Origin of the sequence: Malaciobacter pacificus (genome assembly GCF_004214795.1) — a bacterium.
GTDB classification, from domain to species: Bacteria; Campylobacterota; Campylobacteria; order Campylobacterales; family Arcobacteraceae; genus Malaciobacter_A; species Malaciobacter_A pacificus.
This window is the reverse complement of sequence record NZ_CP035928.1, coordinates 1,845,489-2,076,174: the sequence shown is the minus strand read 5'-3', so window position 1 is coordinate 2,076,174 and position 230,686 is coordinate 1,845,489. Positions and strand designations below refer to the sequence as shown.

The 230,686-nt window shown below is 28.0% G+C and carries 238 protein-coding genes, 3 rRNA genes, 1 other RNA gene and 2 pseudogenes (2 of these 244 only partly in view); 170 read left to right on the top strand and 74 right to left on the bottom strand.

Going from position 1 to position 230,686, the window contains the following annotated elements; all coding sequences use genetic code 11:
* The 9 genes from glyQ to rimM form a co-directional block, all read left to right on the top strand.
* Positions 1 to 414, top strand: the 3' portion of a protein-coding gene (gene glyQ / locus APAC_RS10490; protein WP_130234056.1) for a glycine--tRNA ligase subunit alpha. 468 nt of this gene lie to the left of the window's left edge; 414 of the gene's 882 nt are visible here — the last part of the coding sequence; its start codon lies beyond the left edge, outside the window; its stop codon occupies positions 412 to 414.
* A gap of 2 nt (positions 415 to 416) precedes the next feature.
* The gene (locus tag APAC_RS10485; protein WP_130234055.1) at positions 417 to 1,172 is read left to right on the top strand and encodes a Nif3-like dinuclear metal center hexameric protein; all 756 of its coding nucleotides are present in this window, start codon (positions 417 to 419) and stop codon (positions 1,170 to 1,172) included.
* Positions 1,165 to 1,884 (top strand): zinc ribbon domain-containing protein, encoded by a 720-nt coding sequence (locus APAC_RS10480; RefSeq protein ID WP_130234054.1) that lies wholly within the window; start codon positions 1,165 to 1,167, stop codon positions 1,882 to 1,884. Before APAC_RS10485 ends, APAC_RS10480 begins: the two co-directional genes overlap by 8 nt.
* A gap of 2 nt (positions 1,885 to 1,886) precedes the next feature.
* The gene (waaA, locus tag APAC_RS10475) at positions 1,887 to 3,029 is read left to right on the top strand and encodes a lipid IV(A) 3-deoxy-D-manno-octulosonic acid transferase (protein ID WP_228255912.1); all 1,143 of its coding nucleotides are present in this window, start codon (positions 1,887 to 1,889) and stop codon (positions 3,027 to 3,029) included.
* Entirely contained in the window at positions 3,022 to 3,774 is a 753-nt protein-coding gene (locus APAC_RS10470) for an RluA family pseudouridine synthase (protein WP_130234052.1), read from the top strand. The genes waaA and APAC_RS10470 overlap by 8 nt, the downstream gene beginning before the upstream one ends.
* A gap of 154 nt (positions 3,775 to 3,928) precedes the next feature.
* On the top strand, positions 3,929 to 5,281 hold the full coding sequence (gene ffh, locus APAC_RS10465; protein WP_130234051.1) for a signal recognition particle protein: 1,353 nt from the start codon (positions 3,929 to 3,931) through the stop codon (positions 5,279 to 5,281).
* An 83-nt stretch (positions 5,282 to 5,364) separates the two neighbouring features.
* Positions 5,365 to 5,592: a 30S ribosomal protein S16 gene (gene rpsP / locus APAC_RS10460; protein ID WP_130234050.1), complete on the top strand. Its 228-nt coding sequence runs from the start codon at positions 5,365 to 5,367 to the stop codon at positions 5,590 to 5,592.
* Between the two features lie 15 nt (positions 5,593 to 5,607).
* Positions 5,608 to 5,847 (top strand): KH domain-containing protein, encoded by a 240-nt coding sequence (locus tag APAC_RS10455; RefSeq protein ID WP_130234049.1) that lies wholly within the window; start codon positions 5,608 to 5,610, stop codon positions 5,845 to 5,847.
* A 3-nt stretch (positions 5,848 to 5,850) separates the two neighbouring features.
* Complete coding sequence (gene rimM / locus APAC_RS10450; protein WP_130234048.1) at positions 5,851 to 6,384, top strand: ribosome maturation factor RimM; 534 nt, start codon at positions 5,851 to 5,853, stop codon at positions 6,382 to 6,384.
* 8 nt (positions 6,385 to 6,392) lie between these two features.
* Here the strand turns inward: rimM and APAC_RS10445 are convergent, their stop codons facing one another.
* From APAC_RS10445 to flgG, 3 genes are read right to left on the bottom strand one after another with little or no spacing between them, the layout of a single operon-like run.
* Positions 6,393 to 7,373, bottom strand: a complete 981-nt coding sequence (locus APAC_RS10445) for a hypothetical protein (protein ID WP_130234047.1) — start codon at positions 7,371 to 7,373, stop codon at positions 6,393 to 6,395.
* Positions 7,366 to 7,791: a hypothetical protein gene (locus tag APAC_RS10440; RefSeq protein WP_130234046.1), complete on the bottom strand. Its 426-nt coding sequence runs from the start codon at positions 7,789 to 7,791 to the stop codon at positions 7,366 to 7,368. Before APAC_RS10440 ends, APAC_RS10445 begins: the two co-directional genes overlap by 8 nt.
* A 23-nt stretch (positions 7,792 to 7,814) precedes the next feature.
* Positions 7,815 to 8,603, bottom strand: coding sequence for a flagellar basal-body rod protein FlgG (flgG, locus tag APAC_RS10435; protein ID WP_130234045.1), 789 nt, complete (start codon positions 8,601 to 8,603; stop codon positions 7,815 to 7,817).
* A gap of 161 nt (positions 8,604 to 8,764) precedes the next feature.
* Between flgG and APAC_RS10430 the strand changes: the two genes are divergently transcribed.
* From APAC_RS10430 to APAC_RS10245, 38 genes are all read left to right on the top strand, one after another.
* Positions 8,765 to 9,133, top strand: coding sequence for a response regulator (locus tag APAC_RS10430; RefSeq protein ID WP_130234044.1), 369 nt, complete (start codon positions 8,765 to 8,767; stop codon positions 9,131 to 9,133).
* A gap of 29 nt (positions 9,134 to 9,162) precedes the next feature.
* Positions 9,163 to 10,161, top strand: a complete 999-nt coding sequence (locus APAC_RS10425; protein ID WP_170170158.1) for a hypothetical protein — start codon at positions 9,163 to 9,165, stop codon at positions 10,159 to 10,161.
* 10 nt (positions 10,162 to 10,171) lie between these two features.
* Positions 10,172 to 10,891 carry a flagellar hook-basal body protein gene (locus APAC_RS10420; RefSeq protein ID WP_130234042.1) on the top strand — a complete coding sequence of 240 codons (720 nt, stop codon included), beginning with the start codon at positions 10,172 to 10,174 and terminating at the stop codon, positions 10,889 to 10,891.
* Positions 10,891 to 11,292, top strand: a complete 402-nt coding sequence (gene flgB / locus APAC_RS10415) for a flagellar basal body rod protein FlgB (RefSeq protein WP_130234041.1) — start codon at positions 10,891 to 10,893, stop codon at positions 11,290 to 11,292. The genes APAC_RS10420 and flgB overlap by 1 nt, the downstream gene beginning before the upstream one ends.
* Positions 11,293 to 11,310: 18 nt before the next feature.
* A complete protein-coding gene (gene fliF, locus APAC_RS10410) occupies positions 11,311 to 13,029 on the top strand; it encodes a flagellar basal-body MS-ring/collar protein FliF (RefSeq protein WP_130234040.1) in 1,719 nt (572 codons plus the stop codon).
* Between the two features lie 8 nt (positions 13,030 to 13,037).
* Positions 13,038 to 14,045, top strand: a complete 1,008-nt coding sequence (gene fliG / locus APAC_RS10405; RefSeq protein WP_130234039.1) for a flagellar motor switch protein FliG — start codon at positions 13,038 to 13,040, stop codon at positions 14,043 to 14,045.
* Positions 14,045 to 14,719 (top strand): FliH/SctL family protein, encoded by a 675-nt coding sequence (locus tag APAC_RS10400; RefSeq protein WP_130234038.1) that lies wholly within the window; start codon positions 14,045 to 14,047, stop codon positions 14,717 to 14,719. Before fliG ends, APAC_RS10400 begins: the two co-directional genes overlap by 1 nt.
* Before the next feature lie 74 nt (positions 14,720 to 14,793).
* Positions 14,794 to 15,081: a FliM/FliN family flagellar motor switch protein gene (locus APAC_RS10395; protein ID WP_130234037.1), complete on the top strand. Its 288-nt coding sequence runs from the start codon at positions 14,794 to 14,796 to the stop codon at positions 15,079 to 15,081.
* 9 nt (positions 15,082 to 15,090) lie between these two features.
* Positions 15,091 to 15,762 carry a flagellar hook capping FlgD N-terminal domain-containing protein gene (locus APAC_RS10390; protein ID WP_130234036.1) on the top strand — a complete coding sequence of 224 codons (672 nt, stop codon included), beginning with the start codon at positions 15,091 to 15,093 and terminating at the stop codon, positions 15,760 to 15,762.
* A 9-nt stretch (positions 15,763 to 15,771) separates the two neighbouring features.
* Positions 15,772 to 17,232 (top strand): flagellar hook-basal body complex protein, encoded by a 1,461-nt coding sequence (locus tag APAC_RS10385; RefSeq protein ID WP_130234035.1) that lies wholly within the window; start codon positions 15,772 to 15,774, stop codon positions 17,230 to 17,232.
* 82 nt (positions 17,233 to 17,314) lie between these two features.
* The gene (locus APAC_RS10380) at positions 17,315 to 19,438 is read left to right on the top strand and encodes a flagellar hook-basal body complex protein (RefSeq protein WP_130234034.1); all 2,124 of its coding nucleotides are present in this window, start codon (positions 17,315 to 17,317) and stop codon (positions 19,436 to 19,438) included.
* A 48-nt stretch (positions 19,439 to 19,486) separates the two neighbouring features.
* A complete protein-coding gene (locus APAC_RS10375) occupies positions 19,487 to 19,816 on the top strand; it encodes a hypothetical protein (RefSeq protein ID WP_130234033.1) in 330 nt (109 codons plus the stop codon).
* 7 nt (positions 19,817 to 19,823) lie between these two features.
* Positions 19,824 to 21,812, top strand: a complete 1,989-nt coding sequence (locus APAC_RS10370) for a tetratricopeptide repeat protein (protein WP_130234032.1) — start codon at positions 19,824 to 19,826, stop codon at positions 21,810 to 21,812.
* 77 nt (positions 21,813 to 21,889) lie between these two features.
* Positions 21,890 to 22,210 carry a flagellin gene (locus APAC_RS10365; RefSeq protein WP_130234031.1) on the top strand — a complete coding sequence of 107 codons (321 nt, stop codon included), beginning with the start codon at positions 21,890 to 21,892 and terminating at the stop codon, positions 22,208 to 22,210.
* 10 nt (positions 22,211 to 22,220) lie between these two features.
* Positions 22,221 to 23,093 (top strand): FliM/FliN family flagellar motor switch protein, encoded by an 873-nt coding sequence (locus tag APAC_RS10360; protein WP_130234030.1) that lies wholly within the window; start codon positions 22,221 to 22,223, stop codon positions 23,091 to 23,093.
* A 3-nt stretch (positions 23,094 to 23,096) separates the two neighbouring features.
* Positions 23,097 to 23,852 carry a motility protein A gene (locus APAC_RS10355; protein WP_130234029.1) on the top strand — a complete coding sequence of 252 codons (756 nt, stop codon included), beginning with the start codon at positions 23,097 to 23,099 and terminating at the stop codon, positions 23,850 to 23,852.
* Between the two features lie 5 nt (positions 23,853 to 23,857).
* The gene (locus APAC_RS10350) at positions 23,858 to 24,625 is read left to right on the top strand and encodes an OmpA/MotB family protein (protein ID WP_130234028.1); all 768 of its coding nucleotides are present in this window, start codon (positions 23,858 to 23,860) and stop codon (positions 24,623 to 24,625) included.
* The gene (locus APAC_RS10345; RefSeq protein WP_130234027.1) at positions 24,625 to 24,924 is read left to right on the top strand and encodes a rod-binding protein; all 300 of its coding nucleotides are present in this window, start codon (positions 24,625 to 24,627) and stop codon (positions 24,922 to 24,924) included. The genes APAC_RS10350 and APAC_RS10345 overlap by 1 nt, the downstream gene beginning before the upstream one ends.
* 8 nt (positions 24,925 to 24,932) lie before the next feature.
* Positions 24,933 to 25,310 (top strand): hypothetical protein, encoded by a 378-nt coding sequence (locus APAC_RS10340; RefSeq protein WP_130234026.1) that lies wholly within the window; start codon positions 24,933 to 24,935, stop codon positions 25,308 to 25,310.
* A 7-nt stretch (positions 25,311 to 25,317) separates the two neighbouring features.
* The gene (locus APAC_RS10335) at positions 25,318 to 25,689 is read left to right on the top strand and encodes a hypothetical protein (protein ID WP_170170157.1); all 372 of its coding nucleotides are present in this window, start codon (positions 25,318 to 25,320) and stop codon (positions 25,687 to 25,689) included.
* Positions 25,686 to 26,843, top strand: coding sequence for a flagellar biosynthesis GTPase FlhF (gene flhF / locus APAC_RS10330; RefSeq protein WP_130234024.1), 1,158 nt, complete (start codon positions 25,686 to 25,688; stop codon positions 26,841 to 26,843). Before APAC_RS10335 ends, flhF begins: the two co-directional genes overlap by 4 nt.
* A 2-nt stretch (positions 26,844 to 26,845) precedes the next feature.
* Positions 26,846 to 27,667, top strand: a complete 822-nt coding sequence (locus APAC_RS10325) for a P-loop NTPase (protein ID WP_130234023.1) — start codon at positions 26,846 to 26,848, stop codon at positions 27,665 to 27,667.
* A gap of 65 nt (positions 27,668 to 27,732) precedes the next feature.
* A complete protein-coding gene (locus tag APAC_RS10320; RefSeq protein ID WP_130234022.1) occupies positions 27,733 to 28,065 on the top strand; it encodes a hypothetical protein in 333 nt (110 codons plus the stop codon).
* 26 nt (positions 28,066 to 28,091) lie between these two features.
* Complete coding sequence (gene fliE / locus APAC_RS10315) at positions 28,092 to 28,382, top strand: flagellar hook-basal body complex protein FliE (RefSeq protein WP_474537503.1); 291 nt, start codon at positions 28,092 to 28,094, stop codon at positions 28,380 to 28,382.
* A gap of 12 nt (positions 28,383 to 28,394) precedes the next feature.
* The gene (flgC, locus tag APAC_RS10310) at positions 28,395 to 28,856 is read left to right on the top strand and encodes a flagellar basal body rod protein FlgC (RefSeq protein WP_130234020.1); all 462 of its coding nucleotides are present in this window, start codon (positions 28,395 to 28,397) and stop codon (positions 28,854 to 28,856) included.
* 6 nt (positions 28,857 to 28,862) lie between these two features.
* Positions 28,863 to 31,472, top strand: coding sequence for a flagellar hook-length control protein FliK (fliK, locus tag APAC_RS10305; RefSeq protein WP_130234019.1), 2,610 nt, complete (start codon positions 28,863 to 28,865; stop codon positions 31,470 to 31,472).
* Positions 31,472 to 32,221 (top strand): flagellar biosynthetic protein FliR, encoded by a 750-nt coding sequence (locus APAC_RS10300; protein ID WP_130234018.1) that lies wholly within the window; start codon positions 31,472 to 31,474, stop codon positions 32,219 to 32,221. Before fliK ends, APAC_RS10300 begins: the two co-directional genes overlap by 1 nt.
* A 13-nt stretch (positions 32,222 to 32,234) precedes the next feature.
* On the top strand, positions 32,235 to 33,284 hold the full coding sequence (flhB, locus tag APAC_RS10295) for a flagellar biosynthesis protein FlhB (protein WP_130234017.1): 1,050 nt from the start codon (positions 32,235 to 32,237) through the stop codon (positions 33,282 to 33,284).
* A 3-nt stretch (positions 33,285 to 33,287) separates the two neighbouring features.
* The gene (locus APAC_RS10290) at positions 33,288 to 35,282 is read left to right on the top strand and encodes a tetratricopeptide repeat protein (RefSeq protein ID WP_130234016.1); all 1,995 of its coding nucleotides are present in this window, start codon (positions 33,288 to 33,290) and stop codon (positions 35,280 to 35,282) included.
* Entirely contained in the window at positions 35,282 to 36,586 is a 1,305-nt protein-coding gene (gene fliI / locus APAC_RS10285) for a flagellar protein export ATPase FliI (protein ID WP_170170156.1), read from the top strand. Before APAC_RS10290 ends, fliI begins: the two co-directional genes overlap by 1 nt.
* Positions 36,583 to 37,722: a flagellar hook-associated protein FlgL gene (flgL, locus tag APAC_RS10280; RefSeq protein WP_130234014.1), complete on the top strand. Its 1,140-nt coding sequence runs from the start codon at positions 36,583 to 36,585 to the stop codon at positions 37,720 to 37,722. Before fliI ends, flgL begins: the two co-directional genes overlap by 4 nt.
* Before the next feature lie 12 nt (positions 37,723 to 37,734).
* A complete protein-coding gene (gene flhA / locus APAC_RS10275; protein WP_130234013.1) occupies positions 37,735 to 39,846 on the top strand; it encodes a flagellar biosynthesis protein FlhA in 2,112 nt (703 codons plus the stop codon).
* A 2-nt stretch (positions 39,847 to 39,848) separates the two neighbouring features.
* A complete protein-coding gene (locus APAC_RS10270) occupies positions 39,849 to 41,300 on the top strand; it encodes a BatD family protein (RefSeq protein ID WP_130234012.1) in 1,452 nt (483 codons plus the stop codon).
* A gap of 9 nt (positions 41,301 to 41,309) precedes the next feature.
* Positions 41,310 to 42,023, top strand: coding sequence for an efflux RND transporter periplasmic adaptor subunit (locus tag APAC_RS10265; RefSeq protein WP_130234011.1), 714 nt, complete (start codon positions 41,310 to 41,312; stop codon positions 42,021 to 42,023).
* Positions 42,010 to 43,716: a molybdopterin-dependent oxidoreductase gene (locus APAC_RS10260; protein WP_130234010.1), complete on the top strand. Its 1,707-nt coding sequence runs from the start codon at positions 42,010 to 42,012 to the stop codon at positions 43,714 to 43,716. Before APAC_RS10265 ends, APAC_RS10260 begins: the two co-directional genes overlap by 14 nt.
* A complete protein-coding gene (locus tag APAC_RS10255; RefSeq protein ID WP_130234009.1) occupies positions 43,703 to 44,884 on the top strand; it encodes an MFS transporter in 1,182 nt (393 codons plus the stop codon). Before APAC_RS10260 ends, APAC_RS10255 begins: the two co-directional genes overlap by 14 nt.
* The gene (locus APAC_RS10250; RefSeq protein ID WP_130234008.1) at positions 44,875 to 45,099 is read left to right on the top strand and encodes a hypothetical protein; all 225 of its coding nucleotides are present in this window, start codon (positions 44,875 to 44,877) and stop codon (positions 45,097 to 45,099) included. Before APAC_RS10255 ends, APAC_RS10250 begins: the two co-directional genes overlap by 10 nt.
* A gap of 110 nt (positions 45,100 to 45,209) precedes the next feature.
* Positions 45,210 to 45,773 carry a flavin reductase family protein gene (locus APAC_RS10245; RefSeq protein ID WP_130234007.1) on the top strand — a complete coding sequence of 188 codons (564 nt, stop codon included), beginning with the start codon at positions 45,210 to 45,212 and terminating at the stop codon, positions 45,771 to 45,773.
* Positions 45,774 to 45,821: 48 nt separating this feature from the next.
* On the opposite strand, the gene APAC_RS10240 is transcribed toward APAC_RS10245, so the two are convergent.
* The 7 genes from APAC_RS10240 to bioD form a co-directional block, all read right to left on the bottom strand.
* Entirely contained in the window at positions 45,822 to 46,658 is an 837-nt protein-coding gene (locus APAC_RS10240; RefSeq protein WP_130234006.1) for a DUF5718 family protein, read from the bottom strand.
* Between the two features lie 157 nt (positions 46,659 to 46,815).
* On the bottom strand, positions 46,816 to 48,309 hold the full coding sequence (locus tag APAC_RS10235; RefSeq protein ID WP_130234005.1) for a fumarate hydratase: 1,494 nt from the start codon (positions 48,307 to 48,309) through the stop codon (positions 46,816 to 46,818).
* Positions 48,310 to 48,478: 169 nt separating this feature from the next.
* Complete coding sequence (locus APAC_RS10230; RefSeq protein ID WP_130234004.1) at positions 48,479 to 49,462, bottom strand: HpcH/HpaI aldolase/citrate lyase family protein; 984 nt, start codon at positions 49,460 to 49,462, stop codon at positions 48,479 to 48,481.
* 27 nt (positions 49,463 to 49,489) lie between these two features.
* A complete protein-coding gene (locus APAC_RS10225; protein WP_130234003.1) occupies positions 49,490 to 50,548 on the bottom strand; it encodes a MaoC family dehydratase in 1,059 nt (352 codons plus the stop codon).
* A 10-nt stretch (positions 50,549 to 50,558) separates the two neighbouring features.
* Positions 50,559 to 53,078 carry an aldolase/citrate lyase family protein gene (locus tag APAC_RS10220; protein ID WP_130234002.1) on the bottom strand — a complete coding sequence of 840 codons (2,520 nt, stop codon included), beginning with the start codon at positions 53,076 to 53,078 and terminating at the stop codon, positions 50,559 to 50,561.
* Positions 53,079 to 53,097: 19 nt separating this feature from the next.
* A complete protein-coding gene (locus APAC_RS10215) occupies positions 53,098 to 54,228 on the bottom strand; it encodes an HpcH/HpaI aldolase/citrate lyase family protein (protein ID WP_130234001.1) in 1,131 nt (376 codons plus the stop codon).
* A gap of 311 nt (positions 54,229 to 54,539) precedes the next feature.
* Positions 54,540 to 55,172 carry a dethiobiotin synthase gene (gene bioD / locus APAC_RS10210; RefSeq protein ID WP_130234000.1) on the bottom strand — a complete coding sequence of 211 codons (633 nt, stop codon included), beginning with the start codon at positions 55,170 to 55,172 and terminating at the stop codon, positions 54,540 to 54,542.
* A 70-nt stretch (positions 55,173 to 55,242) separates the two neighbouring features.
* Here bioD and APAC_RS10205 point away from each other — a divergent pair, with 70 nt between their 5' ends.
* From APAC_RS10205 to APAC_RS10180, 6 genes are all read left to right on the top strand, one after another.
* Positions 55,243 to 55,542: an ATP-dependent Clp protease adaptor ClpS gene (locus APAC_RS10205; protein WP_130233999.1), complete on the top strand. Its 300-nt coding sequence runs from the start codon at positions 55,243 to 55,245 to the stop codon at positions 55,540 to 55,542.
* 4 nt (positions 55,543 to 55,546) lie between these two features.
* Positions 55,547 to 57,769 (top strand): ATP-dependent Clp protease ATP-binding subunit ClpA, encoded by a 2,223-nt coding sequence (gene clpA / locus APAC_RS10200; RefSeq protein ID WP_130233998.1) that lies wholly within the window; start codon positions 55,547 to 55,549, stop codon positions 57,767 to 57,769.
* Between the two features lie 95 nt (positions 57,770 to 57,864).
* Positions 57,865 to 58,560, top strand: coding sequence for a c-type cytochrome (locus APAC_RS13490; RefSeq protein WP_130233997.1), 696 nt, complete (start codon positions 57,865 to 57,867; stop codon positions 58,558 to 58,560).
* Positions 58,561 to 58,632: 72 nt separating this feature from the next.
* Positions 58,633 to 59,301, top strand: coding sequence for a leucyl/phenylalanyl-tRNA--protein transferase (gene aat, locus APAC_RS10190; protein WP_130233996.1), 669 nt, complete (start codon positions 58,633 to 58,635; stop codon positions 59,299 to 59,301).
* A 102-nt stretch (positions 59,302 to 59,403) separates the two neighbouring features.
* Positions 59,404 to 59,808 (top strand): BLUF domain-containing protein, encoded by a 405-nt coding sequence (locus APAC_RS10185; RefSeq protein ID WP_130233995.1) that lies wholly within the window; start codon positions 59,404 to 59,406, stop codon positions 59,806 to 59,808.
* A 61-nt stretch (positions 59,809 to 59,869) separates the two neighbouring features.
* Complete coding sequence (locus APAC_RS10180; RefSeq protein WP_130233994.1) at positions 59,870 to 60,616, top strand: ferredoxin-thioredoxin reductase catalytic domain-containing protein; 747 nt, start codon at positions 59,870 to 59,872, stop codon at positions 60,614 to 60,616.
* A gap of 15 nt (positions 60,617 to 60,631) precedes the next feature.
* On the opposite strand, the gene APAC_RS10175 is transcribed toward APAC_RS10180, so the two are convergent.
* From APAC_RS10175 to panB, 3 genes are read right to left on the bottom strand one after another with little or no spacing between them, the layout of a single operon-like run.
* Positions 60,632 to 61,678, bottom strand: coding sequence for an AI-2E family transporter (locus tag APAC_RS10175; protein ID WP_130233993.1), 1,047 nt, complete (start codon positions 61,676 to 61,678; stop codon positions 60,632 to 60,634).
* Positions 61,675 to 62,703, bottom strand: coding sequence for a Holliday junction branch migration DNA helicase RuvB (gene ruvB, locus APAC_RS10170; RefSeq protein WP_130233992.1), 1,029 nt, complete (start codon positions 62,701 to 62,703; stop codon positions 61,675 to 61,677). Before ruvB ends, APAC_RS10175 begins: the two co-directional genes overlap by 4 nt.
* Before the next feature lie 5 nt (positions 62,704 to 62,708).
* Positions 62,709 to 63,518: a 3-methyl-2-oxobutanoate hydroxymethyltransferase gene (gene panB, locus APAC_RS10165; RefSeq protein ID WP_130233991.1), complete on the bottom strand. Its 810-nt coding sequence runs from the start codon at positions 63,516 to 63,518 to the stop codon at positions 62,709 to 62,711.
* 144 nt (positions 63,519 to 63,662) lie between these two features.
* Here panB and APAC_RS10160 point away from each other — a divergent pair, with 144 nt between their 5' ends.
* From APAC_RS10160 to APAC_RS10105, 12 genes are all read left to right on the top strand, one after another.
* Positions 63,663 to 64,457: an HAD-IIB family hydrolase gene (locus APAC_RS10160; RefSeq protein ID WP_130233990.1), complete on the top strand. Its 795-nt coding sequence runs from the start codon at positions 63,663 to 63,665 to the stop codon at positions 64,455 to 64,457.
* Positions 64,450 to 65,604 (top strand): glycerate kinase type-2 family protein, encoded by a 1,155-nt coding sequence (locus APAC_RS10155; protein ID WP_130233989.1) that lies wholly within the window; start codon positions 64,450 to 64,452, stop codon positions 65,602 to 65,604. Before APAC_RS10160 ends, APAC_RS10155 begins: the two co-directional genes overlap by 8 nt.
* On the top strand, positions 65,604 to 66,815 hold the full coding sequence (locus tag APAC_RS10150) for a glycosyltransferase family protein (protein ID WP_130233988.1): 1,212 nt from the start codon (positions 65,604 to 65,606) through the stop codon (positions 66,813 to 66,815). Before APAC_RS10155 ends, APAC_RS10150 begins: the two co-directional genes overlap by 1 nt.
* Positions 66,815 to 68,551, top strand: coding sequence for a sugar phosphorylase (locus APAC_RS10145; protein WP_130233987.1), 1,737 nt, complete (start codon positions 66,815 to 66,817; stop codon positions 68,549 to 68,551). Before APAC_RS10150 ends, APAC_RS10145 begins: the two co-directional genes overlap by 1 nt.
* A 12-nt stretch (positions 68,552 to 68,563) precedes the next feature.
* Entirely contained in the window at positions 68,564 to 70,027 is a 1,464-nt protein-coding gene (gene zwf / locus APAC_RS10140) for a glucose-6-phosphate dehydrogenase (protein WP_130233986.1), read from the top strand.
* Positions 70,020 to 70,661, top strand: a complete 642-nt coding sequence (locus APAC_RS10135; protein ID WP_170170155.1) for a 6-phosphogluconolactonase — start codon at positions 70,020 to 70,022, stop codon at positions 70,659 to 70,661. Before zwf ends, APAC_RS10135 begins: the two co-directional genes overlap by 8 nt.
* Positions 70,658 to 72,478: a phosphogluconate dehydratase gene (edd, locus tag APAC_RS10130; protein WP_130233984.1), complete on the top strand. Its 1,821-nt coding sequence runs from the start codon at positions 70,658 to 70,660 to the stop codon at positions 72,476 to 72,478. Before APAC_RS10135 ends, edd begins: the two co-directional genes overlap by 4 nt.
* Positions 72,475 to 73,101, top strand: a complete 627-nt coding sequence (eda, locus tag APAC_RS10125; RefSeq protein ID WP_130233983.1) for a bifunctional 4-hydroxy-2-oxoglutarate aldolase/2-dehydro-3-deoxy-phosphogluconate aldolase — start codon at positions 72,475 to 72,477, stop codon at positions 73,099 to 73,101. Before edd ends, eda begins: the two co-directional genes overlap by 4 nt.
* Before the next feature lie 84 nt (positions 73,102 to 73,185).
* A complete protein-coding gene (trpA, locus tag APAC_RS10120) occupies positions 73,186 to 73,941 on the top strand; it encodes a tryptophan synthase subunit alpha (protein WP_130233982.1) in 756 nt (251 codons plus the stop codon).
* 2 nt (positions 73,942 to 73,943) lie between these two features.
* Complete coding sequence (locus tag APAC_RS10115; protein WP_130233981.1) at positions 73,944 to 74,681, top strand: arginyltransferase; 738 nt, start codon at positions 73,944 to 73,946, stop codon at positions 74,679 to 74,681.
* Entirely contained in the window at positions 74,671 to 74,901 is a 231-nt protein-coding gene (locus tag APAC_RS10110) for a hypothetical protein (protein WP_130233980.1), read from the top strand. The genes APAC_RS10115 and APAC_RS10110 overlap by 11 nt, the downstream gene beginning before the upstream one ends.
* Positions 74,894 to 75,271, top strand: a complete 378-nt coding sequence (locus tag APAC_RS10105; RefSeq protein ID WP_130233979.1) for a hypothetical protein — start codon at positions 74,894 to 74,896, stop codon at positions 75,269 to 75,271. The genes APAC_RS10110 and APAC_RS10105 overlap by 8 nt, the downstream gene beginning before the upstream one ends.
* A gap of 2 nt (positions 75,272 to 75,273) precedes the next feature.
* On the opposite strand, the gene feoB is transcribed toward APAC_RS10105, so the two are convergent.
* Complete coding sequence (gene feoB / locus APAC_RS10100; RefSeq protein ID WP_130233978.1) at positions 75,274 to 77,379, bottom strand: ferrous iron transport protein B; 2,106 nt, start codon at positions 77,377 to 77,379, stop codon at positions 75,274 to 75,276.
* Positions 77,372 to 77,596 carry a FeoA family protein gene (locus tag APAC_RS10095; RefSeq protein ID WP_130233977.1) on the bottom strand — a complete coding sequence of 75 codons (225 nt, stop codon included), beginning with the start codon at positions 77,594 to 77,596 and terminating at the stop codon, positions 77,372 to 77,374. Before APAC_RS10095 ends, feoB begins: the two co-directional genes overlap by 8 nt.
* 158 nt (positions 77,597 to 77,754) lie before the next feature.
* Between APAC_RS10095 and APAC_RS10090 the strand changes: the two genes are divergently transcribed.
* Complete coding sequence (locus tag APAC_RS10090) at positions 77,755 to 78,189, top strand: Fur family transcriptional regulator (protein WP_130233976.1); 435 nt, start codon at positions 77,755 to 77,757, stop codon at positions 78,187 to 78,189.
* Between the two features lie 32 nt (positions 78,190 to 78,221).
* Here the strand turns inward: APAC_RS10090 and APAC_RS10085 are convergent, their stop codons facing one another.
* From APAC_RS10085 to APAC_RS10065, 6 genes are all read right to left on the bottom strand, one after another.
* Positions 78,222 to 78,719 carry a flavodoxin gene (locus APAC_RS10085; protein ID WP_130233975.1) on the bottom strand — a complete coding sequence of 166 codons (498 nt, stop codon included), beginning with the start codon at positions 78,717 to 78,719 and terminating at the stop codon, positions 78,222 to 78,224.
* The gene (locus APAC_RS10080) at positions 78,720 to 79,478 is read right to left on the bottom strand and encodes a hypothetical protein (RefSeq protein WP_130233974.1); all 759 of its coding nucleotides are present in this window, start codon (positions 79,476 to 79,478) and stop codon (positions 78,720 to 78,722) included.
* Entirely contained in the window at positions 79,471 to 79,806 is a 336-nt protein-coding gene (locus tag APAC_RS10075) for a DUF2325 domain-containing protein (RefSeq protein WP_130233973.1), read from the bottom strand. Before APAC_RS10075 ends, APAC_RS10080 begins: the two co-directional genes overlap by 8 nt.
* Positions 79,807 to 80,085: 279 nt before the next feature.
* Positions 80,086 to 80,583 (bottom strand): transglycosylase SLT domain-containing protein, encoded by a 498-nt coding sequence (locus tag APAC_RS10070; protein ID WP_130233972.1) that lies wholly within the window; start codon positions 80,581 to 80,583, stop codon positions 80,086 to 80,088.
* A 54-nt stretch (positions 80,584 to 80,637) separates the two neighbouring features.
* The gene (locus APAC_RS13465) at positions 80,638 to 80,769 is read right to left on the bottom strand and encodes a hypothetical protein (RefSeq protein ID WP_266095881.1); all 132 of its coding nucleotides are present in this window, start codon (positions 80,767 to 80,769) and stop codon (positions 80,638 to 80,640) included.
* Positions 80,770 to 80,872: 103 nt separating this feature from the next.
* Positions 80,873 to 82,048 (bottom strand): transposase, encoded by a 1,176-nt coding sequence (locus APAC_RS10065; protein WP_130232576.1) that lies wholly within the window; start codon positions 82,046 to 82,048, stop codon positions 80,873 to 80,875.
* Between the two features lie 198 nt (positions 82,049 to 82,246).
* Here APAC_RS10065 and APAC_RS10060 point away from each other — a divergent pair, with 198 nt between their 5' ends.
* Positions 82,247 to 82,456 carry a hypothetical protein gene (locus tag APAC_RS10060; protein WP_130233971.1) on the top strand — a complete coding sequence of 70 codons (210 nt, stop codon included), beginning with the start codon at positions 82,247 to 82,249 and terminating at the stop codon, positions 82,454 to 82,456.
* Here APAC_RS10060 and APAC_RS10055 read toward each other — a convergent pair.
* From APAC_RS10055 to APAC_RS10040, 4 genes are read right to left on the bottom strand one after another with little or no spacing between them, the layout of a single operon-like run.
* Positions 82,453 to 82,908, bottom strand: coding sequence for a low molecular weight protein-tyrosine-phosphatase (locus APAC_RS10055; protein WP_188353779.1), 456 nt, complete (start codon positions 82,906 to 82,908; stop codon positions 82,453 to 82,455). The genes APAC_RS10060 and APAC_RS10055 overlap by 4 nt on opposite strands.
* Entirely contained in the window at positions 82,901 to 83,623 is a 723-nt protein-coding gene (locus tag APAC_RS10050; protein WP_130233970.1) for a carbon-nitrogen hydrolase family protein, read from the bottom strand. Before APAC_RS10050 ends, APAC_RS10055 begins: the two co-directional genes overlap by 8 nt.
* Positions 83,598 to 85,001, bottom strand: coding sequence for a phosphomannomutase/phosphoglucomutase (locus APAC_RS10045; RefSeq protein ID WP_130233969.1), 1,404 nt, complete (start codon positions 84,999 to 85,001; stop codon positions 83,598 to 83,600). The genes APAC_RS10050 and APAC_RS10045 overlap by 26 nt, the downstream gene beginning before the upstream one ends.
* Positions 84,991 to 85,527 (bottom strand): methylated-DNA--[protein]-cysteine S-methyltransferase, encoded by a 537-nt coding sequence (locus tag APAC_RS10040; RefSeq protein ID WP_130233968.1) that lies wholly within the window; start codon positions 85,525 to 85,527, stop codon positions 84,991 to 84,993. The genes APAC_RS10045 and APAC_RS10040 overlap by 11 nt, the downstream gene beginning before the upstream one ends.
* Before the next feature lie 76 nt (positions 85,528 to 85,603).
* Here APAC_RS10040 and APAC_RS10035 point away from each other — a divergent pair, with 76 nt between their 5' ends.
* A complete protein-coding gene (locus tag APAC_RS10035) occupies positions 85,604 to 86,233 on the top strand; it encodes a LysE family translocator (protein WP_130233967.1) in 630 nt (209 codons plus the stop codon).
* A 20-nt stretch (positions 86,234 to 86,253) separates the two neighbouring features.
* Here APAC_RS10035 and APAC_RS10030 read toward each other — a convergent pair whose 3' ends face one another.
* The 6 genes from APAC_RS10030 to APAC_RS13285 all read right to left on the bottom strand — a co-directional run bounded on the left by APAC_RS10030 (position 86,254) and on the right by APAC_RS13285 (position 89,302).
* Positions 86,254 to 86,577, bottom strand: coding sequence for a putative quinol monooxygenase (locus tag APAC_RS10030; protein WP_130233966.1), 324 nt, complete (start codon positions 86,575 to 86,577; stop codon positions 86,254 to 86,256).
* Positions 86,578 to 86,586: 9 nt separating this feature from the next.
* A complete protein-coding gene (locus APAC_RS10025) occupies positions 86,587 to 87,819 on the bottom strand; it encodes a glutamate-5-semialdehyde dehydrogenase (RefSeq protein ID WP_130233965.1) in 1,233 nt (410 codons plus the stop codon).
* Between the two features lie 26 nt (positions 87,820 to 87,845).
* Positions 87,846 to 88,154, bottom strand: coding sequence for a hypothetical protein (locus APAC_RS10020; RefSeq protein ID WP_130233964.1), 309 nt, complete (start codon positions 88,152 to 88,154; stop codon positions 87,846 to 87,848).
* Between the two features lie 58 nt (positions 88,155 to 88,212).
* Positions 88,213 to 88,641, bottom strand: a complete 429-nt coding sequence (locus APAC_RS10015; RefSeq protein ID WP_130233963.1) for an NUDIX domain-containing protein — start codon at positions 88,639 to 88,641, stop codon at positions 88,213 to 88,215.
* A complete protein-coding gene (locus APAC_RS10010) occupies positions 88,634 to 88,858 on the bottom strand; it encodes an XRE family transcriptional regulator (RefSeq protein ID WP_130233962.1) in 225 nt (74 codons plus the stop codon). Before APAC_RS10010 ends, APAC_RS10015 begins: the two co-directional genes overlap by 8 nt.
* Positions 88,859 to 89,134: 276 nt before the next feature.
* Positions 89,135 to 89,302: a hypothetical protein gene (locus APAC_RS13285; protein WP_170170154.1), complete on the bottom strand. Its 168-nt coding sequence runs from the start codon at positions 89,300 to 89,302 to the stop codon at positions 89,135 to 89,137.
* A gap of 147 nt (positions 89,303 to 89,449) precedes the next feature.
* Between APAC_RS13285 and APAC_RS10005 the strand changes: the two genes are divergently transcribed.
* Positions 89,450 to 91,714: a glutamine--tRNA ligase/YqeY domain fusion protein gene (locus APAC_RS10005; protein WP_130233961.1), complete on the top strand. Its 2,265-nt coding sequence runs from the start codon at positions 89,450 to 89,452 to the stop codon at positions 91,712 to 91,714.
* Here APAC_RS10005 and APAC_RS10000 read toward each other — a convergent pair.
* Together APAC_RS10000 and APAC_RS09995 are read right to left on the bottom strand one after the other, a co-directional pair.
* Positions 91,706 to 92,671 (bottom strand): sensor domain-containing diguanylate cyclase, encoded by a 966-nt coding sequence (locus APAC_RS10000; RefSeq protein WP_130233960.1) that lies wholly within the window; start codon positions 92,669 to 92,671, stop codon positions 91,706 to 91,708. The two genes, APAC_RS10005 and APAC_RS10000, sit on opposite strands and share 9 nt — an antisense overlap.
* A gap of 90 nt (positions 92,672 to 92,761) precedes the next feature.
* A complete protein-coding gene (locus APAC_RS09995; RefSeq protein WP_130233959.1) occupies positions 92,762 to 93,133 on the bottom strand; it encodes a hypothetical protein in 372 nt (123 codons plus the stop codon).
* Between the two features lie 419 nt (positions 93,134 to 93,552).
* On the opposite strand from APAC_RS09995, the gene APAC_RS09990 reads away from it, so the two are divergent.
* The 6 genes from APAC_RS09990 to APAC_RS09965 are packed head-to-tail and all read left to right on the top strand — an operon-like array spanning position 93,553 to position 98,254.
* Entirely contained in the window at positions 93,553 to 94,056 is a 504-nt protein-coding gene (locus tag APAC_RS09990) for a hypothetical protein (protein WP_130233958.1), read from the top strand.
* 11 nt (positions 94,057 to 94,067) lie between these two features.
* On the top strand, positions 94,068 to 94,331 hold the full coding sequence (locus APAC_RS09985) for a hypothetical protein (protein ID WP_130233957.1): 264 nt from the start codon (positions 94,068 to 94,070) through the stop codon (positions 94,329 to 94,331).
* Complete coding sequence (locus APAC_RS09980; protein WP_130233956.1) at positions 94,324 to 94,665, top strand: hypothetical protein; 342 nt, start codon at positions 94,324 to 94,326, stop codon at positions 94,663 to 94,665. Before APAC_RS09985 ends, APAC_RS09980 begins: the two co-directional genes overlap by 8 nt.
* A complete protein-coding gene (locus APAC_RS09975) occupies positions 94,662 to 95,321 on the top strand; it encodes a hypothetical protein (RefSeq protein WP_130233955.1) in 660 nt (219 codons plus the stop codon). Before APAC_RS09980 ends, APAC_RS09975 begins: the two co-directional genes overlap by 4 nt.
* Entirely contained in the window at positions 95,314 to 97,800 is a 2,487-nt protein-coding gene (locus tag APAC_RS09970) for a glycine zipper family protein (RefSeq protein ID WP_130233954.1), read from the top strand. The genes APAC_RS09975 and APAC_RS09970 overlap by 8 nt, the downstream gene beginning before the upstream one ends.
* A 37-nt stretch (positions 97,801 to 97,837) precedes the next feature.
* Entirely contained in the window at positions 97,838 to 98,254 is a 417-nt protein-coding gene (locus APAC_RS09965) for an SHOCT domain-containing protein (RefSeq protein WP_130233953.1), read from the top strand.
* A gap of 16 nt (positions 98,255 to 98,270) precedes the next feature.
* On the opposite strand, the gene APAC_RS09960 is transcribed toward APAC_RS09965, so the two are convergent.
* From APAC_RS09960 to APAC_RS09950, 3 genes are all read right to left on the bottom strand, one after another.
* Positions 98,271 to 98,693: a hypothetical protein gene (locus APAC_RS09960; RefSeq protein ID WP_130233952.1), complete on the bottom strand. Its 423-nt coding sequence runs from the start codon at positions 98,691 to 98,693 to the stop codon at positions 98,271 to 98,273.
* Between the two features lie 366 nt (positions 98,694 to 99,059).
* Complete coding sequence (locus APAC_RS13385) at positions 99,060 to 99,671, bottom strand: hypothetical protein (protein WP_228255911.1); 612 nt, start codon at positions 99,669 to 99,671, stop codon at positions 99,060 to 99,062.
* A 113-nt stretch (positions 99,672 to 99,784) separates the two neighbouring features.
* On the bottom strand, positions 99,785 to 100,273 hold the full coding sequence (locus APAC_RS09950; RefSeq protein ID WP_130233951.1) for a hypothetical protein: 489 nt from the start codon (positions 100,271 to 100,273) through the stop codon (positions 99,785 to 99,787).
* 242 nt (positions 100,274 to 100,515) lie between these two features.
* Between APAC_RS09950 and APAC_RS09945 the strand changes: the two genes are divergently transcribed.
* The gene (locus tag APAC_RS09945; RefSeq protein ID WP_130233950.1) at positions 100,516 to 102,246 is read left to right on the top strand and encodes an LPD7 domain-containing protein; all 1,731 of its coding nucleotides are present in this window, start codon (positions 100,516 to 100,518) and stop codon (positions 102,244 to 102,246) included.
* 41 nt (positions 102,247 to 102,287) lie between these two features.
* Here the strand turns inward: APAC_RS09945 and APAC_RS13460 are convergent, their stop codons facing one another.
* Positions 102,288 to 102,419, bottom strand: coding sequence for a hypothetical protein (locus tag APAC_RS13460; protein ID WP_266095891.1), 132 nt, complete (start codon positions 102,417 to 102,419; stop codon positions 102,288 to 102,290).
* 460 nt (positions 102,420 to 102,879) lie between these two features.
* Between APAC_RS13460 and APAC_RS09940 the strand changes: the two genes are divergently transcribed.
* The 5 genes from APAC_RS09940 to APAC_RS09920 all read left to right on the top strand — a co-directional run bounded on the left by APAC_RS09940 (position 102,880) and on the right by APAC_RS09920 (position 109,266).
* A complete protein-coding gene (locus APAC_RS09940) occupies positions 102,880 to 104,244 on the top strand; it encodes an IS4 family transposase (protein ID WP_130232179.1) in 1,365 nt (454 codons plus the stop codon).
* A gap of 569 nt (positions 104,245 to 104,813) precedes the next feature.
* Positions 104,814 to 106,037 carry an SH3 domain-containing protein gene (locus APAC_RS09935; protein WP_130233949.1) on the top strand — a complete coding sequence of 408 codons (1,224 nt, stop codon included), beginning with the start codon at positions 104,814 to 104,816 and terminating at the stop codon, positions 106,035 to 106,037.
* A gap of 219 nt (positions 106,038 to 106,256) precedes the next feature.
* Complete coding sequence (locus APAC_RS09930) at positions 106,257 to 107,618, top strand: PIN-like domain-containing protein (protein WP_130233948.1); 1,362 nt, start codon at positions 106,257 to 106,259, stop codon at positions 107,616 to 107,618.
* Between the two features lie 41 nt (positions 107,619 to 107,659).
* Positions 107,660 to 108,292, top strand: coding sequence for a hypothetical protein (locus tag APAC_RS09925; protein ID WP_130233947.1), 633 nt, complete (start codon positions 107,660 to 107,662; stop codon positions 108,290 to 108,292).
* A gap of 185 nt (positions 108,293 to 108,477) precedes the next feature.
* On the top strand, positions 108,478 to 109,266 hold the full coding sequence (locus APAC_RS09920) for a ribonuclease HI (protein WP_170170153.1): 789 nt from the start codon (positions 108,478 to 108,480) through the stop codon (positions 109,264 to 109,266).
* Between the two features lies 1 nt (position 109,267).
* On the opposite strand, the gene APAC_RS09915 is transcribed toward APAC_RS09920, so the two are convergent.
* The 4 genes from APAC_RS09915 to ssrA form a co-directional block, all read right to left on the bottom strand.
* Positions 109,268 to 109,636 carry a type II toxin-antitoxin system RnlB family antitoxin gene (locus APAC_RS09915; protein ID WP_130233946.1) on the bottom strand — a complete coding sequence of 123 codons (369 nt, stop codon included), beginning with the start codon at positions 109,634 to 109,636 and terminating at the stop codon, positions 109,268 to 109,270.
* Complete coding sequence (locus APAC_RS09910; protein ID WP_130233945.1) at positions 109,626 to 110,630, bottom strand: RNase LS family HEPN domain-containing protein; 1,005 nt, start codon at positions 110,628 to 110,630, stop codon at positions 109,626 to 109,628. The genes APAC_RS09915 and APAC_RS09910 overlap by 11 nt, the downstream gene beginning before the upstream one ends.
* 113 nt (positions 110,631 to 110,743) lie before the next feature.
* Entirely contained in the window at positions 110,744 to 112,024 is a 1,281-nt protein-coding gene (locus tag APAC_RS09905) for a tyrosine-type recombinase/integrase (protein ID WP_130233944.1), read from the bottom strand.
* A gap of 163 nt (positions 112,025 to 112,187) precedes the next feature.
* Positions 112,188 to 112,583, bottom strand: a transfer-messenger RNA (tmRNA) gene (ssrA, locus tag APAC_RS09900).
* 144 nt (positions 112,584 to 112,727) lie between these two features.
* On the opposite strand from ssrA, the gene APAC_RS09895 reads away from it, so the two are divergent.
* The 5 genes from APAC_RS09895 (at position 112,728) to ppk2 (APAC_RS09875) (ending at position 117,370) form a co-directional block, all read left to right on the top strand.
* Positions 112,728 to 113,924 carry a saccharopine dehydrogenase family protein gene (locus APAC_RS09895; protein WP_130233943.1) on the top strand — a complete coding sequence of 399 codons (1,197 nt, stop codon included), beginning with the start codon at positions 112,728 to 112,730 and terminating at the stop codon, positions 113,922 to 113,924.
* 72 nt (positions 113,925 to 113,996) lie between these two features.
* On the top strand, positions 113,997 to 114,161 hold the full coding sequence (rd, locus tag APAC_RS09890; protein ID WP_130233942.1) for a rubredoxin: 165 nt from the start codon (positions 113,997 to 113,999) through the stop codon (positions 114,159 to 114,161).
* A complete protein-coding gene (nspC, locus tag APAC_RS09885) occupies positions 114,151 to 115,299 on the top strand; it encodes a carboxynorspermidine decarboxylase (protein ID WP_130233941.1) in 1,149 nt (382 codons plus the stop codon). The genes rd and nspC overlap by 11 nt, the downstream gene beginning before the upstream one ends.
* A gap of 17 nt (positions 115,300 to 115,316) precedes the next feature.
* The gene (gene ppk2, locus APAC_RS09880; RefSeq protein ID WP_130234625.1) at positions 115,317 to 116,252 is read left to right on the top strand and encodes a polyphosphate kinase 2; all 936 of its coding nucleotides are present in this window, start codon (positions 115,317 to 115,319) and stop codon (positions 116,250 to 116,252) included.
* Positions 116,249 to 117,370, top strand: coding sequence for a polyphosphate kinase 2 (gene ppk2, locus APAC_RS09875; protein WP_130233940.1), 1,122 nt, complete (start codon positions 116,249 to 116,251; stop codon positions 117,368 to 117,370). Before ppk2 (APAC_RS09880) ends, ppk2 (APAC_RS09875) begins: the two co-directional genes overlap by 4 nt.
* A gap of 34 nt (positions 117,371 to 117,404) precedes the next feature.
* Here the strand turns inward: ppk2 (APAC_RS09875) and APAC_RS09870 are convergent.
* From APAC_RS09870 to APAC_RS09860, 3 genes and pseudogenes are all read right to left on the bottom strand, one after another.
* Positions 117,405 to 118,205: pseudogene (locus APAC_RS09870) on the bottom strand (methyl-accepting chemotaxis protein); the annotation flags it as partial.
* Positions 118,206 to 119,076: 871 nt separating this feature from the next.
* Positions 119,077 to 121,113, bottom strand: a pseudogene (locus APAC_RS09865) (HsdM family class I SAM-dependent methyltransferase); the annotation flags it as partial.
* Between the two features lie 418 nt (positions 121,114 to 121,531).
* The gene (locus APAC_RS09860) at positions 121,532 to 121,750 is read right to left on the bottom strand and encodes a DUF6471 domain-containing protein (protein ID WP_196781789.1); all 219 of its coding nucleotides are present in this window, start codon (positions 121,748 to 121,750) and stop codon (positions 121,532 to 121,534) included.
* 264 nt (positions 121,751 to 122,014) lie between these two features.
* On the opposite strand from APAC_RS09860, the gene APAC_RS09855 reads away from it, so the two are divergent.
* Positions 122,015 to 123,040, top strand: coding sequence for an IS1595 family transposase (locus tag APAC_RS09855; RefSeq protein WP_130233937.1), 1,026 nt, complete (start codon positions 122,015 to 122,017; stop codon positions 123,038 to 123,040).
* Here the strand turns inward: APAC_RS09855 and APAC_RS09850 are convergent.
* The 3 genes from APAC_RS09850 to APAC_RS09840 form a co-directional block, all read right to left on the bottom strand.
* On the bottom strand, positions 123,037 to 123,456 hold the full coding sequence (locus tag APAC_RS09850; protein ID WP_130233936.1) for a hypothetical protein: 420 nt from the start codon (positions 123,454 to 123,456) through the stop codon (positions 123,037 to 123,039). The two genes, APAC_RS09855 and APAC_RS09850, sit on opposite strands and share 4 nt — an antisense overlap.
* Positions 123,457 to 123,533: 77 nt before the next feature.
* Complete coding sequence (locus tag APAC_RS09845) at positions 123,534 to 124,955, bottom strand: PDC sensor domain-containing protein (RefSeq protein WP_130233935.1); 1,422 nt, start codon at positions 124,953 to 124,955, stop codon at positions 123,534 to 123,536.
* Between the two features lie 100 nt (positions 124,956 to 125,055).
* Entirely contained in the window at positions 125,056 to 126,684 is a 1,629-nt protein-coding gene (locus APAC_RS09840; RefSeq protein WP_130233934.1) for a VWA domain-containing protein, read from the bottom strand.
* 91 nt (positions 126,685 to 126,775) lie between these two features.
* Here APAC_RS09840 and tig point away from each other — a divergent pair, with 91 nt between their 5' ends.
* From tig to def, 3 genes are read left to right on the top strand one after another with little or no spacing between them, the layout of a single operon-like run.
* Complete coding sequence (gene tig, locus APAC_RS09835; RefSeq protein ID WP_130233933.1) at positions 126,776 to 128,077, top strand: trigger factor; 1,302 nt, start codon at positions 126,776 to 126,778, stop codon at positions 128,075 to 128,077.
* 17 nt (positions 128,078 to 128,094) lie between these two features.
* Positions 128,095 to 128,679 (top strand): ATP-dependent Clp endopeptidase proteolytic subunit ClpP, encoded by a 585-nt coding sequence (gene clpP, locus APAC_RS09830; RefSeq protein ID WP_130233932.1) that lies wholly within the window; start codon positions 128,095 to 128,097, stop codon positions 128,677 to 128,679.
* Positions 128,680 to 128,683: 4 nt separating this feature from the next.
* Complete coding sequence (def, locus tag APAC_RS09825; RefSeq protein ID WP_130233931.1) at positions 128,684 to 129,199, top strand: peptide deformylase; 516 nt, start codon at positions 128,684 to 128,686, stop codon at positions 129,197 to 129,199.
* Positions 129,200 to 129,203: 4 nt separating this feature from the next.
* Here the strand turns inward: def and APAC_RS09820 are convergent, their stop codons facing one another.
* On the bottom strand, positions 129,204 to 129,584 hold the full coding sequence (locus tag APAC_RS09820) for a hypothetical protein (RefSeq protein ID WP_170170152.1): 381 nt from the start codon (positions 129,582 to 129,584) through the stop codon (positions 129,204 to 129,206).
* Between the two features lie 112 nt (positions 129,585 to 129,696).
* Here APAC_RS09820 and APAC_RS09815 point away from each other — a divergent pair, with 112 nt between their 5' ends.
* The 8 genes from APAC_RS09815 to folE all read left to right on the top strand — a co-directional run bounded on the left by APAC_RS09815 (position 129,697) and on the right by folE (position 138,389).
* Positions 129,697 to 131,208, top strand: coding sequence for a YifB family Mg chelatase-like AAA ATPase (locus APAC_RS09815; protein ID WP_130233929.1), 1,512 nt, complete (start codon positions 129,697 to 129,699; stop codon positions 131,206 to 131,208).
* Between the two features lie 54 nt (positions 131,209 to 131,262).
* The gene (era, locus tag APAC_RS09810; protein WP_130233928.1) at positions 131,263 to 132,144 is read left to right on the top strand and encodes a GTPase Era; all 882 of its coding nucleotides are present in this window, start codon (positions 131,263 to 131,265) and stop codon (positions 132,142 to 132,144) included.
* Positions 132,145 to 132,568: 424 nt separating this feature from the next.
* Positions 132,569 to 133,933: an IS4 family transposase gene (locus APAC_RS09805; RefSeq protein WP_130232179.1), complete on the top strand. Its 1,365-nt coding sequence runs from the start codon at positions 132,569 to 132,571 to the stop codon at positions 133,931 to 133,933.
* Entirely contained in the window at positions 133,911 to 134,651 is a 741-nt protein-coding gene (locus APAC_RS09800; protein WP_130233927.1) for a hypothetical protein, read from the top strand. The genes APAC_RS09805 and APAC_RS09800 overlap by 23 nt, the downstream gene beginning before the upstream one ends.
* Positions 134,648 to 135,274, top strand: a complete 627-nt coding sequence (locus APAC_RS09795; RefSeq protein WP_130233926.1) for a hypothetical protein — start codon at positions 134,648 to 134,650, stop codon at positions 135,272 to 135,274. The genes APAC_RS09800 and APAC_RS09795 overlap by 4 nt, the downstream gene beginning before the upstream one ends.
* Entirely contained in the window at positions 135,258 to 136,613 is a 1,356-nt protein-coding gene (locus tag APAC_RS09790; RefSeq protein WP_130233925.1) for a GspE/PulE family protein, read from the top strand. Before APAC_RS09795 ends, APAC_RS09790 begins: the two co-directional genes overlap by 17 nt.
* Before the next feature lie 3 nt (positions 136,614 to 136,616).
* Positions 136,617 to 137,801 (top strand): type II secretion system F family protein, encoded by a 1,185-nt coding sequence (locus tag APAC_RS09785; protein WP_130233924.1) that lies wholly within the window; start codon positions 136,617 to 136,619, stop codon positions 137,799 to 137,801.
* 15 nt (positions 137,802 to 137,816) lie between these two features.
* Complete coding sequence (gene folE, locus APAC_RS09780; protein ID WP_130233923.1) at positions 137,817 to 138,389, top strand: GTP cyclohydrolase I FolE; 573 nt, start codon at positions 137,817 to 137,819, stop codon at positions 138,387 to 138,389.
* A 20-nt stretch (positions 138,390 to 138,409) separates the two neighbouring features.
* On the opposite strand, the gene mgtE is transcribed toward folE, so the two are convergent.
* Together mgtE and APAC_RS09770 are read right to left on the bottom strand one after the other, a co-directional pair.
* The gene (gene mgtE, locus APAC_RS09775; RefSeq protein WP_130233922.1) at positions 138,410 to 139,762 is read right to left on the bottom strand and encodes a magnesium transporter; all 1,353 of its coding nucleotides are present in this window, start codon (positions 139,760 to 139,762) and stop codon (positions 138,410 to 138,412) included.
* 9 nt (positions 139,763 to 139,771) lie between these two features.
* Positions 139,772 to 140,956 (bottom strand): peptidoglycan DD-metalloendopeptidase family protein, encoded by a 1,185-nt coding sequence (locus APAC_RS09770; RefSeq protein WP_130233921.1) that lies wholly within the window; start codon positions 140,954 to 140,956, stop codon positions 139,772 to 139,774.
* A gap of 82 nt (positions 140,957 to 141,038) precedes the next feature.
* Here APAC_RS09770 and APAC_RS09765 point away from each other — a divergent pair, with 82 nt between their 5' ends.
* The 10 genes from APAC_RS09765 (at position 141,039) to APAC_RS09720 (ending at position 153,236) form a co-directional block, all read left to right on the top strand.
* Positions 141,039 to 141,998, top strand: coding sequence for a L,D-transpeptidase family protein (locus tag APAC_RS09765; RefSeq protein ID WP_130233920.1), 960 nt, complete (start codon positions 141,039 to 141,041; stop codon positions 141,996 to 141,998).
* Positions 141,999 to 142,062: 64 nt separating this feature from the next.
* Positions 142,063 to 144,276 carry a phosphoribosylformylglycinamidine synthase subunit PurL gene (gene purL, locus APAC_RS09760; protein WP_130233919.1) on the top strand — a complete coding sequence of 738 codons (2,214 nt, stop codon included), beginning with the start codon at positions 142,063 to 142,065 and terminating at the stop codon, positions 144,274 to 144,276.
* Between the two features lie 86 nt (positions 144,277 to 144,362).
* A complete protein-coding gene (gene purH / locus APAC_RS09755; RefSeq protein WP_130233918.1) occupies positions 144,363 to 145,895 on the top strand; it encodes a bifunctional phosphoribosylaminoimidazolecarboxamide formyltransferase/IMP cyclohydrolase in 1,533 nt (510 codons plus the stop codon).
* Between the two features lie 129 nt (positions 145,896 to 146,024).
* Positions 146,025 to 148,634, top strand: a complete 2,610-nt coding sequence (locus APAC_RS09750) for an ABC transporter substrate-binding protein (protein WP_228255910.1) — start codon at positions 146,025 to 146,027, stop codon at positions 148,632 to 148,634.
* Positions 148,635 to 148,673: 39 nt separating this feature from the next.
* Positions 148,674 to 149,945 (top strand): adenosylmethionine--8-amino-7-oxononanoate transaminase, encoded by a 1,272-nt coding sequence (gene bioA, locus APAC_RS09745; RefSeq protein ID WP_130233917.1) that lies wholly within the window; start codon positions 148,674 to 148,676, stop codon positions 149,943 to 149,945.
* The gene (locus tag APAC_RS09740; RefSeq protein WP_130233916.1) at positions 149,942 to 150,598 is read left to right on the top strand and encodes an NUDIX hydrolase; all 657 of its coding nucleotides are present in this window, start codon (positions 149,942 to 149,944) and stop codon (positions 150,596 to 150,598) included. Before bioA ends, APAC_RS09740 begins: the two co-directional genes overlap by 4 nt.
* Positions 150,599 to 150,607: 9 nt before the next feature.
* On the top strand, positions 150,608 to 151,444 hold the full coding sequence (locus tag APAC_RS09735) for a tetratricopeptide repeat protein (RefSeq protein WP_130233915.1): 837 nt from the start codon (positions 150,608 to 150,610) through the stop codon (positions 151,442 to 151,444).
* Between the two features lie 6 nt (positions 151,445 to 151,450).
* On the top strand, positions 151,451 to 152,065 hold the full coding sequence (locus APAC_RS09730) for a fumarylacetoacetate hydrolase family protein (protein WP_130233914.1): 615 nt from the start codon (positions 151,451 to 151,453) through the stop codon (positions 152,063 to 152,065).
* A gap of 29 nt (positions 152,066 to 152,094) precedes the next feature.
* Entirely contained in the window at positions 152,095 to 152,460 is a 366-nt protein-coding gene (locus APAC_RS09725; RefSeq protein WP_130233913.1) for a methionine-R-sulfoxide reductase, read from the top strand.
* Between the two features lie 2 nt (positions 152,461 to 152,462).
* Positions 152,463 to 153,236, top strand: a complete 774-nt coding sequence (locus APAC_RS09720; RefSeq protein WP_130233912.1) for a type 2 periplasmic-binding domain-containing protein — start codon at positions 152,463 to 152,465, stop codon at positions 153,234 to 153,236.
* Here APAC_RS09720 and APAC_RS09715 read toward each other — a convergent pair.
* A complete protein-coding gene (locus APAC_RS09715; protein ID WP_130232179.1) occupies positions 153,233 to 154,597 on the bottom strand; it encodes an IS4 family transposase in 1,365 nt (454 codons plus the stop codon). The two genes, APAC_RS09720 and APAC_RS09715, sit on opposite strands and share 4 nt — an antisense overlap.
* Before the next feature lie 570 nt (positions 154,598 to 155,167).
* On the opposite strand from APAC_RS09715, the gene APAC_RS09710 reads away from it, so the two are divergent.
* Positions 155,168 to 155,554 carry a hypothetical protein gene (locus APAC_RS09710; RefSeq protein ID WP_130233911.1) on the top strand — a complete coding sequence of 129 codons (387 nt, stop codon included), beginning with the start codon at positions 155,168 to 155,170 and terminating at the stop codon, positions 155,552 to 155,554.
* Positions 155,555 to 155,716: 162 nt separating this feature from the next.
* Here the strand turns inward: APAC_RS09710 and APAC_RS09705 are convergent, their stop codons facing one another.
* Positions 155,717 to 156,892 carry a transposase gene (locus tag APAC_RS09705; protein ID WP_130232576.1) on the bottom strand — a complete coding sequence of 392 codons (1,176 nt, stop codon included), beginning with the start codon at positions 156,890 to 156,892 and terminating at the stop codon, positions 155,717 to 155,719.
* Positions 156,893 to 157,012: 120 nt separating this feature from the next.
* On the opposite strand from APAC_RS09705, the gene APAC_RS09700 reads away from it, so the two are divergent.
* Both APAC_RS09700 and msrA read left to right on the top strand, forming a co-directional pair.
* Complete coding sequence (locus APAC_RS09700) at positions 157,013 to 158,116, top strand: sensor histidine kinase (RefSeq protein ID WP_130233910.1); 1,104 nt, start codon at positions 157,013 to 157,015, stop codon at positions 158,114 to 158,116.
* A 16-nt stretch (positions 158,117 to 158,132) separates the two neighbouring features.
* Positions 158,133 to 158,612, top strand: coding sequence for a peptide-methionine (S)-S-oxide reductase MsrA (gene msrA, locus APAC_RS09695; RefSeq protein WP_130233909.1), 480 nt, complete (start codon positions 158,133 to 158,135; stop codon positions 158,610 to 158,612).
* Here the strand turns inward: msrA and APAC_RS09690 are convergent.
* Positions 158,609 to 158,947, bottom strand: a complete 339-nt coding sequence (locus APAC_RS09690; protein ID WP_130233908.1) for a hypothetical protein — start codon at positions 158,945 to 158,947, stop codon at positions 158,609 to 158,611. The genes msrA and APAC_RS09690 overlap by 4 nt on opposite strands.
* Positions 158,948 to 159,175: 228 nt before the next feature.
* Here APAC_RS09690 and APAC_RS09685 point away from each other — a divergent pair, with 228 nt between their 5' ends.
* Complete coding sequence (locus APAC_RS09685) at positions 159,176 to 159,409, top strand: hypothetical protein (protein ID WP_130233907.1); 234 nt, start codon at positions 159,176 to 159,178, stop codon at positions 159,407 to 159,409.
* Here the strand turns inward: APAC_RS09685 and APAC_RS09680 are convergent.
* Positions 159,362 to 160,726 (bottom strand): IS4 family transposase, encoded by a 1,365-nt coding sequence (locus APAC_RS09680; RefSeq protein WP_130232179.1) that lies wholly within the window; start codon positions 160,724 to 160,726, stop codon positions 159,362 to 159,364. The two genes, APAC_RS09685 and APAC_RS09680, sit on opposite strands and share 48 nt — an antisense overlap.
* A 317-nt stretch (positions 160,727 to 161,043) precedes the next feature.
* Between APAC_RS09680 and APAC_RS09675 the strand changes: the two genes are divergently transcribed.
* Positions 161,044 to 161,439 (top strand): hypothetical protein, encoded by a 396-nt coding sequence (locus tag APAC_RS09675; RefSeq protein ID WP_130233906.1) that lies wholly within the window; start codon positions 161,044 to 161,046, stop codon positions 161,437 to 161,439.
* 15 nt (positions 161,440 to 161,454) lie between these two features.
* Positions 161,455 to 161,769: an MTH1187 family thiamine-binding protein gene (locus APAC_RS09670; protein ID WP_130233905.1), complete on the top strand. Its 315-nt coding sequence runs from the start codon at positions 161,455 to 161,457 to the stop codon at positions 161,767 to 161,769.
* An 11-nt stretch (positions 161,770 to 161,780) separates the two neighbouring features.
* Here the strand turns inward: APAC_RS09670 and APAC_RS09665 are convergent, their stop codons facing one another.
* The gene (locus APAC_RS09665) at positions 161,781 to 162,359 is read right to left on the bottom strand and encodes a ribonuclease HII (RefSeq protein ID WP_130233904.1); all 579 of its coding nucleotides are present in this window, start codon (positions 162,357 to 162,359) and stop codon (positions 161,781 to 161,783) included.
* 121 nt (positions 162,360 to 162,480) lie between these two features.
* Here APAC_RS09665 and APAC_RS09660 point away from each other — a divergent pair, with 121 nt between their 5' ends.
* The 7 genes from APAC_RS09660 to mnmE all read left to right on the top strand — a co-directional run bounded on the left by APAC_RS09660 (position 162,481) and on the right by mnmE (position 169,776).
* Entirely contained in the window at positions 162,481 to 165,060 is a 2,580-nt protein-coding gene (locus tag APAC_RS09660; RefSeq protein WP_130233903.1) for an ATP-dependent Clp protease ATP-binding subunit, read from the top strand.
* Positions 165,061 to 165,164: 104 nt separating this feature from the next.
* Positions 165,165 to 165,299, top strand: a complete 135-nt coding sequence (gene rpmH / locus APAC_RS09655; protein ID WP_130233902.1) for a 50S ribosomal protein L34 — start codon at positions 165,165 to 165,167, stop codon at positions 165,297 to 165,299.
* Positions 165,287 to 165,622 carry a ribonuclease P protein component gene (gene rnpA / locus APAC_RS09650; RefSeq protein ID WP_130233901.1) on the top strand — a complete coding sequence of 112 codons (336 nt, stop codon included), beginning with the start codon at positions 165,287 to 165,289 and terminating at the stop codon, positions 165,620 to 165,622. Before rpmH ends, rnpA begins: the two co-directional genes overlap by 13 nt.
* Positions 165,623 to 165,964: a membrane protein insertion efficiency factor YidD gene (yidD, locus tag APAC_RS09645; protein WP_130233900.1), complete on the top strand. Its 342-nt coding sequence runs from the start codon at positions 165,623 to 165,625 to the stop codon at positions 165,962 to 165,964. It abuts the gene before it with no gap.
* Entirely contained in the window at positions 165,948 to 167,558 is a 1,611-nt protein-coding gene (gene yidC, locus APAC_RS09640) for a membrane protein insertase YidC (protein ID WP_130233899.1), read from the top strand. The genes yidD and yidC overlap by 17 nt, the downstream gene beginning before the upstream one ends.
* Positions 167,559 to 167,567: 9 nt before the next feature.
* Positions 167,568 to 168,434 (top strand): Jag N-terminal domain-containing protein, encoded by an 867-nt coding sequence (locus tag APAC_RS09635; RefSeq protein ID WP_130233898.1) that lies wholly within the window; start codon positions 167,568 to 167,570, stop codon positions 168,432 to 168,434.
* A gap of 1 nt (position 168,435) precedes the next feature.
* The gene (gene mnmE / locus APAC_RS09630; RefSeq protein WP_130234623.1) at positions 168,436 to 169,776 is read left to right on the top strand and encodes a tRNA uridine-5-carboxymethylaminomethyl(34) synthesis GTPase MnmE; all 1,341 of its coding nucleotides are present in this window, start codon (positions 168,436 to 168,438) and stop codon (positions 169,774 to 169,776) included.
* Positions 169,777 to 169,784: 8 nt separating this feature from the next.
* On the opposite strand, the gene APAC_RS09625 is transcribed toward mnmE, so the two are convergent.
* Entirely contained in the window at positions 169,785 to 170,267 is a 483-nt protein-coding gene (locus tag APAC_RS09625; protein ID WP_130233897.1) for a SixA phosphatase family protein, read from the bottom strand.
* A 142-nt stretch (positions 170,268 to 170,409) separates the two neighbouring features.
* On the opposite strand from APAC_RS09625, the gene htpX reads away from it, so the two are divergent.
* From htpX to purE, 5 genes are all read left to right on the top strand, one after another.
* The gene (htpX, locus tag APAC_RS09620) at positions 170,410 to 171,258 is read left to right on the top strand and encodes a zinc metalloprotease HtpX (protein ID WP_130233896.1); all 849 of its coding nucleotides are present in this window, start codon (positions 170,410 to 170,412) and stop codon (positions 171,256 to 171,258) included.
* An 87-nt stretch (positions 171,259 to 171,345) separates the two neighbouring features.
* Complete coding sequence (locus APAC_RS09615) at positions 171,346 to 172,326, top strand: sodium-dependent bicarbonate transport family permease (protein ID WP_130233895.1); 981 nt, start codon at positions 171,346 to 171,348, stop codon at positions 172,324 to 172,326.
* A gap of 1 nt (position 172,327) precedes the next feature.
* On the top strand, positions 172,328 to 172,618 hold the full coding sequence (locus APAC_RS09610) for a P-II family nitrogen regulator (RefSeq protein WP_130233894.1): 291 nt from the start codon (positions 172,328 to 172,330) through the stop codon (positions 172,616 to 172,618).
* Positions 172,619 to 172,644: 26 nt separating this feature from the next.
* Entirely contained in the window at positions 172,645 to 173,799 is a 1,155-nt protein-coding gene (locus tag APAC_RS09605) for a 5-(carboxyamino)imidazole ribonucleotide synthase (protein WP_130233893.1), read from the top strand.
* A complete protein-coding gene (gene purE / locus APAC_RS09600) occupies positions 173,796 to 174,323 on the top strand; it encodes a 5-(carboxyamino)imidazole ribonucleotide mutase (protein WP_130233892.1) in 528 nt (175 codons plus the stop codon). Before APAC_RS09605 ends, purE begins: the two co-directional genes overlap by 4 nt.
* Before the next feature lie 74 nt (positions 174,324 to 174,397).
* On the opposite strand, the gene APAC_RS09595 is transcribed toward purE, so the two are convergent.
* From APAC_RS09595 to APAC_RS09575, 5 genes are read right to left on the bottom strand one after another with little or no spacing between them, the layout of a single operon-like run.
* On the bottom strand, positions 174,398 to 175,159 hold the full coding sequence (locus tag APAC_RS09595) for a M15 family metallopeptidase (protein ID WP_130233891.1): 762 nt from the start codon (positions 175,157 to 175,159) through the stop codon (positions 174,398 to 174,400).
* Positions 175,137 to 176,210 carry a chorismate synthase gene (gene aroC / locus APAC_RS09590; RefSeq protein ID WP_130233890.1) on the bottom strand — a complete coding sequence of 358 codons (1,074 nt, stop codon included), beginning with the start codon at positions 176,208 to 176,210 and terminating at the stop codon, positions 175,137 to 175,139. Before aroC ends, APAC_RS09595 begins: the two co-directional genes overlap by 23 nt.
* Positions 176,210 to 176,890 carry a ribonuclease III gene (rnc, locus tag APAC_RS09585; RefSeq protein ID WP_130233889.1) on the bottom strand — a complete coding sequence of 227 codons (681 nt, stop codon included), beginning with the start codon at positions 176,888 to 176,890 and terminating at the stop codon, positions 176,210 to 176,212. The genes aroC and rnc overlap by 1 nt, the downstream gene beginning before the upstream one ends.
* On the bottom strand, positions 176,883 to 177,335 hold the full coding sequence (rnhA, locus tag APAC_RS09580) for a ribonuclease HI (RefSeq protein WP_130233888.1): 453 nt from the start codon (positions 177,333 to 177,335) through the stop codon (positions 176,883 to 176,885). Before rnhA ends, rnc begins: the two co-directional genes overlap by 8 nt.
* Entirely contained in the window at positions 177,310 to 178,359 is a 1,050-nt protein-coding gene (locus APAC_RS09575; RefSeq protein WP_130233887.1) for a tetratricopeptide repeat protein, read from the bottom strand. Before APAC_RS09575 ends, rnhA begins: the two co-directional genes overlap by 26 nt.
* A gap of 82 nt (positions 178,360 to 178,441) precedes the next feature.
* Between APAC_RS09575 and dnaG the strand changes: the two genes are divergently transcribed.
* The 7 genes from dnaG (at position 178,442) to fmt (ending at position 184,176) form a co-directional block, all read left to right on the top strand.
* Positions 178,442 to 180,076, top strand: a complete 1,635-nt coding sequence (dnaG, locus tag APAC_RS09570) for a DNA primase (protein WP_130233886.1) — start codon at positions 178,442 to 178,444, stop codon at positions 180,074 to 180,076.
* Between the two features lie 76 nt (positions 180,077 to 180,152).
* Positions 180,153 to 180,536: a Rid family detoxifying hydrolase gene (locus tag APAC_RS09565; protein WP_130233885.1), complete on the top strand. Its 384-nt coding sequence runs from the start codon at positions 180,153 to 180,155 to the stop codon at positions 180,534 to 180,536.
* A gap of 116 nt (positions 180,537 to 180,652) precedes the next feature.
* On the top strand, positions 180,653 to 180,970 hold the full coding sequence (rplU, locus tag APAC_RS09560) for a 50S ribosomal protein L21 (RefSeq protein WP_130233884.1): 318 nt from the start codon (positions 180,653 to 180,655) through the stop codon (positions 180,968 to 180,970).
* A gap of 25 nt (positions 180,971 to 180,995) precedes the next feature.
* On the top strand, positions 180,996 to 181,253 hold the full coding sequence (gene rpmA / locus APAC_RS09555; protein ID WP_130233883.1) for a 50S ribosomal protein L27: 258 nt from the start codon (positions 180,996 to 180,998) through the stop codon (positions 181,251 to 181,253).
* Between the two features lie 128 nt (positions 181,254 to 181,381).
* A complete protein-coding gene (obgE, locus tag APAC_RS09550) occupies positions 181,382 to 182,473 on the top strand; it encodes a GTPase ObgE (protein WP_130233882.1) in 1,092 nt (363 codons plus the stop codon).
* On the top strand, positions 182,470 to 183,243 hold the full coding sequence (gene proB, locus APAC_RS09545) for a glutamate 5-kinase (protein WP_130233881.1): 774 nt from the start codon (positions 182,470 to 182,472) through the stop codon (positions 183,241 to 183,243). The genes obgE and proB overlap by 4 nt, the downstream gene beginning before the upstream one ends.
* A 12-nt stretch (positions 183,244 to 183,255) precedes the next feature.
* A complete protein-coding gene (gene fmt, locus APAC_RS09540) occupies positions 183,256 to 184,176 on the top strand; it encodes a methionyl-tRNA formyltransferase (protein WP_130233880.1) in 921 nt (306 codons plus the stop codon).
* Positions 184,177 to 184,189: 13 nt separating this feature from the next.
* On the opposite strand, the gene APAC_RS09535 is transcribed toward fmt, so the two are convergent.
* Positions 184,190 to 185,083 carry an AEC family transporter gene (locus APAC_RS09535; protein ID WP_130233879.1) on the bottom strand — a complete coding sequence of 298 codons (894 nt, stop codon included), beginning with the start codon at positions 185,081 to 185,083 and terminating at the stop codon, positions 184,190 to 184,192.
* A 62-nt stretch (positions 185,084 to 185,145) separates the two neighbouring features.
* On the opposite strand from APAC_RS09535, the gene APAC_RS09530 reads away from it, so the two are divergent.
* The 19 genes from APAC_RS09530 (at position 185,146) to APAC_RS09440 (ending at position 200,269) form a co-directional block, all read left to right on the top strand.
* A complete protein-coding gene (locus APAC_RS09530) occupies positions 185,146 to 185,781 on the top strand; it encodes a biotin--[acetyl-CoA-carboxylase] ligase (protein WP_130233878.1) in 636 nt (211 codons plus the stop codon).
* On the top strand, positions 185,778 to 186,554 hold the full coding sequence (locus APAC_RS09525) for a ParA family protein (protein ID WP_130233877.1): 777 nt from the start codon (positions 185,778 to 185,780) through the stop codon (positions 186,552 to 186,554). Before APAC_RS09530 ends, APAC_RS09525 begins: the two co-directional genes overlap by 4 nt.
* 20 nt (positions 186,555 to 186,574) lie before the next feature.
* Positions 186,575 to 187,426, top strand: coding sequence for a ParB/RepB/Spo0J family partition protein (locus APAC_RS09520; RefSeq protein ID WP_130233876.1), 852 nt, complete (start codon positions 186,575 to 186,577; stop codon positions 187,424 to 187,426).
* 119 nt (positions 187,427 to 187,545) lie between these two features.
* Positions 187,546 to 187,968: a F0F1 ATP synthase subunit B family protein gene (locus tag APAC_RS09515; protein ID WP_130233875.1), complete on the top strand. Its 423-nt coding sequence runs from the start codon at positions 187,546 to 187,548 to the stop codon at positions 187,966 to 187,968.
* A gap of 10 nt (positions 187,969 to 187,978) precedes the next feature.
* Complete coding sequence (locus tag APAC_RS09510; protein WP_130233874.1) at positions 187,979 to 188,497, top strand: F0F1 ATP synthase subunit B; 519 nt, start codon at positions 187,979 to 187,981, stop codon at positions 188,495 to 188,497.
* Positions 188,497 to 189,027 (top strand): F0F1 ATP synthase subunit delta, encoded by a 531-nt coding sequence (locus APAC_RS09505; RefSeq protein WP_130233873.1) that lies wholly within the window; start codon positions 188,497 to 188,499, stop codon positions 189,025 to 189,027. The genes APAC_RS09510 and APAC_RS09505 overlap by 1 nt, the downstream gene beginning before the upstream one ends.
* Positions 189,028 to 189,049: 22 nt before the next feature.
* Complete coding sequence (atpA, locus tag APAC_RS09500) at positions 189,050 to 190,567, top strand: F0F1 ATP synthase subunit alpha (protein WP_130233872.1); 1,518 nt, start codon at positions 189,050 to 189,052, stop codon at positions 190,565 to 190,567.
* A 10-nt stretch (positions 190,568 to 190,577) separates the two neighbouring features.
* Entirely contained in the window at positions 190,578 to 191,465 is an 888-nt protein-coding gene (gene atpG / locus APAC_RS09495; protein WP_130233871.1) for an ATP synthase F1 subunit gamma, read from the top strand.
* Positions 191,466 to 191,483: 18 nt separating this feature from the next.
* Entirely contained in the window at positions 191,484 to 192,878 is a 1,395-nt protein-coding gene (gene atpD / locus APAC_RS09490) for a F0F1 ATP synthase subunit beta (RefSeq protein WP_130233870.1), read from the top strand.
* 19 nt (positions 192,879 to 192,897) lie between these two features.
* On the top strand, positions 192,898 to 193,275 hold the full coding sequence (gene atpC, locus APAC_RS09485; protein WP_130233869.1) for an ATP synthase F1 subunit epsilon: 378 nt from the start codon (positions 192,898 to 192,900) through the stop codon (positions 193,273 to 193,275).
* 8 nt (positions 193,276 to 193,283) lie between these two features.
* Positions 193,284 to 193,844, top strand: coding sequence for a MotA/TolQ/ExbB proton channel family protein (locus tag APAC_RS09480; RefSeq protein WP_130233868.1), 561 nt, complete (start codon positions 193,284 to 193,286; stop codon positions 193,842 to 193,844).
* Positions 193,845 to 193,847: 3 nt separating this feature from the next.
* Positions 193,848 to 194,237 (top strand): ExbD/TolR family protein, encoded by a 390-nt coding sequence (locus tag APAC_RS09475; protein ID WP_130233867.1) that lies wholly within the window; start codon positions 193,848 to 193,850, stop codon positions 194,235 to 194,237.
* Between the two features lie 3 nt (positions 194,238 to 194,240).
* Positions 194,241 to 194,972: a TonB C-terminal domain-containing protein gene (locus APAC_RS09470; RefSeq protein WP_130233866.1), complete on the top strand. Its 732-nt coding sequence runs from the start codon at positions 194,241 to 194,243 to the stop codon at positions 194,970 to 194,972.
* Between the two features lie 3 nt (positions 194,973 to 194,975).
* Positions 194,976 to 196,250 (top strand): Tol-Pal system protein TolB, encoded by a 1,275-nt coding sequence (gene tolB, locus APAC_RS09465; RefSeq protein WP_130233865.1) that lies wholly within the window; start codon positions 194,976 to 194,978, stop codon positions 196,248 to 196,250.
* Between the two features lie 79 nt (positions 196,251 to 196,329).
* Positions 196,330 to 196,887, top strand: a complete 558-nt coding sequence (locus tag APAC_RS09460; protein ID WP_130233864.1) for an OmpA family protein — start codon at positions 196,330 to 196,332, stop codon at positions 196,885 to 196,887.
* Positions 196,888 to 196,892: 5 nt separating this feature from the next.
* Positions 196,893 to 197,912: a tetratricopeptide repeat protein gene (locus APAC_RS09455; protein WP_130233863.1), complete on the top strand. Its 1,020-nt coding sequence runs from the start codon at positions 196,893 to 196,895 to the stop codon at positions 197,910 to 197,912.
* Positions 197,913 to 197,928: 16 nt separating this feature from the next.
* Entirely contained in the window at positions 197,929 to 198,504 is a 576-nt protein-coding gene (locus tag APAC_RS09450; RefSeq protein WP_130233862.1) for an FKBP-type peptidyl-prolyl cis-trans isomerase, read from the top strand.
* Between the two features lie 144 nt (positions 198,505 to 198,648).
* Positions 198,649 to 199,578 (top strand): ACP S-malonyltransferase, encoded by a 930-nt coding sequence (gene fabD, locus APAC_RS09445; protein ID WP_130233861.1) that lies wholly within the window; start codon positions 198,649 to 198,651, stop codon positions 199,576 to 199,578.
* Positions 199,571 to 200,269: a 5'-methylthioadenosine/adenosylhomocysteine nucleosidase gene (locus APAC_RS09440; protein WP_130233860.1), complete on the top strand. Its 699-nt coding sequence runs from the start codon at positions 199,571 to 199,573 to the stop codon at positions 200,267 to 200,269. Before fabD ends, APAC_RS09440 begins: the two co-directional genes overlap by 8 nt.
* A 38-nt stretch (positions 200,270 to 200,307) precedes the next feature.
* Here APAC_RS09440 and APAC_RS09435 read toward each other — a convergent pair whose 3' ends face one another.
* Genes APAC_RS09435 through APAC_RS09425 form a run of 3 tightly spaced genes read right to left on the bottom strand, consistent with a single transcriptional unit; the run spans position 200,308 to position 203,758 of the window.
* Positions 200,308 to 201,513: a glucose-6-phosphate isomerase gene (locus APAC_RS09435; protein ID WP_130233859.1), complete on the bottom strand. Its 1,206-nt coding sequence runs from the start codon at positions 201,511 to 201,513 to the stop codon at positions 200,308 to 200,310.
* Positions 201,514 to 201,531: 18 nt separating this feature from the next.
* Entirely contained in the window at positions 201,532 to 202,377 is an 846-nt protein-coding gene (galU, locus tag APAC_RS09430) for a UTP--glucose-1-phosphate uridylyltransferase GalU (RefSeq protein ID WP_130233858.1), read from the bottom strand.
* 1 nt (position 202,378) lies between these two features.
* Positions 202,379 to 203,758 (bottom strand): phosphomannomutase/phosphoglucomutase, encoded by a 1,380-nt coding sequence (locus APAC_RS09425; RefSeq protein WP_130233857.1) that lies wholly within the window; start codon positions 203,756 to 203,758, stop codon positions 202,379 to 202,381.
* 531 nt (positions 203,759 to 204,289) lie between these two features.
* On the opposite strand from APAC_RS09425, the gene APAC_RS09420 reads away from it, so the two are divergent.
* From APAC_RS09420 to rrf, 3 genes are all read left to right on the top strand, one after another.
* Positions 204,290 to 205,806 (top strand): 16S ribosomal RNA (locus APAC_RS09420).
* Between the two features lie 300 nt (positions 205,807 to 206,106).
* Positions 206,107 to 209,034: ribosomal RNA gene (locus APAC_RS09415) — 23S ribosomal RNA — on the top strand.
* A 181-nt stretch (positions 209,035 to 209,215) separates the two neighbouring features.
* Positions 209,216 to 209,331 (top strand): 5S ribosomal RNA (gene rrf / locus APAC_RS09410).
* Together the 16S, 23S and 5S rRNA genes form the textbook arrangement of a ribosomal RNA operon.
* Positions 209,332 to 210,458: 1,127 nt before the next feature.
* Here rrf and APAC_RS09405 read toward each other — a convergent pair.
* Genes APAC_RS09405 through cmoA form a run of 5 tightly spaced genes read right to left on the bottom strand, consistent with a single transcriptional unit; the run spans position 210,459 to position 214,866 of the window.
* Positions 210,459 to 211,238: a YihY family inner membrane protein gene (locus tag APAC_RS09405; protein ID WP_130233856.1), complete on the bottom strand. Its 780-nt coding sequence runs from the start codon at positions 211,236 to 211,238 to the stop codon at positions 210,459 to 210,461.
* Positions 211,239 to 211,244: 6 nt separating this feature from the next.
* A complete protein-coding gene (locus tag APAC_RS09400; RefSeq protein ID WP_130233855.1) occupies positions 211,245 to 212,633 on the bottom strand; it encodes an FAD-binding oxidoreductase in 1,389 nt (462 codons plus the stop codon).
* A complete protein-coding gene (locus APAC_RS09395; protein ID WP_130233854.1) occupies positions 212,633 to 213,625 on the bottom strand; it encodes a plasminogen-binding N-terminal domain-containing protein in 993 nt (330 codons plus the stop codon). Before APAC_RS09395 ends, APAC_RS09400 begins: the two co-directional genes overlap by 1 nt.
* Before the next feature lie 12 nt (positions 213,626 to 213,637).
* The gene (bcp, locus tag APAC_RS09390) at positions 213,638 to 214,144 is read right to left on the bottom strand and encodes a thioredoxin-dependent thiol peroxidase (protein ID WP_130233853.1); all 507 of its coding nucleotides are present in this window, start codon (positions 214,142 to 214,144) and stop codon (positions 213,638 to 213,640) included.
* Positions 214,145 to 214,155: 11 nt separating this feature from the next.
* A complete protein-coding gene (cmoA, locus tag APAC_RS09385) occupies positions 214,156 to 214,866 on the bottom strand; it encodes a carboxy-S-adenosyl-L-methionine synthase CmoA (protein WP_130233852.1) in 711 nt (236 codons plus the stop codon).
* Positions 214,867 to 215,047: 181 nt separating this feature from the next.
* Between cmoA and APAC_RS09380 the strand changes: the two genes are divergently transcribed.
* Positions 215,048 to 217,135 (top strand): hypothetical protein, encoded by a 2,088-nt coding sequence (locus APAC_RS09380; protein ID WP_130233851.1) that lies wholly within the window; start codon positions 215,048 to 215,050, stop codon positions 217,133 to 217,135.
* On the opposite strand, the gene APAC_RS09375 is transcribed toward APAC_RS09380, so the two are convergent.
* Positions 217,123 to 217,968, bottom strand: coding sequence for a bifunctional riboflavin kinase/FAD synthetase (locus tag APAC_RS09375; protein ID WP_130233850.1), 846 nt, complete (start codon positions 217,966 to 217,968; stop codon positions 217,123 to 217,125). The genes APAC_RS09380 and APAC_RS09375 overlap by 13 nt on opposite strands.
* Positions 217,937 to 218,644, bottom strand: a complete 708-nt coding sequence (gene tlyA / locus APAC_RS09370; protein WP_130233849.1) for a 23S rRNA (cytidine-2'-O)-methyltransferase TlyA — start codon at positions 218,642 to 218,644, stop codon at positions 217,937 to 217,939. The genes APAC_RS09375 and tlyA overlap by 32 nt, the downstream gene beginning before the upstream one ends.
* Positions 218,645 to 218,658: 14 nt before the next feature.
* On the opposite strand from tlyA, the gene APAC_RS09365 reads away from it, so the two are divergent.
* The 14 genes from APAC_RS09365 to APAC_RS09300 all read left to right on the top strand — a co-directional run bounded on the left by APAC_RS09365 (position 218,659) and on the right by APAC_RS09300 (position 229,691).
* Positions 218,659 to 219,231: a YigZ family protein gene (locus tag APAC_RS09365; RefSeq protein WP_130233848.1), complete on the top strand. Its 573-nt coding sequence runs from the start codon at positions 218,659 to 218,661 to the stop codon at positions 219,229 to 219,231.
* Between the two features lie 164 nt (positions 219,232 to 219,395).
* Positions 219,396 to 219,770: a type II secretion system major pseudopilin GspG gene (gene gspG, locus APAC_RS09360; RefSeq protein WP_130233847.1), complete on the top strand. Its 375-nt coding sequence runs from the start codon at positions 219,396 to 219,398 to the stop codon at positions 219,768 to 219,770.
* Positions 219,771 to 219,772: 2 nt separating this feature from the next.
* The gene (locus tag APAC_RS09355; protein ID WP_130233846.1) at positions 219,773 to 220,315 is read left to right on the top strand and encodes a hypothetical protein; all 543 of its coding nucleotides are present in this window, start codon (positions 219,773 to 219,775) and stop codon (positions 220,313 to 220,315) included.
* On the top strand, positions 220,305 to 221,519 hold the full coding sequence (locus APAC_RS09350) for a type II secretion system F family protein (protein ID WP_130233845.1): 1,215 nt from the start codon (positions 220,305 to 220,307) through the stop codon (positions 221,517 to 221,519). Before APAC_RS09355 ends, APAC_RS09350 begins: the two co-directional genes overlap by 11 nt.
* Position 221,520: 1 nt before the next feature.
* The gene (locus tag APAC_RS09345; protein WP_130233844.1) at positions 221,521 to 222,153 is read left to right on the top strand and encodes a hypothetical protein; all 633 of its coding nucleotides are present in this window, start codon (positions 221,521 to 221,523) and stop codon (positions 222,151 to 222,153) included.
* Positions 222,134 to 223,048 carry a hypothetical protein gene (locus APAC_RS09340; protein ID WP_130233843.1) on the top strand — a complete coding sequence of 305 codons (915 nt, stop codon included), beginning with the start codon at positions 222,134 to 222,136 and terminating at the stop codon, positions 223,046 to 223,048. The genes APAC_RS09345 and APAC_RS09340 overlap by 20 nt, the downstream gene beginning before the upstream one ends.
* Complete coding sequence (locus APAC_RS09335; RefSeq protein ID WP_130233842.1) at positions 223,045 to 223,440, top strand: hypothetical protein; 396 nt, start codon at positions 223,045 to 223,047, stop codon at positions 223,438 to 223,440. Before APAC_RS09340 ends, APAC_RS09335 begins: the two co-directional genes overlap by 4 nt.
* On the top strand, positions 223,440 to 223,967 hold the full coding sequence (locus tag APAC_RS09330; RefSeq protein WP_130233841.1) for a hypothetical protein: 528 nt from the start codon (positions 223,440 to 223,442) through the stop codon (positions 223,965 to 223,967). The genes APAC_RS09335 and APAC_RS09330 overlap by 1 nt, the downstream gene beginning before the upstream one ends.
* Complete coding sequence (locus tag APAC_RS09325; protein ID WP_130233840.1) at positions 223,951 to 224,772, top strand: PDZ domain-containing protein; 822 nt, start codon at positions 223,951 to 223,953, stop codon at positions 224,770 to 224,772. The genes APAC_RS09330 and APAC_RS09325 overlap by 17 nt, the downstream gene beginning before the upstream one ends.
* On the top strand, positions 224,759 to 226,708 hold the full coding sequence (locus tag APAC_RS09320) for a secretin N-terminal domain-containing protein (RefSeq protein WP_170170150.1): 1,950 nt from the start codon (positions 224,759 to 224,761) through the stop codon (positions 226,706 to 226,708). Before APAC_RS09325 ends, APAC_RS09320 begins: the two co-directional genes overlap by 14 nt.
* Before the next feature lies 1 nt (position 226,709).
* Positions 226,710 to 228,212, top strand: a complete 1,503-nt coding sequence (locus APAC_RS09315; RefSeq protein WP_130233839.1) for a GspE/PulE family protein — start codon at positions 226,710 to 226,712, stop codon at positions 228,210 to 228,212.
* On the top strand, positions 228,212 to 228,610 hold the full coding sequence (locus APAC_RS09310; protein ID WP_130233838.1) for a type IV pilus modification PilV family protein: 399 nt from the start codon (positions 228,212 to 228,214) through the stop codon (positions 228,608 to 228,610). The genes APAC_RS09315 and APAC_RS09310 overlap by 1 nt, the downstream gene beginning before the upstream one ends.
* On the top strand, positions 228,610 to 229,122 hold the full coding sequence (locus tag APAC_RS09305; protein WP_170170149.1) for a PulJ/GspJ family protein: 513 nt from the start codon (positions 228,610 to 228,612) through the stop codon (positions 229,120 to 229,122). Before APAC_RS09310 ends, APAC_RS09305 begins: the two co-directional genes overlap by 1 nt.
* A complete protein-coding gene (locus tag APAC_RS09300) occupies positions 229,119 to 229,691 on the top strand; it encodes an SH3 domain-containing protein (RefSeq protein WP_130233836.1) in 573 nt (190 codons plus the stop codon). The genes APAC_RS09305 and APAC_RS09300 overlap by 4 nt, the downstream gene beginning before the upstream one ends.
* Here the strand turns inward: APAC_RS09300 and APAC_RS09295 are convergent.
* Complete coding sequence (locus APAC_RS09295) at positions 229,688 to 230,305, bottom strand: HNH endonuclease (protein WP_130233835.1); 618 nt, start codon at positions 230,303 to 230,305, stop codon at positions 229,688 to 229,690. The two genes, APAC_RS09300 and APAC_RS09295, sit on opposite strands and share 4 nt — an antisense overlap.
* Before the next feature lie 8 nt (positions 230,306 to 230,313).
* On the bottom strand, positions 230,314 to 230,686 hold the end of the coding sequence (locus APAC_RS09290; RefSeq protein ID WP_130233834.1) for a DUF5644 domain-containing protein. Its footprint extends 722 nt past the window's final position; only the last 373 of its 1,095 coding nucleotides appear in the window; its start codon lies beyond the right edge, outside the window; its stop codon occupies positions 230,314 to 230,316.

The window sequence follows — 230,686 nt, the reverse complement described above, 5'->3', positions numbered from 1 at the left end:
GAAATTACTTATGGAACTGAAAGACTTGCAATGTATTTACAAGGTGTTGATTCTGTATTTGATATTGTATGGAATGAAAATGATTATGGAACTACAACTTATGCAGATGTTCATAAAGAGGGTGAGTATGAGTTTTCTAAATATAACTTTGAAGTAGCAAATACTGATATGTTATTTAGACATTTTGATGATGCCTTTAATGAGTGTAAATCATGTTTAGAAGCAGGACTTCCACTACCTGCTTATGATCAATGTATGATTGCTTCACATGCATTTAATACTTTAGATGCTAGAAAAGCTATTTCAGTTACTGAAAGACAAAATTATATTTTAAAAGTAAGAGAACTTGCTCAAGGTTGTGCTGTTTTATATAAAGAGCAAGAAGAGGAAAGACTTAAAAGAATAGGTAGATAAGTTTGAAACTTCAAGAAATCTATGATGTTTTAAATGAAATTTCTCCATTTGAACTACAAGAAAAATGGGATAACTGTGGAATTATTGTAGGTTCACTTGACGATGAAATTCAAAAAGTTTACATAAGTATTGATTTAGATTTAGAGCTTGCGCAATCACTTAAGCCTAATTCTTTGATTATTACTCATCATCCATTGATTTTTTCTGGATTAAAAAGAGTAAATTTTGATACTTATTCTACAAAGATTATAAAAGAATTAATCAAAAAAGATATTGCATTAATTTCAATGCACACTAATATTGATAAAACTCATTTAAATAAATATGTAGTAGAAGAAATTTTAGGATTTGAAGTGACTTCTCAAGAAGAATTCATTGCTACTTGTGAAGTAAATATGAATTTTGATGATTTAGTTAAACATGTAAGTAAAAAATTAGATTTGAAAACTACTAAAGCTGTAAGATGTAATGATTTTATAAAAGATATAGCAATAGTTACAGGTTCTGCTATGAGTTTACTAGATGAGGTTAAAGCTGATTGTTTTTTAACGGGTGATATTAAATATCATGATGCTATGGAAGCAAAAGCAAGGGGTGTATCTTTAATAGATATTAGACATTATGAAAGTGAAAGATATTTTAATACCCTTATTGAAGGGCTTCTTTCACAATATTTGAAAAAAAATGAATTAAAAGCTATAATAACAGCTTCAAAAAATCCATTTGAGTTTTTTAAAAGAGGAGAAACGGTTGAATAAGTATTTAGAGGATTTAATCAAATTATCAAAATTTGACACAGCTATTAGTATGTTTGAGCCAAAAATTGAAAATGAAAAGGCAAAACTAGCAACATTTGTAGAAACTGCAGAAGCAATTAAAGCATCAATTAACGAGAGTTATTTAGAGATTGATGATATAAAATCAAAAAGAACAAAAAATAATATTCACTTATCTGAGTTAAAATCAAAACTAGAAGATATTGCGAAAAAAAATAAAGACGTTCAAACTGAAAAAGAGTTAAAAGCACTACAATTAGAAGAAGAAATTGCAAAAGAACAAATTGAGTTCGCAAATGAAGAGATTGATAGATTAGATAAATTAGCAGTTGCAAAAGAAGAGAATTTAAAAGAGTTACAAGAAAAGCTTGCTAATGAAGAAGAAGAGATTAAAGATATACAAATAGCAGTTGACAATGCAATTGAAGAGATTAATAAAGAAAGAAATGTTGTATATCAAGATAGAAGTGAACTATTAGAAAAATTTGATAATAAAATCTTAACTTTCTATGAAAAAATTAAAAGATGGGCTAAAGAATCAGCTGTTGTTCCTGTTAAAAAACAAGCTTGTTATGGATGTTTTATGAAAATTAATGACAAAACATATGCAGAAGTAATTAAAGCAGAAGAGATTATAAACTGTCCACATTGTGGAAGAATTCTTTATAAAGAAGATGAGACTGAAGAGGCTTAATATTGAGCCTTTTTAGTATTTTTTATTACTTACTTTTAAGTATTGTATATATACTTGCAATTCCCTATTTAATTTTTAAATCAAAAAAAACAAAATATAAAGATGCAATACCAGCAAAATTTTTCTTAAAAAATAATAGTAAATTTACTGCTGATGGAGTTTGGTTTCATTCTTGTTCTATGGGTGAGACTAAAACTATTAAACCCCTTGTAGAAGAGTTTGACAATGCTAAAGTTTCAGTAATTACAAATACAGGTTTTGAAGAAGCAAATAAATTTTGTAAGGAAGTTAGATATCTACCATTTGAAATCTTTCTTCCTTTTTGGATTACTAAACAAAAAGTTTTAGTAGTAATGGAAGCAGAACTTTGGTATTTACTTTTTTTATGTGCAAAAAATAAAGGTAGTAAAACAATACTTATAAATGCAAGAATTTCTGATAAGTCTCATAAATCTTATCAAAAGTTTTCTTTTTTATATAAAAGAATATTTAAAAATATTGATAAAGTATTTGCTCAAAGTCAAAAAGATAAAGATAGGCTTATTGAACTTGGCGCAAAAAATGTTGAAGTAATAGGAAATATAAAACTAGCTCAAACTCCAAAAACAACTTTAGATTTAAAAAAGTTAGATGAAAGAGTTATTACTGCTGCTAGTACACATAAAAATGAAGAAGAGTTAATTTTAAATTCATATGATAAAAGATTTGGAAAATTAATTATTGTTCCAAGACATCCAGAACGATTCAGTGAAGTTGATTTATTAATACAGAACTATATTTTAAATAAAGATTTAACATATAATAAATACTCAACTCAAGAAGACTTTAATCCTGATATAATTTTAGTTGATAAAATGGGTATTTTAAATGATATATACTCTATAAGTGATGTAGTAATACTTGGTGGAGCATTTGAAAATATTGGTGGACATAACCCAGTTGAACCAGCATACTTTGGATGTAAAATTATAAGTGGTAAAAATATATTTAATCAGAATTCACTCTTTGAGTGTATAGAAAATTACTATTTAATTGAAAATCATCAATTAAAAGAGTATTTAAAAAAAATAGAGGAATTGAAAAGGCCAGTATTACAAAAATCTGGTTCATTTGATCCAATAATAAAGGAAATAAAAAATGGCTGAATATGATAAGGCATATAAACTTTTAGCAAAACAAGAGAATATCTCAAACTCAAAAGCAAAAGAGTTAATTGATAAAGGTTTAGTTAGAGTTGGAAATAAAAAAGTAATGATTGCAAGAGGTGAGATTAGAAGTGATACTAGATTTAGTGTTAAAGAAGTAGCAAAAATAAAAGTTATCTTTGAAGATGATGATATTTTAGCTGTTGATAAACCTGCTTTTTTAACTGCTGATGAAGTCTCTCAAAAATTTCCAAAAGCAATATTACTTAATAGACTTGATAAAGAGACAAGTGGAGTAATGCTATTTGCAAAAAATGAAGCATTTCAAAAAAAAGCTATTAAAGAATTTAGTAATGAAAGAGTTTATAAAGAGTATGTAGCAATTGTTGATGGAAAAGTAATTGAAGAAATTGAGATTGATAAACCAATATTAACTACAAAAGATAGAGGAAAAGCAAAATCTAAAATCGATACTAAACACGGGAAACCAGCTAAATCAACTGTTTATCCAATGCTAGTTGAAGGTAATAAATCAAAAATAAAAGTTGTGATTGAAACAGGAAGAACTCACCAAATTAGAGTTCATTTAAACTCAATTGGTTTACCTATAATTGGAGATGCTTTATATGGGAAACCTGCTGCTAATATAAATAGAGTTTTATTACATTCAAAAAAGACTAAAATTTTTGATTATACTTTTGAGTCACCAGAACCAAGAGAGTTCAAGGTGTATGACTTTAATTAAAACTTAAGTTAATAAGAAATATAAAATACCATAAAATGGTACTTCTAAAAAATTAAAAACTAAAAAAAAACTTAAAATTGGAGTTTTACTTAATCTATATCAAAGGTATAGTTAAGTAAAATCACAAACTTTAAAAAATTGTGGAGAAGAAATTTTGTTTGATTCAATTACCGGTTCGATAAAAAATGCAGTTAATAAAATAAGACATAAAGATGATGTAGCATCTTTAAAGAAAGCTATTACAGAGTTAAAAAAATCTTTATTAAAAGCTGATGTACACCATAAAACTACAAAAGAGTTAGTTACTAATGTTGAGTTAGAAACTAAAGCAGCTGGTATTGGTCAAGACTCTTTTTTAAACGCATTAAAATCTGAATTAACAAAACTACTTACAACTGAAGGTAATCAAGGCTTTGTATTCTCTTCAACTCCTCCAACTACAATTTTAATGACAGGATTACAAGGTAGTGGTAAAACTACAACTACAGGTAAACTAGCAAACTATTTAAAAACTAGAAAGAAAAAAGTTTTAGTAGCTGCATGTGACTTGCAAAGATTAGCTGCGGTTGAGCAGTTAAAACAAATTGCAGCACAAATTGAAGTAGATATCTATTTTGATGATAATGAAAAAGACCCAGTTAAAATTGCTAAGGCAGCTCAAGAAAAGGCTACAAAAGAGTTATATGACGTACTTTTGATAGATACAGCTGGACGACTTGCAATAGATGAAGAGTTAATGGCCCAGTTAAAAAATGTTAAAGATGCAGTAAATCCTGATGAGATTTTTTATGTTGCTGATTCATTGACAGGACATGATGCAACTAAAACAGCAACTTCATTTAAAGAGCAAATAGGAATTGATGGAGTTGTATTATCTAAATATGATGGCGATACAAAAGGTGGAGTTGCCTTATCAATTGCACATCAAGTTGGAGTACCATTAAGATTTATTGGTATTGGTGAAAAAATGCCAGATATCGAAGTATTTATACCAGATAGAATAGTTTCAAGATTATTAGGTCTTGGAGATATCGAAGGTCTTGCAGAGAAAACGTCAGCAGTAATTGATGAGAAAAAAGCAAAAGAAGTTACTAAAAAGATTAAAAAAGGTCAATTTAACTTTAATGACTTCTTAGACCAATTAGCTATGATGAGTAAATTAGGTTCTATGAAATCTATCCTTGGAATGATTCCAGGACTTTCAGGAATGACTGGGGCTTTAAAAGATATGGACTTTGAAAACTCAAGTGAGATTAGAAGTATTAAAGCTATGATTGGTTCTATGACTCCAAAAGAGAGAGAAAACCCTGATTTAATGAATCCTTCAAGAAAGAAAAGAATCGCAAAAGGTTCTGGATTATCTGAAGTGCAAGTAAATAAAATTTTAAAGCAGTTTAAAAATGCTTCTAAAATGGCAAAAAAACTTTCTTCTAAAGGTGGAATGAAAGGTTTACAAAATATGATGTCTCAAATGGGACCTGGTGGGATGCCAAAAATCCCTAGATAATAAATTTTAAATAGTATTGAGTTGTAAACTTATTTTATGAGTTTAGAATTCAATACTATCAATTAAAACAAAGGAAAGAAAACATGACAGTAATTAGATTAACAAGAATGGGTAGAAACAAAAAACCATTTTACAGAATCGTTGTAACAGACTCAAGAAAAAGAAGAGATTCAGGATGGATTGAATCAATTGGTTACTACAACCCAGTTGTTGAGCCAAAAGTATTAAAATTAGATGAAGAAAGATATAACTACTGGTTAAGCGTTGGTGCTAAACCATCTGAAAAAGTTAAAAAATTAGCTTCAAAATAATTATAGCATAGAATTATGGTTACTAAATTTATTGAAAATTATGCTAAATTAATTGTTAGCGTACCTGAAGAAGTATCAGTTAGTAAAGAAATTATCGAAGATAACTTTGCTCAAATTACTATTAAAGTAAATAGTGTTGATATTGGTAAACTTATTGGAAAAAATGGAAATATGATAAATGCTTTAAAAACTATGGCAAATGGTTGTAAAGCAAAAGATGGTATTTCTTATAAAATTCAGGTAGTTACAGATTAATTTATGAAAAAGAATAATATTTATGTAGCTAAATTGGGGAAAGCTGTAGGATTAAAAGGTCATTTAAGACTTTTTATTGATTCAGATTTCCCTGAACAATTTAAAAAGGGCGCAAGCTTTTTTACAAACAAAAATCTGCAGTTAACAGTTTTAGAATATAATACATCAAGAGAATTAGTTTTATTTAAAGATTATGAAGATGTTGATATTGCTAAAAAACTTACAAATCAAGAACTTTATGTAACTCATGAACAAACAAGAGAAAATTGTAATTTAAAAGAAAATGAATTTTTTTGGTTTGATTTAATGGATTGTGACATATATGAAAATGATTTAAAACTAGGTAAAGTTAAAGATATTCACAGATATCCAATTAATGATTACTTGGAAATCAGCACATCTAACGAACTTATTAAAAAAGATTTACCAGCAACTTTTTTATTACCATATATATTTAATACATATATTTTAAATGTGGATACAAACAAAAAAAGAATTGATGTAAAAGATGCTTTTGTTATTTTAGAAAACTCTTAATTTTCTTATTAGTAGTTACATCTCTTATCGTATTCTTCTTTCGTTAATTCTAAAGAATAGCTTTGATTGAAATTGTTTTCAATTAATTCATTAAGCAGTATATTTCTATCTTCCTCTTTTGTAAAAGGACCAAAGAATATTTCTATTCTATTTTTGTCATCTCTACAAAGTTTAAGCTCAGAATTTATTTTAACTATTGAATCTAAATAATCTTTATACAGTTCTCCTTTTATTTTTGCCACATTAATGAGTTTAACAAAATTATTTTTATCTTCTGTTTGTGAATTAATACTTTCTTCTTGTTTTACAGGTTCTAATTCTTGATTATCTTGATTTCCATTTTTATTATTTTGAATATCATTTTTGACATTAATCATTTGTTCTTTTAGTTCAATAGCTTCTTTCTTTAGTCTTTCTAATTCAGCTTTTTCATTTTCTAATTCTTGTTTTTTAGCTTCTAAGTTCTCTTTTTCTTTTAATAAAGCTTCTTGTTCTGCTTTTATAGCTTCTTCTTCTTTTTTCTTTTTTTCATCTAATAATTTTTTTTCATTTTCAAGTTTTTCTTGTTCTTCAAGTTTTTCTTGATTTAAATTTCTATTTGTTAATTTTGCTAATTGTTCATTTAATTTTGTAGAATTGATAGTGCTAATATCAAATTTATACTTTTTTTCTTGCATAGAAATAGTAGACTCTTTTGTTTCTATTTGCATAGGCTTTTCAATTGGTTTAGGGTCAAAGAAACCAGTAAAATAAAGTACAATGCCAGCTATTAATACAAGTAGTAATAAAGCTACAATACCAATCAAAATTTTACTTATTAAGGATTTCTTTTTATCTTGAGTTTTTGGTGCTTCTTCAGAAACCGTATCATTAGATTCATCAATGTCAGTCTCTTTTTCTTCTGTTGCATCATTTGATTCTATCTCTTCTTGATTTGTTGCATTATCTTGTGTTGTTTCTTCAGAATTGTCTTTAATTTCTTCAGCCATTTTCACTCTTTTGTAATTTTCTTTTTTCTTTTTGTCTAGCTAATATTTTATCTTTATTTTTTCTGTAATATTCTCTTCTATACTCTTTTAATGCCTCTTTTTTCTTTTCTCGATACTCTTTATCATATTCTAGTCTTTTGTTTTTATTCTCTTTATAATAATCTTTTTTTCTTTTTTTATATTCATTGATTTTTTTTATAATTAAATCTTTACGAGAATCAACGTGCTCTTTTTGTGCTCTAGCAATTTCTTTAATTTTGTTAGAAAAATTTAACTCATTTAAATCTTCTTCATAATTTATGGCTTCTCTTTTTATATTCTCTTTTTTAGCCTTACTTTTTAAATAATATTCTCTTTTTTTCTTTTTATGAGAGAGAAGTCTTTCTTCTCTTAACCTTTTTAATTCATCTAAATCCATAAACTTTAATGAACTATATTATCTTAATTTTTTAGTCTATTTACTGTATCAAGCATACCATCAGTTGTTGTAATTGCTTTTGAATTAGCTTCATATGCTCTTTGTGCAGTAATTAAGTCAACCATTTCATTTACAAGTTTAACATTTGATGATTCAATCATACCTTGTCTAATTGAACCAAATTGATCTTCAGAGGGAACTCCTTCTTGAACTGCTCCTGATGCTTCACTTTCCATAAACATTGATTCTCCCATAGGAATTAATCCAGCAGGGTTTATAAAGTCAGCTATTAATACTTGACCTAAATCAACAATTGTACCATCAGCGGGATTTGTTGCACTTACCGTACCATCAACAGCAATAGATAAATCGGTTACATTATCTGGAACAACTATTTCAGGACTAAGAGGATATCCGTTACCATTTACAATGGTACCTTCAGAATTAACTTTAAAAGAGCCATTTCTAGTGTAAGCAGTTTCTCCACTAGGTAAAGTAATTTGAAAGAAACCTTCTCCCTCAATTGCTAAATCTAAAGGATTAGATGTTAGTGTAAGATCACCTTCATTAAAATTTTTTTGAATACCAGATATTCTAACTCCAAGTCCTACATCTATTCCAGTAGGATTAATTGTAGTTTGAGAAGTTCTACCTGCTGTGTAGTTTAATGTTTCATACATTAGGTCTTGAAATTCAGCTCTATCTTTTTTGAAGCCTGTAGTATTTACATTTGCAATGTTATTTGATGTAACATCAATTTGATGTTGCATAGAATTCATCCCTGTTGCAGCTGTGTATAAACCTCTAATCATATTAATCCTTTGTTTAGATTGTATATTTAATTATTATATTTTAAGAACAATTAAAGTTAGATAAATTTACTTGATTATTTTTCATGTATTAAGTATATATTTAAAACAAATTATATATAATGCAAGATATTTGATTGATAATTTGTTAAAAAGGTTTACATATGAAAATATTAATAGTTGATGACAGTTCCACGATGAGAAGAATCATTGGAAATGTTGTAATGCAACTAGGTTTTACAAAAGAAGATTTTGATGAAGCAGAAGATGGTGTAAAAGCATGGAAATTATTGTCTGAATCTAAATATGATATAATTTTAACTGATTGGAATATGCCAAATATGAATGGATTAGAATTGGTTAAAAAAACAAGATCAGAAGGTAACCATCAAAAAACACCTATTATTATGATTACTACTGAAGGTGGAAAAGGAGAGGTTATTACTGCATTAAAAGCTGGCGTTAATAACTATATTGTTAAGCCATTCAGTGCTGAAGTTTTAAAAGAAAAACTTGATGGGGTATTGAAATAATTATTTAAATTTAAGGCATTATCATGAGTATGAGTCAAGAAGAAATAGAAGCTTTAATGAATGGTTTAGACATCAGTGATGAAGAAACTGAAGAAGTTGAAGCAGAAAATAATGTTAATACTGACGAAATAGAACAACTTTTATCTCAAAGTGAAGGTATTAAAGATGATATTGAGTCCAATGAGGAAGATAAAAGTTCAACAGTCGATAATAATTCTGTAGATGACTTAATTGATGAATTTACTTCTGAATCTAGTGAGAGTTTAGTAAACAATGATGAAATCAATGATTTACTAAAAGATATTGAGTTAGATTCTGAAGATAATGAAGATAAATCAGATGAGTCAAATATTTCATTAAGTGATAATGAATTAGATAATATCTTAAATGATAACGATAGTTCACAATCAGAATCTTTAGAAAAAAATGAAAATAAATCAATAAATGAAGATGAAATAGTAAGAAATTGGGCTTCAGGGAAAATAGATGAAGGTGTTATTCCTTGGCCAGCTGAAAAAGATACTAAAGTTGTTAATCAATTAAGCCAAGTAGCAAATGATTCAGAAGAAAAAGTTGGACAAATTTTTGATGTATTAAGTCTTTCTTTAGATAACAATAATAATTTAAGAAATGAAATAAAAAATCTTAATATTTTTTTAGAAAAAGAAAAAAAATTGTTAGAGTCACTGAATCAGAAGTTTCCTAATATTTCTCATTTTAGTAGTCATTTATCAGAAATTAGTAAAATTAATGATAGTATAAATTTAATAAATACAAACTCTTTTGAAGAAGATTCAAAAATCTTTGAAGCAATGGAGTTAATGCAATTTAATGATATAAATAGACAAAAAATAGAAAGAGTAATGTCTGTTATTAGAAAATTATCAAATTATTTAAATAATTTATTTGAAGATGAGGGGAATAGCTCTGAAATAGCTGTAGCTAAGCATATTCATGGAGATGATTCAAATGATTTAATTGGAGATGATTTAGATAAACTAATTGAAGACTTTGCCAATAAAAAGTAAGGAGTAATAAATGAATCAAGGTGTATATCCTCTTGCAGCCTCTATGATCAATCAAATTAATAGATTAGATCAAATTAGTAATAACTTAGCAAACATTAATACTAATGGTTTCAAACAAGAAAATACTACTGAGACGACATTTAATTACTATTTGCAAAGGGCTCAACAAGAAAATTTTGCTCCTACAAAAAATAATATAGTTACTAACAATATACCAAAAATAGACGCAAAGTATATTCAAGGTGAAATGGGTCCCATTGCAGCTACTGGTAATAAGTTGGATTTTGCATTAAATCAAGCAGATACTTTTTTTAAAGTTCAAGATTTAAATGGAGATATTGTTTACACACGTGATGGAGCATTTAAGAACTTAGATGGGTTTTTAGTAGATTCAAATGGAAATAATGTTTTAAATGCTGATAATGAACCTATAGTTGTAGAAGAAAATTTTCAAGCTCAAATAGGTGTTGTTCAAATTCCTTATTCAAATTTGGAAAAAGTAGGAAATAATACTTATAAAGTTTTAGATGAAAATAATTTAGAAATATTTGGTGATAATGATGGATTAATTGTGCAAGGTGCGATTGAGAAGTCTAATGTTAATTCAGTTAGTTCAATGGTTGAATTAATAGATGCGCATAGAAGATTTGAACAGTCTCAAAAAGCAATTAAATCAATAGATGAATTAAATGCTGCATTAATAGAAAAAATAGGAAATAATACTAAATAATGGAAGCTAGTAGTGTAACAGAAACTTTATTTAAACATTTAAATTTTAGAGGCGAAAGACAAAAAGTTATTAGTAGTAATATCGCTAATATAAATACTCCAAATTATAAAACAAAAGAGTTAGTATTTGAAAATGAGCTTAATAAGGTACAAAATACATTACAATTATCAAAAACCAATTCTGGACACTTACCGAATGTATCAAAACATCAAAATTCTCATGAACCAAAATTGATTAACGTAAAAGGTTTAGAAGAACAAAATGATGGAAATAATGTAAACCTTGATACTCAAATGAGTGAAATGTCAAAAAATAAAATACTATATGATGCAATACAATCATCGATAAAAAAAGACTCAAGATTATTTAGATCAGTAGTTGAATCTTCAGCAAAAAATTAATTTTAGGATATATAGTTTATGGATCAACTAATAAAGTTTATAAATAACTTAAATACTGCACAAAGAGCGGTTATTATTGGAGGTTTTTCTCTTCTATTTGTATTGCTTATTGGTTTTTTGATCTACTCTGGAATTAAAGCTGAGGATAAAAAATTAAATTATACAATTGCTTCTAATCTTACTAAATCTCAAGTAATGCTAGCAAGTGATGAATTACAAGCCGCTGGAATAGATTTTTCTGTTGTTGGAACAGGAAATAACTTGACATTAAAAACATCAAAAGAGTTTATTAATATAGCTAAGATTAAATTAGTTACAAGCGAAGCAGCAACTAGTAAGCATGTAGGTTGGGAAATATTTGAAAAATCATCATTAGGTACTACCAATTTTGAAAATAAAGTTAAATATTTAAGAGCATTAGAAGGAGAACTATCTAGATCATTAGAGTCTTTATCATCAGTATTGAGAGCTAGTGTTAAAATCGCTATTCCTAAAGATACTATATTTACTGAGAGAAAAACTGATCCTACAGCTTCCGCAGTTCTTTCTTTAAAGCCAGGTATATTTTTGACTCAAAAACAAATTGATGGTATTAAAAATTTTATTGCTTCGGCTGTATCTAATTTAAAGCAAGAAAATATTCAATTAATAGATCAGGATGGAAATTTATTAGAATTATCGAAAGATGATATAAATAGTCAAAAGTCTTATACTCAAAATAAGTATAAAGAGCAAATAGAAAAAGATTATCAAAGAAAAATAGTTGATTTGCTGGAGCCTTTTGTTGGTGTTGGAAGAGTAGTAGCTAAAGTTACTGTTTCACTTGATTTTATAAAAAGAGATATTCAAGAAGAAATTTATGATCCAGAAGGAACAATTAGATCTCAACAAGTAATTGAGAATTCATCTGCATCACAAGGAGGACCTGCTGGTGCTGGAGGTGTTGCAGGAGTAGATAATAATATTCAAGCTCCTGCTAATACTGGTGGGAATGGAAATGTTGCATCTAATAGTGAAGGAACTAATACTGTAACAAATTATGAGATTTCTAAAAAGATTATAAAACAACAAGATAATAATTACACAAATATAAGAAGAATTACAGCAGCAGTTACCTTTGATTCAAGTGTATTGGAAGGTATAGCAAATAGAGATGAATTTTTGACATCTTTAGAATCAGTTGTTCAAGATACAATTGGTTATGATAATGCTAGAGGTGACAAGGTTACAGTTAGGGATTTCAAATTTTTATCTACATCTTCAAAAAATGGAGAAAAATTAGATGAAAACGGAAATGTTATTGTTGAAGATGAAAATATCGTTGATACTTTAACTCAAGTTAAAACTATTTTAAAAGAGTTTGGCGAATATTTTCAGTACTTAATTATTGCAATATTATTATTTGTCTTTTATAAAAAATTTATTGCAAATAATGAAGTTGTAATTTTAACAGATGGAACTACTAAAAGTGCTGAAGGTGGAGATGATAATGATCTTGTAAAAGATATGTTAACTGATTTTGAAAATGAATTTGATTCAGAAACAGCACGTGGTAGATTAAAATCAAAAGTAAAAAGTCAAATATTAAATAATATTGACGGTTTAGATGAAGAGTCTGCTGCAAGATATGCTGTATTTATTGAAGAATTAGATAAAGAAATAAATGAAAATCCTGCAGAGATTGCAAAAATGATAGAACTTCTATTAAGTGAAGGCGATAATAAATTTAGGTCATAGGGAAAATAATGGCAGAGCAAACTAAAACAAGTGAAATATTAAAAGGTATGTCAATGATGGACAAAGTAGCTAGATTCTTTGTTCTAATTGGAGAAGAGTCAACTGTTAAAATATTTCAACATTTGCCAAAAGAGTTAGTTGAATCAATTTCAACTGCAATTACTCAAATATCTTCTATTGACAAGGAAGTGTCCTTAGCTATTTTAGAAGAGTTTCATTTATTTACTAGATCGAAAAGTTTCATTAGTTCTGGTGGATATGATTTTGCTAGAGATATTTTATATAAATCTTTAGGAAAAGGTGAAGCGGATGAGGTTTTAGCTAAACTTTCAAGATTAAGATTAGCTGCCCAGTCTTTTTCATATTTAGATGGTATAAATCCAAAACAACTTAGTGACTTCATTAAAGATGAATCACCTCATACAATCGCTGTTATCTTATCACATATGGACCCTGCAAAATCTTCAGAGGTACTTATGCAACTAGATGAAGAAATAAGAGTAAAAGTCACTATGCAAATTGCAACAATTAAAGATGTTAGTCCTGATGTTGTTAGAACTATATCAGTTGTTTTAGAGAAAAAACTTGAATCTTTATTATCTTCTATTGTTGATGTAGGTGGAGTAAAAGTTGTTGCTGATATGTTAAATAAACTTGGACCAAAGTCTCAAGATATTTTAAAAAATATCAATGGTATTGATACTTCTTTAGCAACAAAAATCAAAGAGAATATGTTTGTATTTGAAGATTTATTAAATTTAGATACAGAATATGTGATGAAAATTTTACAAAATGTTGATACAGCAGATTTAGTTGTTGCCATGAAAAATTCTACAGAGGAAGATATGGAAAAAATAAAAGGTGCTATGTCACAAAGAGCTAAAGATAGATTCTTAGAAGAGTTTGAAATGCTTAATAAGGTTAAAATTAAAGATATTGAAGCTGCTCAGAGAAAAATGCTTGATGTAGCTCAAAAAATGATTGAAGATGGAATTATTGATAGAGAGACTGAATAATGGCAGATAATGTATATTCAAATGCAAAAATAGTAAATAAAAATGATAATATTGAAGAGTATAAATTAGGTACATTTATAAATAATCAAGTCTCAGAAGGAAATGACGCGACAGTAAGTAAAAACACTGCAGTTTTAAGTAATGCTCAAGAAAGTTCAATGTTAAGTGTAGAACCCCTTTTAGATGAAATCAAAAACTTACATCTAAAATTGGATCAAATTACATCAAAAGTTTCTATAATAGAAAATGAGGGAGTTAGATCTAAAGATATAGATGCTCAAGTTGTTCAAGCTATAAAAGATTTAAAACATTATGCTGCATTCTTTGAACAAGCAACTTTTCAAATGGAAACAAAACTTTTAAAGACATCAATTTCTATTGCAAAAAAGATTATAAATATTGAAGTAGGAGAGAACTCCTCACTAATTGCAAGGCAAACGATTACTCAATTACTTGAGAAAATTAAAACAGCTTCAAAAGTACAGATTCATCTTAATCCCAAAGATTATGAAATTTTAAAGGATCAGTTAAATTTAGATCCACTAATAGAATTAAGGCAAGATCCTAATGTAACAGCAGGTGGAGTAGTAATTGCTAGTGATTTAGGTAACTTTGATGGAAATATTGAGGCAAAAGTTACATCTATGTTGGAGACATTAGATACTGTTATTTGATAAAATAATCTTTTTAGACTAATTTTCAAAACTTTGTGCTATAATAAAGCAAAATAGATAAAAAAAGTGATTAAATGGAAATTAGCGAAAGAGATTATGACTTACTTGTTGATACTGAGATTACAGTCGATGTTATTTTGGGAAACACAAATATTTCTATTTCAGACTTTTTAAAACTAAGTGAAGGTGATATCATTTCTTTACATAAACCAGCTGGTTCAGGTGGAGATATTTATGTAAATAGCAGAATTATAGGAACAGGTGATATCATAGTAATTGAAGATAAATTAGCAGTTAGAGTTCAAGACGCAATGGATTCTGATAATGTAATTAGATTTTTCTTTGAAGAGAATATGATTTAGGAGTAAATTATGGCAGATAATATAGCAATCAACTCAAATACAGGTGTAGATGGTAACTCATACACATCTTCAATTAGTAATGATCAACTAACGAATGAGGATTTTTTAAATTTAATGATCCAAGAGTTAAAGTTACAAGATCCTACTAAACCTATGGATTCTCAGCAAATGCTTGCAACACAAATGCAAATGTCTACTATTGAGACTAACCAGCAAACTATTGCAGCTATGCAATCATTACAGACAGCTTTTTCTCAAAATGCACTATCAAATGCAGCTAACATTATTGGAAAAAATATCGAAGATGGAAACATCGGTGAAAATGGTGTTAGTAAAGCTTACACAGTTAGATCTGTAGAAAATGTAGATGGTGAAATACAAGTAATTGCACAACAAATGTTATATTTAGAAGATAGAATTATCACAGATGAAGAAGAACCATCTATAATTAATTATAATGTCAATGGTGAAATTATGGATGAAAATGGAAATTTAACTGGTGATAAAATTGCTCTTAATAATCCAGGAGAGCCTTTGCTTGATGAAGATGGTAAATTAGTTGTATTGGATGAAAATAATGAACAAATAGAACATAATTACAAATTAGCTGGAGTTTCAAGTCCTGTTTATTCAGATGAACTTACATCTATACCTTTTTCTACAATTACAAAAGTATTTTAGGAATTAATTATGATTGGTGCATTAAATAATGGAAAAATTGGATTATTATCTTTTGAAAATGCAATTTCTGTAGAATCTAATAATGTTTCTAATGCAACAACGATTGGTCATAAAGAAGATAATGTAACTTTTGAAGATATGATGTATAAAAATGGTTACGGTAAAGGTGTAAATATACAAAATGTTGAAAAAAGTTTTTCTCAAGGTAATGTTCAATTAACAAATGTAAATTTAGATGTTGCTATTGAAGGTAAAGGAATGTTTGTTATCAATGATAGGTCAACAGGACTTACTTATTACACAAGAGCTGGTAATTTTCAACAAGGAGAGGATGGTTTTTTAGAGACACAAGAATTATTTAAAGTTCAAGGTTTATCTCCTCAAGAAAAAAATATTACAGCTACAGATATTAATGATACATTATTTACAGATGAGTTCTCAAATTTTATTGCATCTATTGATATATCGCATGATGAAACAGTTTATAATCATAATGTAAAAACAACAGATTATAATTCAGCCGCAGTTGATGATACAATAAGTGGACAAAATTATAAAACAGCTAGCTCTAAAATTAATGATGTTGAACTTTTAAAAAATGATTTTTTAAACAAAATAAAACTTTTACAATCAAATTTTGATGTAGTTTCAACACCTTCTCAAAAGCAAATCTCTGAAGTTGATTTTTCTAGTCAATTACCAAACTTGAAAAATCAGAATGATTTTATTAGGGTGCAAATTGATGGGGTAGAATATAAAGAATATTTTGACTCGGATATTCAAACCACTTTAAATAATTTATCTGATAAATTGTCAAATACTGAAGGTTTTAATGCTAATGTTAGTACAAATGGAGTATTGACTATTGAATCTTTAGTCCCAGGTAAAGAATTTAAAATTCTAGAAGCTAACCTTAATAGTGAATATGTACCTATTTCTAAAATACAAGAATCTATTCAAGGTACAGGTTTAGCAATGTTAGATAGCAGCAGACAAGCTTTAAAAGAAGCAGTTGAAAATGCAGGTGGAAAATATTTAGAAATTACTAATGTATTAACATACAAAGATAAAACTGTTATAGGTAATGAAGATATCAATTTAAGATTAAATGCTCTAGGTTTAGTTGAGGATATAAAAGGTGAAGTTAGTATTAGTGATGATGGATTGGTTTATGTAACTAATGATAATAATAGTTTTTTAGTTAGTAAAATTTCAACTGCACATTTTAGAAATATGCAAGGATTAAATCCTGAAGGAAGTAACATCTTTAAAGAGACTCTTTATTCAGGTGAAGCTTTAAATGCAGATGATTTATCAACACTTGTATCAAAATCAATCGAAACAAGTAATGCATCATATAGTAATAGTTTAAGTAAATTACTCTTTTATCAAAAAGCATTTGAAGCTAATTCAAAATCAATTACTGTTTCAGATGAGTTTCTAAATACTGCTATTCAGATGAAAAAATAAAGATATTTCTGTCCATACATTAGAATTTTTTTAATTTTAATGTATGGACAGAAGTTCATAAACAAAGAATAAAGGATTTATCATGATTGGAGCACTATGGACAGGTATCTCAGGATTATCGTCACAACAACAAGCTTTAGATAATGAATCAAATAATATTGCAAACGTAAATACAATAGGATTTAAATCTTCAAGAATTTCGTTTGCAGATCAAATGTATCAAGATAGAATCGGTAAAGGTTCAAAAATTTTAGATGCAGAAAAATTATATGTTCAAGGTAACTTAAAACTTACAGGTGTATCATATGATATGGCTTTAAGTGGAGAGGGATTCTTTTCTGTAGTTAATACAAGGACAACTGGAACTTCTGAAATCCTTTATACTAGAGCTGGTAACTTTAGAATGGGGGATAATGGGACACTACAAGATGCAGCTGGTAATGAAGTACAAGGTTGGATGATGAGTCCAATTGATACAGCTAATGATGTAGTTACAACAAACCCAAATACAAGTGTTTTTACAAATGATTACACAAAACTTTTAAATTCAAAAGTAATTAGACATGGAACTTACATTGAAACAATTACAGCAAAAGCTACAGATTATACAGCAACAGCAAAATCAGATTCAGCTACTGTATTTAGTGGAGCTGGAATGAAGACTCAAGCTGCAAAAATTTCTGATGTTGAAGCAGCAATTGCTGATTACTCAAATTGGCTACAACAGTTGAAAAATGAGCCAGATGGAGCTTCTGCATCTTCAGTTGCACAAGTTTCACAAATAAACTTTAAATCTGAGACAGATGCAGTTATATCTAAAGATGGAGATCAAATATATGCATATATAGATGGTAATAAAATATTACAAACATTTGTATCAGTTACTACGACTGAAACAGGATTAACTACATCTGATTTAAATAATGATGGTCTTGTAGATGCAGCTGACCAGAATATCCAAGCAAGTAGAATTGCTACATATAAAGCATTAGCAGATAAGATATCTGAAATACCTGGATTAAAAGCTTATATGGTTAATGAGAGTGGTGGAATAGGTGATACACTAGAATTAAGTGATAGTTATGAATTATCAACTGCTCAAGCTGATATGGCAAAAGGTATTATACAAATAGAATCGCTAATTCCAGGAAAAGAGTTTGTGATTTCAGAAGTAGCAGAAATCTCTGGTAGTATAACTAATCAAGGAAGCTTCCAAACACAAACACTTGCTTCAGCAGGTGAGGGTATTGGTGCACTTGAATCATCTAGAGATGCATTAGCTAGATTAGTTACTGGTAAACAGCAAGATGTTTACACTACATCAGGTCTTGGACTTGCTGAAGATGGTTCAATTACAAAAGATTTTACTTATGGAATTACTATTTATAATAAAGAGTTAGGTGCAACAATCCCTGTTCCAAATGATGGTGGTAACCCACCTGCAGCTTTAAATATTTTAATTGATGATGCTACAAGTATTGATGATATTGTAGCTGCAATAAATGATACAACAAAACCAACTTTTTTAGCAAGTAATGGTAATAGAGATGCTGTTGTAACTAATAACTTAAGTGATTATATTGTTGCAAAAAATATAAATGGAAATCTTGTTATTGAAACATTAGATAATAATTATGATGTTGAATTTACAGGAACTTTAAAATATTCTGATGTTACAACTGATACTGATGCTTCAAATCCATTAGGAGGAAACTATACTCCTATTGATAAAGATAATAACTATAGTGGAAGACAAGGTGCAGGAGCAGAGTTTTTAGAAATTGTAAATAAAGTTGATCAAACATCAACTAAAGGAAGTTTACAATTAAGACTTGATACATTAGGTATTTCAGATTCAGCATTTGGTGAATTTGCAGTAGATAGTACAGGTCTTATAACTATGACTCAAGATGGTGCAGAGTTTGCAATTGGACAAGTAGCAATTGCTTTATTTAATAACTATAGAGGCTTAGAGCCAGTTGGAGATAACTTATTATCAAAAACAACTGAATCAGGTGAGCCTATTCATAATTTAAATAATGATAAAACAGCAAAAGTAGAAGCTCAAACTTTAGAATTAAGTACAGCAGACTTAAGTGAGAGTTTGGTTAACTTAATGGTATTTCAAAGAGCATTTGAAGCTAATGCTAAATCAATTACAACTTCTGATGAGTTGTTGAATACATTAATCAATCTAAAAAGATAATTTTAAATAAAGTAAGTTTTTACTTACTTTATTTTTATTAGGATAAACTTGGAAAATATCATATTAATTACAGTTTTAGGAATATTATTGCTCTATTTCTTTTCTAGTGCTAATGTTTATAAATCTTTATATAAAAAAGTAAATGAAGAGAAGAATATTGTTGAATCTGAGATTCAAAGACTACACACTTTAATCGATAGATATGAAAAGCAAGTTAAAGTTGGAGTAAATACTTTAAAAACTAACCAAGAAACATTACAAGTAGCAAGAGATGATTTACAAGAATTAAGAGTTGAAAATATGAATTTAAAACAAAGAATTGATATATTAGAAAAACGTAATGAAGAGTTATATGCTCAAGTAAATGCCATAGTATAGGTTATTAATGAAGTTATTATATAAATTATTATTAATATTTTGCTGTAATATTTTATATGCTAATGATTTAATAGAGTCTCAACCTGAAATACTATTTAAATTTGATAAATTAAAAAAGTCTCAAAAAAATTTAGCACTACAAGTTGATTTTAATAAAGCAGTATTGTTACTTAGTAAAGGTGAATATAAAGAAGCAATTGAATTATTTAAAAAAACTGAAGGAATAATGTATGTACCTTCAAATTTAAATATTGGTATTGCTTATTATAAGTTAAACTCTATTGATAATGCTATATTATATTTAACAAAAATTTACGAAAATGAAAATTTTATAAAAACTAATAGTTTTTCTTATATGTCTGCAAGTTTTTATTTATATCAAATTACAAAAGATAATAAGTATCTTGATAAAATTGTAAAAATCTCAAAAAAATATAGAGAACTATCAGAACATTCAAAAAGAATGCTTGCAGATACTTATATAATTTTAAAAGATTATAAAAGTGCACTTATGGTTTTAGAAAGTATGGATTTCGCAATGACTTTGAAAAAAGCGTTGATACATATAAAGCTACAAGATTATGAAAAAGCAAGGCGATTTTTACAAAAAGCAAAAGATGAAACTTCTAATCCAAATACAATTAATGATATTTTATGGTTTGAAACATTTATAAACCTTAAATCAAATAAAATTAAACTTTTAAAAGAGAATTTAGACGAAATAAACAAAAGAAGGATTCTTTTCAAAACAAATTTAGAATTACCTTTAGAGATGTTTTTTAATGAAAATAAATATACTTCTAAGCAGTATTTAGATTTAATACTTAATTTCACAGAGAACAGAAAAATTGATTTTATCTATTACTTCGCACCTTTCATTTTTTCAGATACACAAGAAGTTATTTATGATACGGTTAAAGGGTTGATGCACAAAGAGGAACTCGGAATTGAAAACTTAGAACAAATGGTTGAATATAATGGAAAGTTTTTAAGTGTTGTAAAAGATGATCCAATATTAAGAGTAACTGAATTAAGAAAATATTTAGGTGAGAACTCAAAATCTTATGTTTATTATAATTATGCATTAGCATGTACACACATCTTTGATTTTAATACAGCATTTACATACTTTCAAAAGGCATATAAACTAAATCCAGGAAATAAACTTTTCGCATCAATGGTACTTATTACTGCAAAAAGAATAAATAAATTTATACCAGATAAAGATTATATTGAATCAAATATTAATTCAAAAAATGGTCTATATGAATACTTTGGAAAAGAACTATACAGACTATTTATAAACCAAGCATCTAAAAATAGTGTTCAAGCAAAAGATTATGAGTTAACAGTATTTTTTAAAGCTTTAGATTTTATGGAGCAAATGAATGAGGGTAAGGTTGATATTAATCATCCTTTATTAGATGAACATATTAAAGACCCTTTAACATATTTAATAAGGCTTGTACAAAGAAGACCAGGAGAAAATGACTTTAATTACTATTCTAGACTTCAAGATACTGTTCCTTTAAGTATTAATAATAATTTTTTAGAAGGCCCTTTATTAATAACTCAATATTATATCGATTTACTTAAATCTATAGGTTTATTTTTAAAAGCAGATATGAAAATAATTGGTAAGAAATCTCCATCTTATCTAAGAACTCAAGCTTTGAGAAATTTACATTTAAATAAGCCAGATGAGACAATTAAGACAATTGAGTATTTACAAAAAGAGTATAAACTTGAAGATAAATATAATATGTATTTAATGGTTGCAGCTTTATTAAAAGCAGGTAGATATAATGATGCATCTATTCAAATTTCTTTAATAAAGGCTGTATTAAAGGATCCAGGTGCAGATTTTTTAACTGCTGTTCAATTAATACAAGAACTTAAATTAATAAGTGCAAAACAATATTTAAAAGAACCTTATTCTGATTCTTTAATAGATTTTCGACTTTTAGGCTTCGATGAGTATTTAGAATCTCTATAATTTATCCTTATATCTGAAATAATTTAATTTTTTTTTGATATAATGTAAAATTAATAGTTACTTTTTAGGAGGATATTATGGAAATTGGAAGAATTGCAGAAATAGATAACGCAAAACAAAATAATATTGAAAAAATTCAAAAAGTTAGTAATGTAGATGAGAAAGTAAAAGTTATTCAAGATGATGAATATAAAAAAGCTATGTCTCCTGAGAATAATACCCCTCAAAATGAAGTTATACTCGATAATATAAAGTTCGGATATAACAAAAATTCAAAAGATTTTTTTGTAAAAGTTACAAGAGGTGAAGTAGAGAATAAATATCCTACAGAGGATATGATGAAGATAAAAGCTTTTTTATTAAAAGAGCTTGAATCTCTTCAAAATAAAAAAGATTAAGGCAAATTAATTGGCTTCAGATTTATCAGATATTTTTAAAAATGAGTTATCAAATACTTTAGAACAACTTTTATCAAAAAGCACATCCGTTGATAGTGTTACAGAATTAAATATTGAATCTTTAGGCTCGACTCAGCTAGTTGATTGTGTCGCAAAATTTGATTTTAAGGATATATCTTCAACTTGGCATTTTTATATACCAACCATTAGTGCAACAAAATTTGAGTATTTAATGCTTGGAGGGATGGGAGACTTAAAAGAACACATAGATGATGAAATTACTGATGCTGTTAATGAAATCATTTCTAATGTTTGTGGAAGTTTTTGTACAAGTGTTAACGCTCAAGGTTTTGATGATGTAAGTTCAATTAAAACAGAAATAAAAAGTTCAAGTATTATTGACAGTAATACTATACAAAAAGATAATAGTTTCGAGTTTATAATAAGTTTAGATGAGGATAAGCTTCCTGTAATTGTTTCTTTTGATCAAATTATTTTACCATTTTTTTCTTCTATTACAGGAGATGAATCACATGAAAATGTTGCATCGAATCAATCTTCTAGTAATGCTAGTATTGTACCATCTTCAAATAGTAATTCAACTTCATCAATACAAGCACCGAAAAATTTAGAGCTACTTTATAATGTAAAATTAAAATTGAGTGTTAGATTAGGTACAAAAGTTGTTTTATTAAAAGATATTTTGAGTTGGGATATTGGAGAAATTATAGAATTAGAACAAATGGTTAATGAGCCTTTGGAAATTTTAGTTAATGGAATTAAAATTGGTGAGGGTGAAGCTGTAATTGTTGAAGGTAAATTTGGATTAAAAGTAAAAAAAATTGGTAATAGTGATTTAAAATTGAGTCAAATAGGAATATAATTTATGGATAAGAGTACTTTAGGTGGATTAGTCGGTGGTTGGGGTTTAGTTGCCTTAGCTATTATTCTAGGTGGTGTAGGTTTTGGACCATATATTGATATCCCATCTGTTGTAATTGTATTTGGTGGAACAATTGCAGTAACAGCTGGACAATTTGAAGGCTCTGATTTAAAAAGAATCACACCTGCTATAAAGGTTGCTTTTAATGAAGTAAAAGTTGAACCTCTACCTGAACTTGTTGAAAAAATTATATTCTACGCGACAGAGATTAAAAAACATGGTGTAATGCAAATTGAACAAAAAGTTTTGCAAGAGACTAATCCATTTTTTAAAGAAGCATTCCAGTTACTAGTTGATGGTACAAAGCCTGAAGCTTTACAGCCATTATTAGAAATTAAACTAGAACACATGAATAAAAGACATAATACAATGATTGGTATATTTGGTAATATGGGTGGAACAGCAGGTGCAATGGGAATGATTGGTACTTTAGTAGGTCTAGTTGCAATGCTTGCAAACCTTTCAGATCCTGCTGCTGTTGGTCCTGCAATGGCAGTTGCCTTATTAACAACAATGTATGGTGCACTTGTGGGTACACTTTTAGCAGGGATTATAGAAAGCAAATTATCTCAAAAACATGCAGTTGAAGAGACTGCTTGTGAAGTTATTATTCAAGGTGCAACAATGATTGCAGCTGAAGAATCAATAGGAAATATTAAAATGCAACTAAATGCAATTTTAGTTGAGACTGAAGAGTAGTATTTATGGCAAAGAAGTGTCCTGAATGTCCTAAATGTTTACCAGGTTGGCTTGTACAATTTGGGGACTTGATGTCTTTACTTTTAACATTCTTTATTCTTTTATTATCTATGGCAGTAATGGACAAGAAAAAAGTTGAAGAGTATTTTGAAGTAATGAAAAAGGCAATGGGATTTATTGATGCTTCAACGGATGTAGAAACACAAAGTGAAAAACATTCTACTCAAGATAGTTCTTCTGAATCTGAAGAATCAGACAGTCAATCAGAAATGGAACAAAGTAGTGCTCAAATGCAGGAGATTGTAGATGAGATTAATTCTACTCAAACTATTGAAAGTCAAGAAGTATCAATTGAAAAAGGTAAAAATGAGTTTGTATTAGATATTCCATCAACTATTATGTTTAATGATGGTGAATATAATTTAACTAGTCCTGAAGCAAAAAGATTTATAGGAAAAATTGCAAGGGTAATTAGAACAATGCCTCAAACATTTAATATAGAAATAATTGGACATACAGATACTAATAGATTAAATAGTGCTACAATTCCTAGAGATGAGTGGGATATTTCTGCATTAAGATCAATATCAGTTGTTAAAGAATTAATTAAAAATAGAATTGATCCAGCTGTTTTAAAAGTTTCTGCTTATGGTTCTTATCATCCTAAGAGTAACACATCTAGTGATAATAGGAGAGTTGAACTTAGATTCTTTTCTCAAGATAATCAATCAGATATATTAAGTGAAGAAAATTTCTTTGATAGGTTGGAATAATGGAAATAAATAGTAACAATTTAATTAATACTGAGATATTCAAAACTAATAAGTTTGATAATATTGAAACAAAAAATTTAGAAGATGAAAAATTAAGGGAAGTTTGTGATAGTTTTGAGTCTTACTTTTTAAATCAAATTATGGATATATCTTTGAAAAATACAAAAGTGGCAGGAGAATCTCCAGGATCTGATATTGTAAAAGGAATGTATATTCAATCTATTGCAGATAATTCATCTGGAACTTTGGGTATTAGTAATATGTTGTATGAGTTTTTGAGTAAAGAGAATAATAAATAAGGCTTTTCATGGTAGTAAATATAGTAAATAAAATGAATGAACTTATCAGAGAACTAAAAACTTCTATATTAGAAGATATAGAAGATATAAAATTAGCTAAACATGAAGATTTATTAAAAAGAAATGATGAAAAACATAGATTGATTGATGAAATTTCAAATTTAAAAATTGATTTGAATAAAGAATTAGTAAGTCAAATGGAACAAGGGGTTGATGTTAATATTTTTAGATCAAAAGTAGATGAATTAGAGGTAGAGCTTAAAGAACTATATAAACTAAATAAAAAACTTGCTTCTATTGTGTTACCTGTTCAGCAAATGTATAAAGATTTAGTAGAAGAGATTAGTATTGCAAATGGAGGTAATGCTTTTGATGTTAAGGCTTAGCTTTTTTTTGATATTTTTTTGTACTAATATTATGGCTATTACTGTTCTTGTGTCAAAACAGGCTATAAATTTTGAACAAAAGATAGATCCTTCTATGTTTAAAATAAAGAATGTTTCTCAACTAAATAAAGCATGTATTCCCTTAAAAATTACAGATGTAAAAAGTAATGAATATATTACAACTCATTATATTAATAAAAACACTATAGTTTGTGAAAAAGATGTAAAAGTATATGAAGATAATTCTGTAGTTTTCAATTTTGGAGGTATTGAAATTGAAAAACAAGGAAAGATAATTTATGAAAATGAAGATTTCATAAGAATAAAAAAAGATGATGGAAGTTTTGAAAAAATATATAAAGATGGAAGATTAAAATGAATATGCTCTCTTTTTTAGGAGAAACACCTACAATTGCATTGCGTTTAGCTCAAGAAAAATGTGGAGAAGAAGCAATAGTTGTATCAACTAAAAAAATTTCTAATGCAAAAGAAAGTGGTAAAGATATGTATGAGGTTGTTGTTGCTATTGAAGAGGAAGGCAAGAACTTTAATCATACTAAATCAATTAATATTGCACAAAAAGATACTCTTATATCAAATCCAAAACCTATTCAAACTAATGTATATGACTTTAGAGAAGAAATTCTAAAGATGCAAGCTGCACTAGAACAAGTACAAAAATCATTGTGGAATCCTAAGAGTCAATTATACGATTTAAATATTCCTCCTGAATTTATTTCTATTTATAATCTTTTTGAACAAAATGAGTTTGATCCTGAGATGACTTATACCATTATGAAAAAAACTATCAGACAACTACCTGTTTCTTTAAAATCTAATCCTAAGAAAGTTAATGATTTTTTTAAATTAATATTAAGAAGGGTAATTCCAATTAAGCACGAATTACCACTAAGAAAGCATCAAAGAAAAATAATTATGATGATAGGTCCAACAGGTGTAGGAAAAACAACTACAATCTCTAAATTAGCTGCAAGATATGCATATAAGTTAGGTCAAAATTATAAAGTCGGTATAGTTACACTGGACTCATTTAGAGTTGGTGCTATTGAACAACTACAGGCATACACTAATATTATGAGGCTGCCTTTAGAGATTGTTAAAAAACCTGAAGAATTAAGTGAAGCACTTTTAAGATTAAAGGATTGTCATTATATTTTTATAGACACAGCAGGTTCATCTCAATATGATGTTGATAAGATTGAATTGATTAATGATTATCAAAAAAAAGTTGAAGAATTACCTATTGAAAAAATTTTAGTAATGCCTGCTAATGTAAAACAAAGTGATCTACTTGATATTTATAAAAATTATTCTAGGTTAGGAGTTGATTTTCTAACATTCACTAAACTTGACGAAACAAAAAGTTTTGGTAATCTTATATCTTTTGCTCATAAAACTAAAAAATCTATTACATACTTTTCTATTGGACAAAATGTACCAGATGATTTAATAGTTTCTGATTCAACATTTTTAATTGATTGTTTTATGAATAATTCATGTGTTAGGAGATAATATTGTTTGACACAATATCATCACAAGCTAGCAAGCTTATAAAATTAACAAATAAAGTACGTAACAATTCATATTCTAAAACAAAACTTATAACAATAACTTCAGGAAAAGGTGGTGTAGGAAAGACTACTTTCACAGCAAATATAGCTTTTTTACTAGCAAAAAGAGGTTTTAATGTAGCAGTGCTAGATGCAGACATAGGATTAGCAAATATGCAGGTTCTATTTAATATTAAACCACAAAGTAGTTTTTTTGATTATATAGACGGAGTTAAAACTTTAGATGAGGTAATCTTAAAAACACCTTACCCTAATGTCTCTTTAATAGCAGGTAAAAGTGGTTATCAATATACTAGTAATACAAATAGTTTTATTTTTTCTAGAGTTGTAAAAGATGTTGTAGCTTTAAATAGGTTTGACATATTATTAATTGATACAGGGGCTGGATTAAATGATTATGTTAAAGAGTTCTTATCAATTTCTGATAATATTTTAGCTCTTACTACAACTGATCCTAGTGCTTTAACAGACGTTTATTCTTTGATGAAAATGTTGTCTTTAGAAAAAAATAAATTAATGCTATGTTTTAATCATACAAAAAGTTATCAAATAGGTGAAACTATAGCAAATTCTTTAGTTAATTTGGCTAAAAAGAATAGACTAAACGAAGATTTTATGGTAGAATATATAGGAAATGTGTCTACATCTGCAAATATAACTACTACAGGTAGATTGAGAAAGTTATTCTCTAAAGAGTTTTTAGGAGACGAATCAACAAAACAATTGCAGATGATAATAGATTTAATACTAAAAAATATTCATTAAGGTTTAGTTTAAGTGTACAAATTACAAGTATTAGTTACTTATAATTGTTTAGGATTTAGAAAATCATGGTAGTTGAGAGATTTTCACAATCAGTACTGAATAGTGGCATATTTAGAGTATATATAGCTACTGGTTTTTTTGCTACTTTAATTTTCTTTACTTTAAATTCTGATATATTTACTACAACAGAAATATTATTGGGAACAATTGGTGTTACAATTCTTTTAAAAGGATTAAGTAATTTGATGTTTTCACTTGTAATCTCATTTTTTAGTTTAGAAAATAAAAAAGAAGAGTTTGATTTTAAATATAATGAAGAGCATATAAACACTTTACTTAATGAATTAAATGTTAATGAAGCAATTGATAGTGGCGAAAAATTAAAAAAAGCTATTTAAAGGAGTAAACTTTGAAATTATCTACAATATCAGAAACTTTAAATGCAATTAAATTAGAAGAATCTAAATCTTCTAATAGTTTAAAAATAAATGATGATAAATCATTCGATAAGATGTTAAAAGACGCTGTTAATGAAGTAAATAACCAACAAGTACAAGGTTATAAAGCTATGGAAGGTATAGCAACAGGAAAAGTTACTAATCTACAAGAAGCAGTTAAACAAATAGAAGAAGCAGAACTTTCTTTGAAATTAGCTTTAGAAACAAAAAATAAAGCAATTAATGCATACAAAGAAATTATGAAAATGCAAATATAGTAAGGAGTTATTATGGGTTTTTTTGATGGTTATAATGTATCAAGCTCAGGAATGAGTGCTCAAAGAACTAGAATTAATGTCGTAAGTGCAAATATAGCAAATGCAAAAACTACTCATACAGAAGAAGGTGGACCTTACAAAAAACAACAAGTTGTATTTGAAGATATTTTATTAGCAGAGGGTAAAAAAACAAATTCAAATGATGTTGAAAGAACAAATGACAAAAACTCTGATTTAGCATTAAGAGGTGTTGGTGTTAAATCTATTATTGAATCTGATGCAAAACCAGTTATGAGGTATGAACCAACTCATCCTGATGCAAATGAAGATGGATATGTTGCATATCCTGATATAAATCCTGTAGTTGAAATGGTAGATTTAATTGAGGCTATGAGGTCATATGAAGCAAATGTTGCTGCATTTAATACTCATAAAAATATTGATTCTAAAACATTAGATATTTTAAATGCGTAGAAAATTATGGCAAAGCAAATTAACTCTTTAATTTTAGAGACAGCAACAACTAGCACTAGTACTAAAACATCACCTTTAGAAACTAAAGGTGAAAAAACTGAGTCATCATTATTTGATTCTTTACTAAAAAATAATTTTAGTAATATTGATGAAACTTCAAAAACTACAATCAATGAAAAAAATCAATCACCAACAAATATATCTCAGAATATATCAAATAATGGTAATAATGAGTTAAAAGTAAATAGTATTGATGAGACGGTAAAAACACAAAATTTAAATGTAAATGTTTCAACACAAGAGACTAGTGAAACAAAAGTTGAAATTAAATCTTCATTATTAGACAAATTAGTATCTGAAGCTAAAAAAGACATAAGCTCAAAGAATAATACTGTAAATATAAATGATACAGTTAATATTAAAGAAGAGCATAAAAATAAAAAAGAGAGTTTAAATTCTAATACAGAAGTAAAAAAACTTGATATAAGTTCATCATTAAATAATTTAGAAACAAAAATAGTTTCAAATACATCAATCAGTGAAACAAAAGAAGAAATAAAAACAGAAAATACACAAGTAAAAGTAGTAGATAATAATAAAAATACACAAGCAGGAACACTCACATCACAAAATATAGTAAATAGCGGAAATGCACAGATAGAAGTAAATAATAATCAAAAGCTTGTTAAAACACCAAATGTAAATAAAAGTATTGATTTAGATGAGGCTAGTCAAGCTAAAGTTGAAGTAAAACAATCATTATCAGATAAATTTACACAAGAAATAAGTAAAGATATAACTTCTCAAAATAATATTCAAAGTATAAATATTAAAGTTGATCAAAAAGAACCTAGTCAAATAGAATCTAAAGAAGTAAAAATAGTGGAAGATGAGCTTAATAAAACTCAGACAAAATCACAGGCTGTTAAAGATTTATCAACTAATCAGAATATTGGAGTTAAGCTAAATAATGAAGAGGTAAATAATAAGACTCAAAACTTAAACACAGATATTAACAATGAACTAGAAAATCCAAAAGTTGAAACAAAATCATCTTTGTTAGATAAGTTAATGGTAGAAGCAAAGAAAGATATTGATTCAAATAACAATACTAAAGATATTAATAATATTATAGAAGTTCAAGAAGATAATAAGATAATAAAAGAGGGTACAGACTCAAAAGTTGAGACAAAGAAAGTAGATATAAATTTAACTTTAAATAATGAAGAAGCAAAAAAAGTTGCTGATTCAGTAAATACAATAGAAGATACTAAGATAATAAAAGAGGGTACAGACTCAAATATTGAGACAAAGAATGTAAACATAAATCTAACTTTAAATAATGAAGAAGCAAAAAATATTGCTGATTCATCAGATACAATAAGTGAAGAGAAAAAAATAGATAATGTACAGTTAAAAGTTGTGGAAGATAACAATAATAAGACACAAATATTGACTGAATCATCTTCAAAAGTAATTGCAGATAATGAAAGAAATGAATCAAAAGAAAATAGTAATAATGAAACTCTTAAAACACATGTTATTTCACCTACTGATAAAGTAGAAGTTAAATCTTCAAATACAAATGAGGAAGTTGCTAAAGCTTTTGATTCGTTAAATAGTATAGATTCCTCATCAACTGAAAATACAGTAAATATTTCAAAAGAAGAATTGTTAAAAACTAAAAAAGTAGATGATACTGCACAAAAGAATAATTCAACTTTAATGGACCAATTAATACAAAAAAATAGGCAATTAGTTTTTGGAAATGAAATTACAAGTAGTCAAAAACAGACTCAAGATAATGATTTTTTAACTAGTATGTATTTAGGAAGTCAAAAAAATATAATTTCAAATCAATCTTTATTTAATAAAAATGAAGCTGTTTCCTTAGCTTCAAATGCAAATTCTATTGAAGAAGTTAAAACAAGTGCAAATATGTTAGACCTTGGATTAGAAGATATTGACATACAAAAAGCTGTAAAAACTGTGAAAAAATTAGATATTGATAAACTAGATAGACATAATCTTTTAGATAAACTTGCTTTTAATAAAAATATATTAAATATGGATTTAAGAAGTATGATTACTTCTTCTATTGAAGCAAGTAAAGCATTACTAGAAGATACTATAAATATTGTTGATGATATGGCATTAAATGTAAACAATACACTTGTTCAATCACTCCAAACAAAAATAGTCGGAGCAAGACAACAAATGGGGCAAATGATGTCTGATGTTGCAAGACAAATGTATGAAAATTATAAGCCTCCTGTAACAGCATTTAGAATTAATTTAAATCCTGCAACACTTGGAGCTATAGCAATTGTAATGAGAAATGATAGAGATAATGGCTTAACAATTAGTATGAGTGTATCAAGTGGAACTACATTAGATGCTATGATTGAGAATCAAAATAGTTTAAGAAATTCATTAAATAAACTATTTGATGAAAATACTAAATTTAATTTAAATTTTAGTTCTTCTAGCGATAATCAGTCTTCTAATCAAAATAATCAGAATAATAGCTCAGGACAAAATCTTAATAATCAAGAGATATTAAAATCTATAGAGGAAAATGAAATACAAGAAGAAAAAAATACAGATTATATGTAATGGAAGCATTTTTTTCTTTATTTAATAGTGAAATTGTATTTCACTTTCTACTTTTACTTGCTAGAATTCTAGCTTTTGTAGCTTTTATGCCAGTGTTTGGCCACACTGCAATTTCACCAACTATTAGAGTTGCTTTAGCCTTTTTTATCACTGTGTTTATCTTTCCTTTGGTAAATATAAATTCAGATATAAATGAAAGTAATTTTTTAATAAGTATTATCAGTGAAATTACTTTAGGTTTAGTTGCTTCTATGTTTATAAATATAATTTTTTCAGCAGTAAAAATTATAGGTGACTTTGTTGGATATTCAACTGCCTTATCAATGGCAATGATGTTTGATCCAACTACAGGATCTCAAGAGGGTTTAATTTCTAAGCTTCTTTTTTGGATTGCATTGATGGTTTTTTTTCAAACAGGTATGTATGAAATGACAATAGTTATTTTGCTGAAAAGTTTTTCTATTATTCATTTAGGAACATTTGACATATTTTCATATGATGGAATTCAAATTGCAATTGATGAGATTAAAAGAATGTTTGCATTTGCATTTGCATTTGCATTACCACTTTTTTTTATAGGATTTATTATGGATGTTTATTATGGCTATGGTACAAAATCAATGCCAGCTTTTTCTCCATTTATAATTACTTTTCAGTTAAAATTTGGATTAATATTTCTTTTTTTAATTTTAGGAATGGAAGTATTTACTGAAACATTTACTAACTATTTTATAAGTAAATTTGAATAATTAAGGGTTAATTATGGCTGATGAAGAAGAAAAAACAGAAGAACCCACAGAGAAAAAACTCCAAGATGCAAAAAATCAAGGTAATGTTCCAAAATCAATGGAAGTTACTGGTGCAGCAATATTACTTTTCGGGTCAGTATATCTACTTTTCTTTTCATCTTTTTCTTTATTAGAAATAAAAAAATTAATGCTTTTTTCTTATGGCTTTATTGGTGAAGAGATGACAAGTACTGTATATACGTCTATTACCGTATATGTTGTTGTTACTTTGTTAAAAGCTTTAGCCCCACTGTTTATTTTGGTTTTACTACTTACTTTAATAATGAATTGGGCACAGTTTGGTTTTGTTGCTGCTCCATTGAAATTTGATTTACAAAAACTTGATCCAATAAAAGGTTTAAAAAATATTTTTGGATTAAAAAAGGCATTAGAAGCTTTAAAATTAACATTGAAGTTGACAATTATCATTACAGTAATGACACTACTATTTTTATTTACGAATAAACTTTTTTTGGCAATGATGAATCAAGAAACTATGGCAACAATTTCTACGATGATTGAATTAACTATATATTTTTTAGCAGCAATACTTTTTATTATAATTATTTTTGCTATAATAGATTTTTATTTTACACGATATTATTATACAAAATCTCTTAGAATGAGTAAACAAGAGATAAAAGATGAATTTAAAAATATGGAGGGAGATCCTCAAGTTAAGGGTAGAATTAGAAGAATTCAAATGAAAATGGCTATGCAAAGGATGATGAGTAATGTACCTGATGCTGATGTTGTAATCACAAACCCTACACACTATGCTGTGGCTATGAAATATGATAACACAAAAGACTCTGCACCTAAAGTTGTTGCAAAAGGAATAGATTTCTTAGCTATTAAAATAAAAGATATTGCAAAAGAGAATGATATACCTATTATTGAAAATCCTTCTCTTGCAAGAGCTCTTTATGACCAAATTGAAGCCGAGCAAGAAGTTCCAAGTGAGTTTTATAAAGCTTTAGCAGAAATTTTCTCATATGTATATGAGTTAAAAAATAGAAGGTAAATTTTGAAGTTTTTTTTAATTTTAGTTTTAAGTATTAATTTTTTATTTGCAAAAAAAGATTTTTATTATGGTTTTATTAACTCTTCAGGTAATCAAATAAGTGAACAAAGAAAGCAGGCTATAATTGATGGTTTTGATATTATTGATAATGCTAGAAATTTAGCAAAAGAGGGTAAAATAGATGAAGCATATGCCCAAATTAGTAGCTTTAAAAACACAAATAATATAAAAGTTTTGAAATCAGATACTGTAATTTTATATTCAGAATTAGCATTAAAAAAAGAGACTAAAAGAATAATTTTAAATGCAGCAAAAGACTTAGAAGATTCAATTAATTCATCATTAATAAATGAGTATGATTTAGCTAAAGCTTACTCTTTATTGGTTGAGTTAAAACTACAAACCAATAAGATTAATGATGCAAAATATTTTTCTAATATAATTATTAATAATTTTGATGATGAATTAACTAAAACTTACGGAAAAATATCTCTTGCAAAAGTATATAAATATCAAAGAAATTATTTTGCAGCCACTAAAACACTTTATGAAATATTAACAAAAACAAAAAATAAAGAAGTAGCAACAATTGTAGCTGACGAGCTATTTGATGTTTATATTTTAGATAATAAGTATGATGAAGCTAATGAGTTAATTTCTCAAGTTTTAAAAAATAATATAGAATTTTATGCAAATGATTCTTATTTAGCAAATTTAAAGGTTAATAAATTAATTAAAGCAGGAATGCCAGAGCATGCAACAGAAATTTTAAAAGAGTTATTATCAAGAACTACTAAAGATGAGTCAATTGAAGATTTTAAATATAAATTAGCTAATACTTATATGCTTATGTATGATAAAACAAACTATTATTTAGAAAAAGCAAAAGAGTTATATAAAGATATTATAAATGATTATCCAAATGGAATTTATTCAAGAAATGCCAAAATGTATTTAGATGAGATATTAATGAGACAAGGTTTTTTAAAGCCAGTTGTTGTAGCAAGTAAATATCAAAACTCCGAATCTATGGAGCAAAAGGCTTTATTACAAGAATTAATGAATTATAAAAGTGATAAAAAATTTGATTTAGTAATTAAAAGTAAAAAAGTATATAAAAAAATCTCAAATAGCATAGCACAAAGGTTTGGTTATGAATCAATAAATGCTATATTTGATGAGGTGAATATTGAAATGATTGAAGATTATTTAGCTCAAGATAAATGTTATGAATTAAATAATGTATTAAAAACAACAAGAAAAGAGACTTTAGAAAAAATTGCTCAAGATGAAACATTAAAAACAAAATTTTTTGAATGTTTAATAGAAGTGCCATATGAGAGAGCTTTTCTTTTACTAAAAGATACCTTCAATTCAAGTCGTGATGCAAATATATATTTATACCTAGAAAAAATGGCATTAGGTTTAAATTTAATTGATGAGGCTATTGATTTATCTTCAAAGGTAGAGATGGTTGATAATCAAAAAGTTTTAGAAAAAGAGTTTATGTACAAATATCAAATAGCAAAAAAGAAAAATGATGGAATTATGTTAGATAAATTTTTGTACTATGCAAAGTTTAATCCTCAATTTGTTACTTCAAATAGTAATAATCCTTTGATTATCGACTTTTATTATGATTTGTACTTATATCAACTAAAAAATAATGAAATGAATAATGCAAAAGAGACTTTAATTAAACTTAATAATAAGCAAAAAGAGTTTGAGGTTTACGTTTATTCTCCTTTTGTAGAGTTAGAATTGTCAAAATATGAGAAAGAAAAAAATAATAATCAAAAAGCTTTAGAATATTTATTAAATTCTTTAGAGAATGCAAGATTAATAAAACCAAATGATCAGGCAAAAATATATTATGAGATCTTTAAATCTTATGAACTACTTGGTAATAATACTAAAAAAGATGAATATTTGAATAAATGTAAAGAAGTTGAAAATACAAAAGATAGTTTTTATAAAAAAATGTGTGATGGCTTATAATGAATATTGATGATATTTTAAATAAAATTGACTCTTCTAACCTATCTATAGCATTTGGTCGTATAAAAAAAATATCAACTACTACTATTAACGCAACGGGTTTAGAAGTTGCAGTAGGTGATATTGTTAGAATAGAATCAGAACAGCATTTATATACAGTTTTAGGTATGGTAGCTTCGATTAATGATGATGATTTTACAATAGTTCCTTTCTCTTTTATTGATGGTTTTAGAATTCATGATAAAGTGTATTTACAAAAAGATGGTCTAAGTGTTAGTTGTGGTTATGGCTTATTGGGAAGGGTTGTAAATGCCTTAGGTGAACCAATTGATGGAAAAGGCAAAATTAGCGATATTGAAGATAACTCAGCAATTAACAAAGTATCAATGCCTGCTTTAGAAAGAGGAATAATAGACCAAAGGTTTTCAACAGGAGTTAAAGCAATAGATTCAATGTTAACTTCAGGAAAAGGGCAAAAAGTAGGTATATTCGCAGGTTCTGGAGTTGGTAAATCAACACTTATGGGAATGATTGTAAAAGGCTGTGAAGCTCAAATTAAAGTTGTAGCATTAATTGGTGAAAGGGGTAGAGAAATTCCTGAGTTCATTCATTATAACTTAAATAATGATTTAGAAAATACAGTTATAATCGCTGCAACTAGTGATGAATCAGCATTGATGAGAAAATATGGTGCCTTTACAGCTATGGCAATTGCAGAATTTTTTAGAGACAAAGGACATGATGTTTTATTAATGATGGATTCTGTAACAAGATTTGCCATGGCTCAAAGAGAGATAGGTTTAAGTACAGGAGAGCCCCCTGTTTCAAGAGGTTATCCACCTTCTGTTTTTGCACTATTACCTCAATTGATGGAAAGAGCAGGTAATAATGCAAGGGGTTCTATTACTGCATTTTTTACAGTTTTAGTAGATGGTGATGATATGAATGACCCGATTGCAGATCAAAGTAGATCTATTTTAGATGGACATATTGTTTTAACAAGGGAGTTAACAGAACAAGGTTTTTATCCTCCAATTAATCTATTAAAGTCTGCATCTAGGGTAATGGATAAGGTAGTTGATAAAGAGCATTATAATGGCTTTTTAAAGTTAAAAAGAGTATTATCTTTAATAAAAGAGAATGAAGTGTTAGTTAGGGTTGGTGCATATAAATCAGGTATGGACCCTGAATTAGATAATGCAATGGCAAGAAAAGAAAAAATAAGAGAGTTCTTAACTCAAGGTACAAGTGAACAATACGATTATAATCAAATCGTATCTATGTTTAAAAAGGTATTACAATGATTACTCAAACAGAACAAACACTATATAGATTGAGTATGCTAGATGCTGCTCAGGAAAAAATCAGTTATCAAATGAGTACAGGAAAAAAACTTCAAAATGGAAGTGATGATTCTGAACTATATGCAAGACAACTTTATGTTGATGATAAAATAAGAATGTATGAAGGCTTAGAAACTCAAATCCAAAAGACGAATGCACAAAATAATGTTGCAGATTCAACAATTGGAGAGATAAAGAGTATTTTAGAGTTTGTTAAATCAGAAATGATAAAAGCAAATACTTCAACAACTACAGATGAAGGCTTAAAAGCAATTGCAGTAAATGTTGAAGGAATGAAGCAAAACTTGTTAGATTTAGCAAATACTCAAATTGAAGGTGAATATCTATTTGCTGGATCTGATTCATCAATTAGACCTTTTAGTGAAGATAGTTCAGGTAAGGTAAATTATGATGGAGATAATCAATTAAGAAAAGTAGCAGTAGAAGATGGCTCTTATAGGCAAAGAGGTGTTAATGGGTATGATGTGATGTATTACCCAACTTCTACAGCATATAAAGGTGAAGAATTAACATTCACTGCTGATAGTAAGATATTTGATGAGCAAGGAATGCAATGGAAATTAAATGGATCAAATGATACTTTAGAACAATATGATTTTGATGGCAATTTAACAGTAAATCAAATTACAGGTGTTGTTGGGGATGGAAATTCACCTGAGACATTTACAGCAATAGCCCCAGTTGATGATGGTACAAAACTTATTGCTAAGACAAGTATTTTTGATGTTATTGATACGGTTGTTAACTCATTAAATAAAGTTGATTCTAATGGAAATCCAATTAGTGAAGAAGATGCAAAAGCAGGAATTTCAAAAGGTGTTGATGATATTGGAGATGCTTATGATGGTGTTAATGTTGCCCATGCAGATTTAGGTGGAAGAAATAGAGTTTTTGAAGTATCTTTAGAAAGAGTTAGTTCAAAATTAACTCAATTTAATGTGTTATCAACTGAAATAGGAGCTGCAGATTTATCAAAAGTTGCTATTGAAGCTAAAGCTTTAGAATTAACTTATACAGCGCTTTATTCAACTATTAATAGAACAAGCCAACTATCGTTAGTTAATTTTATTAGATAATAAAAGTCTTAAATGAATATAAGAAGATTCTTTTCTAAAGATTTATTTGTTGTTGCAATTTTTGTAGCAATATTAATGATTATTATAGTCCCTTTACCTAAGGGACTTTTAGATTTCTTTTTAACGATCTCTTTATCATTATCTTTATTGATTTTATTAATATCTTTATATATTCAAAAACCTTCTGATTTAACAACTTTTCCAACTTTAATTCTTATTTTAGCATTATTTAGGTTATCTTTGAATATTGCTACAACTAGGTCGATATTGAGTGAGGGGCATAATGGACCTGATGCAGTTAGTTCTATAATCTCAGCATTTGGTGAGTTCGTAGTTGGTGGAAATATGGTAATTGGTATTATAGTTTTTATTATTCTAGTACTTATTAACTTTATGGTTGTAACAAAAGGTGCCACAAGGGTTGCAGAAGTTACAGCAAGATTTACTCTTGATTCTATGCCTGGTAAACAAATGGCTATTGATGCAGATTTAAATGCAGGATTTATTGATGATGTTGAGGCTCAAGAGAGAAGAAAAGCATTAATTACTGAAGCGAGCTTTTATGGAGCAATGGATGGATCTGCGAAGTTTGTAAAAGGTGATGCCGTAGCTGGTATTATAATTACATTAGTAAATTTAATTGGTGGTCTATTAATTGGTTTATTTCAGCATGATATGAGTGTTGCTCAATCGGGAGAAATCTACACGATTTTAACAATTGGTGATGGATTAGTAGCACAAATTCCAGCGTTAATTCTATCAACTGCAACTGCAATTATTATTACTCGTTCAAATATGGATGAAGATAAATTTGCAAATCAATCTATTACTCAATTAATAAAAGATAGTAAGTCTTTACTACTTGTTGGTATAGGTATGGTGTTGTTTGGTTTTGTTCCAGGTTTCCCAACAGGTATATTAATCGTTATGGGATTAATGATGATGTTTACAGGATATGTAATCAGTATGATTGACAGTAATCAGGAAAACTCTATCACTAGATTTTTTAATCCTCCTGAGAAAAAACCAGAAATAAAAGAAGATATTGAAACTTTAAAAGATAGAAAAAAACAAGTTGTAGAAAACAATGAATCTAAAAATCTTGAAACAATTATGAAACTTGAGGTTTTAGAGTTAAAATTAGGTGTAAGACTTTTAAAACTTGTTCAAGGTAATTCTGAGTTACTAGATAAAATAAGAGCAATTAGAAAAACAATAGCTAGTGAGTTAGGGTTTGTTATCCCTCAAATTAGAATATCAGATGATGCAAACCTAGGTCCTAATGAGTATCAATTATATTTAAAAAGAATTCCTTTGGTAAAAGGAAAAGTTGAAGTTGATAAATTCTTAGCAATGGGTGGATTAGGAAATGAGAAATTAAAAGGCTTAAAAGTTAAAGAACCAGTATTTAATTTAGATGCAACTTGGATTGATGAATCAATGAAAGAAGAAGCTTTAATGAAAGGTTTTACTGTAGTTGATGCTCCAACTATTATTTCAACTCATATCTCAGAAATAATTAAAAAACATGCCGAAGATATTATTACTAGACAAGATATAGTTGATATTATAGAAAGATTGAAAAAAGATTTCCCTATTGTTATAGAAGAGGCTATGAAATTAACTTCATATGGATCTTTATTAAAAGTTTGTAAAGACTTATTACATGAAAAAATTCCTATTGTAGATATGCTTACAATTATAGAAGCCGTTGCTGATATAGCAGAATTTACAAAGGCTCCTGATGTACTTTTAGAACATGTAAGATCAAAGCTTTATAGGTTAATTACACAAAAATTTAAAGACACAGATGGAATATTACACATCGTTACTATTAAACCTGAGTTAGAACAGCAATTTATAGGTAAACTTCAAGATCAACATGGTGTTTCTCAATTGATGCTTTCAATTGCAGAAATAAATAATTTAGTAACAAGTACTAAAAAACTTTTAGATGAAGTTGAATCAAAGGGACTAAATAAAGTTGCAATGGTAGTAGATCCAAGTCTAAGAAAACGAATCTCTGAGATTTATGAAAAATTTGGATTGCAAGTTGCTGTTTTATCTCATGCAGAATTAGATTCTAAAGCAAACTTCTCTATTGAAGGAACGTTAGAGTTTTAATTATGTTAAATAGAGTTTTCTTTTTACTATTTTTTGTAAACATTTTGTATGCAAATATTGATTTACAACTACCTTCAAAAGCTATATTAAATGAACCTTTTAAATTTAGTATAGAAATAAACGGAAATAATATAGAGTTTCCTAGTGATATTAATATAGATGGTAATTCACCTCAAAACTTAGGAACTTCAACTTCAACAACAGTTTTAAATGGAAAAATAGCAAAAAAAATAAAAAAAACATATATGTTTTTCCCTAAGAGTGACTTTACTTTTCCTTCTTTAAAATTTATTATTGATGGAAAAGAATACCACACTCAAAAAAAAGAATTTATATTAGAAAAACCTTCTAAAACTAAATCAGATTTATTTGATTTAGAAATAAAAACTTCTAAAAATGATTTATATATAGGTGAAAATTTTATTTTAACAATTCTTTTTAAGCGTAAAAAAGATTTACAAATTATAGATTTATCTTTTAATAAAACAGATTTTAAAGATTTTTGGTTTAAACAATTAGATGAAAATGAAACTTATGAAGTTGATAATTATATTGTTCAAGAACTTAAATTTTTAATGATTCCTTTAAAAGAAGGAGATTTAAAACTAGAGCCTTTAGGTATATCAGCTCAAATATTAGATGTCAATAGTAGATTCTCTTTTTCGAATATTGCAAAAGAAATCAAAGTTTATTCAAATGAATTATCACTAAATGTTAGAAAACTACCTGATAATATAAAATTAATAGGTGATTTTAAAATTGAAACAACTATAGATAAGGATTTTTTAAAAAAAGGTGAAGCAGTTTCATATAAAGTTAAGATAACAGGAACTGGAAATATTTCTGATATTCCTGATTTAAAACTTGATATAAAAAATGCAACTATGTATGAAAATAAACCTAAAATAGAGACTAAGGTTTCAGATAATGATTTAGTTGGAAGTTATGAAAAAGTATTTTCTATAATTCCTAATGAATCTATTACAATTCCATCAATTAAATTAGGTTTTTTTAATAAGAATGAGAATAGATTATTAGAACTTTCATCTAAAGAGTATAAAATAAATGTAGAGAATAGTTCTAATAATTTAACTAATAAAAATGAGTTAGTAAAAAAAGAAGATATTTCAAATACAAAAACTACTGTTATTGTAGAGAAAAATAGTCTATTTGAAAATATAGTATATTTTATTTTGGGAATTGTATTTACATTAATTACAATTATTATATATTTCTATTTTATTAATCAAAAAAGAAAAAAAGAGGTGTATAATACACCACTAATAAAAAAAGTAAAAAAAGCAAAAAGTAAAAAAGAGCTTTTAAAAGTATTAGCGATATATATTAATATTGATAAGAACTTAGATGAATTACTTTTCAAATTAGAAATAACAAATAATGTTAAAGTTATAAAAAAAGAGATAATTAAAGAGATAATTAAATTAAAATTATAAGGATAAAAAATGATAAAAAAAAGTTTTTGGATATCTTTATTTATAGGATGTTTAGCATATTCTAGTGAATATTATTCTAAACTAATGCCCTATGAAAATTATAGTATAAAATCAGCAGTATCAGGAAAAGTTATTTATGCAAATACGCAGATAGAAGGTTTTAGTGCTAAAAATTCAACTATTATAAAAATAGATTCTAAATTAAATGAAATTGAGTTAGAACAAAATAGAAAAAAACTTGCAAGTTTAAATGAAATGATAAAAATTGAGAATTTAAATTATGAAAGATTAAATAAAGTATCTTCTAAATCAAAGTTTGAAAAGGATTCTCAAAAGTTAAAAGCGATTAATTATGAAACTCAAAGAGCAGATTTAATTATTAGAATTGAAACTTTGAAAGATACAATTAAAAATAAAAAATTAGTTGAAAAATCAAACTATATTTTTAATATAGCTGTAAAAGAAGGAGATTATGTAAACCCTGGAACTTTACTATATGAAGCGAAAGATTTAACTAAAGGAAAATTGGAAATATTTGTTCCAATTGAAGATATAGAATCAATAAAAAATAAAAAAATATATATTGATGGAAAAGAGAGTAATGTTGAAATTAGTAAAATTTATGATGTAGCAGACTCAACTCATATCTCTTCATATAAAGTTGAATTAATTTTAAAAAATGTAGAGAAATTTTCAAGGTTAGTAAAAATTGAGTTCAAATAATAATGTAGCATGTCCAATGGATTGCTATGATACATGTCAAGCAGAATATTCAGATGGTTTAGTAAAAGGTTCAAAAAACAATAGAGTTACAAATGGAAAACTATGTGTTAATTTTGCATCTCTTTTAAAGCAAGAGTATTTACAGACAGCAAAGTATAATAGTGAAGATATTTCTTTAGAACAAGGTTTAGAAATATTAGTTGATAAACTAAAAAATACAGAAGCTTCAAGAACACTATTTTATAAAGGAAGTGGAAATTTAGGTGTAATGCAAAGTGCTTCTAAAAATTTCTTTTCTCAATATGGAAGTGTTTTAACAAAGGGAAGTTTATGTGATGGTGGAGGAAGTGCTGGTATTGAAGCAGGACGAGGAAGTGTACAAAATCCACCAATCCAAGATTTAATTGATAGTGATGTGATTATTGTTTGGGGTAGAAACTTTTCAGTTACTTCACCTCATATATATAATTTAGTAAAAGATAAAACTTTTATTACAATTGATCCTATAAAAACAGATATAGCTAAGAAATCAGAACTACACTTACAATTAAATCCAAAAACTGATCATGAATTAGCTTTGATGCTTACTAGAGTAACATATATGAATAGGCTTGATGATGAAGAGTATTTAGAAGAGAATACTGAAGGTAATGATTGGTTCTTTGATATTTGTAAAAATAGACCCTTAGTTTCATACGAAGTTACAACTGGAGTTGAGTTAAATGATGTATATAAACTATTTGATATTATTGAAGATAAAACAGTATCTATAGTTTTAGGTTTAGGAGTTCAGAAATACTTTGAAGGTGCTCAAATAACTAGATGTATTGATTCTTTTGCAACATTTGTAGGAATTCATAAACAAGATTGTGGAGGAGTTTGGTATTTAAGTGACTCAAATTATGCTTATGAAAAACAGTTTGAATATAAAGGAAAAAACAAAAAAGTTGCTATTCCAACTGTTGATTTTTCACATTATGATTTAGTATTTATCCAAGGAGCTAATCCAGTAGTAAGTGCTCCTAATACAAAATTTGTGAAAGAGGGACTTGAAAAAACTTTTGTAGTATATTTTGGGACTACTTTTAATGATACTTGTGAATATGCAGATTTAATAATTCCATCAACTGAATTTTTATCAAAAGATGATGTTCGTCTTTCATATGGACATGAGTATATTGCTATTTCAAATAAAGTTAAAGAAGCTTCTTATAATAGTATTAGTGAATATGATTTAGCAAATTATTTAATAAAAGAGTTTAATTTTGAATCTTTAAAAGATAAAGATGAGATATTAAATTACTATATAGAAAATAAAGTAGAGTATGAAAAGTTTGAAACATTTGAGTTTATAGAAGATGTTGAAATAGAGCCTCTTTATAAAAATAAAACTCAAGAGAATTTTTATTTAATAACTGCAAAAAATAAATTATCATTAAATTCTCAATTTGAAATTGATAATAATGTATATTTAAATAGTGCTACAAATTTTAAAGATGATGATAAAGTTAAAATTAGTTCACCTTATGGAAGTGCTATTTTTAATGTAAAAATTAATGATGATATAAAAGATAACTGTGCGTTCTTTTTTGCCGGAAATAGATTTGTAAACTATTTGACTCCAAATAAAGATGATGAAGATACTTTCTCTGCTATGTATCAAGAGGTTTTAATAGAAATTGAATTATGTTGAATTATTTAAAACACATAAGGTTGTAAGAGATTTATCTTTTGTTCAACTAATTGCATATTTTGGAGCTTGGTTTTCAAATGTTGCTATATATACTCTTTTAGTACAAATTGGCTCAACTGAATTAGCTATTTCAGTAGTTACAGCTATGCACTTTTTGCCAGCTGTTTTAATAGCACCACTTTCAGGTGCTATTATAGACAGATTTAAAATAAAACCATTAATGTTAACTCTTATTGCTACAGAGTTTATTATGACTCTGTTATTTTTAACAATTGATTCAAAAGATGAAATATTGCTTTTAATGATTTTTATTTTTATAAGAATGAGTGCAGCTTCAATGTTTTTTTCAACGGAGATGTCTTTACTTGCAAAACTTTTAAAGGGTCCCGCTTTACAAAAAGCAAATGAATTACACTCAATAATTTGGTCTTTTAGTTACGCTGCAGGAATGGCTATTAGTGGAATTGTAGTAAATATAGTTGGTGTAAAAACAGCATTTATAATAGATTCTTTATTTTTTGTATGTGCATTTATATTATTTTATTCAATTAATTTTGATGTAAAAGTTTCAAATCATAGTGAAAAAATATTAAGTTTAATAAAAGGTGGTTTTTACTATTTAAAAAACAATAAAATCATTTTACATTTAATCTTATTACATTCTAGTGTTGGATTAACGACTTTTGATGCTTTGATTACAATTTTAGCAAAAAATGAGTATGCTTTAATTATCGCTGTTCCTCTTTCAATTGGTATTTCAAATGCAATTAGAGCAGTTGCATTGATGATAGGTCCTTTAATTTTAAGTAAATATGTAAATAAACATAATTTACATTACCTATTATTTTTTCAAGGTGTAACAATTATTTTTTGGTCACTAGTTCAAGAGAGTTTTTATATTTCACTAGTAGCTTTATTTTTCGTTGGTTTATCAACTACAACATTATGGTCATTAACTTATGCTTTAATTCAAGAAAAAACAGATGAAAAATATTTAGGTAGAGTAATATCATACAATGATATGATTTTCATGCTTGTATGTACTTTGATAACTCTATTTATAGGTTTAATGACAACTTTAGCAACACTAGATATAATTACTGCAATATTGGGCTTAGGCTTTATTATATTTGCTTATTATTATAGTAGGATTTTAAAATGGATATGAATGAAAAAGTTTTTTTACTTGCAGTTTTAAAAAAACACAGTGATGAAACACTAAATGATATTGTTGTAAAGTTAGAAGGAAATGGCTTATTTTCATTAAAAGATGGTAAAAAAATATTGAAGAATTTAAAAAAAGAGCAATATTTAAATGATACATATCTAACTTTAAAGGGTGAAGTTACTGCAAAGAAAGTTGAGTTAGAGTTTAAAATTTAACTTTTAGAAACAAACTTTTAATTTTCCTAAAATATACTATTTAAAACTTTTTTCACTACACTTCTTTAGATATAATTTATTATAGTTAAAAGAAAAAAATAGGGAAAAAAATGATTTTAGATTATAAAAACATTGATGATTTAAATAGATATAAAATTATGTCAGGAACAGTTATTCCAAGACCGATTGCTTGGATTGTTACAGAAGAAAATGGAGTTTTAAATTGTGCTCCATTCTCATACTTTATTCCAATTTCATCAAATCCAGCTTTAGTGTTAGTAGCCATTGGTAAAAAAGATGATGGATCTCCAAAAGACTCACTAGCAAATATTTTAAAAACAAAAAAAGCTACTATTTGTTTTGCAAAAAAAGAAGATGCAGCATTAGTTCAAAAGTGTGCAACTCCATTAGCAAAAGATGAAAGCGAAGTTGAAAAATTTGAGATTGAAGTAAAAAGAGAATTAGAGGATTACCCTCCAATGATTGCAAATACACAAAGTGCACTATTTTGTGAATATTATGATACATATGAGATTCCTGGTGACACTACACCTGTAATATTAGAAGTAAAACAACAATTTATAGAAGATGATAAAATCAATGAGAGAAATCATGTATTTATAGATAATATTGGAAGATGTGGAGTTACTTTTAAAGCTTTAGTTGATTTATAACTTTTGAAAGTATAGAGTTTATAACTCTATACTTTAATTTTTTGTATTTTATTCTACAATTTGATGTAATTTAGAGCATTTAGTTAAGAATGTGTCCATACCACACATATCATTATAGATATCATCAAATGAATGAAAGTGTGCATCATAAACATATACAAAAATTTCATCACCTTTTTGTACAAAGTTTTTCTTTCCAAAATCTGCATAAGCAGTTGCACCTGCAGCTATTAAAATACCTTTTGCATCATCAGCTGCAACTTTTAAAAATTGAGTTAATTCTTCAAGGGGACCTTGATCAACTTGGGTATTAAGTTTATTAATCATCCAATCTTTTAATTGTCCAAAGAAGTAGCTATATGATTTAACAGCACTTGTTGTACCATAGTCATGTACAATACCATTTCTTTTAATAAATGATGCAATATGGTATTTACTTAATACTCCATTTTCCGTGAAATTATCAATCTCTATTATTTCTTGTGAGATACCTTTTGTATTAGGACCCCAATTTTTTTTAGTACTAAGTTTATTTCCATCTTGAATTCTGATTGAAAAATCATTAAAGGCACTAAAATATTTAGGAATAATATCTTTGACTTTACCATCTTCATAAACAAAGTCACAAATTAGTGCTACTTCAGCTTCAACTTGAAGGTTATCACCTTCTCTACCATGAGTAAGTATTTTCTCATCACATATTGGATACGTACCTAAGAAACTATCATGTCCTTTTATATAAAAAGGGAACATTCCTTTTGGAGCATCTTTTTCTTCTGTTTTAATTACAGCAAACTCATCTGCCTCACCAGCTTCTCCTAGATGGTTAGCAAAATTTCCTGCAACTGCAAATCCTAAGTAATCTTTTAAATCGTCAATTAACATATATTATTCCTATTTCTAATGTTGGAGGAAATATATCATTAATAACATCTTATCAAAGTCAAAATTGAAAAATAGTTTTTATGTATAAGGAAGATTTTAGAAAAGAGGGAAGATAAGTTACAAAAGGCAAAGAGCCTTTTGTAATGAAAGAAAACTATTAAATAGTTCTCCATTTAGCTGGTCCTGTAGTGTGAATTGAAACACCTTCAGTGTCAACAGCAACAGTAACTGGCATATCTTTTACTTCAAACTCGTAAATTGCTTCCATTCCCATCTCTTCAAATGCTAATACTTTTGCATCTTTAATTGATTGAGAAATTAAGTAAGCAGCTCCTCCTGTTGCAATTAAGTACATAGATTTGTACTCTTTAATTAAATCAATTGTTGGTTGCTTTCTTTCAGCTTTACCAATCATACCCATGATTCCAATTTCCATCATGTCTTTAGTAAATTTATCCATTCTAGTAGATGTAGTTGGTCCTGCAGGTCCTACTTTTTCGTCTCTTACGGGATCAACTGGTCCAACATAGTAAATAAATCTATCTTTTAAATCAACACCATTTGGAAGTGGTTTACCAGCATTTTTGTACTCAACTATTTTTTTATGAGCTGCATCTCTTGCTGTTAAGATTTTTCCTGATAATAGTAAAGTATCACCTGATTTAAATTGAGATAAGTTCTCTTTTGTTAAATCTTCAATGTTAACTCTTTTAATAGTATCCATTGGTAATTCAATATCTGGCCAAATATCTAAAGAAGGTTTTTCAAATTTAGCTGGACCATTTCCATCTAATTCAAAGTGAATGTGTCTAGTTGCTGCACAGTTAGGAATCATAGCAACAGGTAAAGATGCTGCGTGACATGGGTAATCTAAAATTTTAACATCAACAACAGTAGTTAATCCACCAAGTCCTTGAGCTCCAATTCCAATTTTATTGATATCTTCATAAAGTCTTAATCTAAGTTCTTCAAGTGCGTTTTGAGGACCTCTCTCTTTTAATTCATGAATATCAACGTGACCCATTAAAGCTTCTTTAGCTAATAGCATTGATTTTTCTGGATTACCACCAATACCAATACCCAAAATACCTGGAGGACACCATCCTGCTCCCATTTCTCTTACATTTGCCATAACCCAATCATAGATTGAATCAGATGGATTTAATACTGCAAATTTAGATTTATTCTCGCTTCCTCCACCTTTAGCAGCAACTGTAATATCTAATTTATCAGATTCAGAATCAACTGAGAAGTGAATAACTGCTGGAGTATTATCTTTAGTATTTTTTCTCTCACCTGCTGGGTCTGAAACGACTGAGAATCTTAAAGTATTATCAGGATCAGTATAACCTTTAGCAACACCTGCATTTAATACATCTTCTAATTGTTTAGAAATATCAAGCTTAGCTTTTAGTCCTAATTTTACGAAGATGTTAACACTTCCTGTATCTTGACATAAAGGTCTATGTCCCATTGCACACATTTTAGAGTTAATTAAAATTTGTCCAATTGCATTTTTAGCTGATTCAGATTGCTCTTTTTCATATGCTTCTACCATACTTTTTACAAAGTCTTCTGGATGATAAAAAGAAATATATTGACATGCTGATGCTATACTATCTACTATATCTTGTTCTGTAATTACGCTCATTTTTTCCCTTTTGCTTAGAAATTTAAATATTATACCAATGTAGCAATGAAAATCATCTTTTTTGATACTGTTTGGAATAATTATTTAAAAAAATGTTTAGTTTTGAAATATATATTTGAAGTTTTAAAAAATGTCAAAATTAAGGCAAGATGCCTTAATTTCTAAAATATTATGAGAAGAATCTTGTAGTTACTTCATCCATTAATTTTGCACCAGAGAAGTGTGCTCTTTGAACTAATTCCCAGAAATATCTGTAAGTAGCTCTATCATGTAACTCACCATCGTATTGGATTGGTCCCCACTCAGCATCTTGTGCTAATAATAAAATATTTTGAGCAGCTTCTAATTCAGTAAAATCTGGTTTCATAGCATCAACGATTGCTTGTACTTGTGTTGGGTAAATTGACCACATTCTCATGAATCCGAACTCATTTCTAGCTCTTTCAGCATCTTTATAAGTTTGGTATGGGTTTTTAAGATCTAATGTTACGTTGTGTGCTGGAATAACATGGTTTTGAATAGCTGCTTGAGCAACTCTTGCTTTAGCTGCACCAATTAATCTATGATCAAATTGACCAGGAGATCTCATGTTAATTGCTGGAATTGCACCTTGGTAACCAGAAACAAAGTCCATTAAACCAAAGTCTAATACTTGTAACCATGGTAAAGTTGCAGTTTTTTCTACATCTTGTAATGCACCATGAGTTTCAATTAAGATATGAATTGGAATTTCTCTTGAAATACCAGCTTCTTTAGCAACTTTTTGAATATATTCAATTTGAGTTTTTGCATCTTCATAACAAGTTGATTTTGGCAATGTAATGTATGCTAACTTTTCACCAGCACCTGGTACTAAGATATCAACATCTTGTCTCCAATCTGGGTGAGAGAAATCGTGGATTCTTGTTCCAGCCATACCATATGGATTAGCATCAGAGTTAACAACTCTAACAATCATTTCAGCATGTTCTACTTCTTTACCAGTTTCTGCACCATCTTCACAGTCACAAGTAATATCAAAAACAGGTCCAAGTTTCTTTTGCATTTCGAAACCTTTTAAGATTAGCTTCTCACTACCTGCAAAGTGCTCACAAGTTGGAATAATTGGTAAAGATTTACCAGATTCAAATAATGCTTGATTTGGGTGTGTCATATTTTTATCCTTTTAATTAAATTTAATTTATTTTTGTGTTTTTTTCTTTGGAATGATTACTGTGTAATCTAAATCAAGTACTACATTTTTTAAGTACTTACCATCTTCACCTTTTGGATTCTCAATTTCAGAAGATTTCTGATTTTTAACAGCAATCGTTCTTAATCTTAATAATCCAATATCATCTCTTTTATGATCAATCGTATCTAAAACCTCAGTATATGCATAGATTGTATCTCCTGCATAAGTTGGGTTCGCATGAGCACCAGAGTTAATTGCATACATCCATTGCGCGTTTTGTAAACCGTTAAATGAAATTGCTCTTGCAATTGAAATTACAATCCCACCATACATTAATCTCTCTCCCATTGGAGTAGATTTCATCATGTGGTCGTTGAAGTGTACCTTAGCATTGTTTTGGTATAACTTAGTTGCTAAAGTATGGTCACTATCATCAATAGTAATACCTTCTGGGTGGTTTAATCTCTCACCTTTTACATAATCTTCAAAGAAGAATTTTCCACCAGTTGCATCTGTATCAACACATTTAACTACTGGAATATTAATCTCTTCAGTTATAGGAGTAGATTCTGCAAAAGTAGGAACTTCGTTCATACCTGTAGAAGTCTCTTTATCTTTTTTATGAACCATAACCCATCTTTTGAAGTTTAATACTTCATCACCATTTTGGTTAACACCAATAGAGTGAACATATACAACCCCTGATTTACCATTAGAGTTCTCTTTTAATCCAATAACCGTTGAAGTCATAGATACAGTATTACCTGTATATACTGGATTAGGGAAAGAAATTTCTGCATAACCTAAGTTAGCAATGGCATTTAAAGAGATGTCTTGAACTGACTTACCAAAAGTTAAGTGAAAGTTTAAAACATCATCAATTGGTCTTTTATCATATCCCATCTCATTTGCAATAACATCTGAAGAGTGTAATGCAAATCTAGAACCTGTAAAAGCGATGTATAAAGATACATCACCTTCACTAATTGTTCTAGGAAGTGGGTGAATGATTTTTTGACCTATTGAAAAATCTTCAAAAAAGTTACCCATATTAATTTTTGACACCTTTGTCTCCTTATTTACCAAATAGGTTTTGACCTAATGATTTATATGTTTCATATAATGTAATCATTTTAGTCGCCCATTTAATTTTTGAACCATCAACAAGTTTATCATTGTACATGATAACTTCTTTACCTTCTTTTTTAGCTGCTTCCCAAGCTTTAATCATTCCTTCGAACATTTCAACTTCAGCTTGTTTTGGAGTAAAGATATCATTGATATATTCAATTTGAACTGGGTGGATTAGTGATTTACCATCGAATCCTAAGTTAAATGCATCTTTAGTTGAATCTTCACACGCAAACTCATCTTTAACATCAAAGTGAGGACCATCAATTACAGTTTTACCATATGCTTTAGAAGCAAGCGCAATTTGCGATAGGTAGTTAAACATTGCTTTTGAACCTTTTTTAATATCAATTTGAAGTCTGTTAGCTAATTTATTTGAACCAACTACAACAACTTCAACCTTAGCTGATGCTGCACAGATTTCTTGAATATTTAAAACTGATAATGGTGTTTCAATCATGATCATTAAAGACAATGCTGGGTTAATTTCATTTAATAATTTCTCTGCTTCTAAAACTTGCTCTGCAGTTTCAATTTTAGAGAATAGTAAAGCATCAACTTCAATCTCTTTAGCTAATTCTAAATCTTTTGCTAAATCTTCACTTCCTAAGTTATTGATTCTTAGAACTCTTTCAGACTCACCAAATTTTGCACCTTCTTCTTTGTATACTTCTTTTACTGTTGCTCTACCTTCTTCTCTTTTTTCTGGTAAAATAGCCTCTAAATCAAAGATAACAGAATCAGCTAATACTGATTTTGCTTTTAATACATTTGCTTTATTATATGCTGGTACAAATAACATAGATCTTCTTGCTTTGTACTCAATAATCTCTTCACCTGTTTCTTGTGCATGGTATTGTTCATGTAATTGTTTTACTAATTGCTTTCTTAAAACTTTACCATTTTTAGTTCTTGGATAATCTTTCATTCCAAAGATCTCTTTTGGTGCTTTATATTTTGCTAAATTAGCTTGAGAGAAGGCTAGAATTTCATCAAGTCTCTCTTGAGATAATTCTTCATGTCCAATAACAGCAATAGCAACAATTACTTTATCTTTTCCAAGTTCTAATCCAAATGCAACACAATCAGCTACATCATCGTGAGTTTTTACAACTCTTTCGATTTCATGAGGCGAAACTCTAAATCCAAATGTATTAATAATATCATCTTTTCTTCCGATAAACCAAATATATCCATCTTCATCTTTTTTAGCATAATCACCTGTAAAGAAGTATCCGTCGTGTCTAGCTTTTTGAGTTTCCTCTTCTAATTGCCAGTACTCTAAGAATAAACCTGGATCATCTTCACCGATACAAATCATACCTTCTGTTCCATCTTCAACTTCTTCTAAAGTATCAGGGTCAAGTAATTTTACAGTGTGTCCTGGTTGAACAAATCCTGCACTTCCAGGTCTAATTGGATTGTTTTTAGAATGTGAAATATAGTAAGAACACTCAGACATACCAATTGCTTCAAAGATATCTTGATCAAATCTATCTCTCCATAAACCTAACATTTCATCAGATAAATGCTCACCAGCAGACATACAATATCTCAATGATGGACAATCTTTAATAGTGAAATCAGTTTTTTGGATGATTTGTCTATAAATTGTTGGAACTCCAATGAAAATTGTACATTGGTGTTTTTTAATTAAATCAATCCAAGTTGATGCATCATTTGCACCTTCATAAGCAATAACTGTGTGTCCATTGTATAATGGATCCATAAGTGCTGAACCTAATACATATGTCCAGTTAAATTTTCCAGAGTGCATGATTCTATCATTCTCTTTAAAATCAAACCAGTACTCAGTTGCTGGAGTTCTACCAACAAGTGACCTATGTGAATGTAAAACACCCTTTGGATAACCAGTTGTTCCAGATGTATAAACTAAATATGCAGGCTCACCTGATTTAGATTTATAGTGATTTGGAGTAGTATCAGTATTTGCAAGAATTTCATTTAAAGCATAAACATTGATACCTTTTGGTTTTTTTAATCCATCAACATTATCACAAGCAGCAACAATAATTGTTTTTAAATTATCACAATTTTCTAAGTAAGGAACTAAGTTTTCATACATAGTTGCAGACATAACAATTGCACTTGCTTGAGAATCTTCTGCTAAGTACTTAACTTCAGAACCAGATAATAAAGTTGAAGTAGGTACAGCAATAATACCTGCTTTAATAGCTCCAAAGAAAGAAATAGGGTATGCTAGTGAGTTTTTTAAACAAACTAATACTCTATCTCTTGGCTCTAATCCAAGACCTGTAAGGAAATTACAAACTTGATCAGATTTTTGTGCTAAATCTTTATATGTAATCTCATCAGTACCTAATTTGTCATCTTCGATAACCATTGCAATATTGTCTTCATTTTTTGTTCCAACATGTGCAGATGTACAAGCGACACCAATATTTAAAAATTCAGGTACTTCAATAGTAATATTTTCACTCATAATAAAATCTCCTTACAAATTACAGTTGACCATATGGCCAGTTTTCTTTAAATGTATGTATTGGCATTTTGTTTAATACAGATAATGCAAATAATTCATCCTCTTTTGGTAATGCTCTTAAAGCATACGCTCTTAATAAGTTTTGTAAAGATTTACCAAACATTGGTGGATCTAACATCTCACCTTCATATCTAATAGCACCAGATAATAATGCATCTGCTTCTAATGCAGCTTTTAAGATAGCAACATCTTTTGCAATTTCATTTGGTGATGGAGTAAATGCAACTTTACATACATTAATATGGTTTGGAGTAATAACTTGTTTACCAGTTAATCCCATTGCATACTCTCTTTGTGCATGAGAATAAACAGCTCTTGAAGCTTCATCACCATGTAAATCTAACCATCTTCTAATATCTTTTTTCTCAACACAAGAATCTGGTAATGAGTGTGGTGTTAACATAACTTCAACTCCACCAATAACCCCAGTTCCTTTAACTCTTGCTTCCATTGTTAACATATTAAAGAAAGTCTCTAACTCATCAATCCAACCCTTTGGAGTGATTTTATATGCCATTGCTTTTGAAAAATCGTGAATACCAAATACAATATGTTTAACAGTTGAGTGATCCATTAATCTATCAGCAATTTGTAACGATTTTGGGTGCTCAACGATTGGTTGAATTGTTAAGTTTGAACCAATTGAAACTAACCATGAAGATAAATCTCTAATTTCTGCAGAACCGTAAACTTCCCCAGCTTTTGCTAAAACAATTACATCAATGTATTTGTGAATTTGTTTTAACATTTTTAAATCTTCTTCGTACTCTTCTGTTCTAAATGGGTTAATTCTAACAGCTATTTGGAAATTTCTTTCTGGAAACTTTGGTAACTCTTGGATTAATAACTCTCTAGACATAGCTTTTTGTCTACATCCATCTTCTAAGTCAAATAGAACTGTATGTGCTTTTGTTTTATAAGCATGCTTTTGTAATCTAAGCTTTGCTTGTTCCATACTTTCATACGAACCATCTAATGGGTTGAATTTAATCGGTGGGTAGTAGATTTGAATACCTGGCCAATAACCGCCAAGTACTGGAGTCAAATCATCATTTGCCGTTAATTTAGATAAATCTATTGCAGAAGTCATTTTATCTACCTTTCATTTTTTGAATTTGTGATATTTATTTTACATAAAATTTTCAACTTTAAGTTTAAACTTGAAAACTATTGTGAAAGTTATACAGCAATTAAAATGAATTGTTTTTATGTCAAAAAAAATAGCAAAATAATTTAAGGTTAAAATCCAAAAAGTACCTTTAGGTTCTATTTTAAGGGAAAGAAAACTTAAATGAAGTGTAAAAAATGTGTAAAAAGTAGTAAAAAACTAGTGATTTTTAAGGAAGAAAGATAGAAAAAAATTTACAAATTTTGAAATTTCTCTCTAATTTTTCTAATTTTTTATAAATCTTGCAAAAAATTCAAGCTTCCAAAATACTCTTTTAAAAATGGTTTTGATACTTCATCAAAACTATCAATATCTTCATATAAATTTATAAAAAATTCAAAATCAATATTCCTAGATTTTAAAGCTTCTATAGAAAGTAGTGTATCATTAATGCATCCTAATTTAGATGGAGTTACTAAAAAAGCTTTTGATTCAAACTCTTTTATTAAATCAATTATAAATAGATTTTTTTCTACAGGAACCATAAGTCCTCCAGCTCCTTCTATAACTAATACATCACACATAGTTTCTAAAAAGGCTTTTTTCTCTTTTAAAAATTCTATATCAATTTTTGTTTCACCTTTTGCAACATAAGGAGCTGCTGGAAGTTTAAATTGATATGGAACAATATCTGTAAGTGTTACATCAAAAGAGGGATTAAGCTCTTTTACTAAGTTTAACATTTTAGAACCATCTATTGGATTAGTAATAACTCCAGTTTCGCAAGGTTTAAAATATCCAACTCTTAATCCAAGTGAGTGAAAAAATCTTAAAAATTTTTCACAGGCATAAGTTTTACCTACATCAGTATTTGTTGCTGTTATAAAAAATGATTTGTTTAAATAGTAGCTTTTATCTTTTTTCATATAATCTCTTTTTTGCTATAATATAAATGTTTTTAAATTAAATAATATTTTATCATAATAAAGGTTTGATGTGAGTAACGAAATAGAGATAGAGTTAAATGATGATATAGAATTACAAGAGCCTAAAAAATATAATGTATTTTTATTAAATGATGATTATTCAACAATGGATTTTGTTATAGATGTATTAGTAAAGGTTTTTAGAAAAAGTTTAGATGAAGCAGCACAAATTATGATGAATATACATAATAATGGAAAAGAGTTATGTGGAGTTTATACTTATGAGATTGCTGCAACTAAAGTTGCTCAAGTTAAAACAATGGCTAGGGAAAAGGGTTTTCCTTTAAAAGCAATTATGGAAGAAGAGTAGAAAAATGATTAGTAAAGAATTAAGAAATATTTTTGCACAAGCTGTTAGTTATGCAAAAAGTAGTCGGCATGAATATTTAACTTTAGAACATATTTTTTTAATGCTACTACATGACCAAACAATAGAAAATCTGTTTGTTGATTTAGGTGTGGATACTAATAAACTTTTTGATGAAATTAAAAAGTATATTGATGAAAATACTCCTGTTTTACCTGAAAATATTGAAGATGAACCAGTTGAAACTATTTCTTTAACTTCAACAATTGAATATATGGTAGCTCATACTCAAACAAGTGGTAGAGCAAATGCAAATGTTGAAGATATGTTTGTAGCAATATTAAAAGATGAAAAATCTTATGCAGCATATATGTTAAATAAGCTTGGAATTCAAAGAGTAGATATACTTGAAGAGATTTCACATAAAGATAATGATGTTCAAGATGGAATGGGAATAGAAAATCAAAATGATGATTCAAATAAAGTTTTAGAAAAGAACTCAACTGAGTTAGTATCACTTGCTAAAAAAGGTGATATTGATCCTGTAATTGGAAGAGAGACTGAAATTAGTAGAGTTATTGAAATTCTTTCACGAAGAAAGAAAAACAATCCTATATTAGTAGGTGAACCAGGTGTTGGTAAAACAGCTATTGCTGAAGGTTTAGCTTTAGAAATTGCTGAAGAGAAAGTTCCAGAGTTTTTACTTGATGCAAAAGTATTTTCACTTGATATGGGTTCAATGGTTGCAGGGACTAAATATAGAGGTGATTTTGAGAAAAAATTAAAAACTCTTTTAAAAGAGGTTTCTAAAATTCCTAACTCTATTTTATTTATTGATGAGATTCACACAATCGTAGGTGCTGGAAGTGTTGGGGGAAGTGCTATGGATGCTTCAAATATTTTAAAACCAATGCTTGCAAATGGAAAGCTTAGATGTATAGGAGCAACTACTTTTGCTGAGTTTAGGAATGACTTTTCAAAAGATAAAGCACTTTCAAGAAGATTTGCTAAAGTTGATGTAAATGAACCATCAATTGAAGATAGTATAACTATATTAGAAGGGTTAAAATCTAAATATGAAGAGTATCATGGTGTAAAATATTCTAAAAAAGCTATTGAAACAGCGGTTGAATTAAGTAAAAAATATATCACTGATAGATTTTTACCTGATTGTGCAATAGATGTAATTGATGAGGTTGGAGCTGCTAAGAAGATATTATTAGCAACTGAACTTAAAACTAAATCAACTACTAATATAACTGTTACTCAAAAAGATATTGAAAACACAGTTGCAAAAATGGCTCATATTCCAAGTAAAAGTGCAACTAAATCTGATATTACACTTCTTAAAACTTTAGAAAAAAGTATGCAAAGAAGAGTATTTGGTCAAGATGAAGCAATAACAACTATTGTTAAATCAATAAAAAGAAATAAAGCTGGACTTGGACTTGATAAAAAACCAATTGGGAGCTTTCTTTTTACAGGACCTACTGGTGTTGGTAAAACTGAAGTTGCAAAAGAGTTATCAAGTCAACTAGGAATTCATTTTGAAAGATTTGATATGAGTGAATATATGGAAGCTCACACAATCTCGAGACTTATTGGTGCACCTGCTGGGTATGTTGGATTTGAACAAGGTGGATTATTAACTGAATCAATTAGAAAACATCCTCATACAGTTTTATTATTAGATGAGATTGAAAAGGCACACCCTGATTTAATGTCTATTTTACTTCAAGTAATGGATAATGCAGAGTTAACTGATAATAGTGGGAATAAAGCAGATTTCCAAAATGTAATTTTAATTATGACTTCAAATTTAGGAGCTACTGAAGCAAATGTTATGGGATTTGCAAAAGATGACACTTTAAATGAGAATAAGGCAGTTAATAAATTCTTTGCTCCTGAGTTTAGAAATAGATTAGATGCAGTTGTTCCATTTGCTTCATTAAGTTTAGATATTGTGTCACAAGTTGCTGGTAAGTTTATTGAAGATTTAGAAGCTCAATTAGTTGATAAAAATATTCAAATTAAGATTTCAGCAAAAGCAAAAAATGCACTAGCAGAGCTTGGATATGATAAAGCGATGGGAGCAAGACCACTTAATAGAGTTATTTCTGATAAAATTAAAAATGTATTAACAGATGAGATTTTATTTGGAAAGCTTAAAAAAGGTGGTTTAGTTAAGATTGATTATAAAGAGGATTTTGTGTTTAGCTATGAAGCATAAGCACGATTTTTATACAATTTTTAGCAAGTATTAGCACTATTAAGTAATATAAAAGTAAAATGCAAAATTATTTTTCAATAGAAAGGATATTATCAATGAAAAAAATTATATTAAGTTCTGCAGTTGCAGTATTTTTATTAACTGGATGTGGAGAAGATAAAAATGCTACAACAGAAGTTAAAACTGAAGCAGTAAAAGAAGTAGCTGCTACACAAGAAACGAAAAACCAAGTTGCTGAAACAGCAAATAATGTAGTTGAAAAAACTGCAGAGGTAGTTAAAGAGACTGCTAATGAAGTTATTGAAAAAACTAAAGAAGCAGTAGAGAGTGGAAATGCAACAGTTGAAACTGTAGCACAAGATGCAAAAGAAGTAGTTGAGAAAAAAATTGATGAAGCTAAAGAAGCAACAGCTCAAGCTATTACAAATGTAGTTGAATCTACAACTCAAAAAGCTACAGAAGTAAAAGAAGCAGCAACGCAGCAAGTAGAAACTGCTAAAGAAGCTACTGAAACAGCAGTTGCAGCAGTAACTCAATCACAAGCTCCAAGTGCAAATGGTGAAGTATTATATAAAACGTGTGCTGCATGTCATGGTCAAAAAGGAGAGATGAAAGCATTAGGTAAATCTCAAGTTATTGCAGGATGGGATAAACAAAAAATTATTGATGCTTTAAATGGTTATAAAAATGGAACTTATGGTGGTGCTATGAAAGGTATCATGTTAGGTCAAGTAGCATCAAAATCTGATGCTGAAATTGATGCATTAGCAGATTTTATTTCAAAACTATAAAAATTATAAAAAGAGGTTTTCCTCTTTTTATAAATCTTCGATATAATCGAAATAAAATCATCAAGGTTTGTTTTGAATATATTTCCTTTAAATAAATATTCTCATATTTTTCCTGACCCAAAATTTGCCTGTGATGAGGGAATACTAGCTTATGGTGGGGATTTAGACCCAAATAGAATCATAACTGCATATAGAAATGGAATTTTCCCTTGGTACAATGAAAATGACCCTATTTTATGGTGGAGTCCAAATCCTAGATTAATTTTAGAATTGAATGAATTTAAAGTGTCTAAAACTTTACAAAAAAGCATTAATAAAAATATATTTGAAGTTAAATTTGATACAAACTTTACTCAAGTAATGATTGAATGCCAAAAAATAAAAAGAAATAAGCAAAATAAAACATGGATTAATAATGAAGTAATTAAAGCTTACACAAAAATTCATAAGATGGGATTTGCTCACTCTTTTGAAGCTTATTTGGATGGCGAATTAGTTGGTGGAGGTTATGGTATTGTTATTGGTGATATCTTTTGTGGTGAGTCAATGTTTTCTAAAGTAAATGATTCATCAAAAGTAGCTTTATATCATTTAGTTCAACGATTGAAAAAGAAAAATTTTAGATTAATTGATTGTCAAATACCTACTACACACTTGAAAAGTCTTGGAGCTAAGACAATAAATAGAGAGAATTTTTTAAATATTATACATTCAGCATCATATAGTTTGGTAACTTTCTAAACATTTAGTAATTACAAGGTGTATAAATTTGTTTAATTAAATAGAAATAAGAAATTGTTTATTATAATAATAAATAAATGATTCTAATAGTGGGAGTTTCGAATGTATAGACTTATGTATATGAGTACAGCAAATAAAGATTTCTCAACAAATGAATTAGAAAGTCTACTTAAGAATGCTAAAAAATCTAATGAAAATAAAAATATAACTGGTTTATTAGTAGTTAAGGGACGGACTTTTTTACAATGTTTAGAAGGTGAAAAATCAAATGTTCTTAATCTTTTTAATAAAATAAAAGATGATTCACGTCATAGAGATGTAATAGAATTACTTGAAGAAGAAACAAATGCAAGATATTTCCCTAATTGGTCTATGGGATTTAAAAATATAAAAAATTTAACTAATATAAAGAGTGAAATTTTGAGAGATTTTACACTTAATGATGAAAGAAGCTTTTCATCTAATGATGTTTCAGAAATTTTTTTAGAGTTTATTGAAAGCAATTAATTTCATAAATTAATATAGTTTATAATAATATATCCACTTGAAAAAAATATTAGGAAATATTATGATTAGAAAGATTGATACAAACTCTGAAGAGTTTCAAATAGAACTAGAACTTACAAAACAATTTACAGATAATGTACTAAAAGAACACTCACTTGTTTATAACCCAGATAGTGAAGTTAATGAATCTATCCAAATGGGTTTAACTAGAAATAAAATGATTTATGGAAAAAGATTTTGTCCATGTTTTATGGTTATTGGACAAACTCCAGCTGAGCAAGAATCAAATAGTGAAAATAGAATGTGTCCATGTGTTCCAGCACTTACAAATGAAATTCCTTCAAAAGGGAGTTGTCACTGTGGTATTTTTAATACTAAAGAAAATGCTGAAAAACTTTCACAACAGAATCATTTACATGATGCAGTTGCTGCACATGAAGGATTGACTAAAGAAGAGTGTGAGGAATTACTTTCTAAGCAAGAAGTAAATGCGGCTGAATTAGAATCTTTACTTGAAGCAAGAGAAGCAGGTATTATCAAATTTAATTTAGTAGATACTAGAGAATGGATGGAGTGGGTAAGTCAAAGAATTAAAGGAACTGATCATTTAATTCCAACTACATCATTTTATCAAGCATTAGAGAGAATAAATAATGAAAAAGAAACACCAGTAGTTGTTTATTGTTTAAGTGGAAGCAGAAGTGCATATTGTCAAAGAATTATGTTAGATTTAGGATTTAAATCTGTTTCAAATTTAGATTATGGAATCTCTTCTTACTCGGGTGTTTGTGAAAGTGGAGACTTATAAGAAAATAACTCTTTTTTAAGGAGTATTTTCTTTAAAATCATCACTATACTTTTTAAGTAAGTGCATGATTGATATAAAAAATGTTACGATTGCAGGACCAATAATCATTCCCCAAAAACCAATTGTTGAAAGTCCTGCAACTATTGAGAAGAATATTAATAACTCATTTACTCTAGTTGGAGTTTTAACAACCCTTTGATTGATATATTTTATTATTATAGGTTTTATAAAGGTATCTGCAATTATTGATATAACTATGATTGAATAAAGTGCGATTATAACAGCATTTGTCATAGAGTTTGTACTAGCTTCATAAATTACTACAGGAAGCCACATTATGATTCCTCCAACAACTGGAATTAATGAAGCAAAACCATATAAAACTCCAAGTAATAAACCATCATAATGAAATAAACTCAAAAAGAAACCAAATAGAAAACCTTCAAAAATAGCTGTTATTAAAATAGAGTATAAAACTACTGTCATCACATTTGATGATTCATAAAATAGTACTATTGAATCATCTTTTTTAATAGGTAGTAAATCTTTTACAAAGGTTGCAATTGATGTTGAATATAGTGTAAAAAAGAAAAAGAATATTAAAATAAAAACCATATCCATCATAAATTTTGCAGAGTTCTTCCCTAAGTATGCACCAATAGATAGTACATTTTGTACAGTTTTCCCTACATCAATTTTAGATGTAATTTGTGTTACAAAATCTTGTAAAAAAGTAAAATCTTTAGATAATGCAACTAGCCAAAGTTTTAAATCATTTAAACTAGCTATTAATTCTTGTTGATTCACATGATTAAAGAAATTAGCAAATGAAAATATACAGTATAAAATAGGTAGGAAAAATAAAGCAGTTAATCCAATAGTCATAACAATTGTTGCTAGAACTCTAGTTTTTAGTCTATTTTCAAAATATGTAGTTAGTGAACTAGTTGCTACTGTTAAAAGTAAGGCAACAAACATTGATTTTAAAAATGGACTAAATAGTTCTACCATAAAGTAAATAGTAATAATTGCAATGGCTATTAGGAAATAAACTGCTTTCAAAATAAACTTCCTTGGTCATCAAGTTTTTCACTTCCAGGATATGAAAGTCTAAACATTTCATATGTTTTAACACTTGCAACTCTACCTCTAGCTGTTCTTTCAATAAATCCATTTGCTAGCAAATAAGGCTCAATGGCATCTTCAATTGTTCCTTCATCTTCACTTAGAGCTGCTGCCAGTGTAGAAAGTCCCATTGGTTTACCCTTATTAGATACTAGTAATTCAAGTAATCTAATATCCATTTCATCAAAACCACTGTCATTTACACCAAGTTCATCTAAAGCATATTTACATCGTTTTAAATGAATTGTTTGTTCATTTTCAACTTCAGAAAAGTCTCTAACTCTTCTTAAAAGTCTTAATGCAACCCTAGGAGTTCCTCTACTTCTTCTTGAAATTTCAAGCGCAGCATCATTTTCACACTCTTTTTCTAATTTAAAAGAGGCTTTTTGAATAATTTTTGCTAATTCATCGTGAGTATAAAACTGCATTCTAAAGTGCATACCAAATCTCTCTCTAAGTGGATTTGATAACATTCCTGCCCTTGTTGTTGCCCCAATTAAAGTAAATCTAGGTAAGTCAATTTTAACAGTTTGTGCAGCAGGTCCACTTCCAATAATAATATCTAGTCTATAATCTTCCATGGCTGGATAAAGTATCTCTTCAACAGCAGGACTTAGTCTATGTATCTCATCAATAAATAGAATATCTCCCTCTTCAAGGTTAGTTAAAATTGCCGCTAAATCTCCACTTTTTTCAATCATTGGCCCAGCTGTTACTTTGATATTTGAGTTCATTTCATTTGAAATTAGGTATGAAATTGTAGTTTTACCAAGTCCTGGAGGTCCATAAAACAAAATATGGTCCAAGGCTTCACCTCTTTTTTTACTAGCTTCAATAAATACTTTTAGATTTTTCTTGATTTTTTCTTGACCAATGTAATCATCCCATGAAGAAGGACGTAAACTTACTTCATTTTTATCCTCTTCAAAAGATACTGATTCTACTTCGACAACTCTTTCCATCTATTTTAGTACTCTTCTTCTTTTGATGGAAATGAAGAGTCTTGAACATCACTTCTATATTGATTAACAGCTTCTTTAACAAGCTTTGCACCATTTAAATAGTGTCTTACAAACTTTGGTTTAAAATCTTCAAAGAAACCTAACATATCTGACCAAACTAAAACTTGCCCATCTGTTACATTCCCTGCACCAATTCCAATAATTGGAATACTAACAGCTTCAGTAATTTTTTTAGCAACATCACTCATAACACCTTCAACAACGATACAAAATGCACCAGCTTTTTCAACTGCAATAGCATCTTTGATAAGTTGTTCTTCATCTTCTTTAGATTTACCTCTTACTTTATATCCACCTTCACTTCTTACATATTGAGGCATTAAACCAATATGCCCCATAACGGCAATTGAATTTTTTGTTAGATGTTCTATAATATGTGCTCTATCTTCTCCACCTTCAATCTTAATTGCTGCTGCATTTGTTTGTGCATAAACTTTAGCTGCATTTTCTAAGGCTTGATTTTCATTTATATAACTGCCAAATGGCATGTCAAGTACAACAAAGGCTTTAGGAGCGCCAGCACACACAGCATTTGTGTGATAAATCATCTGATCAAGTGTTGCGCTTAAAGTATCTGGCTTTCCTGCAAAGCTCATATTTAAACTATCACCAACTAAAATCATATCAGCTATTTCACTAAATAGTTTAGAAAATAGTGCGTCATATGCAGTAATCATTGTTAGTTTTTTATTATTTTTAGAGTTCTTAATTTTTGTAATATTCATTTTTTCAAAATCGTTTTTGATTATACTCATAATATTTTATCCCATAATTATATTAAAGTAATATTCTAGCACAAAAATCTTTTTTATTTATAAAAATATTACATATTGAAATTTGTGTATATTTTTTATACATATCTAGTTTGTTGTTTTGGTTATTTAATGTTATCATAAATTATGAACACAGTAATATTCACGGATTTAGATGGAACTTTTTTAAATCACGATAATTACTCTTTTAAAGAGTCTTTTGAAGCTAGAAAATTAGTTCTATTAAAAAAAATCCCTTTAATTTTTAATACAAGTAAGACAAAAGATGAAGCTTTATTACTTCAAGATGATGTTGGAATAAAAGAGCCTTTTATTATAGAAAATGGTGCAGCTATTTATTTTCCTAAAAATTACAATAATTTTGATTTAACTTTTTTAAATGAAATTGATAATTTTCATGTTTTTATTTTAGGAAAAGAATATAAAGAGATTCTAAGATTTTATAATAATTTTAAAGATGAGTATAAAATGAAAGGGTTTAGTGATATGAGTCTGCAAGAGGTCTCTTCTTTAACTGGATTATCAATTAATAGATGTGAATTATCAGTTAAAAGAGGATTTACAGAACCTTTCATAATAGAAGATGAAAGTAAAGTTATTGAATTATCAAAAAAAGCTAAAGAGTATGGAATTAAAATTACTAAAGGTGGAAGATTTTATCATTTAATGGGTGAAAATCAAGATAAGGGAATGGCTATAAAAAAAACTATTGAAATATTTGAGAAACTTTACGATGATAAAATAAAATCAATAGGACTTGGTGATGGACAAAATGATATAGCTATGTTTGAAAATGTAGATTTACCAATTATTATAAAAAATCACGAAGGTAATTATGTAGCATATGAAAATGAAAATATACAAAAATCAACTTTTAAAGGTGCGAAAGGTTGGAATGAGATGGTGTTAAAAAATGTCTAGAAAACTACTTGAAAAAACATATTTTAAAGCTTTGAATAAAGTAAAAGCAAAAAATATTGTAAAAGATAATGTATCTTTGGAAGATAATATATTAATTATCAATAATGAAAAAATAGATTTAAATAAAATTGATAATTTATATGTTTTTAGTGTTGGAAAAGCAGGTTTTTCAATGGCTAAACAGTGTGAAAAAATCTTAGGGAATAAAATAAAAGATGGAGTTGCAATTTCAACTTCAAGGGGAAAACTAAAATATATCAAACACTATACTTCAAGCCATCCTGTAGTTAGTAAAAAAAGTATAAAAGTAGGTGAAAAATTACTTAAAAAAGTAAAACAGCTAAAGAAAAATGATTACTTTATCTTCTTTTTATCAGGTGGTGCATCTGCTGTTATTGAAAAGCCAATTGATGGTCTTAATTTAGAAGATTTTACAAAAATCTCAAAGGCTTTATTAGTAAGTGGAATTGATATAAAAGCTTTAAATAGTGTTAGAAAATCAATTTCTCAAATCAAAGGTGGAAAATTAGCAAATGAAATTAAAGCCAATGGAAAAGTATTAGTTTTAAGTGATGTAATTGGTGATGATATAAATACAATTGGTTCAGCACCTATGAATAATGGAAAATTTGAACATAAAATAATAGGTAATAATGAAATTGCCCTAAAAGCTTCTAAAAAATATATTGAATCAAAAGTAGATAAAACAAAGATTTTAACAACTACTTTAGATAAAAACTCAATTGATGCTACAAAATATATAAAGCAAAAAATCAAAAAATATGATGAAAAATATGATAGCTTTTGTTTGTTAATTGGAGGAGAGACTACTACTAATCCAAAGGGAAATGGAAAGGGTGGACGAAACCAAGAGTTGGCTTTAAGATTATTACTTGAAAAAGTTGTAAATAAAAAAATTTCACTTTTGTGTGCTGGAAGTGATGGAATTGATGGAAATAGTGATGCAAATGGTGCTTTTGTAGATAATGATATTTATAAAAAAATAGATGAATTGAAAATAGATGCAAAAAAATATTTAGAAAATAGTGATAGTAACAGTTTTTTTAAAAGTTTAGGATATGACTTTACAATAGGAATTACTGGAACAAATGTAATGGATTTTATAATAGTTATTAAGGAGAGATAATGGCTGATTTTTTTCAAAATGGAGTTGTAACAACACTTCAAGATTTAGGTAATAGAAGTTTAGAAGATATGGAAAAAGAGTTAGAGGAGTTTGGGAAAAGAAGGAAAATGGTTCTTTTACTTCCAGCCCTTTATTCTGAGTTTGAAACACCAGCAATGCATAAAATTATTGAAGAGTTAAAGGGTGTTAAATATCTGTATAAAATCATTTTAGGATTAGATCAAGCTACAAAAGAGCAGTTTGAAGAGGTTAAAAAACTGATGTCTGTTTTACCATGTAAAGTTGATGTATTATGGAATGATGGTCCAAGAATTAAAGAACTTTATAATGATTTAACAGCTGAAGGTTTCCCTGGACTTAATACTCCTGGTAAAGGAAGAAATGTATGGACAATGTTAGGTTATGGATTAACAGATAAAGATGCTTATGCTTTTGCACTTCATGATTGTGATATTGTAACTTATACAAGGGAAGTTCCAGCACGACTTTTTTATCCTATTGTTCATCCTGCACTTGATTTAGAGTTTAATAAAGGTTTTTACTCAAGAGTTACTAATAAACTTCATGGTCGAGCTACTAGACTTTTATACACTCCATTAATTAATTCATTAAAAAAAGTATATGGAACAAGTAAATATTTAGATTATATGGAAAGTTTTAGGTATGCACTTTCAGGTGAATTTTCATTTATTAGAAGTTTAGGTAGAGGAATTGGAATTTCTCCTACTTGGGGATTAGAAGTTTCTACTTTAAGTGAAGTTTATAAAAATACTTCAAATAGAAGAATTTGTCAAACAGAAATAATGGAGAGTTATGAACACAAACACCAAGATTTAGGAAGTGCTAATAGCGGTGGTGGAATTTATAAAATGGCAAATGATATTGCAAAAACAATTTTTAGAATCATGGCTCAAGAGGGTGTTATATTTTCAGTTCAGTCATTTAAAACTTTACTTGCTACTTATTTTCAAGAATCAAGATTTGAAATTTCAAAATATAATGCACTAAGTAAATTAAATGGCTTAGAGTATAACAGAGAAAAAGAGATCAAAACAGTAGAAGCTTTCCAAGAAGCTATTAAAGAAGCAGCTGAAGAGTTTTATGAAGATCCTATGGGAGTTCCTTCTATGTCACCTTGGATTACAGTTAGGTCAGTTATGCCTGAATTCTCAGACAAATTTAAAGAGTATGTAAAAGAGGATAATAAATAATGCACATTTCACATAAAGAACACACAATAAACAAAAGGCTACATAGACTTTATCCACCTCAAATAGCAAAGCAAGCAGTTAATGATATTATTGATTTAATTTTTAAATATAAATCTAGAATAAAGTCAAATGAGTATCATTTAAGTCAAAAAGATGTGATTTTGATTACTTATGGTGATCAAGTAAATACAGAACATGAAGCATCACTTCACACTTTGAAAGAGTTTATGGATGCTCATTTAAAAGGTGTTATTAATTCTATACATATTTTACCTTTTTATCCATACTCTTCTGATGATGGGTTTTCTGTTGTAAATTATAGTGCAGTTGATCCACACATGGGTTCTTGGCGTGAAATTGAAGAGATTAGTAAAGAGTATAGACTTATGGTTGATGGTGTAATAAATCATATTTCTCAATTTTCTGATTGGTTTAGAGCCTATTTAAGTGGTGATGAGTATTTCAAAGATTTCTTTATAGATGTGGACCCTAGTATTGATTTAAGTAATGTTGTAAGACCTAGAGCAACACCTCTTTTAAGTGAATTTGTTGATGATAATGGGAAAATTCATAATATTTGGACAACATTTTCTAAAGACCAAGTTGACTTGAATTATAAAAGTCATAGGGTTTTAAGAAATGTTCTTGATGCACTTTTTTATTATATTGAAAAAGGTGCAACACTAATCAGACTTGATGCCATCGCATTTATTTGGAAAGAGATTGGAACTGAGTGTGTTCACTTACCTCAAACTCATGAATTAATTCAACTTATGAGAGAAGTTTTACACGAAGTAGCACCTGAGGTTATTATTATAACAGAGACAAATGTGCCTCACCATGAAAATGTTTCATATTTTGGTAGTGGAGATGATGAAGCACAAATGGTATATAATTTTGCATTACCTCCACTTTTAGTTCATTCAATAATGCATGAAAACACTAAAACATTAACCTCTTGGGCAAAAACTTTAACTCTTCCAAGTGATAAAGTATGTTTTTTTAACTTTACTGCAAGTCATGATGGAATAGGCCTTAGACCAATTAAAGGAATATTAGAAGATAATGAAGTTAATTATATGGTTGAAAAAGTTCAAGAACATGGGGGATTAGTTTCATTTAGAGCAGAAGCAGATGGTACAAAAACTCCTTATGAATTAAACTGTTCATATATGGATGCACTATCTCATCCTAATGAAGATGACTCTCTTAGAATAAAAAGGATGTTAGTAACTCAAGCAGCAGTTTTAGCAATGCCTGGAGTTCCTGGAATTTATTTTCATTCATTAGTTGGTTCAAGAAATTATTTAGATGGAGTTAAACACTCTGGTAAAAATAGAACAATAAATAGAGAAAAGTACAATATTGATTGGTTAGAGAATGAATTAAGTACATTAGGAAGTCTTCCTAAAACGGTATTTGATTCTTATAAAAGATTAATTTCTATTAGAACACATGAAGAAGCTTTTAATCCTTTTGGAAAATTTGAATTTTTAGATTTAGATTCAAGACTTTTTGTTATTGATAAAAAGTGTTGTGGTGATGAGCAAAGGATAGTTGCAATACATAATTTTTCAAATGAAGTTGTAAATTGTGTTTTACCAGATAGTATTAGTTTGCCATTATGTAATTTGTTATCAACAAATTGCGGTGAATTCAGTGATTCAGAAGCAGAACAAACCAGAGAGTTTAAAGTTGAGCCATATCAAATTATGTGGTTAAAAGGAAAAGTTTAAAAGGTAAATATTATGAGTACCAAAGATAACTTGTGTGATTTTATTTTATTTGGAGGTCATGGTGATTTGGCATTTAGGAAACTAATGCCAGCACTTTATCATCTAGGACAAAATGGATATATTTCAAGCCAAAGTAGAATAATCACTGTTTCAAGAAGGGATATTTCTCAAGTTGAACATGAGAATTTAGTAAAAGAGAAGTTAAAAGAGTTTTTGGTTGATGATGATTTTGATGAAGATTTTTTTCAAAAATTTCAAAAACAGCTATTTTTTGTAAAAGTAGATTTTTCTGATATTAATGATTATGAAGCTTTAAAGAAAAGTCTTAGTTTGTATGAAGACAGAGATAGAATAAACTATCTATCTACTTCTCCTGATTTTTTTGGAACAATCTGCCAAGCGTTACATGAATGGGATTTAATAAATGAAAATTCTAGAGTTGTATTAGAAAAACCTCTTGGAAAGGATTTAGAATCTTCAAGGGTGATTAATAATAAGGTTTTAGAGTTTTTTGATGAAGACCAGATATATAGAATAGATCACTATTTAGGTAAAGATACTGTTCAAAATATTATGGCACTTAGATTTTCAAATAGAATCTTTATGCCCTTATGGGATAGTTCTAGTATTGATCATGTTCAAATTACAGTTGCTGAAAGTGTAGGTGTTGAAGGAAGAGGTGGTTATTATAATGATTATGGAGCGTTAAGGGATATGATTCAAAACCATTTAATGCAACTTCTTTGTTTAGTAGCTATGGAGCCTCCTTGTTCACTTGAAGCAAATAGTGTGAGAGATGAAAAAGTAAAAGTTTTACGCTCAATTAGAAAAATGGAAGCTAAAGATATTTCTACAAAAACTGTGCGAGCCCAATATACAAAAGGTTCATCAAATGGTAAAGCAGTTGATGGGTATTTAGAGGATTTAAAACTGGACTCTTCAAATACAGAAACATTTGCAGCAATTAGAGTTGATATTGATAATTTTAGATGGAGTGGAGTTCCTTTTTATATAAGAAGTGGAAAAAGACTTCAAAGTAGAAACTCTGAAATAGTAATACAGTTTAAAGATATGCCACACTCAATTTTTTTAAATGAAAACTCTAATATTATCTCAAATAAATTAGTAATCACATTACAACCAAAAGAGAGTATTGAGTTAAAACTTATGAATAAAACTCCAGGTCTTGGAGCTTCAATGAAACTTCAACCAGTTGAATTAGAACTGAATCTCCCACATAATGTTCAAAGAAAACCTGATGCATATGAAAGACTAATTTTAGATGTAATTAGAGCTAATCCAACACTATTTATGAGACTTGATGAGGTTGAAGCAGCTTGGAAGTGGACAGATAAAATAATTGAGGGATGGAGTGAAAATCTTACATCTATGAAAACATATACTTCAGGTTCTTCTGGACCATCAGCAGCTATTCAGTTAATTGCCCAAGATGGTAGGAGTTGGAACGATGAGTAGTATATTAAAAGCTTTTGATGAAAGTAGTGAGTTAGTTGAAGAGTTAAGCTCTCAAATTGCAATTATTTTAAAAAAAGAAATATTAAGAAAGGGCTTTGCAACTATTTTAGTATCAGGTGGTTCAACTCCTAAAAAACTATTTGAAAAGCTTTCAAACTGTAGTCTAGATTGGTCAAATGTAAAAGTTGGATTAGTTGATGAAAGAGTAGTTGATGCAACAAGTTTAGATAGTAATGAAAATTTAGTTAAAACTTATCTTTTGAAAAATAAAGCAAGTGATGCTCAGTTTATAAATATGCAAAATCAAAATGATTTATTCCCTTTTGATATTATTGTCTTAGGAATGGGAAATGATGCTCATACTGCTTCACTTTTTCCTAATAATGAAAAATTAAAAGAGGCTTTTGAGACTAAAGATTTAACAATAAATATTACACCAAGTAATGCTCCTTATAATAGAGTTAGTTCAACATTATATGCTATTAAAAATTGTGAACATATATTTTTACATATTGAAGGTGAGCAAAAATTTCAAGTTTTACAAAAAGCTTTAAAAAACAGTGATATTTATAATATGCCAATTAGCGCAGTTTTAAATGACAAAGATATTCAAGTGGAGGTATATCACACATGAATGAAATAATACAAGAAGTTACAAATAATATTATAAAAAGAAGTGCAAAAAGTAGAAAAATATATTTAAATAGAGTAAGTCAGCAAAAAAGTAAAGGTGTAAATAGAAACTCAATTGGTTGTAGTAATTTAGCCCATGCAATTGCTCCTATGAACAGTTATGAAAAAGAGACTTTAACAAAATTTGATGCAGCAAATATGGCAATAGTAACAGCTTATAATGATATGTTATCAGCACATGAACCTTATAGTGTTTATCCATCATTACTTAAAAGAGCATTAATGGATTTAGGTTCAACTGCTCAAGTTGCTTCGGGAGTTCCTGCTATGTGTGATGGTATTACTCAAGGTGAAACAGGAATGGAACTAAGTTTGTTTAGTAGAGATAATATTGCAATGGCTAGTGCAATTGGACTTTCACATAATGTTTATGATGGAGTTTTTTATCTGGGAGTTTGTGATAAAATTGTTCCAGGTCTTGTAATATCTGCTCTTACATTTGGTCATTTACCAACTATTTTTGTACCAGCAGGACCCATGCCTTCAGGTATTTCAAATGCTCAAAAAGCAAAGATTAGACAGGAGTTTGCAGCAGGTAAAGTTAGTAAAGATGCTTTGTTTAAAGCAGAAGCAAGTTCATATCACAGTAGTGGTACTTGTACTTTTTATGGAACTGCTAATTCAAATCAAATGTTACTTGAAATGATGGGATTACAACTTCCAAATAGCTCATTTGTAAATACAAATACGCCACTTAGGGATATGCTTACAAAAAAAGCAGCAAAAGTTTTACTTCAAATGACGCAAGAAAAAATCTCTATTAGTAATATTGTAGATGAAAAGAGTTTTGTAAATGCAATTGTTGGACTTATGGCAACTGGAGGTTCATCAAATCATACAATTCACTTAATTGCTATGGCAAAAGCAGCTGGTATTATTTTAACTTGGGATGACTTTGGTGCTATTTCTAAAGTTACGCCATTACTTTGTAAAATGTATCCAAATGGAAGTGCTGATGTAAATGCATTTAGAGATGCAGGTGGTATGAGTGTAGTTATTAGCGAACTTATAAAAGCAGGTCTTGTACATAATGATGTTCAAACAATAGTTGGAAAAGGCTTAGATAATTATATTGTTGAACCAACTATTCAAAAAAATATGATTTATTTTCAAAAAGGTCCTGAAGTTTCTAGGAATGAGGATGTAATTTCAAGTATTGAAAAACCATTTTACAGTGAGGGTGGACTTAAATTACTTAGTGGAAATTTAGGTCGATGTGTAATAAAAACCTCTGCACTTAAAAAAGGTAATATGTATTTTAAACAAAAAGCTATGGTTTTTGAATCTCAAGAAGAGTTACAAAATGCATTTAAAAAAGGTGAATTAGAAAAAGATTTTATTGCAGTTGTAAGATTCCAAGGTCCAAAATCAAATGGAATGCCTGAACTTCATAAACTTATGCCTCCACTTGGATTACTACAAGATAGAGGTTATAAAGTAGCTATTTTAACAGATGGAAGAATGTCAGGAGCTTCTGGAAAAGTAGCTAGTGCAATTCACTTAACACCAGAAGCTAGTGATGGCGGTTTGATTTCAAAAGTTAAAGAGGGTGATTTAATTGAAATGGATATTGAAAATGGAGTATTAAATCTTTTAGTTGATGAAGAAAAACTACAAAAAAGAAAGATTCCAAATTTAACTTTTGAAGATAACCAACATGGAGTTGGAAGAGAATTATTTAGTACTATTAGAGCAAATGTGGGTAGTGCTGAAGAGGGTGCTACAATTTTTGATTTAGTTGGAAAGGAAAGGTCATGAGTATAGAAAAAATTATTGGATTATCTCCAATTATACCAGTTATAGTTATAAAAGATGTAAATGATGCAGTGCCATTAGCTAAAGCTTTATTAGCTGGTGGAATTGATATTATGGAAGTTACATTAAGAACAAATACCGCTTTAAAAGCTATAGAATTAATTGCAAAAGAAGTTCCTGATATGAATGTGGGTGCAGGTACAGTATGTAATGAGGAAGATTTAATTGAAGCAAAAAAAGTTGGTGCAAAGTTTGTCTTCTCTCCTGGTATTTCAAAAGAATTAATAGAAGCTTCTCATATTCACGAAATTACTTTAGTCCCAGGTGTTGCAACTGCAAGTGAAGTTATGCTTGCCCAAAACAATGATATTTTTTTCTGTAAACTTTTTCCAGCTTCAATAGTAGGTGGAATTAAAATGCTAAAAGCCTTAGGTGGGCCATTCCCTAAAATGAGATTTTGTCCAACTGGTGGAGTAAACTTAGATAATATGAATGAGTTTTTAGAGTTAGAAAATGTACTTTGTATTGGTGGAAGTTGGATAGTTCCAGACTATATGTTAAAGAATAAAGAATTTGACAAAATTACTCAACTTTGTAAAGAGGGATTAGAAAAAATAAAAGAGTAAAAATCAAGCTAAAATCAAAACAATAAAATTAAAAGTACAATTTAGATAAAATAAATCCAATTAATGTAAATAGGATATATTTTAATGAGTGAAAATATTGAAAAAAAATTAGTAGGTTATATAACTTCTTCAATGCCAGATAGTGAATTTACTGTAGATTTAGCATATAATATGAAAGATGCTGGTGTTGATACTCTAGAATTAGGTATTCCTTTTTCTGACCCAGTTGCCGATGGTCCGGTTATTGAAAAAGCAAATTTAATTGCTTTAAATAATGGTTTTAAATTAAAAGACTTATTTGAAGTCTCTTCTAAAATTGGAAAAGATATTGATACTTTATGGATGGGATATATGAATCCTTTTTATCATTATGGTATTGAAAAATTCTTACAAAAAGCAGATGAATATGGAATAAATGGAACTATTATTCCAGATGTTCCATTTGAAATGGCTCAAAACTTACAAGCTTTATTTGATAAATATAACAAAGTAAATATTTCATTTGTAGCTCCAACTCACAGTGAAGAAAGAATTGAAGAAGTTACAAAAAATGCACAAAAATTTATTTATATGGTAGCTTATGCAGGAATCACTGGAAGTGGACAAAGTGAAGATTTAACTAAAGTTATTGAGAATGTTAGAAAATATTCAAATACACCACTATACATAGGTTTTGGTGTTGATGAAAAAACTTGTAAAGAAAAAGCAAAAGGTGTTGATGGTGTGATTGTTGGTAGTGCTTTTGTAAAACATTTAATAGATGATAGTTTATCAAACGCTGAAAAAATATCAAAAATTACTAGCATTGCTAAAGAGATAAAACAAAAAATAAACGAATAAAAATGCATATATTAAATCGTGATATTGAATTTGTAGAAGAGGGTAGAGAGTGTTCTTATTTTAATGAACAGGTCTCTGATATAAGATATAGATATCTTCATTCTTGTTCTACTGAGCAATATCAACTAATGTTAGAAAGAGGTTGGAGACGATTTGGAAAAATGCATTTTGTACCAGAGTGTAAAGCTTGTACAAAATGTATTTCAATGAGAATTGATGTTGCAAATTATAAATTCTCAAAATCAGAAAAAAGAGTTATTTCAAAAAATAAAGATACAAAACTTTTTATTAGACCTCCTTCTATTACAATGGAACATTTAAATTTATATGATAAATATCATAAATTTATGAATGAGAAAAAGAATTGGCCATATTCTCCAATTGAGCCAAATGAATATATAAAATCTTATGTAGATGCAAAAGAAGAGTATGCAAAAGAGTTTTTATATGTTAGAGATGATAAGTTAATTGGTGTTGCCTTAGTTGATGTTTTACCTAAATCTATTTCGGCTATTTATTGTTATTATGATCATGACTATCAAGATTTATCAATAGGTAAGTTTTCAGTACTTGCGCAAATAAAAATTGCAAAAGAGATGAAAATTCCTTATATTTATTTAGGATATTGGATTAAAGATCATTATTCTATGGGGTATAAAGAGTCTTATAATCCTTTTGAGGTTTTAAAAAATAGAGCATCTTTAGATCAAGATACAATATGGGAAAAATATGAATTATAATATGGTTGTAATAGTTTCAGGAATTATTTGTGCTATAATTTCTTATTTATTAAGTTATTATTTAATTATGCTTATACTTGAAGAATCGAGTGCATTTTTTAAAATGGGCCAATTAGTTTTAGCAGTAGCTTTAATGACTACACTTTATGCACCTATAAAGTATTTGCTTATAAAATATATGAATATTGATGAATTTGAAAGTGAGAATAAAAATGATTAAAATAATTCTTTTATCTCTTTTTTTAATTATATGTAACATAAATGCTGAAGAACAAACAGTTGAAAATCAAAATTTCTCAGAAGAAATTTTTGAACAGATTGAACCAAATGCAGATTGTTTAATTCTTGAAGATGAAAACTCAATTATATGTAAATTTGAAGTAACAAGAACAAGTTATGATAAGCAAATAAAAATTGAATGGATTTCTCCAAGTGGTGAATTATCTAGGGAAAGAGATATGATTATTCCAGCAGGTCATGGTTCAATTTATGATTACAGATATATAAATGGTAGAGAGTTAGGTTTTTGGACTTTTAAAGTAGTTTTAGAAGATGGTAAAAATTACTCAACTCAATTTGAGTTGAAATAATTTTAGAGTATTAAATTAATTATATTATATGCTATAAATGACATGATCCAAGCTGTAGTCGTTGTAAATATAAATAAATAGCCTAAATATTTCCAACTACCAGCTTCTTTTACAAATACCATTGATGCAGCTAAACATGGCAAATAAATCATTACAAATACTATAAATGAAATAGCTGAAGCAAATGGTATATTAGTTCTTATTTTTTCTATAAGCCCTTTACTTTGCTCATCATTCTCTTCACCTAGTCCATACAAAATACCAAGAGTTGAAACTACAATCTCTTTTGCTGCTAATCCTGTTTCTAAGGCAACTGTCATTTTCCAATCAAATCCAAGTGGCTCAAAAAGTGGTTCAGTTGTTTTACCTATGATTCCAAGATATGAATTTTCAAGGTTATATTGAGCAAGTTTATTACTTAAGATAGCTTTCTCTTCTTGAGTTGATGCTTGCTCAATTTTAGTGGCTATTGTTTGCTCATACTCTAAATGTTTTGGATAATTTGATGCAAACCAGATTAAGAGTGATGCTGCTAATATATAAGTTCCTGCTTTTTTTAAATACATTAGTGCTTGATTTGATACAGTATGCCAAATCAATTTTAATGAAGGCATTCTATACTTTGGCATTTCCATTACAAAAGGCTCATCTTCACTTTTAAATACTATAATTTTTAATACTTTTGCTGCAAATAAACCTAATATTGCTCCAGAAATATAGATTAGAAAAAGTATATTCCCGGCATTTTCATTACTAAAAAAGGCTCCGACAAATAAGACATATATAGGAAGTCTAGCTCCACAAGACATAAACCCAATAATAAATAGAGTTAGTAATCTATCTTTTTCATTTTTTAAAGTACGAGCAGCCATATAAGCAGGAACTGAGCATCCAAAGCCTGTAACTAAAGGTATAAATGATTTACCATGAAGCCCAAATTTATGAAAAAAACCATCAAGTAAAAAAGCAACTCTACTCATATAACCAGTTGTTTCAAGAAGTGCTATTCCTATAAATAGTATTACAATATTGGGTAAGAAAAGAATTACAGAGCCAACTCCTGCTATCGCTCCATCAGCTATAATTGAACTAATCTCATTATTCCCTAATATATTTTTTGTATTATCAATTAAATTAGCAAAAAATGCATCAATTAAGTCCATTGGAATATTTCCAACTTCAAAAGTAAGTTGAAATAGTCCCCACATTAAAAATAAGAAAATAGGAATACCAAAAAGTTTATGAATTAAAATAGAATCAATTTTATCAGTCAATGATTTTTTATTTGATAATTTAACTTTTAGAGTTTCTGTAACAGCACCTTTTGAAAAGGAGTGTTTTTCTTCATTAAAAATATCTTCCATATTTTTTGTATTATAATGAAGTGCAATATGTTCAAAAGCTTCACTTACTATTGGCTGTAATTTTATCCAGATTGGATGGTCATGAAAGAATTTATAGGTTTCTTCATCCTCTTTTAAAATTTTGATTGCTAATTGTCTATATGTCTCTTGTGATTTAAATCCATTCTCTTCTAAAATATTTTCTATATTTGTAATTTCTTCTTCAATTACATCTGAAAAAATTAGTTTTGTAGGTAATTTTTCAGATTCAAATTTTTTTATAATTTCATCTAATAATTCACTAATTCCACTATTTTTTGCAGCACTAGTTTTTATACATGGTTTACCTAGAATTTTGCTTAGTTGTTTTTCATCAATTTCTATTTTCTCTTTTTTTGCTTCATCGGTCATATTTAAAGCAATAACCATTTTTTTATCTAATTCTAGAAGTTCACTTGTTAAATATAAATTTCTTTCTAGCTTTGTTGAGTCAATTACATTTAAAATTATGTCATAGTTAGAATTATCTAAAAAACTTTTAGTTACTTTTTCTTCTAATGTAAAGTTAGTTAAAGAGTATGACCCAGGTAGGTCTGTAATTTCAAATCTGTAGTTTTTATACTCTAAGAAAACTTCCTCTTTTGCAACAGTCACACCTGAAAAGTTTCCTACTTTTAGTTTTGCATTAGAAATTGAGTTAATAAGCATAGATTTTCCAACATTAGGTTGACCTACCAATGCTATTTTGATTGTTTTATTATTCATTTTCAACTTCTATTTTATTTGCTTCACTAAATCTTAACGCAAATTTTGATCCATTGATATTTATTTCAATTGTACTTTTTGTTAAAGTCACTTCTTCAATTTTTATTGTTGCACCCTTTACTATTCCTAAAGAGTAAAAGCGATTTTTTAAAACAGAGTCACAATTAATTGATTTTATAATAGCAGTTTGATTTTTATCTAGCTCATTAAGAGTCATGAAATTCCTTATAACTAATAATGATTATTATAATATCTTTTTGCTTTGATAGACTTGATATCTATCAATACATAAGTTTTTTGAATAATAGTATTAGGAGTTTTTCAAAAATTTTAGCTATACTAATAGTTATATTTTAAAAGGCGAGATTTTTATATATGAATACAGAAGAGACTATTGAAGAATTAAAAAAAATTGTAAAACAAAAAGGTCTTAAATATACTGAGCAAAGAGAGATTGTTTTAAATATTTTATTAAATGCTGATGAGCACCTGAGTGCTGAAGACGTTTACAACAAAATAAAAGAGCAGTTTCCTGACACAAATATTGGTATTGCTACTGTATATAGAGCACTAAGTTTTTTAGAAGAAGTTGATTTAATTACATCAATTGCATTTGGAACTGATGGAAAGAAATATGAAAGTAATTCTAAGTCTCATCATGATCATCTAATTTGTACAAACTGTGGAAAAATAGTTGAATTTTTAGATGAAGAAATTGAAAAAAGACAAGATAGAATTGCAAAGAAAAATAAGTTTAAAATAACTAGTCATTCAATGCAATTACACGGTTTATGCGAAGAGTGTCAATAATATATTAAGAAAGATCTTAATATATTATTTTTTTATAAAATATCACTTTTTATATCATCAACCCAGGTTTTTATTCTACTATCTGTTAAATCACTTTGATTATCTTCATCAATTACTAATCCAACAAATTTTTCATCTATTTGAGCTTTTGATTCATCATGAAAATATCCATCACTTGATGTAAATCCAACAATTTTTGCACCAGTAGAGTTAACATATTCATAAATTATTCCCATTGCACTACAAAATTCATCACTATAACTCTCTTGATCACCTAATCCAAAAAGTGCAACAGTTTTACTTGATAAATCAATTGATTCAAAATTACTCCATGCATCTTCCCAGTCATCATTTAGTTCTCCATCTCCCCAAGTAGATCCACCTAAAATTATTTTGTCATAATCATTCATTTTGCTAATATCACAGCTACTTAAATCAAATGTATCTATTCCTCCTAACTCATCACTTATTTTTTGAGCAATCTCTTCTGTATTTCCAGTACTTGTCGCATAAAATATTGCAGTTGCCATTTATAAACTCCTATTTGTTTTAATTATTGACCTTAATGAATAAGGTATTGCTTTTATTTGATATTCATGATTTTCTAATTCATTAACATAAATTGGTATTTGTTTCGTAAAATCACTATTTTTAGGATACGCTAGATATATTTGATAAGATTCACCTTTTTTTATGGCTTTTATAGCACTTTCAAGTTCATCTTTTATATCTGGTTTGTTTATCTTGATATCTTTCCATGAAGTATATATTTTAATTCCATGAAACTCATCAGACTTAATGCAAATGGCATTTCCTAAATCAATAATAGTTTTATCACTATGTAGTTTTTTTAACTTTTTTAATACAAATTCATGGAAAACTAAGTGTTTATCAATAAGTAATTGTAATTCTTTGTTTACAAAACATGATGAAATTAATTTTGCAACCTTTAATTTACAATTTTTTGAAATAAAAGAGGAGTTTGTATTGTTAATATAATTATTAATTGTTTTTGTTGAGTTCTTACATAAATTAAATTTAAAACTATTTTTTTTATGACTTAATACATAGTTCATATTAAGATCTTTTTTAATTTTATAGGTAAATGCTTGTTTTAAACTATAATTACTTAAAAAATTTTGTTCATATTTATTGAAGTGGCAAAAATCTTTTAAGATAATATTACTCATATATAAAAAAAGTTGTCTAAGTTTCTGTTTTGAATCAAATGTATCAAAATCTTTAGGTAAAAATTCACTATTATTTTTAAATCCGATTAAATCAATCATTATTTCCTCCTTTACAGTTTGCATAACATTGATTACAATCTTTTATACCCATAATTTTTACATATTCATCATACACACACGAAACTGATCTTTTAGTACATACAAATGGTATATTTCTTTTTTTCGCTTCATTCTTATATTTTAGCATTGTATTATGGTTTAAAAATGATGTTAACATCACAATACAATCAGTGTTTTGTGGCACCTTTTTTTTAGGAGCTGAAGATTTTTTTCTTGCATCCCAGTGATTAATTGTTTTTGCACCTAGTTCTTGTAACATAGTTTTTATTTGTGAAATTTGATCTCCACCAATTACTAATACACTCATAATTAATCCTTAACAAGTACAACCAGTTGGTTTTACAATATTTTCTTTACTTTTAATTTCAAAATTTTTCAATTGATATCCTTTATATTGATAATCATTATTGAAATAATAGCAATAAGAATCTTAAACTAATATTAATAGTGATAATACTTATCAATTTGTATTGTTAAAATAGATTAATGATGTTATGAGTAATAAAATAACAAAATAAATTAAAGTAGAATGTGGTTTAAAGGAAGGTCGAAAGCTAAAAGTAGCTTTCTGATAGTTAATATTTGTTTATACTTTTACTTTTTTCAGTTCTCTGATTATTTTAGCAATGTCTCTTGAGTATTTTTGAGCTCTTTTTGAGTTGTATTTCCAACCTCCGTTGTAGCTACTCCATACCTTTCTCCAATCATTTTTATGAACTTTTTTCCAGTATGTTAGTTCTGCAATTGCATTTTTAGTAGCAAATTGCATATCAGAAACTAATCTCATTGCATATCTATTTCTATTCCAAGAAGTGTTTTTTACATTATGTCTTGAAAGTACAGTTTTAATATTAGCTTGGAATAGACCATAATCTTTACTATCAACGTTGATTTGGTATCTACCTAATGATGATTCTTTGATTGCAATAGCCATTAAACTATAGCTTAAACCATGCTTTTGTCCAAGTTCTTTAATAACTTTTAGTTTGTTAATATCTTCTTTAGTTAGTTTATTTGCATTAAAGTTTGATGCAAAAATATTAGTAAAGAAAATTAAAGATAAAAAAATAATTTTTAAATTCATTTATTTCCCCTTGTATGTGTCATAAAAAACGCGCCGTATTATACTTAATATTAACTAAAATGTCAAATTTTTACTATAAAATATTAGTTTTACTCTAAAGAGCCGCTTGCAAATTCCACCATCATAAACTAGTGAATTTGTAAACCTACTAAGCTTATCAAGCAGATCTTTTAAACTTTTAATCATTTTACCGCTTTATGGGTCAATTTTAGATAAAAAACTATTATTGGGTGCGTGCTTGATGGTTGAGTTTTAAAAATGGCTAATTTTTAGTGTTTTTAGCTAAAAGTTATGTTACCAGTTTCAAACTCTGATGAATACAAACTGATAAAATACCAAATGCTAAAACAGAAGCTACTTTTGTAGCTCCTTTATAATAAATATTACTGCATCCAAAGTCTTCTTTGAGGTATTTATTGACTCTCTCAACCATACTTCTTTGGTTATAGTGATGGGTATCTAAACTTTGAGTAAGGTTTAGAATTTTAAATTTCTTTTTTTCATCTTTTATAAGTTGAATTTTTCCTTTTAACTCTTTGGAGTTCTTCGGATTGATATCAATAAGCGGTCTATGATTTAGTTTTTTGGAAAAATCTCTGATAATATTGCTGTCGTATCCTGCATCTTGTAAGTCATAAAGATATGATACTTTTTTGCTTGTCTCGTTTATAAGAGGAAGTGCTACTGAGCTATCATGAACATTTGCCCCTGAATAAATAGCAGTAATAGGGATATCTCCATCTACTACACTGATATGGAGTTTCCCTCCTATCCATGTTTCAAAGTTGCCTTTGGAATTCTGTTTTCTTCCAACTCCACACTGCGTTGATACCAAAGATAGCATCTGCTTTGTGGTTTTCATATCTTCTTGTTGCTGCAAGATACTGGGTGTTTTAGGCTCTCTTGTTTCACCTTTTTTAGGTCGTCCTCTTCTTTTTGGTTTAAACTTTTCTTTTTCAACTTTTACAGGTTTTTCTCTCAGTGGTATTTTTGTTGCATCACTTGCATTATAAAAAAAGAGTGTATCCCTTAGATACTCCTTCACAAACTGCTCATGCGTCTTTTGTGCAATTTTAAGCTCACTGAGCTCCTTAAAGACTCTACTAAATTTAGACTCACTTGGAATATCGTTTTTATATCTCCACCCACACAAGATCCTCAGCGTTCTATCACTATGAAGTCTATCGATAAGGTCTCTGGTTGTTTGGATATTGTAAACACTCTTTGCAATAAATGCTCGTGCAATCTCTTCTCTATGCTTTGGAGTGTTTGTAATAGATACGACAGTGATATTTTTTTCAATCGCAGCAAAGTCTAATATCTTAATAAGCTTTTGCTCTTTATTTGACAACTCTTCTAATTGAAGCTCTCTTTTCAAAGAAGGAAAAAGTGAATTTTCAAGATTTAAAACCTTAGTCCACATTTTAGATAGACTTGAAGATATTTTTGGTAGAATAATTTCCATAAGTTGAATCGCTCTTCTGTTAAATTTTTGTAGTAAAAAATTATAACTTATCTGAAGTTTGATTCAACTTTTTAAAATTTAAATCAGCTTAAATTACGGGTTGTTTTTTATAATCTGCAAGTGGCTCCTAAATTTAATATATAATTTAGTTAAAAGAAACTATAATTCCGCAAAATTTTGACATGAGAAAATTGGACTTTGAACAAGAAAGAATTTAAAAAAATAATTAAGGAAATTGGATTTACTTCTCAAGGTAAATTCGCTGAGCACATAGGTGTAAAAGCCACAACTTTTACAACATATAAAACAATTCCATCCCATATAACAAGAGTTACTAGACTTGCACTTCTTGCAAAAAGAAATGGAATAGATTTTGATGAAATACAAGAAGCGATGAAGATAGATTAGTTTTCTATCTTTTCATCAATTAAATTCCTTACACAAATATCAATCATCTCAAAAACTTTATCAAAACCTTCAAACCCATCAAAAAAATATGGATCAGGTACATCTTTACCCTCGTATCCAAAATCTCCTAATTTTAATACCTCTGTTACACCTAATTTTTTAAGATTTGAAACATTTGAATCATCTAAACCAATTATCAAATCATATTTATTAATATCTTTAGATTTAAACTGTACAGCTCTTTGAGTAGAGATATCAATTCCATTTTGCATTGCTACTTTAATTGAGTTTTCACATGGAGGCTCTCCTACATGCCATGAGCCAGTTCCTGCACTATAAATCTTTACATCTAAGTTTTTTTGTTTAGCATACTGTTTTGCTACCCCTTGGGCTATTGGTGAGCGACAAATATTTCCTAAACAAACAAATATTATAGAGTTTATTTTAATCATTTTCTAATCCTATATTAATATATTTTCGCACCTTCTTAATCTCGTCTATGTCGAACTTACAACTTATTATTTCACTCGAATCATTTTTAGTTACATTCCCAAATGGACTTATAATTGCACTTCCTTTTGCCATATTCTCATCAGCGCTATTTGAAGCTATTAAAAAACATTGATTAACAAGTGCAAGGGATTTTGAAATAGTTTCATAATGATCTTTTCTTTTTAATCCCCACATTGCTGGATTAAGAATTATATCTGCACCTTTGATTTTTTCCCATAATTTTGGAAATCTTAATTCAAAACAAATCAACGTGGCAACTTTCACTCCATCGATATCTATTATTTTAATATCATCAGGGTTCCCTGCTGAAAAATGTTCTAGTTCATTTCCTAAAGGAAAGAGTTGTGATTTAGATTGGGTATGTAAAATCTTTTTATTTTTAAAAACATGAAGTGTATTAAAATACTTATTATTTTTTTTAGTAATAAAAGTTAATGCAATGGTTTTATTATTTGATAACTCTTGTATCTCTTTAATAGCTTTTATTGCAAATATTGAAGCTTCTTTCATTCTATCATAACAAAAACCTGTTAGGGCAATCTCTGGTGCTAATATGATAGAATTCTCTTCACAATCACAGATTAGTTTTTTTAGGTGTATTAAGTTTTCTTCAAAATTTTCATTAGTTTTAACTTGCAGTGCAATTAGTTTCATTTATTACCTCATTTATTAAGTTCTCAACTGCTTTTTTATAAGTCATAGCAGTTGCGTATGTAGTTGCTTCATATTTTGTTTGTATTATTGGGTTAGTATTTGAAGCTCTAATCAAAGCCCATCCATATTCAAAATTTATTCTAAGACCATCAATTTGTATGATATCTTTTATTAAAGGAAAACCTCTCAACTTATTTTCTAATCTTTTTTTTAAATTATTTATTAAAATAAATTTTTTACTCTCTTCAATTTTTATCTCAATATTCTCACTTGTGTAAACATTTGGTAGTAAATCTAACTCTTTATCTAAATCAATACCATTATAAATAAGCTCTAAAACTCTTAAAGTGGCATAAATTGCATCATCATATCCATAATATCTATCATTAAAAAATATATGTCCTGAAACTTCAGCTGCTAAATCAGCATTTAACTCTTTAAGTTTTAATCTTAAGTTTGAATAACCTGTTTTATCCATAATTGTTTTTGCATTATGATTTATTTCATCAAATATATTTTGAGAATAAGTAACCTCTCCTATAATAACTGGATTTTTCATAGTTTTTGAAAAAAGTAGGGCTAGCATATCACCTTTGATATTGTATTTTTGAGTAAGAACAACTATTCTATCTGCATCACCATCGTAGGCAAAGGCTAAATTACAATCATTAATTAATAATTTTTTTAAATCAATTAAATTTTTTTCATTTGATGGGTCTGGGTGATGATTTGGGAAGTCACCATTTGGAGTAGTATGAAGTGCTTTATAGTTTAAATTTAGTTCATCTAAAATATCACAAATTACTGTATTTGCTACTCCATTTCCACAATCAATAGCAAAAGAAATTGCTAGGTTTTTTAGGTGAGAAAATTGCTTTATCATGAATTTTATATACTCTTTTTTTATATCATAGTTGATATAAAGAGGTTTATTAATTATTTCTATATAATTTATAGAATTATATAGAAAAATTAAATCATCTCCAAAAAAAGGTTTGTTTTTAACTGTGATTTTAAATCCATTATATTTTTTTGCATTATGACTACCTGTAATCATAATAGAAGCAGTGGGTTTTATTTTTTTATTTTTTTCAATTTCTATTTCTTGAAATGATGCAAAATAATTTACACCTGTTGCTACAAGTCCAATATTAATAACTTTACAATCACTAAAATTAATACCTGATACTAAAGCTTCAAAAAGTAGCTTTGAGTGATGTCTAATGTCATAACCAATTACAATATAAATCTCTTCATTATATTTTTCTTTTAGATATTTTCCAAAATAGTAGCCTATTAGTTTAGCACTATTTTCATCTAGGTTTTTATTAACTATTCCTCTAATATCATATTGTCTAAATATTGATTTATCTATCATTTTGCTCTAACTTCAATAAAAACTCTTTTCTTTGTATTCCTTGATTATATCCACTGATATCTCCTGTTGAAGAAATTACTCTATGACAAGGAATTAATATTGGTATTATATTTTGTGAGATTGCTTTTGCAACTGCTCTTGAAGCATTTTCATTACCTATATTTGTTGCAATTTGTTTATAACTCATTGTTTGATTATATGGAATTTTAAGTAGTTCTTTCCAAACTTCAATTTGAAAAGATGTTCCAACCATTTGCATTGGAATATCAAAAGCTTCTCTTTTGTTATTAAAATACTCTTCAAGTTGTGTTTTTAATACTTCAAAAATTTCATTTGAATTTACGGGAATTATCTCACAATCAAGTGTTTTTTTTAGAATATCAACTTTTGATTGTAAAGTATACTTTTCTAAAAAACTAAGCATGACGATACCTTTTTTAGATGCAGCCGCAAAAAGTTCACCTAAAGGGGTATGAAAACTTGTAGTTGTTATTATATCTGTGGTTTTAGCCTTATATTCTCTCAACTTAATCCTTTAAATAATAAATGATTTTATCATAATTTTAGTAAGATTAATTATAAGTAAATAACAAGGAATTATATTGATTGAAGATAGTAATTTATTAATGTTTATATTAAGTGCAATACTTTTATCTCTCTCCCCAGGTCCAGATAATATATATGTATTAACTTTAGGTATCTCTAAAACAAAAAAAGCAGCTGTTGTTACAACTTTGGGTTTATGTAGTGGTTTAGTAATTCATACACTAGCTGCTGCATTAGGAATATCTGTAATTTTTCAAGTTTCACAAATAGCCTTTGATATTGTTAAATATATTGGTGCAATTTATCTTTTGTATATTGCATATCAAATATTTAAACACAGAAATGATCCAATTAGTTTAGAGCAAACTCAAAATGAAGTAGAGTATAAAAAGTTATATTTAAGAGGTTTTATTATGAATATTTTAAATCCAAAAGTATCTATTTTCTTTTTAGCATTTTTACCTCAATTTGTAGATACATCTAGTTCAAACATTCCATTGCAAATGATTTTTTTAGGACTAATATTTATAATAGTGGCATTTATTATATTTTCGATAATTGGTATTTTAGGAAATATTTTAAGACAAAAGGTTTTAGCTAAAAAAGAGGTATTTAGTTATTTAAATATATTTACAAGTCTAGTATTAGTTGGTTTGAGTATAAAACTTGCGCTAAGCTCTAGATAAAAGAGAATAAATCTTCTCTTTTATACTTCATCTGTGTAAACACAAACGTTGAAATTTTCAACTAATCCATCTTCATCAACACATTGTGTTTGAAAAAAGTTAGTAATATACGGTTTATTACAGTGATTTTCAAAATCCTCTTTTGAAGCCCAGATTTCATTAAATACAATTGGCATAGAAGTTCCCGTTGCATATGGATTATCTATTTTTTTTGTAACTGTATATTGTATACATCCATCTTCTCTAGTTGTATTAGGTTCAAGTGCTTTTAAGACTTCTAATAACTCTTGTTCTTTCCCATCTTTTGCTTTAAATGAAGCGATACAATAAATTTTTTTAGACATTTTTATTCCTTATCTAGTTTGACCCTGACCATAAATTTTGTATTTAAATGTTGTTAGGTCATTAATTCCCATAGGTCCTCTTGAGTGAAGTTTATTTGTTGAAATACCAACTTCAGCTCCAAGTCCAAACGCTCCACCATCAGTAAATCTTGTACTTGCATTTGCATAAACACAAGCTGCATCAACTTGATTTAAAAACTTATTTACAGTTGTATAATTTTCACTTAAAATTGATTCAGAGTGTCCTGAACCATGTCTTTCAATATGAGTAATAGCTTCATCAATTGTTTCAACAACTTTAATATTTAAGATATTTGCTAAATATTCAATATCAAAATCTTCAGGTTTTGCTGGATGAATATGAACTATTTTTAAAGTTTCTGGACAACCTTTTAAATAAGTTCCTTGCTCTTCAAATGCTTCCACAATTCCTGGAAGTAAATATTGAGCAATATCTCTGTGAATAAGTAGTGTTTCCATTGCATTACAAACACCTGGCCTTTGACACTTTGCATTTATTAAAATATCAATTACTTTTTTTGGCGCGGCATCTTTATCCACATAAATGTGACAAAGTCCTTTATCATGTTTTACAACAGGAACAGTTGCGTTTGCACTAACATATTGAATTAATGCTTCTCCACCTCTAGGTACTATTAAATCAACATATTTATCTTGCTTGATAAGTTTTGCTACACCTTCTCTACTAGAATCTGGTAATAGTGATATTGCTTGTTCTGGTAGTTTGTTTTTAGTTAAAACCTCTTTTAAAACAATAGCTATTGCTTTATTTGAGTGTTCAGCTTCTTTACCACCTTTTAAAACACATACATTTCCACTTTTAAAACACAGAGCTGCTGTGTCACTAGTAACATTTGGTCTACTTTCATAGATGATTCCAATTACACCAATTGGAATAGATACTTTTTGGATATTTAATCCATCTTGTGTAACCCAACCATCAAGAACTCTTCCAACTGGTTCTTGCTGTGATGCTATTTGTCTAATAGCATCACTCATAGCTTTTACCCTTTCACCTGTTAATAATAATCTATCAAGTAGTGCTTCATCAAGATTGTTTTTCTTTGCTTCAAACATATCTTGATTGTTTTTTGAAATTATGAAATCACAATGATCCATTAAAGCATCTGCCATATCATTTAGTACTTTGTTTTTAACAGCAGTACTTAGGTTTGCAATAGTTCGGCTAGTTCTTTTAGCTTCTTCTAAAAAAGCTTGCATATTTAAATCCTCATATTTTTATTTTGTTATGACTTTTTATCGCTATTTTGAGGTACGTATTTAAAAAATACATATAAAACTGCTAGCATAACTATAACAGTTACTATACCCATAAAACTTAATTCAACTTCGGGGCCAGTACCTCTTTGATAATCTTTGGGCATAAATAAAAACATAGAAGATAACAACATAAATGATGAAGTAATAACTGCAATCAAGTGTGCAAATATTTTATGTAATTTTGTGATATAAAAATCTTTAACCATTTTCCATGTTATAACAGCTGCTGTTAAGACGATAATAAGAACAATGATCTTCTCAGTTTGTGGATCCACTTTGTTTCCTTCTTTTAAAAATTCCATATTTTAGGGATTTTACACTTAAATACCTCTTTTATATTTGCTCTTGTTTTAAAAAATCCTCTACTATTTTTCTATGGTCAAATACAAGTTTATCAAGTGGTATTTCATCTTTTTTATAAATAAATACTTTTTTTGCATCATCTGCTGCTTTTGGTACACCAATAGCATTACAAATATAGACACAAGATGCACAATGTAATCTTTTATCTCTACTTGGATCTGAGTAAACACCAAGTAGCTTCTTGATTGTTACATCTAAAGTAACTTCTTCTTTCATTTCTCGCACCAATGCATCTTCAACTTTTTCACCTCTATCTACAAATCCACCAGGAAGTGCAATACCAAAAGGTTCATTTAGTCTTTCAATAAATACAATTCCTTGGAAGTTTTTATTTTCATCAAAAAGCTTTATTATTCCATCCGCTGCAAGAAATGGTGTTTTGGGTTCCCACTTAGCCATAATTACAAACTCCGCTATCTTTTAATACATTTTTTATTTGTTTACATTTTTTATTTTCAATATACAAATGTAGCCAAGATTCTACCCAATAAGGTATTCCTCTTCCATTGTTTCCCCAAGAGTTTACACTTTGATACTTAACTCCTAAGTACTCTGAGAAGGTTCTTTTATTAAATCCAGCCTCTTTAAGTTTTGATTTAAATGTTTCTTTATCCATTGTTCTCCTCAAGATAAAAGTATGCTTAAGTATACTAAATAAATATAAAGAATAGATAAAAGCATATTTATTAAGGTCTAAATAATATTCCATTATGTATAATAATCGCTACAAAATCACAGGAGATATAAAATGAGAATAAAGGCATTTTTAACTAGTGGTAGATTTAAAATTATTAAAGCTGTGAAGATTAATGATATAGAAAGAATTGCAAGAACTTATCAAAGGTGGGAATACCTAGTTTAAGTTACTCTTTAAAGTATAAAAAATAGAAGTCTATTTTTTGTATAAATCTTTGATAAAGTTTGACTCATCTAAAAGTTTTTGAGCTTTATCTTTATTATTAAATTTTATTAAATCATCAATAATTAAATAGAGTAAAATAGAAATACCAAATGTTGGTATGATGCATATTATTGTTATAAATATATAAAAATATTTCATATTACACCCCCCTTATAATAGTCTTACTCTAATTATCTCAAAAAATAGTATTTCAAAAGTATCATTATTTTTAAACAAACAATATAAGCACTAATTTGATAAAATATCTTCTTTACAATAGTTTCTCAAATAAAAGGTTTAATAAATATGAGTGAGCACAAAGATTTTTTACGTGTAATAGTACAAGAGGATTTAAAAAAAGGTAAATATAGCAATGTAGTTACAAGATTTCCTCCTGAACCAAATGGATTTCCACATATTGGGCATGCAAAATCTATATGTATAAATTTTGGTATTGCAAGTGATTTCAACGGTTTTTGTAATCTTAGAATGGATGACACAAACCCAACAACTGAAGATACAAAATATGTTGAAGCACTTAAAGATGCAGTTCAATGGCTTGGATTTGAATGGAAAGATGAAGTTAGATACACATCAAATTATTTTCAAGAAATTTATGAATATGCAGTACAACTTATCAAGATGGGTAAAGCATATGTTGATAGTATTGATGAAGAGCAAATGAGAGAGTACAGAGGAACTGTTACAGAAGCTGGGAAGAGAAGTGAATTTGCCTCAAGAAGTATCGAAGAAAATTTAGAACTGTTTGAAAAAATGAAAAACGGTGAGTTCAAAGATGGAGAACATGTATTAAGAGCAAAGATTGATATGAGTGCAGCTAATATGAAGCTAAGAGACCCACTTTTATACAGAATTAGACATGCACATCACTTTAGAACGCAAGATAAATGGTGTATTTATCCTATGTATGATTTTGCTCATTGTTTAAGTGATTATATTGAAGGAGTAACTCACTCTATTTGTACACTTGAATTTGAAAACAATAGAGATATTTATGATTGGGTTTTAGATGAACTTAATCTTACTCCTCCAAGACCATACCAACATGAGTTTGCAAGACTTGGAATTAACTATACAGTTATGAGTAAAAGAAAACTTCTTGAACTTGTAAATGGAAACTATGTTAGTGGTTGGGATGACCCTAGAATGCCAACAATTGCAGGACTTAAAAGAAGAGGTTATACAAGAGAATCTATAATAAACTTCTGTGATCAAATCGGTATTGCAAAAGCAAACTCAATGGTTGATGTATCACAACTGGAATTTTGTATAAGAGATGATTTAAACACAAAAGCTCCAAGAGTTATGGCTGTACTTGACCCAATCAAAGTTACAATTGAAAACTATGAAGGAAGTGAGCAAATAGAAGCTTCATACTATCCTCACGATGTTCCAAAAGAGGGTAGTAGAAAAATTCCATTTTCAAATGTAGTTTATATTGAAAGAGAAGACTTTAGTGATAATCCAGTTAAGGGATATAATAGATTAACACCAAACCAAGCTGTTAGATTAAGACATGCATATATTATCACTTGCAAAGAAGTTATCAAAGATAGCAATGGAAATGTTGTAGAGATTATTGCCGAATATAATCCAAACTCTAAAAGTGGAAGTGATACAAGTGGTATAAAAGTAAAAAGTGCTATTCAATGGGTAGATGTAAAATCTGCTAAGAAAATTGAAGTAAGGCTTTATGATAGATTATATAAAAATGAAGCACCTGAAGGATTAGAAGATTTAAATTCTAATTCATTAACAATCATAAAAGATGCACTAGTTGAGCCAGCAGTTATTACAGATAAAGTTGATGAGAGATTCCAGTTTGAAAGACAAGGATATTTTTATGCTGATTCAGTTGATTATAGTGATGAAAATCCAGTATTTAATAAAATCGTTGGATTAAAAGATTCGTGGGCTAAAAAATCGCAAAGTGAAGATAAACCAAAAGAAAAAGTAGTAAAAAAACAAGAACCTAAAAAAGAGATTGTTCATGGAAGTGCTGCAGAGATGACTGATGAGCAAAAAGAGCTTTTTGAGAAATATTCAACTGAACTAAAACTAAATAATGAAGTTTCAAATATTTTAGCTAGAGATGAGGTTTTATCTAAGTTCTTCCAAGAGACTTTAGAGCAACTAAATAGCCCAGTATCTATTGCAAATATAATTGCAAATGATGTTGCAAAAGAGTTAAAAGAAAAAGAGTTAAGTGAACTTAAATTTGGTTCAAAAGAGATTGCACAGTTAGTAAAAATGATTGACGAAGAGACTATTTCAAATAAGATTGCAAAACAAGTATTTGAAGAAATGGTTGAATCTGGAATTAGCCCTGAAAAAATAGTAGAAGACAAAGGCTTAGTTCAAATTAGTGACCCAAGTATTATTTTACCAATTATTGATGAAGTAATTGCAAAAAATCCAGACAATGTAGAAAAATACAAAGCTGGAAATCAAAAACTATTTGGCTTTTTTGTAGGACAAGTACTTAAATCAACTGGTGGAAAAGCAAACCCAAAAGTTGTAAATGAACTTGTAACTAAAAAATTAAAGTAGAATTTCTACTTTATTTTTTCCTTCTTCTTTCGCTTTATAAAGTGCATGGTCAGCTCTTGAAATTAAAGACTCTTCTGTATCATCTTTTTTTATCAAAGTTGCCCCTAAACTAGCAGTTAGTTTATCAACAAATGAGAATTTATATTTATTAATAGTTTCTTTTATATGATTAGCAAGAATTTCTATAGAATCTTTGTCAATAAAAGGAATTAATAGTAAAAATTCATCACCTCCCCAACGACCAACAATATCTGATTCTCTAACAGAATCTTTAAGTAGTTTAGAAAACTCTTGTAATACTATATCTCCAGCATGATGACCAAAAGTGTCGTTGATTTCTTTGAACTTATCTAAATCTAAAATTATTACACCATAATTGTTTTCATATCTGTTTATGATTTTTGCAGTATCTTCTAGAACGCAGTCTAAATGATGTCTATTATAAACACCTGTTAATTTATCAGTAATTGATACTTGTTTTAATTCAGCTACTGCAACTTCTAACTCTTTTGTTCTTTTTTTAACTTCTAGTTCTAGAGTTTCATTGATTCTTTTTAATTGAGTAATTTCTTTTGATATTCCAAATATTCTTGTAATATTTTCTTGATTATCTATAATAGGAATAATTGTTGTATTCCAATATCTAGGTTTAGAATCATTTAATATATGAGATTCTTCATACGTAAAGATTTCATTTTTTTCAATACATTGATTGTATTTTTCAGATATTTTTTTATACATGTTCTCATCTAAAAATTCATCAAGAAATATTTCACTACTTTGTTTTTCTGATAAGTTAAAAACATCTCTTAGTGCTTGGTTCATTTTTTCTGAAATAAACCTATTATCTTCTTTTCTAACAATAAACATGTTGTCTTTACTTAAGTTCCATATTGTTCTAAATAGTGTTAACTCACCTTTTTCTACAATACTTGTTAAGTTTTTATTTATATCCATTTTAAAACCTATTTGCAATAATCATTATATTATCAAATTATTGTAAATAGGTAAATATATATTAGGTAAATATTGTAATATTTAAAGAAATTAAAATTCTTTTAATATGTAGTTTGAATCACTCACTTTTATATCAACTTTGTCATTTTTTAGTTTATGTAAAATGATTGATAAAGTGATATTATTGATGGGATGAACTATATAACCTCTTATATAATTGTTTAAATCAGCTGTAACTTTGCCATCAAAAGAATCAAAAAGCATATACAATGAACTATCACTTACATTTGATATTGTGATTCTCTCTCCTGTATTATATGAACTCATGACATTTTTGAATATATAGTTTTGAGCTAGATATTTGTCATTTAGAAATTTTAATAAAAAATAAATCACTATAGATAAACCATAAGTTGGTATTGCAAGAAGTAGTGCAAATAAGATAAATATATAAGTCTTCATAGTATCCTCCTTATTTGAAAAATATAAAAATACTATATATTCAAATTATCACATAAAAGGGTACTTCAAAAGTAACAAAAAATTAAGTTTTTAACGCTTTTTATTTAGAGAATCAATCAGATTTAGTTCAAATAAAATCTCTTGGGATTTATTTCTTTTATCTATTTTATTTAAATCTTTTGTAATTAGATAAACTAATATAGGTATAGAAAAGGTACTAACTGTAAATACCATAAATACAAGTTCATACATAATTGTTTTTTTCCTTTTTTTAAATAAAAGGAAGTATTGCATAATAGTGTACTTGAAAAGTGTCATTTATGATTTGAGAAATTTAAGTTTATAAAGTTTTAAGCAAATTAGATAATAAAAATGGAGGATTAATTAAAAGCCTTCAACTTGTAATTACTACGGCTGATTTGTCACAAACAAATTTGGATAAAACAGTTAAAAATGCAGAACTTGTAAAAAATGAGATTGTAAATGCACAAAAAAATATAAAAGATAATGTTGAGATTTTAAATCAAATTTTTAATCAATTTAAAGATTTTGAGTCAACTAATAATCAAATACTAGAGTCTCAAACTCAAAAAATAGAAAGTTTTACCAATAAATTAGAGGTGAGAGCTGATATTTTAGGTGATAAATTTGAGCAAGATTTACAAGAGTTAAAATCAAAACTTTTATCGGATGTGGATGCGCAAATCCAAAAAATAAATGAAGAAATTAACTCAAAACTTAAAGGTATCGATTTAAGGATGCTTGATGGTAGCAATCGTCTTGTTTCTAACTCTTTGTCTCAATTAACTCAATTTCAAAATCAAATTACAAAAATTGAGCGTAAAAATACAATCTTATTTACACTCTTGAGTTTTATAAGTGGTGGTGCTTTAGCATCTTTATTTTTATATTTTTTTAACTAGAGGAGTCGAAAATGGTGATGCAAATTAAACCAAGTTTTTTAGACGCACAGATGGTAATAGTGAATGAGATTCAAACTTTAAATATCAACATCAAAAAAGTAAAAGAGTGTAAAAAACCAAATATAAAAAGACAAAAAAAACTATTAAATACCTTCTCAAACATAAAAAGATATTTAGAGAGCTCTTTGAATCCAACTCAAAAAAAATTAATAATAGTAGAGAGATTACCTCTACTATATTTGCAAATACAAAAGATAGGAGCTTCGCATGATTAAAAATATTAATATGCAAAAACTAAAAATAAATATAGGTGTAGTAGTAATTATCGTTTTAGCTATTGCTTTTATTTTTACTTTTAATCATATTACATCTAATCCAACTTCAATGTTTAGCAAAATAAGTGATCAAAATTATCAAAAATTAACAGATATAAAATTTGTAAAAGATTATGAAGATGGAGTTGATGCAATTGCAGGATTAAAAGTTTCGATTGGAAATGAAAATGATCCAGCTGAGTTACAAGTAAAAATAGAGAGCCTTAATTATTGGCAAGGTTTTATCTCAAAAAATAAAGAAAAATATGAGTTATTAAAAGGAGTTCAAAAATGAATCTAACACAAAAATTAGCCCTAGCATGGTTAACCACATTCGATAAATCTTTATTCTTATTTACAAGTCTAAAAGGATTAAATACAATTTTCAGATATTCATTTTATATATCTCTTGTATTAACTCTATGCTTTGTAATACTTAAATTTGAAGCAATAATTAATATTAGAGCTTACGATATTCCTATTTTTATCCAGAATCTTCTTATTGTTTTAGGTTTAGGGGTAAAATTTTTAACTATTATTTTTACAATTGGAATTTTCTCATATGAGTCAATTTACAATTTAGATATAAATAAATACCTGATAGAGCAAAAACAAAAAGAAGAATTTATCAAAAAAAATAAACTCCAAAAATGGCGATTAAGAAATATAAATATTTTACTGAGAGTAACTATTTATATAGGACTTTGGTGTTTTTTATATCTATTATTTGAGGATATTCTAATCAGTTCATTTTTTAGTGTTTATGGTGAGAGTCCAAGTAAAGAGATTTATATTCAATTCTTAATAGATTATGACAAAACAATCAAATACTTCACAGCTATTTATCTTGTATCTATTGCGATTTTAGATTTTTTTGTTAGAAAAAATAGAAAAGCTAAAAAGTTTCCTGAGGAAACTACACAGGAAACACTAGGAGAAAAAAGTGAATAAAATATTTTTTCTTCTATTTATTATATTTTCAATAAATAGTTTTGCATTCACAGAGATTAGTACTTCAACAGTACAAGAAGATTACAAAAAAGGGAATATGGATAAATATAAATACGATAATCTTACTCCCATATCAACTAGTTCTCTTGTTAGTAGAGGAATTATTACTAATGAAAGTAATCTTATAAGAAATATTCCAGAGCCTATTAATAAATCTAATATTAAAAATCATATAACTTGTTCATTTGTTGGTGCAAATTGGACAGCAACAATTTATTCTATAAATGCACAAGCAGGAACTGTTACTTGCATGGTTTCAAAAAAAGGTGACTTATATAATCCAATTGGTACATTTGATACATTTTATCCTAATCTTAAAAAAGCTTTTACATTAGATTTAAAAACAGCAGAGCAACAAAACCAAACATTAATTAATAATGCTGAAACTCAATTTCAACCATTAAAAAATACAATTAATTCAATTTATCAATCAACTACTTCCCAAAATGGGAATTATTTAACTATACCAGAGTTATTAACTGCAGCAATTTTGACTGATACTGATATTATAGATGTACAATCAACTCGAGCAACAAATAAATTACAATTAAAGAATAATTTCGTATCTAGTTATTCAACAAATAATCAATTTATAGATAATAGAGATTATATCTTAACTGATACAGAAACTATTTTTGATGTCTATTCTGGTTTATCTGATGTCTCAATGACTTATTTAGTTTTATTAGTTGCATTTTTTGGAATTTGGGGTGTTGGTAGTAAAGTTCTTTCTCATTTTACTTCAAAAGCTGAAGATAAACAAAATCATGAAAAAGTTTCTCCATATATCACAGGTATTATTTTAGGAATATTACTTTTCTTTCCAACTGGATTTAAAGAACAAATTACAAATTCAAGTGGAAATGTTGTTGCAGAATATAATCTTATGAAAACAAAATATCAAGATTGGGAAAAATCTGGATATGCTCTTTTTACTGATTGGGCAGATGCAGCAGCAAAGGTAATTATTGATGCAGAAGTTAATGCAATTGTAGAAAAAAGTGGTGTAGCAACAAAAGATCAAATTATTCAAGCAAGTGCAGGAATATCACAATATAAAAACTTAACAGACTTCACTAATAACTTATGGGATATATGTAGAAATGATATATATAATTACAATGGACTTTTTGATAGCGATGGGAAACATCAATATTCAACTGATCCTAATCAACCTTTTCCAACAAATGAGAAATGGGCATATGTAAATTCTAAAATTAAAAATAATACTTCTACTTTATATTATTCAGTACAAGACGGTGAAGTAAAAGGTAATGGTTCTTATAATCCTAATGTAATTGGTAAAGTAGGTGCAAATAATCCTTTAGATAATTACTATCCTGAATATGCATTAAGTGCTTGTGGAAAGAATTATTATGAACATCAAAGTAATGTTACTAAGTTAAAAGATTATGATGAATCAAAAAAAGCTTTAATAGGACAAAGTACCAGTGGGGCTAATAAAATACCAATGCTTCAAGGATTGATAAAATTTCAATATGAATTATATAGAGATTGGGGTTATTTAGCAATTCTAGGGTTACCTGTTACAAAATTACAAACAGAGTATATAGGTGGATTATATAAAACAAAAAGAAGTGAAGTATTAGATAAATTGAATGATCAAGTAAAAGAAGATTCATGGGGTACTCATATGATTATGAGTTCTATTCCTTATATGTTTTTACCAGGTGCTGGAACAATTTACAAAATAGTAGAAGATAATTCAGTAAAAATTGCAGCAGCAATTGGAACTACATCAGGAACTATTGCAGGTGGTGGATTTGCTTCATGGTTTACGGGCGCAATTGGAGCAGCAACAGGAGTTATTGCAGGTGTTGCAGCAAAAAGTGCAATTGCTTTAGCATTTGCATATAAAGCTGCTCAAACTGTTTTAGAAATTACTCCAATAGTTGGGATAGTAATTATTGGACTATTAAGATTTGTGATAATTATGATTAAAATTTTTAGCTTCCACTTTGCAAGTCTGTTTATGATGCCTATAATGTTCGCAAGAGAAAACATACAAGCAATAGCACGATTTACAATGAAAATATTTGCAACTATGTTAGAGCTTCCTATATTTGTATTATCTGTATGGTTAGCAATTACAGCAAGTTCATTAATTCATACAATTGGTGATGTATTTGGTAAAAAGATCATTATGGGTATGCTTGAAAATAATGCATTACAACAATCTAATTTTATCTATAGTTGGATTGACAAAATGAAAATCTATTTTTTTGATGGTTTCATTGAAATTTCAGTAGCCATATTCAGCATTATCATCATATATAAAATCATTGTTTCATTACATAGTACATTATTTGAGATTATTGAAGTTCAAGGGAGCAAAGAACTTGACAATGCAATTGAGTCTATGAAAAATGAATCGACTGGATGGGGTAGTAGAATGTAACTACTACTTCATTTTAAAAATAAAATAAGGAATAAATATGACTTTACAAGAAGTAGAAAAAAAACATGGAGTATATGTAGCCAATATTGTTGCAAGAATATTTTTATATATTTACGCTTACTTATTTTTTGGAGGGGTATTAACTTTTATAAGATTTTTTAATACAAATAAACTTGAACTTATTATCACTGGAGATTTTGTAACTGATAATATAATTATATATTCTTCACTTTTAGTACCCCTTATAATTTTAGAACTTTTAGTTAGAAGATATAGAAGAAAACAGGGGTTACCAATTTATTCAAATGTAGCACAAGAGATTTTTAACAAATATTATAATCCAAATTATAATAATGAAACAAAAAAAGACTTGAATTATTACTTTGATTTAAAAGAAAAAGGTGCGATTACTCAAGAAGAGTATGAACGTAAAAAAAGAGAATTACTAAAATAATTTATCATCTAAAAGGCTATTGAATTTCTCTAAGATTTTCAATAGTCTCATTTAAAACTTTAATTTGAAACTCTTTTTCTTGAGCTGATAAATTAGAGTTTTTAATTTCAATAATCTGTTCATTCGCAAATTTTAAATCGTTTGCAATTGATGAATTTTCAGACAAATTATTTAGTAAATTCGATAATTTCTCTGTATCAAGATTACTATGTAATTCAGAATCCAAAGACATCTCAAACCCTCTATCACTTTCAAATTCACCCCAATATTCAACTACAAAATTATAATCACTAATAGGATATAAATTTTCATAGTGTTTAATTCCTTCATTTAATGCAGTTGATTTATCATCACTATAAAGATAATAACTATCTATAAATTTACTATCACTTTTTCTAAAAACTTGTATCTCATAATTTGCTTCTAATTTTTCATCCATAAATAAACCTTTTTTTGTTTTATTATTATAATTTTTAAATTTTGAATTTAAAACCCACCTGTGTTTTTAAACTGATTAAATCTCATATTATCTAAACCATTTTTTAACCCAAATAACCTTGCATAACCATCCCCATCTGCACATCTATTTCCATGATAAAAAGAAAACTGATTTCTAAACTCTTCAATATCAAAATTTAGTTTTAGAGGTGTTTTTGATAAATAAACATATAAATATGCACTTCTAATTCTTGCTTGTTTTGAAAGAGTTTCATCATTTGCTAATTTTTTCCAAATTTTAGTATCTCTATCTAATAAAAGAGGATATAACTCTCTTTCAAAATCTCTTAAATTATCAAAATATTTTTCATTTTCTATCTCTCTTACTTTTTATATGTTCAAGAACATCTTGAATACCATCTTCAGGATCAAACCAAGTTATCTTTTTAACATTATCCATAAACCATTCACATTCTTGTAAGTTACTAAAGATAAAACAGCCCAATTCACTAGGAGAATCATTTTTAGAAATATAGTTATGTTTATCTATTTTTTTCATTCCTGCAAACTCTGCAAGTCTATCTATTTCTTTATATATTAAATGCAAATCATATTTATTATCATTTATAATTTTTTCTTCATTCATGATAATTTGTATTCCAAATTTATTTAAATAAATTATTGAGTTTTTAATACCAGGTAATATATTTTGAATAAAATCATTTATATTAGAGTTTTCATAATCATTTAAAATAGAATCTTTTATTTTATCTATAGCTTTTAAATTTTCATTTGAAAAGTTTTTTAATATATTAAATTCATTGTCATCTTTTAATTTTGTAAATTGTTCAGAAATGATTATTATATTCATATTAAGTGCAGCTTTTAAAATTTTATCTTCAATTTTTTCTTTTAAGATAAAATCTATATCCGTAATAGATTCTAATACTCTTTTTAATCTATTATTTAATTTAGACATATTAATCCTTAGTGAAAATTAGTGAAAAATCGTATGTATTTAAGCTTTGATTCATAATCAATTTTACACTAATATTTTTCAGAAATTAAGAAATCTATCAAAATGCAATATTTTTATCCAAAAGTTTTATTTTTGTTTTGATTCATAATTTTTACAAAATCTGAAACTGTATTCGTATCATCAGTTTCATTTGATATATTTGTTGAAGGATTATTAATTACTGTAGTATTTTGCAAACTTTTGTTAACAGATTTTTTAACAAAAAAATTTATTACTTCAATAATTGATTTTGTTTTGTTTTTTTCTTCTTCGTCAAAATATTTTTTTATTAAATTGGCACAATGTAATTTAATCTCTTCATATTTTTTAGCAGCGATTTCACTCTCACTTTTATTGTTAAATCTTCTGTTGCAATAATCTCTAAGTGTAGAATAAGCAACTTTACATTTACACTCATTCTCTAAAAAATTTTGAATTGATAATAAACTATGATTGTTATCTAATAAATATTTAATTGCTTCATTATGTTGGTCAAGTTTAGATTTTTTTTGATTAGCAGGTGCTTTTTTATTAAATTTTTCTGCTAGTTTTAAAGAATTCATTTAAATATCCTTTTTACGGTTGTTATTTGTTATATGTTGTACATTTAATTAATGTTATCGTATTATTATTTAATTTATTGTTAAATAGATATTTAGTTATTGTATTATTATTTGTTTATTGTTTGTAAATAAATGATTTTAAAATAAAATATAAATGAGCCATTGCCCTCACTTGACTTGAGGGCTTGAAATTGATAAAATACTTCATATTTTAGTGTGCTTCGCACACTCTGGAGAATTTTATGAGTTGGAATCTTGAGAGTCATATTTTAGATCATGCAGCTATTGTAAGTAATAATTTGCCTAATACATTTAATCTATCAGATGATAAAAATGTACATTTTACTTTTTCAGTAGATAAGAGCCAACTAATAATTAATCACAATTGCAAGAATCAAAAAGATATAGATAGAGTTATGCAATCTTTTTTTGATAATTTAGTTAGTTATGAATATAAATTTGAAGAATCACAAGGTAAAACTAGACCTAAAAGAAAAATGAGTTTAGATTTATCACAAGTATTAACTGCTTATCATAATACAGATAGTGATTCTATAAATTCTAAGAATTATGAAGTTGAACCGCATTTTCATTTATTAATACCCTCTAAATTAAAAAATAAATATGGTAAGAGTACAAAACTTGGAATTGGATATTTAAACCTTAGAAGAATGATTACTGAAGTTGCAGCTAATCATAACCTGGTATTTAATTTTGATGAGAATGTAGATAGTGAAAAAGATAAAATTTTAAAACAAAAAGCTACTAAATTTACTTGGTTCACAAAAAGAGTTGATGATAATTATTTTAAAGCTTTAATTGTAAATGGAACAGTTAATAAATATATTGAAGATTTTATAAAACAATATAAAAAAACTGAAAATATACAATATTATATAAAAGGTATGACGGATTTCCAACAAAGACTTATTAGACAAAATATTGATTTTCACTATGAAGGTAAAAATTTAAGAACTGAACATTTTCCACTGTATTTAAACCAGGAACAGATTAAATATTTAGACATTATAAATACTGGCAATGAAGAGTTAGTAAAACCATTAATAAAAGATAGATCTAATAAGTTTATTAGAGCATACATTGAGTATAACTATGGATTTAATAATCCTATTATTAAAGAACTTGAGAAAAGAGGAAATGTATTTAAAAAGTTAAATTTTGATTTAAATGATACAAAAGTTGAGATTGAAAAAAAGATTGATAAAAAAGATAAATATAAATTAAGTCTAAATTATCATGTTTCAAATGATGTTAATGAAGTCCTAAAATTATGTAAAAATGATAAAAACTTTTTAGAGTTGATGAATGATATTGGATACCAGAATATCAAATTTAAAGCAAAAACAATTAATAGAAAAAGATCAAGAGTAGGATTTACATTTGAAAAAGATAATGAATCTTATACAGTACATTTTTCAAATTTAAATTTATCATATCAAAATTTCACGGATGCATATAAACAAAATAGTCAAAAAGAGAATATTGAAGATAAAATTAATTTTTATAGTTATGAAGCAAAAATAAATTTTTATGTACCACTAAAAAAGAAAACTTATCAGGAAAAAATATTCTATAAAATTTACAATATAGTGCCAGATATAAATCTAGAAAATTACTATATTAAAAAGATTGAACAAGGACACATAGAGTTTATTAACAAGAAAAAAGACATTCATATTACAGATGAAGGTCAAAGAATTAAATCAAATAAAAGTAATGCAAATTTAGTTGAAAATGTTAAATTGATGTTAGAAGTTGCAAAAGCTAAAGGATGGGATTTAAATAATCTTCATATTAGAGGTACAGAACAATTTATAAATGAAGTGAAAAGGCAAGTATCAATTGAAAATGAAAAACAATCATCAAGTAATGATGATAAAAAAGAAGCTGCAGATAATTTAAGAGAGTTGATTAGGTCTGAAAGTAAACAAAATGAGGATTATAAATTATAAATTAAAGAGAGTGAAAACACCCTCTTTAATAAATACAAATTTTACTTTTTCTTTGTACTTTTTGATGGCTTTAAACTTGGTGTATTACCTGGAGTATTTTTATTATCTCTTTGTCTTCTATCTGGTTTACCTGTAGAATCAGCAATACGTTTTGGACCTGGCTTTAATCCCATTATATTTACCTCCTTTCATTAAAATTTATTATAAATAATAGCTTGTTTTTCTTAGAAGTATAAAATATCTTGCATAATGTAATATATTTAATTATGAGTAATTTTTTATAGTATTATCTAAAATTATAATTTTGGAGAAAAAAAATCGTGAAGTTCAAAAAAAAAATTGATTACTATCAAGTTTATGATATTTACAAAAAATCAAATGTATTTGCAGTTTTTAAAAAAGTACACTTATTAGTATGGTTTTTAGGATTAATAACTTAACTTTCGCACGTTAAATTGATTAAAATTGTAGCTAAATCTCCCTAAAACATTACTCCTTTAGTTAATAATCTTATCCTTGTTGACATAAAAATAATTTAGTTGTTTTTCTATGATATTTTTCTATTTTGAACTCTCAATAAAGCCCTTAAATAGGCACTTTTAGCTATAATATCTATTATATTAAAGGGTAAGAATGCAGATAGAATCCAAGATCATCGGTATTATAAACGATAAGTTAAAAAATCCAATCTATGAAACATTACGTTTGTTAAATATGAAAACTATTTTAACCAAGAGCAATTTTTCTAAAAAAGAGGGAGTTGCTGTTCATATGGTTGTATTACATTTTGTATATATGCTGGTTATGAATAAAAAAATATCAACCTTTATGGATCAAAGTAATGATAGTTTCAAAAAAGATGTATATTATCGATTACTTTCCAATACTTCTTATAATTGGAGAAAACTATTATCTCTTAGTTCTTTAAAGATCTTATCACTACTTCATAAAGTGCAAGATTCAAAGCTAGTAAGAGTTCTTATACTTGATGATACTGTTGAAGATAAAGTTGGTAAAAATATAGAGGGAAGTTGTGACAACCTTTGGAGCAATAAAGCAAAGAGAAAAATCAGAGGTGTAAATGTTGTATCACTAAACTATAGTGATGGTTATTCAAATTTTATGTTGGACTTTGCAATTGCTATGAACAGTTATGCAAGGGTAAAGATAGAAGAGTTTACAAATATTATTGATCATCGAACCAATGCACATAAGCGAAGATTGGAAAGCTTAAAAGGGAAATCACAAATTGCTATAGAGATGATTAAAAGAGCAGTAGCTAGTGGTATATATGCAGATTATCTGCTTGTAGATAGCTGGTATTCTAAACCTGTATTTATAGAAACTATGAATGAACTTGGATTGCAAGTCATTTCAAGAATGGTAAACAATGACAGGATATGGAATTTTACAGGAGAGAAAAAGACCCTTGATGGCATCTATAACAAATTTAAAAAGCTTAAATCTATCAAGATGGGTCAATATGGCAAAAAGATAAAGTTTGAGTATTTTTCAACCATAGTTGAACATAAAAAAGCTGGTAAATTAAAAATTGTTTTTATAAAAACAAAAGAGAATTTAATACCAATCGTATCAACCAATCTTATACTTAGTGATGAAGAGATTATAGATATTTATAAAAGACGATGGGATATAGAACAAGGGTATAAAGAACTTCGTGAACACTTTGGATTCGGAAAAGAAGAGAATCGAATCTATGAAGCTTTGATAGCCAGAATTACACTATCTTTTTTTACATACAATGTTGTTAGCTATATAAATCGTATCAGCAATGAACCTAAAACAATTGGTGGATTGTTTAAAGATTTAGAATGTGAACTTCATACTCTAGCAATAGCTATGCAAGCATTTTTAGCTATTTTAGATGAGATTGCAAAAATTGAAGAAGTTGTCAATAGAAATGAGGATTTTACAGCTATCATTGATCTATTAAGAGATGTGACTGGAAAATTGCTTGGTTTTAGGTGCGAAAGTTAAGTTAATAAGTTTACAAGTTATAGTAAGTATAAGCACCTCAATAATTAGAAATGAGAATACGAATTTTATTCTTTTGATCAGTGGAATTACATTCTGTTTATTGATATACTTAATAGTTAAAAAAATAGTAGAAAGATTTAAGAAAATATTTCCACATGATATAAGACTTATTGAAAAAGATAAATCATATTGGATGGGATGTAGGTATATATTATTTAGAAATGAATTAAAAAGATATAAAATAAATAAAAAAATGATATTAACTCGAATAGACTATGAAATTGAACAAAATAATATGACTTTTATACATAAACCTACTATAATTATTTTAATAACAACTTTAACAACATCATTAGTAACATTCATTACTTTATTTATTACAAAATATTTTGAATTAATATATTTTAGTAAATATAAGAATTTTGATTTAATAATTTACTGTATATTAATAAATTTAATTTTAATATTAATAATTACTTATTTTTTACCAATAAGAACAAAAAATATGAAGTTAAAAGAATTTAAACACTTTATAGAAATAACGAAATAGAAATTAAGGCAACGAATGTATGGCAAAAAAATCATTATTTGAGAATTCAACAATAAGTAAGATTAATACAATATCAAAACAACTTAATATCGCAACAATGCCATTATCAAGTATTGGTTTAGCATCATCAAAGCTTTTTGGAAATTCTGCATTAAGTCAAATTAATACAATATCAAAACAACTTAATATCGCAACAATGCCATTATCAAGTATTGGTTTAGCATCATCAAAGCTTTTTGAGAATTCAACATTAAGTAAGATTAGTACAATATCAGAACAGCTTAGTATCGCAACAATGCCATTATCAAGTATTGGTTTAGCATCGTCAAAACTTTTTGAGAATTCAACATTAAGTAAGATTAGTACAATATCAGAACAGCTTAGTATCGCAACAATGCCATTATCAAGTATTGGTTTAGCATCGTCAAAACTTTTTGAGAATTCAACATTAAGTAAGATTAGTACAATATCAGAACAGCTTAGTATCGCAACAATGCCATTATCAAGTATTGGTTTAGCATCGTCAAAACTTTTTGAGAATTCAACATTAAGTAAGATTAGTACAATATCAGAACAGCTTAGTATCGCAACAATGCCATTATCAAGTATTGGTTTAGCATCATCAAAACTTTTTGGAAATAATGAATTACTTCAACTTGAAGCAAAATTGAAATTTATATCAGAAAATATTATTCAAGTTACTAAATCCGATATAGAAGAGCTATCAGATTCTGAAATAGAGACATTTAATACTGAGAATATTAGTTTAATTGAGATTCTTGAAGAGTTAAAAATTGAAACAATTAATAATAAACTTAGATTCAAAGAATTAAATCAACAATTAGAAGAATTATTAAAAACTGCACAAAAACAAACTAATAGTATAATTATAAATATAATTTTAGGATTAATGGTATCTATAATATTTACTTATTTTGTTCAACCAGTAGTAAATCATATTATTTTTAGCAAATCACAAATCAATAAGATTTTAGTACCTGAGATTAAACGAGTATTAAAAAGCAAGATATCTAATTATAGAGTTGTTGTTGTAGAGTCTTACTTAAATGTTAGAAATAAACCTAAATTAAAATCAAAAGTAATTTTTCATCTGACAAATGGTGATTTAGTTGAAATAATAAATAAACAAAAGAATTGGACTTTAATTAAAAAATATGATTCAGAATATGAAACAATTATTCAAGGATGGGTTAATACTCGTTATTTACTAAAAATAAAATAAGTTCTATAAAGACTTTTATTATAATTAAATCTAAAAGTACTATACTAAATACTATTTATTAAGTATAAAGGATGAAAGTGTCACATTTAAATAAATTAAGTGAACAAATATAATCAACATTGATATCTAAACGTGATACATGGAAGAAAGAAGTAATATGGAACGAACTATCGTTAAGAATTTAAGAATTATTATAAAAATTCTTTTAAAGGATTAAGTATGATTGATAATTATAAAATGACAGAAAAAAGGGAAGAAGAATTGTGGGGAAAAGCAATATTTGTTTTTGATTCATCAGCTCTTCTTGATTTATATTATTTACCCCAAAAAACACGAAAAAAACTTTATAATGAAGTTTTTGAAAAAATACCTGATAGATTTTGGATCCCTGCACATGTTCAATTTGAATATTTAAAAAATAGAGAAAAAATTATTAAAAAACCTATTGCAGAAAAATTTATTCCGCTTGAAGATGAAGTTAAGAGAACAACTACTAAAGTTAATGATATATTGAAGCATGTTACTTCTATTGTAGACAAAACAAAAAAAGATGATAGGCATCCTCATGTAGAACAAACAAAAATTTCTATTTTTGTTGATGAAATAAATAAATTTATTCAAAAATCTAAAGATTTTGAAAAAGAATTTCTTATTCAGGTCGAATCAGCAAAAAATGATGTTTTAAGTGTAGAAGATAATGATGATATTTTTGATGCTATCGAAAAATATTTTAAAATAGGACCTGAATTTACTTTTAATCAAATTATGGAAATTACAACAGAAGGAAAACATCGTTATGAATTCAAAATCCCTCCAGGATACGGTGATTATTATAAAAAAGAAAAAAAAGGAATTCAGATTTTTGGTGATTTGATAATTTGGAAGCAAATAATCGAATACAGTAAAGAAAAGAAATTACCAATTATTTTTATAACAAATGATATTTCTAAAGATGATGATTGGTGTTATTTAGATAAAAATAAGAAAATAATTAGTCCAAGAGAAGAGTTAATTAAAGAATTATATGATTCTTCAAAAGTTAAATTTTGGATTTATAGTCAACCTGATTTTTTATATAAAGCTAATAAGTATCTACAATCAACTATTGAAAAAACAAGTATTCAAAATGCTTTATTAATGCTTTCTCAAAGAAATAAGAGACAAAGTTTTTTACGTTATAAATGTTCACAGTGTAATAGCATAAATACAGTATATAAAAATGATTTGGATTTAGATTTTGAATGTGTTGCTAGTGATGATCATAATATGGGTTCTGAAAATCAATATGAAGCAAGGGAATATTTTGAATGTGATTGTGGAAATAATATAGAAGCTATATTTACAGTATGGGAATATCCAGTAGGTATTCATAACTATGATTCTATAGAATTGTATGGAGGAGATTTAATTGATTCTTTCCCTTTTACGATAAACTTTTTTAATGAAGAAGAACGAGAAGAAATTGAATGTGATATTTGTGGTTCAGAATGTGATAGAGATAATATGATATATATGGAAGATGTTGGATATATATGTCCAAATCATGAAATTAATCCACAAAATAAACATCATAATGATTGATATTATAAATTAATAAAAGTTAAAACAACAAAGGTAATTTAATGAAAAACTTATTTGAATATTTTGAAAAAAGCTTCACTTATATATATAGTATATTATTTTATATTTCACTAATTTCAATAATAATAGTTATATCATTTATATTAGGAGTTATAGATTCTAATTTAAAAGAAGAAAACCATAAAATAATTATTCAAATGTTACCTGCATTAGGAATTACTTTGTCTGCATTATTAGCTTCAACAAGTTTAATGAAATCAATTCAAAATACAAATAAAATTGAACAGAAGAAGAAAACAAATGAATTAGAATTGAAAAAAAATAAAATATCATTTTATTTAAATCTTGTTCAAAGTTATATACAAATGTATATTGAAGATTTTAAAACTATATTAGATGATGATTTAATGGAAGATTTTAAAATAAAATTGGAAGAATATTTAAAATTAATATTAAATGATAATGAGATTAAAGCATTAAATGATAAAGAAATTAGACAGTATATTGTTTTTATGGAAATGAATATAAATTATACAGATCGATATTTAAATAAAAAAGAATATCCAAATAAAGAAGATTTAGTCAAATCAATAGAAGAATCTTATAGTAAAATGTATTCACTTCTTGAGTCACTTGGTAAAAAATATGATATTGATTTTTCAAACTTTAAATAAATTTGACATATTAATATAAGATAGTTTTTAAGTACGAATTTAGTGTAATTCATCGTATCTTATTATTTTTTACGAAAAGATGTTGCTATATTCAATACAAATACAAGAATTAGAATAATAAATTTTTTGATATTAACAATTTATCTAATTTATTATAGAATTATAAAAATTTTAATAGGTATAATATGATAAAAATTAATGAAGATTTTGCAGAAAATATTCTTTTCAATGATACATTAAATAAGGCACAGTGTGAAGTTTTAGATATATCATATCCTCTTCAAAATGGTTGGGAAAATGAACTTCTGAATAAAGAAATATCTAGTCAAGATGCAGAATTGCTGATTTTGTTAACTGGTAAAATAGCCTTAAAAGCTCAAGAACAAATTATAAAAAATTATAAAAGATTACAAGAATATAAATTATTCATCAAAGAAAATTCTACTTCAGAAAATATACTCCCAATAGATTCATCAAGTATAGTTACGATTTATTGTGATGGAGCATGTAAAGGTAATCCTGGCAATGCAGGAAGTGGGGTGGCTGTTTATAATGATGATATAATTACTTTATATAGTGGATTATTTATAGAATATGGTACTAATAATATTGCAGAATTAAATGCACTAAAAAAAGCTTTAGAAATTTCACAAAATTGTAATGAAACAATTATTTATTCTGATTCAATGTATGCAATTGACTGTATAACAAAATGGGGATACACATGGAAGAAAAATGATTGGACAAAAAAAGGTGGAGAAATTAAGAATCTTGAGTTAATCAAAGAGGTACATAATTTATATGACAATATGAAAGATAAAGTAATAATTAAACATGTTAAAGGACATTCTGGTGTTGAAGGTAATGAGCTTGCTGATAGAATGGCTGTTAATGCAATTAACTCTAAAGAAGAAAGTTTTATAAAATTTGAATTTAAAAATATAAATAATGTATTAAAAATGGAATCTTTCTAGACTAACAAGAAAATTCCATTTTATCATATTCAGTTAATATTGAATTATTTAAAATTGATTTATCTGTACAAATTATTTTTTTTTCTATTTTTAAAAGAGTATCTAATAGTTCATCTTCACTTTTAATAATTTGAGTATTATTCATGTCAAATTTACTTCCATTAAAGAAACTTGAGTAAAATCGTTGAGAACCATTTCCTACTTTCATTAACATATCAACAAAAACTTTTCCTTCATATTTTGCATCTTTTAATAATTGAATTAATGATTTATCTGTTTTTAATTTAGAATTGTAAGATGTCGCCAATAAAAAAGGTTCAGCTGTAGCATCTTTAACAATAATAAAGTTTCCTATTTTATTAATAGTCATCACTAAGATCCTCTATATGTTGAATACATTCTGCTGCAATATTAGCAGCCATTTCTTTAGTTTCAATTAGAACAATATCAATTTCATCTACATCCATATGTGAAATACAGTTTCTATTTTTATTAAAATAAGTATACCCTAATTCTAACTTTTGTTTACATAAAGGGCTTAAAGTACAATTTTCATTTAATTTTAAATGATACTTATCTTGTCTTTCACTAAACATTATAAATGAATTATTGTCTCCAAATTCATAATTTCCATCTTCTAGAATTTTTCTCATAACATGTTCTAGTGTTCTAAAGAGAGGATTAAGTATAAATGCATAATCTGAAAAATTGCCATTTATTTTTAATAGTTGTAAAGAAGATGCAGCAATATTTTTTGTTTTACTAGGTAATTTATTTTCTATTGAAGGCATATATTCTTTTAATAAATTATTAGGTTCAGGAAGAACAATTTCCTTCATTTCACTTATAAGATTAAGAATACTATATCCTAGTAGTGTCAATTCATTTGAAATTATTTTTAAATATTTACCTGCTTTCCCTTGAATTAGTAGTTTATTAGTTCTAGTATAATATGATAAACTTAAATTCCCTTCTTTACTTTTGACTAGTTTATATAAAGTTCCACCACTAATTGAACTTTCTGATAATTCACTAGAAAATTTATCTTTTATCTTATGAATAAATTTATCAAAGTCTTCTTTTCTTACAATAATTGATCCGTTTAATTCGCTTATATCAAAATATCTTAGTTCTTCATAAATTTTTTTACATAAGTCTTTTCCTAAATCAATATTTTGACCTTGAGGTAATAATGTAGTTAATCCTTTTTCTTTATAATATACAGTAACTGAAAAAGGTTTTCCATTAATAGTTAATTGATATTGTTTAGTATTTGTATTATTATTAAAGTTAACAATATTAGCATACTTTTCTATTGTATTGTGAATTTCATCTCTATCAATATTTATATTAGTAAATTTCATTAAATCCCTTTTAAGGCAAATATTATATTTAAATGTTGTTTAAGAATATTTTAAATAACTATTTTATTAAAACATAAAATAACATTATTACTTATAGCAAAAAATTTTATACACTATCTTAATGATTCTATCCAATCAGCCCACCACTGCATTAATTCTTTTTTCTCTTCAAAATATTTCATTTTTGAAGCTCTATTATATGCAGCTTTAATTTTATTTTTTTCTTCATGAGCTAAACATGATTCTATAATATCACTATTAAATCCATGTTCTTTCATATTTTCATGTGTTATTGTTGAAAAGGTACTTCTAAATCCATGAGTAGTATGTCTATCTTGATATCCTAGTTTTTTTAATGCATGACCTAAAGTTGCATCACTTAAACATTTTAGATTAGAAACAGGTGAGGGGAAGACATATTTACTTTTATGAGCTGAAAAAGGTTCTATCATTTTTAATATTTCGATTGCTTGTTTTGATAAAGGTAAAATAAAATCTTTTTTAGTTTTCATTTTTTCACCTGGTATATCTAAGACTTTTTTCCCAAAGTTTACTTCACTCCATTCTAAGGCTCTTAGATTATACGGTCTTAAAGCTACATATGGAGCTAATTTTAAAGCTACAATTGTGGTAATACTCGCTTTATACATATTCTCAAAGTTATTGATATCTTCAAGAAGTTCTTTTATCTCATTTTCTTTTGTAATTGCACTCATATGATTATGTCTTGTTGATACTATAATATTCTTTTTATCTATGTCTGCAATTATGTTATGTTCTGTGTAATTATATGTAACAGCAAATTTATATATTCTATTAAAGTTTCCTACAATTTTATCAGCAGAACCATGTAAGCCTTTTTTATTCATTCTATCAATAATATTTAATATATCAGATCTTGTAATATTTTCAATTAATTTATTTCCAATATATGGATAGGCATGATTTCTAATAACGCTTTCAACTTTGAGATATGTTTTATTAGCCCATTCTTTTTCCATTTTAGAAAGCCATTTCTCAGATATATTTTTAAAAGTATTAGTATTATCTTCAAGTGAAACATTTTTTTCTACTATAGGATTGATATTCTGTTTTAAAAGTTTTTTTGTTTTATCTCTTAATGCTCTCGCTTCACTTAATGATGTATCAGGATACACTCCAAAGCTCATAGATTTTCTTTTATTTTCAAAACTAAAATCAAATTGAAAAAATTTTGTACCATTTTCTTTTATAATTAAATAAAGTCCTTGCCCATCAGATAACTTATTATTGAGTTTTGGTTTTTCTTTATTGTTGAGTTTTGCAATTTTTTTTAACTGTTCATATTCTTCTTTTGAAGTATATTTAACAGCTTTAATTTCTTTGTCAGTGAGGGGTTTAACAATTTTTGGCATTTTACGGTATCCAATTCTTAGTTTTTCTAATTACCGTAAAGATTACCGTAATAAATCTTAGAAAGTATTAAAAATGATAAGAATACTATAGAACGATTTAGAAAAGTAAAGCTCGACTAAATCGAACTTTTTAGAAAAAAATAGAAAGTATAATTATTAATATTGGTGGAGATGTGGAGAGTCGAACTCCAGTCTTAAAACAGGTCATAATAGCGTCTACATGCTTAGAAGAGTTGAAAAATTTCACTAAATGACAGCTCAACTCCCAAAGGCAATCATATAGCTAAGATTAAAAATGTCTCTACAAAAATCAATCACATCTTTGTAGATAATCTATCTGGGTTGAACCCGCGAGCTCCACTTAGATAGAATCAGTGGTGCGAGTCTCCGAGACTCAAGCCGTTAGGCGAGTCAATAAGTTGTTAAACTTACGCAGCTTTAGCGTAAGCTGGAGCGTAATTTGTATTGTTTGCGTCTAAAAAAAATGGGCCGCGTAACGGCATGCCCAGGCCGACATGCAACTAGAACTCACTGCTCTAATCGATACCAAGTCATCCCCATGATGAAAGTTTGAAATAATATCCTAAAAATTCTTAAAATTTTAGTAATCATTATGTAATAATTTAAATACTACTAGACAATTTCAAAATTTATTATATAATAAAATAGTATAATATTATTGAAAATTTAATCGGAGAAAATAATGAATAAAAAAGGTATTTTAATTATCGGTGCAGGTGGAGTAAGTAGAGTTGCTACAGTTAAGTGTGCGATGAATATTGACACATTTGAAAAAATCACTTTAGCATCTAGAACAGTTTCTAAGTGTGATGCAATCGCTGCTGATATCAAAAAAAACCAAGGTGTTGAAATTGATACAGCTTCAATCGATGCTGATAATGTTGATGAGTTAGTAAAGCTAATTGAAAAAGTTAATCCAAAATTAGTATTAAACGTTGCTTTACCTTATCAAGACTTAACTATCATGGATGCTTGTACAAAAGCAGGTGTTGATTATGTTGATACAGCAAACTATGAGCACCCAGATGAAGCTAAGTTTGAATACAAAGAACAATGGGCTAGAGATGGTCAATTTAAAGATGCTGGGATTATGGGACTTTTAGGTTCAGGTTTTGACCCAGGTGTTACTGGAGTTTTCTGTGCATATGCTCAACAAAACTTATTTGATGAGATTCACTATATTGATATTATGGATTGTAATGCAGGTGACCATGGTTATCCATTTGCTACAAATTTTAACCCAGAAATCAATCTAAGAGAGGTATCTGCAAATGGTAGATATTGGGAAGAGGGTAAATGGATTGAAACTAAGCCTTTAGAGATTAGAATTGACCATGATTATCCAGAAGTTGGAGTTAAACCTTCATATCTTTTATACCATGAAGAGTTAGAGTCATTATCAAAAAATATCAAAGGTTTAAAAAGAATTAGATTCTTTATGACATTTGGTGATTCTTACATCCAACACATGAACTGTTTACAAAATGTTGGGATGTTAGGTATTGAGCCTATTATGCACAAAGGAGTTGAAATTATTCCTATTGAATTCTTAACTACATTATTACCAGACCCAGCAAGCTTAGGACCAAGAACTGTTGGTATGACAAATATCGGTTGTATCATTGAAGGTATCAAAGATGGTAAAAAGAAAAAAGTTTACATCTACAATACTTGTGACCACCAAGAGTGTTATAAAGAGACAGGTGCTCAAGCAGTTTCGTATACAACAGGAGTTCCAGCTATGATTGGTTCTAAAATGCTTTATAAAGGTATTTGGAAAAATACAGGTGTATTTAATATAGAAGAGTTTGATGCAAAACCATTTATGGATGAATTAATGACTCAAGGTCTTCCTTGGAAAATTATTGAATTAGATTAGTATTACTATTTTGTTAATCTTTTGTTCATGTAAATCTGATTAAATATTAATATTATCATAAAGGATTAAAAGATGAAAAAATATATTTGTGTAGCCTGTGATTATATTTATGATCCATCAATTGGTGATCCAGATTCAGGGATTGAACCAGGAACAGCTTTTGAAGATATTCCTGATGACTGGGAGTGCCCAGATTGCGGTGTAGGAAAAGAAGATTTTGAACCATATGAAGAATAATTTTGAGGTAATTGATAGTTTTGACAAACTACCAAGTCCAAGTTTTGTTTGTGAAGAAAAATTATTAGAAAATAATTTAAAACTATTAAAAAGAGTTCAAGATGAAGCAGATATTAGCATCCTTTTAGCCTTAAAAGGTTTTGCTATGCATTCAACTTTTGATTTATGTAAAAAATATTTAAAAGGGTGTTGTGCTTCAGGTCTTCACGAAGCAATCCTAGCAAAAGAAGAGTTTGGAGGGGAAGTTCATACTTACTCTCCTGGATTTAAAGATGAAGAAATAGATGAAATTATCTCAATATCTAACCATTTAGTATTTAATTCATTTAATCAATTAAAAAGATTTAAAGATAAAGCTTATGGAAAAGTGTCTTTGGGTGTTAGATTAAACCCAGAGTACTCTTCAGTTGAAGTAGATTTATATAATCCATGTGCTCCTTTTTCAAGAATGGGAACAACAAAAGCAAACTTTGATGAGACAATGTTAGAGTATTTAGATGGTTTCCACTTTCATGCACTTTGTGAACAAAATGTAGATGCACTTGAAGGTGCCCTAAATGCGTTTGAAAAAAATTTTAGTCAATATTTTGATAAATTGAAGTGGGTTAATTTTGGTGGAGGGCATCATATTACAAGAGCTGATTATGATGTAGAAGGATTAATTAAACTTTTAAAAGATTTTAAAGCTAGATATCCCCATCTAAAAGTATATATGGAACCAGGTGAAGCAATAGGTTGGCAAACTGGATACCTAGTGGCGACTGTATTAGATGTAATTGAAAATGGAATGAGTTTAGCTATTTTAGATACCTCTGCTGAAGCACATATGCCTGATACTTTAGCTATGCCATATAGAGCAGAAATAAGAAATTCTGGTGTTGCAGGTGAAAAAAAATATACTTATAGATTAGGTGGTAACACTTGTTTATCTGGTGATATTATCGGTGATTATTCATTTGATGAACCTTTAGAAGTTGGTGATAAAATTATCTTAGAAGACATGATTCATTATACTATGGTTAAAACAACTACTTTTAATGGAATTAAGTTACCATCAATTGTTATAAAAAAAGACAATGATTGTTATCAAATTGTAAAAAACTTTGGATATAATGATTATAAAATGAGACTTTCATAAGGATAGAAATGACTTCAATGGGTACACAACGGCAAATTATAAAAGAAGAATTTAAAGATGAAGAAGAGATTGATACTAAACAGAACTTAAAGCACAAGCCAAACAATTTTACAAGAAAAAGAAAAACACTGAAAGAAAAGGGTAAGAAGGTTCAAATTTGGGTTAAAAAAGAGACTTTAGAGTATGAAAAAGAGTTAACTAAACTTCAAATTGAACTTTTGAAATTTCAAAATCATGTAAAAGAACAAGGTTTAAAAGTGTTAATGATTTTTGAAGGTAGGGATGCTGCTGGTAAAGGTGGAACTATTAAAAGAATTACAGAGCATTTGAATCCAAGGGGTGCTAGAGTAGTAGCACTTGAAAAGCCAAGTGATAAAGAAAAGACACAATGGTATTTTCAAAGATATACAAAACATCTTCCAGGTGCTGGCGAGATAGTACTTTTTGATAGAAGTTGGTATAACCGAGCTGGTGTTGAGCCTGTTATGGGATTTTGTACAACTGAAGAGCATCATGAATTTTTAAGGGAAGTACCTGAGTTTGAAAAAATGCTTGTGAAGTCTGGAATTATTCTAATGAAGTTTTATGTATCTGTATCTAAAAAAGAGCAAGCTAGAAGATTTAAAAAAAGGGAAACAGATCCTTTAAAACAATATAAATTATCCCCAGTAGATAAAGAGTCTCAAAAACTATGGGATAAGTATACAATTGCAAAATTTTCTATGCTTATGGCTTCTAATACAGACATAGCTCCATGGACAGTTGTAAAAAGTGATAATAAGAAAAAAGCTAGAATAAATTGTATAAAACATATCCTAAAAAATGTGGATTATCCAGAAAAAATTGATGCTAGTGAACATTTAGTAATTGACCCACAAATTCTATGTACTGGTACAGAAGAGATAGAGAATATGGAACAGGAAAATAAATTTGCAAGGGCTTCTAATTCATGAATTTAAGTGATTTTGAAAAAACAAATTATAGTGGTTTATATGTATCTAAAGCAATCCATCCAGAATATGGAAGAAAATATATAGCAAGATTTCAGTTTGATAAAAAAAGATATGTAAAAGTTTTAGGTTACACTAAAAAAGATAATCTAACAAAAAGAAAAGCATTAGATTTAATGAATGTTTTTAAAGACTCGATTGTTTTAAAAAGTGAAGAAAAAAGTGAAAAGGTAGTAGAGAATAAAGTGTTAAAAAAAGATAATGAAAAAATTAATCAATTAACTCAAGAAAATGAAATGTTACGAGAGATTTTAGGAAATTTTGAAGAGTTGAATCAAGATGTACTAAAAGATGGTATTCAAAAAATTTATGATTTAGAAGAGTTAAAACCATATCAAATAGAACTTATTAAATTACAAAATTGGCTAGAAAAAGAGAATAAAAGAATGATTATTCTTTTTGAAGGTAGAGATGCATCTGGTAAGGGTGGGGCGATTAGACGAATTACTAGATATATGAATAATAAACACTATAGAGTTGTTGCACTTGGTAAACCAACAGAAACTCAAAAAAATCAATGGTTCTTACAAAGATATATTACTCATTTCCCAACAGGTGGAGAGATAGTACTTTTTGATAGATCTTGGTATAACAGAGCCATGGTAGAGCCTATTTTTGGATTCTGTACAAAAGAAGAGCATGAAATCTTTATGGAAGATATTGTTAACTTTGAGCAAGATTTAGTAAGACAAGGAATGGTTTTAATCAAACTTTATTTCTCTGTTTCTAAAGAAGAGCAAAAAAGAAGATTTGATAGAAGAATTGAAGATCCATTAAGACAATGGAAATTCTCTGAAGTTGATATGCAAGCACAGGATTTATGGGATGAGTTCTCAGAAAAAAAATATGAGATGTTAAGAAGAACAACTTCAAGAAGTGCTCCATGGCATATTGTAAGAAGTGATGATAAACATAAAGCAAGATTAGAAGCTATGAAGATTATCTTAAATTCTGTTGATTATGACGGAAGAAATTATTCACTTAATTTTGAAGCAAATGAAAATATTAATATTTCAGTTCAAAAAGAGCTTCTTCAAATGAGAAAGTCTAAAAACTATTAATAACTTTAGGAAAGTTTTTAAACTTTCCTTTTTATTATTTTAAATTTTTTCCTGTAACATTTTCTTTTCCTATAAACTCTTTTTCATTTGCACTTGTAACAATTAATTTTGCAATATCATCAGTTAAAGTTGCAATATTGTGAGTTTGTGAAGCGATTTGTGCATTTTGTTGTGTCTGTTGATCTAATTGAGTTACTGCAACATTTATCTGCTCAATACCATTTAGTTGTTCTTTACTTGACATTTCAATATCCTGGATTAAATTAATAGTTTGTTGTATATTTGAATTTAATTCTTTGTATCCACTAATCATATTTTGTGCAATAATTTTACCTTCATTTGCTTTTGATGTGGCATTTTCTACAATAGATTTAATCTCTTTTGCAGCTTCTGCACTTCTTGCTGCTAAGTTTCTTACTTCTTGTGCAACTACAGCAAATCCTTTACCTGCCTCACCTGCTGTTGCTGCTTCTACTGCAGCATTAAGAGAAAGAATATTTGTTTGGAATGCAATTTGATCAATTACAGTAATCGAGTCATTAATTAAATTAACTTGATCATTTATTTCATCCATAGATAGTGTAGTTTTGTTAGCTAAATTTTCTCCATTTTGTGCAGATTTTGTTACATTATTTGAATAGTTAGACATTTTTGCAATATTTTCTGTATTGTTTCTAATATTAGATGTAATTTCTTCTAGTGCTGCTGCTGTTTCCTCTAGTGAAGTTGCTGCTTCATTAGAACTGATATTTAATTTATCAACATTTACTAATAATATATTTGAACTTTCATCTAATGTAAGACCATTTGATTTGTTCTCAATTAACATAGTAGTAATAATTGAATTTAAGTTATTTATACCTTTTGCAACTAATCCATTATCATTTTCTATTTTATCTTTAAAGTCTAGTTTTGCATAGTTTTCTAAAGTTCTCGACATTAGGTAGTAGTTGCACCAAAAAAGTAGTTATATCCACCAACTCATAAGGCTTAGAAGCCTATTGTTTTTGTTTTCACTTTTGAAAAAATGGCTAAAATTTATCAGATTTTCACTCTTAAAAAATTGGAAAGTGAAGGGCTAACGGTATCTTATAGATTGTTTAAGTAAGGTTATTTATCAATGATACATAGGAGATTAAATCCCTATATATCTTAAGTAAAATATTTTTGATTTAAAATGGTAAATCTTTCATTATTTCTTTTTCAATTTGTGGAATAAAATTTTCCATAAATTCAAAATCAATTTCACCATTTTTTATAGGTAGATTTATTACCGTTTTATTCATTGCTTCACGATTAAATTTATTGCCGTAATTATATTTTTTTGAAGTAGCTACTCTACAAGCAGAGATAATTACACTTGCTATTGCTTTGTTAAATCTTTCAAATTTTGGAACTAAATGTTGAATATGAGAATATCCTATAAAATCTTTCTCTTGATAATACATTGTTTCAGCTCCTAATGTCGTGTCAGAACAAGTAATACTATTTCCTTTGTTATTTGGCTGTAAATTTGAAAATCCCATAACTCCATTATCTGTTGAGGAATTAGATATTAAAGGAACTATTCCATTATTTGATAAAATTTCCTCATTCGATAATTTATAATACTTTGTAGGTTTTATTTCAAATAATTCTCCTAATTTAAATTCTCCCCATTCTATATCACAAATTCTTTTATTAAGACTATCACTTGGCTCTTTCCCTTTCTGTTTTATGAATGTTGAAATCTTCCAAGCAAGATAATCACTTAATGTTTCTTTGAAATCAATTAGTGTTGGCTTTGTATCAATAGGAGCTGATTGATTCCAATCTGCTCCATTATTTGGGTCTATTCTATTTTCATAATATTCTTGTTCTGAGAAAAGTTTTAATTGACTTTTCCCAAATCTAACTAATTTTACAACTTCTTCATATTTTTCTTTTGCGTTTCCTGTATCTTTAAGATTATTAGATGCTTTTTTTCTATTACTTCTTGAATATCCATCATTTGAAAAATCAATAAATTTAACCATTTCATCTTTATGATGTTTCTCTCCTACTTTGAATACATAAATATTTGTTTGAACACTTGCCTTTCCTATGAAAATATCAACAGGCATTTTTATACTTGCTATAAGTGTATGCTTTTTTAATATATCTTTATTATATTCTTTAGCCTTTCCAGAACCTGCTGAGTTTTGAATAATGATAGCCGCATAACCCTTATCCATCATATTAAGTGCTTTATGAACAAAATTCATTCCATTTCCATCTGCTGAATAAGGTGGATTTAAAACAAATGCAGTAGCAGGGAAATGTTTATCTGTTTCTCCAAATCCATATTTTCCATCAAAATCTGATAATGAATCTTTATTTAAAATATTTGAACTTCCATCACCCATTAAAATCATATTCAAAATAGCTAACATATAAACACTTGATAATAACTCAATACCTAATAATTGTTCAGCTTTTATTTTTAATTCTTTTTGTAATAACTCTTCTGGGGAATCTATTGTATTTCTTGCATCATATAGCATTTCATTCATAGCAGCAACTAATAAACCTGCTGAACCTGTTGCAAAATCCCATACATAAGAATCTTTATTTACTCTTGCTAACTTAACAAGTAAAGAAGATACATATGAAGGAGTTAATACAACATCATTTAACTTATCCTGTGAAAAGCCAAGCCAACTATACATTTCATTAAAAAGTTTTCCTGTAAAGTCTGTTGTTAGTCCAATTTTATAATATATTCCTAAATCATCAACTATCTTACAGAAAACTCTTTTTAGTTGTGTTTCTCCATCTTTGATTTTATTTATGTTTTCAGCTGTAATTGTATTTTCTAATGTTCTTACAATTAAATTTTTTTTCTCAACAGGAATGTCTTTTGCTTCAAGAAAAGCTTTAATTTTTCTCATAATAATATCTGCATCTGTATTTCCTTTTTCAGTTGAAGACTTTAGCTCTGATTTTTCAAGAGGAGATACTTTTCCTGGAATTCCAATTGTAGCAATAATAGAAGCTGCAACAAGATATACTCTATCATTTTCTCCTAATCCTTTTTCATCTCTATAAATATCATTGTTAAGTCTTGCTAAAGATGTATCAATTTCTTTTTCTCTTTTTTCTTTTAGAGATTCTATTTCTTTTTGTGATAAGTTTAGTGTTTTGATTTTTTCAACAAAAGAATCAAAATTTGAAGAACCTAAAAAAGATAAATCATCAAATTCTCCAACTTTTTGTCCTACACCAAAATTTGATTTTGAAACATAATAAACACCTATGCTATTATTTATTTTTCCACTTTCATCTTTATATCCTGTCATCCCTATAGCAATAATATCTGTATAACTTGTATGATGAAGTAATGCGTTTGCATAATGAATAGCACCATTTACAGCATATGAATTTATATTAGTGAAATTTGGTTCATTCTTGGCAGTTTTATTTTCTACTTGCTCATCAGCACTTAATTTTACTAATTTATCTTTATATCCTTTGTATTCAATTAATATTGGATAAAAATTTAAAGCTTTATCTTGTAAAAGAAGCTTTGCATCAGGTCTATTCCCACCTGCTCCTCCATTTTTAGAATAATAGTCATTTAAAGCTTTGTCAATTTCTGAATTTAATGACTCCTGTTCTAATTTATAATCTAATCCATAAGATTTTAACCACCCATTAGCTAAATCTGCAATATTCGGCTCTACTGATTGAATAGTTTTTTTCTTAGATGTTTTTGTTTTTTTCACTGCTTTTTCAATTGTTTTAATCCCTATGTTTTTAAGATATTCATTAGCATTTTTTAATGTTGATTCACCTTTTTTATAATTATTAAAGTAAATATATCCATTATCAATATCTTTTTGGTTAATATAAAATTCATCATAATTATCTTCTACATTCTTTAAAATTACAATAATTAACTTATCTTTTTTATTTGATAATTTTTTATCCAAGCCATGAACATATTTTGTTAAAAACTCTTCTATTTCATTGTCATTATCTGTATTGATTTTATTAACACCTAAACATATAAAAGTATTTTCTTTTATAGATGAATAAATAAATACACCTTCTTCTTTTTTTGACAATGTTGATAATGAAAAATTTGAATTATTTGTTATTGTTGTTTTTATATTTTCTATCTCCATAATTTAATCTCCTCCTTTAATCTAATCTAACTTCATTAATATTTAATACTTCCATACATTGTATGAAAAATGCAAAACTAAAAGTTCCTCTACTTATCTTATTTGATATGCTACCTTGTGTCTCATCTATACCAATTCCATTTAACATTCTTGCTAATTCATGATATTTTATATTTCTTCTTGTTAATATACTTTTCAGTATTGCTGTTGCTCTTTGATTCCAATCTTCTGGCATTTTCATCACCTCCATAAAAGATTTAGTAAATTCTATCTCATTATTTTCTTAAAATCTACTATATTTTATCATATTTGATATAAATATTTCTATTTTTATATTATTTCATTATTTATAATATATTTCTCTTAGTTATAGGATTAATATTTCAAAAATGATATATTATTATCATATTTTGCTATAAATTGTAAAATTTCTTTATTTAATATGTCTTTAATATCATATCTGATATAATTATCTCATATATGACAATAAAGGATAAACATGGCACAACATTTTCTATTATCAAGTGAAGCAAGAAGTTTTAGTTTAGTTAAAATTGCAAGAATGACTGAAAGACAAGCTGAAAGTTTTTTTAGAAAAATTAGATGGAATGAAACTAATGGTAAGCCTGTTTGTCCTTGTTGTGGTAGCACTAAAAAACATTACTTCTTAAAAACAAGAAGTATCTGGAAATGTAAAGATTGTTATTCTCAATTTTCTATTACATCTGGGACTTTATTTGCTAACCATAAACTACCTCTAAGAACTTATCTTATGGCTATTGCTTTATTTGTTAATGAAGTTAAAGGAATGAGTGCATTAAAACTATCAAGAGAATTAAATATACAATATAAGACTGCCTTTGTTCTACTTCATAAAATGAGAGAAGCATTACTTGAAACAAGAGATGAAAGTCCTATGGATGGAGTTTGTGAAATTGATGGTGCTTATGTTAATCATTATGTTAGACCAGAAAACAATATAAATGATAGAATTGATAGAAGATTAGCTGTAAATCAAAATCCAAACAAAAGATGTATTATTGTTGTTAGACAAAGAGCAAACGGAGAAACTGAATATCTTGGAAGTAGAAGAACTTTAACTTATGTATTACATAATGAAAATCCAACTGATATTATGAATATTGCAAATAATAGAATTGTTGAAGGTAGTGAAGTTCATGCTGACGAAGCTAATGCTTATGATAATTTACATGCAAGATATGACATGCAAAGAGTAAATCATTCTGTTGAGTATATGAGTGAAGAAGGAGCATGTAGTAATCAAGCTGAATCATTTTTTGCAAGATTTAGAAGATTCCAAAAAGGACAAATTCATAGAATGGGTCAATTATACATAGCTAATTATGCTAATGAAATTGCATATAGAGAAGATACAAGAAGATGGGATAATGGGTCTATTTTTAGAGATATAGCTACTAAATGTATGCAAACTCTTCAATCTAACGAATGGACAGGATATTGGCAAGGAAACCATAGAATAGCTGAAAGGTTAGGAGTAGCTTAGGCTATCATCCACCTTTTTTGTTTTTCTGTTTCATCTACTACTTTTAACATTTGGTTCTTGTAGAAAACAGCTCTTAGTTTAGATTCAACATTTTTACATAATTCTAAATCTTCATGGTTTAAATCTTTTTTCTTCATTATTTCTTGGGATATTTCTCTGGTAGTTAATGGCTTATTAGCTTTTCTTAGAACATCAAGAGTCATTTTATTAGCTTCTCCATGCTTAAATAGATGTGATTTTCTGGTATATCTCTTATCTCTTATTTCATCAATATTAAAATTAGGGTCAAAAACCTTAATAGATACATCAATGCTTTCAATTATATTATCTAATTCTTTTGCTTTTTCAATTAGATAGGTCATTTCTGCTTTTAATTCCGTTCTTTTAGAGATTAATTGACTTAATACATGTTGCATAATATATATTTCCTCCTATGGATAATTTAATATATATTATACTAAGATATTAGCCTACAATCTCCATAAAATAGGCTTTATTTTTGGTGAGACTGATACATAATGTCGAAAGTTCTCGTCAATTTATTTACATCTTCACAAACATTATTCTTCGTTGTATCTAACATTTCATTAAATGTATTTTTTAACTCTTCTAAACTTTCATTTTCAGTTTTTACTTCAACTTTTTTTGTAAATATTCCTTTTTTTACTTCATTAACAACCTTTTTTACATCTTCTATTAGTGCATTGTCTTGAATAATTAGGTTTTCAGTTTTTCTGATATTTTCATTAATAACTTTTGCCATATCTCCAAATTCATCATTTGAATTAATACTTATACTTTCAGCTATTTTATTCTCTTTATTTAAGTAAGCAAAGAAATTTAATAGACCATCTTTTATAGTAATTAAATTTTTATTTAATATTTTTATACTGTACATCACTACAGATACAATAATTAATAAAACAATTAAACCTGAAATGATTGAAAAATTTTGAATAAATTCAGCATTTTTTAAATATTCTTCTTCTGGAACAATAATTAAAAATGACCAATAATTTCCTGTATTTCCAAATTCAAAAGGAAAGGCATAAGTGTACGATGACTTTCCATTATTTAAATTTTCAGATATATAAGAATAAACTTTACCTTCTTTATTTAGCTGAACTGCTTTTATTACATCTTCATTTTTTGTAATATCTTTAACTGACTTTCCTAGGTTTTCAACTTTTGGATGACTAATTATATTCCCATATGCATCAATTAATACCCCATAACCTGTTTCAAATAAATCGAGTTTTTTTATCATCTCATTAAAAAAGTCTAAAGAAAAATCAACACCAACTGCCCCAATAAATTTTCCTTGATGATAAACGGGAGATGAAACTGTAGTTAATAAAACAGTTTTACCATCAATATCATAATTATATGGTCTAGTGATAGAAACTTTTTCATTTTCGTAAGGAAGTTTTATCCATTCTGAAGATAAATCAAAATCAGACGATGGCTCAATTGTAAAGCTACCATCACTATTTCTTACAACATATGGTTGAAATTCTCCTTTTGTTGTATAATAATTAGGTTTATCTAATCCATTATTACCTTCATAAAATTGTTTTCCATTTTCAAAAGTAAACCATGTCCCAAGTAAAAAAGGATTTTGTTCAAGTAAAACTTTAAAATATTTTATAGTAGCCTCTTTTGATAATTGTTCGTTGTGTTCTAAGGCACTTGAATATTTACTTGCAATGGAATTTGAAACTACTATAGCTTTATCCAGAATATTTTTTACATGTGAAGCATTCTTTTCAGCTAATTCATTTATATAATGCTGAGCATCATTTCTTGAATTTTCATATGAGTATGAAGATAAAATATAAATCATTATACTTAAAGATATAATACTAGCAGAGACTAAAATCAAAAGTAATTTTGTCCCAAAATTTAAGTTTCTCATAAAATTCCTTTTTTAAATAATCTAAACTTTTCTTTTATTTTAGCATAAATACTAAACTAATAATTAGATATAACGATATTTTTTATACATTGATTTTTATTTACCAAGGATTAGTAGTGTAATCATTTTTAGAAGGTTTAATTTGTTTTAATAAAGAGTTGTTTTTTTGATTTTCTATTTGTTGTAGCCATCTTTTTTCTTCATAGTCACTCATTATTTTTTGTTTTTCTATTTTTTCATTTTTCTTTTTACTTTCTTCTTCGGATTTAGTTTTTTTATTTTCTTGTTTTTCTTCCTTATTTTGTTGTTGCTCTTTTTTGTGATTATCTTTGTTTCTGTTTTTGTTTTTTTGTTTATTGATGATTTTTTTTACAAGTTCTAAATTTTCTTTTGTTTGAAAATCATTTTTTACTTTCAACGCCTCTTCATATGCTTTTATTGAGTTTTCTAATTGATTGTTTTTTGCATAGGCATTACCAAGGTTGTGTAAAACTTTAAAATTCATATCTCTGTTTTCAACTTCTATATTTTTATATAAATTTATAGCATCTTTGTATTTTCCATTTTTGTAATATGAATTTGCTAAATTATAATCTCTTTGAGCAGAATCTTCCAAACTTTTAAAGTTTTTAATAGCATTATCATAATCTTGATTTTTGTAGTTTTCATTTGCTTTTTTTATAGTTTGAAAATCAAATTCAAAGCAATAAAGGTTTTGTGCATAAAAACAGCTAAAAATAACTGCAGTTAAAGGTAACTTTCTTTTGATTCTTGGAATTGATGAATTAGCAACTAAAAGTAAAATAATTCCTATAGCAAGTGGATAATAAAATAGTTCAGTATAAGTTTTATGCTTTTTACTAATATTAACTTCACTATTAGAACTGATATTAATATCATCAATAATTTTTTTAAAATCATCATTATTTAAAGTAAAGTTTATATAGCCACCTTTTGTATTTAAACTTAAATCCTTTATGTTTTCATTTAATTTTAAATTTACAATATTTCCATTATTGTCAGTTAAATAATTTCCATTTTCTAATTTTACAGCTGAGCCTTTACTTGTAGCAGTAGCTAAAGTATAGATTTTCATATTATTGTTTTTTGCTAAAGATATTTGATTTTCAAAATTAATTTCATCTCCTCCATCTGTTAAGAGTAATAAATTTTTAGAATCAAAATCTTTTTGAAGTTTATTTGAAATCTCAATTACTGAGTTTATATTTGTTCCATTATCAAAATTACCTTGAGTATTTAAATTATTAATTAAAGTTTTTAAAGAGTTAAAATCATTTGTTAGAGGACTTAATATATAAGATGATTTTGCAAATAAAATAACTGCAATAGAGTTTTGTTTTGAATAATCTATAATATTTAACAATTTATTTTTCGCAAATGTCAGTCTATTGGGATAAATATCATTCGCCATCATAGATTTTGACACATCTAAAGCAATAACAATAGGAATTGTTTTTTCATTTGTTGTTTGATGAATTTTTTCATTTGTTACAGGTCTTGCTAAAGCTAAAATAAAAAAAATCAATGCTAAAAACATTGTTATATTTCTAGCTTTATTAGAAAAATATTGATTTGATACACTAAGTTTGTCTAAGATTTTTTTAGAAAAAAATTTATCTAGATTAGATTGTTTTGTTAATATTAAATACATAAGAATTAAGCTTGGAATCAACATCATAAATAGTACGTTTAGATAGATAAATTTCAATGCAAACTCCTTTAAAAATAGTATTTTAGTAAAGGCTTAGTAATTTTTAGATAAAATCACCGTTAAAATTAAAAATATCGGAGTAAATTTAATGGAATTTAACGCAAAAAGAGTTGATGAAGCAAACGCTGAAATTTCTGCAACACTAGCAAAAGAGACTATTGAGTCTAACTTAGACAAAGTAGCTAAGCAAGCTGCAAAAACACTTGACATTCAAGGTTTTAGAAAAGGTAAAGTACCAGTTGCTGTTGTAAAACAAAGATATGCTGACAAATTAAGAGAAGATGCTGAAGGTGAAGCATTAAGAGCTGTTTTAGCAGATGGTTTAAAAGAGTTAAACATTGAGAATTCTGATTTAGTTGGTGAACCAGCAATTTCAAAATTTGATAAAAAAGAAGATGGTTCAATTGAAATTGAAATCAAAGTAGCAACTAAACCACAAATTGATTTAGGTGATTACAAATCTTTAGTACCAGCTGTTGAGTCTAAAGAAGCAACTGAAGAAGAAATCAATGCAAGATTAGAGCAAATGGCTAAGCAAAATGCTCCATTACAAAAAATTGCTAGAAAAAGAATGGTTAGAGAAGGTGACCATGTTGTTATCGATTTCGAAGGTTTCGTTGATGGTGTTGCATTTGATGGTGGAAAAGCTGAAGAGTACGTACTTGAAATTGGTTCAGGTTCATTTATTCCAGGTTTTGAAGATCAAATTATTGGTATGAAATATGAAGAAGAAAAAGATATTACTGTAACTTTCCCAGAACAATACCAAGCTGAAAACTTAAAAGGTAAAGAGGCTGTATTTAAAGTAAAATTACATGAAATCCAAGAAAAAGCAGAAGCAGAAATCAATGATGAATTTGCAAAACAATTTTTACCAGATGGTGAAGATGCAACATTAGAGAACTTAAAAGCAAAAATTTCTGAGCAAATTACAGCTGAAGCAAAAGCTAAATATTACAGAGAAGATTTAAAGCCTGCATATTTAGAAACTTTAGTTGAAAAAACATCTTTTGCATTACCTTCATCAGTAGTTGACCAAGAGATTAATTATGCGTTAAATAATAAAGTTAGAACAATGAGCGAAGATGAAATTAAAGCTTTACAAGAAGATCCTTCAAAAGTTGAAGAGATGAGAAATGAATTAAAAGAAGATGCTGAAAATTCAGTAAAAGCTACATTTATTGTTGATGCTTTAGCAAAAGCAGAAGAAGTTGATGTAAGTGACCAAGAAGTAATGCAAGTTTTATATTTCGAAGCAATGCAAATGGGACAAAACCCACAAGAAGTTGTAAAACAATACCAAGACAATGGTTATTTACCTGCAATTAAAATGTCTATGATTGAAGATAAAGTTATCACTAAATTATTAGATGAAAAATTAGGAAAATAATTAACATAGGAATTAATATGAGTTATATACCATACGTAGTTGAAAAAAGTGGAAGAGGCGAGAGAAGTTATGATATCTATTCTAGACTTCTAAAAGATAGAATTATTATGTTAAGTGGAGAAATAAATGATGCAGTGGCTTCAACAGTTGTTGCTCAGTTACTTTTCTTAGAAGCAGAAGATCCAGATAAAGATATCTATTTATATATCAACTCTCCAGGTGGAGTAATTACTAGTGGTATGTCAATCTATGATACTATGAATTATATTAAACCTGATGTTTGTACTATTTGTATAGGACAAGCTGCTTCAATGGGAGCATTTTTATTATCTTCTGGAGTTAAAGGTAAGAGATACTCTTTACCAAACTCTAGAATTATGATTCACCAGCCATTAGGTGGAGCACAAGGACAAGCTACTGATATTCAGATTCAAGCTAAAGAGATCCAAAGAATGAAAGATACTTTAAATGCAATGATTGCAGAGCAAACGGGTCAACCAATAGAAGTAATTGAAAAAGACACTGATAGAGATAATTTTATGAGTGCTGATCAAGCTTGTGAATATGGTTTAATTGACGAAGTTATTACAAGGCATAAATAGATCTATGATTAGAGAAGTTATTACATACCCAAACAAGTTACTTAGAACTAAATCTAAAGATGTAGAAAAGTTTGATGAAGAGTTACATACTCTTTTAGATGATATGTATGAAACAATGATAGATCAAAATGGAGTAGGACTTGCTGCTATTCAAGTTGCTATTCCATTAAATATTTTGATTATTAATCTTCCGAATGAAGAAGATATTCAAGATAAAGAAGATTTAATAGAAGCTATTAATCCAGTAATTACACACAAAGATGGTGAGCAAGTATTTACAGAAGGTTGTTTAAGCGTTCCAGGTTTTTCAGAAGATGTAACAAGAGCACAACATATTATTGTTGAGTATTTTAATAGATTTGGTGAAAAACAAACTATGGAGTGTGAAGGTTTCCTAGCTGTTGCATGGCAGCATGAAATGGAACATTTAGAAGGACATCTTTTTATTGAAAACTTATCATACTTAAAAAGACAAAAGTTTGAAAAAGAGTGGAAGAGAAAGTTAAAAAACAAAAAATAGTTTTTTAACTTCCACTTTCAAAACCTTTTACAATATTATTGTAAATCATCGCAATTATCATTGCATTAAATATAATCCAAACACCCCAAAATAAAACTTTTTCATATTTAGTAAAAGTAACCCCTTTAAATAGTGCAGGGCATGATTTATATGCTAAATAAGCATATATAAAAATTGAAGCATAAAAAGTATATGGGTTAATTGAAGAGAATAATATAGTAATAAAAGAAATAAATGGTACAAAAACTGTTAATGCAAAAAATTTACCATATTTTTTCTTTTTCTCTCCCTCAAAATATCCAATAGTATGACCACATTTTGGACATACAGTTCCAAGTCTTGAAAGTATTTCATATCCGCATTCTGGACAATCAGTAGTATTCATAATAGTTAAATTCCTAAATTTTTTTCGTATTATAGCAAGAGTTTATAAAAGATAAGATAGGATTATATAAATAATAAATGTAGTTATTTAAATAAGGAATTTTGGAGTATAAATGAAAGTAATAAAAAGTGCATCCTATGATGGGTTAGATTCAATTGTTGTAGATGTAGAAGCTACATTTACAAGAGGCTTACCATCTTTTACTATTGTTGGTATGATTTCAACAAGTATTAGCGAATCAAAAGATAGAGTAAAATCCGCACTTTTAACAAATGAGTTTAAATTCCCTCCACTAAAAATTACAGTTAATCTTTCTCCTTCTGATATAAATAAAAAGGGGACTCATTTTGACTTGGCTATTGCCTTACAAATAGCATTTCATGATGATAAAAGTATAAAATTTAATGATATATTTGTATTTGGAGAGCTTAGTTTAAATGGAGTAATAAAAGATTCAAACTCTATTTTTGCGATAGTTTTGTCTTTAGCAAAACAAGGACTTATAAAAGAGGTTTTGGTTTGTGAAGATAGTGCAAAAAAGTTACAAAATATACCTAATATAAAAATCTATGTAATTAAAAATATAATAGATGCAATTGAGTTTTTTAAGACAGATGATAAATCAAGATTTTTATTCCAAAAAAATGAATTAGAATATGAAAATATAAATATAAATAATGAAAAGTTCTATTTTAAAAAGGAATTTACTGAAGATTATAGTGATGTCTTAGGACAAGATATGGCAAAGTTTGCAAGTATGATAGCAGTTGCTGGTAATCATAATATTATTTTTGAAGGAAGTCCTGGATGTGGAAAATCTATGATTACAAAAAGGATGCAACATATCATGCCACCTGTAAATTTAGAAGAAATTTTAGAAAAAGCAAAACTTCAATCTTTAGATTTATCACAAGTAGAGTTTAGTCCTAAAAGGACATTTAGAAGCCCCCATCACTCTTCTACAAAATCTTCAATATTTGGAGGTGGAAGTACTACAGCAAAAATGGGAGAAATAGCATTAAGTAATGGAGGAATACTTTTTTTTGATGAATTACCTCACTTTTCTAAATCAGTTTTAGAGGCTTTAAGGGAACCTTTAGAAGATAATAAAATCTTAATATCAAGAGTTAATACTAAAGTGATGTATGATACAAAATTTTTATTTGTTGGAGCGATGAATCCTTGTCCTTGTGGAAATTTACTCTCAAGTGCAAATGAGTGTAGATGTAATGAAGCAGAAATTCAAAGATATAAAAATCGCTTATCTGAACCTTTTTTAGACAGGATAGATTTATATGTTGTGATGAATGATACATATAATGATAATAAAAATAAAGTGAGTTCTGAAGAACTATTTAATAACGTGTTAAAAGCTTTTAAAATTCAAAAACTAAGAGGTCAAAAAGAACTAAATGGAAAATTGAGTGATCTAGATATAAAAAAATATTGTAAGTTAGATAATGAATCACAAGTTATTATGGATAAAGCAATACAAAATTACAAATTATCTTTTAGAAGTATTAATAAAGTTTTAAAAGTAGCTAGAACAATAGCAGATATTAATGATAATAGACTTATCACAAAAGCAGATTTATTACAAAGTTTAAGTTATAGAAGAAGATAGAGTTTTTGCAAAGTTATGGTAATATTACACTTAAAAATGAATAAAAGGCAATAAATGACAAAATGTGGATATGTTTCAGTTGTAGGAAGACCAAATGCAGGTAAAAGTTCTCTTTTAAACTGGTTAGTTGGTGAAAAAATTGCAATGGTTTCTCATAAGGCAAATGCAACTAGAAAAAGATCAAACATAATTGTAATGCATGAAGATGATCAAATTATATTTGTGGATACACCAGGAATTCATGAAACAGAAAAGTTATTAAATCAGTTTATGCTTGATGAAGCATTAAAAGCAATGGGTGATTGTGATTTGATTTTATTTTTAGCTCCAGTTACTGATAAAGTAAGTCATTATGAAGACTTTTTAGAAAAAAATAAAAAAAATGTAAAGCATATTCTTTTATTAACAAAAATAGATTTTGTATCAAATGCTGAAGTTTTAGCAAAAATGAAAGAGTATGAAAAGTACTCAGATAAGTATGAATCTATTATTCCTATTTCAATTAAAAAGCAAACAAAACAATCAGATATTTTAAATGATGTTGTTAAGCATTTACCAGAACATCCATATTTATTTGATCCTGAAATTATGACTACAGAGCATTTAAGAGATATTTTTAAAGAGTTTATTAGAGAATCTATTTTTGAAAATATTAGTGATGAAATTCCTTATGAAACAGATGTAAAGATTGATAAAGTTGAAGAAAAGCCACATATTGATGTTGTAAAAGCAACTATTATTGTTCAAAAAGGTACTCAAAAAGGAATGATTATTGGAAAAGGTGCAACAGCAATAAAAAGAATTGGTAAAGATGCAAGGGTAAAAATAGAAAAACTTACAGGGAAAAAGTGTTATTTAGAACTATTCGTTTCTATAAAGAAAGGTTGGACAAAAAATAAAGAAGGTCTTAAAGAACTTGGTTATGATATTGACTAATAAATAATATTTATAATTATAATTTAAAACATATTTCACTAGAATAACTAATAAAGTTATTAAAGTGAAGTGTTATGGAAACTAAATTTGATTGGGTAGATGATTTTAAATATATACAAATAGATTCAAATAGACTACCTGCTAGGCTTATAAAAAACTTTACATATTCTAATTTATTACTTAATAATATTTCCTATAACTTAAACTCTAAAATTTATTTATTATACTTAACTTTCGCACGTTAAATTGATTAAAATTGTAGCTAAATCTCCCTAAAACATTACTCCTTTAGTTAATAATCTTATCCTTGTTGACATAAAAATAATTTAGTTGTTTTTCTATGATATTTTTCTATTTTGAACTCTCAATAAAGCCCTTAAATAGGCACTTTTAGCTATAATATCTATTATATTAAAGGGTAAGAATGCAGATAGAATCCAAGATCATCGGTATTATAAACGATAAGTTAAAAAATCCAATCTATGAAACATTACGTTTGTTAAATATGAAAACTATTTTAACCAAGAGCAATTTTTCTAAAAAAGAGGGAGTTGCTGTTCATATGGTTGTATTACATTTTGTATATATGCTGGTTATGAATAAAAAAATATCAACCTTTATGGATCAAAGTAATGATAGTTTCAAAAAAGATGTATATTATCGATTACTTTCCAATACTTCTTATAATTGGAGAAAACTATTATCTCTTAGTTCTTTAAAGATCTTATCACTACTTCATAAAGTGCAAGATTCAAAGCTAGTAAGAGTTCTTATACTTGATGATACTGTTGAAGATAAAGTTGGTAAAAATATAGAGGGAAGTTGTGACAACCTTTGGAGCAATAAAGCAAAGAGAAAAATCAGAGGTGTAAATGTTGTATCACTAAACTATAGTGATGGTTATTCAAATTTTATGTTGGACTTTGCAATTGCTATGAACAGTTATGCAAGGGTAAAGATAGAAGAGTTTACAAATATTATTGATCATCGAACCAATGCACATAAGCGAAGATTGGAAAGCTTAAAAGGGAAATCACAAATTGCTATAGAGATGATTAAAAGAGCAGTAGCTAGTGGTATATATGCAGATTATCTGCTTGTAGATAGCTGGTATTCTAAACCTGTATTTATAGAAACTATGAATGAACTTGGATTGCAAGTCATTTCAAGAATGGTAAACAATGACAGGATATGGAATTTTACAGGAGAGAAAAAGACCCTTGATGGCATCTATAACAAATTTAAAAAGCTTAAATCTATCAAGATGGGTCAATATGGCAAAAAGATAAAGTTTGAGTATTTTTCAACCATAGTTGAACATAAAAAAGCTGGTAAATTAAAAATTGTTTTTATAAAAACAAAAGAGAATTTAATACCAATCGTATCAACCAATCTTATACTTAGTGATGAAGAGATTATAGATATTTATAAAAGACGATGGGATATAGAACAAGGGTATAAAGAACTTCGTGAACACTTTGGATTCGGAAAAGAAGAGAATCGAATCTATGAAGCTTTGATAGCCAGAATTACACTATCTTTTTTTACATACAATGTTGTTAGCTATATAAATCGTATCAGCAATGAACCTAAAACAATTGGTGGATTGTTTAAAGATTTAGAATGTGAACTTCATACTCTAGCAATAGCTATGCAAGCATTTTTAGCTATTTTAGATGAGATTGCAAAAATTGAAGAAGTTGTCAATAGAAATGAGGATTTTACAGCTATCATTGATCTATTAAGAGATGTGACTGGAAAATTGCTTGGTTTTAGGTGCGAAAGTTAAGTTATTATATTTAAATGAAATAAAATCATATCAAATATTAGTATTTGATGAAAAATTTGACCCTGCATACCTTGAGTGTTTTTCTAAATCTTCGTATTTAAATGAATATGAAACTGTACTTTTTATTTATAAACAATATATGGTTTTATATAAAGATAAAAAGCCTTACTATTTTCAAAAAAACAGTATTAATATTAATAATGATGAATTAAGGAACTATTTTGAAAATAATTTAGGTTTAAATATAGAATATATTGAAGTTGTGGATGATGCAAGTTTTACTAAATATTTTGAAAAATATAAAAAAGAAGATAAAAAGAGTTATTTAAATAATATAAATAAAACTAAAGATTATTTCCTAATAATATATTTAATATATATAGTTTTTTTAATAATTACTATTTTTTATCTATTTACTTTCAATAAAGAAAATATCTCAAATAAAGATATAAAAGAAATTAATATTGATAATAAAGTAAAAGTGTTTAAACCATTTACATATCTTTATAGTGATATCTTAGATAATTTACAAAAAAACAAATTAAATTTAAATTCATTTATATATGAAAAAAATAGTATCAAATTCATATTTCATTCAACAAATAAAAAGAATATTTATGATTTTTTACTAATATACAAAAATAAAATTAAAAGTAGTAGCATTTTATATAATAAAGAGTTAAAAGCTTTTGTTTGTGAAGTTGGTTTAAAAAAATGAGAACTTTACAATTAAAAACAAAAATACAACTGTTTATTTTACCTTTACTTTTAATATATCTTTTTTTTAATCTTTATGAAAATTATTTTAAAAATGAAAAGTCTTTTCCAAATAAGAACATTAATTATGAAAGTAAAGAAAAAAGCTTCAAAGGTAGTTTCATAGAAATTTATTCAAAAATAGAAACTTTCTCAAAAAGTAAAAAAATCAAGGTACTAAATATTTCAGAGTCTAAAAAAGTTGTAAAACTATTGATTGAATCTAACTTATCTAATAGTGTAAAGCTTTTAGATTATATAGAAAACATTAATAGTTTTTCCAAAATAATAAAAATTAATCTCATTAAGAAAGAAAAACAAATCTATATTTATGAAATAGAGGTTTCATTTGGTAAATATTATACAAAGAATCTAAAATCTGTAGATTTCAAATTGACTGATAAGAATCCAAAATTTAAATTAAATGCAATTATTGGTGATTATGTATTAATTAATAATAAGATAATTACATTAAATGAAAAAGTAGATGGATATATTTTAAATAAAGTTAGTAACAACTATGCCATTTTAGCAAAGGATAAAGAGTTAATAAAATTGGAGTTTAAAAATGAAAAAATTAAATAAAATAATTATAGATTATTCTTTATTTGAAAAATATGGTGAAGATTATTTATCTATGAATTTAATTATACCTATTTATGAAGATGATATGTATATAAAAGTAGCTATTTGTAAAGAGTCAAAACTTTTGGATATTGAATCTAAATTTAATAAACTTGTATCATATTCAGAATATACTAAAGAAGAAATACAGTTTTTTCTTTTAAACTTAGAATTAAGAAAAAAACTAACTAAATTATCTTTAAAGGTAATTTATTCAAATTTAAATGATAATTTTTTAGAACTATTTTTTAATGAATTAATATCATTTTGTATAAAAATACGTTCTAGTGATCTGCATTTTGAATCTAATGAAGAGTTTACTATAGTAAGATTGAGAATAGATGGAAGAATGAAAAAATTTTTTATTTTCAAAAAAGAGTTATTTAGATTTTTATCCTCTTATATAAAGTTAATATCAAATTTGGATATTACTCAAACAAGAATACCAATGGATTCTAGATTTTCATTAAATGTTAGTGAAAAGAAATATGATTTTAGGGTATCAACTATGCCTACTGTAAGTGGTGAATCAATTGTTTTGAGAATTTTAGATAAAACTAATATTGAAAAGAATTTAAATAATTTAGGTTTTAATGAAAGTTTATTGAATGAGTTTAAAAATATTATTAATCTAGCACAAGGACTTGTTTTAGTTGCAGGTCCTACAGGAAGTGGTAAGACTACTACATTATATTCACTATTGAAAGAATTAAATAGTGAAGATAAAAAAATTATAACAGTTGAAGATCCAGTGGAATATAAAATAGAAGATATTACTCAAATAAGTATAAATAGTAAAATAGGTTTAAATTTTGAATTGGTATTGAAAAATATTTTAAGACAAGATCCTGATGTTATATTTATAGGTGAAATAAGGGATAAATTCTCTTTAGATATTGCATTACAAGCATCTTTAACTGGACATCTTGTTATTGCAACTATTCATTCAAATAGTGCATTACAAACAATTACAAGGTTAATTGATTTAAATGCAGATACTTTTTTATTATCAACAACATTAAAATATATACTTTCACAAAGATTAGTAATAAATTATTGTAAAAAATGTCAGGGAAACGGGTGCTCTCATTGTAATTTCACAAAGTTTTATGATAGAAGTTGTATTGCAGAGCTTTTAAAGGTTGATGAGAAAATTAGTTCAATGATTTTTACAAAATCTTCATTAATTCAAATAGAAAAATATCTTAAAACAATAAATTATAAAACTATTTTAGAAGATGGTATAGAAAAAGTAAATAATGGCATTACTAGTATTGAAGAAATCTATAAAGTATTGTAAAAAATGAAAAAATATAAAATCAAATATTTAAAAAATGATAGAGAATATACATTAATTTGTAGACTAGATAAGATGGATAAAGCTACTCTTCCAAATAATATTTTAAGTATTAAGCCTATATTTTTTTCTTTTGATAGTTTTTTTAAAAAAAGAGTAGATTCAAAAGAGTTAAATTTACTATTTTATGAGTTAAATTTGATGCTTGAATCAAATATAACATTTAATGATGCTTTAAATATATTAATAAAAAACAAAAAAGATAAAAATATTTTAGAGTTTCTTAGTTTAGTTAAAAGTGCATTTTCAAATTCAAAACCAGTAGAAGAATTACTTATTGACTTTAAAATAGATTTTATGGTTATTGCATTTCTAAAAATCTGTCAAGATAGTGGAAATGTCAAATTAAATATAAATGCATTAAGTAAATTATTAATTGAAAATAGTGAAATTAAAAAAAAGTTTTATAAAGCAATATCCTATCCTATTTTATTAATTGTTAGTTTTTGTTTTGCACTTGTTTCAATTTTTTATTTTGTTATACCAAAATTTAAAGTTATGTTTACTCAATTTGAGTCAGCTTTACCCCTAGCAACAAAAATTTTATTTTTCGTTCAAGAAGTTTTTGAAAACTATTTATTATTTATTGTCGCTTTTTTACTAGTTTTAATTTTCATAATTTCATATTTTTATAAAAGTAATAGAAGTTTTGAATTTTTAATTCATAAATTATTAATTACAAAAATACCTTTATTAAGAGATATCTATAAAAATATGGAGCTATATAAACTATTTTTTGTGCTTAAAATTATGTTGGATTCTAAGTATGAATTTCATAAGGCATTGCAAACAAGTGCACTTTTACTAAAAAACAAATATGTTTTGGATAGAATTACGATTATTAAAAATCTATTACATAATGGTAAGCAAATTAGTAAATCATTTGAAACAAGTGCTTTATTTGATGATATTATTTTAAATTTGATTAATACAGGTGAAGTATCAAATTCCCTTCACACTATAACAAATGAAATTAGAAAGATTTATAAGGATAGATTTCATGATAAAGTTAATAGATTAATAAGTTTAATACAACCTATATTTTTAGTTTTGATTATGTCTTTAATATTATGGATAGTCTTAGCTATTTTTGTTCCTATTTGGGATATAGGAAATATGATAAAAATGTAAAAGGAATTATATTCTATGAGTAGTGAATTAGAGTTTGAAAATGCAGTAAAAAAAATTTTAGAGCATATTGGTGAGGATGTAAATAGAGAAGGATTAATTGATACTCCAAGTCGTGTTCGAAAAGCATATGAATTTATGTGTAGTGGATACAAAGAAGATCCTAAGGAAATTATTCAAAAAGCTTTATTTACTTCAACAAATGATGAAATGGTAGTTGTAAAAGATATAGAGTTTTATTCTCAGTGTGAACATCATATGTTACCAATTATTGGTAAAGCTCATGTTGCTTATATTCCTAATGGAAAAGTTGTTGGACTTTCAAAAATTCCAAGAGTTGTTGATGTTTTTGCAAGAAGATTACAAATTCAAGAGCAAATGACTGAGCAAATTTGTGATGCATTAAATGAACACTTAAAACCAAAAGGTGTTGCTGTTATAATAGATGCTAGACATATGTGTATGGAGATGAGAGGGGTTCAAAAAATTTGTTCAACTACAGTAACATCAGCTCTAAGAGGTTTGTTTAAAAAAGAGAAGAAAACAAAAGATGAGTTTTTATCTATAGTAGCTCAATCTTTACATAAGTAAGCTTTTAGGCTTACTTAAAATTAAAGTAAAATTACTTTTGCAAGCATTAAAAAACTAAAAAAACCAACAATATCAGTTACAGTTGTAAGTAAAACTGTACTTCCAATAGCTGGATCGATATCTAATTTTTTTAGTACTAATGGAATAGATGCTCCAAAAAAGCCTGCACTAAATAGATTTATAATCATAGATATACCAATAACAATTCCAAGTAATTTTGTATCAAACCACAGCCATGCAATAACACCCATTATTATTGCAAATAAGAGTCCATTAAATAAGGAAATAAATACCTCTTTTTTTATTGCATCTTTTGAATGCTCAAGTTCAATATCTCCCATTGCAATTTGACGCACCATTACTGCAAGTGTTTGTGTTCCAGCATTTCCACCCATTGAAGCAACAATAGGCATTAAAATAGCAAGTGCAACATAAGCTTGAATTGTTTCATCAAATAAACCAATTACAATTGAAGCTAAAATGGCTGTTCCAAGATTAATAAATAGCCACATAGCTCTTTTTTTAGCAATAGTAATTAAATCATCATTTCCTTCATGCTCTTCATCAACACCTGCCATTTGATACATTTGTTCAGTTGCATTTTTTTCTATTACATCGATGATATCATCAGATGTAATTCTACCCATTAACATACCTTGATAACCTACAACAGGAACAACATTTAAGTCATACTTTTCAAATTTCTTTGCAACTTCATCTATATCTTCATCATCATCTACATAAAAAGGTTTAAATTTATTTTCATTTTCATTTATAACTTTTTCGTATGTATCATTAAAGTCAAAAATAATTAAATCTTCTAGTAAAATTGAAGCAATAAGTTTTTTATCTTCATCAATTATATATACTTGTTGAATATTTTCTAATTCATGATCTTTTTTTGCTTCTTTTAATCTTTCAATAGACTCTTTTATTGTTTCATATGCTTTGGCTGAGAAAAGCTCAGTTTGCATATATGCACCAGCTTCATCCTCTTCATATTTTTTCAGCCATTCAATCTCTTTTTGGTCAACTTCATCAAGGCCATCATAAATCTCTCTAGCTTTTTCTTCATTTAACTCTTCAATTTCTTGAATTATGTCTGTTTGATCGTCAGAGTCAAGTTCATCAACAGCTTCTGTAAGCTGTTCAATTGATAGCTCTTCATAGGCATCTTCTCTTAAGTAATCAGGTAGTTCTAGTAATACTTCACCTAAAATTTCATCGGGAAGTTTTTTAAGTACATAAAAAAAGTCTTCTTGACTCTCTTTTTCTATTTTTTTAAGGGATTTAGCTATATCACTAGGGTGTAATGACTCAATCTCTTCTAATAATTTGTTAGGATCTTTAATTATTAAATCTTCTTGAGGCATTATAAACTCCTATAATAAATTTATGTCAGATTTGTATGTTACTCTTTCTAATTTTGTGGCAATTGTCTTATTCTCAGCATTTATTTCATTTTTAAACTCGTCAACTAAAAATTTTGTGTTGGCTATAAAAGTTTGTTTTTCTTTACCTTTTAAACCTTTAGTTTCAGCTTTTCTAATTACTTTTAGTGGATTAATTGCTCTACCATTTTTATATAAACCTAAATGTAAGTGAGGCCCAGAACTAAGTCCTGTGCTTCCAACATATCCTATATGTTGACCTTTATTTACTTTTTGACCTCTTCTAATATTACTTGCAAATTTATTTTGATGAGCATATAGTGTTTTATATCCATTTCCATGGTTAATTATAATTGTATTACCATAACCACCTTTTCTACCTTTAAATTCAATTCTACCAGGTGCAGCTGCATAGATTTTTCTACCTCTTGGCGCTGCAAAGTCTGTTCCTAAGTGAGCTCTATATCTTTTAAGTACAGGGTGAAATCTTTTCTTTGTAAAATGACTAGAGATTCTGCTGTATTTTAATGGTATTTGGAAAAAGTATGTTTTTGTAAAGCCAACACCTTTTTCATCATAATATTTATCATCTTTTTTATTCTTAAATCTAAAATAAGTATTAGGTCCAACTTCCACCATAGCTCCATGAATTTCTGGTAATCCATGAGGTCTTCCTAATAAAGATTTTTGTGTATATTTAATCGCTACGTAATCACCTTTTTGCATTCTTCTAAAATCAACACCACTAAAAATATGTTTTACCATTACTGCTAAAGTAACATCTCCTGTTATATCTAGTATATCATGTGATAATGATGTATTAATCTTTATTGCAATTGTTTCAGTATATTCATCATAGTTAATAGGTAGTGTTTGGAATTTATAAGTTCCATCAATGTCTTGATATAAGTGTAGTTGTATCTCTTCAGAAACAGGTATTAAAACTTGATTTAAAGTACCATCATCATTTGTATATAGAAAATATCTTTTATCAGCAACGATTTCAGAACATAGTTCTTTATCCTCTTTTTCTAAATCAAAGTAAAGCTTTTGAGGGATTGAGTATTTCTCAAGAAATGTTAAAAAAGATTCACCCTTAGGCCAAGGAAGTTCTTGAACTTGAGCACCAAATAAAAAGTTTAAAGAAATAATTAAAAGTAAGATTATTTTATTCAAAGTGTCACCATATTGTTTTTTAGTTATTAAGGATTGATATTATACAATTGCGCAACTTAAATATATATATGTGGGGATTATGTTGCTTAAAATTATAATTTTTTTATTTCTAACAATAAACTTATTTTCAAAGAATTTAGTTGAACTTTATAGAACTGAAGGTTTATCAAGTGTTCAAAAAATCTTTGATGAAAAGTTAAAAGATGAGAATTATTGGTTAAATTATTTATCAGATAAAAATGTTGAATTAGGGTTTTATGAAACAAGAAAATACGTATTGCTTACTCAAAAAGATCAATCTGAAATTGCTTTATATGATGTTGAAAATCATCAACAAAACTTAATATTAAAGAATAGTATAATAATTGGTGAAAATGAAGGTGATAAGTTTAAAGAAGGTGATAAAAAAACTCCAATTGGTGTATATGATTTAACTGAGAAGAAGACTAATTTAGATCAATTTTATGGTCCTTTTGCATTAGTTACTTCATATCCAAATTTATTCGATAAAATTCAAAATAAAGATGGTTACGGAATATGGATACATGGTATGCCTTTAAATGAGGAGAGAGAGCTATTTACTAGAGGTTGTATAGCTTTGGATAATCCTCAATTAGAAGAATTAGAAAAAAATATTGATTTAACTAAAACAGTGTTGTTAACTTCACCAAGTATATTAAAAAGTGCAACAAAAGAAGAAATTTCAAAGATTCTTGCATTGATTTTTAAATGGAAAGATGCATGGAAATACTCAGATATTGATGAATATCTTTCATTTTATTCTGATGAGTTTCAAAGAGATGATGGAATGAATATTGATGAATTTAAGAAATTCAAAACTAGAATTTTTAATAAAAATGAGAAAAAGACTATTAGATTATATAATATTGATATTTCACCATATCCAAACTCAGTAGGGAAAAGAATATTCAAAGCTATTATGGATGAAGACTATATTAGTCCTAGTGTGAAGTTTTTTGGAAAAAAAGAGCTTTATCTTGAATTTATTAATGGTGAAGTAAAAATACTTGTAGAAGGTTAAAACTAATTTTAACTCAAATTTAGATATAATCGCCCTTACTTAACAATCATACTTAAGGCGAAAAATGCAAAACAAAGAGATGACTTTAGAAGAGTTAGCACTTGCTCACTCTTTAACACTTGAAGAATTAGACAATATCAAAGAGATCTTAGGAAGAGACCCTAACTATGTAGAAATTGGAATTTTTTCTGCAATGTGGTCTGAACACTGTTCATATAAATCTAGTAAAAAATACTTAAATGGTTTCCCAACAAAAGCTCCTTGGGTTATTCAAGGGCCTGGAGAAAATGCTGGTGTAATTGACATCGGTGATGGATATGCAGCTGTATTTAAAATGGAATCACATAATCACCCTTCATTTATAGAACCTTACCAAGGTGCTGCTACTGGTGTTGGTGGAATCATGAGAGATGTATTTACAATGGGTGCTAGACCAGTTGCAAGTATGAACTTAATTCAATTTGCTGGAATTGAAGGTGATAGTGAGACTGCTCAAAAACATAGATATTTATTAAGAGGTGTTGTTGCAGGTATTGGTGGATACGGTAACTGTATGGGAGTTCCAACTATTGGTGGACAAACAAACTTTGAAGAGTGTTATGCTGGTAATAACTTAGTAAATGCATTTAATTTAGGTATTGCAAAAGCTGATGAGATTTTCTACGGTAAAGCTGAAGGTATTGGAAACCCAGTTATGTATGTAGGAAGTAAAACTGGTAGAGATGGATTAGGTGGAGCAGTTATGTCTTCAGCTTCATTTGATGAAGATTCAGAATCTAAAAGACCAACAGTTCAAGTTGGAGATCCTTTCACTGAAAAACTACTTTTAGAAGCTTGTTTAGAACTTTTTAAAAAAGATTTAATTATTGGTATTCAAGATATGGGTGCGGCTGGACTTACTTCATCTTCATTTGAAATGGCAGGAAGATCAGGTTCTGGTATGATTATGCACTTAGATAAAGTTCCTGCAAGAGAAGAGGGAATGACTCCATACGATTTCATGCTTTCTGAATCTCAAGAAAGAATGTTGATTTGTGCTAAAAAAGGTAGCGAGCAAGCAATTATTGATATTTTTGAAAAATGGGAATTAGATGTTGCAGTAATTGGAGAAGTAACAAATACTGGTAATATGGAACTGTTCTGGCATGGTGAAAAATGTGCAGATATTCCTGTTCAACCAGTTTCTGAAGAAGCACCAGTATTAGATAGACCAGTTGCAAAACCAGCTTATTTAGATGGAATTGAAGATATAACTTTAGATAAAGAAATCTCTAATCAAGTTGCTTTTGATGATATATTCAGTGATATAGAAGTTGTAGATAAATCTTGGATTTACTCTCAATATGACTCAATGGTTCAAACAAATACTGTTAAAGGACCTGGAAGAAATGACGGTTCTGTAATTAGAATTAAAGAGACAGGAAAAGCATTAGCTATGAGTGCTGATTGTAATACTAGACAGTGTTATATTAACCCAGAACTTGGAGCTGCAGCAGCTGTTATGGAATCAGGAAGAAATGTTGCTATGACGGGTGCAGTTCCAAAAGCAATTACTGACTGTCTTAACTTTGGAAATCCTCAAAACCCAGAAGTAATGTGGCAATTTGCTGCATCTTGTGAAGGTATTAAATCAGCTTGTAAAGAGTTAAATACACCTGTTATTGGTGGAAATGTATCTTTATATAATGAAACAAATGGTGTTGGTGTATTCCCAACTCCTGCAATTGCAATGGTTGGTGTAAATGATGATGCAAATAAATCATTACCATCAAGTGTTCAAGAAAATGGAAATATTCTTTTCTTATTAGGTGAGACAAAAGGTGAATTTGGTGCTTCTTTATACATGAAAAAAATGTATGGAAAAGTTGCTGGAACTCACCCTGAAGTTGACTTCAAAAAAGAGCTTTCTTTATGGAATACAGTAATTGAAGCAAATAAAGCAGGATTATTAAAGTCTGCAAAAGATGTAAATGTTGGTGGTATTGCAATAGCACTTGCTAAAATGGCAGTAGTTGGAAATAAAGGTATTGAAGCTAATATTTCTTTAGATGATTCAAAAGATATTTTTGCTGAATCGTTATCAAGGGCAATTGTAGAAGTAAGACCAGAAAATGTAGAAGCATTTGAAAAAGTAGCTTCATCATTTGGTATTGAGTGTAATAAAATTGGTCAAGTTGCTGGTGCTAAAATCTCTATTAATGATATTTATAAAGATTTATCAGATGCTAAAGATGTATATTTCAACAAATTTAGACAAGTGATCGAACAAGATTTATAATATAAATTCTCGCAAAAGCCAGATTCTCTCAAGGAATCTGGCTTTTTTTATTTTAAACATAAAAATTTTAATAAGGACTAGTAGAAATGAGAGCATTAATTAGTGTTAGTGACAAAAGTGGTGTAGAAAACTTTGCTAAAGAATTAGTATCTTTAGGTTATGAAATCATCTCAACAGGTGGAACTTATAACAAGTTAAAAGATGCAGGAATTGCAGTAATTGAAGCAAATGAAGTTACAAAATTCCCTGAGTGTTTTGAAGGAAGAGTTAAAACTTTAAACCCATATATTCATGGTGGAATCTTACACAGAAGAGATAAACAATCTCACCTTGACCAAGCAAAAGAGTTAGGTGTTGAGGGTATTGATTTAGTATGTGTTAATCTTTATCCATTTAAAGCAACTATTGAAAAAACTGATGACTTTGAAGAAATTATTGAGAACATCGATATTGGTGGACCTGCTATGGTTAGAAGTGCTGCTAAAAACTTTGATTCTGTAATTATTGTAACTGATGTAGCTGACTATGATGTGGTTTTAAATAATCTTAAAAATGATACTAATACAGTAGAATTTAGAAGAGATATGATGATTAAAGCTTATGAGCACACAGCTGCTTATGATTCTATGATTGCAAACTATATGAACAAAAGATTCAATGGTGGAATGGGTGAGAAACAATTTATCGTTGGTGAAAAAGTATTTGATACAAGATATGGAGAAAATCCACACCAAAAAGGTGCCTTATATGAGTTTGATAAACACTTATCTGAAAAATTTATTCCAGTAAAAGGTGAAGCATCTTTTAACAACATGGGTGATATCTCAGGAGCTGCAAAAATAGCTGCTAACTTTGGTGATGACAATGCTGTTTGTATCGTAAAACATGGTAATCCATGTGGATTTGCTATTAAAGATACATTATTAGAGTCTTATACTGAAGCATTAAAATGTGACCCAGTTTCAGCGTTTGGTGGAGTAGTTGCTGTTAACGGTGTAGTTGATGGAGAGTTAGCAAAAAAAATGAATGAAATCTTCTTAGAAGTTGTATTTGCTGCTGATTTTACAGAAGATGCAATTGAAGAGTTTAACAAGAAAAAAAGATTAAAACTATTTAAACAAGGTACACAAAAATTAGACCTTGCAAATGATGATTTCAACTTCAAAATTGTTGATGGTGGATTTGTTTATCAAGACTCTGATGTAGTTGGAGAAGATGAAGTTAAAAATGCTGAATTAAAAACTGAAAGAGTTGCAAGTGAGCAAGAGAAAAAAGATATGGAAATTGCTGTAAAAGTAGCAGCAGGTACTAAATCTAACTGTGTTGTTTATGTAAAAGATTCTGTAGTTGTAGCTATTGGTATGGGTATGACTTCAAGAGTTGATGCAGCTAAAGCAGCACTTAGAAAGGCTGAAGATATGGGAATTGATGTAAGTGGTTCAGTACTTGCTTCTGAAGCATTCTTCCCATTTAGAGATTCAATTGATGCTGCAGCTGAGGCTGGTGTAAAATGTGTAATTGAACCAGGTGGTTCAGTTAGAGATGATGAAGTAATTGAAGCTGCTAATGAGCATGGAATGGCTTTATATTTCACAGGTGTTAGACACTTCTTACATTAATATTTTTAAAAATAAATAAGAGCATTTCTATTGCTCTTATTTTTAAAATAACAAAAAAACAATCATAATTAGTCTTGTTTTGCTTCTTTTTTTTGATATACTATAGTCTAAAAAATATAAGGCAATAAATTGCTTATCAGTAAGCTTTTAAAATTAATTATAATTATCATTTTTATAACAACTACTCTATCTTCAAAAGAGTTAAAAAAAGTTACTTTACAGTTGTCTTGGTTTGACCAATTCCAGTTTGCAGGATATTATGTTGCAAAAGAAAAAGGTTACTATGAAGAATTAGGCTTAGATGTAGAAATTAAGCCATTTCAATTTGGAATAGATATACCAAAATTAGTAAATGATTCTAAAATAGATTTTGCAATAGGTAGAGAAACTTTAATTTTAGAAAAAGAAGAAAATCCAAATATAGTTGCACTTTATGCCATGTTTCAAGCAACACCTTTAGTTTTATTATCAACTAAAGAATCTCAAATAAATGAAATTAGTGATTTTAAAAACAAAAAAATAATGACAACAATTGATGATGCAAGTGAAGTTTCATTAAAAGCAATGCTTATCTCTAATAAAATTAATTTAACAGATTTAGATTTTATTAAACATTCTCATAATATTGATGATTTATTAAATAAAAAGACTGATATTATTTCTGCATACATTTCAAAATCTCCATATTTATTACTTGAGAAAAATATAGAATATAATATTTTCGATCCTAAAGAGTATGGATTTGATTTGTATAGTGGTTTTTTATTTACTAATAAAAATTTGATTAATAAGAATAATCAGTTAGTTAATTCTTTTAAAAAAGCATCTTTAAAAGGCTGGGAATATGCATATTCAAATATTGAAGATACGGCTGATTTGATTTTAAATAATTATAACTCTCAGAATTTAACTAAAGAGGAATTAGTTTTTGAAGGTAAAGAACTAAGAAAATTATCTTACTATAAAAATAGTACTTTAGGTAGTTTAAAAAAAGAAAAAGTTCAAAGAGTTCATGATTTATATAATCTTCTAGGTTTAATTAATACTCCAATAAATATAGATGATTTTATACAAGAAAATTATGAAAAAGAAAATTCAATAATTGATTTATCCAACAGTAATAAAGAGTATATTGAAGAAAACCCTATTGTAAAAATGTGTATAGTACCAGATATAAGACCATATAGTTTTAATGATGAAGATAAAATTAAGGGATTTGTTATAGATTATTTCACATTAATCCAAGATATGACAGGCTTAAAATTTAGTATAGTAAAAACTAATAGTTTATCTCAATCTTTAGAATATTTAAAAGATAAAAAGTGTGATATCTTATCAACTGCAACAAAAACAAAAGAAAGAGAAAGTTTTGCAAATTTTACAAAAAACTATACAGATATTCCATTTGTTTTAATTACCAATGCAAAGGCTAGTTTTGTAGATGATATATCAGTTTTAAAAAATAAAACTATAAGTTTAGTTAAAAGTTATGCTTCGAGTAATGAAATAAAAAAATTATATCCAGATATAAATTTTGTTATGGTTGAAAGTTTAGATGAGGGTCTAAAAAAAGTAGAGGATGATTTACATTATGGACATATAGACTTACTTTATGCATCATGGTATAAAATTCATTCTAATAATTTAACTAAGCTTAGAGTTTCTGCAAGACTTGATTATACTTTACCTATTTCAATTGCAGTTAGAAAAGATTATTACGAATTGCATGATATTTTAAATATTGCAGTAAATAAAATTAAAGCTTCAAAAGTAGAACAACTTTTACAAAGATGGATTACAATTAATTCGAAAGAACAAACAGATTATAGTTTTATTTGGAAAATTGTTTTGATTGTATTAATTGTTTTTTTAGCAATTTTATATAGGCAAAAAATTCTAAGAGAAGTAAATAAAAATTTAAAAAGTAAGGTAGAAGAAAAAAATCGAGAATTAATACTAATAAATGAACAACTAGAAGAACGAATTAAATATGAAGTAAATAAAAACTTGAAAAAAGATAGAATATTATCTCAACAGTCAAAAATGATTTCAATGGGGCAAATGATTGAAAATATAGCCCATCAATGGAGACAGCCATTATCTTTGATTACAACTTCTGCAAGTGGAATAAAGATTAAACATGAATTAAATATGCTAGATGACGAATACTTAAAAGAATCACTAAGAAATATTATTAATACTTCAAACTATTTATCAGATACAATTGATGATTTTAGATATTTCTTTGAACCAGAGAAAAAAGAGAATGAATTTTTAATTAATGATTGTATTTTAAAGTGTATTGATCTAGTCAGAGGCTCTTTTAGTTCAAGAGATATTAAAGTTAAAATTCAAACTGATGAGAATATAAAAATAAAAAGTTTTGAAAGAGAGTTAATACAAGTTTTTATTAATATCTTAAATAATTCAAAAGATGCATTTACCAAAGATATGGAATTAAAAGTTATTTTAATAGAAATTTATAAAAAAGATAAAAAAGCTATAATTGAGATTAAAGATAATGCAAATGGTATAGATGAAAAGATTTTAGAAAAAATATATGAACCATATTTTACAACTAAACATAAAAGCCAAGGTACAGGAATAGGATTATATATGTGTCAAGAAATTATTACTAAACATTTAGGTGGTAGTATAGAAACTACAAATACTGAGTTTACTTATGAAAATAAGATTTGCAAAGGTGCATTAACTACAATTACTTTAGATGCAATTTAGTTTTTGTTATAATAGAAAAAACTAAATTAGGACAATTTTTTGAATTGGTTAGAAATAGATAATAAACATGTTTGGCACCCTTATAATTCATTACCTTCTAAAACTAATATTTTAGGTGTCAAATCTACAAATAAAACAACAATTTATTTAAATGATGGTCAAGAACTCATAGATGGAATGAGTTCATGGTGGAGTGCGATTCATGGCTATAATCATCCTAAATTAAATAATGCTTTAAAAAAGCAAGTTGATATAATGCCTCATATAATGTTTGGAGGAATAGCTCACGAACAAGCTTCAATTTTATGTAAAAAACTTAGTGATTTGACAGGCTTGAATTCTGTTTTTTTGTGTGATAGTGGATCTGTGTCAGTTGAGGTAGCCCTTAAAACAGCGATTTTATATCAAAAAGCAAAGAAAAAAGATAAATATAAATTTATTGCTTTAAACAATGCATACCACGGTGATACCTTAGGCGCTATGAGTGTCTGTGATCAAACAAACTCTATGCACAGTATTTATGGTTCATATCTACCTGAGCATATTTTTATAAAAGAACCAACTTTAGGCTTTAATAGTGATTATAGTGAATCAATAAAAGATTTAGAAGAAAAGCTTTTAAAATATCATGAACAAATAGCAGGCTTTATTTTTGAGCCAGTTGTTCAAGGTGCAGGTGGCATGAGAATATATAATCCTAATTTCTTAAAAGATGCAAGAAAACTTTGTAAAAAATATGATATTTTATTAATTGCTGATGAAATAGCGACAGGATTTGGTCATACAGGAAAAATGTTTGCTTGTGATTGGGCAGATATAAAACCTGATATTATGACTGTAGGAAAGGGCTTAACAGGTGGTTATATGACTATGGCTGCTATGATTACTTCTAAAAATATAAGTGATACTATTTCAAATAGTGAAATTGGTGTTTTAATGCATGGTCCAACCTTCATGGGAAATCCTCTTGCATGTAGCGTAGCAAATGCAAGTATTGATTTACTTTTAGAAACTAATTGGAATGAAAATGTTAAAAATATAGAGAATATCTTTGATATAGAATTGAAAAATGCACAAAAATTAGATTTAGTAGCAAGTGTAAGAAATATTGGAGCAATAGGTGTTATTGAATTAAAAGATGATTGTTATGCACAAGAAATACAAGATTATTGTGTAAAAAATGGTGTATGGATTAGACCTTTTGGAAAATTGATTTACTCTATAGTTTCATATATAATTGAAGATAATGATTTAAAAAAAGTGATTAGAACTATGATTAATGCAATTAGAAGTATAGAAGAAAAACGATGAAAAAGAAAAATCTACGAAAATTAGTGTCAAACTTGCCTAAAAATCCGGGTGTACTTGGTAGAGAGAGATTTTTTAATAGTGCAGTTTTAATTCCTATAGTAAAATTAAAAGATAATTACTATTTGCTTTTTCAAAAAAGAGCAGCAAATATTAGACAAGGTGGAGATATATGTTTCCCTGGTGGTGGCTATGAAGAAAATATAGACAAAGATTTTTTAGACACTGCTTTAAGAGAGATTGATGAAGAGTTATCTATTAAAAAAGAAGATATAAAAATTTTAGGTCAATTAGATACTTATGTCGCTCCTACTGGAGCCATAATTGAACCATTTGTTGGAAAGATTAAGAAAAAAGCTATTAAAAATATGGTCATAGATAAAAATGAGGTAGAAAAAGCTTTTTTGGTTCCTATTGACTTTTTTAAGAAAAATAAACCTTTAGAGTTTACATTGTCCCATGAAATACATCCATATAAATATGATAAAGATGGGAATAAAGAGATTTTATTTCCTGTAGAAGAATTAGGTTTACCCGATGCATATAAAAAACCTTGGGGAAATAAAAGACATAAAATTTGGGTTTATAAGTACAAAGGTGAAGTTATATGGGGTATAACTTCTGTAATAATTAGAGATTTAATAAAAAAATATTAAAGGATAAATATGAAAAGAAATGTATTTGTTGTATTTTTCATAACATTTTTATTTTATGGGTGTTCATATCAAATGAATATGCCAGCAGCAAAATTTGCTGATGTTGAGAATTGTAAAATTCTTCCTGAAAAAAAAGTGAAATTTGATTGTTATATGGAAAAAGCCCAAACAGGTGATATTATAGCTCAAAGTATGGTTGCCTATTATTATAATGCAGGAAAAATAGTGCAAAAAGATATTGATAAGTCTACTAGTTGGTATTTAAAAGCAGCAAAATTAGGAGATGCATATTCTCAAAGAGAGTTAGGTTTAAACTATTTATATGATTATAAAGATTACAAGAGTGCATTATTATGGTTAGAAAAAGCTGCTAATAATGATGATATTATTGCTCAAAGAGAATTAGCTTATATTTATGATAAAGGTAAAGGTATAAAAATAGATAGAAAAAAAGCCTTTAATTATTTTCAAAAAGCTGCATTTCAAGGAGATATTTATTCTCAAAATGAAGTAGGATACTATTATAAACAAGGTTGGGCTGTAGAAAAAAACTATCAAAAAGCTAAATACTGGTTTGAAAAAACTGCAAATAAAGATAATACTTATGGAATGTCAGAACTAGGTTATTTATATGCTAAAGGATTTGGAGTAGAAAAAAACTATACAAAGGCATATGAATTATTTTATAAGGCTGCATCAAAAGATGATAAATATGCTATGTCATGGTTAGGATACTTCTATGAAAAAGGTTATGGTGTTAAAAAAGATTTAAATATGGCAAAATATTGGTATGAAAATTCAGGTAATGATTATTCAATAAAAAGATTAAAAAATTTAGGACTTTAGAAAAGAATGAAAAAGATATTGTTAAATGAAAATGAAATATATCCTTCAAAAGTAGTTTGTATAGGAAGAAACTACACGGAACATATAAAAGAGTTAAATAATGAAGTACCTGATGAAATGGTCTTTTTTATAAAGCCTAATAGTTCAATTAGCAATAAAATAGTTTTTCCAAAAAATCATAATAGTTGTCATTATGAAGCTGAAATCTCATTTTTAATTGAAAATAAACAAATAACTGCTGTAGGATTTGGTTTAGATTTAACATTAAGAGAAGTACAAAGTAAACTAAAGGCAAAGGGTTTACCTTGGGAGCGAGCAAAGGCATTTGATAATTCAGCAATATTTTCAAACTTTGTTCCATTTAATGAAGATATTACTAAATTAGGTATTGAGTTATATATAAATGGAGAACTTCGACAAAAAGGTGATTATTCTAATATGATAAATAAGCCCCATGAAATTATAGAAGAAGTGAATAGTTTTTTATCTTTTGAAGATGGAGATATCTTAATGACAGGAACACCAAGTGGAGTTGGAGAGTTTAAAATAGGCGATGAGTTTATTGGTAAAATATTATTAAATGACGATACACTTGTTCAATTTAATTGTACAGTAATTTAACAGTTTAATTAAAAAAATAGGTTTATAAAATGACAAAGAAATATAATAATTTAACAACAGAAGAACAAAGAGTAATTGAGCATAAAGGTACTGAATATCCTTTTAGTGGTGAGTATAATGACTTTTATGAAAAAGGGACTTATCATTGCAAAAAGTGTGATGCCCCTTTATATAAATCAGAAGATAAATTTAAATCAGGATGTGGATGGCCAAGTTTTGATGATGAAATAAAGTCAGCTATAAAAAGAGTCCCTGATAGTGATGGAATGAGAATTGAAATTGTTTGTGCAAATTGTGGTGGTCATTTAGGACATGTGTTTGAGGGTGAAGGTTTTACTTCTAAAAATACAAGACATTGTGTAAATTCAATATCATTAGTTTTTAAAAAGGATTAATTTTGAAAGTTTTATTTTCTTTATTTTTTGTCACATTTTTTTCTTTATCTTTTCTAAGTGCGAATGATTTAGATGATATTAAATCTTCAGGCAAATTAAGACATTTAGGAATACCATATGCAAATTTTGTTACGGGACTTGGTGATGGCTTAGATACAGAATTAATGCAAAAATTTGCTAAACATCTTGGCGTAGATTACGAGTATGTTCCTTCTAATTGGGATAACATTTACGGAGATTTAATAGGTAGAAATGTTAAGTATGAAAATAATGAGATTAAATATTTAGAAAATACAACAATAAAAGGTGATGTAATTGCAAATGGATTAACAATTCTTCCATGGAGAGAAAAAGTAGTTTCTTTTTCTAATCCAACATTTCCTTCAAGTGTTTGGATAATTTCAAAAGCTAATTCTGAATTAAATCCTATTTCACCTAGCAAATCTTTAAGAAAAGATATCTTAAATATAAAAGAACTAATTACAAATAAAACTGTATTAACTAAACCAAATACTTGTTTAGACGCATCTTTATATGATTTAGATAAAACACAAGCAAAAGTTGTTATTCATCCAAACAATAAAAAAATTATCGAGATGGTTCCTTCAGTTATAAATAGTGAAGTAGAGTTAACACTTTTGGATGTTCCAGATGCTTTGATTGCCTTGGAAAAATTTAGTGGAGAAATAAAAGTTCTTGGTCCTATTAGTGAAAAACAGTTTATGGGGGTTGCTTTTAGAAAAGAATCAACAGAATTATTAAAAGAGTTTACTTAACTTTCGCACCTAAAACCAAGCAATTTTCCAGTCACATCTCTTAATAGATCAATGATAGCTGTAAAATCCTCATTTCTATTGACAACTTCTTCAATTTTTGCAATCTCATCTAAAATAGCTAAAAATGCTTGCATAGCTATTGCTAGAGTATGAAGTTCACATTCTAAATCTTTAAACAATCCACCAATTGTTTTAGGTTCATTGCTGATACGATTTATATAGCTAACAACATTGTATGTAAAAAAAGATAGTGTAATTCTGGCTATCAAAGCTTCATAGATTCGATTCTCTTCTTTTCCGAATCCAAAGTGTTCACGAAGTTCTTTATACCCTTGTTCTATATCCCATCGTCTTTTATAAATATCTATAATCTCTTCATCACTAAGTATAAGATTGGTTGATACGATTGGTATTAAATTCTCTTTTGTTTTTATAAAAACAATTTTTAATTTACCAGCTTTTTTATGTTCAACTATGGTTGAAAAATACTCAAACTTTATCTTTTTGCCATATTGACCCATCTTGATAGATTTAAGCTTTTTAAATTTGTTATAGATGCCATCAAGGGTCTTTTTCTCTCCTGTAAAATTCCATATCCTGTCATTGTTTACCATTCTTGAAATGACTTGCAATCCAAGTTCATTCATAGTTTCTATAAATACAGGTTTAGAATACCAGCTATCTACAAGCAGATAATCTGCATATATACCACTAGCTACTGCTCTTTTAATCATCTCTATAGCAATTTGTGATTTCCCTTTTAAGCTTTCCAATCTTCGCTTATGTGCATTGGTTCGATGATCAATAATATTTGTAAACTCTTCTATCTTTACCCTTGCATAACTGTTCATAGCAATTGCAAAGTCCAACATAAAATTTGAATAACCATCACTATAGTTTAGTGATACAACATTTACACCTCTGATTTTTCTCTTTGCTTTATTGCTCCAAAGGTTGTCACAACTTCCCTCTATATTTTTACCAACTTTATCTTCAACAGTATCATCAAGTATAAGAACTCTTACTAGCTTTGAATCTTGCACTTTATGAAGTAGTGATAAGATCTTTAAAGAACTAAGAGATAATAGTTTTCTCCAATTATAAGAAGTATTGGAAAGTAATCGATAATATACATCTTTTTTGAAACTATCATTACTTTGATCCATAAAGGTTGATATTTTTTTATTCATAACCAGCATATATACAAAATGTAATACAACCATATGAACAGCAACTCCCTCTTTTTTAGAAAAATTGCTCTTGGTTAAAATAGTTTTCATATTTAACAAACGTAATGTTTCATAGATTGGATTTTTTAACTTATCGTTTATAATACCGATGATCTTGGATTCTATCTGCATTCTTACCCTTTAATATAATAGATATTATAGCTAAAAGTGCCTATTTAAGGGCTTTATTGAGAGTTCAAAATAGAAAAATATCATAGAAAAACAACTAAATTATTTTTATGTCAACAAGGATAAGATTATTAACTAAAGGAGTAATGTTTTAGGGAGATTTAGCTACAATTTTAATCAATTTAACGTGCGAAAGTTAAGGAGTTTAATAAATTCTTTGAGATAATAAAAAATGATGGAACATATAATAGATTAGTTCATAAATATTATCCTTCAGTATTTTACTATTTTGATGATTTTTTTAAGTAGGAGATAGCCATTTTAAATAAGTTTTTAATAAACAAATCTTTTTTACTTTTAGTATTAATCTTTTTTGCATATATTGCATTAATATTTAGTATTATTAGTTTTGGTCAAAATAGAATCATAGAAAATGAGAAGAAACAAGCTTCTTTAGAGTTATCAAACATACTACATAACGTCAATAATTTTTTTACAATTTCTCAAGAGTATACTAATATTATTGCAAGGAGCAGAGTTGTTAGTTCTTATTTTTTAAATAAGGCTTTAGGTATGTCATTAGAATATGGCTTAAAAGCGAACATAATAAAAATGAACGATCAACTTAATACATTTATTAATAATCGAGAGTTTAGTGATAAAAAGATTTTTGAAGATTTTCTGATTTTAGATGGTGATATTAACTTGATAAATTCAGATATCCCTTTAGAAGTGATTGAATATAGAAAAAATGATTATAAAAATGCAACACTTTTAATAAAAGATGATAAAAATAAACTAGAGTTTTTTATCATAGAGTCTATTTATTTATCAAATAAAAAAGTTGGAACAATAATTTTTAAATTAAACTCAAATGCCATTTTTGATTATAAAATTTTTGTAAAGGATAAATTAGAAAAATTTTATTTCAAGAGCCGCTTGCAAATTCCACCATCATAAACTAGTGAATTTGTAAACCTACTAAGCTTATCAAGCAGATCTTTTAAACTTTTAATCATTTTACCGCTTTATGGGTCAATTTTAGATAAAAAACTATTATTGGGTGCGTGCTTGATGGTTGAGTTTTAAAAATGGCTAATTTTTAGTGTTTTTAGCTAAAAGTTATGTTACCAGTTTCAAACTCTGATGAATACAAACTGATAAAATACCAAATGCTAAAACAGAAGCTACTTTTGTAGCTCCTTTATAATAAATATTACTGCATCCAAAGTCTTCTTTGAGGTATTTATTGACTCTCTCAACCATACTTCTTTGGTTATAGTGATGGGTATCTAAACTTTGAGTAAGGTTTAGAATTTTAAATTTCTTTTTTTCATCTTTTATAAGTTGAATTTTTCCTTTTAACTCTTTGGAGTTCTTCGGATTGATATCAATAAGCGGTCTATGATTTAGTTTTTTGGAAAAATCTCTGATAATATTGCTGTCGTATCCTGCATCTTGTAAGTCATAAAGATATGATACTTTTTTGCTTGTCTCGTTTATAAGAGGAAGTGCTACTGAGCTATCATGAACATTTGCCCCTGAATAAATAGCAGTAATAGGGATATCTCCATCTACTACACTGATATGGAGTTTCCCTCCTATCCATGTTTCAAAGTTGCCTTTGGAATTCTGTTTTCTTCCAACTCCACACTGCGTTGATACCAAAGATAGCATCTGCTTTGTGGTTTTCATATCTTCTTGTTGCTGCAAGATACTGGGTGTTTTAGGCTCTCTTGTTTCACCTTTTTTAGGTCGTCCTCTTCTTTTTGGTTTAAACTTTTCTTTTTCAACTTTTACAGGTTTTTCTCTCAGTGGTATTTTTGTTGCATCACTTGCATTATAAAAAAAGAGTGTATCCCTTAGATACTCCTTCACAAACTGCTCATGCGTCTTTTGTGCAATTTTAAGCTCACTGAGCTCCTTAAAGACTCTACTAAATTTAGACTCACTTGGAATATCGTTTTTATATCTCCACCCACACAAGATCCTCAGCGTTCTATCACTATGAAGTCTATCGATAAGGTCTCTGGTTGTTTGGATATTGTAAACACTCTTTGCAATAAATGCTCGTGCAATCTCTTCTCTATGCTTTGGAGTGTTTGTAATAGATACGACAGTGATATTTTTTTCAATCGCAGCAAAGTCTAATATCTTAATAAGCTTTTGCTCTTTATTTGACAACTCTTCTAATTGAAGCTCTCTTTTCAAAGAAGGAAAAAGTGAATTTTCAAGATTTAAAACCTTAGTCCACATTTTAGATAGACTTGAAGATATTTTTGGTAGAATAATTTCCATAAGTTGAATCGCTCTTCTGTTAAATTTTTGTAGTAAAAAATTATAACTTATCTGAAGTTTGATTCAACTTTTTAAAATTTAAATCAGCTTAAATTACGGGTTGTTTTTTATAATCTGCAAGTGGCTCTCAAATATGAAAATAAGTTTTTTAATATATTATCTTTAGAAAAAATAGATTTTAAGATTAAAGAAAACTCTTTTATAGAGAAAATACCTAATAGTGAACTAGAAATAGTATTAAAGTCTAGTAATAATCTATTTTATACATCAAAGACATTTTTAGCTATTTTAATAGTTATTTCTTTAGTTTTATTTTTATTAGTTTACTATTTATATAGATTGAATACAAAAAATATATTATTGAAAATGAAAGTTAAATCAACAAAAAGAATTAATGAAAAACTTGAATCAAAAGTTGAAGAAAAAACAAAAGAGTTAATAAAATTAAATAATGAACTTTTTGATAAAATTAAAGAAGAAGTTTCAAAAAATAAAGAACAAGAATCAATAATCCATAATCAATCCAAAATGGCAATAATGGGCCAAATGTTAGATAATATAGCTCATCAATGGAGACAACCTCTAAGTGCAATAAGTACAAATGCAAGCTTTATCCTTTTACAAAGCCAATTAAAAACTTTAGATGAGAAATCTATAAATGATACAATGAAGCAAATTGTTGATTCAACAGTTTTCTTATCAGATACAATTGAAGATTTTAGGGGCTTTTTAAGACATAACAAGAAAAAAGAACACTTCAAAATAAAAGATATTTATAAAAAAACTCAAAAATTATTAATTTCAGTTAGTAAGAAAAGTGATGTTAAATTTATTGAAAATTTTGAAGATGTAGAGATGTATGGCTATTTTAATGAGTTAGTTCAAGTTTTGATAAATATAATAAATAATGCACATGAGGCATTTTTAGAAAAAGATGATATAGAAGATAAGTTTATATTTATTGATGTCTACAAAGAAGATTATAAAATTGTTATAAAAATTAAAGATAATGCAAAAGGAATTCCAGTTAATATTATAGATAATATATTTGATGCACACTTTACAACAAAAGATAAAAACTTAGGAACTGGAATAGGTTTATATATGACAAAAGATATTATTATTAATAATATGAAAGGGGAGATATTTGTTAATAATGTCTCTTATAAATATAGACAAAAAGAGTATACAGGTGCAGAATTTACAATTAAATTGCCAATATAATATTAAAGGATATTAGATGAAATATGCATATTTTGCTTCAGGTTGTTTTTGGGGAACTGAGTATTTTTTTGAAAATTTTAAAGGTGTAAAATCCGCTGTTTCAGGTTATATGGGTGGACATATTGAAAATCCAAGTTATGAAATGGTTTGTACAGGTTTTAGTGGACATTTAGAAGTAGTTAAAATTGAATATGATGAAAATGAAGTGACTTATGAAGAGTTAGTTAAACAATTCTTTGAAACTCATGATTTTACACAAACAAATGGTCAAGGTCCAGATATTGGTAGTCAATATTTATCTGCTGTTTTTTATTCTAATGAAGAAGAAAAAAAGATTTGTGTTAAATATATCGAAATATTAACTGATATGGGATATTCAGTAGCTACAAGCTTATACGAAATAGTTCCATTTTATGAAGCTGAAAGTTATCACCAAGATTATTATGAAAGAAATGGAAAAATTCCATATTGTCATAGGTACACTAAAATATTTTAGTGTGTACCTAAGATGTAGTAAATAGGTTTATTATCTAATTTCTCTAATTTTACGTTATATTTATTTGCCCAGTGATTTACTTCTTCATGAAACTCTTCTAAAATTTCATCTGCATCATTTTCATCACATTTAATTTTTAAGTAATCTGTTTTATTTGATAATCCTACATATGCATTCATTTTCTTTAAATGGTCATTTAATGAAAATATATGTTTTGAGAATTTATCAAAATTTGAAGTAGAACTTATCATTTTTTCAGCTTGTGCAAGTGAAGATTCACTTTTTGAATACCCAAGTTGTGATAATAAAACTTCAGGAGATACATCTAATTGCATGTTAATCCTTTAATAAAATATTTGGTTTTAATAATAACAAAATATTTTGAAAAATTGATTAAAAAAATGAGTATATTTTGTAGAGTTTGTATAAAGAATATACAAAATTATTTTTAAGATAAATAAATATATAATCTCTAAAATTCTGAATTAGCTATGATTATAGAAACAAAAGTTCAAGAATTTTCTATTTTATAAAATATATGAAATGAAAAAATAAGGAAAAAAGTGAAAAAAGTTATATTAAATCTTTCAATTGCAACAATTTTTGGATTAGGTTTTAGTGGTTGTGTTGGTAGTTCAAATAAAAATGTACCTTTAAATTATTATAATTTACCAATGGAAAATAAGGTTTTAACAGCTGATAGAAACACTACATATAGTAAATTTGATATTAGTGGTAATTATGATAACTTAACTTTCGCACCTAAAACCAAGCAATTTTCCAGTCACATCTCTTAATAGATCAATGATAGCTGTAAAATCCTCATTTCTATTGACAACTTCTTCAATTTTTGCAATCTCATCTAAAATAGCTAAAAATGCTTGCATAGCTATTGCTAGAGTATGAAGTTCACATTCTAAATCTTTAAACAATCCACCAATTGTTTTAGGTTCATTGCTGATACGATTTATATAGCTAACAACATTGTATGTAAAAAAAGATAGTGTAATTCTGGCTATCAAAGCTTCATAGATTCGATTCTCTTCTTTTCCGAATCCAAAGTGTTCACGAAGTTCTTTATACCCTTGTTCTATATCCCATCGTCTTTTATAAATATCTATAATCTCTTCATCACTAAGTATAAGATTGGTTGATACGATTGGTATTAAATTCTCTTTTGTTTTTATAAAAACAATTTTTAATTTACCAGCTTTTTTATGTTCAACTATGGTTGAAAAATACTCAAACTTTATCTTTTTGCCATATTGACCCATCTTGATAGATTTAAGCTTTTTAAATTTGTTATAGATGCCATCAAGGGTCTTTTTCTCTCCTGTAAAATTCCATATCCTGTCATTGTTTACCATTCTTGAAATGACTTGCAATCCAAGTTCATTCATAGTTTCTATAAATACAGGTTTAGAATACCAGCTATCTACAAGCAGATAATCTGCATATATACCACTAGCTACTGCTCTTTTAATCATCTCTATAGCAATTTGTGATTTCCCTTTTAAGCTTTCCAATCTTCGCTTATGTGCATTGGTTCGATGATCAATAATATTTGTAAACTCTTCTATCTTTACCCTTGCATAACTGTTCATAGCAATTGCAAAGTCCAACATAAAATTTGAATAACCATCACTATAGTTTAGTGATACAACATTTACACCTCTGATTTTTCTCTTTGCTTTATTGCTCCAAAGGTTGTCACAACTTCCCTCTATATTTTTACCAACTTTATCTTCAACAGTATCATCAAGTATAAGAACTCTTACTAGCTTTGAATCTTGCACTTTATGAAGTAGTGATAAGATCTTTAAAGAACTAAGAGATAATAGTTTTCTCCAATTATAAGAAGTATTGGAAAGTAATCGATAATATACATCTTTTTTGAAACTATCATTACTTTGATCCATAAAGGTTGATATTTTTTTATTCATAACCAGCATATATACAAAATGTAATACAACCATATGAACAGCAACTCCCTCTTTTTTAGAAAAATTGCTCTTGGTTAAAATAGTTTTCATATTTAACAAACGTAATGTTTCATAGATTGGATTTTTTAACTTATCGTTTATAATACCGATGATCTTGGATTCTATCTGCATTCTTACCCTTTAATATAATAGATATTATAGCTAAAAGTGCCTATTTAAGGGCTTTATTGAGAGTTCAAAATAGAAAAATATCATAGAAAAACAACTAAATTATTTTTATGTCAACAAGGATAAGATTATTAACTAAAGGAGTAATGTTTTAGGGAGATTTAGCTACAATTTTAATCAATTTAACGTGCGAAAGTTAAGATGATAAATTAAATAAAAATTTTAAAAGTTATATTCTTAAGAATGAAGCTAAAGGTATTTATATAAATAATTTACAAGAATATGTTAGAACTAATACTGGAAAATTTTATGCAATGCTTATGGTTGGTGTAGTAGATAATAAAATTTATTTTGTTGGTGGAACTTCAACTGGATTTATATCTTATGAAAAATCTTTACAAGTTTATGATATTAACACAAAACAAGTTGAAAGAATTGTTGGTGAAAATGACATAGTTGAGTTTTTTAATTCAGGTGATTCTTGGGCAATCAAGGTATTATCTAAAAATGATAAAACAAGATATATCTCTTTAAATGATTTAAGTGAATATAATGGATTATCAAAAGAGTTTAAGCCTTTTAAAATTAAAACATACCATACTCTAGCTAGAGGTGGATTAGATATTTCATATAAGAATAACACTACAATGTCTGATTTATGGAATTATTTAAGTATGTATGCATTGTATGGAAAGTTACCAATCATTATTAAATAGTAAAAAAGGATTTTTATGAGTGTTCTAGTTCAAATGGCAATGTTTCCAACTGATAAAAGCGAAAGTAAGTCAGAATATGTTTCAAAAGTTATTGAAGTTATTAGAAATAGTGGTCATAACTATCAGCTAACTTCAATGTGCACTATTATTGAAACAGAACAGATGAGCGATGCTTTAATTTTAATAGGAAATTGCTATAAGGTTTTAGAGGAAGCAGGTTGTACAAGAGTTTACTCAACTATTACTTTTGACATAAGACCAAATCATGAAAATAGAATGACTCAAAAAATTAAATCAGTTGAGAATTATATTGGGGAAGTTAGTAAATAAACCAAAAAAGTCTAAAATAGACTTTTTTGTACACCACTTCCTTTTTCTTCTCCTAAAGCTTTTAATCTAAAAGTAACTCTATGCTCATCACTTCGACCATATTTTTTGATAGCTTCAACATGGGCCTTTGTTCCATACCCTTTGTGCTTATCAAAATCATACTCTTTATATTTTGGTGCAATTTCATTCATATATTTATCACGGCTAACTTTTGCTAAAATTGAAGCTGCACTTACTTCTTTGATAGTGGCATCTGCTTTGATTAGGTGTTGTAGTGTGTCTATTCCAAAAGAGGTATTTCCATCCATTAAGAACTCATCACATTTATCTTTTAAAGTTTCCATAATTTCTTTTATAGATTCTTTTAGACAAGCACTTATTCCTCGCTCATCTATCTCTTTAGCACTTTTAAATACTATATGATAATGGCAGTTTTCTTTGATTTTATCAAAAAGTTCTTCTCTCTTTTTTTCACTTAATTTTTTAGAGTCATCTAACTCTTCTATTTCATTTATAAATATAGCACCTGCTACACTCAAAGGTCCAGCAATTGGACCTCGGCCTGCCTCATCAATTCCACACAAACTCACATAGACTCCTTATATATAAAACGATTTTACACTAAATTTTGTTAAAAATATATAATAGACTTGACAAACATATACTAAAGGTGCTACAATATTATTAGCAATTAAAGTATAGGAGTGCTAAATGAGTAATAATATTTTTGACAAATTAACAAACCAAATGCATGAGGTAATTGATTCATCAGTTTCACTTGCATTGCATAATAAAAATCAAGAAGTAGATGTAATTCACTTTTTATGGGCATTATTAACAAACACAAATTCAGTATTAAATCAATTATTAAATAAAATGAATGTTGATAAAGCTGCAATTGAACTAGAAGCAAAATCATACGCAAACAAACTTCCTCAAGTTTCAAGTGTAACAAAAGAGAATATTAAGTTATCTCGAAATTTCTTAGCAACTATTCAAGGGGCTGAAGGACTTATGACAAGTAAGGGAGATAAGTTTATAGCTATTGATACATGGCTAATGGCAAATCTTTCAAATCAAGTACTAAAAGATGTTTTAGGTAAGTATATAGATTTAAGTGAAGCAAAGAAAAATCTTGAAGCTATGAGAGCAGGGCAAACTATAGATTCTAAAAGTTCTGATGATAATTTAGAAGCTTTAAGTAAGTATGGAATTGATTTAAATAAAAGAGCAATTGATGGGGAACTTGATCCAGTTATTGGTAGAGATGAGCAAATTCAAAGAATGATGCAAATTCTTATTAGAAAAACAAAAAACAATCCAATCTTACTAGGAGAACCTGGTACTGGTAAAACTGCAATTGCAGAAGGTCTAGCTCAAAGAATAGTAAATAAAGATGTACCACTAAGTTTACAAAATAAAAAAGTAGTAAGTTTAGATATGAGTGCACTAATAGCAGGTGCTAAATATAGAGGTGAATTTGAAGATAGATTAAAAGCAGTTATTGATGAAGTAAAAAAAGCTGGAAATATAATTCTTTTCATTGATGAAATCCACACTATTATTGGAGCAGGAGCTAGTGAAGGAAGTATGGATGCAGCAAATATTTTAAAACCATCATTAGCTAGAGGTGAGTTACACACTATTGGAGCAACAACATTAAAAGAGTATAGAAAGTATTTTGAAAAAGATGCAGCTATGCAAAGAAGGTTTCAACCAGTTAATGTAGATGAGCCAAGTGTAAATGAAGCTTTACAAATATTAAGAGGTATAAAAGAGAGACTTGAAACACACCATAATGTAACGATAAATGATAGTGCATTAGTTAGTGCAGCTAAATTATCTGATAGATATATTACAGATAGATTTTTACCAGATAAAGCAATTGACCTTATTGATGAAGCAGCAGCAGAGTTAAAAATGCAAATAGAATCTGAGCCAATTGCGCTTTCTACTATAAAAAGAGAAATCCAAACACTTAATGTAGAAAAAGAAGCATTAAAGATGGAAAAATCTAAAAAGAATAGTGATAGGTTAGAAGAGATTGAAAAGGAGTTAGCAAATAAAAATGAAGAAAAACAAAATCTAGAAGCTAGGTTTCAAAATGAAAAAGAGACTTTTAATGCGGAAAGTTCATTAAAAGCAAAAATTGATGAACTTAAAGGGAAAGCTGAGAGAGCAAAAAGAGAGTCTAACTTTGAGCAAGCAGCATCTATTGAATATGGTGAAATTCCTGCATTAGAGCAAAAGATAAAAGAGAACCAAGAAAAATGGAATCAAATGCAAAGTGAAGGAACACTTTTAAGAAATAGTGTTGATGAAGAAGCAATCGCAAGTATTGTTTCTAGATGGACTGGAATTCCTGTTAATAAAATGATGGATTCTGAAAAACAAAAAGTTCTTAGAGTTGAGCAAGTTCTAAAAGAAGATGTTGTAGGACAAGATGAAGCATTAAAAGCAATCTCAAGAGCGATAAAAAGAAATAAAGCAGGATTATCTGATGATTCAAGACCAGTAGGTTCATTTATGTTCTTAGGACCAACAGGTGTTGGTAAAACAGAAAGTGCTAAAACACTTGCAAGATTTTTATTTGATGATGAGAAAGCTTTAATTAGATTTGATATGAGTGAATATATGGAGAAACATGCAGTAAGTAGATTAATTGGTGCAGCCCCTGGATATGTTGGATATGAAGAGGGTGGTCAATTAACTGAAGCAGTTAGAAGAAAACCATATAGTGTAATCTTATTTGATGAGATTGAAAAAGCACATCCTGATGTATTTAATATTTTGTTACAAGTATTAGATGATGGAAGATTAACAGATAACAAAGGTGTGACAGTTGATTTTAAAAACACTATTATAATCTTAACTTCAAATCTTGGAAGTGCAAAAATTATTGAGATATCAGATAAAGATGAGAGAAGAAAAGCTGTAATGGATGATTTAAAAGCTTACTTTAGACCTGAGTTTTTAAATAGACTTGATGATATTGTAATTTTTGAACAATTAGGACTTGAAGCTATTACAAATATTGTAAATATTCTTTTTGGAAGTATCAAGAAAAAAGTTGCTTCAAAAGATATTGAAATTAATTTAACTAATAGTGCAAAAGAGTATATTGCAAAAATAGGATTTGACCCTGTATATGGTGCAAGACCTCTTAAAAGAGCTATATATGAAATTGTTGAAGATAAGTTGGCAGATTTAATCTTAGAAGATAAAATAGGGGAGGGTAGTAAAGTTGAGTTTAATGTAGTAAACGATGAGGTAATAGTTAATATTTCTTAAAATTAATACCATATTTTATAGTATTTATTTAAAATATAAAGAAATATTAAGCTACAATTAATTATAATCCACGACTTAATTAGTGAAATAGAGGAAATACTAAGATGAAAAGAACATATCAACCACATAACACTCCGAGAAAAAGAACTCACGGATTTAGAGTTAGAATGTCTACTAAAAATGGTAGAAGAGTTATTAAAGCAAGAAGAGCAAAAGGTAGAAAAAGATTAGCTGTTTAAGCAAAAATCACAGACTTAATTCTTCAAAAGACTTTAACAAGTTATATAAAAGCGGCAAAAAATGGCATACTAGCTCATTTGTCGCTTTTTTTAATTCTCAAAATACAATTAAAGCTGGATTTGTTACTTCAAAAAAAATAGGAAATGCAGTTAAGAGAAATAAAGCTAGAAGACGTATGAGAGCTTTATTTAATACTTATGAAAATAAAATAATACCTGGCAACTATATTTTTGTAGCGAAAAATGAAATCAATGATAATGACTTTAAAAAATTAAAAAAAGATTTTGATTTTGCACTAAAAAGATTAGAACTTTTAAAATAAATGAAAAGCTTATTTAAATATTTAGTTAGATTTTATCAAAAATACCTAAGTATAATATCTTTTGGATCATGTAGATATTACCCAACTTGTTCTCAATATGCCCTATGGCAACTAGATAATAATACTTTTTTTAAGGCTATTTATTTTACAATTACACGCGTATTAAAATGTAATCAACTTTTTGATGGTGGCTTTGACTATCCAATTATAAAGTTGAAAAAAAATCCAGATATAAATTTTGAAAAAATCAAAATAAAATATTGGTATATTCCATTAGAAAATGGTAAGTATTTAGTAGTAAAAAATCGGGAGTGGAAAAAGAATAATGAACAACAACCTTAATCAAAATAATGGTATGCAAAAACGAATGTTAATTATGACATTAGTTGTTTTTGTATTTTTTATAGCATATGAGTTTTTAGTATTAAAGCCTCAACAAGAAGCTAAAGCAGCACAAGCTAAAACTGAACAAACTCAAAAAGCAACACCTGATGTAGTTGAAGGTATGGTACAAACTGATCCTACAGGAAATCCTGTAGATATGTCAAAATCAGTTCAAGCATTATCATCTAAAGCAATTGCATCTTCAGAAATATTAACAGTTATTAAAACAAAAAGAAATATTATTGAAATAGATACTTTAGGTAGAGTTGCTCAAGTGACACTATTAGAAGAAAAGTATAAAGATGAGCAAGGTAATCAAATTAAACTTTTCGAAGCTAACCAATTAAGACCTTTAGAGGTTAGATTTGCAGATACAAATATAAACAAAAAAGCATTTGAAATTGCATCTTCTACAACATCATCAAGTGTTGATGCAACACAAAATAAGCAAACATTAGTTCTTACTCAAAACTTAGGTGAAACAGTTCTTACTAAAACATTTACTATTTATCCTAATGGTCATTATGATCTTGAAGTAAATAGTACTAATGACAAGAAATTCTTTATCACAAATGGTTTTAGACCAAATGTGTTAGCAGATATGTATGCAGACCATGGTTTATATTTAAAATTAAATGATGGAACTATGGAGTTAACAGAAGATGGTGATTTAGATAATACTAAAAATTATGTTGGAATTAAGTTTGTATCTAATTTTGATAGATATTATGCAACAGTTGTTTATAATTTTGAAAAATCATTAGCACTATCATTAATGCCTGATAATGAAGGTAACCCACAAGCATTTATTCATGGAGGAAATGGAATTGCATTTTCTGGATATATGGGACCTAAAAACTTCAAAGACTTAGAGGCTTTAAATCCACAATTAACTGATGTAATCGAATATGGTTGGTTTACTTTTATTGCTAAGCCTATGTTCTTATTATTACAGTTTATTCAAGGATATGTTGGAAACTGGGGATGGACAATTGTAATTCTAACAATTTTAGTTAAATTAGTGTTATATCCTTTATCATATAAAGGTATGGTTTCTATGAATAAGCTAAAAGAACTAGCTCCAAAAATGAAAGAGATCCAAACTAAATATAAAGATGATAAACAAAAACAATCTATGCATATGATGGAATTATATAAGAAACATGGTGCTAATCCTATGGGTGGTTGTTTACCATTAATTTTACAAATTCCAGTATTCTTTGCTATTTATAGAGTTTTATTAAATGCAATTGAATTAAAAGGTGCTGAGTGGATTTTATGGGTACAAGATTTAGCAGAGATGGATCCATATTTTGTATTACCAGTTTTAATGGGTGTTACAATGTTTATCCAACAAAAAATTACACCAAACACAATGCAAGATGAAATGCAAAAGAAGATTTTCCAAATGTTACCAATAATCTTTACATTCTTCTTCTTATGGTTCCCAGCAGGATTAACGTTATACTGGTTTGTAAATAACTTATTTACAATTGCTCAACAGTACTATATTAATAAAATCTTTGAAAAACAAAGAGTTTTAAAAAAATAGGAAACCAAAATGAAAAAGTTTGAAGCAGATTGTCTAGAATCAGTATATGAGTTAGCAACTAAAGAGTTTACTTGCTCGATTACTGATTTAGAAATTGAGATAATACAACAACCAAGTAAAGGCTTTCTTGGTTTTGGTAAAAAAAGTGCAATTATTCAAGTTTGTTATAAAGATGACTGCAAGGTTTATAAAGAGAATTTAAAATCAAAAACTTTTGAAAAAAAAGATATACACATAGAAGATGTTTCTCAAAGAATTGAAACATCTAATAATCAAACAAAAAATATAGAAGAAGAAATCAAAAGTTTTGAAACACCAAAAATTAAATCAAAAGATAGAATATTTGATAATTTTTATAATGAAGAAAAATCTCAAAGTGAAATCTCAAAAATTGTAGTAAAAAAAGATAAAGATATTATCTTAAAAGAGATAAAAGAGGGTATTAACACTTTATTTGCAGATGCTTGTTATGGAATTGATGATATTAAAGTTGAGTTTTATGACGATGAAACTGTATATATAGAATTTACAGGAAGTGATAGTGCACTGTTAATTGGTAAAGAAGGTTATAGATATAAAGCTTTATCTTATATTTTATTTAATTGGATAAATGAAAAATATGGCCTAATGTTAAGACTTGAAGTAGCAGAGTTTTTAAAAAACCAAGAAGATGCAATTCATAACTATTTAGAACCTGTTATTGAAGTTATTAAAGAAAAAGGCACATTTAAAACAAAACCACTTGATGGTATTTTAGTTCATATCGCTCTTAAGAGATTAAGAGATGAATTCCCTGATAAATATGTTGCAGTTAAAACAAATGTTAGAGGCGATAAATATGTACTTGTAAATGAGTACAGATCTAAAGAAGTATAAATTGTTTGATGATAGTACAATAGTTGCAATTGCAACAGCTAATGGGATTGGTTCAATATCAATTATTAGATTGTCAGGAGCAAATGCTCTTGATATAGCTTACAAAATTACAAAAAAAGAAAAATTTCAACCAAGACTTGCCACATTAAGTGCTTTGTATGATAAAGAAAATGAAGTAATAGATGAAGCCTTAATCTTATATTTTAAAGCACCATTTTCATTTACTGGTGAAGATGTTGTAGAGTTTCAATGTCATGGTGGTGTTGCTATTGCAAACATAGTAGTAAATGAAGTTATAAAACATGGTGCAAGATTAGCAAATCCAGGTGAATTTTCAAAAAGAGCATTTTTTAATAATAAAATAGACTTATCAAAAGCTGAAGCAATTTCAAAAATTATTGAAGCTAGAAGTGAAGATGCTGTTAAATTATTAGCAAGACAATTAAAAGGTGAACTTACTAACTTTGTAAATGATATTAGAGAAGACTTACTATTTATGCTTGCATATACTGAAGTTTCAATTGATTATGCTGAAGAAGACTTACCTGATGATATTTATGAGCAAATCCAAAATAAGATGGATAAAATAATAGTTAAATTAGAAAATACACTAGAAGCTAGTAAAAGAAGAGAAGGAATGATTGAAGGCTTTAAAGTTGCAATTGTTGGAAAACCAAATGTTGGTAAGTCTTCGCTACTTAATAAACTTCTAAACTATGATAGAGCTATTATTTCAGATATTGCAGGAACTACTAGAGATACTATTGAGGAATCAGTAAAAATAGGAACTCATATTATCAAAATAGTTGACACTGCAGGAATTAGAAATGCAGATGATGTTATTGAAAAAATCGGAATTGAAAAATCAATTGAAGCTATAAATGAAGCAGATATTGTAATTTCACTATTTGATAATAGTAAAATTTGTGATAGTGAAGATGAAAAAATTATAAATCTACTAGAAGAAAATTCTCATAAAGAGATAATAAAAGTATTAAATAAATCAGATTTAGAAAATAAATTTGATAAATCTTTAATTGAGGATTTTATAGAAATATCAACAAAAGAGGATATTAATCCCTTAGTAAAACAAATAGAATCAATATTAGACAATAATACTCATAGTGATGAAATGACTTTAATCTCTAAAAGACAAGTTTACTCAGTTGAAGATACTCTTCATAATATTAAACAATCAGTTATGCCTCTTCAAGGTGGAGAGTTAGAGTTTTTTGCACACTATATTACTGAAGCATTAGAGAATATTTCAACAATAACAAGACCATATGAAAATGATGAAATGTTAGATGTAATGTTTGGGGAATTTTGTTTAGGAAAGTAATTTACTTCCTAAACTTTTGCAATTTCATAAGATATTAATTTAGCATTCTCTTTAGATACCTCAATCCAAGTATCACAATCAAATACTATTTCCATAATAGCACCCATTTCAAACTTTTCTTTAAATCCTACTAAAGTTACAGCTAATGCTGTTAATGAAGGGTTATGCCCAACTAAAACCATTGTATTTACTGTATCAAATGTGTATGTAATAGTTTCTAATAACTCATTTACAAATGCCATATATAAAACTTCATTATACATTACAGCTTTTCTATAATTTATCTCTTTAGCAATTATTTCAGCAGTTGTTCTTGTTCTAATAGCTGGACTTGCAACAATTAAATCAATTTTTTCATTTTTATTTGCAATTAATTGTGCAATTGCATTTGCACTTTCTATTCCTTCTTTACTTAACTCTCTATCATAATCGTCAGTATTACTATTGATATCTTCTTTTTGGGTATGTCTTACTATATAAAGCTTTTTCATTAATCTTCTCTTCTTAATTTAGTACTTAGATTTTAAATTAATTTTGCTTTTTTTTAAATAAAATATTTTTAATAACAGATTTTTTAATTAAACTTTTGACTCATATTTTGATAATATATTAAAAACAATTAGGAGATTTAATATGGAGCAAGTTAAAACTGTATTTTTATTAGCAACTTTAACTGTATTATTTGTTTTTGTGGGTTACTCTTTTGCAGGAACAAGTGGTATGTTAATTGCATTTTTAATTGCTGCAGGCATGAATTTTTATGCATATTACTATTCAGATAAACAAGTTTTAAAACACTATAATGCTACACCAATTGAAGATAGAAGACATCCTGTATATAAAATTACTGAAAAGTTGACACTAAAAGCAGGCTTACCTATGCCTAAAGTTTATTTAATTCCTGATCATACACCAAATGCTTTTGCTACGGGAAGAAATCATGAAAATGCTGCTGTTGCTGTTACAATGGGTTTATATGAAATGTTAAATGAAGAAGAGCTTGAAGGTGTAATTGCTCATGAGTTATCACACATTAAACATTATGATATATTAATAGGAACAATTGCTGCAGTTTTTGCAGGAGCTATTGCAATGATTGCAAATATGATGCAATTTGGTGCAATGTTTGGAAATAATAGACAGAGTTCAAATCCAATAATTATGATTATTATGGCTATTATTTTACCGCTTGCTGCATCAATAATACAAATGACAGTGAGTAGAAATAGAGAATTTATGGCAGATGAAGGTGCAGCTAGGATGACTGGTAATCCTTCAGGCTTACAATCTGCTTTAGCAAAACTTGACAGATATGCAAAAAGTGGAAGACAAATTCATAATGCAACAGAGCAGACTGCTCATATGTTTATTGTAAATCCTTTTTCGGGATTAAAATCAAACTTAAGCGGATTATTTAGAACTCATCCTACAACAGAAGATAGAATAGCAAAACTAGAAGAATTAAAACATGAATTGAAGTAGATTTATAGTCAATATGTATAGCCTAATGGGCTGTTTATCAAAAATTAGGTACAATCTTCAAATTTTTAAACAAGAGTGATAAATATTATGAATATTGATTTGATTTTACAAAATATTTTAAATCCACCTATTTTATTTTTCTTTTTAGGGATGTTAGCTGTTTTTTTAAAATCAGACCTTTCTATTCCTCAGCCCCTACCTAAGTTTTTTTCTTTATATCTTTTAATTGCAATAGGTTTACATGGTGGTTATGAATTATCTAAAAGTGGTATAGATTTTGACGTTTTTAAAGCACTTGGTTTAGCCATACTTATGGCTATAATAGTACCTATTTATAGTTTTTTTATATTAAAAACAAAATTAGACTCTTACAATAGTGTCGCTTTAGCTGCAACATACGGTTCTATTAGTGCAGTTACATTTATAACAGGTATAACATATCTTCAAACAATTGGAGTTGAATATGGTGGTTATATGGTTGCAGCTATGACATTAATGGAATCTCCAGCAATTGTTATAGGTCTTATTTTTGCAGCAATGTTAAATAAAAAAGATGATACAAAAGATAACTCAAACACAAGTTTAAAAGAAATTTTTAAAGAAGCTTTTTTAAATCCATCTGTTTTTTTACTAATGGGAGCATTGTTTATTGGAGTTGTAACTGGAGAAAAAGGTTGGACTTCAATGGAACCTCTTTTTGGAGTATTATTTAAAGGATTTTTAGCATTCTTTTTATTAGATATGGGATTAGTTGCTGCAAAAAGAATTTATGAGTTAAAGAAACTTGGATTTTTTCTAATTGGTTTTGCAATTATTATGCCAATCTTTAATGCCCTTATAGCAATGTCGTTAGGTTATTATTTTGAATTATCAAAAGGTGATGCCTTCTTGTTAGCATTATTAAGTGGTAGTGCTTCTTATATAGCTGTACCTGCAGCTATGAGATTATCAGTTCCAGAAGCTAATCCAGGTATTTATTTGCCATTAAGTTTAGCCATTACTTTCCCATTTAATATTTCACTTGGGATACCGCTTTACTATTTTTTAATTAATCATTTGTGGGGATAATATGAAAGGTATGAAAAAAATTGAAATAATTGTAGAATCAATCTATATAAAAAGGGTATTAGACCTTTTTGCAAAAAAAGAGATTACTGGCTACACAATTATTAGGGACATTGAAGGTTGTGGTGGTCATGGCTTAAAAACTGCCGATGAAGTTACTGATGTTGGAAGTAATAGTTATATTTTTACAGTTTGTGAAGATGAAAAGTTTAAAAATATGATTGAAGATGTTAGAAGCTTTATAAAAAGACATGGTGGCAAGTGTATTATTACTGATGTAATGTTATTGCAATAAAAATTTAAATTTAAAAGAGTTGATAAATGAACAAAGATTTTAATTATTCTAATTTAAAACTAGGAATTATTGGTGGGGGACAGCTTGGTAAAATTATGTCTCAAAAAGCAAAAAAAATGGGTTTCCATGTAACTATACTTGACCCAACATTTAATTGTCCAGCAGCGCAAGTTTCAGATAAACATATAATAGGTGGTTTTTATGATAAAGAAAAACTTGAGCAGTTAGTACAAGAAAGCGATGTTACTACCTTTGAATTAGAACATGTTGATACAACTATTTTAAAAGAGTTATTTGATAATGGACACAGTATAGCTCCTTCTCCTTATGTGATGGAACTAATACAAAATAAATATGAACAAAAGAAACTTTTAGATGAAAAAGGTATACCTGTTCCAGCTTATAAAGATGTAAAAACTCCTGAAGACTTAGCTTCTTTTGGCTTCCCTGTTGTTCAAAAGAGTAAACTTGGTGGATATGATGGACAAGGTGTTCAAGTACTAAAAAGTCAAGAAGATGCAAATACAAAAGCGATACAAGCTGAATCTTTTATAGAAGAAATGGTTGATATAGATAAAGAACTTGCAATAATAGTAGCTAGAAATATTGAAGGTGAAATTAAATGTTACCCTGTAGTTGAAATGCTATTTGATGAAAGAGTAAACATCTGTGATTCAGTTATGGCCCCTGCAAACATTTCTAAGGAGATTGAAGAGAAGTCAATTGAAGTATCTATAAAAGCTATTCAAGCTTTAGATGGTGTTGGAATCTTTGGTGTTGAATTATTTCTTACAAAATCAGGAGAAGTTCAAGTTAATGAAATTGCTCCAAGACCACATAACTCAGGACACTATACAGTAGAGGCATGTGCAACATCTCAATTTGAACAAATCATTAGAGCAGTAACAAACTTACCACTTGGTTCAACTAAATTAATTTCACCAGCAGTTATGATAAACTTATTAGGTGAAGTAGGGTACGAAGGTGAACCATTTATTGAAGGAATTCATGATGCTTTAGAGATTCCTGAATTATCATTCCATTTTTATGGAAAATCATTTACGAAACCATTTAGAAAAATGGGACATGTTACTGTATTAGATGATGATATTAATGAGGCATTAAATAAAGCGAATAAAGCAAAACAAATCTTAAAAATAAAAGGGAGCAAAGAAGTATGAGTAAACCATTAGTTGGAATTATTATGGGGTCTGATTCAGATCTTCCAGTTATGAGTGCAGCAGCACAAATGTGTGAAAAATTTGGTATTTCTTATGAAGTTACAGTTGTTTCAGCACACAGAACTCCTCAAAGGTTAGTAAATTATGCTACAAAAGCAGAAAAAAGAGGATTAAGAGTTATTATAGCTGGTGCTGGTGGTGCAGCACATTTACCTGGTATGGTTGCTTCTATGACTGCACTACCTGTTGTAGGTGTTCCTGTAAAAGGTTCTAGCTTAGAAGGAATGGATTCTTTATTATCAATTGTTCAAATGCCTGGTGGAGTTCCTGTTGCTACTGTTGCAGTTAATGGAGCAAAAAATGCAGGTATTTTAGCAGCACAAATGATTGGCGTTAAGTCAAAAGAAGTTAGAAAGAAAGTAAGTGCTTATAAAAAAGAAATGCTAGATGAAGTAAATGAAAAAATTGAAAAGCTAGATAAACTTAAGTATAAAGACTATTTAGCACAAATGCCAAAGAAGTAAGTATAAAAAAAGCAACCCTTGACCAAAGAGTTGCTTTATGCTTGAAATTATAATTAAAAAAGATTAAATAACTATTAATTAATTAAAAGTTCTGGTCTGTATTCAAAATGCATAGTATCATAGTGAAACCATCTACCTCCCCAAATAAAACCTTCTTTTTCAAAAATTTTTACAATTTTTAATGGAATCAAGTTTTTATGTTTGAATTTATTCTTTTTTTTATCCCATTTCCAGTAGTGCGATTTATTAACATTAATATCTATTGCAATTCCATAACTATGCATACTTAATCTATTAGTCCCTGCTATTTCTCTGTGTTTATATGTACCAGCAGGATTATTAACAAATTGTTTTAATTCAGGACTTAATTTATCAAGTTCATTAGAGACTTTTTTAAGTTTTTCATGTATATTATTAACTGTAGTAACATATAAAGTTTTATTTATAGTTTGTGGCATCCATTTTATTTTTATGAGGTTTTGTTTTATTTCTTTTTGGGTTGCACCATATATTTTTTTGAAAAATTGATAATTTCTTATTCTTCCTGGGTCTTCATTTTTTTTTGGTATGTAGTTTTCATTTTCTAAAACAGATGTATATTTAATGCTCATTTGATCTTTTAAAGAAGGATTAATTAACTTTTTAAAAAAGTTTTTTTCTTTTTTGTCATCAAATAATAAAGCACTATTATCATGAAAGATGATTTTATTTTCAGCTATCTCTTTTATATGATTAGGATATGCAATTTTTAGTTTTTGTATATTAGAAGTTGCAAAGGCAATAGTGCCTTTACAAAGAAAAAGTAATATTATTTTAGTTATATACTTTTTTAACATTTTCTATTTTTGAAGACATGTTTAGTAAAACCATATCAGCTAATACTAAACTCATCATAGATTCAGCTACTACACTTCCTCTAACGGCAACACAAGGGTCATGCCTACCTTTTAATTCACAATCAACTTCATGATTATAAATATCTATTGTCTCTTGTTTTATAAAAATTGATGGAGTTGCTTTAAAGTATACTTTTACATTAATATCTTCACCATTTGAAATACCACCAAGCATTCCACCACTGTGGTTAGATTTAAATCCATTAGCTCTTATTTGGTCATTATTATCATATCCTTTAACTTTTGAAGCTAGGATTCCATCACCAATCTCTATGGCTTTTACTGCATTGATACTAACCATTGCATTTGCAATTTGAGAATCAAGTTTATGATAAAGTGGTTCACCAAGACCTACTGGAACATTTGATACATTGATTAGTGCAACACCACCAACACTATTGTGTTTGTTTTTTGCAGCCATTATTGCATCTTTTTGAGCTTGCTCTACATTTTTATCTAAGGCAAAAATTTCTGAACCTGCTACATTTGAAAAATCAAACTCTTCTGCACTAATTCCATCAATTTCACAAATACCACTTTGAATTTTAACTCCAAGTTCTTTTAACATTAGTTTTGCAATTGCTCCAGCTGCTACTCTAGCTGCTGTTTCTCTAGCACTACTTCTTCCACCACCTCTATAGTCTCTAATTCCATATTTATTAAAGTATGTAAAATCAGCATGTCCGGGTCTGAAAAGATCTTTTATATTTGAATAATCTTTTGATTTTTGGTTTTCATTGAAAATTACCATAGCAATAGAAGTACCAGTAGTGAAGCCTTCAAAAACTCCTGAAAGTATTTCAACTACATCACCTTCTTTTCTTGCTGTTGCATATTTATTTTTTCCAGGTTTTCTTCTATCCATTTCATTTTGAATAAACTCTTCATCAATTTTAATTCCAGCAGGTACTCCATCGACAATACAACCAAGGGCTTTACCGTGAGATTCTCCAAAAGTTGTAAATCTAAATCTATGTCCAAATGTATTCATTATTTCTCTTCACCTTTTAATATATCAATAGCTATTTTTGCTACTGCTTGTTGTGCTAATTTCTTACTTTTTCCTTTTGCTGTTCCATAAGTTTGTCCATCAATCCAAATTGAAACTTCAAACTCTTTTTTATGATCAGGTCCATATGAACCCTCAATTCTATACTCTGGAATTGAAGCAAATTTTGCTTGAGTTATCTCTTGAAGAGCAGTTTTATAATCACTAAATAATACATCCAAATTGATTTTGTCATAAGATTCTTCAAGTAGTTTTAATATTATTGGCTTTAATACTTCAAGTCCTGACTCTAAATAAATTGCTCCCATAATAGCTTCAAAAGCATCAGAAAGTATTGAAGCTTTTGTTCGTCCTTTATTTCTCTCTTCAGCACTAGAAATATAGATATAATCTCCTAGGTTTATCTCTTTTGCAAGTTTAGTAAATCCTGTTTCATTTACTAAACTAGCTCTTATTTTAGATAATTCACCTTCATTAGATTTTGGAAACTTTTTATAAAGATATTCTCCAACTATTAAGTTTAAAACAGCATCTCCTAAAAACTCTAATCTTTCATTATTATATGGCTTTTTAAAGCTTTTGTGCGTAAGTGCTTCGATTATCAGATTTTTTTCTTTAAACTGATAACCCAAACACCTCTCTAATTGTGAATAATCACTCATTATTTTTCTCCTTTTTTAAATTTTCCGCAAATGTTCTTGCAAGTATATCACATCTTTCATTATGCTCATGTCCATCATGACCTTTTACCCATGTCGCTGTTACATTATGTGGCTTAGAAACTTCAAGATATTCTTGCCATAGTTCTACATTTTTTACAGGTTTTTTACTAGCATTTCGCCAGTTATTTCTTACCCACCCAACTAGCCATTCATTGATAGCTTTTACTACATAAGATGAATCAGATATAACATGAACATTGCATGGTTCTTTTAATGCTTTTAGTCCTTCAATAACACCTTTTAATTCCATTTGATTATTTGTAGTGTTATCTTGACCACCACTTAGCTCTTTCTCTTTCCCTTTGTACTCTAAGATTGTTCCCCAACCACCTGGTCCTGGATTTCCTAGTGAAGAACCATCACTGTAAAGATTGATTTGCTTCATAATATCCTTTGCTTAAATGATGTTTTACATCAAATGATAAAATAGAGTGACAGTGTGGGCATCTTGTGTCAAAAACTGGATGTGAATGTTTACATGATGTACAAATAAATTCAAAGTCTAATGAGGCATCAATTTTGTGTTCATGTTTATTTATTAAGATTAATATATCTAAATCAAAATCATTACTATGATCTTTTGTTTTTAAATATCCTTTTGCATTATACAATTCAACAAGAAAATCATTTTTAATAACTTTATCAAAGTTAATATCATCAAAATTTAAATACCACATCAAATCTATAACTTTTTCACAATCAAATTTTTCTACATTTTCCCAAAAAAATTGTTTATTGAATTGTAGTAAAAAAGATATAACTATTCTTTCAATAATAGTATCTTCTTTGTATATTTCAAAAAGTCTATCCGATTTTTTTTCATATGACATTATTGGGTCATTAATTATTGTTAATGCTTTTAAATATATAATATCTTTTGATTTATCTATTTCTAACTCTTCTAGGCAAGTTACAACCTCTTTTGCTTTATCAAACTCTTTTAATTTTTCATAAATTATTAGTAAATGATTTAATGCTTTTTTATTTCTAGGAGAAAATTTTAATATTCTTAAAAAAATATCTTTAGATCTTTGAAGAAATCCACCTTTGAAATATGTAATTCCTAAATGTTCTAGAAGTTCCTCTTTTTTTACCCTGTCATTTACGTGTTCAAGTAATGTAAGATAAACATTAATCGCTTTATTATAATCACCTTTATGTAAAAAAGTTGATGCTAAAAGTAGAATTGAGTCAAAGGGTAAATTATATGTTTTATATAAATGTACATAATCTTCTTCTTTTAATTTTCCTAGTTCAAATCTTTTGTATAGTTTTCTATATTCCTTTCTTGCAAGTCTCTCTTTATAAAGACCATAAGAATATGTGAAAAATGATATAAGAAAAATTAAAGTAAAAAGAATTATGACACCAAATAGTGGGTCTCTGTACTCTAAAGCAATATTATCCAAGGCAAGCCTTATTCTTTATTTATTTTAAGTAATTATATTATCACAAAAGTTCATATAAAATAATAAAAGAGTATAATTGCGCATGATAAAAAAAGAGTCAATAGAAAATTTGAAGAATCACCTTGATGTTGTTGATGTTGTTTCTCAATTCTTAGAATTAAAAAAAAGTGGAGCAAACTTTAAGGCTTGTTGTCCTTTTCATGGTGAAACTACTCCTTCCTTTGTTGTAAGTCCTGCAAAACAAATTTATCATTGTTTTGGTTGTGGTGCAGGTGGAGACTCTATAAAATTTGTAATGGAATATGAAAAACTTTCTTATCCTGAAACTATTGAAAAATTAGCTTCTATGTATAATGTTCAACTTGAATATGACAATAATAATCAAAAGAAACAAGATACAAAAATAATTGAAGACATAAATAAATATTATCAAAAGCTTTTTATTAGTAATAATATTGCAAAAGAGTATATCCATAAAAGAGGAATTTCAGAGTTTTCAATTGAAAAATTTGAAATAGGATATGCTCCAAAATCTCATGAAACAATTAATTATTTAAAATCAAACCATTATAATTTAACTGAAGCCATTGAATTAGGAATTATTGATACTGGTCAAAATGGTTTATATTCAAGGTTTATTGAAAGAATAACTTTCCCTATTTATTCTATTAATGGGAAGCTTGTTGGATTTGGTGGAAGAACAATTACCGGGCATAATGCAAAATATGTAAACTCTCCTCAAACTAAAATATTTAATAAATCAAGACTTTTATATGGTTATCATATTGCAAAAGAACATATATACAAGAAAAATAGAATAGTAGTATGTGAAGGTTATTTAGATGTTATTATGCTTCATCAAGCGGGATTTAATACAGCAGTTGCAACACTTGGAACTGCACTTACGACTGATCATTTACCTTTATTAAGAAGAGGCGAACCAAAAGTAATACTTGCTTATGATGGAGATAAAGCTGGACTTAATGCTGCTTATAAAGCATCAGTGATGTTAAGTCAAAGTGAATTTGAAGGTGGAGTTATAATTTTTGGGGATGGAAAAGATCCAGCTGATATGGTAAATGATGGAAAAATTGAAGAGTTAGAAAAAATGTTTAACTCTTCACAAAATTTTATTACTTATGTAATTGATTATATAGTTGATAAATATAACATAAATGAACCCGCCCAAAAACAAAAAGCTTTAAATGAATCAAATGAATACTTAAAATCTTTAAGTTTAATCTATCAAGATGAGTATAAAAGATATATTGCACAAAAATTAAATATTAGAGAAAACCTTGTTAAAACAAGTAGTGAAAAAGCAAGAACATTTGAAGTTAATTTAAGCAAAATAAATATCCAAGAACTTTGTATAATAAAATCAATTATAGAAAATCCAAAAAGATTAGATATGGTTTTAGATTTAGTTGATTCAAGTATGTTTGAAACTCATAAAAATGAGTTTGAGCTAGTAATGAATGAACCTGATAATATATCTTTAAATGCAATTGTTTTAAATGAAAAATTAGAAAACTATGATGATGAAAGATTAAAACAAGAGTTATTAGTTTTATTGTACAAATTTTATTCAAATAAACTAACAGCAATTTCATATGATAAAACAATGGAGTTTAGGCAAAAAGCAACAATGATTAGAAAACTAAAAGATAATATTTATCAATTAAAACAAGGTAAACTTGTTAGTTATAATTTATAATTAATTCTTTATTTTTATTTTTCTAGTAGAAAACTTTTTGTAAAATGCAAAAACTACTTAAATAAAAGGTAATATAATGAAATTTATAGAAAGTGATAATTTACCACAAGCAATAGGTCCTTACTCTCCAGCAGTAAAAGTAAATGGAATGATTTATACTTCTGCTCAAGTTCCTGTAACGCTTGATGGAACAATGGTTGAAAGAGATATTAAAATTCAGACAAGACAGGTTTTATCAAACTTAAGAACACTTTTAGAAGATGCTGAAAGTGGTATGGAAAATGTTGTAAAAGTTTCTGTTTATTTAGAAAATATTGATGATTTTGGAATAGTAAATGTACTTTTTGCAGAAGCATTTGGTGATCATAAACCAGCTAGAAGTACAATTTCTGCTAAAGGTTTACCAAAAGACTCTTTAATTATGATTGATGCAATTGCAATGGGAAATGATTATCATTAGGAATTGACTTAAAGAAAGTTTAAACTAATTTGAGATATTATTCCGATTCGAAAATTAGAGTTTGCATAGTTAATTATGAACCTAGAGCATTAAAGAATTGAAATAGAGGAAAGAAAATGTACGCAATTATCAAGTGTGGTGGTAAACAGTATAAAGTGTCTGAGGGTGATATCTTAGATATTGACTATACTGGTAAAGCTGCTAAAGAAACTTTAGAAATTACTGACGTTATCGCATTAAACGATGGTGAATTAAAAACTGGTGATGCTGTATCTGCTGCGAAAGTAGAAGCTGAAGTAGTATTAGATGGTACTGGTGTAAATAGAGCTAAAAAAGTAATCATTTACAAAAAAAGAAGAAGAAAAGATTCTAAGTTAAAAAGAGGTTTCAGAAAAAGCTTCACTAAAATTAGAATTACTAAAATTGCTGCTTAAGCAATAAATTATAAGGAGATAAACTATGGCTCACAAGAAAGGTCAAGGATCTACTCAGAATAATAGAGATTCAGCTGGAAAAAGACTTGGTGTTAAGAAATATGGTGGAGAAGTTGTAAGAGCTGGAAACATCATTGTTAGACAAAGAGGAACAAAAGTTCACTGTGGTGCTAACGTAGGTATTGGTAAAGACCATACAATCTACTCTTTAATTGATGGTGTAGTAAAATTTGAAATTAAAGATAAGAAAAGAAAAAAAGTTTCAGTTTACGCAGCATCGTAATTCTGACTTTTAGTATTTTTGAAAAGGGTGTATGGCATTTGCCTGCACCCTTTTTTTATTTAAAAAAACTGTGAATAACTAAAAGTTAATATTGTTAATTTTTAATTATTTATAAAAAGGAACATAATATGTTTATAGACAGCGCTAGGTTTTCAGTGTCATCAGGAAAAGGTGGTCAAGGTTGCGCTTCATTTAGAAGAGAAAAATTTGTTAATAAAGGTGGACCTGACGGAGGAGATGGTGGAAAAGGTGGAGATGTTATCTTTGAAGTAGATAACAACACTGATACATTATCAAATTACAAAGGTAGAAAAGTATTTAAAGCTGATAATGGTAAACAAGGAATGGGTGGAAATATGACTGGTAAATCAGCAACTCCACTTGTATTAATTGTACCTCCAGGAACTCAGGTTATTGATGATGATACAGGTGAAATTTTACTTGACCTTTTAGAAGTTGGTCAAAAGGTTACTTTTTTAGAAGGTGGAAAAGGTGGATTAGGTAATGTTCACTTTAAAAACTCTAGAAATCAAAGACCAACTTATTTTCAACCAGGACTTCCAGGTCTTACAAAAAACATTAGATTAGAATTAAAATTAATTGCAGATGTTGGTTTAGTTGGATATCCAAATGTTGGTAAATCAACTCTTATTTCAACTACATCAAATGCAACTCCAGAAATTGCAAACTATGAGTTTACAACTTTAACACCAAAACTTGGGGTTGTAAATGTAGGTGATTATAACTCTTTTGTTATGGCTGATATTCCAGGAATTATTGATGGAGCTGCTGAAGGAAGAGGTTTAGGTTTAGAGTTTTTAAAACATATTGAAAGAACTAAAACTTTACTATTTGTAATTGATGTTGCAAATTATAGAACAATGATTGATCAATTTAATGTATTAAAACAAGAAGTAGAAAAATTCTCTACTGAATTAGCAGGAAGAAATTTTGCTATTGTTTTAAGTAAAACAGATGGTTATTATGGTGAAGATTTAGTAAGTGATGTTAAACAATTTATTGAAGATATTGGACTTGAAGTATCAAATTCAAATGAGTTTGGATTTGATAAAGAGTTACCTTATTATGTTCAAGATTTAACATTTAATAAATTTGATAATACAAAGCCATATTTTGTTTTACCAATTTCATCAGTTACTAGAGTTAATACAAAACCACTAGGTTTTGCTTTATATGATTTATTGGAACAAGGTAAATGAAACGTTTAGTTATTAAAGTAGGAACTGCTGTTTTAACAGAAGAAAACAAAAGATTATCATTAAACAGAATTCAAAATTTAGTAGATTTAATTGCTAAATTAAAAAATGAAAAAGAGATTGAAGTTATTTTAGTATCTTCTGGAGCTGTAGGTGCAGGGTATACAAAATTACAATTAGATAAAAAAATATTGGCTAATAAACAAGCATTAGCAGCTATTGGACAGCCTTTATTACTAAAGCATTATAAAAAAATGTTTCAAGAACATGATATTATTTGTGCTCAAATGCTTTTTATTGCAGATGATTTTGACTCTAGAAAACGTTCAAAAAATGCACGAAATGTTATGGAAATTTTACTTGAAAATAGAGTTTTACCAATTATAAATGAAAATGATGTAATTGCAAATGAAGAGTTAGTATTTGGAGATAATGATCAATTAGCAGCTCATGTTGCACATTACTTTAAGGCTGATATGTTAGCAATATTGACTGATATTGATGGATATTATAATAAAAATCCTAGAGAGCATGAAGATGCTGAGCTTCTAAGTGTTGTTACTCATATTGAACCTGAAGAATTAGAAATGAAACACACTGCAAATTCTGAGTTTGCCACAGGTGGAATTGTTACTAAATTAAAAGCAGCAGATTTTCTAATGAAAAAAGGGATTCCAATGTATTTATCTTCAGGCTTTGATTTAACTAATGCATATGATTTTTTATGTGATGAAAATCATAATAATGGAACACTATTTAAACCAACTAAGTAAGGATATTTAATAATGAGTAAAAGAATTCTATTTATGGGAACACCTGATTACGCCACAACTATTTTTAAAAAACTAGTTGAGAGTAATTATGAATTGGTAGGACTGTTTACTCAACCTGATAAACCAGTTGGTAGAAAACAAATTTTAACTCCACCTCATATTAAGCAATATTGTATTGATGAGAATATTGAATTACCAATATACCAACCTTTAAAACTAAGAGGAAATCAAGAAGCTAGACAGCAAATTATAGACTTGAAGCCAGATTTTATAATAGTTGCTGCTTATGGTCAAATCTTACCAAAAGAGATACTTAATATTGCTCCTTGCATAAATCTTCATGCATCATTACTTCCTAAATATAGAGGTGCAAGCCCAATTCAAGAGGCTCTTTTAAATGATGATAGATATACAGGTGTAACATCTATGTTAATGGAAGAGGGACTTGATAGTGGAGATATTTTAGGACTTCAATATTTAAAAATTTCTCCAACAATGGAAGTGATTGAAGCTTTCAGTAAATTATCTACTATTGCAGCAGAATTAACAATTAATACCTTAGATAATTTTGAAAATATAAAACCAATAAAACAAAATGAATCAGAAGTTAGTTTTTGTAAAAAAATTAAAAAAGAAGATGGATTGGTTGATTTTACTGATGCAAAGAAACTTTATTTAAAATATAAAGCATACTCTTTTTGGCCCGGTGTATTTTTAGAATCAGGTTTAAAAATTAAAGATATTAAACTATTTGAAACAAACTCTAATAATAAAAAGGGTGAAATATTAGATATCCAAAATGATTTTATTGTAGTTGGATGTAATAAAGGTTCTTTAAAAATAGCTACAATTCAAGCTCCATCAAAAAAAGCTATAAAGTCAACTGATTATATTAGAGGACAGAGATTAGAATTAGGCAGTATTTTAAGTTAGCAACTTATGTTAATTAAGCTAGATAATTAACATAAGTTGTAATTGTAATAAGACTTAATAATACTCCTAAAACTAGTGAGTTGATAGCCACTTTTTCATCAAGACCACCTTTTATAGCTAAGACTGTTGCCATGGTCATAGGGGGCATTGCAACCTCTATAATTGTAACTTTTACCCAAGTTTGGTCAATTCCATAGAATATCTGGAATCCAATTAATACAATTATTGGAACAACAATCATTTTCAATAACATAGCCATTGTAACTACATGGAACTTAACAAATATATGTTTTAATTCTAACTTCATTCCAATTGCAATCATTGCAATGGGAACAAGTGTTGCTCCTAATGTTTCACTTGTAAGTATTAAAAAATTTGGAACTTCAAAGTTCTTTGCAATAACTGTGACAAAAAACATAATAGTTGGTGGAAATAAGAATATTGATTTGAAAATAGAATTAATACTATTTTTTCTTCCACTTCCCCATGTAATTATAAACATTCCTATAGAAACTAATAATAAAAATGACCCAAATAAATCGTAAATTAAACCATATACAATATAATCTTGTCCATAAAATGCATCAATATATGAAAAACCAATAAAAGAAGTATTACCAAATGTTGCCATAATCATGAATGTAGCTAATAGTAATCTACTTAATTTCATTGCTTTACCAACAAAATATGCTAAAGTTAAATTAAATAAAATAAATCCAATAAACATTAAAATTAAACCAAGTATTTTTTCATCTAATACAAGTGGATAAATTTTTGAAAATACAATTGATGGAAGTGAAAAATAGATAATGAACTCAATTAATTGTTTTGAGTTATCTTGATAAATTAATTTAAAAACATATCCTAAAGCCAAGTATATTGCTATAGGTAAAACTGGATCTAACATGGAAACCTTTTTATAAAATTATATTTAATAAAATCTTGTAATTATATTATGTATAATCAAAAATGCATATTATTAAATTAGATAAAGTTGATTCAACACAAAAATTCTTAAAAGAGTTTATAAAATCAAATGGTTATGAAGTACCGATTTGTATTGTAACAGACAATCAAACAGATGGCATAGGTAGTAGAGGTAATTCTTGGAATGGGAAAAAAGGTAATCTATTTTTTTCATTTGTTTTAGATAAAAATGAACTTCCAAATGATCTTCAAATACAAAGTGCATCAATATATTTTTCATTTCTTTTAAAAATAGTTCTAAAAGAGTTTGGTTCAAATGTTTGGCTTAAGTGGCCTAATGATTTTTATGTGAACGATAAAAAAATTGGAGGAACTATTACTACAATGAATCAAAATCTTATTTATTGTGGAATAGGTTTGAACTTGTTAGAAGTTAGTAAAGAGTATGGAAAGTTAGATATAGATATCAATGCAGATTTAACTTTAAAAAACTATTTCAGTAAAATAGAAGAAAAGATTTCTTGGAAGGAAATTTTTAGAGATTTTAAGATAGAATACGCTTTTAGTCAGAATTTTAAAACAACCATTGAAAATGAGAAAATCTCTTTAAAAAATTCAGTGTTAAATAAAGATGGCTCTATACAAGTAAACAATAAAAAGGTATTTAGTTTAAGATGACAGAAGTAATATCAATAGCTAATCAAAAGGGTGGAGTAGGCAAGACTACTACAGCAGTTAATTTAAGTGCAGCACTTGCATTAGAAGGTAAGAAAGTATTATTAATTGACGCAGACCCTCAAGCAAATGCAACAACATCTTTAGGTTTCCATAGAGATACATATGAATATAATATTTATCATGTAATGCTAGGAACTAAAGAATTAAATGAAATAATTTTAGATTCAGAAATAGAAAATTTAAAAGTAGCTCCATCAAATATTGGTTTAGTTGGAATTGAAAAAGAGTTCTATAAAAATACTAAAGAAAGAGAACTAGTTTTAAAAAGAAAAATTGATCCAATTAAAAAAGATTATGATTATATTATTATTGATTCACCTCCTGCACTTGGACCAATTACTATAAATACTTTAAGTGCATCAAACTCTGTTTTAATACCAATTCAATGTGAGTTTTTTGCTCTTGAAGGTTTAGCACAATTATTAAATACAATAAAATTAATTAAACAAACAATTAATAAATCTTTACATATTAGAGGGTTTTTACCTACTATGTATAGTTCTCAAAATAACTTATCAAAACAGGTTTTTGCAGATCTTGCACAACATTTTGAGACAAAATTATTTAAAGTTGATTCAGATTCTTATGTGGTTATACCAAGAAATATCAAACTTGCAGAGAGTCCAAGTTTTGGTAAACCAATTATGTTATATGATGCGGCTGCTACTGGTACAAAAGCTTATACAAATCTAGCAAAAGCAATTGCTGGTTAATTTTAATATAGGAAATATTTATGGCATTAGGTAGAGGTTTAGGGGAATTACTAGGAGAGGTTGAAAGTGCATATGAAAGTTCAAATAGTAAAAATAAATCTGGTGTAAAAAAAATAGATGTTAACACTATTAAAGTTAATCCTAATCAACCAAGAAAAATTTTTGATGAAGAAAAATTAAAAGAGTTAAGTGAGTCTATCAAAGAGCATGGTTTACTACAACCAATAGCAGTTATTGAAAATGATGATGAAACTTATACATTAATTTCAGGTGAAAGAAGATTACGAGCCCATAAATTAGCTCTTATTGATGAAATTAGTGCAATTGTTTTAGATGTTGAAAAATTTAAATTAAGAGAATTAGCACTAATTGAAAACATTCAAAGAGATGATTTAAATGTTATAGAATTAGCATTTTGTTATGCTCAATTAATTAATGAACACTCAATTACACATGATGAACTTTCAAAAAGAGTTTTCAAAAGTAGAAGTTCTATTACAAATACTTTAAGACTGTTACAATTAAACTCATATGTACAACAATTATTAGCAACTAACAAAATTAGTGCAGGACATGCAAAAGTTATGCTTGGCCTGAGTGATAATGAACAAAAAATAGTTGCAGATTCTATTGTTGGTCAAAAACTTTCTGTAAGAGAAACTGAGAATTTAGTTAAAGAATTGAAAGGAAAAGATTCTAAACAAGTAAAAAAAGACAAAAAGACTATCAATTTTGATTTTAATCCACTAAATGAAGTAGTTAAAACATTAAAAGCTAATGACCTAAAAGTCAAAGCAGAAAAGAATTATTTAAAAATTGAAATTAAATCTCAAGAGGATATTGAGAAACTATCACACTATTTTAATATCTAATAGTAACAAAATCTAAAAATTTAAAACGTAATTTTTTCCTTTAATAAAAATTTATATTTTGCTTTGGTACAATGTATGAGTTTTAGTTAAACTAAACTGTAAAAAATATGGAGGAATGAATGTTAGACATAAGTCCTGTATTGTTACTTAGTTCTGGTATCATCTTTCTTTTAGTTGTTGCTAGACTAAACAGTTGTCTATTTAAGCCTTTACTTAAGCACATGGATGAGAGAGCGGAATCTATTTCTAAAGATTTAGAAGATGCAAAATCAAACGGTGCTGATGTGGATGGTTTGTTAGCAGAAGCAAATGAAATCATTTCTAATGCTAAAAAAGAAGCAGCTGGTATTAGGGAACAAGCTTATAAGGAAGCAAAAGATACGGCAGACGCTAAACTAGCTAGTGCAAAAGCTGATTTAGAAGCAAAATCTTCTGAATTTGCTAAAAATCTACAAGATGAAACTAAAGCTTTAAAAGAGTCTTTAGTATCTACAATGCCTCAATTTAATGAGAGCTTAAAAGCTAAGCTTAGCTCAATTTAAGGGGAATTGGATGAAAAAATTTTTATTACTTGGGTTAGCATTAGCTCCAGTGGCAGTATTTGCTAGTAGTGAAGGTGCGGAAACTGATTACGATATCGTACAAAGAACCGTTAACTTTATAATATTTGCTGGAATTTTATGGTATTTACTTGCTGATAAAATTAAAGCATTTTTTGCTGAAAGATCATTAGGTATCCAAGCTGAACTTGATAAAGTACAAGATACTTTAAAAGCATCACAAGATAAAATGGCAGAAGCTCAAAAACAGTTAGATGATGCTAAAAAATTAGCAGCTGAAATTGTAGAAGGTGCTAAAGCTGACGTTGATTCTATCAAGCAAAAAGTTGCAGTTGGAGTTGATTCTGATATTGCTAATTTACAGAGAAATCTAGAAGAAGCAATGAAAGTTGAAACATCAAAAGCAAAAAGAATAATTGTTGCTGAAGTTCTTGAAGAGCTATTAAAATCAGATAATATTAAATTAACTCAAGATGAGTTAGCAAATATTGTTCTTAAAAAGGTAGCGTAATGAGTAATTTAGTGGCAAAAAGATACGTAAAAGCTTTAGTTGATGGAAGAGATACTAATGCTGTTATTGTATTGAGTGAAAATTTAAATGTGATTTCTTCAGCATTCGCTGATGATAAATTTAATTCTATTGTTTCTTCTCCTGAAGTTAATGATAGTCAAAAAGTTGAACTAGTTACATCTTTTATTAAGAAAGCTGATGAGACTTTTGTTAATTTTATCAAATTACTTGGTGAAAAAAGAAGATTAGGACTACTTCCTGAGATTGCTAAAGAGTTAAAAGTTCAATTAGCTGCAATGAATAATACTTATGTTGGTGTTGTTTATACAAATAATGAACTTTCAAAAGATTATATCTCTTCAATAGAAGAACAATTTAGTAAAAAATTTGACGTTAAGTTATCATTATCTCAAAATGTTTGTGATTATGATGGGATTAAAGTAGATATTGATGGACTTGGGGTTGAAATCTCTTTCTCTAAAGAGAGATTAAAATCACAAATGATTGATCATATTTTAAAAGCAGTTTAGAACTTATAAAGGAGAAAATTGAATGGGTGCAAAAATTCAAGCAGATGAAATCAGTTCAATCATCAAAGAAAGAATTGATAACTTTGAATTAAGTGTAGATGTTAATGAAACAGGTAAGATCATCTCTTTTGCAGATGGTATTGCTCAAGTTTACGGACTTAAAAATGTTATGGCTGGTGAGATTGTAGAGTTTGAAAATGGTGAGAGAGGTCTTGCTTCAAACTTAGAAGAGTCTTCAGTAGGTATCGTTGTACTTGGAAAAGGTGAAGGTTTAAGAGAAGGTTCTTCTTGTAAGAGACTTGGTAAACTTTTAGAAACTCCAGTTGGTGATGCAATGATCGGTAGAGTTGTAAATGCATTAGGTGAGCCTATTGATGGTAAAGGTGCAATTGAAGCTGCTGAATCAAGATTTGTTGAAGAAAAAGCTCCAGGAATCATGGCTAGAAAATCTGTTCATGAGCCATTACAAACTGGTATTAAAGCTATTGATGCATTAGTTCCAATCGGAAGAGGGCAAAGAGAGCTTATTATTGGTGATAGACAAACTGGTAAAACTACAGTTGCAATCGATACAATTCTTAACCAAAAAGGTGAAGATGTAGTTTGTATTTATGTTGCTATAGGACAAAAATCATCTTCAGTTGCTTCTGTTGTTAGAACTTTAGAAGAGTCTGGTGCAATGGATTACACTATCGTTGTTAACGCTGGTGCTTCTGATTCTTCTGCATTACAATTCTTAGCTCCATATACAGGTGTTACAATTGGTGAGTACTTCAGAGATAATGCAAAACATGCATTAATTATCTATGATGATTTATCAAAACACGCAGTTGCATATAGAGAAATGTCTTTATTATTAAGAAGACCTCCAGGTAGAGAAGCTTACCCAGGGGATGTATTCTATCTACACTCAAGATTATTAGAAAGAGCTGCTAAAATGTCAGATGAGAAGGGTGCTGGTTCTATGACTGCATTACCAATCATTGAAACTCAAGCGGGAGACGTTGCAGCATACGTTCCAACAAACGTAATTTCTATTACTGATGGACAAATTTTCTTAGAAACTAACTTATTTAACTCAGGTATTAGACCAGCTATTAACGTAGGTTTATCTGTATCAAGAGTTGGTGGAGCAGCACAAATTAAAGCTACTAAGCAAGTTGCTGGTACTTTAAAATTATCTTTAGCACAATATAGAGAGCTTGAAGCATTCGCACAATTCGCATCTGATTTAGATGAAGCTACAAGAAGAGAGCTTGAATTAGGTCAAAGAATGGTTGAAGTATTAAAACAAGGTGTTAATAAGCCATTAGTTATTGAAAAACAAGTTGTAATTATTTACGCTGGTACTAAAGGTTATTTAAATGACATCGCTGTTGGTGATGTTGTAAGATTCGAAGATGAGTTACATGCTTACTTTGAGCAAAAACACCAAAATATTTTAGATGCTATTAAGTCTAAACAAAAAATTGATGATGAGACTGAAGCTGAGTTAAAAGCAGCATTAGAAGAGTTTAAAACAGTTTTTAATGCAAAGTAAGGATTAGCAAATGGCTAACTTAAAAGAAATTAAATTAAAAATTGGAAGTGTAAAAAATACTCAGAAGACAACTAAAGCTATGAAGCTTGTATCTTCTGCAAAACTTACTAGAACTAGACAACTGTCTGAGCAAGCTAAAAGTTATGCAAGTAAGATAAATGATGTACTTTCTGATATCGCACATCAAGTTAGCAAAGTTCAAGATGATGGAAACATCGGAAGAGCATTTGTTCAAAATGATAATCCAAAAACTGTAGATATCGTTTTCGTTACTGCAGATAAAGGACTTTGTGGTGGTTTTAATATGGCAACTATTAAAACTGTTAATAGACTAATTGATGAATTATCATCTAAAGGTACAAATGTAAGACTTAGAGTTGCAGGAAGAAAAGGGGTTGACTTCTTCTCTTTCCAAGGTAAAGAGTTATTACAAAAAGTTAGTGATCTATCTTCTGCACCTGATTATGATAGAGCATCTGAATTTATTGACGGTGCTGTTAAGAGTTTCCAAGCAGGTGAAACTGATAAAGTTATATTAGTTCACAATGGATTTTTAAACATGTTAACTCAAGAGATTAAAATAAGAGAATTGTTACCAATTAGCTTACCAACTGTTGAGACAACTGAAAATGAATCTATGTTAGAAATTGAACCACTTGATGATGAGAGTGAAGTATTAGAAGAGTTAACAGAAAAATACATTGACTTTAATATGTATTTTGCATTAATTGATTCATTAGCTGCTGAACATTCTGCAAGAATGCAAGCAATGGAAGCTGCTACAAATAACGCAAAAGATAGAGTTAATAGTTTAACTGTTGAATACAATAAAGCTAGACAAGCTGCAATTACAACTGAGCTGATAGAGATTATCAGTGGTGTTGAAGCATTAAAATAATTTAAAGGAGCTGCCCGTATGAAAGGTAAAGTTATTCAGGTAATGGGTCCTGTTGTAGACGTAGAGTTCGACGGATATTTACCAGAAATTAATGAAGCTATCGAAGTAACATTAGCAGATGCTAATGCTGATAGATTAGTTTTAGAAGTTGCTGCGCACATTGGTGATAGTAGAGTTAGAACTATTGCTATGGATATGACTGAAGGTTTAACAAGAGGACAAGAGTGTACTGCTACTGGTGGACCAATCAAAGTTCCTGTTGGTGAAGAAGTTTTAGGAAGAATTTTCAATGTTATTGGAGATCCAGTTGATGAAGGTGCTCCAGTTTCTGAAGATGCACCAAGATGGTCAATTCACAGAACTGCACCAACTTTTGAAGAGCAATCAACTAAAACTGAAATGTTTGAAACAGGTATCAAGGTAGTTGACCTTTTAGCACCATATTCAAAAGGTGGTAAAGTTGGACTATTCGGTGGTGCTGGTGTTGGTAAAACAGTTATTATTATGGAGTTAATCCACAACGTTGCATTCAAACACTCAGGATACTCAGTATTCGCAGGTGTTGGTGAAAGAACAAGAGAAGGTAATGACCTTTACTACGAAATGAAAGACTCTAACGTACTTGACAAAGTTGCTTTATGTTATGGTCAAATGAGTGAGCCTCCAGGTGCAAGAAATAGAATTGCATTAACAGGTCTTACAATGGCTGAGTACTTCAGAGATGAAAAAGGTCTTGATGTATTAATGTTCGTTGACAACATCTTTAGATTTGCACAATCTGGTTCTGAAATGTCAGCATTATTAGGAAGAATTCCTTCAGCTGTTGGTTACCAACCTACACTTGCTAGAGAAATGGGAGCTTTACAAGAAAGAATTACTTCTACTAATAAAGGTTCAATTACTTCTGTTCAAGCAGTTTACGTACCAGCGGATGACTTAACTGACCCTGCTCCTGCTTCTGTTTTTGCTCACTTAGATGCAACTACAGTTCTTAACAGAAAGATTGCTGAAAAAGGTATCTACCCAGCAGTTGATCCATTAGATTCAACTTCAAGAATCTTATCTGCAGACGTAATTGGTCAAGAGCACTATGATGTTGCTAGAGGTGTTCAATCTGTATTACAAAAATACAAAGATTTACAAGACATCATTGCAATTCTTGGTATGGACGAATTATCAGAAGCTGATAAATTAGTTGTTGCAAGAGCTAGAAAAATTGAGAGATTCTTATCTCAACCATTCTTCGTTGCAGAAGTATTTACAGGATCTCCTGGTAAATATGTTGAATTAAAAGATACTATTGCTGGATTCCAAGGAATCTTAGATGGTAAATATGATGACATTCCAGAAATGGCATTCTATATGGTTGGTGGAATTGACGAGGTTTTAGCAAAAGCTGAAAATATGAAATAATTAACCATTAAGGCGTAACATGGATAAATTAAGATTATCAATCGTTACACCTAATGGAGAAATTTTTAATGATGAAGTGAAAACTGTAACTTTACCTGGAAAAGAGGGTGAGTTTGGAGTTTTACCAGGGCACTCAGCATTAGTTTCTTCATTAACTGTTGGTGTAATTGTAATTGAAAAAGAGAATTCTACTGAAGCTGTTGCTATTAACTGGGGACATGTTAAAGTAGATGAAAAAACTGTAGATGTATTAGCAGATGGTGCTATTGCATTAACTTCAGGGGCTGACTCTGAAATAGCTAAAAATATTGAGGCTGCAAAAGATTTAGTAAATTCTGTTAAGGATTCTAATATCTCTATGGCATCAGTTGAAGCAAAAATAAATTCATTCGCGTAAGAAAGCTTATGACAAACACAATACTAAATTACTTAAGCAATAGTAGTGCTATAACTTACATAGTTTTAGCGCTATTGTCGCTATATCTTATTATTACATTCTGGATCTTTTTATATAGATATTTTGCATTAGCATCAATGTTAAAAAATGAACAAAAATCATTAGAATCACTTACTTCTAGAGATTCATCATTTTCACCATTATCACAATTAAATAAATGTACTAGTGGAATAAAATCGAAAGAGTTATTAAATGCATGTGAAATCAATATTATAAAAGATGCAAGTAGTGGAATTTCTTGGTTAGCAATTATCGCCTCAACTTCACCATTTATTGGATTATTTGGAACAGTTGTAGGAATATTAGAATCATTTGCTAAATTTTCAAGTCACAGTAAAGTTGGTTTTTCAATTATAGCACCTGCTATTTCAGAAGCTTTAGTAGCAACAGCAGCTGGAATTTTTGTTGCCATTTTTGCATATACATTTCATCAAATAATGACTAGAAAAGTATATGAACTTAATACTTATTTGAAGGCTCAGTCTGAAATTTTAATTGCTAAGGGTTAATCTGTGTATGACTTTAATCAAAAACCAGATTTAAATATTACTCCTTTAGTTGATATTATGTTAGTATTACTTGCAATACTTATGGTTACTGCACCTGTTATAGAGTTCGAAGAACCTATTAATCTTCCAAAAGGAAGTAAATCTCAACAAGTACAAAATTTCAAAAAAATTGATATCTTTATTACAAAAGATAGAGTTGTAAAAATTAATAAAAAAGCCGTTCAAATTGATAATTTTCCTGATAGTTTTTTACTATTTTCTAAAGGAAAAGATCAACAAACTCCAATTCATATTAGAGCTGATAGAGAATTAAAATATGACGATGTAATGTATATTTTAAAATCAGTTAAAGAAGCAGGTTTTTTTAAAGTTGCACTTGTTACAGATGGATAATTGATGCAAAAAACATCATCTTTTTTACTATCTGGAATATTATCTATTTCTTTTTATATTCTTATTTGTATTTTAGTTATATATTATGTTGCTAGTCCAAAAGCTAAAACTTATACTATTAAAAGTGAAGCTACAGTTCTAGAACTTGATGTAATTATAGAAAAAAGTGATAAAAAACGAGTAGAAAAAAAAGTAGATAAAATTGTTGAAAAAAAACAAGAAGTAATAAAAGAAACTTCATCTTCAGCAGAAAAAAAACCTGATCTAAAATCTTTATTTGGAAAAGTTAAGATTAAAGAAGCAAAAGTTGTTGAAAAAGAAGTTAACAATGTAAAAAAGTCATCAGACCCAAAAGTTTATAAAGCCAAATTTGAAAAAGAAAAGAAATCTACAAATTTAAAAGTTGATAGTTTGTTAAAAGATACTAGAACTACAACTAATACTACATCTAAAAGTTCAAGTAAAAAAGGTGAGACTGACGAATATTATTCAAAAGTTAGAGCTTTATTAGATAGATTTATTCCAACAACAAGAGAAGAAAATCTAAAATCAGTTGTTCTTGTAATAATAAATAGTAAAGGTGAATTTGATTATAAAATAGTTTCATATTCAAATAATACTAATTTTGATGAATCATTAAAAGCTTTTTTAGATGAACAAAAAAGTATAATGTATCCTATTCCTAAAAAGAATAAAACAGTAAAAATTAATGTAGATTTTAAATCAGAAGGATAAATCATGATTAGAATATTTTTTATAGTAGGTATTTTTATTAGTACTTTATTTGCACAAGTTGATGCAAAATTAGAAATTGTTAAAAAGGCTAATACTCTACCAAAAATTATAATTTCAATGGCATCTGACAGTATTGAAGTTGTAAATTTAACTAAAATTAAAAAAGTTTTAGAACAAGACTTATCAGTAAGTGGTCATTTTGAAGTAATAAATAATATAGATTCTAAAGTTAATTATGAAGAGATACCAGATATTTTAACTTTATCAAATAATGGTATTGATTTATATGTTAATTTACATGCTCAAACAGATGCAAGTGGTGAGTATACATTAAATACAAAGTTATATGATATTAATGCTAAATCTATGGTTCAAGAAAAGTATTTTAAAACTTCTCAAATTGAAAGATATCCATTTTTATCACATAGAGTTGCTATTTCTATAAATGATTTTTTTCAAGCTCCAAGTATAGCTTGGATGGATAAGTTTGTTGTTTTATCTTCTTATGTTGGACCTGGACAAGCTAATATTATGATTGCTGATTACACATTAGCATATAAAAAGACTATTGTTACTGGTGGGCTTAATATTTTTCCTAAATGGGCTAGTAATGAACAAAAAGAGATTTACTACACTTCATATAATTATGATAAACCAACACTTGTAAAATTAAATATTTTTAATAGAAAAAGAAGTATTGTTATGCAATCTGATGGAATGATAGCTTGTAGTGATGTAAATAATGACGGATCAAAACTTCTTATAACGGCTGCTCCTGATAACCAACCTGATATTTTTTTATACGACGTAAAGACAAAAAAGAAAATAAAAGTTACTAAATATAGTGGAATTGATGTTGGTGGACAATTTATTGAAGATGATAATAGAATAGTTTTTGTTTCAAATAGGCTTGGTAATCCAAATATCTTTGCAAAAAATATACATGGCTCAGGTGTTGAAAAACTAGTTTACCATAGTAAAAATAACTCTTCAGTTACAACATTTGAAAATAATATTGTCTATAGTAGTAAAGATAATGACAATGAATTAGGAGGTAGAACATTCAATTTATATTTAATGTCTACAGTTTCACAGGATCTAACTAGACTAACTTCAAATGGAATTAACCAATTTCCTAAATTCTCTCCGGATGGTCAGTCTTTACTATTTATTAAAAATTACCAAGGTGTGAGTTCTGTTGGTATTATTAGATTAAATTTTAACTCGAGTTTTTTATTCCCTTTAAATGGTGGAAAGATTCAATCTATAGATTGGTAATGAAATATCAAAAGATAATCTTTTATTAAGTTTTGATTGAGTAAAATGAACTCAAATTTTAAATTTCAAGGATAACTTTATGAGAAAATTTAGCATTTACTCTTTGTTAGTTGCTTCTGTATTATTTACTACTGGTTGTAGTGAAAAAAATGTTGATATGAATGTTGACAATAAAGTTGAGCAGTCATCAGAAACTGCATTAAACAATATTCCAGATACAAATATTAATGAAATTACTGATGGTAGTTTTTCAATGGGTGAAAAAACTGATACAGGTGTTTATTATGTAATCAATGGTAAAAAAGTATTTATTGATAATATCTATTTTGGATTTGATAAATATAATTTAACTGATGTAGAGAAATCTAAAGCAATTTCTAATGCATCTAAATTATCTGTAATTAATCCTTCTTCAACTGTTAAAGTATCTGGTAATACAGATGAGTGGGGAACAGATGAATATAACTATGCTTTAGGTTTAAAAAGAGCAAAAGCAGTAAAAGATGTTTTAAGTACTAATGGTGTAACTGCAAATATTTCTTTAGTTTCTTTAGGTGAAAGTAACCCAGTTTGTACTGAGAAAAACTCTGCTTGTTGGGAAAAAAATAGAAGAGTTGAACATACTCTAATTAAATAGTATCTATGAATAAAATTATTCTAGCATTGCTAGTTACTAGCTCATTTACTGTAGCCCAAGAGGTTTCAGTATTTGGAGCTGGAAATCTAGACTCTAAAAATCCATATGGTTTGAACTCTTCTGAAAAACATATATTGAAAAATCAAAAAAATATTAATAATTTATCTTCAAAAGTTACAGATTTAAACTCATTAATTGATTCTTTAAACAAAAGATTAGAAGGATTAGAATCAATTTATGAGGGTGATTCTTCAAAGTTAAATGAAACTGTTTTAAGAATGAATGAGTTAATGAAAAAAGTTGATCTTTCAACTGACCTAGCTTCGAAGAACCAAGAAGAGACAAATGAAATTAAATCAGTTTCAGAACAATTATTAAATATGAAAGCAGAAACTGATAAAGAAGTAAGAGCTAGTATTGCAACTTTAAAAAGAGCAATATCTAAGATTACAAAATTAGTAAATAAAATCAATTCTGAATATGTTTCTTCTGAAGAATTAAAGAAAAACATGAGTCAATTTGTGACAAGAGAAGAGTTTGAAGAGTTAAAAAAAAACATTGGAGCAACAACTAAAAAAGTAAGTGTAAATGTAAGTACTTCTTCAAATAACACTTCTACTGCTAATTCATCAACAGATTCGGATGATGATTTATCAACAAGTGCTAAAAGAAGTGCTTATATGGAAAAAGCTAAAGAAGAGTACTCAAGAAGATATTTTACAGGTGCAATACCTAAATTTGAGAAATTAGCTCAGATAAATTATAAACCTGCTGAGAGTAATTATTACTTAGGTGAAATGTGGTTTGTAAGAAAAAAATATGAAAAAGCTATTAGCTATTTTAAACAATCAGCTATTTTATATGATAAAGCAGATTGGATGCCTACATTGTTACTTCATAGTGCAATTTCGTTTGAAAAATTAAACGATAAAGAAAATGCTAAAAGTTTTTATGCTACTTTAGTGGACTTATATCCAAGCTCAAGTGAAGCGAAGATAGCTAAGAAAAATTTAAAAAATTTATAAATTATAAGGATAAAATATGAACAAAGTAATTGGTATTGAATATACTTTAAAAGATGCAAAATCAGGTGAGCAATTAGATTCAAATGTTGGACAAGCTCCATTAGAGTTTGTTTCAGGAAAAGGACAAATTATTCCAGGACTTGAGACTAAATTAGTTGAAATGTCAGAAAATGAACAAGCTGATGTATTAGTTGAAGCTAAAGATGGTTATGGTGAATATAATGAAGAAGCAGTTCAAACTTTACCAAAAGAGCAATTTGCTGGTATTGAATTAACTGAAGGTATGTCTTTATACGGAACTGGTGAGCATGGTGAAACTGTACAAGTTGTAGTTAAATCCTTCACTGATAGTGATGTAACAATTGATTACAACCACCCAATGGCTGGTAAAACATTAATGTTCTCAGTTTCTGTATTATCTTTAAGAGATGCAACTGAAGAAGAAGCACAAACAGGTGTTGTTGGTGGAATGGCTGCTATGGGTGGCGGATGTTGTGGTGGCGGAGGTCACTCACATGGTGCTGATGAAGGTGGATGTTGTTCAACTGAACCTGCTAAGCCACAAGGTCACGGTGGATGTGGTTGTCACTAATTTTTATTTATTGAAAAGTATTTTATTTTGCCCAAGTGTTTTATTACACTTGGGCAAAACTATTTATAAGAGTTAATATTTTAGCTTTTATTAATGGTTTTAGATTATCTAATTCATTAAAAAATTTACTTAAAGGTATTAAATATGAAAAAAATTGCTTTTATTTTTCCAGGACAAGGAAGTCAAAAAGTTGGAATGGGAAAAGATTTTTTTGAAAATAGTGATATTGCTAAAGAGATGATCTCTGAAGCTAGCAAAAGATTAAATATAGATTTTGAAAAACTATTATTTGAAGAAAATGAAGATTTAGGTAAAACTGAATTTACACAACCTGCAATTTTACTAGTTAGTTCAATTGCAAATGCAATTTTCAAAGAAAAATGTGATATCCAACCCCAATTTGTTTTAGGACACTCTCTTGGTGAATTTTCTGCATTAGTTGCAGCTGGTGCTATTGATTATCTAGATGCTATTGAATTAGTTCATAGAAGAGGTTTATTTATGAATGAAGCTTGTGCTGGTGGAGGTGCTGGTATGATGGCTTTAGTTGGATTAGATGATAGTGTTGTTGAAAAAATTTGTGAAGAGCAAAGAGAGCTTGGAAAAAAAGTTTGGCCTGCAAACTATAATATGGATGGACAATTAGTTTTAGCAGGACTTAGAGCTGATTTAGAATCACTTGTTGATACATTTAAAGAAGCTGGAGCTAAAAGAGCATTAGTACTTGATATGAGTGTTGCTAGTCATTGTGAACTACTTGAAAGTGCAGTTGGAAATTTAATGCCATATTTACAAGAGTATTTAAAAGATGAATTCTTGCCAGTAGTATCAAATGTAAGTACTGAAAAATATTCTACAAAAGATGAAGCTATTGAATTATTAGCATCTCAATTAACAAGCCCTGTTAAATACAAACAATCAATTGAAAAAGTTGCAAGTGAAGTTGATATGTTTATTGAGTTTGGAAATGGAATTGTATTAAAAGGTTTAAATAGAAAAATTACAAAAGTTCAAACTGCAAATATCTCTGATATGGCAACATTAGAAAAAGTTCTTGGGGAATTAAATGACTAAAAAATTAGCAATTATGGGAGCTATGCAAGAAGAAGTTGAACCTTTATTAGCTAACTTTGAAAATATAAATGTAGTTGAATATGCAAATAATAAATATTATGAAGTAAATTACAATGGTTTAGACATTGTAATTGCTTATTCAAAAATTGGAAAAGTTTTTGCAAGTTTAACTGCAAGTACTATGATTGAAAAGTTTGGATGTGATACTTTACTATTCTCAGGAGTTGCAGGTGCTATTAATCCTGAGCTTAAAATTGGTGATTTAATTATTGCTGATAAACTTTGCCAACATGATTTAGATATCACAGCTTTTGGGCATCCTCATGGATATGTTCCTGAAGGAAAAGTATTTGTTGAAACTTCTAAAGAGTTAAGAGAAATTGCTAAAAAAGTAGCTTCAAATAATGAAATAAAAGTTATTGAAGGTACAATTGCAACTGGTGATCAATTTGTTCACTCAACTGATAGAAAAGATTTTATAGAAACTACTTTTAAGGCTGATGCTTTAGAGATGGAGGGAGCTAGTGTTGCTGTTGTATGTGATGCTTTAGATGTACCATTTTTCATCTTAAGAGCTATTTCTGATAGTGCTGATATGGATGCAGGTTTTGATTTTGATGAGTTTTTAAAATCAAGTGCCAAAGTATCTGCTGATTATATTATGCAAATTGTAAAAGAGATTAAAGCTTAATTTAGAAAATACAGTAAACTTTGAGATAGTTTACTGTATTACTTTTTAATTGATAACTTATTTTTAAGAATAATTTTTCCAGCTTCTACTCCTGGTTGGTCATAAGTATTAATTTGAACAAAACTTCCCACTATTGATGTGAGTAATTCATATGTAAACATAAGTTTACCAATATTATATTCATTTTGTTGTTTTATAGTAATAATATCATATGGAATGTCTTTTAGATTTTTTATAGCTTCAATTGTAGAATCAGCTTGCATGTTTATTAGGTCTTTAAATTTAATATTATTCAGATAATCAAGTTCTTCTAAATGAGGAATAGTTATATCAGGAATAGTCATATCATCTTTGAAATCATCAATTTTAATAAATGTTATAGTTTTATCTCTTTTCCCTTCCATAACAAGTTGTAAAAAGCTATGTTGATCAACTGGTCCTATAATACCAATAGGAGTCAAACCTTGTTTTGTTCCATTAATATTAACTTTACCAAGACTTTCTCCCCATAATTGAACATACCATTTATTAAATCCATCTAGAAGTGATGAGTATGAAAAAACTACATTTATATTAAATCTATTTTTATTTTCTACAATAAACCTAGCTTTTTCCATAATAGTATCATAGTATTCACTCTTATCAAAGAAACTTTCACTTACTTTTTTACAACCTTCTAGTATTTTATCTATATCAAGTCCCATAATAGCAAGAGGAAGTAATCCTACTGGAGAAAATACTGAGAACCTTCCTCCTACGTTTTTTGCTATTTCAAATGTTTTCATATCATTTGCTTTTGCAAATGCATTTAGCTTACTATCATTTTCAGTTACACAAACAGTATTTGTGTTATCAATTGTAGTAATACTATGAAGATATTTTAAAATACTGATTGTCTCTACAGTAGAGCCAGATTTTGAGATTATTATAAAAAGTGCATGATCTAAATCAATTTTTTTTAATCTCCAATGTAAGTCAACTGGATCAGTCGATTCTAAAAAATGAAGTTTTTTAGAGTTTTCTCTTTCAAGTAAAAATTGATGAATAGCATAAGTCCCCAGTGAACTTCCTCCAATACCAACTACTACTATATCTTTTTGTTTTACAGTTTTTGCAAACTCTTTTATTTCAGTTGTATCTTGATAGGGAAGATTATAGTATCCTATTGTCTCTTTTTCTTCTACAATTTTTTCAAATATTTGAGCATTCGATTTTATTTGGTAAAAGCTTTTTTCATATTTCATTTTTTTGCCTTATAAATACTATTTTTTCTTTTTTTCTTTCTCTTTTTCCAAACCGTAAAAATAATTTGTTGCTTCTACAAATCCATCAACTGAACCACAATCAAATCTTTTACCTTTAAATTTGTAAGCTAAAACCATACCTTTTTTAGCTTGATCGCAAAGTGCATCTGTAATTTGTAATTCACCGTTTTTACCTGGTTTTGTATTTTTAATCATTTCAAAAATATCAGGAGTTAAAATATATCTTCCAATAACTGCTAAGTTTGAAGGAGCTTTATCTGTCTCAGGTTTTTCAACCATATTAGAGACTACATAAACACCATCTTCCATAGCTTTACCTTCTATTACTCCATATTTATGCACTTCTTCTTTAGGTACTTCCATAGCTGCAACAATACAACATTTGTATTTTTCATATAGTTTTACCATTTGTTTTAATACTCCATCACCATCTGGATTTACACATAAATCATCAGCTAATATTACTGCAAATGGGTCAGAATCTCCAACTAAAACTTTACCTTTATAAATTGCATCACCTAAACCTTTCATTTCATTTTGTCTAGTATAAGTAAATGTACACTTGTCAATAATATGTCTAATATCAGCAAGCATTTTTTCTTTTTCACTACCTTTGATTTGGTGTTCTAATTCATATGAAATATCAAAATGATCTGTAATTGCTCTTTTTCCACGTCCAGTAATTGTTGCCATTACATTACATCCAGCATCCATAGCTTCTTCAACACCATATTGGATAAGTGGTTTAGTAAGAATTGGTAACATCTCCTTTGGCATAGCTTTAGTTGCAGGTAAAAATCTTGTACCATATCCTGCTGCTGGGAATAAACATTTTTTTATCATTTTATATATCTCCTTTAATTTCTTCAAATAATTTCATTAATGCATCTTGATAAACTGTAGCATTTTCAACTGTATCTGCTTCAAATCTAGTAACAAGCTTCGGTGTAGTATTACTAGCTCTTACTAATCCCCAACCATTTTCAAATATAACTCTAATACCATCAACTGTAATAATATCTTTAATAGTTGGTATATAAGAAGGAGGATTTTCTAATGCAGTTTTTAAATTATCAATTATCTTAAATTTTGTTTCTTCTGTTACTGTAACATTGATTTCAGGTGTTGAGAAAACTTTTGGTAAAGATTCGTATTCAGTATCGAAATCAAAACCTTGGTCAATTAATTCTAATGTTCTAAATGTAGCATATATCGCATCATCATAACCAAAATATCTATCATTAAAGAATAAATGACCTGAAACTTCAGCTGCAAAATCTGCATTTGTCTCTTTTATTTTCACTTTTAGATTACTATGACCAGTTTTGTACATAATGGCTTTTCCATATGAATTAATAATATCATACATAACTTGTGTACATTTTACTTCACCAATTACAGTTGGATTTTCTATAAATTTTGAAAAGAAAATTGCTAAAATATCACCTTTAAAATTGTATTTAGGGGAAAGTAGTGCAATTCTATCTGCATCTCCATCGTATGCAAATCCAAAATCAAACTCTCCACTCGCAAGCTCTTTTTTGACATCTTCTAGTGTATGCTCATCACTTGGATCTGGATGATGATTAGGAAAAGTCCCATCTGGCTCTTCAAATAATATTTTATATTTAATATTTAGTTTATCTAGAATTTCTCTTAAAACAACGCCCGCAACACCATTACCACAATCAAATACGAACTTTTTATTCTCTAGTTTTAAATGAGAAAATTCTTTTACAATATAATCAATGTAAGCATTTTTTGTATCTATGAATGTAGTTTCTTCATTATCTTTAATAGTAGAATCATCATTTAATACTTCTCTACCTAATGCATAAATATCTTCACCAAAGAATGGGTCTTTTTGTAAAGTAATTTTAAATCCATTATATTCAGGAGGGTTATGACTCCCCGTAATCATAATTGAGCCATCAGTGCTTAATTGATTGAAAGATGTAAAATTTGAGTAATAATTAGCTGGTGTTGGAACTAATCCCATATCTAATACTTTTAAACCAGCATTGTTTATTCCTGAAGTAAGCCATTTTTTTAAAACTGGCGAATGAACTCTTGCATCATATCCAACTGCTATAAACTTTGCATCATTATTTCTTTTTTTTAACGCCTTTGCTAAATAAAAACCAATTTTCTTAACTATATCTTCATTTAACTCTTTCTCAAATATTCCTCTTATGTCATATTCTCTAAATATAGATGAACTCATTATAATGTATACTCCTTATTAAGTTGTATATATTATATCTAATTAAATTATATAAAAAGTTTTTATAATGTATAAAAATTAATCTAATTGATTAAAATTAAACAAAAAGGGGTAAAAAACCCAATAGAAACAGAGTAAAAAGGTGGGAAAGGGAGGAATTTAAAAATTTAAGTTAAATTTAAGCATAAACCCCTTGACAAAGGGTCAAGAATCTATTATAATTCCCGTCCAAATTGACTGAGACACATCAAACGGAAGAGAGATGAGTTGAGAGTTAACGATCTTTAAAAAGAAATAAAGTTTAAAGAAGAGTAATCTTTATAAACTGAATATTATCAATAAGATAATTAAATAAATGTTAAATAAAAAAACAAGAATAAAAATTCTTGTCTATTAAATAGAATGTAAAAATTTTATTTTTAGCTTTAAGCTAAACAATGAGTGATAATTTTGTAACTAAAATTGCAGTACTCTGAAAAAATGCAAATTTTTTTAGAATGCAAAGTTACATAAATTGTCAGTTTCAAACACTTTATGGAGAGTTTGATCCTGGCTCAGAGTGAACGCTGGCGGCGTGCTTAACACATGCAAGTCGAACGAGAACGGGTATTAGCTTGCTAATACTGTCAGCTAAGTGGCGAACGGGTGAGTAATATATAGGTAATGTGCCTTGAAGAAGGGGATAACAGTTGGAAACGACTGCTAAGACCCTATATGCCTTTAAAACAAAAGTTTGCAAGGGAAATATTTATAGCTTCAAGATCGGCCTGTACAGTATCAGTTAGTTGGTGAGGTAATGGCTCACCAAGACAATGACGCTTAACTGGTTTGAGAGGATGATCAGTCACACTGGAACTGAGACACGGTCCAGACTCCTACGGGAGGCAGCAGTGGGGAATATTGCACAATGGGGGAAACCCTGATGCAGCAACGCCGCGTGGAGGATGACACATTTCGGTGCGTAAACTCCTTTTATATAGGAAGATAATGACGGTACTATATGAATAAGCGCCGGCTAACTCCGTGCCAGCAGCCGCGGTAATACGGAGGGCGCAAGCGTTACTCGGAATCACTGGGCGTAAAGAGCGTGTAGGCGGATAGATAAGTTGGGAGTGAAATCCTATGGCTCAACCATAGAACTGCTTCCAAAACTGTCTATCTAGAGTATGGGAGAGGTAGATGGAATTTCTGGTGTAGGGGTAAAATCCGTAGAGATCAGAAGGAATACCGATTGCGAAGGCGATCTACTGGAACATTACTGACGCTGAGACGCGAAAGCGTGGGGAGCAAACAGGATTAGATACCCTGGTAGTCCACGCCCTAAACGATGTACACTAGTTGTTGTGAGGCTAGACCTTGCAGTAATGCAGTTAACACATTAAGTGTACCGCCTGGGGAGTACGGTCGCAAGATTAAAACTCAAAGGAATAGACGGGGACCCGCACAAGCGGTGGAGCATGTGGTTTAATTCGACGATACACGAAGAACCTTACCTGGTCTTGACATAGTAAGAACTTTCCAGAGATGGATTGGTGTCTGCTTGCAGAAACTTATATACAGGTGCTGCACGGCTGTCGTCAGCTCGTGTCGTGAGATGTTGGGTTAAGTCCCGCAACGAGCGCAACCCTCGTCGTTAGTTGCTAACAGTTCGGCTGAGAACTCTAACGAGACTGCCTACGCAAGTAGGAGGAAGGTGAGGACGACGTCAAGTCATCATGGCCCTTACGACCAGGGCTACACACGTGCTACAATGGGGTATACAAAGAGCAGCGATACGGTGACGTGGAGCAAATCTCAAAAATATCTCCCAGTTCGGATAGTAGTCTGCAACTCGACTACTTGAAGTTGGAATCGCTAGTAATCGTAGATCAGCTATGCTACGGTGAATACGTTCCCGGGTCTTGTACTCACCGCCCGTCACACCATGGGAGTTGAACTCATTCGAAGCAGGGATGCTAAAGTAGCTACCTTCCACAGTGGATTCAGCGACTGGGGTGAAGTCGTAACAAGGTAACCGTAGGAGAACCTGCGGTTGGATCACCTCCTTTCAGAGAAAGAGTTAAGATTCGTTTCTTAACTCGAAACATTTATAGAAAAACTAATTGATATATTCAGTTTATAAAGATTATGAGAATAATCTTGTGATATTTAAAAACATAATGTTAAAGTCTTAAAATTTTTCTAGCGAATATTTATAGCGATATAGATATAAGTTAATAAAGAAACAATTTAAAACACAACTATATTTATTAAATGTAAATTTAATAAGATAGTAGCCAAGGAATAATTATTCAAAAAATAGTAGAAATACTATTAAGAAAAAAGGTGGCTTAGTTTACTAAGTTATTTGAAAAGCTATTAAGGGCTAATGGTGGATGCCTAGACTGTAAGAGGCGATGAAAGACGTACTAGACTGCGATAAGCTTTGGGGAGCCGTCAAGAGGCATTGATCCAGAGATTTCTGAATGGGACAACCCAATATAGTGCGAGCTATATTATCCTTTCGAGGAGGCAAACCTGGTGAAGTGAAACATCTCAGTAGCCAGAGGAAGAGAAATCAATTGAGATTCCGTCAGTAGCGGCGAGCGAACGCGGAATAGGGCGCATACATTTAGCATATTAGATAGAAGAAGTATTTGGAAAGATACACCATAGAGAGTGATAGTCTCGTATTTAAAATCTTTTATGTGGAACTAAGGTATGGAACGAGTAGGTCGGAACACGTGATATTTTGACTGAATATGGGGGGACCACCCTCCAACCCTAAATACTACTTACAGATCGATAGTGAACAAGTACCGTGAGGGAAAGGTGAAAAGTACTCCAGCGAGGAGAGTGAAATAGAACCTGAAACCATTAGCTTACAATCATTCGGAGCCCTATGATTTATCAGGGTGACGGACTGCCTTTTGCATAATGAGCCTGCGAGTTGTGGTATCTGGCAAGGTTAAGTCAAGTACGAAGCCGTAGCGAAAGCGAGTCTTAATAGGGCGAAATAGGGTCCCCATTAAGAACTTTATGTTCTTAATGGGTTCCCTTAGTCAGATGCTGCAGACCCGAAACGAAGTGATCTATCCATGAGCAGGTTGAAGCTGGTGTAAGAGCCAGTGGAGGACCGAACCGATGGGCGTTGAAAAGTCCCCGGATGACTTGTGGATAGGGGTGAAAGGCCAATCAAACTTCGTGATAGCTGGTTCTCTCCGAAATATATTTAGGTATAGCCTTGTGTAGTAGCATATAGGGGTAGAGCACTGAATGGGCTAGGGCTGCTTACCGCGGTACCAAACCCTATCAAACTATGAATACTATATGTGTAATCACAGGAGTCAGGCGTAGGGTGATAAAATCCTATGTCGAGAGGGGAACAACCCAGACTAACAGCTAAGGTCCCTAAGTTACATCTAAGTGGAAAACGATGTGGAGTTACTGTGACAACCAGGAGGTTGGCTTAGAAGCAGCCATCCTTTAAAGAAAGCGTAACAGCTCACTGGTCTAGTGATTCTGCGCGGAAAATATAACGGGGCTAAGATGTACACCGAAGCTTTAGATTCAATTTTTAATTGAGTGGTAGGAGAGCGTTCTATTCAGCGTAGAAGATGTACCGGTAAGGAGCGTTGGAGCGGATAGAAGTGAGCATGCAGGCATGAGTAGCGATAAAAGAGGTGAGAATCCTCTTCGCCGAAAACCCAAGGTTTCCTACGCGATGCTCGTCATCGTAGGGTTAGTCGGGAACTAAGTCGAGTCCGAAAGGGGTAGACGATGTCAAATTGGTTAATATTCCAATACCAACATATAAGCGCGATGTGGGGACGCATAGAGTTAATCGAGCTCACTGATGGAATAGTGGGTCGAAGGACGTAGGTTGATACTTAGGCAAATCCGGGTATCGTTAGACCGAGATCTTACAGGCTCTTGACGCTCTTCGGAGATGATAGAGAATCGATGATACTGTCGTGCCAAGAAAAGCCACTAAGTATATTATATGTTGCCCGTACCGTAAACCGACACAGGTAGGTGGGATGAGTATTCTAAGGCGCGTGGAAGAACCCTGGTTAAGGAACTCTGCAAACTAGCACCGTATCTTCGGTATAAGGTGTGCCTACTTTAGTATAGAGACTTGCTCTCAAAAGCTAAAGAGGTTGCAACAAAGAGTCCCTCCCGACTGTTTACCAAAAACACAGCACTTTGCTAACACGTAAGTGGATGTATAAGGTGTGACGCCTGCCCGGTGCTCGAAGGTTAATTGATGATGTTAGCGTAAGCGAAGCATTTGATCGAAGCCCGAGTAAACGGCGGCCGTAACTATAACGGTCCTAAGGTAGCGAAATTCCTTGTCGGTTAAATACCGACCTGCATGAATGGCGTAACGAGATGGGAGCTGTCTCAACCAGGGATCCAGTGAAATTGTAGTGGAGGTGAAAATTCCTCCTACCCGCGGAAAGACGGAAAGACCCCGTGCACCTTTACTACAGCTTGACACTGTAGCTTGGATATTCATGTGCAGGATAGGTGGGAGGCTTTGATTACTAGACGCCAGTAGAGTATGAGCCATCCTTGAGATACCACCCCTGAATATTTGAGTTACTAACTGCGAGGAGTTATCCTTCTTCAGGACAATGTCTGGTGGGTAGTTTGACTGGGGCGGTCGCCTCCTAAAAAGTAACGGAGGCTTACAAAGGTTAGTTCATGGCGGATGGAAATCGCCAGTTGAGTATAATGGCATAAACTAGCTTGACTGTGAGACATACAAGTCGAACAGAGACGAAAGTCGGTCATAGTGATCCGGTGGTTCTGTGTGGAAGGGCCATCGCTCAAAGGATAAAAGGTACGCCGGGGATAACAGGCTGATCTCCCCCAAGAGCTCACATCGACGGGGAGGTTTGGCACCTCGATGTCGGCTCATCGCATCCTGGGGCTGGAGCAGGTCCCAAGGGTATGGCTGTTCGCCATTTAAAGCGGTACGCGAGCTGGGTTCAGAACGTCGTGAGACAGTTCGGTCCCTATCTTCCGTGGGCGTAGGAAAGTTGAGGAGATTTGTCCCTAGTACGAGAGGACCGGGATGAACGTACCACTAGTGTACCAATTGTTCTGCCAAGAGCATCGTTGGGTAGCTACGTACGGATGTGATAAGAGCTGAAAGCATCTAAGCTCGAAGCCAACTCCAAGATGAACTTTCCCTGAAGATCCCTCGAAGACTACGAGGTTGATAGGCTGGATGTGTAAGCGTTGTAAGGCGTTTAGCTGACCAGTACTAATAGATCGTTTGGCTTTTTTTATAAATTTCTTGGTTTACTATCTTATTAAGTTTACTTAATAAACAGTGTAAAATTGTAAAGCGTTACCTTGAAAAAATGTCAATTTTTTTAAGAGCTTAAGACTTTAACATTATCTTTACACTCAAGACTATCTTGATGTGAGTAAAGAGTATACTTTATAAGTATCTTCTTTACTCATATTGCTGGTGGTTACAGAGAAGTGGAAATACCCAGCTCCATTCCGAACCTGGAAGTCAAGCACTTCATCGCTGATAATACTGCACCTTTCAGGTGTGGAAACGTAGGCCGCTGCCAGCTCTTGAGTTTACAAATAGCCTATCTAAGCATTCTTTTTTAAGTCTGTTTAGGTAGGCTTTTTTTTAGCAGCTTTTTTATTAATTCTGCTATTCTCTTTTTTATTCCCTTTTTTACTATTTAGTCTTACATTTTTATTTAGTTTATTTCCTATTGCTTTCTACTATTTTTTATTATAATTGATTATCAATATGAATCTTTATTGAATTTTATACCTAGATTAAATCTTAATCCGAACTTTGGTTTGAAATTGTCTTCATATCTATAATAATTCTCTGGAATAATATCACTATACAGCCATGATTTAAAATAGTGTCTATATTTAACGCTAATGCTATTTCTTTTTATTCTTAGGTTACTATATTCATTATTTATATTTGTCCCTATTTCATAGCTTATTAGATCTTTATTACTAACTCTTTGATTTAGATAAACAGAATGAAAAAAGTCACTGTTTTCTTTATTTACAGAATGCCAATAGTATTCATTGTAATTATGTAAATAAAAGTTAGTACTTAGTTCTTTAGATATTTTAAAATAGGAAGTTGATTCTAGTTTTTTCTCAACTGACTGTTTTAATGATTGAGATAAAATAAAGTCAAAACTATTAATATTATCCCATCTTTTTTCTATTGTAGATTTTATAAAGGGATCTAAACCCTTATTTAATTTAATTCCTAGTTTTGTATTAAAGTCAATAGAATCATTAACAATTTTACTATAAAGTAGGGCTAGGTTAAAATTATCATCTTTGTTTTTTGTATGATTTTCTACGAAATCTTTTGATTGTCTATCTTCATCAGATTCTATAACTAACCTTAGTCTATCTTTTAATTTTGGTAATTTTAGTTTTATTTTAATTCTTTGATCAAAACTTAGGTTATTATCTTCATTGTAAAAAGCTGATAATTCTATAATTCCATATGTAGAATGATAATCTTGAATATTTTTATTCTTATCTTCAAAATAATAGTTATCAACTGTAGAAGCAGAGTTTACAAGAGATTCATGTATGAATTTTCTATAATCTTTTGTTTCTTTTATGATTAAGTCTAAATAAGAACTATTCTGTTCATTTGCATTGGCAATTGTTACAAATAATAAAAGTTACGTAGTTAATTTTTTCATATTTAGACCTTTGATTGAATATTTAGTTTATGACACATTTTAATTCCATATAGGTATATTATCCAAGATATATATATCCAAAAGAATGTAAATAAAAGTGTAGCAAGAGAGCCATATATTGTTGTATATGTTTTATTATATATTACATAATAAACGAATAAGTTTTTTGTTATAGATAATGTAATTAAAGTTATTAAAGATGATGCTACAGCAGCTTTATTATCTATTTCTCTATTTACACTAAGTTTGAATAAACTAAAAAATATCAACCATGAAAAAAGGTATGAAAAGATCTGATTTAATAAATTGTTTTCATAAAATGAAAGAGCTATATTAAAAGCTGCATACACAATTGCTAAGAGTACTAAGTAAACAGAATAGAAAATAAATGAACCATGAATTGTTTTTCTTTTTGTTCTATGGATTTTATTTACAATGTACTCATAGTCTTTGAAAAACATAATAAATACAAAAAGCATATATATAATTCCTATGTATCCTAGCTTGCTAGAGTTTGATACATAATCTTTTAGTGTATTTACTATATCTTGCGAGTGAGTTGGGTTTAATAAATCAAAAATATAGTTTGTAAAAATATCGACATAACTATTAAATTCTGGAAATGAAGAGATAATTGCAAGTATCAATGCAATTATTGGTAGTATAGAAAAAATTGTAAAAAAGCTTAGTGAGGCAGCGTAATATGTTGTATCATCATTAAAAAAAGAGTCTATAGCATTAAAGACTCTTTTTATTAAACTGCTTTCACTTTGATTATTCATAAGACATTATAATCCCATTTTAAATGGATTTAAAATATTATTAGGATCAAATGCTTTTTTGATATTTTTAAATAAGTTTATTTCAGCATCAGTAAATGCAATATTCATAAATGGAGCTTTTGATAAACCAATTCCATGTTCACCTGAAAGTGTCCCACCCATATCAACAACAAACTGGAAGATATCTTCAATTGCTTTATGTCCATCATGCATCTCTTTTTCATTTGTTTTATCTTTTACCATTACATTTACATGAATATTTCCATCACCTGCATGTCCAAAACAAGGTACATTAAAGCCATATTTCTCACCAATTGCATAAATTCCATCTAATGCTTCTGGAAGTTTACTTCTTGGTACTGATATATCTTCATTTAATTTTTTAGTTCCATAAATCATTGTTGCAGGACTTGCATTTCTTCTTGCAAACCATAGTTGTTTACCATGATCTTCATCTCTTGCTTCGATAAAATCAATTGAACCATATTTTGCAAAAGACTCTTTTAGTGTTGCAAGTTGTGAGTCAATTTCAGCTTGTGATGAACCATCAACATCTCCTACTAAAACTCCACCTGCATTTTCAGGTAATTCAACTTGTGGAAATTTTTGTTTTAATGCTTTAATTACTAATGCATCTAAAAACTCCATTGCAACTGGATTAGCTCCTGCTGCTAGTGATTTAAATACTGCATTCATCGCTTTATTAACATCTGGGAAAATACCCATATAAGTTTGCTTAAATTTTGGTTTTGGAATAAGTTTCAAAGTGATTTCAGTAATAATTGCTAAAGTTCCTTCACTAGCAATTAAGATACCAGCTGTGTTATATCCTGCAACATCTTTGATAGTTTTTTTACCTGCAACAATAATATCACCATTTGGTAAAACGGCTCTTAATGCTACAACATAATCTTTTGTAATACCATATTTTGCTGCTCTCATTCCACCTGCATTCTCTGATACATTTCCACCTAACGTTGAGTAATCTTCACTAGCTGGATCTGGTGGATAAAATAGTCCAACTTCTTCAACTGCTTTTTGAAACTCCATGTTGATAAGTCCTGGTTGAACAACTCCCACCATATTTTCCATGTCTATTTCAAGTAGTTTATTCATATGTCTTTCTAAACTTAAGATAATACCACCATTTGAAGGCAATGCACCACCTGTAAAACCTGAACCTGCACCTCTTGGTACAATTACAATTTTGTGTTCATTACAATATTTTAATATTTTTGAGATGTCTTGTTCATCTCTTGGAAAAACAACTGCATCTGGTTCGAATCTCTCTCTAGTTGCATCATAACAATAAGCAATTAGATGAGCTTTATCATATTTAATATTTTCTTCACCTACAATTGAAGTGAAGTAATCTAAATGTTCTTTATTAATCATTAATTTAATCCTAAAATATTTTTATAATATGCTTCATATGTTTTTGGTTTACTCTCTCCTATAAATGGTATAGAAAAGTTTAATGTAAACAAGTCTGTATCTATTTTTTCAACTCTTGAGTAAAATGGCATAGAAAAATCTTCATTCTTGTAAGGAATGTCATAGCTTGCTAGTTTTTCGAAAGTTTTACTATCTAAAACATGTACTTTTTTATTAGCTACTACAAATATAGTTCCTATATTTTGTTTGATTGCAAAATTTTGAATATCTTTTTTTGATGGAAAAGGTTGTGAGTCAAATTTTAATTGTGCTGCAAACAAATCTGAATGTAAAAAATTATTGTATTTGAAGTTTGATCTTACAATTTTAAATGTCTCTTGTGTAGGTGCAATTACAAGTGATGATTGATACATATAGTTTAATACTAAAATATCATTAATTTGTACTTTTTTATTTGAAGTAGGAATTGCATCTTGTTTTAAATCATTAAAATCAAAAAATTCTACTATTGAACTATTTGCATTTGATTCAATTACTTTTGCATTTGATACTATTAGTCTTTTGTCATTATCATAAACATGAACAACAATTCCGCTTGAACCTACAATTAAATTTCCAATATTTATTGTCGATTTATTATTTTGTATATTCTCAATTTTTACGCCAAGTGGTCTAATTGTAAAATTTGAACTATTGTTTGTTGCTAGAGTATTTATTTCATTATTAGTTACAGCACCTTTTACTAAAAAGTACTTATATGATAATTTGTTTTGATCTGAATCAATTTTTATATCAAGGACATTCCATCCATCTTTTTTCATATCGTTAAGTGAATATTTACCTTCACAAACATCTCCTTCAAGGGGTATTGATTCGATAGTTGAAGGTGTATCCCAGTTATTTTTGTAGCAAACTGTTGTTTGAGCATTTGCTAGGTTTGCTAAAAATATTGTTGATAAAGCACCTATCAAAAGTTTATTTAAAATTTTCATATAAAATCCTAGTTAGTTAGATTGTAGTTCTTGAAGTTTTTCTTTAACTTCATTTACATGCAAGATTTCAATTTTTTCACCTTTTACAGTTTTTTTCTTTCTTACATTTACTTTATCCCAAATAGCTGCAATTTTTCCATCAGGATCAATAATAAAAGTTGTTCTTACAACTCCCATATACTCTTTACCCATAAATTTTTTTAGTTGCCATACTCCATAATCTTCACACATTTTTTTATCAGTATCAGATAATAAAGTTATTTCTAAATCTTTTTTTTCTATGAATTTTCTATGTTTTTCACTATCATCTGGACTTACACCTAAAATAACAGCATCTAAATCTTCAAATTGAGGAAGAGCTTCAGTAAAATCACAAGCTTGTGTTGTACAACCAGGAGTTAAATCTTTTGGGTAAAAATATAAAACTATCCATTTTCCTGATAAATCTCTTGAACAAATTTCTACATCATCTTGATTTGGAGCACAAAAACTTGGAGCAATACTTCCTATTTCTAACATATAATAATCCTTTATTTTTTTATTGCAATAAATGTGGCAAAGTTAACCCATTTGAATATAGTTTCACAATGAGAAAAACCTGCATCTAATATCATTTTTATATTTTCATCTTGAGTGTATGGTATTAAAACATTCTCTAAAGCTTCACGTTTTTGAGAAATTTCAAACTCGCTGTAACCTTGAGATTTTTTAAACTCATAATACTCATCTATTGATTGTTTATTTAAAGTTGAATCAGATGATATCACTTTTTCACTAAAAATAAAAATACCACCACTTTGAAGTGAATCATATATTTTTTTTACAAGTTTTTCTCTTTGGAGTGGTCTTATAAATTGAAGGGTATAATTTGATAATATTAATTTTGCATTGGTGTAGTCAATATTATGTAAATCATCATTTATTAAAGTTATATCAACGCCAAATGCTTTAGCTTTTTTTCTTGCTCTATTTAACATAGCTTCAGAGTTATCAATACCTATTAAATTTAATTTTGCTTGACAGTGTTTACTTAGTTCAATTAAAGTTGATGCTGTTGAACAACCAAGGTCATAAACATAATCTTCATCTTTAAGATAATTACAGGCAAAGTTTATTGATAATCTTTGCATCTCTTTATAATAAGGAACTGATCTATTTAACATATCATCAAATACAGATGCTACCTCTTCATCAAACTCAAATTGTTTGGTAATACTTTTTTCAAATACTTTATCTATCATAGTAGATATTTTAGCTAAATGAGGATTAATTATAATTGATAAAAAAACTAATAAAAAAATTATATTTTTACAAATTTTATTATTAATACAAAAATGAGTCATTTTTGAGACATTTTATTGTTAGAATTTTAAAATGTAAATGAATTGTGACATCTATTCATTTAAAATTTAAGGAGCAAAAATGAAAAAAATTAATAGTTTAGTGTTATCAACATTAGCTGCTGCTGTTCTAGTTGGTTGTGGTGGAGGAAGTTCTTCTTCAACAAGTTCAACAAGTGTACCCGTTACAAAAGGACCATTAATTAAGGCAACTGCAGTTGACCAAAATGGAAAACAAGGAACACAAGATATGAATACGGATGGAACTTATTCTAACTCATATTCATTTTCTGGAGAAATTGCATTTCCTATTGAAGTTACAGGTGGATATGTTGATGTAAATAATAATGGTATTATTGATGCTGGAGATTATCCTTTTAGTGGAAAATTATCTTCATATTCTAAAGTTGTTACACCAATTACTACTTATTTAGGTGATACTACAACTACAGAAGGTAAAGCAAAATTAGAGAAATTAAAAGAATTAACTGGTGCAAGCGATGATGATTTACTAATTACTGACCCAGCTGATACAAATGCAAATATATTATCATTAAATGCTGCAATTTTTACTAACTATCCTGCTTTAATGGATGATGATGATACAAATGATGACATTGAAGATGACATTGAAGATGAATCTAGTTCATTATCAACTAAGTTTAATTCATTAAAAGATAATTTACCTGAAACAGAAGATTTAGATGAAATTTTGACTTATATAGAACAAGATCTTGTTACAGAGACTGGTGTAACTATTTTAAGTGAATTTGAAGCAGATAAAATCAATTTTTCTAAAGATGAGTTAGAAGGAAAGAAATTAACTATTGAGAATGAAACATATTATTTTACAGAAGATAATATTGTTTTAGGTGATAGTGGAGAAGGTTATACAAGAACTTTATCTTATGGAACATTTGAAAATGGTCAAGTTAAGCTAAATAGTGAATCCGAAGGATTCTATGATTTATTAGCATTAACTGAAACGGGATATTCAATTACATATTATGAATCAAATGTTAGTAATGGCACAAAATATATTAATGTAGAACTTGTAGATTATACAGAAACTGAATTAGCTGCTGCATTAGCTGATGTACCTTTTGAATTAACTGAAGATATGATTTCAGGTAAAACTATTTCTATTAGTGACGAATATGGTTCAGTAGAAGTTAGTTTTGCTAGTAGTGGAGATTATAGTGAAGTATTTGATGATACTATTAGTGGTGGAACTTTAGGAACTTGTTCTGGAACATGGTCTTTAAATTCAAATGTTATTAGCGTAACTTCAGAATGTTCAGATGAGTTAGGTGTAGAACAAACATTTACATTAACATTTAATGAACAACCTGCAGTTGGTTCATCATTTGATTACAATGATGGTGAAGAAAGTGGTACTGAAACTATTGATGCTATTTCTGATATTGTTGAGACTTCAAATGAATCATCTTCATCAGGAACATTATCTTCAGTAGTATCAGGAAAATCACTTATTGCTTATGATACTTATGGATATGTACAAGCTAACTTTTATGCAGATGGAACATATGTAGAAGTAGGTCCTAATGAGGATGATAATGGAAATATGACTGGAACTACATATACTTGTACAGGTAAATGGTTAGACTTTGGAAATAATAAAATTGGTACAACTTGTGATGGTACTTCAACTCCAGTAGGTTCTGCAGGTGGAACTTCTGATGAAGTAGTAATTACGTTTCCTTCTTCAACGATTACAAATGGTTCAACTGCAACTATTCAAGATAGTACAGAAACATTCCAAGTTACTATTGGGCATATTGCAGATTTATCAAATACTGGTAGTATAACTTCTTTTGTTTCAGGCAAATTTGTTGACATCTCAGATGCTTGGGGTGAAGCTAAAGCTATATTTATGTCAGGTGGTTCATATAGAGAATATGGAAGTGATGTAGATGGTGGTAGCTGGTCTTGTTCTGGACAATGGAGAGATTTTGGTAATAACAAAATCGCTGTAACTTGTGAAGATGCTGGAAGTACAAATGTACCAGATGGTATATTTGATGATAATGAAATGTTTATTTTCTTTAGTGATAATACACCAACTGTTGGTGAAAAAGTATGGATTTTAGATACTGATGAATTATTTGAAGTTAATATCGATACTGATTTACAAGATTATCTTCCATAAATAAAAAACTTCTTAGCAGATTCTATATCTTTTAGAATCTGCTTTTTTAACTCCTCAAAGCTATCAAATTTTTGATTATCTCGTATTCTTTTTAGAAATTTTATTTGTGTAGTATAATCTCTTTCAACAACATTTTCATCAATTATATGTGTTTCAACAGCATAACTACCATCTGTAGTAACTCTATGACCTAAGAAAGTTACTGAATCATATTCGATTTCATTTAAAATAGTTTTTGTGATATAAACTCCCTCTTTTGGAAGCAAAAATTCATTTACTCTTAAATTAATTGTTGGAACAAAACTTTTAGAACCTAATCCTTGACCTTTGATTCTTCCTCCATAGATTTTATACTCTTTTCCTAAAAGTGTGTTTGCTAGTTCTATATTTCCTTCAGCTAAATAGTATCTAATATATCTAGAGTGAACAGCAATCCCACCTATTTTATACTCTTCAATTACTTCAACATCACCATGAAATAGTTCTTTTAAATTTTGTGTATCGTATTTTCTATCTTTTCCAAAACAAAAGTCAAATCCAACTACTATTTTTTGTAAGTTTGGAAACTCTTCATTTATAAGTCTTATAAATTCATCCCCTTCAAGATGTTTGATGTTATCAAGTACATAGTAATAAATAGGATATTTACTATACTCTTGTCTATATCTTTTTGGAGTTAGGTTTGCATAACCTGATTCAATAGAAACAATTGCTCCATGTTCATCAAGTCTTTCAAAAAGTTTTTGGTGGGCCGCATGCATTCCATCAAATCCTCCAATTGCAATTGAAGTAATAGTTTGTTTATTTACTAAAATAGAAGAGCTGTTCTTCATTTCCATCTTTTCCTTGAAGCTTACTAAAGCTTGAGTAATTTAATTTCCAGTTTAATTCAATAGTTTTATCTAAAAATTTTTGTCTTGCTAAATCAATAGCTTTTTTATCTTTTACTACACCTTTTTTATCTCTTTTTACATTTGTACCAACTTCAAATTGTGGCTTAAAAAGTATGATAATATCTTTTGAAGATAATCTATTAATATCTTCAATAATATACAAAATAGAGATAAATGATACATCACAAGTAACTATATCAAAAGTTTCATCACTTTTAAAATCTCTTACATCTGTGTTTTCAAAAAAAGAGATTCTTTTATCTTCTTTGATTCTTTCGTGTAGTTGATTAGAGCCAACATCAACACAAGTAACTTTTTTAACATCTTTTTCAAGTAATATTTGTGTAAATCCACCAGTACTACTACCAATATCAAGTGCATTTTGATTTGATAGGTCAAGCTTTATTTCATCTAAAAAATATTTTAGTTTATAAGCAGCTCTTGAAACATAAAAGTCCTCTTCTAAAATCTCAATTTTATGATGCTCTTCAACATTAAATGATGGTTTTGTTATAATCACGCCATCACATTTAATTTTGTTTGATTTTATTAGTTCAGAAGCTTTGTTTCTACTTTGAATATCAAATGTAGTAGTTAAATATAAATCTAATCTCATAGGTGGAATTATAGTTGAAATTTGTTCAAAAAGAGTTTAGCCATACTTTCGAAGAAAAAAAGTCTAAGTTTATAGCACATTTAATGCCTTATGAAATGTTTGATGAAGTAATGACTAGACTTAAAAACGAACACCCAAAAGGTAGGCACTTTGTTTATGCCTATAGATATTTAAATGAGTTTGACCAAATAGTTGAAAATAGTAGTGATGATGGAGAGCCAAAAGGAACAAGTGGAAAACCAAGTCTTGCCGTTTTAGCAGGTGCTGATATTATAAATACTGGTGTAATCATAGTTCGATATTTTGGTGGAATAAAACTAGGAACTGGTGGATTAGTGAGAGCTTATGGAGATAGTGTAAATGAAGTTATCAAAATAAGTGAATTTTATGAATATAAAAAACTAATTTCTAAGACTATAAATTGTGAATATAATGAATTATCTCAAATCGAATATACTTTAAATCAAGAAAAAATTATTATAAAATCAAAAGATTTTTCACAAAATGTTAATGTGAATATTCAATTATCAAATGAAGAGTTTGAAAAACTTACTCAAATATTACCTAGAAGTGTTAAAATATTTTAATAGAAAATCAATTTAAAGAATAAATGAGTCATTTCTGAGACATTCTTTTAGTAAAATAGTTGCAGTTTGTATATAGAACGTTTTACATGTAATAATATTGTAACTTTTCATGTTTTTTTAGTAAGCTTTCTATATAATGTATATAAAAATAAAGAGGAAGAAATTTGAAAAAAGCATTTTCTTTAATGGAATTAATGGTTGTAATCATAATTTTAGGATTACTTGCAATGTTTGTTTTACCAAACTTAACAGGTAAAAGTGATGAAGCAAAAGATAAACTAGTTTGTGTACAAATGAAAAGTGTGGCTCAAACATTAAAGATGTTTAAACTTGATACATCTTCATACCCTACAACTGAAGAGGGATTAAATATTTTAATTGAGAAAAAATATTTTGAAGATGGTAATACTCCTAAAGATTCTTGGGGAAGTGAATTTATTTATCTATCAACAGAAGATGGTTTTGATTTAGTATCTTATGGTGCTGATAAAAAAGAAAATACAGAAGATGATATTTATTATTCAAAGTGTAATCAATAAGAATGAAATCTATTAGAGAGAAGGGGTCTTTTACTCTAATAGAACTTATTATAGTTGTATTGATTATCTTTACAACTTATTTTTTAATGTTCTCAAACTCTTCTTTTGATATGTCAAAGCAAAAAGAAAAAATAGGTTTAGAAAATCTAAAAAGTTTTTTACTAAATAACTATGAATTTCAAAAAGAGTTATCTTTTGTATGTATTGAAGATGATTTTACTTGCTTTGTAAAAATTGATGATATCATAAATGAAGGTATGAAAATAGAAAATTTTTTTAGTGAAATGCCTGAGGTTTATGAATACAATAAAAATGAAATAAGAGTAGAGTTTGATGAAGTTAAAATAAATGATATAAATCATGATGTAGTTTTTGAATTCAAAATCAATAATGACTATAAAACAAATGAGTTTATTCTAGACACTCAAAATTTTGGGGTTTATGTTTTTAATTCAATATACAATAAGCCTAAAAAATATGATGATTTACAAATGGCTTTGGAAAAATTTTATTTAGATGAAGTAGAGGTTAGAGATGCTTTTTAAGTATAGTGGTTTTGATAGTAATGGTAAAAAAGTAAAATCAAAAGTAGAAGCAGCAAACCTAGAAGAAGCTAAAGCAAAATTAAAAGCAAAGGGTATTTTATACACTTCACTTTTTGAAGATAGTCTGAATTTCTCAAAAATTTCTTTTAAAAGAAAAAAGAGTTTAAATCTCTCTTCTTTATCTTATATTAGTAGGGATTTAAGTATTTATTTAAACTCAGGAATTTCTTTGATTTCTGCTATAAATCTTTTAAAACAAAGATATAAAAATGATAAGAAATTAGGCTCTTTTTTTGAGTCTATTGAAACTTATTTAGATGAAGGTAAAACTTTCTATCAGGCTTTAGATGCGCAAGATGCTATTAAGCTTCCTGAGTTTTATAAACAATCAATAAAAATTAGTGAAAATGGTGGTTTACTAGAGTCTGTTTTGATGGAACTTGCAGCTTTTTTAAAAGAGCAAGATGCTATTAGAAAACAAGTTTCATCTTCTCTTATTTATCCATTATTTATCCTTTTTGTGTCATTTTTTATGGTTGGGTTTATGTTAAGTGTTGTTGTTCCAAAGATTACTGGTATCTTTGATAAGATTAATCAAGATTTACCCACAAGTACAAAAATTGTAATTGCTCTTGGGGATTTCTTCTCTGCAAACTATGGTTTAATTATTCTTGGGTTGATATCTTTTATTGGTTTATTTATCTTTTTATTAAAAAAATCAGATGCATTTAAATATGCCTTTGATAAATTTTGTCTAAAAATCCCATTTTTCTCAACAATGATAGAACAAGGTGAATTAGCTAGATTTTCTTACATGAACTCAATTTTAATTAAATCAGGTGTTCCAATAGTTCAAGCTATTAATTTAAGTGCAAATATTTTAAAGAATTCTGTTATAAAAAAAGTTTTTGTAGATGCAAGTTCAAGTGTTGTTGAAGGTAAAAAACTTTCAAGTTTATTAGTTGCAAATAAAACTTATAAAATTGATGATGCATTTATTCATTCTATTGCTATTGGTGAAGATACAAGTAAATTATCGCAGATTTTAAATAATCTTGCAAATTTATATAATGAAGCAAATAAAGATAAAACCAATGTTTTTTTATCTTTACTTGAACCAGTTTTTATGCTTTTTGTAGGTGTTACTATTGGATTTATTGTAATTTCAATGTTATTACCAATTTTTTCTATGAATTTAGGCTAGTATGAAAAAATCGATAGTTTTATTAATATCTTTACTATTTATTACAGCAATTTCAGCACTTATTTTAAAAAATCTTGAAGATACTGATATTTATGTTCAAGAACAAAATAGTAAAGTTAATAAAACTCAATCAATGATGTTAATCAAAAATGTTCAAAATGAGATTAGTTCATTATTAGCAAAAAATAAAGAAAATGTAGAATCTATTATTGAAGCGCAACAAGATAGTTATTATCCATTAAATATAAAAAATATTGATATATTATTTAGATTAGGAGTATATGACAAAGTAAATCTAAATGATTTAAATAATAGTGATAAAGGGATAAAGCAATCTACAATAGATAGATTAAATGACTTAGAGGTTTTTAATATTGATAATTTAGCTTATCTTTTAAGAGCCAATAAAATAGAGTCTAATAAGCAATTAGATAATATATTAACTAGTTTTATTAAAGATACTTATGATGATAAAATTTTAGAAGTTAAAGAGTTTTTAGGTTTTTTAAGTAATAAAGAGGGTCAACTTTATGAATTATTTATAAAACTTGATTACTTAAAAGATATCACAAACGCATATTATATTTTAGATAAAGAAGGACAGGTAAAGTATTTTGAGCTTAGTTTCAAATAAAAGTAAAAAAGTCTTCTTGTGTAAAGATACTATTATTGATACACAAGATAAAGTAGATATTATTATTTCTCCAGAGCTTTATTGGGTTAGGATTTTTGATATACCTGTCAAATCTATAACTCAAGCAAGGCATGTATTACCAACACTTTTTGAAGATATCTTAGAAAATGTTAGAGAATTATCTTATCAAGTGCAAAAGTTGCCAGATGATAAATTTTTATGTTTTGCTTATGAAAATAAGAAAGTATTTGATGCAATCAAAAATAGTGGAGTAAATCTATCTTTAGTAAATTCTGTATATTTTGCCCAAAATGAATGTAAAGAAATCCCTCAATTTAAGTGTGAAAATAAAGCTTTTTCTTATACAAAAGATGGAGTTTTAGTAAAAATCCCTAGTGCACTTTTAAGTGAAGATAAAGATATTAATGAAGAGATTCAAAATATAACTCTCTCATCAAATAGAGTTGATATAAAGCTTTACAATAATCTTTTAAATAGCAAACAAATATATATGATAATAGCTGCAAGTTTAATTTTTGCTTTTATTAATATTTTTAAAATTTCTGATTATAACACTGAGATATCTAAAATTGAAGATAAAATAGAGACCTTAAAAACATCAAATAAGATGCCTAGTAGTATGCTTCAATTAAACTCTATTGTTAATACTTATAAAAAAGATGCAAAGCTAGAGATAAAAAAGAGAGAATTAATTGATTATATCTTTAAAAATAAAGAGTTTAATCTTTTAAATTTATCATTAGAAAAAAATGTTTTAGAAGTGAATTTAATAGATTCAAATAAAGCAAAAGTAGATGACTATATCTCTAAAAAGTACAAAGTGCTCTCTTCAAAAACTAAAGGCTTAAATTTAACAGTAAGGATTGAATTATGAAAAGATTAAATCCTTTATATCTTATATTTTTAGCTTTAACTACTGTTTTTGTATCTTTTTATGTATTAAATAATACAAAAAAAGAGTATATAGAAAAAGTATCTGAATTTAATACTTTTGAGCAAAAAGCAAAAGATTATAAATCTTTAAAGCAACAATGGAGCGATAAAAAATATGCAAATAATACAATAAATGCAATCATTAAAAATAGAGCATTTTCAAAAGAAAAGATTTTATTTGTCGAAACAGGTGATGTTTTAAAAGTAAAAATAGAATCAAATGATCCTAAGATTTTAGATAATTTTTTAAATAAAATATTAAATAAACCTTTAGTTTTAAAGAAACTTGATATTAAAAAAGATTCAATAAATCTTGAAGTGAGTGTGAAATAATGAAGTTTTTATTAAAATTTATAGTTTATATTTTAGCTTTTTTTATTTTCTTATTTGTTTTTTTACCAAAAGAAAATATATATTTTAAGGGTGAAGAACTTTTAGAAAAGCAAGGTGTTGTAATATCTGATGAACTTTTGCAAGAGAATCTTTATGCCTTAAAAATTAGTGGTGCAGATGTTTATTTTAAAGGTGTTTATTTTGCAAATATAAATAAATTAGATATTAGTAGTTTTATATTTTTTACAAAAATAGAGTTAAATTCTCTTAGATTTGCTCCTGCTATATCAAAAATGGCTCCAACTCCAATCTCAAATATCTCAGTTACACATTCAATACTAGACCCCTTAAAAGCTAAAATAGAAGGTTTTAGTGAATATGGAAATATAAATGGATATATAGATTTTATAGAGAAAAAAATATTTATAAACTTTGATGCAAACTCAAAAATGAAAAGTAATTATTCAAATGTTTTAAGAATGATGAAACAAAAAGATGGAAGGTATACTTATGAGTACAACTATTAATCTTATAATTAAAAAGTTTTTACCTTTTGTTTTTCTTGCTTTACTTGCATATTTTATAAATGCAGTTTTATTTGTATTTTTGCCAAAAAGTGGAGTAGAACTTAGTAAAAAAGATGATATTGGAATAGAGTTTAGAAAATTTAGTGGCTTTTACTCTTCTAAAGCACAAGTAGTTCAAGAGAAGAAAGAAGAGACTAAAAAAGAAGAAGTTACATCATTAACAAAATATAAACTAAAAGCTATTTATTCTAAAGAGGATAATAGTGGATGGGCAAGTGTTGAAAGTAGTAATGGAACAAAAAGTTATATTCTTTCTCAATGGGAAGAATTAGATGGATATATTTTAACAAAACTATATAGAAGTCATGTGATTTTTGAAAAAGCAGCAGTTGAGTATAAACTTGAATTAGAAAAAACAAAAGAGAATATCTCCTATGAAATGTCAACTAATAAAAACAGTATTAAAGAAAATATTGTAGTAAAAAATGATGTTGTAAAAGTAAGTCGAAACTATTTAAATACTTATGTAAATGATGTAGAAAAAGTTTGGAGAGATGTTGCTATAAAAGAGATAAAAAAAGATAATAAAATTGATGGTTTTAAAGTTTTTAGAGTAGCTCGTGGTTCTGCTTTTGATAAATTAGGTTTAAGAAGAGGTGATGTTATAAAATCGATTAACAATACAGTTTTAACATCTTATGCTGATGCTTTTAAAGTATATAATGAAATAAATAAAACACAATATTTAAATATTGAAATCTTAAGAAACAATGAAATTATGGAGTTGAATTATGAAATTGATTAGTAGTCTATTTTTAGTATTTATACTAAGTTTTAATCTTTATGGAAAAGAAGAAAAAATTAATATAAATTTTAAAGATTTAAAAATTATGGATTTAGTGAAGATAACTTCAAAAATCATTGATAAAAATATCTTAGTTACAGAAAATATCAATGGAAATGTAGATTTCATATCAAATAAACCTTTAGATAAAAGTGAGTTAATAAAAATACTTTCTTTTGTATTAGAAGATAAAGGATTTTCTCTAGTTGCTAGTAATGATATTTTAAGAATCGTAAAATTAAATGAAAGTGCAAAAAGTAATGTCCCTGTTATAACTGGATATAACAATGACACAGCACTATCAATGGTAACTACTGTTTTCCCAGTATATAATGCAGATGTAGATTACATAGCTTCAAAAATAAGACACTTAATTTCAAAAAATGGAAAGCTTGTAACAAATAAAGAATCAAACTCTTTAGTAATGACAGATTTTAGTGATAATATTGAAACAGTTAGAAAAGTAGTTTCTATTATGACTTATGGTGGTAAAAAAGATTCACTAATAGTAAATTTAGAAAATATTATTGCAAGTGATGCTAAAAAGAATTTAGATGAAATTTCAAAATCAAAATTTAATCAAAAAATTGAGACAGAAAAAGTTGCAATTATAAGTAATAAAGATAATAACTCTTTAGTATTAATTGGTAAGAAACAAAATATAGATTATCTAGCAAAATACATAAGAAATATTGACACACAAGGCTCGCTAATAAAAAGAGAAGTTGAAGTGATGCCTCTTAAAAATGTAGAAGCAACTAATGTAATTAAAATCATTGATGCAATAATTGGTAAAAAAGTTTATGTTGACCCAAATGATAAACCACTTGCTTCAATAGATGAAGAATCAAACTCTATTGTAGTTATGGGACCATCTGATGAATTAGATTATGTAAAAGCTTTAATCAATGAGCTAGATAAAGAAAAAGCACAGGTTTATGTGCAAGCTAGAATTATTGAAGTTAATGATGAACTAGTTGACAGAATAGGAGTCTCTTATGGAATTTTTGGTGGAAAAGTAGGAAATAATGGACTTGCAGCTTTTTCCTCAAGTTTAAATGGAGGTTCAAACTCTATAAATGATGTTATAGATTCTTTAAACTTAACTATTCCAAATATAACCTCAGGGCTTGCATTAGGGGCTTCTTTAAATCTTCTAAAACAAAATGGAGCATTAGATATTGTATCAGAACCTTCAATTTTAGCAATAAATAATAAAGAGAGTTCAATTTATGTTGGTGAAACAATATCTATTAAAACTTCGTCCTCTTTTTCTGATAGTGGAGATGAAAATGCAAATTATAAAAGAGAAGATGTTGGTTTAACATTAAAAGTGAAACCAAGAATTTCAAATGATACAAAAGTTACCTTAGAAATAAGTACGATATTAGAAGGAGTTAAGACAACTAATACTGGTGGAAACCCAGATACATCTAAAAAAGAGATTAAAACAACTGCTATTTTAAATAATGGTGAGAGTGTAATTATTGGTGGATTAATAGAAAATAAAACAGAAAGTACTAATCAGAAAGTTCCATTATTAGGTGATATTCCATTATTTGGAGAGTTATTTAAAAATAAAGTTAATAATACTAAAAAGAACAATTTAGTAGTAATTGTAACTCCATATATGATTCCAAAAACAAAAGATATTACTTTTGTAAGAAATGAATTAGCTGAGTTAAAAAACTTAGAGGATAAATATTTAGCTGATTCATTAATTAGGTTAAAAAAAGAGGCTATTAGAAAAAAACTTCAAGAAAAACAAAGAGATGAAGAACTTGTAGAATTAGAAAAAAAGTTAGCTAAATTAGAAAATAAAAATACATCTACAACAACAATAGATGATAGCCAAACTGAACATGAAAAAAGAGTTAAAGAGTTTTTAGGATACTAGTATGAATATAGATGAAATACATAACTCAAACCTTTTACCATATGATGAAATAGATTATTCAAATGCTTTAAAAAATTATGTTTTATATACTCAAATTGATGATGAAGTTGTTATTGCATTATCTCAAGAGTATATGAGTATTTCCTTAGATTATTTAGGAAAGCAAGAGTATGAAGAGAGAATTGTATTCTTAGATGAAATCTCTTTTGAAAAGCTTTATAATAAGTTTTTAGAAATAAAAACAGACAAAGAGATGAGTGCAATTGCTCAAGAGCAAGAAGAAGCCAAAATAGAGGATGAAGATTTTTCTGTTAGTGAGTTTCTAAAAGTTGGAAGTGATATTTTAACTTCTGAAGAATCTGCACCTATTATCAAGTTTGTAAACTCACTTTTTTATCAAGCAATAAAAAAACAATCTTCTGATATTCATATTGAGATGCATGAGTTTAAAGCTGAGGTAAGATATAGAGTTGATGGTGTTTTAGTAAAGCATATTGAGTTAGATAAAAATATTATGTCTTTAGTGATTTCGAGAATAAAAGTTATCTCAAATCTTGATATTAGTGAAAAAAGAGTACCTCAAGATGGTAGAACACAAATTAAAATTGCAGGAAAGACTTTAGATATTAGGGTTTCTATATTGCCAACTTTCTATGGTGAAAGAGTTGTAATGAGAATCTTAATGCAAAGTGAAGATATCAAAAGTGTAAATGAGCTTGGATTTCCTTCATATATAACTGATGAATTAGAAAAAGTTTTAAGAAACTCTTATGGCATGGTTTTAGTAACAGGACCTACTGGAAGTGGTAAATCTACAACTTTACACTCACTTTTACATCAAGTTGTAAGTGTTGAAAAAAATATTATCACTGTTGAAGACCCAGTTGAGTATAAATCAAATGATTTTTCACAAATTCAAGTTAATGACAAAGTAGGGCTTACTTTTGCAAGTGGACTTAGGTCTATTTTAAGACAAGACCCTGATATCATTATGGTTGGAGAAATTAGAGATAGTGAGACGGCTTCTATTGCTGTACAGTCTGCACTTACAGGACACTTACTTTTTTCAACTTTACATACAAATAGAGCACCAGCAGCTATTACAAGACTTATTGATATGGGAGTTGAAAAGTTTTTAATCTCTTCATCTCTATTAGCAGTACTTGCTCAAAGGTTAGTGAGAAAACTATGTGATGAGTGTAAATGTGAAGATGAATCACTTGCTTCACATAAAGTTTTTGGACTTGATGCAAATAAAACTATTTACCAACCAGTTGGATGTAAATCTTGTAACTTTACAGGTTATAGTGGAAGGGTTGCTATAGGTGAATTATTTATTATTGATGAAGAGGTACAAGAGTACTTAAAAAATGATGTAGATGATAGTACTTTGATGAAACTTGCACTTAAAAATGGAATGATTAGTTTAGATAAGCAATTAAAGCTAATGTTAGAACATGGTGAAACATCAGTTGCTGAAGCTATTAGAATAGGAATTAAATAGTGAAAAAAGCTTTTTCAATGATGGAAGTAATTATAGCTATCTCAATACTTAGTTTTGTGATGGTTACTCTTTTACAAATTAAAAGTGAAAATATTTTTTTAGTTACAAAAAGTGAAGAAGCTTCAAAAAATAGTGAGTACATTTTAGCATCTATGAATTTGGATTTTCCAAATGATAGAAATGAAAATCTTTTTCTAGATAGAGTTTTTAGTTTTGAAAATGATGATTTAAGAAAAGAGTTTAAAGATAAAAAAATAAAAATCAAAGATGAAGAGTTAGAGACTACATCTATTGATAATGAATATATGAAGTTAAATATTATTACTTTTAGCACTACTTATAGTTTAGATGATACAAATAGTAGTAAAAAAATCTATAGTTTTAAAATTGAGTTATGATGAAAAAGGCTTTTACTCTTCTTGAAGTTACTATATCTATAACTTTATTTATGATATTAGTATTATTTTTATATAAAGCATTAGATCAAACAAAACATACAAATGATATTTTTGAAAAGAAAAAAGAAGTAGTAAAAGAAGCAAATAGTATAAATAAAATTCTTTTAGAAGATATTGCTGAGATAAAATCACCAATAAAAATTGTATTTGATGATGATAAAAATTCAATTGTAAGATTTAAATCAAATAATACATATCATAATGGTTTTTTAAATAATATCACTTATTTAATAAGTTCAAACTCTAAGTTAGTTAGGATTGAGAGCAGTGATGAGTTTAAAATGCAAAACTCTTTATTAGATTTTTATGAAAATGCATATATTGATATATTATTAGAAGATATAGAGTTTTTTGAAGTGAAAGATACAAAAAATGAAGTTTTATTTATAATAAAACAAAAAAACAAAGAAAGAGAATTATATAAAGCATTTAAGTTAGGAGTACAACAGTGAAGTTTATAGTATCATTTATATTTTCAATTACATTACTATTTTCTCAAGAAAATAATGTAGTTAAAACATCAGAATTAGAACTTTTTTTATTTAAGATTGGCTTTGAATCATTGTTAAAAGATGTAGAAGTTACAAAAGATAAATCTACTTTAAATGAAATAGAACTAAGTAAACTAAATGAAAAAGTTGAGCTTATTATGAATGAAATCTACAAAGATAAAAGGGTTTTAAATAATAGTTTAAAGGAATCAGCAACTAATACTAATAACTCTTTAGAAATAGAGTTTTTAAAACAAGAAATAGATAATCTAAAAAAAGAGATAAGCGGATTAAAAACTCAAAAAAAACAAATAGTACAAGTTAAAGAAGTTAATGTAGCTGCAGTAGAAAAAGTAGTAGTAAATAATCCAGAAGTTTTTTTAAGAAGTAAAGCTCATCCTCAATCTGAGATAGTAGGAAAAGTTTATAAAAATGATGAGCTTAATATAGAGTTTTGTGATAGATTTGGTTGGTGTAAAATAAAAGATAAAGAGGCTTTTATTGCTAAATTTACTTTAAAAGGTATTTAGTTATCATCAACAGCAACCATAAGTTTATCATAAATTTCTGTTGATGAAATATCTATTTTAGACTCTTTCTTTTTTAATATTAAATTACAGTCACCACACAGTATAATTATGTTTTCAAAGTTATAACCACCACCATTTTCAATCTCTTTTGCAAATTGAGAGTAGGCATTTTTTAAAAGTATTTTATTTCCACATCTGTCACATCTACCATTATCTCTTAACCAAGCCATCTCTTTTCTTTGTTTCCAGTCACTTGGAAGTTTTAAATCACTTTTTGACTTTTCATCATATCCAACCCAAAGCTTTTCTTTTGATACAGAAGCTTGTGTAGTTTTTTTGTAATCATAATCTACAAATTGAGTTATTATATCTTCTACTATTAAAGTTTCTCTAACTCTTCTATCTTTCTCATCTTCTGTTTTATCAATTATAGAAAAATTAAATTTGATTTTTGGATGATGAGTTGAAAGATAGTTTCTTAAGTCTTTTAAAAAAAGGTTTATATTTCCATTTGAGTTTCTAAATTTAAGTATTTTTTTTCTATAGATATAAAGTGGAATTAGACAAGCAATTATAAGTGATGCATAAATAACAAACTCTATATCTAAAATCATTTTAAGCCTTAAATTATTTCTGGGTTAACTTGATGTTTATCAAGTGTTCTTTTAGCAATATTATGCTCACCACTTACTAGCTTTTGTAACTCATTTTTATGAATTACTGGAATTAAAACATCTCTTCCACATAATTTTTCTAAAGATTTTCTATTGTAGTCAAATATATAAAAATCATCATCATTATCAACTACAATGAAATCAGCATTATTATCAAATGCATCTAATAAAATTGTACAAGCTGTTTTGAAAGTAATTTTTTTATTTTTATTAAATGTTCTTTTTGCAAGATCTAATTTAGTTGTGTCTAAATTTAATATTTTTGCATCTAATTTACTTAGTAAAGTTTGAGTATCTTCACATTTATTATAGTCATAATAA

Bases quoted from the DNA above. Each gene is read 5' to 3' on its own strand.
- APAC_RS10470 (WP_130234052.1), top strand. From the start codon at position 3,022: ATGGCTGAATATGATAAGGCATATAAACTTTTAGCAAAACAAGAGAAT.
- APAC_RS10135 (WP_170170155.1), top strand. From the start codon at position 70,020: ATGAGTAGTATATTAAAAGCTTTTGATGAAAGTAGTGAGTTAGTTGAA.
- APAC_RS10270 (WP_130234012.1), top strand. From the start codon at position 39,849: ATGTTAAATAGAGTTTTCTTTTTACTATTTTTTGTAAACATTTTGTAT.
- APAC_RS09690 (WP_130233908.1), bottom strand. From the start codon at position 158,947: ATGCAATTAGATGTATCTCCTGAAGTTTTATTATCACAACTTGGGTAT.
- APAC_RS09940 (WP_130232179.1), top strand. From the start codon at position 102,880: ATGCAGATAGAATCCAAGATCATCGGTATTATAAACGATAAGTTAAAA.
- yidD (WP_130233900.1), top strand. From the start codon at position 165,623: ATGAAAAGCTTATTTAAATATTTAGTTAGATTTTATCAAAAATACCTA.
- rnhA (WP_130233888.1), bottom strand. From the start codon at position 177,335: ATGAAGCAAATCAATCTTTACAGTGATGGTTCTTCACTAGGAAATCCA.
- APAC_RS10090 (WP_130233976.1), top strand. From the start codon at position 77,755: ATGAATACAGAAGAGACTATTGAAGAATTAAAAAAAATTGTAAAACAA.
- APAC_RS09305 (WP_170170149.1), top strand. From the start codon at position 228,610: ATGAAAAAGGCTTTTACTCTTCTTGAAGTTACTATATCTATAACTTTA.
- bioD (WP_130234000.1), bottom strand. From the start codon at position 55,172: ATGAAAAAAGATAAAAGCTACTATTTAAACAAATCATTTTTTATAACA.
- galU (WP_130233858.1), bottom strand. From the start codon at position 202,377: ATGATAAAAAAATGTTTATTCCCAGCAGCAGGATATGGTACAAGATTT.
- bcp (WP_130233853.1), bottom strand. From the start codon at position 214,144: ATGTTAGAAATAGGAAGTATTGCTCCAAGTTTTTGTGCTCCAAATCAA.
- APAC_RS09895 (WP_130233943.1), top strand. From the start codon at position 112,728: ATGAATAAAAAAGGTATTTTAATTATCGGTGCAGGTGGAGTAAGTAGA.
- APAC_RS09325 (WP_130233840.1), top strand. From the start codon at position 223,951: ATGAGTACAACTATTAATCTTATAATTAAAAAGTTTTTACCTTTTGTT.
- APAC_RS10355 (WP_130234029.1), top strand. From the start codon at position 23,097: ATGGATAAGAGTACTTTAGGTGGATTAGTCGGTGGTTGGGGTTTAGTT.
- APAC_RS10340 (WP_130234026.1), top strand. From the start codon at position 24,933: ATGGTAGTAAATATAGTAAATAAAATGAATGAACTTATCAGAGAACTA.
- APAC_RS10345 (WP_130234027.1), top strand. From the start codon at position 24,625: ATGGAAATAAATAGTAACAATTTAATTAATACTGAGATATTCAAAACT.
- cmoA (WP_130233852.1), bottom strand. From the start codon at position 214,866: ATGATAGATAAAGTATTTGAAAAAAGTATTACCAAACAATTTGAGTTT.
- APAC_RS10150 (WP_130233988.1), top strand. From the start codon at position 65,604: ATGGCTGATTTTTTTCAAAATGGAGTTGTAACAACACTTCAAGATTTA.
- APAC_RS09815 (WP_130233929.1), top strand. From the start codon at position 129,697: ATGAAAGTAATAAAAAGTGCATCCTATGATGGGTTAGATTCAATTGTT.
- APAC_RS10075 (WP_130233973.1), bottom strand. From the start codon at position 79,806: ATGAGTGTATTAGTAATTGGTGGAGATCAAATTTCACAAATAAAAACT.
- APAC_RS10185 (WP_130233995.1), top strand. From the start codon at position 59,404: ATGTATAGACTTATGTATATGAGTACAGCAAATAAAGATTTCTCAACA.
- APAC_RS10455 (WP_130234049.1), top strand. From the start codon at position 5,608: ATGGTTACTAAATTTATTGAAAATTATGCTAAATTAATTGTTAGCGTA.
- APAC_RS09595 (WP_130233891.1), bottom strand. From the start codon at position 175,159: ATGTTAAAAAAGTATATAACTAAAATAATATTACTTTTTCTTTGTAAA.
- APAC_RS10265 (WP_130234011.1), top strand. From the start codon at position 41,310: ATGATAAAAAAAAGTTTTTGGATATCTTTATTTATAGGATGTTTAGCA.
- APAC_RS09375 (WP_130233850.1), bottom strand. From the start codon at position 217,968: ATGAAGAACAGCTCTTCTATTTTAGTAAATAAACAAACTATTACTTCA.
- rplU (WP_130233884.1), top strand. From the start codon at position 180,653: ATGTACGCAATTATCAAGTGTGGTGGTAAACAGTATAAAGTGTCTGAG.
- rd (WP_130233942.1), top strand. From the start codon at position 113,997: ATGAAAAAATATATTTGTGTAGCCTGTGATTATATTTATGATCCATCA.
- APAC_RS09450 (WP_130233862.1), top strand. From the start codon at position 197,929: ATGAACAAAGTAATTGGTATTGAATATACTTTAAAAGATGCAAAATCA.
- APAC_RS09675 (WP_130233906.1), top strand. From the start codon at position 161,044: ATGGTTGGTGTAGTAGATAATAAAATTTATTTTGTTGGTGGAACTTCA.
- APAC_RS10065 (WP_130232576.1), bottom strand. From the start codon at position 82,048: ATGGAAATTATTCTACCAAAAATATCTTCAAGTCTATCTAAAATGTGG.
- APAC_RS09400 (WP_130233855.1), bottom strand. From the start codon at position 212,633: ATGATTAATAAAGAACATTTAGATTACTTCACTTCAATTGTAGGTGAA.
- APAC_RS10390 (WP_130234036.1), top strand. From the start codon at position 15,091: ATGGCAGATAATATAGCAATCAACTCAAATACAGGTGTAGATGGTAAC.
- APAC_RS09425 (WP_130233857.1), bottom strand. From the start codon at position 203,758: ATGAGTTCATCTATATTTAGAGAATATGACATAAGAGGAATATTTGAG.
- APAC_RS09710 (WP_130233911.1), top strand. From the start codon at position 155,168: ATGTCATTAGAATATGGCTTAAAAGCGAACATAATAAAAATGAACGAT.
- APAC_RS09920 (WP_170170153.1), top strand. From the start codon at position 108,478: ATGATAAAAATTAATGAAGATTTTGCAGAAAATATTCTTTTCAATGAT.
- APAC_RS10145 (WP_130233987.1), top strand. From the start codon at position 66,815: ATGCACATTTCACATAAAGAACACACAATAAACAAAAGGCTACATAGA.
- APAC_RS10420 (WP_130234042.1), top strand. From the start codon at position 10,172: ATGAATCAAGGTGTATATCCTCTTGCAGCCTCTATGATCAATCAAATT.
- APAC_RS10215 (WP_130234001.1), bottom strand. From the start codon at position 54,228: ATGACTTCTGCAATAGATTTATCTAAATTAACGGCAAATGATGATTTG.
- APAC_RS09405 (WP_130233856.1), bottom strand. From the start codon at position 211,238: ATGAATAATCAAAGTGAAAGCAGTTTAATAAAAAGAGTCTTTAATGCT.
- APAC_RS10300 (WP_130234018.1), top strand. From the start codon at position 31,472: ATGGAAGCATTTTTTTCTTTATTTAATAGTGAAATTGTATTTCACTTT.
- clpP (WP_130233932.1), top strand. From the start codon at position 128,095: ATGAGTTATATACCATACGTAGTTGAAAAAAGTGGAAGAGGCGAGAGA.
- APAC_RS09535 (WP_130233879.1), bottom strand. From the start codon at position 185,083: ATGTTAGATCCAGTTTTACCTATAGCAATATACTTGGCTTTAGGATAT.
- rpmA (WP_130233883.1), top strand. From the start codon at position 180,996: ATGGCTCACAAGAAAGGTCAAGGATCTACTCAGAATAATAGAGATTCA.
- APAC_RS09930 (WP_130233948.1), top strand. From the start codon at position 106,257: ATGATTGATAATTATAAAATGACAGAAAAAAGGGAAGAAGAATTGTGG.
- APAC_RS10320 (WP_130234022.1), top strand. From the start codon at position 27,733: ATGGTAGTTGAGAGATTTTCACAATCAGTACTGAATAGTGGCATATTT.
- APAC_RS09725 (WP_130233913.1), top strand. From the start codon at position 152,095: ATGACAAAGAAATATAATAATTTAACAACAGAAGAACAAAGAGTAATT.
- flhA (WP_130234013.1), top strand. From the start codon at position 37,735: ATGAATATAAGAAGATTCTTTTCTAAAGATTTATTTGTTGTTGCAATT.
- APAC_RS09945 (WP_130233950.1), top strand. From the start codon at position 100,516: ATGAGTTGGAATCTTGAGAGTCATATTTTAGATCATGCAGCTATTGTA.
- atpC (WP_130233869.1), top strand. From the start codon at position 192,898: ATGGATAAATTAAGATTATCAATCGTTACACCTAATGGAGAAATTTTT.
- rimM (WP_130234048.1), top strand. From the start codon at position 5,851: ATGAAAAAGAATAATATTTATGTAGCTAAATTGGGGAAAGCTGTAGGA.
- APAC_RS10250 (WP_130234008.1), top strand. From the start codon at position 44,875: ATGGATATGAATGAAAAAGTTTTTTTACTTGCAGTTTTAAAAAAACAC.
- APAC_RS10050 (WP_130233970.1), bottom strand. From the start codon at position 83,623: ATGAAACTAATTGCACTGCAAGTTAAAACTAATGAAAATTTTGAAGAA.
- APAC_RS09315 (WP_130233839.1), top strand. From the start codon at position 226,710: ATGAATATAGATGAAATACATAACTCAAACCTTTTACCATATGATGAA.
- APAC_RS10055 (WP_188353779.1), bottom strand. From the start codon at position 82,908: ATGATTAAAATAAACTCTATAATATTTGTTTGTTTAGGAAATATTTGT.
- APAC_RS09960 (WP_130233952.1), bottom strand. From the start codon at position 98,693: ATGGATGAAAAATTAGAAGCAAATTATGAGATACAAGTTTTTAGAAAA.
- APAC_RS10430 (WP_130234044.1), top strand. From the start codon at position 8,765: ATGAAAATATTAATAGTTGATGACAGTTCCACGATGAGAAGAATCATT.
- APAC_RS09735 (WP_130233915.1), top strand. From the start codon at position 150,608: ATGAAAAGAAATGTATTTGTTGTATTTTTCATAACATTTTTATTTTAT.
- APAC_RS09635 (WP_130233898.1), top strand. From the start codon at position 167,568: ATGAAAAAGTTTGAAGCAGATTGTCTAGAATCAGTATATGAGTTAGCA.
- proB (WP_130233881.1), top strand. From the start codon at position 182,470: ATGAAACGTTTAGTTATTAAAGTAGGAACTGCTGTTTTAACAGAAGAA.
- rpsP (WP_130234050.1), top strand. From the start codon at position 5,365: ATGACAGTAATTAGATTAACAAGAATGGGTAGAAACAAAAAACCATTT.
- APAC_RS09605 (WP_130233893.1), top strand. From the start codon at position 172,645: ATGAACAAAGATTTTAATTATTCTAATTTAAAACTAGGAATTATTGGT.
- APAC_RS09480 (WP_130233868.1), top strand. From the start codon at position 193,284: ATGACAAACACAATACTAAATTACTTAAGCAATAGTAGTGCTATAACT.
- tig (WP_130233933.1), top strand. From the start codon at position 126,776: ATGGAATTTAACGCAAAAAGAGTTGATGAAGCAAACGCTGAAATTTCT.
- edd (WP_130233984.1), top strand. From the start codon at position 70,658: ATGAATGAAATAATACAAGAAGTTACAAATAATATTATAAAAAGAAGT.
- APAC_RS09935 (WP_130233949.1), top strand. From the start codon at position 104,814: ATGGCAAAAAAATCATTATTTGAGAATTCAACAATAAGTAAGATTAAT.
- APAC_RS13465 (WP_266095881.1), bottom strand. From the start codon at position 80,769: ATGATTAAAAGTTTAAAAGATCTGCTTGATAAGCTTAGTAGGTTTACA.
- flhB (WP_130234017.1), top strand. From the start codon at position 32,235: ATGGCTGATGAAGAAGAAAAAACAGAAGAACCCACAGAGAAAAAACTC.
- tolB (WP_130233865.1), top strand. From the start codon at position 194,976: ATGATTAGAATATTTTTTATAGTAGGTATTTTTATTAGTACTTTATTT.
- APAC_RS09950 (WP_130233951.1), bottom strand. From the start codon at position 100,273: ATGAATTCTTTAAAACTAGCAGAAAAATTTAATAAAAAAGCACCTGCT.
- flgG (WP_130234045.1), bottom strand. From the start codon at position 8,603: ATGATTAGAGGTTTATACACAGCTGCAACAGGGATGAATTCTATGCAA.
- rnc (WP_130233889.1), bottom strand. From the start codon at position 176,890: ATGAGTGATTATTCACAATTAGAGAGGTGTTTGGGTTATCAGTTTAAA.
- APAC_RS09525 (WP_130233877.1), top strand. From the start codon at position 185,778: ATGACAGAAGTAATATCAATAGCTAATCAAAAGGGTGGAGTAGGCAAG.
- flgC (WP_130234020.1), top strand. From the start codon at position 28,395: ATGGGTTTTTTTGATGGTTATAATGTATCAAGCTCAGGAATGAGTGCT.
- APAC_RS09355 (WP_130233846.1), top strand. From the start codon at position 219,773: ATGAAATCTATTAGAGAGAAGGGGTCTTTTACTCTAATAGAACTTATT.
- APAC_RS10085 (WP_130233975.1), bottom strand. From the start codon at position 78,719: ATGGCAACTGCAATATTTTATGCGACAAGTACTGGAAATACAGAAGAG.
- flgB (WP_130234041.1), top strand. From the start codon at position 10,891: ATGGAAGCTAGTAGTGTAACAGAAACTTTATTTAAACATTTAAATTTT.
- ppk2 (WP_130233940.1), top strand. From the start codon at position 116,249: ATGAATTTAAGTGATTTTGAAAAAACAAATTATAGTGGTTTATATGTA.
- fmt (WP_130233880.1), top strand. From the start codon at position 183,256: ATGAGTAAAAGAATTCTATTTATGGGAACACCTGATTACGCCACAACT.
- fliK (WP_130234019.1), top strand. From the start codon at position 28,863: ATGGCAAAGCAAATTAACTCTTTAATTTTAGAGACAGCAACAACTAGC.
- APAC_RS13285 (WP_170170154.1), bottom strand. From the start codon at position 89,302: ATGAAATATTTTTATATATTTATAACAATAATATGCATCATACCAACA.
- APAC_RS09610 (WP_130233894.1), top strand. From the start codon at position 172,328: ATGAAAGGTATGAAAAAAATTGAAATAATTGTAGAATCAATCTATATA.
- APAC_RS09470 (WP_130233866.1), top strand. From the start codon at position 194,241: ATGCAAAAAACATCATCTTTTTTACTATCTGGAATATTATCTATTTCT.
- APAC_RS10115 (WP_130233981.1), top strand. From the start codon at position 73,944: ATGCATATATTAAATCGTGATATTGAATTTGTAGAAGAGGGTAGAGAG.
- purL (WP_130233919.1), top strand. From the start codon at position 142,063: ATGCAAAACAAAGAGATGACTTTAGAAGAGTTAGCACTTGCTCACTCT.
- APAC_RS09350 (WP_130233845.1), top strand. From the start codon at position 220,305: ATGCTTTTTAAGTATAGTGGTTTTGATAGTAATGGTAAAAAAGTAAAA.
- APAC_RS10160 (WP_130233990.1), top strand. From the start codon at position 63,663: ATGAACACAGTAATATTCACGGATTTAGATGGAACTTTTTTAAATCAC.
- APAC_RS10000 (WP_130233960.1), bottom strand. From the start codon at position 92,671: ATGGATATAAATAAAAACTTAACAAGTATTGTAGAAAAAGGTGAGTTA.
- APAC_RS09460 (WP_130233864.1), top strand. From the start codon at position 196,330: ATGAGAAAATTTAGCATTTACTCTTTGTTAGTTGCTTCTGTATTATTT.
- APAC_RS10045 (WP_130233969.1), bottom strand. From the start codon at position 85,001: ATGATAGATAAATCAATATTTAGACAATATGATATTAGAGGAATAGTT.
- APAC_RS09345 (WP_130233844.1), top strand. From the start codon at position 221,521: ATGAAAAAATCGATAGTTTTATTAATATCTTTACTATTTATTACAGCA.
- APAC_RS10070 (WP_130233972.1), bottom strand. From the start codon at position 80,583: ATGAATTTAAAAATTATTTTTTTATCTTTAATTTTCTTTACTAATATT.
- APAC_RS09705 (WP_130232576.1), bottom strand. From the start codon at position 156,892: ATGGAAATTATTCTACCAAAAATATCTTCAAGTCTATCTAAAATGTGG.
- APAC_RS09515 (WP_130233875.1), top strand. From the start codon at position 187,546: ATGTTAGACATAAGTCCTGTATTGTTACTTAGTTCTGGTATCATCTTT.
- APAC_RS09565 (WP_130233885.1), top strand. From the start codon at position 180,153: ATGAAATTTATAGAAAGTGATAATTTACCACAAGCAATAGGTCCTTAC.
- APAC_RS10380 (WP_130234034.1), top strand. From the start codon at position 17,315: ATGATTGGAGCACTATGGACAGGTATCTCAGGATTATCGTCACAACAA.
- APAC_RS09295 (WP_130233835.1), bottom strand. From the start codon at position 230,305: ATGATTTTAGATATAGAGTTTGTTATTTATGCATCACTTATAATTGCT.
- APAC_RS09435 (WP_130233859.1), bottom strand. From the start codon at position 201,513: ATGAAATATGAAAAAAGCTTTTACCAAATAAAATCGAATGCTCAAATA.
- purH (WP_130233918.1), top strand. From the start codon at position 144,363: ATGAGAGCATTAATTAGTGTTAGTGACAAAAGTGGTGTAGAAAACTTT.
- APAC_RS10445 (WP_130234047.1), bottom strand. From the start codon at position 7,373: ATGGCTGAAGAAATTAAAGACAATTCTGAAGAAACAACACAAGATAAT.
- APAC_RS09380 (WP_130233851.1), top strand. From the start codon at position 215,048: ATGAAAAAAATTAATAGTTTAGTGTTATCAACATTAGCTGCTGCTGTT.
- APAC_RS09625 (WP_130233897.1), bottom strand. From the start codon at position 170,267: ATGAAAAAGCTTTATATAGTAAGACATACCCAAAAAGAAGATATCAAT.
- APAC_RS09995 (WP_130233959.1), bottom strand. From the start codon at position 93,133: ATGAAGACTTATATATTTATCTTATTTGCACTACTTCTTGCAATACCA.
- yidC (WP_130233899.1), top strand. From the start codon at position 165,948: ATGAACAACAACCTTAATCAAAATAATGGTATGCAAAAACGAATGTTA.
- APAC_RS10370 (WP_130234032.1), top strand. From the start codon at position 19,824: ATGAAGTTATTATATAAATTATTATTAATATTTTGCTGTAATATTTTA.
- APAC_RS09980 (WP_130233956.1), top strand. From the start codon at position 94,324: ATGATTAAAAATATTAATATGCAAAAACTAAAAATAAATATAGGTGTA.
- flhF (WP_130234024.1), top strand. From the start codon at position 25,686: ATGAATATGCTCTCTTTTTTAGGAGAAACACCTACAATTGCATTGCGT.
- APAC_RS09520 (WP_130233876.1), top strand. From the start codon at position 186,575: ATGGCATTAGGTAGAGGTTTAGGGGAATTACTAGGAGAGGTTGAAAGT.
- mgtE (WP_130233922.1), bottom strand. From the start codon at position 139,762: ATGCCTCAAGAAGATTTAATAATTAAAGATCCTAACAAATTATTAGAA.
- APAC_RS09820 (WP_170170152.1), bottom strand. From the start codon at position 129,584: ATGAATACTACTGATTGTCCAGAATGCGGATATGAAATACTTTCAAGA.
- APAC_RS09330 (WP_130233841.1), top strand. From the start codon at position 223,440: ATGAAGTTTTTATTAAAATTTATAGTTTATATTTTAGCTTTTTTTATT.
- APAC_RS09915 (WP_130233946.1), bottom strand. From the start codon at position 109,636: ATGACTATTAATAAAATAGGAAACTTTATTATTGTTAAAGATGCTACA.
- APAC_RS13385 (WP_228255911.1), bottom strand. From the start codon at position 99,671: ATGTCTAAATTAAATAATAGATTAAAAAGAGTATTAGAATCTATTACG.
- APAC_RS10110 (WP_130233980.1), top strand. From the start codon at position 74,671: ATGAATTATAATATGGTTGTAATAGTTTCAGGAATTATTTGTGCTATA.
- APAC_RS09790 (WP_130233925.1), top strand. From the start codon at position 135,258: ATGAAAAAATTAAATAAAATAATTATAGATTATTCTTTATTTGAAAAA.
- APAC_RS10005 (WP_130233961.1), top strand. From the start codon at position 89,450: ATGAGTGAGCACAAAGATTTTTTACGTGTAATAGTACAAGAGGATTTA.
- APAC_RS10395 (WP_130234037.1), top strand. From the start codon at position 14,794: ATGGAAATTAGCGAAAGAGATTATGACTTACTTGTTGATACTGAGATT.
- APAC_RS09505 (WP_130233873.1), top strand. From the start codon at position 188,497: ATGAGTAATTTAGTGGCAAAAAGATACGTAAAAGCTTTAGTTGATGGA.
- APAC_RS09795 (WP_130233926.1), top strand. From the start codon at position 134,648: ATGAGAACTTTACAATTAAAAACAAAAATACAACTGTTTATTTTACCT.
- APAC_RS09975 (WP_130233955.1), top strand. From the start codon at position 94,662: ATGAATCTAACACAAAAATTAGCCCTAGCATGGTTAACCACATTCGAT.
- zwf (WP_130233986.1), top strand. From the start codon at position 68,564: ATGAGTACCAAAGATAACTTGTGTGATTTTATTTTATTTGGAGGTCAT.
- htpX (WP_130233896.1), top strand. From the start codon at position 170,410: ATGGAGCAAGTTAAAACTGTATTTTTATTAGCAACTTTAACTGTATTA.
- APAC_RS09855 (WP_130233937.1), top strand. From the start codon at position 122,015: ATGGCACAACATTTTCTATTATCAAGTGAAGCAAGAAGTTTTAGTTTA.
- APAC_RS09660 (WP_130233903.1), top strand. From the start codon at position 162,481: ATGAGTAATAATATTTTTGACAAATTAACAAACCAAATGCATGAGGTA.
- APAC_RS10180 (WP_130233994.1), top strand. From the start codon at position 59,870: ATGATTAGAAAGATTGATACAAACTCTGAAGAGTTTCAAATAGAACTA.
- folE (WP_130233923.1), top strand. From the start codon at position 137,817: ATGAGTAGTGAATTAGAGTTTGAAAATGCAGTAAAAAAAATTTTAGAG.
- APAC_RS09615 (WP_130233895.1), top strand. From the start codon at position 171,346: ATGAATATTGATTTGATTTTACAAAATATTTTAAATCCACCTATTTTA.
- obgE (WP_130233882.1), top strand. From the start codon at position 181,382: ATGTTTATAGACAGCGCTAGGTTTTCAGTGTCATCAGGAAAAGGTGGT.
- aroC (WP_130233890.1), bottom strand. From the start codon at position 176,210: ATGAATACATTTGGACATAGATTTAGATTTACAACTTTTGGAGAATCT.
- APAC_RS10385 (WP_130234035.1), top strand. From the start codon at position 15,772: ATGATTGGTGCATTAAATAATGGAAAAATTGGATTATTATCTTTTGAA.
- APAC_RS10240 (WP_130234006.1), bottom strand. From the start codon at position 46,658: ATGTTAATTGACGATTTAAAAGATTACTTAGGATTTGCAGTTGCAGGA.
- APAC_RS10025 (WP_130233965.1), bottom strand. From the start codon at position 87,819: ATGCAAGCTTTTTTAGAAGAAGCTAAAAGAACTAGCCGAACTATTGCA.
- APAC_RS09440 (WP_130233860.1), top strand. From the start codon at position 199,571: ATGACTAAAAAATTAGCAATTATGGGAGCTATGCAAGAAGAAGTTGAA.
- ruvB (WP_130233992.1), bottom strand. From the start codon at position 62,703: ATGGAAAGAGTTGTCGAAGTAGAATCAGTATCTTTTGAAGAGGATAAA.
- atpA (WP_130233872.1), top strand. From the start codon at position 189,050: ATGGGTGCAAAAATTCAAGCAGATGAAATCAGTTCAATCATCAAAGAA.
- panB (WP_130233991.1), bottom strand. From the start codon at position 63,518: ATGAGTATAATCAAAAACGATTTTGAAAAAATGAATATTACAAAAATT.
- ppk2 (WP_130234625.1), top strand. From the start codon at position 115,317: ATGGGTACACAACGGCAAATTATAAAAGAAGAATTTAAAGATGAAGAA.
- APAC_RS09965 (WP_130233953.1), top strand. From the start codon at position 97,838: ATGACTTTACAAGAAGTAGAAAAAAAACATGGAGTATATGTAGCCAAT.
- atpD (WP_130233870.1), top strand. From the start codon at position 191,484: ATGAAAGGTAAAGTTATTCAGGTAATGGGTCCTGTTGTAGACGTAGAG.
- APAC_RS10365 (WP_130234031.1), top strand. From the start codon at position 21,890: ATGGAAATTGGAAGAATTGCAGAAATAGATAACGCAAAACAAAATAAT.
- purE (WP_130233892.1), top strand. From the start codon at position 173,796: ATGAGTAAACCATTAGTTGGAATTATTATGGGGTCTGATTCAGATCTT.
- feoB (WP_130233978.1), bottom strand. From the start codon at position 77,379: ATGAATAATAAAACAATCAAAATAGCATTGGTAGGTCAACCTAATGTT.
- APAC_RS10030 (WP_130233966.1), bottom strand. From the start codon at position 86,577: ATGTCTAAAAAAATTTATTGTATCGCTTCATTTAAAGCAAAAGATGGG.
- APAC_RS09510 (WP_130233874.1), top strand. From the start codon at position 187,979: ATGAAAAAATTTTTATTACTTGGGTTAGCATTAGCTCCAGTGGCAGTA.
- APAC_RS09905 (WP_130233944.1), bottom strand. From the start codon at position 112,024: ATGCCAAAAATTGTTAAACCCCTCACTGACAAAGAAATTAAAGCTGTT.
- fabD (WP_130233861.1), top strand. From the start codon at position 198,649: ATGAAAAAAATTGCTTTTATTTTTCCAGGACAAGGAAGTCAAAAAGTT.
- def (WP_130233931.1), top strand. From the start codon at position 128,684: ATGATTAGAGAAGTTATTACATACCCAAACAAGTTACTTAGAACTAAA.
- APAC_RS10220 (WP_130234002.1), bottom strand. From the start codon at position 53,078: ATGAGTGAAAATATTACTATTGAAGTACCTGAATTTTTAAATATTGGT.
- APAC_RS09455 (WP_130233863.1), top strand. From the start codon at position 196,893: ATGAATAAAATTATTCTAGCATTGCTAGTTACTAGCTCATTTACTGTA.
- clpA (WP_130233998.1), top strand. From the start codon at position 55,547: ATGATTAGTAAAGAATTAAGAAATATTTTTGCACAAGCTGTTAGTTAT.
- APAC_RS09910 (WP_130233945.1), bottom strand. From the start codon at position 110,630: ATGAAATTTACTAATATAAATATTGATAGAGATGAAATTCACAATACA.
- APAC_RS09985 (WP_130233957.1), top strand. From the start codon at position 94,068: ATGGTGATGCAAATTAAACCAAGTTTTTTAGACGCACAGATGGTAATA.
- APAC_RS10015 (WP_130233963.1), bottom strand. From the start codon at position 88,641: ATGGCTAAGTGGGAACCCAAAACACCATTTCTTGCAGCGGATGGAATA.
- APAC_RS09925 (WP_130233947.1), top strand. From the start codon at position 107,660: ATGAAAAACTTATTTGAATATTTTGAAAAAAGCTTCACTTATATATAT.
- tlyA (WP_130233849.1), bottom strand. From the start codon at position 218,644: ATGAGATTAGATTTATATTTAACTACTACATTTGATATTCAAAGTAGA.
- APAC_RS10440 (WP_130234046.1), bottom strand. From the start codon at position 7,791: ATGGATTTAGATGAATTAAAAAGGTTAAGAGAAGAAAGACTTCTCTCT.
- APAC_RS09680 (WP_130232179.1), bottom strand. From the start codon at position 160,726: ATGCAGATAGAATCCAAGATCATCGGTATTATAAACGATAAGTTAAAA.
- APAC_RS09845 (WP_130233935.1), bottom strand. From the start codon at position 124,955: ATGAGAAACTTAAATTTTGGGACAAAATTACTTTTGATTTTAGTCTCT.
- APAC_RS09785 (WP_130233924.1), top strand. From the start codon at position 136,617: ATGAAAAAATATAAAATCAAATATTTAAAAAATGATAGAGAATATACA.
- nspC (WP_130233941.1), top strand. From the start codon at position 114,151: ATGAAGAATAATTTTGAGGTAATTGATAGTTTTGACAAACTACCAAGT.
- dnaG (WP_130233886.1), top strand. From the start codon at position 178,442: ATGATAAAAAAAGAGTCAATAGAAAATTTGAAGAATCACCTTGATGTT.
- era (WP_130233928.1), top strand. From the start codon at position 131,263: ATGACAAAATGTGGATATGTTTCAGTTGTAGGAAGACCAAATGCAGGT.
- APAC_RS10105 (WP_130233979.1), top strand. From the start codon at position 74,894: ATGATTAAAATAATTCTTTTATCTCTTTTTTTAATTATATGTAACATA.
- APAC_RS13490 (WP_130233997.1), top strand. From the start codon at position 57,865: ATGAAAAAAATTATATTAAGTTCTGCAGTTGCAGTATTTTTATTAACT.
- rpmH (WP_130233902.1), top strand. From the start codon at position 165,165: ATGAAAAGAACATATCAACCACATAACACTCCGAGAAAAAGAACTCAC.
- APAC_RS10080 (WP_130233974.1), bottom strand. From the start codon at position 79,478: ATGATTGATTTAATCGGATTTAAAAATAATAGTGAATTTTTACCTAAA.
- APAC_RS09805 (WP_130232179.1), top strand. From the start codon at position 132,569: ATGCAGATAGAATCCAAGATCATCGGTATTATAAACGATAAGTTAAAA.
- APAC_RS09860 (WP_196781789.1), bottom strand. From the start codon at position 121,750: ATGCCAGAAGATTGGAATCAAAGAGCAACAGCAATACTGAAAAGTATA.
- APAC_RS09395 (WP_130233854.1), bottom strand. From the start codon at position 213,625: ATGAAAATTTTAAATAAACTTTTGATAGGTGCTTTATCAACAATATTT.
- APAC_RS10350 (WP_130234028.1), top strand. From the start codon at position 23,858: ATGGCAAAGAAGTGTCCTGAATGTCCTAAATGTTTACCAGGTTGGCTT.
- atpG (WP_130233871.1), top strand. From the start codon at position 190,578: ATGGCTAACTTAAAAGAAATTAAATTAAAAATTGGAAGTGTAAAAAAT.
- APAC_RS10235 (WP_130234005.1), bottom strand. From the start codon at position 48,309: ATGAGCGTAATTACAGAACAAGATATAGTAGATAGTATAGCATCAGCA.
- fliG (WP_130234039.1), top strand. From the start codon at position 13,038: ATGGCAGAGCAAACTAAAACAAGTGAAATATTAAAAGGTATGTCAATG.
- APAC_RS09530 (WP_130233878.1), top strand. From the start codon at position 185,146: ATGCATATTATTAAATTAGATAAAGTTGATTCAACACAAAAATTCTTA.
- APAC_RS09335 (WP_130233842.1), top strand. From the start codon at position 223,045: ATGAAAAGATTAAATCCTTTATATCTTATATTTTTAGCTTTAACTACT.
- APAC_RS10155 (WP_130233989.1), top strand. From the start codon at position 64,450: ATGTCTAGAAAACTACTTGAAAAAACATATTTTAAAGCTTTGAATAAA.
- APAC_RS09670 (WP_130233905.1), top strand. From the start codon at position 161,455: ATGAGTGTTCTAGTTCAAATGGCAATGTTTCCAACTGATAAAAGCGAA.
- fliF (WP_130234040.1), top strand. From the start codon at position 11,311: ATGGATCAACTAATAAAGTTTATAAATAACTTAAATACTGCACAAAGA.
- APAC_RS09740 (WP_130233916.1), top strand. From the start codon at position 149,942: ATGAAAAAGAAAAATCTACGAAAATTAGTGTCAAACTTGCCTAAAAAT.
- APAC_RS09850 (WP_130233936.1), bottom strand. From the start codon at position 123,456: ATGCAACATGTATTAAGTCAATTAATCTCTAAAAGAACGGAATTAAAA.
- msrA (WP_130233909.1), top strand. From the start codon at position 158,133: ATGAAATATGCATATTTTGCTTCAGGTTGTTTTTGGGGAACTGAGTAT.
- APAC_RS10010 (WP_130233962.1), bottom strand. From the start codon at position 88,858: ATGGATAAAGAAACATTTAAATCAAAACTTAAAGAGGCTGGATTTAAT.
- APAC_RS10400 (WP_130234038.1), top strand. From the start codon at position 14,045: ATGGCAGATAATGTATATTCAAATGCAAAAATAGTAAATAAAAATGAT.
- APAC_RS09715 (WP_130232179.1), bottom strand. From the start codon at position 154,597: ATGCAGATAGAATCCAAGATCATCGGTATTATAAACGATAAGTTAAAA.
- APAC_RS09320 (WP_170170150.1), top strand. From the start codon at position 224,759: ATGAAATTGATTAGTAGTCTATTTTTAGTATTTATACTAAGTTTTAAT.
- APAC_RS10245 (WP_130234007.1), top strand. From the start codon at position 45,210: ATGATTTTAGATTATAAAAACATTGATGATTTAAATAGATATAAAATT.
- APAC_RS13460 (WP_266095891.1), bottom strand. From the start codon at position 102,419: ATGGGATTAAAGCCAGGTCCAAAACGTATTGCTGATTCTACAGGTAAA.
- eda (WP_130233983.1), top strand. From the start codon at position 72,475: ATGAGTATAGAAAAAATTATTGGATTATCTCCAATTATACCAGTTATA.
- fliI (WP_170170156.1), top strand. From the start codon at position 35,282: ATGAATATTGATGATATTTTAAATAAAATTGACTCTTCTAACCTATCT.
- APAC_RS10095 (WP_130233977.1), bottom strand. From the start codon at position 77,596: ATGACTCTTAATGAGCTAGATAAAAATCAAACTGCTATTATAAAATCA.
- APAC_RS09730 (WP_130233914.1), top strand. From the start codon at position 151,451: ATGAAAAAGATATTGTTAAATGAAAATGAAATATATCCTTCAAAAGTA.
- trpA (WP_130233982.1), top strand. From the start codon at position 73,186: ATGAGTGAAAATATTGAAAAAAAATTAGTAGGTTATATAACTTCTTCA.
- flgL (WP_130234014.1), top strand. From the start codon at position 36,583: ATGATTACTCAAACAGAACAAACACTATATAGATTGAGTATGCTAGAT.
- APAC_RS10230 (WP_130234004.1), bottom strand. From the start codon at position 49,462: ATGACACACCCAAATCAAGCATTATTTGAATCTGGTAAATCTTTACCA.
- APAC_RS10425 (WP_170170158.1), top strand. From the start codon at position 9,163: ATGAGTCAAGAAGAAATAGAAGCTTTAATGAATGGTTTAGACATCAGT.